Genomic DNA, 228966 nt, shown 5'->3' on the forward strand with positions numbered 1-228966 from the left:
GTGTCAGTGGAACTTTGGCAGCAGTGCGTAGAGCTTCTGCGCGATGAACTGCCTGCCCAGCAATTCAACACCTGGATCCGTCCGCTACAGGTCGAAGCCGAAGGCGACGAGTTGCGTATCTATGCACCCAACCGTTTTGTTCTCGACTGGGTCAACGAAAAATACATGGGGCGATTGCTCGAGCTGTTAGGCGAGCAAGGCAACGGCATGACGCCTGCGCTTTCCTTATTAATAGGTAGCCGACGCAGTTCTGCTCCGCGAGCGGCGCCCAATGCGCCCCTGGCAGCAGCTGTCGCAGCGTCTCAGGCCCAGGCGGTCGTACCTGCACCGACCCCAGAGCCCGCTGTGACCGCCCCGGTACCCGCCTCCAGCGCCAATGCCGAAGTCGATCAAGAGCCTTCGCGCGACAGCTTCGACCCTATGGCAGGTGCAGCCGCTACCCAGGCACCTAGCCGTTCGGAGCAACGCACCGTCCAGGTCGAAGGTGCGCTCAAGCACACCAGCTATCTGAACCGCACCTTTACGTTTGAGAACTTCGTCGAAGGTAAGTCCAACCAGTTGGCCCGTGCTGCCGCCTGGCAGGTTGCCGACAACCCCAAGCATGGTTACAACCCGCTGTTCCTTTATGGTGGCGTAGGCTTGGGTAAGACGCACTTGATGCATGCTGTGGGTAACCACCTGCTCAAGAAGAATCCGAATGCCAAGGTGGTGTACCTACATTCGGAGCGTTTCGTTGCCGACATGGTCAAGGCGCTGCAATTGAACGCCATCAACGAATTCAAGCGCTTCTATCGTTCGGTCGATGCCTTGTTGATCGACGATATTCAGTTCTTCGCGCGCAAGGAACGCTCCCAAGAGGAGTTTTTCCATACCTTCAACGCGCTGCTTGAGGGCGGTCAGCAAGTCATTTTGACCAGTGACCGCTACCCCAAGGAGATTGAAGGGCTCGAAGAGCGTCTGAAGTCACGCTTCGGCTGGGGCTTGACGGTAGCCGTCGAGCCACCGGAACTTGAGACTCGCGTTGCGATTCTGATGAAGAAAGCGGACCAGGCGAAGGTCGACCTTCCACATGATGCTGCGTTCTTCATTGCCCAACGGATTCGCTCCAACGTCCGTGAACTGGAGGGCGCGCTTAAGCGGGTTATCGCCCATTCGCACTTCATGGGGCGCGATATCACCATCGAGCTGATCCGTGAATCGCTCAAGGACTTGCTGGCGCTGCAAGACAAACTGGTCAGTGTGGATAACATTCAGCGCACTGTCGCTGAGTACTACAAGATCAAAATCTCCGATTTGTTGTCCAAGCGCCGCTCGCGCTCGGTAGCACGCCCTCGTCAGGTTGCCATGGCCTTGTCGAAAGAGTTGACCAACCACAGCCTGCCGGAAATCGGTGATGTGTTTGGCGGTCGAGATCATACGACCGTTCTCCATGCGTGCCGCAAGATCAACGAGCTCAAGGAATCCGACGCGGATATCCGCGAGGACTACAAGAACCTGCTGCGCACGCTTACAACGTGATTAATGTCAGCGCAGCTTATTAAGGCAAGGGACTAGACCATGCATTTCACCATTCAACGCGAAGCCCTGTTGAAACCCCTGCAACTGGTCGCAGGCGTCGTTGAGCGCCGCCAGACCTTGCCGGTACTCTCCAATGTCTTGCTCGTGGTGCAAGGCCAACAATTGTCGCTGACCGGTACCGACCTTGAGGTCGAGCTGGTGGGCCGTGTTCAACTGGAAGAACCCGCAGAACCCGGCGAAATCACCGTGCCGGCGCGCAAGCTGATGGATATCTGCAAAAGCCTGCCGAGCGATGCGTTGATCGACATCAAGCTTGATGAGCAGAAGCTGGTCGTCAAGGCTGGCCGTAGCCGCTTCACCCTGTCGACGTTGCCTGCCAACGATTTCCCAACAGTTGAGGAAGGCCCAGGTTCTTTGACCTGTAATCTGGAGCAGAGCCGACTGCGCCGCTTGATCGAGCGCACCAGCTTTGCAATGGCTCAGCAGGACGTTCGGTACTACCTCAACGGCATGTTGCTTGAAGTTTCGCCGGGCATCATGCGAGCGGTAGCAACCGACGGCCACCGCTTGGCGATGTGCTCGATGAAGGCTGAGATCAGCCAGACTGACCGCCACCAGGTGATCGTGCCGCGCAAAGGTATTCTGGAGTTGGCGCGTCTACTGACAGAGCCTGATGGCACTGTGAGCATCGTGCTTGGCCAGCATCACATTCGAGCATCCACGGGTGAATTCACGTTTACCTCCAAGCTTGTGGACGGAAAGTTTCCTGATTACGAGCGCGTACTGCCTAAAGGCGGTGACAAGCTGGTACTGGGTGATCGCCAAGCGCTTCGCGAGGCCTTCAGCCGCACCGCGATTCTTTCCAATGAGAAGTACCGCGGGATTCGCCTGCAACTGGCCAACGGTCAGCTCAAGATCCAGGCGAACAACCCTGAGCAGGAAGAGGCGGAAGAAGAAGTCGGCGTTGAATACAACGGCGGATCGCTGGAAATCGGTTTCAACGTCAGCTATTTGCTCGACGTGCTGGGCGTAATGACGACCGAACAGGTTCGCCTGATCTTGTCCGACTCCAACAGCAGTGCGCTGGTGCAAGAGTCTGATAACGATGATTCGGCCTACGTCGTTATGCCTATGCGTTTGTAATCGCTCAGCAATCCAATGTCTCTGAGTCGCGTCTCTGTCACCGCGGTGCGTAACCTGCACCCGGTGACCTTCTCCCCCTCCCCTCGAATCAATATCCTTCACGGCGCAAATGGCAGCGGCAAGACTAGCGTATTGGAAGCTATCCATCTGCTTGGTCTGGCGCGATCATTCCGCAGTGCCCGTCTGGTGCCTGTCATCCAGTATGAGCAAGCCGCTTGTACCGTGTTTGGGCAAGTTGAGTTGAATGAAGGTGGGCACAGCAATCTTGGAATCTCCCGCGACCGTCATGGTGATTTCACCATTCGTATCGACGGTCAGAACGCCCGCAGCGCCGCTCAACTGGCTGAGATATTGCCGCTGCAATTGATTAACCCCGACAGTTTCAGATTGCTCGAGGGGGCTCCAAAAATCAGAAGGCAGTTCCTTGATTGGGGGGTGTTCCACGTGGAACCCCGCTTTATGTCTACTTGGCAGCGTTTGCAGAAGGCTTTGCGGCAGCGGAACTCATGGCTGCGGCATGGTACACTTGACCCTGCTTCGCAAGCGGCATGGGATCGGGAACTTTGCCTGGCAAGTGCCGAAATCGATGAGTATCGCCGGGCTTATATCAAAGCCTTGAAGCCTGTCTTTGAACAAACCCTGAGTGAGTTGCTCGAGTTGGAGGGTTTGACCCTCAGCTATTACCGAGGGTGGGACAAGGATCGCGACCTCAGTGAAGTGCTCGCCTCTTCTCTGCAGCGGGACCAGCAAATGGGGCATACCCAGGCAGGTCCACAGCGCGCCGATCTCCGTCTTCGATTGAATAGCCACAATGCTGCAGAGATTCTCTCTCGAGGGCAGCAAAAACTTGTGGTGTGTGCCTTGCGTATTGCCCAAGGGCATTTGGTTAGCCAAGCGAGGCGCGGGCAGTGCATTTATCTGGTGGATGACTTGCCGTCTGAATTGGACGAACACCACCGAGCTGCACTTTGCCGCTTGCTTGAAGAATTACACTGCCAGGTATTTATCACCTGTGTAGATCACGAATTGTTGAGTGAATGCTGGCGCACGGAAACGCCGGTTGCTCTGTTCCACGTGGAACAGGGCCGTATCACCCAGACCCACGACCATCGGGAGTGAAGGCATGAGCGAAAATCAAACGTACGATTCCTCCAGCATTAAAGTGCTGAAAGGGCTGGATGCCGTACGCAAGCGTCCCGGTATGTACATTGGCGACACCGATGATGGTAGCGGTCTGCACCACATGGTGTTCGAGGTGGTCGATAACTCGATCGACGAAGCCTTGGCCGGTCACTGCGATGACATTACCGTCATCATCCATCCTGACGAATCCATCACCGTTCGCGATAACGGTCGTGGCATTCCAGTCGACGTCCACAAAGAAGAAGGCGTTTCCGCAGCAGAGGTCATCATGACCGTTCTGCACGCCGGTGGTAAATTCGACGACAATTCCTATAAGGTTTCTGGTGGTCTCCACGGCGTGGGTGTTTCCGTTGTGAACGCACTGTCCGAGACTCTCGTACTGACTGTACGTCGCAGTGGGAAAATCTGGGAGCAGACTTACGTTCATGGCGTTCCCCAGGCACCGATGCAAATCGTGGGTGAGAGCGAATCCACGGGCACCCAGATCCACTTCAAGCCCTCTGCAGAAACCTTCAAGAATATTCATTTCAGCTGGGACATCTTGGCCAAGCGTATTCGTGAACTGTCTTTCCTGAACTCGGGTGTAGGCATCGTCCTGAAGGATGAGCGCTCCGGCAAGGAAGAGATCTTCCGCTATGAAGGTGGTTTGCGCGCATTCGTTGAATACCTGAACACCAACAAAACGCCGGTGAACCAGGTTTTCCACTTCAACATCCAGCGCGAAGATGGTATCGGCGTTGAGATCGCCTTGCAGTGGAACGACAGCTTTAACGAAAACCTGTTGTGCTTCACCAACAACATTCCTCAGCGCGATGGTGGTACGCACTTGGTGGGCTTCCGCTCAGCACTGACGCGTAACCTGAACAACTACATCGAGCAGGAAGGTCTGGCGAAGAAGAACAAGGTTTCCACCACGGGTGATGATGCTCGTGAAGGCTTGACGGCGATTATCTCGGTCAAGGTGCCGGATCCCAAGTTCAGTTCGCAGACCAAAGACAAGTTGGTTTCTTCTGAGGTGAAGACTGCAGTAGAACAAGAGATGGGCAAATACTTCTCTGACTTCCTGCTGGAAAACCCGAACGAGGCTAAAGCTGTCGTCGGCAAGATGATCGACGCTGCCCGTGCGCGTGAGGCTGCCCGTAAAGCCCGGGAAATGACTCGTCGCAAAGGCGCACTCGATATCGCTGGTTTGCCAGGCAAACTGGCCGACTGCCAAGAGAAGGACCCTGCCCTTTCCGAACTGTACCTGGTGGAAGGTGACTCCGCGGGCGGTTCTGCCAAGCAGGGCCGTAACCGCAAGACCCAGGCTATCCTGCCGCTCAAGGGCAAAATCCTCAACGTCGAAAAAGCACGTTTCGACAAGATGATCTCGTCGCAGGAAGTCGGCACCTTGATCACCGCATTGGGTTGCGGGATCGGGCGTGATGAATACAACATCGAGAAGCTGCGCTATCACAACATCATCATCATGACTGATGCTGACGTTGACGGTTCGCACATCCGTACCCTGTTGCTGACCTTCTTCTTCCGTCAGCTGCCAGAGCTGGTTGAGCGTGGCTACATCTACATTGCTCAGCCGCCGTTGTACAAGGTCAAGAAAGGCAAGCAAGAGCAGTACATCAAAGACGATGAGGCCATGGAAGAGTACATGACCCAATCGGCTCTTGAAGACGCAACGCTGCACCTTGGCGAATCGGCACCGGGCATTTCTGGTGAAGCGCTGGAGCGTCTGGTTAACGAATTCCGCATGGTCATGAAAACGCTCAAGCGTCTGTCGCGCCTGTATCCTCAGGAGCTGACTGAGCACTTCATCTACCTGCCTGCCATTTCTCTGGAGCAGTTGTCGGATCACGCTGGCATGCAAGCTTGGCTGGCCAAGTTCGACGAGCGTCTGCGCGTCACCGAGAAGTCGGGCCTGATCTACAAAGCCAGCCTGCGTGAAGACCGTGAGCGTAATGTGTGGTTGCCAGAGGTGGAAATCACTTCCCATGGCTTGGCCAACTACGTGACCTTCAACCGCGACTTCTTCGGCAGCAACGACTACAAGACAGTGACTGCCTTGGGCGCTCAACTGACGTCGCTGCTGGAAGAAGGTGCCTACGTGCAACGCGGCGAACGCAAGAAGCCAGTGACCGAGTTCAAGGAAGCACTTGAATGGCTGATGGCTGAAAGTACCAAGCGCCACACCATCCAGCGATACAAAGGTCTGGGTGAGATGAACCCGGATCAGCTGTGGGAAACCACGATGGACCCAAGCGTGCGTCGCATGCTGAAAGTCACCATTGAAGATGCGATCGCTGCCGATCAGATCTTCAACACCCTGATGGGTGATGCGGTTGAGCCGCGTCGCGAGTTCATCGAAAGCAACGCCTTGGCGGTGTCGAACCTGGACTTCTGATGTAGTGTCGATGGGCATATTAAGTGTCGCCGATTAAGCAAAACCCCAGCCTTAAAGGCTGGGGTTTTTGTTATGGGTGTTAATCATGAGTGATACTATTTCTGGAAAGGGAATGTCTATGAAATCTCCGCATGAGGAATTGCCTCTCTTATGCTGAAAAAAATCAGCCTCAAAAACTTCACAGTTTTTCGTGACTTGGACCTAAATTGCTGTTCGGGTCTGAACACCATCGTTGGCGAAAATGGAATGGGGAAGACGCATCTGTTGAAAGCTGTGTATGCACTCATTGCGACTGCTGCTGAAGCTGCCAAAAAGCCAATCTCAGTTGATCCTACCAAAACGTACTTACAAAAGGCCTATGCCGAAAAGTTGACGGGGGTCTTCAGGCCTGAGTCAGTTGGTCGGCTAGCTAGACGAAAACAAGGTCGAGATCGCTGTGAGATTTCGCTTTCATTCGATGAAGCGGCTTTCGACACCACGATTAGCTTTGCTACCAGTGCTAAAACCGATGTTCAAATCGAGAAGCTGCCATCCAGATGGGATAAGCAAAGCCCGCTGTATATCCCTACTAGGGAGCTACTCACGATTTTTCCTGGTTTTGTTTCAGTGTATGAGGGGCACTATCTAGAGTTCGAAGAAACGTGGCGTGATACGTGTATTCATTTAGGTGCCCCTACATTGAAAGGCCCTAGAGAAAGGCGCGCAAGCGAGCTGCTGGAGCCCATTGAACAGGCTATGGGCGGGAAGGTCGTTTTAGATACTAACGGGCGTTTCTATCTGAAAGTTCCCGGCAGCGGCACTATGGAGATGCCTTTAGTAGCCGAGGGGCTAAGGAAACTGGCAATGCTCGCCCGCCTGATCGCAACAGGGTCGGTGCTCGATAAAGGATATCTATTTTGGGATGAACCTGAGGCCAACCTCAATCCACGCTTGATTCGATTGGTTGCTACAGTCATCCATACGCTTGCGAAACAAGGGGTGCAGGTTTTCATTGCCACGCACAGCTTCTTTTTACTGAAAGAACTAGATCTGTTGGCACTCCAGGACCCCTACCCCCTTCGTTTTTGGGGGCTGCAACGTGAAGACGCTTCAGAGGGAGTTTTTGTTGAAGAGGTCGAGTCCTTGAAGGAGCTGACGAACCTTGTGGCCCTTGATGAAGAGCTTGCTCAGTATGACCGTGAGCTAAGCATCGCCAATGGTTGATATCGTAGAAGGAGGGCTGACTTTTTCATTTGGGGCTGGCTGGCAGGCAATCAAATATGACGACACAGCTTGGTATACCAATCAGATGAGAAGCGGGATCAGCGGGCTTAAGGCAATGGATGTTCTGGCCTGCAAACAAAATTGCCATTGGTGGATAGAAATAAAAGACTGCGATGGGCATGAGGTAGAGAGTACTCCTAGGATTTCTCCTGCTGATCCAGCCGAAGTAGATCAGACAAGGACCTGGATTAATACCCAGAACTTTGCAGGTTCAGTCAAAGCTCAACGAAAGAAGCTGTTCATCATCGATGAGGTGATGCAAAAATTCCGGGATACACTGACCAGCGCTGTTGTGGCTCAAAGACTTCGGAGCGCCGAGTTGCTTCCGTTCATTGCCCCCTCTCATAGCAATGAATCGCTCGTTATTGTCCTTATTCTGACGTGGGGCCTCCCCGATTACGCTCGCCTAGCTGCAAGGTTGCAGCAAAAGCTGAACACAGCGCTTGTTCCCTATGGCATGACAGGTTTTGTGGTCAATGAAACTTGCCAAGTACCAGGGCTTGATCCTGCAATAACGCGAGCGAGCTGATCTTCAATATGCAGCTCATCAGCTGACTAAAAAGGCCATCCTTCGGATTGGCTTTTTTTGTGGGCGTGGCGCGCTAGGATTGCGCCGACAGTAATCCGCTTTTCTGCACAGACAGGCAAAAAGAAACCGGCTATTAGGCCGGTTTCTGTTAGTGCCAAAAAACTTATGCACGGTTGTCATGAGAGCTTCATGATGAAAAATAGCTAATAAAATTAGCTAGTTACGGCATTTATTTTTCAATTGTAAAAATACTGTACACAAGTTATCCACAGAACGTCAGGCCACCACTTGCTGTTCGGCTTGAGGTGCTTGAGGCAAGGATCCCATGTCACGCTGAGCCTGCTCGTTCCAGGCAGCGAAGCGGTCATTGAGCTCGGCAATGGCGCGTGGACCTGTTCCCTGTGGGTACATGGGAGCGCCTATCATGACCTCGATGGTGCCGGGTTTTTTAGCCCAGCCTTCTTTTGGCCAGTACTTGCCGGCGTTATGGGCAATCGGCAGGATCGGCAGGTCGGCGTTGACCGCCAGGGCAGCGCCGCTGCGGGTAAATTTACCGATCTGGCCAAAGGGTACACGAGTACCCTCTGGGAAGATCAGTACCCATACCTTGTCTTTGAGCAGCTCATCGCCCTTGGCTGCGACCTGCTTGAGTGCGGCCTTCGGGTTGTCCCGATTGATCGCGATAGGCTTGAGCATGGCCATGGCCCAACCGAAAAACGGTACATAGAGCAATTCGCGCTTGAGGACTTGGCTCAACGGCTGAAAGTTGGCCGACAGGAAAAAGGTTTCCCAAGTGCTCTGGTGGTTGGAAAGGATCACACAGGGGCGCTCAGGCACATGCTCGGCACCGGTGACTTTGACTCGGATATTGAGAAACACCCGAACCAGCACCAGTGCAAAATGGCACCAGAACACGTTGATGAATCGATAGCGGGCGCGGAAGGACAAAAACGGCGCCACAAAAAAGCTCAGGGTACACCACAGAAAAGCACTGGTGCCCAGCAGCAGGTAAAAGACAAAGATCCTGATGGCCTGCAAGGTCGACATAGTGACATTTACCATTGCGGGCTCGCCCGCCTGCGTGGAGCGCACGAATAACGACGGATGACCGGCCATGCGAAACAGATCACAGGCCGGCACGGGTCAGAAATCGAGCGCCTTATGTGTGGATAAGGGCTCTGGCGACAGCGGCCAGATCCTCGAAAATCAGGGTATTGGCCGGCAAAGTCTTGCCGAGCGTCTTGCCGCCTTTTCCGGTTTTCACCAGAACAGGCTGTGAATCGACGGCTATCGCGGCTTCCAAGTCACCCATACTATCGCCGACAAACCATAAACCGGCCAGATCCACGCCGTAATGGGCAGCGATGGTCCTGAGCATGCCGGGTTTCGGCTTGCGGCAATCACAGCCTTGGTCCGGGCCGTGTGGGCAATAGACGATCAGCCCGACCTCGCCACCCTGTTCAGCCACCAGCGCCCGCAAGCGGGTGTGCATGGCTTCCAGGGTGGCAAGCTCGTAGTAACCGCGAGCAATACCGGACTGGTTGGTAGCTACGGCTACCGTCCAGCCGGCCTTGCTCAACTGCGCGATGGCGTCGATCGAGCCTGGGATGGGGATCCATTCATCCACCGACTTGATGTAAGCGTCGGAGTCTTGGTTGATCACCCCGTCACGATCGAGTATCAGCAGTTTCAAGGCTTACCCCAGCAGCGAGATGTCGGCAACGCCCAAGAACAGGCCGCGCAGACGTGCCAACAAGGCATAGCGGTTGGCACGTACGTTGGCATCCTCGGCATTGACCATCACCGCTTCGAAGAACGCATCGACTGGCTCGCGCAATGCGGCCAGGCGTGCCAGCGATTCACTGTACTGACGCGCAGCCGCCATTGGCTGAACCGCGTGGTCGGCTTGTTGAATCGCCGAGTACAGGGAGAATTCGTTGGCGTTGTCGAAGTACTTCGGTTCGACGGTGGTGGCGATGGTGCCTTCGACCTTGCTCAGCAGGTTCGATACGCGCTTGTTCACGGCGGCCAGTGCTGCGGCTTCTGGCAGTTGGCGGAACGCTTGGACCGCTTGCACGCGTTGGTCGAAATCCAGCGCCGAACCCGGTTGCAGGGCACGAACCGACAGGTAAGTCGCCATGTCGATGCCTTCATCTTCATAGCGGGCACGCAGGCGATCGAACACGAATTCCATCACCTGGTCAGCCAGGCCAGCTGGCTTGATCTTGTCGCCAAATTGGTTAACAGCAAAGGCCACGGCAGGCGCCAGGTCCAGGTCGAGTTTCTTCTCGATCAGGATACGCAGGATCCCCAGGGCGGCGCGACGCAGTGCGTACGGGTCCTTGCTACCGGTTGGCAGCATGCCGATACCGAAGATGCCGACCAGGGTGTCGAGCTTGTCAGCGATCGCCACGGCCGCACCGGTCAGGGTCGATGGCAGTTCAGCGCCAGCACCACGCGGCATGTACTGCTCGTTCAGAGCCAGTGCCACATCTTCAGGCTCGCCATCGTTGAGGGCGTAGTAGTAGCCGGCAACGCCTTGCATTTCAGGGAACTCGCCGACCATCTCGGTGGCCAGGTCGCACTTGGACAGCAGGCCTGCGCGGGCAGCACGCTGGGCATCGCCGCCAATGCGCTGGGCAATGAAGGCGGCCAGTTTCGACACGCGCTCGGCCTTGTCGTAGACGCTGCCCAACTGGGCCTGGAACACGACGTTCTGCAGGCGCAGGTTGAAGCTTTCGAGCTTTTGCTTCTTGTCTTGCTTGAAGAAGAACTCGGCGTCTGTCAGGCGTGGGCGAACGACTTTCTCGTTACCCAGGATGATCTGCGAAGGGTCTTTGCTCTCGACGTTGGCCACCGTGATAAAGCGCGGCAGCAATTTGCCATCCACATCCAGCAGGCAGAAATACTTCTGGTTGTCCTGCATGGTGGTGATCAGGGCTTCTTGCGGCACTTCCAGGAAACGCTCCTCGAACGAGCACACCAGCGGCACTGGCCATTCGACCAGCGCGGTCACTTCGTCCAGCAGGCTTGGCGGCACGATGGCGGTGCCTTCCTGTTGCATGGCAAGTTCGGCGGTGCGCTTGCCGATCAGCTCGCGACGCTCGCTGAAGTCGGCCAATACATAGGCTTTGCGCAGGTCTTCCTGATAAGTGGCGGGCGAGCTGATGCGCACGCTTTCAGGATGATGGAAGCGGTGGCCGCGCGAATCACGACCAGCTTTCTGGGCCAGGATTGTGCAATCGATAACCTGGTCGCCCAGCAGCATGACCAACCATTGGGTCGGACGTACGAACTCTTCCTTGCGAGCCCCCCAGCGCATGCGCTTGGGAATTGGCAGATCGTTGAGCGAGTCTTCGACGATAGTCGGCAGCAGGCTTGCAGTCGGTTTGCCGACAATGCGCTGGGAGAACCGCAGCTTAGGGCCGCTCTGGTCTATTTCAGCCAGGTCGACACCACATTTTTTGGCAAAGCCCAGGGCTGCTTGAGTCGGGTTGCCCTCGGCATCGAAGGCCGCCTGGCGTGGAGGGCCGTCCAGATTGATGCTGCGGTCAGGCTGCTGGCTGTCGAGTTGGCTGATCAGCACGGCCAGGCGGCGCGGCGCGGCGAATACGCGTTTGGCGCTGTAGTTCAGGCCGGCTGCCTGCAGGCCTTTTTCGATACCTGACAGGAAGGCGTCGCCCAGTGTGCTGAGAGCCTTGGGTGGCAGTTCTTCGGTGCCCAGTTCAACCAGGAAATCTTGAGCACTCATTGTGCAGCCTCCAGCTTAGCCAACACTTCATCACGCAGGTCAGGGGACGCCATCGGGAAGCCCAGCTTGGCGCGAGCGTTCAGATAGCTTTGGGCAACGGCGCGGGCCAGGGTCCGCACGCGCAGGATGTAACGCTGGCGCTCGGTCACCGAGATGGCGCGACGGGCATCGAGCAGGTTGAAGGTGTGCGAGGCCTTGAGGACCATTTCATAGGTCGGCAGCGGCAGCTCCAGCTCGATCAGGCGATTGGCTTCGCTTTCATAGAAATCGAACAGTTCGAACAGCTTCTCGACGTTGGCGTGTTCGAAGTTGTAGGTCGACTGCTCCACTTCGTTTTGGTGGAACACATCGCCGTAGGTCACTTTGCCGAACGGGCCATCGGTCCAGACCAGGTCGTAGACCGAGTCCACACCCTGCAGATACATGGCCAGGCGCTCCAGGCCATAGGTGATTTCGCCCGTTACCGGGTAGCACTCAATGCCGCCCACTTGCTGGAAGTAGGTGAATTGGGTGACTTCCATGCCATTGAGCCAGATTTCCCAGCCCAGGCCCCAGGCGCCCAGGGTCGGCGATTCCCAGTTGTCTTCAACAAAGCGGATGTCGTGGACCAGTGGGTCCAGGCCGATGTGCTTGAGCGAGCCCAGGTACAACTCCTGGAAGTTCGCAGGGTTCGGCTTGAGCACGACCTGGAACTGGTAGTAGTGCTGCAGACGGTTGGGGTTTTCGCCGTAGCGGCCGTCAGCCGGACGACGGCTGGGCTGCACATAAGCGGCGTTCCAGTTTTCCGGGCCGATGGCGCGCAGAAAAGTGCCGGTATGAAAAGTGCCGGCGCCTACTTCCATATCGTAGGGCTGAAGTACCACACAACCTTGCTCGGCCCAGTACTGTTGCAGGGCGAGGATCAAGTCTTGGAAGGTACGCACGGCTGGCGTAGGCTGGCTCACGAAATTCACCTGTTTCTAGGGCTGCGAATATAAAGAGCGGGAGTATAACCCGATTCGCACGCGCCTCTACCCTTGGAGCTTTATGCCTCGCTGCTTTTGGTGTAACGACGATTCGCTGTACCAGGCTTATCACGACCAGGAGTGGGGCGTGCCCCTGCACGATGGCGCAAGGCTGTTCGAGTTGCTGCTGCTGGAAGGCTTCCAGGCCGGACTTTCCTGGATCACGGTGCTGAAAAAGCGTGAGCATTACCGCAAGGTCATGTTCGGTTTCGACCCCAAGCGGCTGGCCGTGATGACCGATGAGGAAATTGAAGAACGCATGCTTGACCCAGGCATTATTCGCAATCGCCTCAAGCTCAAGGCAGCACGCACCAATGCCAAGGCCTGGCTGGCCCAGGACAACCCGGTCGAGCTGTTGTGGTCATTCGTCGGTGGCGTGCCGAAAATCAATCATTTCAGCCAGCGTGGCGAGGTGCCAGCGCAGACACTTGAAGCGCAAGCCATGAGCAAAGCCTTGAAAAAGGCGGGGTTCACCTTCGTCGGTCCGACCATCTGCTATGCCTTTATGCAGGCTTCGGGGATGGTCATGGACCACACTACCGATTGCGATCGCTACGCCACGCTGGTGCGCTGACGGTTACAATGCCCAGCTTGCAAACATAGGAGTGACCTGTGGATAAGTTCAAGGGCGCCTTGATGGTAGGTGCTTTGCGGTTATTTGCCCTATTACCGTGGCGCGCCGTGCAACGTGTGGGTTCAGCCATTGGCTGGATGATGTGGAAGCTGCCCAACAGCTCCCGCGAAGTGGTGCGGGTCAACCTTGCCAAGTGCTTCCCCGAGATGGACCCTGCTGCCCGCGAACAACTGGTCGGGCGCACACTGATGGACATCGGCAAATCGCTGACCGAAAGCGCCTGTGCCTGGATCTGGCCGGCGCAGCGTTCGCTGGATCTGGTCCGTGAAGTCGAAGGCCTGGAGGTCCTCAAGGAGGCACTGGCTTCTGGAAAGGGCGTGGTCGGCATCACCAGCCACCTGGGCAACTGGGAAGTGCTCAATCACTTCTATTGCAACCAGTGCAACCCGATCATTTTCTATCGCCCCCCCAAGCTCAAGGCTGTTGACGACCTGCTGCGCGAACAGCGCGTGCAACTGGGCAACCGGGTGGCGGCTTCCACCAAGGAAGGCATCCTGAGCATCATCAAGGAAGTGCGCAAGGGCGGCCAGGTAGGGATTCCAGCCGATCCGGAGCCGGCTGAATCGGCGGGTATCTTCGTGCCCTTCTTTGCCACTCAGGCACTGACCAGCAAGTTTGTGCCCAACATGCTGGCCGGTGGCAAGGCGGTTGGCGTGTTCCTGCATGCCCTGCGCCTGCCGGATGGTTCGGGGTTCAAGGTGATCCTGGAAGCGGCGCCTGAAGCCATGTACAGCACCGACACCGAAACCAGTGTCGCGGCCATGAGCCAGGTGATCGAGAAGTACGTACGGGCCTATCCGAGCCAGTACATGTGGAGCATGAAGCGCTTCAAGAAGCGCCCGGCGGGCGAGGCGCGCTGGTACTGACCCGGGCACATTGTAGGAGCCAGGCTTGCCTGCGATGCAGGCGACACGATCCTGACTGATTACCGCGGCGCGGCCATCGCAGGCAAGCCTGGCTCCTACAGGACCGCGTTGCATCAGGCAAACCGCGGTGCGTTCATCGCGGTGGTCCGGCATTCCGGTACAACCCGGCTCCTACAGGCTCGTGTAGGAGCCAGCCTTGGCTGCGATGGGATCGCCGCGGTGTATCAGGCAAACCGCGGTGCGTTCATCGCGGTGGTCCGGCATTCCGGTAAACCCGGCTCCTACAATTTGTCGAGTTTTTTCAGGAACACCGTCATTTCTTTTTCGGCCTGCTTGTCGCCATGTCCCCGAGCGGCCTCCAGGCCCTGCTCCCAAGCTTGGCGCGCCGCGGCGCGATCGCCCAATGCCAGGTTGGCCTTGCCCAGTAGTTTCCAGGCCGCCGAGTACTTGGGGTCAAAGGCTACGCAGCGTTCGAGATGCTCGACCGCCTTGGCATTCTCGCCAAGGTCCAGGTAACCCTTGCCCAAGCCAAAACGCAGCAGGGCGTTATCCACACCCTTGGCCAGCATCTTCTCCAGTGATTCGAGCATTTAGCCTCCCCTCGCGCGTTAGAAAAAGCTCAGGCCGACATGGAACAGCTTCTCTACGTCGCGAATGTATTTTTTATCCACAACGAAAAGGATCACATGGTCGCCGGCTTCGATCACGGTGTCATCGTGGGCGATCAACACTTCTTCATCCCGAATGATCGCACCGATCGTCGTGCCGGGTGGAAGGTCGATATTCTCGATGGCCCGGCCGATCACCTTGCTCGATTTCGAGTCGCCATGGGCAATCGCCTCGATGGCCTCGGCCGCGCCACGACGCAGGGAGTGCACGCTGACGATATCGCCTCGGCGTACATGCGCCAGCAGCGTGCCGATGGTCGCCAGCTGCGGGCTGATGGCAATGTCGATATCACCCCCTTGCACCAGGTCGACATAGGCGGGGTTGTTGATGATGGTCATTACCTTGCGTGCCCCCAGGCGCTTGGCCAGCAGCGACGACATAATGTTGGCTTCGTCGTCGTTGGTCAGGGCCAGGAAGATATCGGCCTCGGCAATGTTCTCTTCCAGCATCAGGTCACGATCCGAGGCACTGCCCTGTAGGACCACTGTGCTGTCCAGCGTGTCGGAAAGGTGTCGGCAGCGCGCCGGGTTCATCTCGATGATCTTGACCTGATAGCGGCTTTCGATGGCCTCGGCCAAGCGCTCACCGATCTGCCCACCTCCTGCGATGACCACACGCTTGTTGGTTTCATCCAGCCGGCGCAACTCGCCCATCACCGCACGAATGTTGGCCTTGGCAGCGATGAAGAATACTTCGTCATCAGCTTCGATCACGGTATCGCCCTGGGGCAGGATGGGCCGATCGCGGCGGAAAATCGCGGCGACCCGGGTGTCCACGTTGGGCATGTGGTGACGAATCTGGCGTAGCGCCTGGCCGACCAGCGGGCCGCCATAGTAGGCCTTGACCGCCACCAGCTGAGCCTTGCCGTCGGCAAAGTCAATGACCTGCAGCGCGCCGGGGTGCTCGATCAGGCGCTTGATGTAGTTGGTCACCACTTGCTCGGGGCTGATCAACACGTCGACCGGAATGGCCTCGTTGTCGAACAGCCCGGCGCGGGTCAGGTACGCCGATTCGCGCACCCGGGCAATCTTGGTCGGGGTGTGGAACAGGGTATGGGCGACCTGGCAGGCCACCATGTTGGTCTCGTCACTGTTGGTCACGGCCACCAGCATGTCGGCGTCGTCGGCCCCGGCTTGGCGCAGTACCGTGGGAAACGAGCCCCGACCTTGCACGGTGCGGATATCCAGGCGGTCACCCAGGTCTCGCAGGCGGTCGCCATCGGTATCGACCACGGTGATGTCATTGGCTTCGCTGGCCAGGTGTTCCGCCAAACTGCCGCCGACCTGTCCTGCGCCGAGGATGATGATTTTCATCCACTACTCCCTATTCTTATTGTCCGCGTATGGCGGCGATCTTGATCAGTTTGGCGTAATAGAACCCGTCGTGCCCACCTTCCTGTACCAGCAACTGGCGACCATGAGGTTGCTTGAGGCCGGCCTCGGTGGCGATATCCAGTTCTAGGGCGCCAGGGGTACGGGCCAAAAAGGCGTCGATGACTTCGGTATTTTCAGTGGGCAGCGTGGAGCAGGTGGCGTAGAGCAGGATGCCGCCGACTTCCAGGGTTGGCCACAAGGCATCGAGCAATTCGCCCTGCAGGCTGGCCAAGGCTGGAATGTCGTCGGCCTTGCGCGCCAGCTTGATGTCCGGGTGGCGACGAATAACGCCGGTCGCCGAGCAGGGCGCATCAAGCAGTATGCGCTGGAAGGTCTTGCCATCCCACCACGCGGCGGTGTCGCGAGCGTCAGCGGCGATCAATTGCGCATCGAGCTTAAGGCGATCGAGGTTCTCGCGAACACGCACCAGACGCTTGGCTTCCAGATCGATAGCGACGACGCCAGCCAGGCCCGGTTCTACTTCTAGCACATGGCAGGTCTTGCCGCCGGGGGCGCAACAGGCGTCCAGCACGCGTTGGCCGGGGGCCAGGTCGAGCAGATCCGCGGCCAGTTGCGCGGCTTCGTCCTGTACGCTGATCCAGCCTTCGGCAAAACCTGGCAGCTGGCGCACGTCGCAGGCCTCGGCGAGCACAATGCCGTCCCGGCTGAAACGACAGGCACTGGCGGCAATACCGGCCTGCTCAAGCAAGGCCAGGTAATCTTCACGTGGGTGATGACGACGATTGACGCGCAGGATCATCGGCGGGTGGGCATTGTTGGCGGCGCAGATGGCCTCCCAATGCTCTGGCCAGAAAGCCTTGAGGGACTTCTGAAGCCAGCGCGGGTGAGCCGTGCGCACCACCGGGTCGCGTTCCAACTCAGCCAAGAGCTCGGTGCTTTCGCGTTGAGCGCGGCGCAGGACGGCATTGAGCAAGGCCTTGGCCCAAGGCTTTTTCAGTTTGTCGGCGCAGCCAACGGTTTCGCCGATGGCTGCGTGAGCTGGTATGCGGGTGTAGAGCAGTTGATACAGGCCGACCAGCAACAAGGCCTCGACCTCGGCATCGGCGCTCTTGAACGGCTTTTGCAGCAGGCGTTCGGCCAGTGCCGACAACCGCGGCTGCCAGCGCGCCGTGCCAAAGGCCAGGTCCTGGGTCAGGCCGCGGTCGCGGCCCTCAACCTTGTCCAATTGCACGGGTAACGAGCTGTTGAGCGAAGCCTTGCCGGTCAATACGGCTGTCAGCGCCCGAGCGGCGGCGAGACGAGGGTTCATTGGCCCAGCACCGTACCGACGGCGAACTTGTCGCGGCGGCTGTTGAACAGGTCACTGAAGCCCAGCGGCTTGCCACCGGGCAACTGCAGGCGAGTCAGACGCAAGGCGTGTTCACCGCAGGCAACGGTCAGGCCATCCTTGCTGGCATCAAGAATCTGTCCAGGTGTGCCCTGCCCTTCGGCCATTGAGGCTTGCAGTACCTTCAAGGCCTCTCCGTTAAGTGTACTGTGGCAGATCGGCCAGGGATAAAACGCGCGAACCAGGCGCTCCAGCTCCACCGCCGGGCGCGACCAGTCGATCCGTGCCTCGTCCTTGTTCAGCTTGTGGGCATAGGTGGCCAGGTTATCGTCCTGAACTTCCCCTACCAACGTCCCGGCAGCAAGGCCTGCGATGGCCTCGATCACAGCGGGCGGGCCCAGTTCAGCCAGGCGGTCATGCAGGCTGCCGCCCGTGTCGCTGGCGCTGATCGGGGTGCTGACCTTGAGCAGCATCGGGCCGGTATCAAGGCCCGCTTCCATGCGCATCACGGTCACACCGCTCTCGGTATCGCCTGCTTCAACAGCCCGCTGGATCGGCGCCGCGCCGCGCCAGCGTGGCAGCAGCGAGGCGTGGCTGTTGATGCAACCCAGGCGAGGAATATCCAGCACCACCTGCGGCAGGATCAGGCCGTAGGCCACCACGACCATCAAGTCAGGCGCCAGCGTCACAAGTTCGGCCTGGGCCTCGGCGTTGCGCAGGGTGGGGGGCTGAAATACCGGGATACCTTTTTCAACGGCCAGTTGTTTGACCGGGCTTGGCATCAGTTTTTGCCCGCGACCGGCAGGACGATCAGGTTGTGTGTAGACCGCGACAACCTCGTAGGGGCTGTCGAGCAGGGCTTTGAGGTGTTCGGCGGCAAACTCGGGGGTGCCCGCGAAGACAATGCGCATGGAGTTCTCGCTTGAAAAGAAAAAGGCTTGCCAGAGCAAGCCTTTGGGAAGAGGGAATCAAGCTTGCTGGCGGTGTGCTTTTTCCAGCTTTTTCTTGATTCGGTCGCGTTTGAGCGTAGACAGGTAGTCGACGAACAGCTTGCCGTTGAGGTGATCGCATTCGTGTTGAATGCACACGGCCAGCAGGCCTTCGGCGATCATTTCGAAGGGTTGGCCATCGCGGCCCAGCGCCTTGACCTTGACCTTTTGCGGACGGTCGACGTTTTCGTAGAAACCTGGAACCGACAAGCAACCTTCCTGGTATTGGTCCATATGATCGGTCAGCGATTCGAATTCCGGGTTGATGAACACCAGAGGCTCGCTACGGTCTTCACTCAAGTCCATGACCACGACACGTTTGTGAACGTTGACTTGAGTGGCAGCCAACCCGATGCCGGGCGCTTCGTACATGGTTTCAAACATGTCGTCGATCAGCTGGAGAATGCTGTCGTCCACCTCGGCCACGGGTTTGGCGATGGTACGCAGACGCGAGTCCGGGAATTCGAGGATGTTCAAGATAGCCATATGCGTATTTGCTGCACTGTGAGGTAAAGTCAAAGGAGTTGCCGTCGGCGATGCCCAACACGGCAAACCTGCAAAACGCTCTCCCAGGGAATCAGCCAACAGGCTTCGGGCGTTTCGCGTGAACGCACATGATAAAGGGATTCATGGCATGAGGAAATCACTACTCGCCCTGCTGTTCTTGGCTTCGGCAGGTATCGCACAGGCCCAGGTCCAGCTTCGGGACGGTTATCCACAGCGCTACACGGTGGTCCAGGGCGACACACTTTGGGACATATCTGGCAAGTTTCTGCGTGAGCCCTGGTTGTGGCCACAGGTTTGGCACGCCAACCCGCAGATTGCCGACCCCAATCTGATTTACCCCGGCGACACGCTGTCGCTGGTCTACGTCGATGGCCAGCCACGCATCGTGCTGGACCGCGGTGCATCGCGGGGCACCATCAAGTTGTCGCCGCGGGTTCGCAGCACGCCGACGGCAGAGGCGATCCCGAGCATTTCGTTGGAGTCGATCAACGCCTTCCTGCTTTCAAACCGGATCGTCGATGACCCGGCACAGTTTCAGAAAGCGCCTTATATCGTTGCCGGTGACACCCAGCGTGTGCTCAGCGGTAGCGGAGACCGGATTTTTGCCCGCGGCAAATTCGAGCCCGGTCAAAGCCTCTACGGCATCTTCCGCCAGGGTAAGACCTACACCGACCCGGTCAGCAAAGAGGTGCTGGGCATTAACGCCGATGATATCGGCGGGGTCGAGTTGGTGGCCGAGGAAGGTGATGTGGCCACGTTGAACTTGCTGCGTTCAACCCAGGAAGTGCGCCTGGGTGACCGGCTGTTCAGCAATGAAGAGCGGGCCATCACCTCGACCTTCATGCCCAGCAGTCCGGCTGAGCCGGTGGACGGTGTGATTCTGGATGTGCCACGAGGTGTTACACAGGTCGGCAAGTACGACGTGGTCACCCTGAACAAGGGCCAGCGTGACGGGCTGAGCGCTGGCAACGTGTTGGCGATCTACAAGAAAGGCGAAACGGTGCGTGACCGCATCACCGGCGAGGATGTGAAAATTCCCGACGAACGCTCTGGGTTGGTGATGGTGTTCCGCACTTACGAAAAGCTCAGCTATGGTTTAGTGCTCAATGCCAACCACTCCTTGACGGTGATGGATAGAGTGAGGAATCCCTGAGCGGCACAGATAAGTTCCCAAAGCCTTATCAACAGAGTTATCCACAGCTTCTTCAATCCCTGTCGAGGGGCCCAGGATCAAGGATGATCTTATGCCACTCTTTGAATCGACCGCGCTTTCACCCTCGGAACTGGAAGCGCGGTTGCGCCTGCATCGCTTGCCGGATGTCGGGCCGCGTCGCTTCCATAACCTCATCGCCGCCTTCGGTAGTGCCTCGAAGGCACTCAGCGCGCCGGCGTCTGCCTGGCGTTCGCTTGGTCTACCAAATACCGCTGCCGAGGCACGCCGAAGCATCGAAGTGCGCGATGGCGCCGCAGCAGCATTGGCCTGGCTAGAGGGCCGCGACCAGCATTTGCTGATGTGGGACGACCCAGGCTACCCCGCCTTGCTGGCAGAACTCGTGGATGCGCCACCGTTGCTTTTTGTTGCGGGCAACCCTGCCATTCTGGAAAAACCCCAGTTGGCCATCGTCGGTAGCCGACGAGCATCCAGGCCAGGTCTGGACACCGCTGGCGCCTTTTCCCGCAGCCTGGCCCAAGCTGGTTTTGTCATCACCAGCGGCTTGGCGTTGGGCGTTGATGGCGCCGCCCATCAAGCGGCGCTGGACGTCGGTGGGCTGACGGTGGGTGTGCTGGGCACAGGCTTGCAAAAACTTTATCCACAGCGCCATCGCGCGCTTGCTGCCGCAATGGCCGCGCAAGGCAGTGCGGTGGTTTCCGAGTTTCCACTGGATGCCGGCCCTCAGCCCGCGAATTTCCCACGACGCAATCGAATCATCAGCGGCTTGTCGCTGGGTGTGCTGGTGGTTGAGGCTAGCCTTGCCAGTGGATCGCTGATCACCGCCAAGTTGGCCGCCGAGCAGGGGCGCGAGGTTTATGCCATTCCAGGCTCCATTCACCATCCAGGGGCCAAGGGTTGCCACCAGTTGATTCGGGAGGGAGCCTTGCTGGTTGAAACCATAGAGCAGATCTTTGAAACCTTGCGTGGCTGGCAGGTCGTGCCACCCATCAGTAGCCCTGCCGCAAGCGCCCACCCACCTGAGCACCCTTTGCTGGCATTACTGTTGGCTGCGCCGCAGAACAGCGAGGCATTGGCGCAATCCAGCGGCTGGCCGTTGCCCAAGGTGCTGGCGGCTTTGACTGAGTTGGAATTGGATGGCCGGGTCGTCAACGAGGCCGGACGTTGGTTTGGCCGGGTTAGCTGAGTAAACTGCGCATAAGCCTTATATGCGGAGTGTGAGCAATGGTAAGCAGTTGGCGTGTGCAACAAGCCGCGCGCGAGATTCGAGCGGGAGCGGTGATTGCCTACCCAACCGAGGCGGTCTGGGGCTTGGGTTGTGACCCGTGGAACGAATTGGCGGTGGACCGTCTGTTGGCGATCAAGTCTCGCTCTGTGGATAAAGGGCTGATCTTGATTGCCGACAATATTCGCCAGTTCGACTTTCTGTTCGAAGACTTTCCGCAAACCTGGATGGATCGCATGGCCAGCACTTGGCCTGGGCCCAATACCTGGCTGGTGCCGCATCAGAACCTGTTGCCCGAATGGGTGACCGGAGTGCATGACACTGTGGCCTTACGGGTCAGTGATCATCCCGTGGTGCGTGAATTGTGCGCCTTGGTCGGGCCACTGATTTCGACGTCAGCCAACCCTCAAGGCCGCCCGGCTGCCCGCACAAGGTTGCGGGTCGAGCAGTATTTCCGGGGGCAGCTTGATCTAGTCCTGGGTGGTGCATTGGGCGGGCGCAAGAACCCGAGCGTGATTCGGGACTTGGCAACAGGGGATATCGTGCGCCCGGCTTGACCCTTCGGCCTTGGTACACCCGGTAAACCGCGTTGGCCGCATCGCAGGCAAGCCTGGCTCCTACACCGGAAGGTAGGAGCCAGCCTCGGCTGCGATGCGGCCAACGCGGTACATCAGGCTCTTGATCAGTCCGGCAAAAGTACCGTCGACCCCACGGTGCGCCGCGCCGACAGCTCTGTTTGCGCCTTGGCCGCTTCACTCAGCGGGTAACGCTGGCAGATATCCACAGTGACCTTGCCGCTGATGATCATCTCGAACAGCTCATCAGCCATGGCCTGGGTGCTCTCGGCTGTGTTGGCATAGCCGAAAAGCGTTGGGCGCGTCACGTACAGCGATCCCTTCTGCGCCAGGATGCCCAGATCCACGCCGGTAACCGCGCCCGACGCATTGCCGAAGCTCACCACCAAGCCTCGGGGCGCCACGCAATCCAGCGAAGTCAGCCAGGTGTCCTTGCCGACCCCGTCGTACACCACAGGGCATTTTTTCCCGTCGGTCAGCTCAAGAACACGCTTGGCGACATCTTCGTGGCTGTAATCGATAGTTGCCCACGCGCCCAGTGCCTTGGCGCGTTCAGCCTTCTCGGCGGAGCTGACGGTGCCGATCAGTTTGGCGCCCAGGGCATTGGCCCATTGGCACGCCAGTGAGCCAACCCCACCGGCAGCGGCGTGGAACAAGATGAAGTCGCCGGCCTGGACCTTGTAGGTCTGGCGCAGCAAATATTGCACGGTCATGCCTTTGAGCATAATAGCTGCGGCCTGCTCGAAGCTGATTGCATCCGGCAACTTGACCAGATTGGCTTGCGGCAACACATGCACTTCGCTGTACGCACCCAGCGGCCCGGTGCCATAGGCAACCCGATCACCGACCTTCAGGCGAGTGACCTCGCTGCCCACTGCCTCGACCACGCCTGCGCCCTCGGTGCCCAGCCCCGACGGCAGCGCCGGTGGCGAATACAGGCCGCTGCGAAAATAGGTGTCGATGAAGTTCAGGCCAATGGCCTTGTTGCGCACGCGAACCTGCTGCGGGCCAGGCTCAGCCGGCGTGAAGTCAATGTACTCAAGTACTTCCGGGCCGCCATGAGCCTTGAATTGGATACGCTTGGCCATCTGCATTCTCCTGTGTAGATCCGTCAAAGGGCTTATCGGACGCTTTTGCTTGACCGCCGTCAACTGCGGCATCACCTGAGCCGGTGGTATGCTACGCGCCGACTTTATCGCCGGCCCCTGCCCTGCCGGCCTTTGCCCGTTTCAAGGTGATCTGATGACTACCCGCACCGAGGCCGTGAAAGCCTACCTGCTCGACCTGCAAGACCGGATATGCCACGCCCTGGAAACCGAAGACGGCGGCAGCGGCTTTGTCGAGGATGCCTGGACCCGCCCAGCGGGTGGTGGTGGACGCACCCGGGTGCTGGAGAATGGCCAGGTCATCGAAAAAGGCGGCGTCAATTTCTCTCACGTCTTCGGCAGCGGCCTGCCGCCTTCGGCCAGTGCGCATCGTCCTGAACTGGCCGGGCGTGGCTTTGAGGCCCTGGGTGTGTCTCTGGTGATTCACCCGCACAATCCTCATGTGCCGACTTCCCACGCCAATGTGCGTTTTTTCATTGCCGAGAAAGAAGGTGAAGAAGCGGTCTGGTGGTTCGGTGGCGGTTTCGACCTGACCCCTTACTACGCCAACGAAGAAGATTGCCAGCATTGGCACCGGGTGGCGGCCAAGGCTTGCGAGCCCTTCGGCGCCGATGTCTACCCGCGCTACAAAGCCTGGTGCGATCGCTATTTCCACATCAAGCACCGCAACGAACCCCGTGGCATTGGCGGCCTGTTCTTCGATGACCTGAATGAATGGGATTTCGATACCAGCTTTGCGTTCATGCGCGCCATCGGCGATGCCTTCCTTGAGGCTTATCTACCGATCGTCCAGCGCCGCAAGGCCATGGCCTACACCGAACAACAGCGCGAGTTCCAGGCCTATCGCCGAGGCCGGTATGTGGAGTTCAACCTGGTCTATGACCGCGGCACCTTGTTTGGCCTGCAATCAGGCGGTCGGACCGAGTCGATCCTGATGTCATTGCCTCCTCAAGTGCGTTGGGGCTATGACTGGAAAGCCGAGCCTGGCAGTGAAGAAGCCCGCCTGACGGACTACTTCCTGCAAGACCGGGATTGGCTGGGTGAAGCTGACAGCAAAGCCTGACAGACTCGCTGTGGATAACTAGAACCTACCTCAGGAATTCGCTTGAATGGACCGCTACGTTGTTTTCGGAAACCCGATTGGCCACAGCAAATCGCCCTTGATCCACCGCCTGTTTGCCGAGCAGACCGGCCAGCAACTGGTGTACGAGACATTGCTGGCGCCGTTGGACGACTTCAGCGGATGTGCCCGCGCGTTTTTCCAGCAAGGCCGTGGCGCCAATGTGACGGTTCCGTTCAAGGAAGAGGCCTTTCGGCTCTGTGATGAATTGACGCCCCGCGCCCAGCGCGCCGGTGCCGTGAACACCTTGAGCAAGCTGGCTGATGGTCGCCTGCTGGGCGACAACACCGATGGTGCCGGGTTGGTCCGTGACCTGACGGTGAACGCCGGGTTCAGCCTGACCGGCAAGCGCATTCTGCTGCTGGGTGCTGGCGGCGCCGTGCGCGGCGCGTTGGAGCCAATACTCAAGGAAAACCCTGCCTCGCTGGTGATCGCCAACCGCACGGTAGAAAAAGCCGAGGCGCTGGCGCATCAGTTCGCTTACCTGGGGCCGGTTTCGGCCAGTGGCTTCGGTTGGTTGGAGGAGTCGGTAGACCTGATCGTCAATGCCACCTCGGCAAGCCTTGCCGGGAAACGTGTACCCATCTCCAGTAGCCTGATCCAACCGGGCCACACGGTGTGCTACGACATGATGTACGGCAAGGAGCCGACGCCATTCTGCCGTTGGGCCAGTGAGCACGGCGCGGCACAGGTTATCGATGGCTTGGGCATGCTGGCCGAGCAAGCTGCCGTGGCTTTCGAGCTGTGGCGCGGCGTGCGACCGGACACCGCGCCTGTGCTGGCTGAACTGCGTCGCCAGCTGGCCTGAGCCGGGTCAGTCCTCGAACAGGATGGGGCAGTGCTGCGCCCCTTCCAGTTTGCACAACTCCTCGATCACATGGGGCCGCGCTCGGCGCAGGGTCAGGCTGCGGTCCTGGCGGCTCAGTCGCCGGGCTTCCTGATGCAGCATCTCAACGCCTGAGTAGTCGATGAAGTTGATGTGCTGGGCGTCGATCACTACCCGTTGCCCTGAAGTGCGTTGCAGGCGTACTTGAAGGTAATGGTTGGCGCCAAAGAAGATCGAGCCGCCAACCCGAAGTATCTCCTCGTCACCGTCTATCCACTGGTGCACGCGCGGCCTCGACGTGCGCTTGAGATAGAAAAACAGTGAAGCGAGCACCCCTGCGTAAATGGCCGTTTGCAGCTCCAGCAGCAAGGTCGCCACACAGGTCAGCGCCATGACCAGAAACTCTGAATGGCTGACTCGCAGCAGCGCCCGGATCGCTCGATGGTCCACCAGCCCCCAGCAAATCAGCAGAATGCCGCCGGCCATGGCCGGGATCGGAATGTGGGCAATCAACGACGCCCCCGTCACGGCAAACAAGGCGACCCAGGCAGCGGAAAACACCCCGGCCAGCGGCGAGCAAGCTCCGGCCTCGTAACTGAGCCCCGAGCGGGTGAACGAGCCCGACGACAGATAGCCAGAGAACAGCGCGCCCACCATGTTCGACAAGCCTTGGGCACGGATCTCCTGATTGGCATCGATCAATTGCTGGGAGCGGGATGAAAGCGAGCGCGCGATCGAAAGGCTGGTGACCAGCCCCAACATGCCCACGGCCACGGCAGTCGGCAGCAGCCGCAATATCAGTTCAAGATCCAGCGGTAGTGGACTGAACGGCGGCAGCCGGCCGACGAAGGACTGCACCCGTTCCACATGCCCGAACATCGAAGGCCACAGCCAGACCAACAGACTGGCCAGAATGAGGGTAATCAATAGCGTTGGCCAACGAGGCACGAGTGCCTTGAGGATCAGCCCCGAGGCCAGCGTGCCCAGGCCTAATAGCACCGACGGCTGATCGACCTCGCCCACATGTTCGGCTAACGCCAGCAGCGTTTTCAGGGCGGTTGCCTGGCTGGGCAAATCGAGTCCGAACAGGCTCGGTAGCTGACCCAGGGCAATCACGATAGCGGCGCCGAGGGTAAACCCGAGCACCACCGAGTGTGAAACGAAGTTCACCAAGGCGCCAAAGCGCAGCATCCCCAGCAGCCACTGGAATACGCCGGCGATAAACGTCAGTAGCAGGATCAGGGTGATGTAGTCGCTGCTGGCCGGTAGCGCGAGCGGGCTGACACTGGCATACAAGACAATGGAAATGGCGGCTGTCGGGCCGCAGATCAGATGCCAGGAGGAGCCCCACAGGCAAGCGATCATCACCGGAACGATGGCGGCGTACAGGCCGTATTCCGGGGGCAGCCCGGCAATCAATGCATAGGCGATGGACTGTGGCAACGCCAGGATTGCCCCGCTCAGGCCCACCAGGGCATCGCGGCCCACGCTTGCGCGGTTTTGCCGGGTCAGCCAGGCCAGGAAGGGCAACAGTGAAAGGCGTGCGGGCCAGCGCATGGCGATCTCAGTCATCGGAAACGGGGCGTCCATTATGCGGATATGTCCGTCGCTGTGAAGACCAATGCCTTCACAGCTTGGCGTGCACGCCGTCCAGTGCCCAGAGAAGCTTAGGTGACGAAATTGATATGTTCGCCCAAGTGCAGGTTGAGCGAGAGTTCATCGGCAATCCCGGCTGCCACCCTGGACAGGGTTCGTACAGACGCTTTCACGCCGGGTTCGAGACTGTCGCTGATCGAGTGAAAATGCTCGATGGTCAGGCCTGCCACGCTGTGTGGTGCATTGACTAGTGTCCACTGCAAGTGGCTGCGTTGTAGCAAGTCTACGATATGCTCGACTTTTTCCAATTGTTCGCTTTGCTCGGGGCTGGCCGAATCAAGCACGGCAAAATCGCCGATCAGCATCAGGCGGCGTATATTGGCCCGTTGCAAGCCATCAACCAGCGCCTGTGTGATGTGTACCTGCGCGCTTCGGTCATTGGGTGCTACAGCGCCCAACAGGCACAGCACGGCCGAACTGCCGGCGACGCTTTGCAGCACCTGTTCGGCATTAGCCAGGCCACCGGTCTTGGCATGCAGGCCCGGTCGTGGGGCAAAGGCGTTGAGGTCATCAAGAATCACGATCACCTCGTGCTGGCGCTGCAGGAACTCGGCCATCAACGCGGCACCCAGGCTGCTTGCAGCGCCAAAAATCAGCAGTTTAACGACTGGAGTTTCGGCATTCTTCATGGCGGGGCTCCTTGTGTTCAGAAGGCCTTGGATTTGACCTCAGGGCTGCAACAAGGGTTCGGGGACAAACGTGCAAAGAATCAAGGGCTATCACGCCCACGTGTATTTTGACGCCACCACCATCGATCAGGCCAGGGCACTCTGTGAGGAAGCTGCACGGCTGTTTGATGTACAGATGGGGCGGGTGCATCAGAAGCCGGTAGGGCCGCACCCGGACTGGAGCTGCCAGTTGGCCTTTGCGCCGGAGCTGGTCGGTGTGGTGTTGCCGTGGCTTGCGTTGAATCGCAATGGGCTGGTGATTTTCATGCACCCGTTGACAGGCGATGAGCTGGCCGATCACCGCGATCATGCGATCTGGATGGGCGCGGTGCGGCCGTTGGATCTTTCAATATTTGGCGGTTAACCTGCGAATGACACCATAAATTCTATGGGCTTTTGATTGATGTGGGAGCTGGCTTTGCCGGAATGCCGGACCACAGCGAATGAACGATAACGCGCAATGTCTGGAAAACCGCGGTGTTTTCATTCGCAGTTGTCCGGCACTCCGGCAAGCCTGCTCCCACATTAGGTTTAGCGTGAATTCAGCGGGCGTTACGCACGCCCTGGGCCAGTGCCGAGCATAGCTGCAGCACATCGTCTACCGCCAGATCATCGCTAGCCGCGTGGGCAATCTTTTCGACCAGGGCCGAACCCACCACCACGCCATCGGCCAGCCGAGCAATGGCTGCAGCCTGCTCGGGGGTACGAATACCGAAGCCGACGCTGATCGGCAGATCGGTGTGGCGGCGCAGGCGTTCGATCGCACCGCTGACGTGCTCGGTGGTAGCAGAGCCTGCACCGGTCACGCCCGCGACCGAAACGTAGTAGACGAAGCCGGAGCTGCGTTCCAATACGCGCGGCAGACGCACGTCGTCGGTGGTTGGGGTGGTCAGGCGGATAAAGTCGATGCCGGCAGCCTGGGCCGGGGTGGCCAGCTCGCTATCATGCTCAGGGGGCAGGTCGACGATGATCAAACCATCGACACCGGCTTCCTTGGCCTGGGCCACGAAAGCGTCTACACCAAAGCGATGAATCGGGTTGTAGTAGCCCATCAGCACGATGGGCGTAGTGGTGTTATCCACACGGAACTCGCGCACCATCTGCAAGGTTTTGAGCAGGGTTTGCCCAGCCGCCAGCGCACGCAGGGTGGCCAGTTGAATGGCTACGCCATCGGCCATTGGATCGGTGAAGGGCATGCCCAGCTCGATCACATCGGCACCCGCAGCGGGCAGGCCCTTGAGGATAGCCAGGGAGGCGTCATAACCTGGGTCGCCAGCGGTGACGAAGGTCACCAGGGCAGCACGGCCTTCGGCCTTGAGCTCAGCGAAACGTTGTTCAAGACGGCTCATGCCTGCTTCTCCTGTTGTTCAGCGGCGGCCATATGGCTCATTACGGTTTGCATGTCTTTGTCACCCCGGCCGGAAAGGCACACCACCATCAGGTGATCCTTGGGCAGGTTCGGCGCACGCTTGATCGCTTCGGCCAGGGCGTGGGACGTTTCCAGCGCAGGGATGATGCCTTCCAGGCGGCAGGTGGTGTGGAACGCCGCCAGGGCTTCGTCGTCGGTGATGCTGACGTACTCGACGCGCTTCACTTCGTGCAGAAAGGCGTGCTCTGGGCCAATACCGGGGTAGTCCAGGCCTGCCGAGATCGAATGGGCGTCGGTGATCTGGCCGTCTTCATCTTGCAGCAGGTAAGTGCGGTTGCCGTGCAACACGCCAGGTACACCGCCGTTCAGGCTGGCGGCGTGCTTGTCGGTGTGAACACCGTGGCCACCGGCTTCAACGCCGATGATCTGCACGCTGGCGTCATCCAGGAACGGGTGGAACAGGCCCATGGCGTTCGAGCCACCGCCCACGCAGGCCACCAGGCTGTCGGGCAGGCGCCCTTCTTTTTCCTGCAACTGCTCGCGGGTTTCTTTGCCGATGATCGACTGGAAGTCACGAACCATGGCCGGATACGGGTGCGGGCCGGCAACGGTGCCGATCAGGTAGAAGGTGTCGTCGACATTGGTGACCCAGTCGCGCAGCGCTTCGTTCATGGCGTCTTTCAGGGTGCCGGTACCGGCAGTGACCGGCACGATTTCAGCGCCCAACAGCTTCATGCGGAACACGTTTGCCTGCTGGCGATCAATGTCGGTCGCGCCCATGTAGATCACGCAAGGCAGGCCGAAACGCGCGGCCACGGTGGCGGTGGCGACGCCGTGCATGCCAGCGCCGGTTTCAGCGATCAGGCGTTTTTTGCCCATGCGCTTGGCCAACAGCACCTGGCCGATGCAGTTGTTCACCTTGTGCGCGCCGGTGTGGTTCAGTTCTTCACGCTTGAAGAAAATCTTCGCGCCGCCGCAGTGTTCGGTCAGGCGTTCAGCGAAGTACAGTGGGTTCGGGCGGCCAATGTAGTCGCGCTGGAAGTAGGCCAGTTGCTCGAGAAATTCTGGGTCGGCCTTGGCGGCTTCGTATTCGCGGGCCAGGTCAAGCACCAGCGGCATCAGGGTTTCGGCCACGTAGCGGCCGCCGAATGCGCCAAACAGGCCGTTGGCATCGGGGCCACTGCGAAAGTTGGTCTGGGTCATGGGACGCTCCAGGCAAAAGGAATGGGCTGACAATGGGCCTACTTTACCCACGACATCGGCATCTGAAAACCGATAAGATCGCCGCAACCTGTCAGGAAAACTCAACTATCCATGAGCCGCGACCTGCCTCCCCTCAATGCCTTGCGTGCTTTTGAAGCAACGGCCCGCTTGAACAGCGTCAGTCAGGCGGCCGAGCAGCTGCATGTGACCCATGGCGCCGTCAGCCGGCAGTTGAAGGTACTGGAAGAGCACCTGGGAGTGGCCTTGTTCGTCAAGGAAGGACGCGGCCTTAAACTCACAGATGCAGGCCTTCGTCTGCGCGATGCCAGCAGCGAGGCCTTCGAGCGCTTGCGTGAGGTGTGTGCCGAACTCAGCCAAGGCAGTGCCGATGCACCCTTCGTACTCGGCTGCTCCGGGAGCCTATTGGCGCGTTGGTTCATTCCTCGCCTGGGCCGCCTGAAAGCCGACCTGCCCGACCTGCGCCTGCATTTATCGGCCGGTGAAGGTGACTTGGACCCGCGCAGGCCCGGGCTGGATGCCTTGCTGGTCTTCGCCGAGCCGCCATGGCCTGCGGACATGCAGGTGCATGTTCTGGCTCGGGAACGGATCGGGCCCGTACTCAGTCCGCACTTCACTCGTTTTGCAGCCTTGCAGCAGGCCCCTGCCCAGGCGTTGTTGGCCGAGAGCTTATTGCACACCACCTCACGTCCGCAGGCCTGGCCAATCTGGGCCCGGCAGAACGGCATCGATGCGCAGGCCTTGAGTTACGGCCAGGATTTCGAGCATTTGTATTATTTGCTGGAGGCGGCAGTGGCTGGGCTGGGGGTTGCCATCGCTCCGCAGCCCTTGGTGGCGGACGATGTACGCGCAGGTCGGCTGGCGGCGCCATGGGGGTTTTGCGATACCGAAGCGGTACTGGCGCTGTGGGTGCCCAAGCGAGGCGCTGACGGGCGCGCCGAGCAGCTGGCGCAGTGGCTCAAGGCTGAGCTACTGCGTCAGGCGAATTGATTTATTCCGACCGGCTGCACAACAAGTACGCAGCCAACAGTCCCAGCGCACCGACGGCAACCCCCGCTGTAGTCCAAGGGTGGTCCTTGGCATAGTCCCGGGTGGCAAGACCGGTTTCGCGGGTTTTCACTTTGACATCTTCGTACACATCGCTGAGCAGATGACGCGAATGCTTGAGCGCGTTTTCAGCGTTGGTCTTGAGCGATTTGAGGGTTTTCAGCGACTCTCCAGAAGCGTCTTCCTTCAGGCTTTCCAGCGATTTGAGCAGACTTTCGATCTCCGCTTCCATGCTTTGCAACGAGGCTTTACGTAACGACGTGTTGGCCATGGTGGCTCTCCTGCAGGGGTGAGTGACTGTCTAGGTTCGGACTACGGCCAAGGGTGAAAGTGCAGTCGATCTGAACTTTTACCGGTCAATCGCCCACTCAGATAAAACGGCGAGATCGCTGCTAGGCTCAATAGCCACTACCTCAAGGAGAGCACCATGACTGACCATCACACGTACAAGAAGGTTGAACTCGTCGGCTCGTCCCCAACCAGCATTGAAGATGCGATCAACAATGCGCTGGCTGAGGCTGAAAAGAGCATCAAACACCTGGAATGGTTCGAAGTCGTGGACACCCGCGGACACATCCGCAACGGCAAGGCAGCGCATTTCCAGGTGACGTTGAAGGTGGGCTTTCGCATCGCTGACAGCTGACAGCTGACAGTTGAAGCAAAGCCTTTTTGTTAAATCAAACCAGGGAAAGTGACCGATGAAGCAGGTTTTATTGGCAGCAGGTTTGTTGATGCTCGCAGGGTCTGTGTTCGCAGCGGGTAAACCCTGCGAAGAGCTCAAGGCTGAAATCGCGGCGAAACTGGACGCCAAGGGCGTGAGCGGTTATTCGCTGGAGATCGTTGACAAGGGAAGTGCTGCGGGTGGGAAAGTGGTTGGAACTTGTGAAGGAGGTAGCAAAGAGATTGTGTATAAGCGCGGCGGTTAAGGACCGCGTTGCCTGTATCGCGAGCAAGCTCGGCTCCTACAGCCGCGAATGAAACACCGCGGTTGTAGGAGCAGAGCTTGCTCGCGATGAGGCCAGCCTGACTAACCCAAAACAGTCTTGGCCAACAACTCATAAGACCGTAATCGATCGGCGTGCTCGTACAAGTCACAGGTAAAGATCAACTCATCCGCCTGAGTCTGCTCGATCAACACCTCAAGTTTGGCGCGGATCTTGGCTGGGCCACCGACCATGGCCAGCCCCAGGAAACTGCCCACCGCTTCCTTCTCATGATTCAACCACAAGCCTTCCATGCTCTTGACCGGTGGCCGCTGCATCAGGCTCTGGCCACGCATCAGCGCCAGAATCCGTTGATAGACCGAAGTCGCCAGGTAATCGGCTTGCTCGTCGGTATCGGCTGCAACCACAGGTACCCCCAACATCACATATGGCTTGTCGAGTACGGCCGATGGCTGGAAGTGGTTGCGATAGACGCGAATCGCCTCATGCAGGTAGCGCGGTGCAAAATGCGAGGCGAAGGCGTAGGGCAAGCCCAGTTGACCGGCCAATTGGGCGCTGAACAGGCTTGAGCCTAGCAACCAGATGGGCACATTAGTGCCATGCCCTGGCACGGCGATCACTTTTTGATCGGGCGTGCGTGGGCCGAGGTAATTCATCAGCTCGATCACATCATCGGGGAAGTCGTCGGCGCTGCCGGAGCGCTCACGGCGCAAGGCGCGAGCGGTCATCTGGTCAGAGCCCGGTGCGCGGCCCAAGCCCAGTTCGATACGGCCCGGATAAAGGCTGGCGAGGGTGCCGAACTGTTCAGCGATGACCAGCGGAGCATGGTTGGGCAGCATCACGCCGCCCGATCCCAGCTTGATGCTGGAGGTGCCGCTGGCCAGGTAACCCAGCAGTACTGAGGTGGCTGAGCTGGCGATACCGTCCATGTTGTGGTGTTCGGCCACCCAGAAGCGGTTGTAGCCGAATTTCTCGACGTGTTGGGCCAGGTCCAGCGAATTGCGCAAGGCTTGGGCAGGGCCTTTGTCTTCACGTACCGGAACCAGGTCGAGTGTGGATATCTTGATATCAGCGAGCGTTTTCATCAGCCGGATAAGTCTCCTGGGCAATTTTTCGCAGGCGCGCAAGCTAAAAAAGCTACCTGCCCCAACCTGCCCTTCCTACCTCTGTATGGGCAAATGCGCGAGATTCAATGGGCCATAGACGATTGCTCTGAACTTGCTCGTGCCCCAAGCCTCTGAACCTTAGGCAGCACGCGAACCCGTCGCGTTGAGACCCTATGGAGGCATTATGAAAAAGACAGCATCAGCCGTCTGGCAAGGCGGATTGAAGGATGGCAAAGGTCAACTTTCGACTGAAAGCGGCGCTTTGAAAAATAATCCCTATGGCTTTAACACCCGTTTCGAAGGGCAACCCGGCACCAACCCGGAAGAGCTGATCGGCGCGGCGCATGCCGGCTGTTTCTCGATGGCACTGTCGATGATACTGGGTGAGGCAGGCTTGACTGCCGATCGCATTGACACCATTGCCGAAGTGACGCTGGACAAACAACCGGATGGTTTTGCCATCACGGCGGTGCATCTGATCCTCAAGGCCAAGGTGCCGGGCGCCAGCGAGGCACAGTTCAAGGAATTGGCCGAAAAGGCCAAGGCTGGCTGCCCGGTTTCCAAGGTGTTGAAAGGCGCCAGCATTAGCCTGGACGCCACGCTGGTCGGCTGAACGCCCGTGCAGCGGCGATGTGCCGCTGCAGCGCGAACTTGTCCCGGTGCATCAGGGTCGAATAGGGTGTCGGCTGGCTTTTTGCCGCACTGAGGACTCCCACCATGACCCGCATCGCACTCGCCTTGCTCGCTTCCCTGCTCGCCACTCAGGCAATCGCAGCGCCCAAGCCCTGTGAAGAACTCAAGGCTGAAATCGAAGCCAAGATCCAGGTGCGGGGCGTCACGTCCTACACGCTGGAAATCGTCCCCAACAGCGAAGTCCGCGACCAGAACATGGTCGTGGGCAGCTGTGACGGTGGCACCAAGAAGATCATCTATCAGAAAAACGATCGCTGATTCACAGGCAGGTGGTGGCGCGATCTTCAGCGATGATCTGGCCGGCTGCATTGTAGAGTCGGGCACTGGGCTGCATGGCGATCTCGCGACCTTCCAGGCGATAGCGTTGACCGGCCTCAAAGTTGTCGTAGCGAACGGTCAGATAGCAGGTGCGCTCGATAGGGTCATTGTTGAACGCGCCGCCGTAGACATCGAAGTCAAAACGCACGACCAGCTCATGTGAACCGGGTGTGACCTGAAAGTAGCGCCCGTCCCTGAGGCGCTGCTTGTCGAGGCGCTCGGCCATCACCAGCTTGCCGGTATAGGTGAACATATCGACCCAGGCTTTCTGCGGGTCAACTGGCGGCAAGGGGCTGGCGCAAGCACTGAGCAGGCTCAGTGCAGGCAGGATCAGGAGCTGGCGCATACGCACCTCCGTCGCGCATCATCAGACCCCTAGCATAACGCCACTGGGCCGATCAGGCGCGCTGGCAGCCAGCCGGTTTGCCCTGGCCTACCACCTTGCGCTGTTCGTCATAGAGCTTGGCCCAGGGCCTGAAGCCGATGGCGCCGGTTTCCAGCTGATAGCGCTGGCCGGCATTGAAATCCTTGTACTTCACGTTCAGTTGGCAGTCGCGCCACAGCGGTTCACTGACAGGGCCGATATTGGTGGGTTGAACCGGGAACTGATAACGCACGGTCAGCTCGTGGCTGCCGGGCTGCACTTCGAAATAACGCGTATCGACCCAGGCCCGATCATCCACTTCCAGGGCGTGCAAGGTGGTGTCTGGGTCGGGTTCAAGATCCACCCAGGCCTGATTCGGGTCGGGGTTGGGCAAGCCTGCGCAACCGCTCAAGGCAACAACACCACAGACAATCAACATCGCACGCATGGCAATACTCCTGGCAAGCAAGATAGTCTTGAATCGGGTGTGAAATTTGAGCGGGATCTGAACGACGCGATGATTCGACTATTTTTTTGGGTGTGCTCAAACCTTAGGTCACTCGGCCGCTATTTACACCGATTGGTTCCGCTGTTGCTGGCTTTGCTGCTGAACGGTTGTGCCGACCTTCGTTACTATAGTCAGTTGGCCGGGGGCCAATGGGATCTGTTGAAGGCCCGCGTGCCTGTCGCGCAGGTCATCGAAGATCCCGCACGAGATGCCCGCCTGCGCGAGCATTTGACCCGCTCCCTGCAGGCCAGAGCCTTTGCCAGCAGCCACTTGAAGCTTCCCGACAATCGCAGTTACCGCCTGTATGCCGATATCGGTCGTCCTTATGTGGTGTGGAATGTGTTCGCCACCCCCGAATTCTCCCTGGAGCCCAACACCCATTGCTTTCCGATAGCCGGCTGCGTGGCCTATCGCGGCTATTACAGCCAGAGCGGGGCGCGAGGGGCGGCTGCCTTGCAGAAGCAGGCCGGCATGGACGTGTACATCGGTGGCGTCGAGGCTTATTCGACGCTGGGCTGGTTCGACGACCCGATCATCAGCTCGATGCTCAATTGGGGAGATGAGCGCCTGGCAACCCTGATTTTTCATGAATTGGCGCACCAGCGCTTCTACGTGAAGGATGACACCGCCTTCAACGAGTCATTCGCCACCTTCGTGGAGCAGGAAGGTACGCGTCAATGGCGTGCTGTTCGAGGGTTGCCGCCCTTGAGTAAAGACACTTCGCGCCAGCGCGACCAATTTGTGGCGCTAGTGCTGGACACTCGCAAGCGCCTGCAAGTCGTGTATGCCCAACCGCTGTCCAGCGATGCGATGCGTGCCGCCAAACGCGCCGAATTCGAGCGCCTGCGCCATGATTATCGCGTGCTGCGGGATACTGAGTGGGGCGGTGTAGGTCGTTTCGATGCGTGGGTCTATTCACCGCTCAACAACGCCAAGCTGCTGCCCTTTGGGCTCTACGATCAATGGGTACCGGCCTTCGCCGCGCTGTTCAGGCAAGTGAATGGCGACTGGTCTGCGTTTTACCAGGCCGTGGAGCGCTGGGGCCGACTGCCGCCGGATCAGCGCACACGGGTACTGATGGCTTGTCTGGTGCATCGCGGTGATTTCATCGCGGGTAAACCCTGCTCCTACGCGGCCTGAATCTACCCCCGAGGCAAGAATGCCTGGTGCAACTGGGCCAGGGTGTCGAAGTGGTAGGTGGGTTGCTCGGCCGTCAGCTCTTCAAAGCTGCCGAAGCCATAACCCACTGCAACCACGTCCAGGCCATTGCGCTGGGCACCGATCAGGTCATGTTTACGATCACCGATCATCAGCGTGGTCGAAGGGTCCAGGCCTTCTTCGGCGAGCAGGTGTTGGAGCAGTTCGACCTTGTTGGTGCGGGTACCGTCCAGCTCGCTGCCGTAGATCACCTTGAAGTGCTTGGCAAAATCGAAATGACGGGCGATTTCTCGAGCGAATTCCCAGGGTTTGGAGGTCGCAATGTATAGGTGGCGGCCCTGCTGCTCCAAGGTTTCGAGCAGCTCGATAACCCCTTCGAACACTTCGTTTTCATAAAGGCCGGTGACCTTGAAGCGCTCGCGATAATGGTTCACCGCCTCCCACGCCTTGGCCTCGTCAAAGCCGTAGAACTGCATGAACGCCTGCAACAAGGGCGGGCCGATGAAGTGCTCAAGCTTGGTCAGGTCGGGCTCCTCGATACCCAATTTGCTCAGTGCGTACTGGATCGAACGGGTGATGCCTTCGCGCGGGTCAGTCAGGGTGCCGTCGAGGTCGAACAGAATATTTTGATAATGCATGGTGATTCCAAAAGGCGAGCGGTGGATAACTTATTCGGCACGGTCGTAGCCTTCGCTCAGGTGACGGTCCTTGAGCTTGACGTAGTTGGCAGCGCTGTACGGGAAGAAGGCACGCTCCTTCTCGGTGAGGGCCCGGGCTTGCTTGACGGGGCTTCCGACATACAGAAAGCCACTCTGCAGGCGCTTGCCCGGCGGTACCAGGCTACCGGCGCCGATAATCACTTCGTCCTCGACCACGGCGCCATCCATGATAGTGCTGCCCATGCCCACCAGGATTCGATTGCCCAGGGTACAGCCGTGAAGCATCACCTTGTGGCCAATGGTCACGTCATCGCCGATCAGCAGCGGGAAACCCTCAGGGTTGAACGGGCCGGCGTGGGTGATGTGCAGCACGCTGGCGTCCTGCACGCTGGTGCGCTCGCCGATGCGGATGCGGTGCATGTCGCCACGAATGACGGTCAGTGGCCAGACCGAACTATCGGCACCGATCTCGACGTCGCCGATGACCACCGCCGAGCGGTCGACAAAGGCCCGCTCACCCAGGCGCGGTGTGTGTTGCTCAAAGGTGCGAATGGCCATGATCGATTCCTTCTCTGACATTGATAGTGGGTCTGATTGCTGCGGTCAGCCCCGATTGTAATTAAGATGGGCTGGTGTTTCTTCAGCCAAGGTGTTTAACCGTGAGTGCGACCAACCCGCTACTGCAGTCTTATGACCTGCCTCCTTTCTCGGCGATCCGTGCCGAGCATGTGCAGCCGGCGATTGAACAGATCCTGGCCGACAACCGTGTTGCGATTGCCGATATTCTCAAGTGCCAGGGCCAGCAGCCGACCTGGGCCGGTCTGGTGCTGGCGATGGACGAGCTTAATGACCGCCTCGGCGCTGCCTGGAGCCCGGTCAGCCACCTGAATGCGGTGTGTAACAGCGCAGAACTGCGCGACGCCTATGAAGCCTGCCTGCCAGCGCTCAGCGCCTACTCCACCGAGCTTGGCCAGAACCGTGAGCTGTTCCAGGCCTATGAGGCGCTGATCAACAGCCCTGAAGCGGCCGGCTTCGATGTGGCGCAAAAAACCATTCTCGAACACGCCCTGCGCGACTTCCGCCTGTCCGGCATCGACTTGCCACAAGATCAGCAAAAGCGCTATGCCGAGGTGCAGAGCAAGCTGTCTGAACTGGGCAGCCGCTTCTCCAACCAATTGCTCGATGCAACCCAGGCCTGGACCAAGCACGTCACTGACGAGGCCACTTTGGCTGGCCTGACCGATTCGGCCAAGGCACAAATGGCCGCCGCGGCGCAGGCCAAGGGCCTGGAAGGCTGGCTGATCAGCCTGGAATTCCCAAGTTACTATGCGGTCATGACCTACGCGCAAGACCGTGCCCTGCGTGAAGAAGTCTACGCAGCCTATTGCACCCGCGCCTCCGACCAAGGCCCCAACGCTGGCCAATTCGACAATAGCCCGGTGATGTGCGAAATCCTCGACTTGCGCCAGGAGCTGGCCACACTGCTGGGCTATGCGAATTTCGCCGAGCTGAGCCTGGCCACCAAAATGGCCGAGTCCAGCGATCAGGTATTGAATTTTCTGCGCGATCTGGCCAAGCGCAGCAAGCCGTTCGCCGTGCAGGACCTGGCTCAGCTCAAGGCCTACGCCGCTGAGCAGGGCTGCCCGGACTTGCAGAGTTGGGACAGCGGGTTCTTTGGTGAAAAACTGCGTGAGCAGCGCTATAGCGTTTCCCAGGAAACCCTGCGCGCCTACTTCCCGATCGACAAGGTACTCAGCGGCCTGTTTGCCATTGTGCAACGCTTGTACGGCATCGAAATCGCCGAGCAAAAGGGCTTCGACACGTGGCACCCCGATGTCCGCCTGTTTGAAATCACCGAAAACGGCCAGCATGTCGGGCGCTTCTTCTTCGACCTGTATGCCCGCGCCAACAAGCGTGGCGGAGCCTGGATGGACGGTGCGCGCGACCGTCGCCGCACCGACGAAGGCTCGTTGCAAAACCCGGTGGCCAACCTGGTCTGCAACTTCACCCCAGCGGTGGCTGGCAAGCCTGCCCTGCTGACGCACGATGAAGTGACCACGCTGTTCCACGAGTTTGGCCATGGCCTGCACCATCTGTTGACCCGCATCGAGCATGCTGGCGTTTCCGGTATCAACGGCGTGGCGTGGGATGCGGTCGAGTTGCCAAGCCAGTTCATGGAGAACTGGTGCTGGGAGCCTGAAGGCCTGGCGCTGATTTCCGGTCACTATGAATCCGGTGAGCCATTGCCTCAGGACCTGCTGGAAAAAATGCTCGCAGCGAAAAACTTCCAGTCTGGCCTGATGATGGTGCGCCAGCTGGAGTTTTCGCTGTTCGATTTCGAGATGCATGCCAGCCACGGTGATGGCCGCAGCGTCCTGGAAGTGCTGGAAGGTGTTCGCGATGAAGTGTCGGTGATGCGCCCGCCAGCCTATAACCGCTTCCCCAACAGCTTTGCGCACATCTTTGCCGGTGGCTACGCAGCTGGTTACTACAGCTACAAGTGGGCTGAAGTATTGTCGGCCGATGCCTTCTCGCGCTTCGAGGAAGAAGGCGTGCTTAACGCCGAAACGGGTCGGGCCTTCCGTGAAGCCATCCTGGCCCGTGGTGGCTCCCAGGAGCCGATGTTGCTGTTCGTCGATTTTCGCGGACGTGAGCCGTCAATTGACGCACTCTTGCGTCACAGTGGTTTGAGTGAGGATACGGCAGCATGAGTGATGCGCCCGTGATAACGAAAAAGCGCTTTATCGCCGGGGCCGTCTGCCCGGCGTGCAGCGAGCCCGACAAGCTCAAGATGTGGAGCGTGGATGGCGTCCCCCATCGAGAGTGCGTGGCCTGTGACTACAGCGATACGCTCAATGAGCAAGGTCTGTCGATTCCGAAGGAATTGGGGACCCGGGTCAACGTAGCCGTGAAAAAGCCAGAAAGCGTAAAAGTGCAGACGGTGCAGTTTTTTCCCAATCCGAAGCTGAAAAAGCCGAACGACTGACGGGGCTGGAAATTGTAGGGCCACCCAGATACTGTATGTAAATACAGTATCTGGAGCCCGTCATGCACCTGCCCCCGCCCATCCGTGGTCGCGGCACTGCCAGCAACCTACACAATCGTTTTGCCGCACAACGCTCGCAGGGGAGCCCGCAGAACTCGGAGAAAATCGTACGCTAAGCTGACTCGGGTAGCAGCCGTTCATCGTGATGACGGCACCACATTCATTGAGGCGGCCACGTCATTGATTAGCTTCTGGGTGGCCAAGAGTATTGGCAGAAGACTCATGCTTTCGGTCAGGTTTAACCCCTTGGATGGATCTCGATACAGTTGAGAGAGAAAGATTGACGTGAGACCAATAGCATCACCTCCGCTTTCAAGAAAGGATGTATAGGAGTCTGTGTGCTGCTTGCACCGCCCCGAAAAGGTCGGGTCGTCCTGCGAAAGAACTGATACGAGCTGCTTCAGCTTGAAATGAAATAGAGTCCGCAAGTAGATCTTGGTCGATCGATCAGCGTCGACACTGGCGATCGCCGTCCTTGCTAGGGCGGAATGCAGAAAAAACAACTCATCGAGTAACGCGAGCTTCTTCTGAAGCGAGGCCAGGCCACCTCAATCGTTCATCAGTTCAGCAACCCCGCGCGTGATGAACTCCAGGTTGTCGTCGAGCTTGGTTAGAGAATTACGTATTTTGATAGATCCATCGGCCGGCCCATGTATCTGCTCAATCCAATTGGAGAGCTCCTCGACGGCCTCGGCGATTGCGAGCTGGTTTTCGTTGAGCTTAAAGATCAGGGAAGGGATGAGGTCGTTGGTTCGCATGGCTTGATCCTCCTTTGTGTGAGGAAGGGGTTATGCCGAGATAAAGGAAAATCAGGTCATTTTCTTCGCAAGCGGTTGTTCTATAAAGGCTTGCGTGCAATCCACCTCAAGCCCTCCTAAATGGCTGTCCGCCTCTGACAATCTGCGCACGCCTATCGCGTTGTCTTAGGAATTTTCAATCCCGACAAGTAATTGCAGGCCAAATGAGTGAGTTTGCCCCTTATCTCGGCATAACCCCTTGTCAGCCGGCAGCCTCCGCGACAACGAGCAATAGGCCAACGACCAACAGGAGGCTCATCAGCACAAACGCGATACTGCGTAGTGATTGTCGATCCTCTGAGCCCAACAGATGCATTTTGACCACCTCGGCAGGGGGTTATTCGGGATGTCACTCCCGACGTTACGCCGTCTTCATGCATTTGAATAACGATAAATAATGGCAGATAGTATCGGTAACATCGATTCATTTGGCGGCTGACGGTCGCGCTGACTAAACGCTCGTATAGGGTCTTCCCTAGCTCAAGACGGCTGCCACGCCCGGCTCCGTACCTCACCACAGGTCTTGCCGCGAGCCAACCAGTAAACTGAGCTCCAGCGCTGGCACCGCAAGACGCTCGACAAAAGCCCAGAACGCCTCCAACGTTTCTGGCAGTTGGTTGGTCAAGCGGTGGGGCTGTTATCGACGTCGCAAGAGACGCTGCATGGGCAGATGATGCTTCTACCTGACGACCGACTGGACGGATAACAGCTCATGGATACTGAACTTGCCCGAACGTTTCTGACGGTCATCGCCGCGGGAAACTTCCGCAATGCCGCGTCGCGGCTGTTCGTCACGCAATCAACCGTCAGTGCCAGAATCGCCGCACTGGAGGAGCAACTTGGCTGCAGCCTATTCGTGCGCAATAAGGCCGGCACGGCTCTGACCCCCGCTGGTCGCTCCTTTCAACCCTACGCGACCACGCTCGTGCGTACCGTGGAGCGTGCCCGCCACGACATAGGCGTGGCCATGGGCTTTCGGGCTTCCGTGACCATCGGCGGACGTTTCGGGCTCTGGGAGAACCTGCTGTTTGTCTGCCTGCCGCGAATCCGCAGTGCGGTACCAGACATCGCAATACGGGCCGAGATGGCCTTCGAAGATGAACTCATACAGGGGCTGGTCGAGGGGCGCACCAACATCGGTGTGATGTATACGCCGCAAAGCCGGCCGGGGCTGGTGGTTGAACCGCTGCTCGAAGAGCGACTGGTCTACGTGACCACCAGCGACGACACCCCCAACCCACCTGGTGAGAACTATGTGTATATCGACTGGGGCCCGGAATTCGCCAGCAAGCACAGTGCAGCCTTCCCCGACTTCCTAGGCCCAGGGTTGAGCGCCAATATCGGCTGGCTGGGCCTGAACCACATTCTGGCCTACGGCGGCTCCGGGTATTTCCCACTGCGACTGGTCAAGAATGAGCTGACCGCAGGACGACTGCACCGGCACCCTGGCGCCCCAGATTTTCTGTTGCCTGCCTATGTGGTTTATCCGGTAGATCCGCAGGCTGAGGCGGTGGGGCTTGTCCTGCGGATAGTGCGTGAGGTCACGGCAGAGATTGTGCGTCAGAGTGCGTAACACGATATCGCCAGGACCTGGGCAGATGCTCTGCCATTCGGTTTACTAAGGAGACGCTGCATAAATAGCCAACCGCCCCCGACCCTTGGCACACTGCACACCTTCAGCCAGCCATCCTCTTCGTGAGCCTCGTTACCCGACATGCAGAAGACCTTCTCCGAACTCGAATACGCCGGCAAGAAAAAGCGAACTCGCCGCGATCGTTTCCTGACTGATATCGAGCAGTTGGTGCCCTGGGCGCAATTGGAGGCGCAGGTGGCGCCGTTTTACGGCGACACCACAGGCAGGCGCGGGCGCCCCGCGATTGGGTTGTCGCGCATGCTGCGCATGTATGTCGTGCAGCAGTGTTTCGGTTTCTCCGATGAAGGTACCGAAGATGCTGTTTACGACAGCCAGGCCATTCGTGGATTTATGGGCATTGACCTGGGCCGCGAGTCGGCACCGGACGCCACTACCTTGCTGCGTTTTCGCCGCTTGCTGGAAACCCATCAGCTGACACGGGTGCTGTTTGAAACGATCAACCAGCATCTGGCCAATCGTGGTCTGTTGCTCAAGGAAGGCACCATTGTCGATGCCACCCTGATCGCCGCACCGCCCTCGGTCAAGAACCGAGAAGGCAAGCGCGACCCTGAGATGCATCAGGCCAAAAAAGGCAATCAGTGGCACTTTGGGATGAAGGCCCACGTTGGCGTCGACGCCACGTCGGGGCTGGTGCACAGCCTGGTGGGGACGGCGGCCAACGTGGCCGATGTCACCCAGGTCGACAAGCTGCTACACGGTGCCGAAACCTATGTCTCGGGAGATGCTGGATACACCGGTGCGGACAAGCGAGCGGAGCATGCTGAACGGGACGTTATCTGGTCGATTGCAGCACGGCCAAGCAGCTACCAGCATCACGGCAAAGACAGCGTGCTGTACAGGGCCAAGCGCAAGATCGAATACGCCAAGGCGCAACTGCGTGCCAAGGTAGAGCATCCGTTCCAAGTGATCAAAGTGCGCTTCAATCATCGCAAGGTGCGTTACCGCGGGCTGGAAAAGAACACCGCGCAGTTGTTTAGTCTGTTCGGGTTGGCCAATCTGATGCTGGCCAAGCGGTATTTCCAGCGCATGGCGGGATAAATCCGTCTGAAAGGCGGGGTTGGCCCGCTAATTAGCAAAATGGGGCCTGAAATCGGCCCCAGAAACGTGGAATAAGACCGGTAGGGCGAAAAAACCGGTTTGAAAATGGGGCTCGGTATGAATCGGTGATTTGTTCAGCGTCTCCCTAACTGTATCGGCCGAGAGTGCGTAAAAACGCGCTCACTGGCGATGACCGGTGCGATCTTGGTAGGCGGTCTGAGCAATGGCTCTCAAATCCCCTTGCACCGAAGTCTGTAAGTTCGATGGCAAAACTACCCTTTGCGTAGGTTGCTTGCGCACCTTAGAGGAAATTCGTGGCTGGAAAAAAATGACGGACCATCGCCGTCATCAGGTAATCAACGAGCGTCCAAAGCGGTTAGCCAAATTGCAACGAGAAGCGATTTCCAAGTAGCTTGGATGCTGTTTTTTGCGGATGTCCAAACGCACGATGCACCGCGAGCTTCGATCTAGGCAGCAGCGTTGGTTTGCAGTGACTACTGGTCGATAATCGCGGTGTATGAGGGGCGATAAGCTTTCACCCAGGTGGGTCAACCATCGATACTTGGTGCTGCGTAAACGGTCAGTACGCAAGCTGCGGGCGCCTCTGGAATTTTCAATTCCGATAAGTAGATGCAGACCAAATGAGTGAGTTTTCCTCTTATCTCGGCATGACCCCAACAACCCCTGGTTTGTTGGACTGCTTGAGGAAGTGATGTTCAGTTGCAGAAAGCGTGAGCCCATAGCCATGGAATGCAAGCTCGCTCGCAGCGAATGTGAGCCCGAGTGCGTTGTTAGTCGCAGTTAATCTGAGCTGGAAATCGCGTTGATTGCGAGCCCGGCTGTTTTCAAACGCGAGCCGCTACAGTTATCGGGTAGGTGTAAACCTACTTCAGGACTAAACAATGCATTTTGAGACACGCCAACTTTGGCCCGTGCCTCGGCAGCGGCTGACAGCCATGGGGTGTACACCCCATGGCTGGCCGTTCAGGTAGTTAGCGCGAGGCCCAGGCGTTGAAGCGTTGTTCCAGTTGTTCGCCATGGTCCGCCCAGAAGAGGGCATCCACCGGCACTTGCTGGGCGAGGTTCGCCGGCGCGGTGGGTAGTTCGCTGATGCGGGCCTTATCGAGCAGGTTCATGGCACGCAGGTTGGCGGCGCCGTAGTCGATGTGCTCGGAGAAGCTCTTCTGTTGCACGGGATCGAGCGAGAAAGCAATGAACTCGCGGGTCTTTTCCTGCCGTGAGGCGCCTCGCGGGATGGCCCAGGAGTCGAACTCATAGAGACCGCCTGACCAGACGATTTCCAGGTCATATCTTTTCTTCTGCTCGGCCGAGAGACGGCCGTTATAGACCGAGCTCATCACCACGTCCCCTGCCGCGAGGTACTGAGGCGGCTGGGCGCCGGCCTCCCACCACTGGATGTACGGCTTGATCTGGTCCAGCTTGGCGAAGGCGCGGTCCTGACCGGCCTTGGTGGCCAGCACCGAGTAGAGCTCCCCGGGCTCTACCCCATCGGCGATCAGGGCGAACTCCAGGGTCGACTTGGCCAGTTTGCGCAGGCCGCGCTTGCCCGGGAATCTCTCGACATCCCAGAAGTCCTTCCAGCCGGTGGGCGCTTCCTTCAATTTTTTGGCGTTATAGGCCAGTACCGTCGAGTAGACGAGGAAACCTATGCCGCACGGCTGGATGGCGCCGGGGACGAAGTCCTTGGTATCGAGGCCGATCTGGGCCGGGTCCAGCGTCTCGAACATGCCTTCATCGCAGCCACGGGCAAGCTCGGCGGACTCCACCTCCACCGCATCCCAAGAGACGCTGCGGGTGTCGACCATGGCTTTGACCTTGGCCATTTCGCCGTTGTACTCGCCGGAAATGATCTTGCTGCCACTGGCCTGCTGCCAGGGCTGGTAGAAGGCCTTTACCTGGGCCTCCTTGTTAGCGCCACCGAAGGAGACGATGGTGAGGTCGGCCGCGAGGCCGTGGCTGGCAGTGACCAGCCCCGTTGCCAGAGCTGCGAATTTCAGAGTTTTGATCATTATTGTTATCTCCTACTGTTCAAGGGTGATTGCAAATCACTCGAGAAACCGGGATCAACTTGGCCTTCCCAGGCGAGAGACGTCCGGTTCTCGTTCCATTCGCTGCAGAGCAGGCCGCACGGGCCACCAGCAGGGCTAGCAACGAAGGGTGTGTTCTCCTAGTGTCCTTTTTCTTGCCGTGTAAGGTGTCATGGGGGTAAAGACGGTAAAAGACTACTTTTCTAATTCTTGGATTGGAATTTACTAAACTGTCTCGCCCTGAAATGGGTTGACACTTACGGCAGCCATCGCGAGCAAGCTCTGCTCCTACATGCTGCTGCGCTTGCCATTGGAAGTCGCCCCATTGTTCGGGGAGTGGCTTCACACCCATTACCCGCAGCGCGCCAAGCATGTCTTGAGCCTGGTTCGGCAAAGCCTTGGAGGTGAACTTTACGACAGCCGCTTTGGTGTACGAATGCGAGGTGAAGGCGTGTTTGCCGACTTGCTGGCGCAGCGCTTTGGTAAGGCGATCAAACGTCTGGGGCTCAATCGCCGTGAAGGCTATGACTTGGATTGCAGCGCGTTTTGCCCGCCGGGTGGGCAGATGTCGTTATTGTGAACGCGACAAAAGGTGGTGTGGGGTGAAGTTTTTTTATAGCGTTTTGATTCCAGTCTGATGGTCGAAACCCTGTCCTAGAGCCTTCCCGTTCAGTTTTAAGCCGTTGGATTCGGTCGCATATGACTCATTGGTCACTATTCTCGCTAATGTCATTCTAACGTCATGCGCCGTAGGAACCATTAACCCGGTAAGATGGAAAACATAATTCAAACCGTCAAAGAGAATGAACCATGCCGGATAAGGACCCCTCTCCGACTGCCACGGCCCCTGAGGCCGAGAGCGCAGACGTCGCCCTTAAACACATCGTTGACGGCTTTTTGCACTTCCATAAAGAAGTCTTCCCGCAACAGGAAGAACTGTTCAAAAAGCTCGCCACCGCCCAGACCCCTCGGGCGATGTTCATCACCTGTGCAGACTCGCGCATCGTCCCTGAGCTGATTACCAATAGTTCGCCTGGCGATCTGTTTGTCACGCGCAACGTCGGCAACGTGGTGCCGCCTTACGGGCAAAATAACGGTGGTGTTTCGACGGCCATCGAATACGCGACCCTGGCCTTGGGTGTGCAACACATCATCGTCTGTGGCCATTCGGACTGCGGTGCCATGCGCGCGGTGCTTAACCCCGAAAGCCTGGAAAAAATGCCGACCGTCAAAGCCTGGCTGCGTCATGCCGAAGTGGCCAAGATCATGGTGGAAGAAAACTGCAATTGCGCCACCGAACAGGAAAGCATGCAAGTGCTGACCGAAGAAAACGTCATCGCCCAACTGCAGCACCTGCGCACCCACCCCTCGGTGGCTTCGCGTATGGCCAGCGGCCAGCTGTTCATTCACGGCTGGGTCTACAGCATCGAAACCAGTGAAATCCGGGCTTACGATCTCGAGCAGGACTGCTTCCTGCCCTTGGATGGTATTCATCCAATCCCCAATGCGACGCCCAAAGGGCGTTTTTAACAATTGAACCGATGCTGAAGGGCGTCCCAGGTACGATTTTTCGACCGGTCCTGCGACGCCCTGCGCCGGTCAGTCTTCTTCCACCACACTCATCTGAGGCGTGCCCGGCCAGGTGCCCTTGAGATGGATGGTGCGATTGCCACCGGTCCATTGTGCCAGCGGCGAATTCCACTCTCGCACGCTGATCTGGTTGTCGCCGATGTTGATGAACTCGGCCTCCACCCGCAGTTGCGTTGCATGCAGTGGAATATCGTTGAAGCTGGCACTGCTGCCCCCGACGACGGTGGCCACTCTTTCGACGCGACCACCGGGTGTGTTGTAACTGACCCTGACTTTCGTTGAATAGGTGGTCATCGAGGTGGCTTTGCTGTCGATATGCAGCTTCAAGGCACCCAGTTTCGCCACCCAGTGTGGGATCAGCAACCGTCCAGCAAAGGAGGCGAAGCCGTAGGCCACTGGCATTGGCCGAATAGCGGGCATGCCGCTTTCGGCGGGCAAGGTGTGGGTTTCGACGGAGGACTGTTCACGACTCAACAAGAAGTTGGTATCGGCCTTGATGTTGGCGTTTTTTTCACCCAGCAGGGTGCTCAATGCGCTGGCCCGACCAATCATGGAGAACTTTGCCCCGTTCACCTTGGAGCCGGCATTGATGCCGCTGCTCGCGTAAATCACATGGGTAACGACACCAAAGCCTTGAGAGATGGCACCGTCGCTGGCCATCCCCATGTGTTGTGCCTGCTCATAGAGCCAAGCGTACTGGCGCTGGATTTCGGTCAGGTCGCCGAGGCGTTCTTCGCCGCTGATGGCGAACTCGGAAATGATCGACTCCTTCTTGTTGAATGCCCACTCGATCTCGGCATCTGGCTTGATTTCAAGCCCTGTGGTGGGGTCGGTCAGCGTGCCTGCGAATGAGCTTTTCAATTCGCGACGCACCACGTGCTCCGAGCTGAGCTTCCACTTCCGGTCCTGATGGACAGCGCTGGTCTTTGCACCGGGCAGCATTTGATTCACCGGCGTGAAATTCCCGCTGCTCGCATCGACCATCCCAACCGCGCCAGGCTGGATGTGGCCATTCAAAGCCCAGTTACCCCACAGAGTAGACTGGCTACCACGTAGCAGGTCGGTGTAAATACGGTTCCATTTGATGCTCATGCTCAACTCCTTTGAGGGCCTGATTTGCCCTCAAAGCGTATTGAACACAGTCGTTTGTGCACAGCAGGTACGCTTTCCTCTGGCTAGACGCACCAAGGGATGCGTTTGTCAGGAAAGTTTCAGCCCAACGCCCAACTGACGTGACAGACACGGCCAGCGTTTCCAGGCATTTCCAGTGTCGGGGCTGGTGAGCTTGTCGCGGTAGGCTTCCACCGACTCCAGAGCGAAGTTCTTATCATCCAGCAACTCGTCGACCGAATGATGGGCAACCTCATCCAGTTGATTGGCGAACGCCTCACCGATCAGGCGATGGGCAATCACGTTGGCCACGGTGGTGTCGAACGGAATCAGCGGCTGATTGAAATGCTTGATGTAGATGTCGTTCACCTCTTCGACCAAACGGTGCGCGAGATAAGCTTCGTCCAGCAGGCAGTCGAGGCCGACATGGCCATTGATCATCGGCGGCGGGCTGATGAAGTAGGCTTCGGCGATCTTCAGCAGTGGCTTGACCTGCGACTCGATACCGGCCTGCTGGGCCACTTCGTTTGCGGCTTCCAGCAGTTCCGGGACTTGTTCGATATAAGCCGTCACGAAACCGATCAGGGCTTCGTGTGGATCTTCTTTGGGCAATTGAATGGCCGGGTGCAAATGAGGGAGCTGATCTTTGAGCCGGCTCTTGAGTTGGCCGGTTTGTTTTTCATGGTGTCGGGCACGGTCTATCTGATCGCGCAAAGCGGCGATATTCATGAATACTCCAAGGGATTAAGCAATGACAACGGAAAACATAAGGTAGCTCGCTTTTCGATTTTGCTAAGACGCTTTTGTAATAATTAATTAATACTTATGTGCGGCGGTTATATCTAAAAGCCATCATTGATCGCAAGGCCACGCGAACCGGGGGCTCAAGCGCAAGGCTTGGAGCGTGCCAGCAGAATTTTGCGATTGCGTTGCGAGGCGCAGGTCGCTGTCTATACTCGGGTTGGAAAGAGTTACTGATGAGGCCCGACTGCATGGCAGTAGGGGCTCGGTAGCCAAAGTTCGTTGTCTTGACCGCCGCTCCCTTTGCCGCAGGTGTACGCCTCCGGGATAAAAAGAACGATAAGGGGAACCCGCAATGATGCGACATCCACATGTCTGGATGGGCCTCCTGCTGTGGTCGATATTCAGTCCGGCGCACGCCGCCTGGACCGTGAATATGGCGCCGGGGGCGACTGATGTCAGTAACGCGGTCTTCGATCTGCACATGACGATCTTCTGGATCTGTGTGGTGATCGGTGTCGTGGTCTTCGGTGTCATGTTCTGGTCAATGATCGTCCATCGTCGCTCCACCGGTCAGGAGGCCGCGACCTTTCACGAAAGCACCACGGTGGAAATCCTCTGGACCATCGTGCCCTTGTTGATCCTGGTGGCCATGGCCATTCCCGCGACCAAGACGCTTATCGACATCTACGATACCAGCGAGTCGGACCTGGATGTCCAGGTGACCGGCTACCAATGGAAGTGGCACTACAAATACCTGGGCCAGGACGTCGAGTACTTCAGCAACCTGGCCACGCCCGCCGACCAGATCCACAACAAAGCCCCCAAGGATGAGCATTATTTGCTCGAGGTGGACAACCCGCTGGTATTGCCGGTGGGCGCCAAGGTGCGCTTTCTGGTCACCGCTGCCGACGTGATCCACTCCTGGTGGGTGCCCGCGTTTGCCGTCAAGCGCGATGCGATCCCAGGGTTTGTCAACGAAGCCTGGACCCGTATCGAGAAGCCCGGCCTATATCGCGGCCAGTGCACCGAGCTGTGCGGCAAGGACCACGGTTTCATGCCGATCGTGGTCGAGGTCAAGTCCAAGGCGGACTTCGACACCTGGCTTGGGGAGCGCAAGGCCGAGGCCGCGCAGCTCAAGGAGCTGACCAGCAAGGAATGGACACTGCAAGAGTTGGTCGAGCGCGGCGACAAGGTCTACCACACCGCCTGCGTGGCCTGTCACCAGGCTGAAGGCCAGGGCCTGCCACCCATGTTCCCCGCCCTCAAGGGCTCGAAAATCGCCACTGGGCCTATAGAGGATCACCTCAATGTGGTGTTCCACGGCAAGGCTGGTACTGCGATGGCGGCCTTTGGCAAACAGCTCTCGGAAGTCGACCTGGCCGCTGTCGTAACCTATGAACGCAACGCCTGGGGCAACAACAAGGGCGACATGGTCACGCCAAAAGATGTATTGGCAATCAAGCAGGCAGAAAGCAAATGAACGGGCCTTTCTTACGTGGTCGCAAGTTCAGGAGACAGGACATGAGTGCAGTCATTGACGACCATGGGCATGCCGGCCATGACGAGCATGCTCACGGCCCAGCCAAGGGCCTGATGCGCTGGGTGCTGACCACCAACCACAAGGACATCGGCACGTTGTACCTGTGGTTCAGCTTCCTGGCGTTCCTGCTCGGCGGCTCCTTTGCCATGGTGATTCGCGCCGAGCTGTTCCAGCCCGGCCTGCAAATCGTGGAGCCGGAGTTCTTCAACCAGATGACCACCATGCACGGTCTGGTGATGGTGTTCGGCGCGGTCATGCCGGCGTTCGTGGGCCTGGCCAACTGGATGATCCCGTTGATGATCGGTGCGCCAGACATGGCGCTGCCACGGATGAACAACTTCAGTTTCTGGTTGCTGCCGGCCGCGTTCCTGCTGCTGGTCTCGACCCTGTTCATGCCCGGTGGCGGGCCGAACTTCGGCTGGACCTTCTACGCTCCGCTCTCCACCACCTATGCGCCGGAAAGCGTCACCTTCTTTATCTTTGCCATTCACCTGATGGGGATCAGCTCGATCATGGGCGCGATCAACGTGATCGCGACCGTCCTCAACTTGCGCGCTCCCGGCATGACCCTGATGAAAATGCCGCTGTTCGTCTGGACCTGGCTGATCACCGCCTTCCTGCTGATCGCGGTGATGCCAGTGCTGGCCGGTTGCGTGACCATGATGCTGATGGACATCCACTTCGGCACCAGCTTCTTCAGTGCCGCCGGTGGCGGTGACCCGGTTCTGTTCCAGCATGTGTTCTGGTTTTTCGGGCACCCCGAGGTCTACATCATGATCCTGCCGGCCTTCGGCGCGGTCAGTGCAATTATCCCGGCGTTCTCGCGCAAACCGCTGTTTGGCTACACCTCGATGGTTTACGCCACGGCCAGTATCGCGTTCCTGTCGTTCATCGTCTGGGCACACCACATGTTTGTCGTCGGCATTCCGGTGGTGGGTGAGCTGTTCTTCATGTATGCGACCTTGCTGATCGCGGTGCCGACCGGGGTGAAGGTGTTCAACTGGGTCAGCACCATGTGGCAAGGCTCACTGACCTTCGAAACGCCGATGCTGTTTGCCGTGGCCTTTGTGATCCTGTTCACCATCGGCGGATTCTCCGGCCTGATGCTGGCCATTGCACCGGCTGACTTCCAGTATCACGACACCTATTTCGTGGTTGCCCATTTCCACTATGTATTGGTGCCGGGTGCGATCTTCGGGATCTTCGCATCGGCCTATTACTGGCTGCCGAAGTGGACCGGCTATATGTATGACGAAACCCTGGGCAAGCTGCATTTCTGGCTGTCATTCATTGGCATGAACATGGCCTTCTTTCCCATGCACTTTGTGGGGCTGGCCGGGATGCCGCGGCGGGTGCCGGACTACAACCTGCAGTTCGCCGACTTCAACATGGTGTCGTCGATTGGCGCCTTTACCTTCGGGGTCACGCAGATCTTCTTCCTCTTTATTGTCATCAAGACCATCCGCGGCGGTGTGCCTGCGGCGGCCAAAGCTTGGGAGGGAGCCGAAGGGCTGGAGTGGAGCGTGCCTTCGCCGGCGCCGTACCACACCTTCGTGACGCCACCGGAAGTGAAATAACCAACCCTGTCAAAGGAGGTCAGGCCCATGAGCGACGGCTATGCGATCAAGCGACTGGTCACGCGTCTGCTGATGCTGGTAGTGATCATGTTCGCCTTTGGCTTCGCACTGGTGCCGATCTATGACGTGATGTGCAAGGCATTCGGCATCAATGGCAAGACGGGTGGGCAGTATGCCGGCACGCAAGTGGTCGACCCTTCGCGCCAGGTTCGGGTGCAGTTTCTGTCAACCAATGCCATCGACATGGTCTGGGATTTTTACTCCAAGGCGGATGAACTTGAGGTTCACCCGGGGGCGGTCAACGAGATGCTGTTTGTGGCGCACAACCCGACGGACAAGCCGATGACCGCCCAGGCTATTCCGAGTATTTCGCCAGCAGAAGCGGCGGCGTATTTCCACAAGACCGAATGCTTTTGCTTCAGCCAACAGGTGCTACAACCGGGGGAGCGTATCGAGATGCCCGTGCGGTTCATCGTTGACCGCGACCTGCCAACCGATGTGAAACACCTGACGCTTGCTTACACGCTGTTCGACATCACCGCTCGCCAACCGCCCATTGCCCATGTGGATGGACAGGACGCGCCGCGCGCCCGATAAGGAGAACAATTAAATGGCAATTCACGAGCGCTACTACGTCCCGGCGCAGAGCAAGTGGCCGATCATTGCCACCATTGGCATGTTCATCACGGTTCTCGGCCTGGGCATCTGGTTCAACGATATGAAGGCCGGGCGGCCGGACTCCCATGGCCCGCTGATCTTTTTTGTCGGGGCTGTGTGCCTGGCCTATATGTTGTTCGGCTGGTTCGGTGCGGTGATCAAGGAAAGCCGCGCCGGGCTCTACAGCGCGCAGTTGGATCGCTCGTTTCGCTGGGGCATGTCGTGGTTCATTTTCTCGGAGGTGATGTTCTTTATCGCCTTCTTCGGCGCGCTTTTTTATGTGCGTACCTTGGCGGGGCCATGGCTGGGTGGGGAAGGTGCCAAGGGTGTGACGCATATGCTCTGGCCCAATTTCGAGTTTGCCTGGCCACTGCTGAACACCCCGGACCCCAAGGCGTTCCCGCCGCCAAAGGACATAATCGACCCCTGGCATCTGCCGCTGATAAATACCATCTTGCTGGTCAGCTCCAGCGTCACGGTGACCATTGCCCACCATGCCTTGAGGAAAAACCATCGCGGCCCGCTCAAGTTCTGGCTGGCGCTGACCATCGCCCTGGGCGCAGTCTTTCTGTGCCTGCAGGCGTTCGAGTACCACGAGGCTTATACGGAACTTGGGCTGACACTGGGCTCGGGTGTGTACGGTGCAACCTTCTTTATGCTCACAGGTTTCCACGGCGCGCACGTGACCATGGGCACCATCATTCTGACGGTCATGCTGATTCGAATCCTGCGGGGCCATTTTGATGCCGACAAGCATTTCGGCTTTGAGGCAGCCAGCTGGTATTGGCACTTTGTGGATGTGGTCTGGGTCGGCCTGTTTATTTTTGTCTACGTGCTTTGAGGGTTTTACCAAGGTGCATGGGACACCAATTGGCCGCTGTAGAAGCCCCAGGTCACCAGGGCCAGGGTGATGGCGGCCAGACTGACCCGTACCGTCAGAGCCTTGACCAGACGGCTCGAGTGACCTTCGTCCTTGACCAGAAAGAACAGGCCGCTGAACAGGCTGACAATGGTCGCCAGCAACATCAGGACGATCGCGACTTTTAGCATGGTGGAACTCCCGGGAGGTACGCGATGATCTTAAGTATAGCGACAGGCAGTTGGCAGCCATGAAGCCGTTTCGGCCCGGTATCGTGCCCACCGTGGTGGTCGGCCTGCTGCTGCCCATGCTGATCGGCCTGGGCGTGTGGCAGTGGGGGCGTGCCGACCAGAAGCGCGAGTTGCTGGCCAGTTATGAGCAGCGTCGCACCGAGGCGCCCACGGCCGCCTCGCAGTTGCATCAAGTGGCTGACCCTGCGTTCCGAAGGATTCACCTCTACGGCAGGTTCGATCCGCAGCACAGCGTTTTGCTGGATAACCGCATTCGTGATGGGCACGCGGGAGTCGAGCTGCTGCAACCGTTTTTCGACCAGGCCAGCGGGCTGTGGTTGTGGGTCAACCGTGGTTGGCTGCCCTGGCCGGATCGTCGCAGCGCGCCCGTATTCATGACCCCCAATGCTATGCAAAGCCTGGATGCGTGGGTGTACGTCGCGCCGGGGGCGACCTTTCAACTACATGCAGACGCCGCTGACAACCGCTGGCCGCGCCTGTTGACCGCTGTGCAGCCAGGCGTGTTGTGGTCGCAATTGGGCCGCGAAGGTTTCGCCCATGAGATACGCCTGGAGCCTGGCCCGGCAGCTTATCGGGTGGACTGGCCGGTGGTTGCGATGGGCCCGGAAAAACACATGGGCTACGCTGTGCAGTGGTTTGCCCTGGCGTTGGCCCTGAGTGGTCTCTACCTCTATTTCGGATGGCATAACAATAAGGAGAAGCAGCATGGGAGCCGCCATGAATCCGCAGGGCATGTCTGAAACCAAAGCGCCTGTAGGGCGTGGGCGCGGACGCTTGCAGTTGATCCTGATTCTGCTGGTGGTGTTGGGGCCGATGATCCTGGCCACCGGCATGTACAAACTGCAGTTCTGGGTGCCTGACAGTCGCAGTTATCACGGCGAGATGATCGGCAATGGCCAGAGCCGTGCCGACCTGGGTGTTCAAGCCGATGAACAGCGCTGGCAACTGCTGGTCACCTCGCCTGCCGACTGCTCGGCCGATTGCCAGCAACTGGTTTACCTGGCGCGGCAAATCCAGATCGGCCTGGGCCGCGACGCCTCCAGGGCCAGCCATGCGCTGGCCGCCGGGCAAGCACTGACGCAGGACTATCAGGCACGCCTGTCGCGTGAATATCCACAACTGCAACGCTACCCGCTGGACTTGTCGCGCTATTCACAAACGACCACAGGCAAGGCCGAGCCTGCACTGTGGATCATCGATCCGCACGGCAATCTGGTGTTGCGCTACGACGCCCGGGTCAATGGCAAGGACTTGCTCAATGATCTGCGCCTCCTGCTGAAACTCTCCAACATTGGGTAGGACATGCTCATGGCCAGGCCAGGATATCGTCTTGCTGTGTTTGCCACCGTGCTCGCAATGGTGGTCGTACTCTTGGGTGCCTACACCCGCCTGACTCACGCAGGCCTGGGTTGCCCGGACTGGCCGGGTTGCTATGGCTTCATCAGCGTGCCCAAGACTGAAGCGCAACTGGCCCATGCCGAGCGGCACTTCCCCGATACGCCGGTCGAAACGCACAAGGGCCGCAACGAAATGGTCCATCGCTATTTCGCCGGCACCCTGGCGCTGGTTATTGGAGCACTGGCCGTCGCTGCCTGGCGTCGCCATGGCCGCGACGGCCAGCCGATCAAACTGCCGCTTTTGTTATTGGGTGTGGTCTTTGCCCAGGCTGCCTTTGGCATGTGGACGGTCACGCTCAAGCTCTGGCCCCAAGTGGTCACCGCGCATCTGCTGGGCGGTTTTGCCACCTTGAGCCTGTTGTTCCTGCTCAGCCTGCGCTTGTCGGGCGCGCTGCAGCCCTTGGCGAATGTGCCCCTGCAACTGAGGCGCTGGGCCGCCTTGGGCCTGCTGCTGGTGATCGGGCAAATCGCGCTCGGGGGCTGGGTCAGCTCCAACTACGCCGCCGTGGCCTGCGTCGATCTACCGACTTGCCACGGCCAGTGGTGGCCTGCGACCGACTTTGCCAATGGCTTTCATCTCACTCAGCACATCGGCCCCAATTACCTGGGCGGGCAACTGGACAGCGATGCGCGTACAGCGATTCACCTGACCCATCGAATCGGTGCGCTGCTGGTGACCTTGGTATTGCTGACGCTGGCCTGGCAACTGCGCAGTACCGGGATGCCGCGCCTCGCCGCGCTGGTGGTGCTGGCGCTTGGCGTTCAAATCAGCCTGGGTGTCAGTAACGTACTGTTTCACCTGCCTCTGGCCGTGGCAGTTGCCCATAACGCGGGCGGCGCCGGGCTGCTACTGACGCTGGTGCTGGTCAATTACCGAACCCGCAGTGTGGCAGTGCCTGCTACCCGCCGGGCATTCATTCACTGGCGACCTTCCCCGGCTTTTATCGGCCCGGGGCGGATCTGACACAGGAGCATTTCCATGGCGTCGTTGACGCAAGAGCACGGCAGCCAAGCGAGTTGGCGTGATTACCTGGAGCTGACCAAGCCGAAGGTGGTGGTATTGATGCTGATCACCTCGCTGGTTGGCATGTTCCTGGCCACTCGGGCGGGGGTGCCGTGGACGGTGCTGCTGTTCGGTAACCTGGGAATAGCCTGTTGCGCGGGCGCGGCGGCGGCCGTTAACCATGTGGTCGATCGGCGCATCGATGCGGTCATGGCGCGTACCCATAAACGCCCCTTGGCCGAGGGCAGGGTCTCGCCGTTGGCGGCCCTCACGTTTGCGTTGATGTTGGCACTGCTGGGCCAGGGCATGCTGCTGGTGTTCACCAACCCGATGACGGCCTGGCTGACGCTGGCGTCGCTGCTGGGCTACGCCGTGATCTACACAGGCTTTCTCAAGCGCGCGACACCGCAGAACATCGTGATCGGCGGGCTGGCTGGCGCAGCACCGCCGCTGTTGGGCTGGGTCGCGGTCACCGGGCATGTGAGTGCCGAACCCCTGCTTCTGGTGCTGATCATCTTTGCCTGGACGCCCCCACACTTCTGGGCGCTGGCCATCCACCGCAAAGAAGAATACGCCAAGGCCGATATCCCCATGCTGCCGGTGACGCATGGAGAGCACTACACCAAGGTGCATATCCTGTTGTATTGCGCGGCCCTGTTTGCGGTGAGCCTGTTGCCGTTCGTGATCCACATGAGTGGCCTGCTGTACCTGGGCTGTGCGCTGCTGCTGGGCCTGCGCTTCCTGCAATGGGCCTGGGTGTTGTACCGTGGCACCCGACCGCACGCGGCGATGAAGACCTTCAAGTATTCGATTTATTACCTGCTGCTGTTATTCATCGCGCTGCTCGTAGACCACTACTTACTGTTGAATCTATGACTCGAACTCAGAAAACCGTCTTTATTCTTGTGGCCCTGGTCGCCTTGATCCTCGGCCTTACCGTCAATAAGGTGCTCACCAACAAGGGTCAGGTCGATACCACCGCCCTGATCGATGCAGGCATCATCCTGTTGCCCCAGCACCGCACCGTCCCCAGTGTCGAAATGACCGACGAGCAAGGCCAGCCAGTGGCGGTCAATGAAATGAAAGGCAAGTGGTCGCTGCTGTTCTTCGGCTACACCTTCTGCCCGGACATCTGCCCGACGACTCTGGCGCAGTTGCGCCAAATCAAGAGTGAGTTGCCTAAAGAGGCTGCCGACAGGTTGCAAGTGGTGCTGGTCAGTGTCGATCCGAACCGCGACACCCCCCAGCAGCTCAAGCAGTACCTGGGGTATTTCGACAAGGATTTCAAAGGGTTGACCGGCTCGCTCGAGGCGACTGAAAAGCTGGCCAATGGCGTGAGCATTCCGTTTATTCCGGCCGATACCAGCAAGCCGAACTACACGGTCGACCACAGCGGCAACCTGGCCCTGCTGGGGCCGGACGGTACGCAACGCGGGTTTATTCGGGCGCCGTTCAACAATCAGAAGCTGATTGCGCAGTTACCGGGGCTGGTAAAACACGATTGAACGCCGACGCGTTCTGTCTGTTAAATCGTGCAATGGCTATCGCAGGCAAGCCTGGCTCCTACAACACTGTGTAGGAGCCGGCTTTAGCCGCGATGAACGCACCGCGGTTTGCCTGTTGCATCAGAACGCTGGGACGACGGCGCCTTTGTACTTCTCGAGGATGAACTGCTTCACTTCTGGGCTATGCAGCGCGCCAACCAGCTTCTGCATGGCTGCCGAGTCTTTGTTGTCCGGGCGAGCCACCAGGATGTTGACGTAAGGCGAATCGCTGCCTTCGATGATCAAGGCATCCTTGGCTGGGTCAAGCTTGGCTTCCAGCGCGTAGTTGGTGTTGATCAGTGCCAGGTCGACCTGGGTCAGCACGCGCGGGAGGGTGGCGGCTTCCAGCTCACGAATCTTCAGCTTTTTCGGGTTCTCGGCGATGTCCTTGGGCGTGGACAGGATGTTGCCCGCGTCCTTGAGCTTGATCAGACCGGCCTTCTGCAGCAGCAGCAAGGCACGACCGCCGTTGGTGGCGTCGTTGGGGATAACTACATTGGCGCCGCTGGGTAGCTCGTCCAGCTGCTTGAATTTGCTGGAATAGGCGCCCAGTGGCTCCAGGTGCACACCGGTCACGCTGACCAGATTAGTGCCCTTGCCCTTGTTGAACTCATCCAGGTACGGCTGGTGCTGGAAGAAGTTGGCGTCCAGGCGCTTCTCGGCGACTTGCACGTTGGGCTGGATGTAGTCGGTGAAGACCTTGACCTTCAGGTCTACCCCTTCCTTGGCCAGCGTCGGTTTGACGAACTCAAGGATCTGGGCGTGCGGCACGGCGGTTGCGGCCACGGTCAGGGTATCGGCTGCATGGGCCGAAAAGGCCGCGACGGCGGCGAATGCTGCGAACAGTTTTTTCATTCATCACTCCTTGTGAGGGCCACTCGGCCCCCGGTGCCGGCATGGCCGACCCTTGCGTTTATTTACGAGAAAAATGCACGACCAGCCTGTCGCCGACGCTTTGCAGAATTTGCACCAGGATCAGCATCAGCACCACGGTGACCACCATGACGTCGGTCTGAAAGCGCTGGTAGCCAAAGCGAATGGCCAAGTCACCCAGGCCGCCTGCGCCGACCACACCGGCCATTGCGGTATAGGACACCAGCGTGATGGCGGTGACGGTGATGGCGGCAAAAATGCCGGGGCGGGCTTCTGGCAGCAATGCATTCATGATGATCTGGCGCGTGGTGGCGCCCATGGCCTGCGTCGCTTCGATGATGCCGCGATCAACCTCGCGCAAGGCAGTTTCGACCAGGCGGGCAAAGAACGGCGTGGTGCCGACGACCAGCGGCGGAATGGCCCCGGCAACGCCCAGCGACGTGCCGGTGATCAGCACCGTGAACGGGATCATCACGATCAGCAGGATAATGAACGGCAGCGAGCGCAGGATATTGACCAGCAGCGACAACAAGGCATAGACGCCTTTTTGCTCGAACAGTTGGCGCGGGCCGCACAGAAACAGCAGCACACCCAGTGGCAGGCCCAGCAATACGGTGAACAGCAGCGAGCCACCCAGCATCAGCAGCGTATCGACCGTCGCCAGCCAGATTTCACTCCAGTCGACGTTGGCAAAGAAACTCAAGGTGTCCATCAGCGCAGGACCTCCATATGCACGTCCGCTTGCTCGAAGCGGGCGAAGGCTGCGTCCATGTCGCCGCCGGTGATTGCCAGGGTCAGTTGGCCGTAAGGGGTTTCTTTGATGCGATCGATCCGGCCCGCCAGGATGCTGTAGTCCACCCCGGTTTCACGGGCAACGGTGCCCAGCAGTGGCGCGTAGGTGGCCTCGCCCTGGAAGGTCAGGCGCACGATGCGCCCTGGCACATGGGCGAAGTCGTCACGCTGTTCGCTTTCGTCGATCTGCTCGTCCTCCTGGACGAAACGCTTGGTGGTCGGGTGCTGTGGATGCAGGAACACATCGGCGACCGGGCCTTGCTCGACGATCTTGCCAGCGTCCATCACGGCCACCTGGTCACAGACCCTGCGGATGACGTCCATCTCGTGGGTAATCAGCACGATGGTCAGCTTCAGCTCGCGGTTGATCTCGGCCAGCAATTGCAGCACCGAGGCGGTGGTTTGCGGGTCCAGTGCGCTGGTGGCTTCATCACAGAGCAGAATCTTTGGCCGGGTGGACAAGGCGCGGGCGATGCCAACGCGCTGCTTCTGGCCACCGGACAATTGCGCCGGGTATTTCTTTGCATGGTCAGACAAGCCGACCCGTGCCAGCAGTTCGGCAACGCGGCGGTCTATTTCGCTGCGCGACAGTTCGCCGGCCAGAGTCAGTGGCAGCGCAACGTTGTCAGCCACGGTCTTGGAGGCCAGCAAGTTGAAGTGCTGGAAAATCATCCCGACCTGCTGGCGGAAGCGTCGTAGCTGGTTGGCGTCAAAAGCAGTGACGTCTTCGCCATCGACGATGATTTTGCCGCCGCTGGGGGCTTCCAGACGATTGATCAGGCGCAGCAGGGTACTTTTACCGGCACCGGAGTGACCGATCAGGCCGAAGACCTGGCCGTTCTCGACGGTAAGGTCCGTGGCGTGCAGCGCGGGGATATCCCTACCGGCGACGCGGTAGGTCTTGTGGACATTTTGAAACTCGATCACTTAGCGAACCTTGTGGGGCGCATGAATGGGGTCAGCGGTTAGCCGGGGGCGCATTTTAGCCTGTTCGTATAGAGGTTCTTAGCATTTATTTCGAATGGGTCCAATCAATGCGAAATAACGCGATCAGCGGTCAGCTACCGGCATCCAAGCACCGGGTTTGAGATAGGGAGGCGGCTGCGAAGGCGATTCCAGCTTGATACGCGGTGAAGCTATTCGCGGCACAATCCCAGGGTAGGAGCCAGCCTTGCAGGCTGTGTGAAAACTCCGACAAAAGTCGACCCACTCAAAAAACGACCTCCTGTAATCGCGTACACGCGACGATCGACTAGTCGAGAGGGGGTCAAGTACCCCCTAAATCAACCAAATTTTGAGTTTTCACACAGCCTGCTTGGCTGCGATGGGGCACACTGCGGTGCATCAGGAAAACCGCAGTGTGCCCCATCGCAGCCAAGGCTAGCTCCTACCCCAAAGCCAGACCAGCGAAGCGTTCAGAAGATCAAGGCTTGGCGGGAATCAGGACGATCTGGGCAGGCAACTTGCGGTGGATTTCGCGAGTTTGCTGCAAGTCGAAATGGGCGTCGCGGTGGGTGACCCGCTTGGTGAGCAGCGTGGAAAGCCACGGGTAGTCTTCTGTGCGCGGAACCTGGAAGACGACTGTGCAGTTGTAATTCACCACATCGTCAGCGATGTCGTCCAGTTGGCGGCGAAGCTGAGCCATATCGTTGATTTTGAACGCCACTACCGTGCTCGGCGCCGTCGGGTCAATGACCTTGGGTTTGGGCTTGGCCGCTTCCTTGAGCGCTGCTTCGATTTTCTCAAGCTCTGCCCTGCGGGCCTTGGCGATGGCGCCGTTCACGCCACCGGTGAGTGCGGGCGCCGTTGGCATCAACGCACGGGCGCGAGCCAGGGCAGTGGCTGCAGCATTCACGTCGCCTTTTTGCAGGACGATCTGGCTGCGCTGCAGGTAGGCCTCCGCCAACTGACGCTGATACTGGACCAGGCGCGCATCATCCGGTGCCTTGGCCTGCAGGGCGGCGAGTTGATCTTCTGCGGTGGCCAGTTCGTTGCTGGTGATGCTTTGTTCCAACTGCTGGTAGCCATCGGGCTCGGCAGGCACGGCAACGGTGTCGGCAGGCTTGCTCTGGCAAGCGGCCAACAAAAACGAAAACGCGGCAAGGAGCAGATAACGTGAGGCGAACGGCTTCATTCCTGCAACTCTCTTTTTGTGCAAAAAACGAGCAAGTCTACACCCAGTCCTTTGGCTCGAAAATACTGTTCGCGCATGTCGCCGGATTTTGATGTCGCAGGGTGTAACCACCCTGCTGCACGTCAACGCTTGGGCAGCGCGAAACTCAACAAGAATAGCACCGCCGCCGAGACCACGATGGAGGGCCCGGCCGGGGTGTCCTTGAACCAGGACAAAGCCAGGCCGCTACAGACCGCCAACACGCCCAGCAGGCTTGCGCCCAAGGCCATTTGCTCGGGGGAGCGGGCATGGCGTTGGGCGGCGGCGGCCGGAATGATCAACAACGAGGTGATCAGCAGCACCCCGACGATCTTCATGGCCACGGCAATGACGACTGCAATCAACAGCATCAACGTCATGCGCAGGGCAGACACCGGTAAGCCCTCCACTGTCGCCAGTTCTTCATGCACGGTAATGGCCAGCAATGGCCGCCACAGCGCAACCAGCAACAGCAGCACTGCGGCGCTACCGCCAAGAATCCAGCCAAGATCGGTCGGGCTGATGGCCAACAGATCGCCAAACAGATAGCCCATCAGGTCAATGCGCACATCGTGCATGAAACTGAGCACGACCAGGCCCAGCGACAAGGTACTGGGGGCGAGAATCCCCAGCAGCGTGTCAGAGGCCAGGGGTTGGCGTTGTTGCAGCGTCACCAGCAGGATGGCCAGCAGCAGGCAGCCGACCGTGACGGCGATCGCCGGGCTCACATCCAGCAAAAAGCCCAGGGCTACGCCCAGCAGGGCGGCATGGGACAAGGTGTCGCCGAAATAGGCCATGCGCCGCCAGACCACGAAGGACCCAAGAGGGCCAGCCACGACGGCCAGCGCCAAACCTGCAAGCAGGGCGTAGAACAGAAAATCAGCCATGCTTGCAGTGGTCTCCGTGTACATGTCCGCTAACAGGGGTGAGGACCACCGAACCGTGCAGGTCGTGGGCGTGGTCATGATGGTGGTGGTAGATCGCAAGGCTGGGCGCGTTGTTGCCGAATAATTCGACAAAGGCCGGGTCGCCACTGACCTGTTCCGGGTGGCCGGAGCAGCACACATGGCGATTCAGGCAAACGACCTGATCGGTCGTGCTCATCACCAGATGCAGGTCGTGGGAGACCATCAGCACACCGCACTGATGCCGATCGCGCAGGCGTGTGATCAAGCTGTAGAGCTCGGACTGACCGGCGACGTCGACACCTTGCACCGGCTCATCGAGCACCAGCAGTTCCGGCTCGCGCAACAACGCGCGAGCCAGCAGCACACGTTGCATTTCGCCGCCGGAAACAGTCTGGATCGGGCTGTCGATCACCTGTTCGGCGCCCACTTCCTTGAGCGCTGCCAATGCGCGGGCTCGGTCCACACCGGGGACCAGGCGAAGAAAACGTAAAACCGACAAGGGCAATGTAGGGTCCACGTGCAGTTTCTGCGGCATGTAGCCAATGCGCAGCTTAGGCTTGCGCCAGACGCTTCCGCTGGTGGGTTTGAGCAACCCGAGTACTGCCCGTACCAAGGTGGTTTTGCCGGCCCCATTAGGGCCGATCAGGGTGACGATCTGACCGGGATCGACGCTCAGCTGGATGTTATCCAGCACGCTCTGCCCGGCGATGGTGACCGCCACTTTTTCCAGACGAATCAGCGCAGTGCTCATTACGCCCCCCGGCACTGCGAGCACAGCCCGACCACTTCGACGGTTTGCGCTTCCACATTGAAGCCCACCGATTTGGCGCTGGTGATGATCGCGTCGCTGATGGTTTTTTGCTCAAGCTCAATGGCCACATGACACTCGCGACAGATCAGAAACTGACCTTGATGCGCATGTTCGGGATGGCTACAGCCGATAAAAGCGTTGAGCGAGGCAATGCGGTGAACCAGGCTGTTTTCCAGTAAAAAATCCAGGGCCCGATAAACCGTAGGTGGTGCCGCACGACGGCCGTCCTGTTCGCTGAGTACGGCCAGGATGTCGTAGGCGCCCAGCGGCTTGTGGCTTTGCCAGACCAGCTCCAGCACGCGACGGCGCAATGCAGTCAGGCGCAGGCCTTGGCGAGCGCACAGCGCATCAGCCTCGGACAAGGCGCTGTGGACGCAATGTGAGTGGTCGTGGGGACGGTTGGCCAGCGGGGTAATAGGCATGGGCGGCGACGATTTCTGTGAGAGACGTTATTATGTTACCCGTTCCAGCCGCCCTTGAGTGTTCCCCGTGTCCCGACTTTTTGCTCTGTTTGTCGTTTTTTTTGCAAGCCTGGCGGTGTTCAGCCCCGCGCAGGCCGAGGTTCGCGTACTGACCAGCATAAAGCCTGTGCAGTTGATCGCGGCGGCCGTGCAAGAGGGCATCGGCAGCCCCCAGGTCCTGTTGCCACCGGGCGCCTCCCCGCATCACTACGCCCTGCGTCCATCGGATGTGCGGCGGGTCGCTGATGTCGAGTTGCTGTACTGGATTGGCCCGGACATGGAAGGCTTCATGCCCCGTGTGCTGCAAAACCGCAGCAAGCCAAGTGTTGCCTTGCAGGACTTGCCAGGCCTGCATTTGCGTCACTTTGGCGAAGACAGCCATTCCCATGATGAGCATGATGAGCATGACGAGGATCAAGGGTCCGATCATGACCACGATCACCGCCCTGGCAGCCTGGACGCCCACCTGTGGCTGTCGACGTTCAATGCCCGGGTGATCGCCACACGCATGGCGGCAGACTTGAGCGAGGCAGATCCGGCCAACGCGGCGCGCTACCAGGCCAACCTGGTGGCGTTCAAGCTATCGATGGACGCGCTGGACCAACGCCTCAAATCACGCCTTGCAGGCGTATCGGGCAAACCCTACTTTGTCTTTCATGAAGCCTTCGACTATTTCGAAGAAGCTTACGGCCTCAAGCACACGGGCGTGTTCAGCGTAGCGGCGGAAGTTCAGCCCGGCGCCCAGCATGTCGCTGCCATGAGAGCGCGCCTGCAGCAGATCGGCAAGACTTGCGTCTTCAGTGAGCCACCCGTGCGGCCACGCTTGGCCGAAACCCTGACCGCAGGGTTGCCGGTGAAACTCGCGGAACTGGATGCGCTGGGGGCCACCGCGCCGGTGGACGGCAAGGGCTACGCGCAGATGCTGGAAAACCTGGGCAACACCTTGGCAGGTTGCCTGGAACAGCTGTTGTAGGAGCCGGGTTTACCCGCGATGAGGGCGCCGCGGTTTACCTGATGTACTGCGCAGCGCCCATCGCCGGCAAGCCGGGCTCCTACCCGACGGCGGCGGGGCATGGGGAGGGTTTACCGGATGCCGGGCCACCGCGATGAAGACCGCGCGGTGGCATCGTACAGCTCAGAGAGCGAAAGGCAGCGGGATATCGATCTGCTGCCGCGCTGCCAGGCGCACTTCGAATTCGCTCGGGTCGTGGATCAACACATCAAGCCCAGCAAACGCCTGCGCTGCAATCAACCGCGACAACCAGAACCGCACACACGCCACGCGCAACATGATTGGCCACAACTGGGCTTCAGCGGCCGTGAAAGGCCTCAGCGCCGCGTAGGCGCCCAGTAGCGCACGGGCACGGCTGTGCTCGACCACGCCTTTTTCATCGCAGCACCAGTCATTGAGGGTAATGGCCAGGTCATACAGCATCGGCCCTGAGCAGGCGTTGTAGAAGTCAATCAGGCCGGTTAGGTGCGTGCCTTCGAACAGCACGTTGTCTCGGAACAGGTCGGCGTGCAAGTTAGCTCGCGGCAGGGTAAGAATCTGCGCCTTGGCCTGGTCGATCTCATCAAGCGCAGCTTTGAGCAAACCGCGTTGTTCGCTCGTAAGGCGCGGCATCAGCTCTGCGCCAGCCTCCAGCATCCAGTCCAGGCCACGATCGGTTTTGCGCTCCAACACGTTTGGCTGGGTGGCCAGATGCAGGTGAGCGAGCAATTCGCCCACTTGCACGCAGTGCTGAGCGTTGGGCTCTCTGATGTGCTTGCCCGGCAGGCGCGGTTGCAGCAGTGCAGGCTTGCCCGCCAGTTCGCGCAAGGCCACACCGTCGGTAGTACGCAGCGCATAGGGCACGGGCAAGTTGGCGTCGTGCAGCACATCGAGCAGTTCAATGAAGAACGGCAGGTCCTGGACAGGCCCGCGCTCGACCAGGGTCAGGACAAACTCGCCCTGCTCCAGGCTGATGAAGAAGTTGCTGTTTTCGGTTCCGGCAGCAATCCCCTGAAAATCACGCAGGCGGCCGAGGCCGTAAGGGGCTAGGAAGGTTTCCAGCTCAGGCCGGGTCAGGGGGGTGAAGACTGACATGATCAAAAATTGCCCATAATGGCACTTCTTCAGCGAAGTACCCGGTTGATAAAAAGAGGCGACCTTACCACTCGAAGATCTTCCACGACGGAATCAGCATGTCGGGTTGATCGGAGCGGATAAAGTTCGCATCGGTACCGTCTGCACGCACCAGAAAATAGGGTTTGCCATGCTTCGGGGTGATCTTGATGGCATAAAGAAACCCGTTCTGGCGGTATTCCTGGATCGTTTTGTCGCCTTCCGTGCGAATGGTGACATCCGGGTCGGCCGATGGCGCGTCCTCTGCTGCCAGCGCCACGACCGGGCAGGTTGCGATCAAACCTGCCAGTAACAGGCGATTGAGTGTACGCATGATAACCTTGTCCCTTTGTCGTCAATGATCCGGTCATTCTAGCGCCGGACCCGTCGAAAAGGTTGATTCTGCTCATGAGCCAAGCACCCCTCGTCCTGGTGGACGGTTCTTCCTACCTGTATCGCGCCTTTCATGCGCTACCGCCATTGACTACCTCCAAGGGCCTGCCGACCGGTGCGGTCAAAGGCGTGCTGAACATGCTCAAGAGCCTGCGCAAGCAGTATCCAGACAGCCTGTTCGCGGTCGTCTTCGACGCCAAGGGGGGTACGTTCCGTGATGAAATGTACGCCGAATACAAGGCCAATCGCCCCAGCATGCCCGATGACCTGCGCGTGCAGATCGAACCCTTGCACCAGAGCGTGCGTGCGCTGGGCTATCCGCTGCTGTGCGTGGAAGGCGTCGAAGCGGACGACGTGATTGGCACTCTGGCACGTAGCAGCGCTGCCGCCGGTCGGCCGGTGATTATTTCTACCGGTGACAAAGACATGGCCCAGTTGGTCGATGGTCACATTACGCTGGTCAACACCATGACCGGTAGTGTGATGGATGTTGCTGGCGTAAAAGAGAAGTTTGGTGTCGGTCCGGAGCATATCATCGACTTTTTGGCGCTGATGGGCGACAAAGTCGACAACATTCCAGGTGTTCCGGGTGTCGGCGAAAAAACCGCCGTGGGCTTGTTGTTGGGCGTCGAAGGCGGCTTGAAAGAGCTGTACGAGAACCTGGATAAGGTGCCGACGTTTGCGATCCGCGGTGCCAAGACGTTGCCAGCCAAGCTTGAAGAGCATCGTGACGCAGCGTTCCTGTCCTATGAACTGGCCACCATCAAGATTGATGTACCGCTGGACGTGGAAGTGGATGCACTGGTTTGTGGCGAGCCAGACCGTGATGCTCTGTTAGCCCTCTACTCTGAGCTTGAGTTCAAGAGCTGGGTCGATGAGCTGCAGCGCGAAGCCCGTCGTACCGGGCAAGCGCAAGAAGCCCCGGCGGCCCCAGTCGAAACGATCCTCAACTATGAGACCATTCTGGATCAGGCGCGCTTTGACGCCTGGCTGGAAAAGCTCAAGGCAGCGCCGTTGTTTGCCTTTGACACCGAAACCACTGGCCTGGATGCCCAGCAGGCCCAACTGGTCGGCGTGTCGTTCGCCGTGCAGCCTTATGAGGCGGCCTATGTACCGTTGACGCATTCCTACATGGGTGCCCCTGAGCAACTGGACCGTGACTCCGTGTTGCTGGCGCTCAAGCCGCTGCTGGAAGACCCGAACAAGCTGAAAGTGGGTCAAAACGCCAAGTACGATATGAACATCCTGGAAAATTGCGCGATTGGCGGTGATCTGGCCAATGGCATTCATCTGCAAGGCGTGGCCTATGACACGATGCTGGCGTCTTACGTGCTCGACTCCACGGCCACTCGCCATGACATGGACAGCCTCGCCCTGAAGTACCTGGAGCACACGACCATCAGCTTCCAGGACATCGCCGGCAAGGGCGCCAAGCAGCTGACCTTCGATCAAATCCCGTTGGAGCAGGCTGGCCCTTACGCTGCCGAAGATGCCGATATCACGCTGCGTCTGCATTACGCCTTGCAAGAGCGCTTAGCCAAGACGCCGAGTGTGCTGACGGTACTGACCGATATCGAAATGCCTTTGGTGCCGGTGCTGGCCAAAATCGAACGTCAGGGAGCATTGGTCGATGCCAGCCTGTTGGGAATCCAGAGTGTTGAATTGGGCAACAAGCTGGTAGCACTTGAGCGTGAGGCGTTCGAGATTGCGGGAGAAGAGTTCAATCTTGGCTCACCCAAGCAATTGGGCGTGATCCTGTACGAAAAGCTCGGCATGCCGATCCTCAACAAGACCGCCAAGGGCCAGGCCTCCACGGCCGAAGCCGTGCTGGCCGAATTGGCCGATCTGGATTACCCGCTGCCCAAGGTGCTGATGCAGTACCGCTCCCTGAGCAAGCTCAAGAGTACCTACACCGACCGCTTGCCAGAGCAGATCAACCCGCGCACGGGTCGTATTCATACCTCTTATCATCAGGCCGTGGCGGCGACTGGTCGTTTGTCCTCCAGCGATCCGAACCTGCAGAACATCCCGATTCGCACCGCTGAAGGCCGGCGTATTCGCCAGGCGTTCGTGGCGCCGTCGGGCTACAAGCTGTTGGCTGCGGACTATTCGCAGATTGAATTGCGCATCATGGCCCATTTGGCCAAGGATGAAGGCCTGTTGCATGCCTTTCGCAATAACCTGGACGTTCACCGGGCCACCGCCGCCGAAGTTTTTGGCGTTGCCCTGGAGGATGTCACCACCGATCAGCGACGCAGCGCCAAGGCGATCAACTTCGGATTGATCTACGGGATGAGCGCCTTTGGCCTGGCCAAGCAGATCGGTGTCGACCGCAAGCAGTCACAGGACTATATCGACCGCTATTTCGCCCGCTATCCGGGCGTGTTGGGTTATATGGAGCGCACCCGCGCCCAAGCCGCGGAGCAAGGTTTCGTCGAGACCCTGTTCGGTCGTCGCCTGTACTTGCCGGACATCAACGCGAAAAACCCCGCACTGCGCAAAGGTGCCGAGCGCACGGCCATCAACGCGCCGATGCAAGGCACAGCGGCAGATATCGTCAAGCGCGCCATGGTGACAGTCGATGGCTGGTTGCAAACGTCGGGTCTGGATGCAAAAGTGATCTTGCAGGTGCACGACGAACTGGTCCTGGAGGTTCGGGAGGATTTGATCGAACACGTCAGCGAGCAAATACGCTTGCATATGAGCAATGCGGCAACGCTGGATGTGCCATTGCTGGTGGAAGTCGGTGTGGGCGCGAACTGGGATGAAGCCCACTGATTCACGGCCTAAGCCCCTTGTAGGAGCGCGCGGTTCGGCGCTCCGACTTGCCGGCGATGAAGGCACCACGGTCTGTCTGAACGACCGCGTCGGTGCTAATCGCGAGCAAGCTCTGCTCCTACCTGACGGCTGTAATGCCTCCAGGTAGGAGCCGGCTTTAGCCGCGATGAACACACAGCAGTGGTCCGGCCGGAGCGGCAGCGGCATATAGCCGTTAGCGCCGAAAGTTTGCAGGCTTATCGCAAACAGTTTTCAAATTTCTCGGGAACTAATCCCGTGAACTTCGACTCAGAGTAACTGAATGGGTGGTGAAGCCCCTTCGATGCTCCTTTTGTTGTGTTAAGTGTTGGCAGATATCTGGACCCCGCCCTAGCGGTCTAGAACCTTAAACCCCGAACTTCCCCCTCCCCATACGAAGTCCGGGGTTTTTTTTGCCTGCAATTTGACCCAAGGCCTTATTCCACGACCTTGTCAGGCAATTCTGTCCAGCGAGCCAGCACTACGTAGGCTTCTTCCAGGCCCATGCGCTTGGGCGCCGAGAACAACTGGATGCTGACTGCGTCACCCCAACCCTTGCGAATTTCCGACTGCACCTTGAGCAGGGCATTCTTGGCCGCGCCGTAAGTCAGCTTGTCGGCCTTGGTCAACAGTATATGCATCGGCATGTGGCTTGCCACCGACCAGTCGAGCATCATCCTGTCGAAGTCGGTCATCGGGTGGCGGATATCCATCAGCAGGATCACCCCTTTCAAACTCTCGCGGCTGCCCAGGTAGGCCTCCAGGTGGCGCTGCCAGTGTTGCTTGAGCGGGATCGGCACTTTTGCATATCCATAGCCCGGCAGGTCGACCAGACGGCGATCGTCGTCCAGACTGAAGAAATTGAGCAGTTGAGTGCGCCCCGGCGTTTTCGAGGTGCGGGCCAGGCTTGCGTGAGTCAGGGTGTTCAGCGCGCTGGATTTACCCGCGTTGGAGCGCCCGGCGAAAGCCACTTCGTAACCCTGGTCCGGTGGACACTGGTCAACTTTGGCTGCGCTGATGGAGAAAGTGGCTTGTTGGCACAAACCGAGGATCGGGTTTTTGAGTTGCATGTGAGTTCCGGTTGGGGGCGTTGCCAAGAGGCACGGTAAGCGGTGTCGTTTCCGTTTCAATAACTGGAGTATATAATGCCTCAGATTTTGTGTGCGTTTTGTCCCAGCGTAGGAGAAAGCTCACGGGGGGGTGTCAGACCTCGATTGCGCAGTAGAACGCAGTGCGCCCCCTGCCCCGAAAAGGCCGTTTTATGACGATCTGGCTACTAGTTGCCGGTGTCATGTTGCCGTTTTACAGCGCTCAGGCTGCACAAGATCCGCAAGCCGTTTTCGACCGGGCCTGCGGGGCCTGTCATGCCGGACAACTGCCTACGGCGCCCGAAAAAGGTGATATCAGCGCCTGGGCACCAAGATTGGACAAGGGCACGCAAACGCTGGTGCAGCATGTTACCCAGGGTTTCAAGGCAATGCCGCCGCGTGGATTGTGCATGGACTGCAATGCCGAGGATTACCGAGCTGTCATCCATTGGATGAGCCAATAGTCCCGAGACATAAATCTTTCACCCTTAGCCGTAGTTGGATGAGCTGATGAATAAAATAATCGTGAGTCTGCTGTTGACCTTGGGCGTTACTGGGATGGCCCATGCCGCGGGTGATGTTGCCGCAGGCCAGGCCAAAGCGGCTGTTTGTGGCGCTTGTCATGGGCCGGACGGCAATAGCATGGCGCCAAACTTTCCAAAACTTGCCGGGCAAGGCGAGCGCTACCTGAGCAAGCAGTTGCGCGATATCAAGTCGGGCAAGCGCCAGGTGCTGGAAATGACCGGGTTGTTAAATAATCTGAGTGATCAGGATCTTGACGATCTGGCCGCCTACTTTGCCAGCCAGAAAGGCAGCGTCGGCGCCGCCGACCCAAAACTGGTGGCCAAGGGTGAAGCGCTGTTTCGCGGCGGCAAGCTGCCTGAAGGCATGCCTTCGTGCACCGGTTGCCACGCACCCAACGGTACCGGCAACGCCGCCGCAGGCTTCCCCCACCTGGGTGGTCAGCATGCGCAATACGTCGCCAAGCAGCTGACAGACTTTCGCGAAGGCACCCGTACCAACGACGGCGACTCGATGATCATGCGCAGCATCGCCGCCAAGCTGAGCAACAAGGATATCGAGGCGCTGGGTAGCTACGTCCAAGGCTTGCATTGAGGGTTTGAAAGGGCGCCGTGAAGTCTCTACACGTGCGGAAATAATTTCCCCTTCCAGCCTCCTCAGTTGGGCAGAAAAAGGGTGGCCCAGGCCACCCTTTTTTATGGCCGCTGCCGTTACACTAGCGAACTCAACCTGGTGTTGGCAGGTCACAAGGCCAGTCGCACAAGGCGACCCTTTTATGCTCAGGAGTAAAGCATGCGTAAACTGATTCTCAGCGCCGCTCTCGTGGCTGCCAGCGTGTTCGGTGTGAGCGCACAGGCAGCGGATGTGCCTCTGGAGGCGGGTAAAACCTATATCGAGCTGACCAACCCGGTGCCAGTGGCGCAACCTGGCAAGATCGAAGTGGTCGAGCTGTTCTGGTACGGCTGCCCGCACTGCTACGCGTTCGAACCGACCATCAATCCATGGGCGGAGAAACTGCCAAAGGATGTGAACTTCGTCCGTCTCCCGGCCATGTTTGGCGGCCCATGGGATGCCCACGGTCAAATGTTCCTGACCCTTGAAGCCATGGGTGTCGAACATAAGGTTCACAAGGCCGTATTCGAAGCCATCCAGAAAGAGCACAAGAAGCTGACCGACAAGCAGGAGATGGCTGACTTCCTCGCGACCCAAGGCGTAGACAAGGACAAGTTCCTGGCCACCTTTGACTCGTTCGCCATCAAGGGGCAAATAGCAAAAGCCAAGGATCTTGCGAAAAAATACGAGGTGACCGGTGTTCCAACCATGATCGTCAATGGTAAATACCGCTTCGATCTCGGCACCTCCGGTGGCCCCGAGGCCACGCTGAACGTTGCCGACCAGCTCATTGCCAAGGAGCGCGCCGCCCAGTAAGCGGCGCACATGTCCTTGCTGCGCTTCAGAAGCGAACGCCTCGTTGGCCAGCATGATCCGCAGGTCAACGAAGCTCATGTGCAGACAAGCGGGCTGCCGCAAGACGGCCGGCTGCGTCTGCTCAGCTTCAATATCCAGGTGGGTATCAGTACCGAGCGCTATCGTCATTACCTGACCCGCAGCTGGCAGCACTTGCTGCCGCATACGGGCCGGGCGACCAACCTGCAGAAGATTGGCCAGCTGTTGAGTGACTTCGACCTGGTCGCCTTGCAGGAGGCCGATGGCGGCAGCCTGCGCTCCGGCTACGTCAACCAGGTCGAGCATCTGGCCCATCTGGGCGCATTCCCTTATTGGTACCAGCAACTCAATCGCAATCTGGGACGTCTGGCCCAGCATAGCAACGGCGTTCTCAGTCGGCTCAAACCCCATCTCATCGAAGATCACCCGCTGCCTGGCCCTGCCGGTCGTGGCGCGATTCTGGTGCGCTTTGGCGAGGGTGAGGACGCGTTGGTGGTGGTGATGATGCACCTGGCCTTGGGTGCGCGTACTCGTTCCCTGCAACTGGCGTATATTCGCGAACTGATTGGCGGCTACCGTCATCAGGTGCTGATGGGAGACATGAACACCCATGCCAGCGATCTGTTGCAGCATTCGCCCTTACGTGACCTGGGCCTGCTGGCCCCCCAGATGGAAGCAACCTTCCCCAGCTGGCGCCCGCAACGTTGCCTAGATCACATCTTGCTCAGCCCTGGCCTGACACTTGAACGTTTTCAGGTGCTTTCCCAGCCCATTTCCGATCACCTACCGGTCGCGGTAGAGATTCGCTTACCCGATTCCTTCGCGGCCGATGCGTTTCCCGCCTTGAGCACGCCCTCTCACAGACCCAAGGCATGACCGAAGACGCCCAGCGCTGGAAAGAAAAGTACCTGCAGAGCATCGAGAATCAGGAAAAGCTCGAGCGCCGCTGGGAGGCACGTCTCGATCTGCTGCGCCGTGGCCTTGTGCGTAGCACCCTGGCGGCCGAAGGCAGTGACAGGGCTGTCGACCAGTGCATGAAGGAAATGCGCGAAATTGTGCGCACCGACAACATGGATGCCGCCCTCTCTGGTTTGATCCCCCGCCTGGAAAAGACGGTCCTGGATTCGGAGCAACGCCGCAAAACGCGTGTGGCCCAGGTAGCCAGTGCGCTGGCGACGCTGGTTTCGCAGCTGCAGTCGCTGCCGCTTCCAAGCGATATCAGCCGTCCGTTAAAGAAATTTTCCCGTCAGGTGGAGTCGCGGGCCGGTAAGTCTCGCGAGATCCCCTTGCTGCTGGGGGAGCTCAGCGGTTTGCAAGGCCAAGCCCTGGCCTCGTTGGCCAACCCTGAACAAACAGCTCGGCCCGGGCTGCTGCAACGGCTGTTTGGTGGCCGTGACCCATCACTGGAACCCCTACTGTCGGCAGGCCCGGCAGAGCAGTCAGGTGGATTGCAGTTCGCCGCCCCCAATGCGGCGTACAAACCCTCCGTGGTGGATTCAGACACACCGCAGGCACCGCCCCATTCGCCGGCATCTGCAACCACACTAGACGACCCTCAGCCGATTGAGTCCCCTCCGATCAGTACTGATGATGTGTCTGAAGGCTTTGTGGAGAAGCCTGTGCTTGATGACGGGCCCTATTCTTTGCCTGATACCGTAGAGCCTTCCTACAGTTCGGTGGCCGCGCACATCGAACAGACGCTTCTGGGCCTGCTCACTGAGCTGAACCTGCCAGAGAACTACAAGCCGCAGGCGCAATCCATGTGTGCCAGGCTCGAAAACGGCTTGAATTGGTACGAGTTGTTACCCATCCTCGATGACCTTGCTGTCCTGATGTTAGCCATCAACGACAACGGCCAGCAGGAATTCCAGGTTTATCTCAAGCAGCTCAATGAGCGCCTGGAGTCCTTCCAGAGCTACCTGCAGGAAGCCAGCGAAGGGCACGCCGATAACAGCTCGGTCGCCCGAGAGCTGAACAACCAATTGCGCGAACAGGTCGACGGCTTGCAGACCAGCGTCCAGGACGCCGCCGACCTGGACAGCCTCAAGCATGTCCTGGAAAACCGCCTCGAGCATCTGCTCGGAACCCTGGACGAGCATCAGCAGCAACGTGACCTGCGGGAGCAGGAAGTGGCAGTCAGGCTTCAGGGCCTGGCAGAGCGTGTTGCGCACATGGAACAGGAAGCTCATGGCTACCGTGAGCATCTGGAAGAGCAGCGTCAGAAGGCATTGCTCGACCCCTTGACCGGTCTTGCCAACCGCGCCGCCTGGAGCGAGCGACTGGAGCAGGAATTGACTCAGGCGCAACAGAACGATTCAAGCCTGTTGCTGGCGATCCTGGATCTGGACCACTTCAAGCAGGTTAACGACAGTTATGGGCATCTGGCCGGCGATAAGGTCTTGAAGATCGTCGCCAACGAACTGCGCAAGCGGTTGCGTCCTTCAGATTTCATAGCCCGTTATGGTGGCGAAGAGTTTGTCTTGCTGATGCCAATGACCAAGATGATGGATGGGCTTCGCCAAATGGAGCGCCTGCGTGGTGCGGTCCAGGCCTGCCCGTTTCACTTCAAGGGAGAGCCGGTCACCGTTACCGTCTCTATTGGAATCACCGGCTTGCGGCCCGGCGAGCGCAGCGAAGTGGCTTTCCAGCGGGCGGATCAGGCGCTGTATCGCGCCAAGGATGCCGGGCGCAATCGGCTGGAACGAGCCTGACGGCTTATAAGCGCAGCAGGTCTACCGGGAAACCTTTAGCTTCGGTTTAATCCACCGGCTTGCCGAGGGCTCCGTTATGCTATTGCATTACTGCCCACACAGCCGCGTCTCATTGCCCTATGAAGCTATTGCTCACCTCTCTCATGCTCGTGCTGCTGGCAGGATGCGCCAGCGGCCCACGTATCGACCGTAGCCATCTATCGAAAAACCAGGATGGCCGAATTCAATTTGTCGTATTGCATTACACCAGTGCCTCGCTGGACCGTTCCCTGGAGCTTTTGACCAAAGGCGAAGTCAGCAGTCACTATTTGATCGGCGACGGGCCGGCCACCATCTACCAACTGATCGATGAGAGCCGCCGCGCCTGGCACGCCGGGGAGAGTGAATGGCAAGGCAGGACCTGGCTTAATTCGAGCTCGATCGGTATCGAGATCGTCAACCGTGGTTATGACGACACGCCTAATGGTCGCCTCTGGTACCCCTACTCCGAGGCTCAATACCAATCTCTTGTGGTATTGCTCAAGGACATCATCAAGCGCAATGCCATCGAGCCCCGTAATATCGTCGGTCACAGTGATATCGCAGCATTGCGCAAACTCGACCCGGGGCCATTGTTCCCCTGGAAACGACTGGCGCAGGAAGGGATCGGGATCTGGCCCAATGCCCAGGCCGTGGCCCGGCAAAAAATGCGTTTCGACGTAAATCCACCCAGTGCCGCCTGGTATCAACAGCAGTTGGCGCGGTTTGGTTATTCCCTCCCCCAATCGGGTGAGTTCGATGTCACCACCCATCACGTCATCGCAGCTTTCCAGATGCACTTTCGCCCTGAGCGCTTCGACGGCCAACCGGATGCCCAGACGGCGGCTATCCTGCAGGTCTTGAACAGCATGCGCTGAAAGAACTCCGCCCAACGGGCAGGCTGAAAGTGCAGTCCATTGCTATACCTCTGAGTATTCGAATGGATATTGTTCATGTCTTCTGCCCTGTCGTTCATCCGCAGACTTCTTTATCGCCCTTGGTTATTGGCGACGCTGGCGGCTGCAGGCAGCGCCATCTTGTTATTGCTGGCAAGCCTGGGCTTGGCGATGCATCAGTTGCAGCAGGGCGAAAGTGAGCAGATGTACGCTCAGGGTGAGCGGTTTCTGGAGCGCCTGGAGCAGATCTTCGGTCAATTGCGCGAAGGCGTCGATTTGCTCGCAGCCCAGCCGCTGCGCGGCTGTGACCCAGAGTTGGTTTCAATCCTGCAACAGGTGGCTTTCCAGTATCGGTTTGTCTACGAAGCCTCTTATGTCGACGGTGTTCACTCCTGCTCCAGCCGTTTCGGAGAAGAAGTCATCGATCCGTTACGCCTGCCGGACATTCAGGGCCCCACCTATAGCTACTGGCTGAACACCACGACCCAACCCAATGACAACCTCGCAGCGCTGATGCTGGGGCGAGGCAAGTTTCGGGTTTCGACTTCTCGGGGGCATTTGTCGGATGTGGTCGACCTGCCCCCTAACGGCAGCCTGTTGGTGGTGCTGGACAAAGGAACCCGAGCCATCCCGGTGCTGGGGGCGCCGCAGATCTGGCCGCCCACCCAGAATTGGCCGCCGAAGTCCTCGCAGGCGTTGTTGGTATTGTCCGATCAATTGATCTACCGAATGCCGACCAACTCGCCGGACTATCAACTGGTATTGATGACGCCGCGGCCCAGTACTCAGTTACGCATGAATACCATGCTGTGGTTGTTGTTCCCTGGCAGTCTACTGCTGGCCTGGTGCATCGGCTGGTTGGTGCTGCAGCTGATCAGCCAGCGTCGCTCGCTGGGCGGTGAGCTGCAGGGGGCGCTGCGCCGAGGTGAATTGCAGGTGTTGTACCAGCCCATTTTCGAACTCAATAGTCGCCTCTGCGTGGGGGCGGAGGCCTTGGTGCGCTGGCGTCGGCCGGATGGCACCCTGACCAGCCCTGACCTCTTTATTCCATTGGCAGAAAACACGGGGCAAATACGCGAGATCACAGACTTTGTGATTCAGCAGCTGCTGGAGCAATTGGGTCATGTGCTACGTGCCAACCCGCAGCTCTATATTTCAGTGAACCTGGCAGCCTGTGATGTCATGGCACCCCGAATTGGCGGAGTCACGGCGCGGCTTCTGGCCATTCACCATGTGTCTGCCAGTCAGATTGCCTTTGAGGTCACCGAGCGCGGCTTGATTGACGTGGTGGTCGCGCGGGACAACTTGCAAGCGCTGCGTGATGTGGGCCACAAGGTACTGATCGACGATTTTGGAACGGGTTATTGCAGCCTGGCCTACTTGCAGACGTTGCCGGTGGATTGCCTGAAAATCGACAAGGCGTTTATTGATGCTCTCGGCCATGATGCGGCCAGCAGCGGGGTGGCGCCCCATATTATTCGCATGGCCCATGCTCTTGAACTTCGAGTCATCGCCGAAGGTATCGAGTATGAAGCCCAGGCCATGTTGCTCAACAGCGAGGGTGTTAACTACGGCCAGGGCTGGTTGTTCGCCCACGCGCTCAATGCAAGGCAGTTCACCGAGCTGTTGACACGCGGGCGGCGGATGGGCGCGCGTCGCTTCGACGATGAGGCGTAAAACAGGCGCGACTCAGATCGGTAATGCCATGTAGAACTGGGTACCTTGTCCTGGACGGGAATAAACACCCATGCGCCCGCCATGCAGTTGGACGATCTCCTTGCACAGCGCCAGGCCCAGGCCCGCGCCGCCCTTTTTACGGCCCACTTGTACGAAGGGTTCGAATATCCGCCCTTGCTGGCCATAGGCAATGCCTTCGCCATTGTCTTCGACACTGATAATCACCCGTTCAGCGTGTCGGCGTGCTTGCAGGCGGATCTTGCCGGCCTGTGGGGTGTGCCGGATGGCGTTGTCCAGGAGGTTGTCCATGACCCGCTCCAGTTGTGTCTGGTCCGCTTGAACGTGTGGCAGTGGTGTTTCCAAATCGATCAGCAACTCGATGTGCTTGTGCGCCAACTGCTCATTGAAGCGCTCTTGAGTACGACTGAGCAACTCATCGATCGAGCACGGGGCAAGCGTGAGCTTTTGCAGACCATTCTGATAGCGGGAGAAATTCAGCAGGTCATTGATCAGTTGCACCAGGCGCTGCATTTCTTCGTCTATGGTCTCGATCAGGTCTTGCTCGCGGGACTCAGTGGAAAAGTGCAGCCTTTCTCGCAGCAAGCCAAAGGCCATGTGCATACCTGTGACCGGCGTGCGTAATTCGTGGGACGCGCGTAGGACAAACTCACTGCGTACTCGCTCGAAGGCCCTTTGTTCGGTGACATCGTGCAGCACCATGACCGCCCCGAGAATGTGCCCTTCAGTGTGGCTGACGGGCGTCAAGCTGTAGGACAGCAAGCGTGCTTCACCTTCGATCTCGAAGCTCAAGTCGTCAGGCACACGTTCAAGACTGCCGCCACGTAGCACCAGGTGAAGTTGGTCATCCAGTCCAGGCTGCTGTAAAGCCTGCTCAAGGCTCATACCGACGCGGTCGTCTTCCCATCCCAGTTGGCGCTGGGCAACAGGGTTGAGGTGTTCGAGGCGGCCTTGGCGATCAATCATCAACAGGCCGTCGTCAATGCTGTCGAGTACCGCCTGCAAGCGCTGCTGGCCCGCCAGCAGTTCATCCACATTGGTCGCCTGGTGCTTGCGCAGGGCCTGGGCCATGCTGTCGAAGCGGTGCGTCAACTGGTTGATTTCCGCGGCCGAGGATTGTGGCAACTGCAGGTCGAAATCGCCCTGGCCGATTTGGTCGGCGGCCCTGGCCAAGGCCTCGATGGGGCGCCCAAAACGTCGGGCAATGCCGTGCGCCGTGGCCACTCCAATCAACAGTACCGCCAGCCCGACCAGCCCTAGCAAGATCGACACCAAGAGTGCCCGGTGCTTGGACGCTTGCTGGTAAGTGCTGACTTCCTCGACCGTCTGCTTTTGCGCGTCCACCAGGCTGCTGCGTACCGCATTGAAGGCTTCGGTCAACCTTGGGTCATTGCCGAAACTGTCGGTGACAGTGCCCGTATCGGCATAGGCCTTGAGGAACGAGGCATAGTTGTCGCTGACTTGAACAAAATCATGGCTGCCGGCCCGCAGGTCGTGCTCGATACCTTGCTCAAGGATCTGGGTGAAATCCGCTTGGGTGCTCTGCAATCTGTCGAGGTCTGGAGAGTCGTCGAGCATGATCATCAGCTGCTCGCCCAGGTTCTGGCGCAGCTTGATCCCAAGGTCCAGGTTGATGAAGCTATTACGAATCATCGTGTCCTGGTAACGGTGCATCTGGACCACACTGACCAGACCTACCACGACCCCCAGCAAAGCCACCGTGATCAGCGCCGATATACTCAGAAAAAGCCGCGTGCGCAGCTTCATCGACCATTTCATAGGTTGTACTGTTTGCGTTTGCGGTAGAGCGTCGAGGCATCGATGCCCAAGGTCTTGGCTGCTTGGTCAAGCGTGTCGCTGGTGGCCAGGATGGCACCGATATGGGCTTTCTCCAGTTCGTCCAGGCTCAGCGCCGCGCCGATGCGTGGAGCATTGTTGGCCGGTTGTTCGGCCATCCCGAGGTGGCTCACTTCGACTCGCTCCCGAGGGCAGATGATGCTGGCGCGTTCAATCACGTTACGCAGCTCGCGGATGTTCCCTGGCCAACGATAGTTCAGCAATGCAGCGCGTGCCGACTCGGTGAAGACGCGTGCCGGGCGGGCGTACTCTTTGACGAAGTGGGCCAGGAAGCGTTCGGCCAGGGTCAGGATGTCTTCGCTGCGCTCACGCAGGGGTGGCAGGTGCAAGGTGATGACATTCAGGCGATAAAGCAGGTCTTCGCGAAATCGCCCCTCGCGAACCATGTCTTCCAGAATCAGGTTGGTAGCCGCCAGGATGCGCACATCGGCGCGGCGGGTGACGGGGTCGCCCACCCGCTCGTATTCCTTGTCTTGAATGAAGCGCAGCAGCTTGGGCTGCAGCGTCAGCGGGAAGTCACCGATCTCATCGAGGAACAGGGTGCCGCCATCGGCCTGGTTGACTCGGCCCAGTGTGCTTTCGCTGGCACCGGTGAATGCACCTCGGCTATGACCGAACAGTTCACTCTCCATCAGTTCAGTGCTCAGCGATGGGCAGTTGATGGTGACGCAGGCTTTTCTCGATCGCTTGCTCCAACCATGAATGGCGCGTGCAAGTTCACCCTTGCCCGTGCCTGACTCTCCCAGGATCAGAATGTTGGCGTCGGTATTGGCGACCTGGCGAGCCGTCTCCAGTACGACCATCATGGCCGGGCTGTGTGAGTCCAGGCCATCCTTGGGTTTGCGCACTTCGCCTTCAAGCGCTTCCAGGCGTGCGGAAAGCTGGCGGACTTCCAATTGCTTGGCAGTGGCCAGGCGCAATTGGTCAGGGCTGCAAGGTTTGACGAGATAGTCGGCAGCGCCCGCCTGGATGGCATCGACGGCGGTGTCCACGGCCGAATGAGCCGTGACGATCACCACGCGCATCCAAGGTGCCTGAATACGCATCTGCGCTAGCACATCCAGGCCGTTGTCTTCGCCCAGGCGCAGGTCAAGGAAACACAGGTCGAACACTTGGCGCTGCATCAGTGCATCCGCCTGGGCTGCACTGCTGGCGGTGGCCACGCTGTAGCCTTCGTCCTCCAGGCAGTAACGGAAGGTGCGGAGGATAGCGGACTCATCGTCCACCAGCAGAATGCGGCCTTGATGTTCCTGGGCTGACTCCATTTCTCTCGCTCCTTTATCAATGGTCTTGGTTAGTCCCGTAGAAATCGGGCAAGTTGCATGGTCAATTCTGGTTGATTCGCGGCCCTGCAGGGTAGCTATCTGTACTGCCCGCGCCTATCTATCTGAACTTTAAGCGAATAGTCATTTTCTTAAGGATCGGCACGGTGCTTGCGAGGTTCCTTGAGTTTTTAAGGAGCACAGGAGACTGGCCATGCATTCGCTTAAATCACTGATCGCCGTCACTGCGACGGCCTCTTTTCTCATCTGGATGCCTCTGGCCGTCCAGGCCGCTCAGGGTGACTTGCCCAGCCAATTGGAAGAGGCACGCCAGGAGGGCTCGATCTGGGCGTCACTGGCGCTGAATCGTCACTTGAGTGGTTACAACATCAGTATCGATGTCGAGAACGGCGTGGCGATTCTGGAGGGGAAAGTGGAAAGCCCTGTAGAGCGCGACCTGGCAGAGCAGATTGCCCTGCAGACTCGAGGTATCCAAAAGGTCGACAACCGACTGACAGTCAACGCAGACCTGGCTGACCAGCCTCCAGCCCCTAGAAAGTTTGCCCAGCAGTTCAATGACGCAACACTGACGGCGACGATCAAATCAAAACTTTTATGGAATGCCCGGACCGAGGCGCTGGATATCGAGGTTCAGACGCGTGAGGGTGTCGTTACTCTCAGGGGACGGGCTCCGAGCCCAGAGGCCAAGGAGTTGGCTGGCAACCTGGCACGCAATACCCAAGGCGTCTACGAGGTCAACAACTTGATCAGCATCAGTGGAGCCGACTCGATGGCATCAAGAACTCAATCGGCTGCTACCCAAGCCGGTGAAGAACTCAGCGATGCCTGGATTACCTCCAAGGTCAAGGCGAGCCTTTTATATAGCCGCAATCTGGACGGGCTGACGATCAAAGTCGACTCCAAGGCGGGCCTGGTCACCCTCGGTGGCGTGGTGATGAGTGATGAAGAGAAAGCCCTCGCCATCGAGATCGCCCGCAATGTACGGGGCGTGAAAGGTGTGGATGCAGATTTGTTGAAAGTCGCTGGCAAGGCGACTCGGTAGTCGTGCAAAAAGCCCGAAGGTAGGGAGACTATCGTGCAAGATGCTCGCAACAGGGTGACTATCAAACAGTTAAGTCAGTGATTTATAGCGTATTTATTGGAGTTGAAGGCTGGCACGCAGGCTGCAATATCTCTTACATGAAAGCCAACAATCACCGCGGGGAGGACACACAGAATGAATTGCCAATCAATCGCTCGATGGTCGATCACCCCCCTGCAGGTACGGCAAGGACTATTGGCGAGTTTGGGGCTGATACTGACCCTGATCGCCGGTCAGCAGTATCAGTCTTGGCAGTTGAACCATCGAATGCTGCCGATTGAACAACGCACTGCCGTCGCCAGCCAGTACAGCCCCGTCAAGGCTTTTGCTGCTCAGCATCAGGGTACGCGGGCTTCGGTATTGGATCGTAGCCAGACGCGAGAGCAACGCCCTGGTCAACGCTGGGTGTTTTAAGCCGTCAAGGCGTGCAATAGCCCTTAAAAAAGGTAGGAGCCAGCCTTGGCTGCGATGGGCACACCGCGGTGCATCAGGCAAACCGTGGTGCTCCTATCGCGGGTAAACCCAGCTCCTACCCCCTTGTAGAGGAGAGTCACCATGTTAAGTTGGGCAGTTACCTTCCTGATCATTGCCATTGTTGCAGCCGTACTGGGCTTCGGTGGTATCGCCGGCACCGCAGCGGGTATTGCGAAGATTCTCTTCATTATATTCCTGGTGCTGTTCGTGGTTTCTTTCTTCATGGGCCGTCGCGGGCGAGGCTGAAGAGGGTCAATGTGTAATGAGCATAATTCTCACCTGGAAGCTGAACCTTTTTCCGAATTCGGCTTCTATCTGCTGCTCCCGCCTGAGGAGGGCGGGAGCATGACCATGGGGTCGGGACGCTTTGGTTGTTACAGGACCGGAGTGACCTAGGGGTACAGGGAGTGCCTCCGATGAGGGCCGGGTCAGGCAAAGCTGCGACGGAAGTCCGCGTGTCTAGCCAAACGTTACTGCCGATGACAAGACCGGACTTCCGGCCAGTTTTCCGTAGGATAAATTCCACTTCTTCGGTCGTCTGTTTCACTGTCCGAGCGCTTATAGCTCACAGGGATGACCGTATATCGATATTTTTTTCATCCCCTGCCTCTCGGCTCAACCCCTCGTTTGAGCCATTCGGATTGTCGAACAATGGCTTTTTGCATCCAGGCGGATACCTCTAAATCGGCCTAAATATGGCGCTTTGGTCACTTTCGGAATTCCGAACGCCCTTTCTGCAATCCGTTCCAACGCCCGTTTTTACCCTCAAAGCCCATGCCGATTCGGCATAGGGTAGTCGTTTACGGCATTAGACGAGGGCGGGCTGCATCGGAATAGTTGCGCCTTTTTTCGCGGTCAGACTCCCTCGGTGTCGACTGGCGAAGACCTGATTTCAGCGCGATTCACAGTCACAAAAAAGCCGCGAAACAGACTTATGACAGCTCTGCAACGCGGGTGCCCGGTGAATGCGCATGGCCACTTGAAGAAAGGGTAATGACATGAAGAAGGCAAAACTCAGCCTCGCCTGGCAGATCCTCATCGGTCTCGTTCTTGGTATCGCGATCGGTGCTTTGCTGAACCATTTCAGTGCAGAAAAGGCATGGTGGATCAGTAACATTTTGCAGCCTGCCGGTGACATCTTCATCCGCTTGATCAAGATGATCGTTATCCCGATCGTTATCTCCTCATTGATCGTCGGTATCGCAGGCGTTGGGGATGCGAAAAAGCTGGGCAGTATCGGCCTTAAAACCATTATCTACTTCGAGATCGTGACCACCATTGCGATCCTGGTCGGCCTGGTTCTGGCCAACGTCGTGCATCCGGGTGCCGGCATCGACATGAGCACTCTGGGCACTGTCGATATCTCCAAATACCAGCAGACAGCGGCTGAGGTGCAACATGAACATGCGTTCGTTGAAACCATCCTCAACCTGATCCCCTCAAACATCTTTGCCGCTTTGATGCGTGGCGAGATGCTGCCGATCATCTTCTTCTCGGTGCTGTTCGGCCTGGGTCTTTCGAGCCTGCAGGCCGAGATCCGCGACCCGCTGGTGCGCACTTTCCAGAGCGTATCGGAAGCCATGTTCAAGGTCACTCACATGATCATGAACTATGCGCCAATCGGTGTGTTTGCCTTGATCGCGGTGACGGTTGCCAACTTCGGTTTCGCCTCGCTGCTGCCGCTGGCCAAACTGGTCGTCCTGGTTTACTTCGCTATCGCCTTCTTTGCTCTCGTGATCCTGGGCCTGATCGCCAAGCTGTTCGGTTTCTCGGTGATCAAGCTGATTCGCATCTTCAAGGATGAGCTGGTACTGGCCTACTCCACTGCCAGCTCCGAAACCGTGTTGCCACGTGTGATCGAGAAGATGGAAGCCTATGGCGCTCCGAAAGCGATCTGCAGCTTTGTGGTGCCGACCGGTTACTCCTTCAACCTCGACGGTTCGACGCTGTATCAGAGCATCGCGGCGATCTTCATTGCCCAGCTGTACGGCATCGACCTTTCGATCGGTCAGCAACTGATGCTGGTCCTGACCCTGATGGTCACTTCCAAAGGTATCGCGGGCGTACCGGGTGTTTCCTTCGTGGTACTGCTGGCAACCCTGGGCAGCGTTGGTATTCCGCTGGAAGGCCTGGCGTTTATCGCCGGTGTCGACCGTGTGATGGACATGGCGCGTACCGCCCTGAACGTTATCGGCAACGCCCTGGCAGTGCTGGTCATCGCTCGCTGGGAAGGCATGTACGACGATGCCAAGGGTCAGCGCTACTGGAACTCGCTGCCACACTGGCGCACCAAGGAAGCAGTCCCGGCCGGCAACACTGTCGTGTAGGAGCCAGCCTTGGCTGCGATAGCATCGCTGCGGTCTTCCTGAAAAACCGTAGCGATGCCATCGCGAGCAAGCTCTGCTCCTACAAGTAAGTGATTGTCCGCAGTTTGAAACCCCGCCCAGGCGGGGTTTTGTTGTTTCTGGCGCCGGGGCGTCGCACACCGCTATCATTCGCAGCAACTTGTAGGGGGACAACTGATGCTCAACGGCCTGTGGCTCGGCTTTTTCGTGGTAGCGGCAGTGTCGGCACTGACACAGTGGCTGGTGGGTGGGAACGCTGGAATCTTCGCGGCAATGGTGGAAAGCATTTTCGCCATGGCGAAGCTATCGGTGGATGTGATGATCCTGCTGTTTGGCACCCTGACCCTGTGGCTGGGCTTTCTCAAAATTGCCGAAAAGGCCGGTATCGTCGACTGGCTGGCTAAAGTGCTGGGCCCCCTGTTTCGTCGCCTCATGCCGGAAGTGCCTGCCGGCCATCCAGCACTGGGCTTGATCACCCTGAACTTTGCCGCCAATGGCCTGGGGCTGGACAACGCCGCCACGCCCATTGGCCTCAAGGCGATGCGGGCCCTGCAGGAGCTGAACCCCAGCAGCACCACGGCCAGCAACGCTCAGATCCTGTTCCTGGTGCTCAATGCGTCTTCGCTGACCTTGCTGCCGGTCAGTATCTTCATGTATCGCGCCCAGCAAGGCGCCCTGGACCCGACGCTGGTGTTCCTGCCGATCCTCTTGGCGACCAGCGCCTCAACCCTGGTCGGCCTGCTCTCGGTGGCGCTGATGCAGCGTCTGAGGCTATGGGACCCGGTAGTGCTCGCCTACCTGATCCCTGGTGCCCTGCTGTTGGGCGGCTTCATGGCCTTGCTGGCGGGACTGTCGGCCACGGCATTGGCCAGCCTGTCGTCGCTGCTCGGCAACCTCACCCTGTTTGGGCTGATCATGCTGTTTGTGGTGCTAGGAGCGCTGAAGAAGGTCAAGGTCTACGAAAGCTTCGTCGAGGGGGCCAAGGAGGGATTCGACGTTGCCAAGAGCCTTCTGCCTTATCTAGTGGCCATGCTGTGTGCTGTTGGCGTATTGCGTGCTTCTGGGGCGCTGGACCTGGGGTTGGACGGCATTCGGCATCTGGTCGAATGGGCGGGCTGGGACACGCGTTTTGTCGATGCGCTGCCCACTGCGCTGGTCAAACCTTTCTCCGGCAGCGCCGCCCGGGCGATGTTGATCGAAACCATGCAGGCCAAAGGTGTCGATAGCTTCCCGGCGCTGGTGGCGGCGACCATCCAGGGCAGCACTGAAACCACCTTCTATGTCCTGGCCGTGTACTTCGGTGCGGTAGGTATCCAGCGCGCCCGCCATGCGGTGGGCTGCGCGCTGCTGGCGGATCTGGCCGGGGTGATCGCCGCGATCCTGGTGTGTTACTGGTTCTTTGGCTGAAGCCCCTGCAGCTTAGCTAGCAGGCGCTTGGGACGACGCTGCATCGGTCACGCGAAATCGCAGTACGCCGATCAATTGCCCGTCTTCGGTCAATACTCGCACTTGCCAGCGACCGACCGGGTTACCGGGGAAGTTCTGTTTGTGCGTCCAGGCGCGATAACCGTCTTTGCGCCCCCCATGAATGTCCAGGGCAATACGGTCGACTTCTTTGCCGTTGAATTGCCAGACATGGTAGATCCGCTCATCGAGCCCACGGGGGGCGTTGATTGCCGTGTAGGCATACAGGCCGATGTTGCGCACCTGGTCGGCGGTGACTTCCTCGAGGCTCTCGCCGGGGGTGCGGTTTTGAAGTTCCGTGGTCACTGCCACATCGGTCATCCAGAGCGTTGCTGGCGGCACCCAGGAGCGTAGCAGCCAGCCGCTAGCCCCCACTGCCAGGGTCACCACTACCAACATCAGCCCACGACGCCAGGAGGAGATGGGGAAGCTGCTGGCAAGGCTTGGAAACGACAGCAGCATGGCCACTCCCAGGGCCAGTTTGAAGCTCTCGGCCGTGGTCAGGTGCAGGATGATGGGCAGTGCGGTCAGCATCGCGGCAAACAGCGTCAAGGTGTGCAAGGCCAGGAACAGCCAGCGTCTCGGAGCGACCCACTTGTAGTAGAGCGGGTCGATGATCGAGACCAGCCCCGCCAGGGTCAGCAGGCCGGTAAAGATCAGTTGGCCGCTGTTCCAGGTAGTGGTGATGTAAAAAAATGGCAAGACGAAGAACAGGCTTTCCTGATGGATCATCTGCGTCGCGTAGCGCAAGACCGCAGGCGGCACTTCGCGCTTGAAGGCTTTTTCGAACAGCTGAGTGAGGCTGTTTTCGAGCATCAACCACAGCCAGCTCACCAGCATCACGATGGCGATCCAACTGGCCAGGCTTTCCTGGCGATCGACCAGCACAAAACTGGCGATACCGGAGATAAAACCAGCCAGGGCAATGACGCCTGGATAGCGCTTGAACAGCCCGATCAAGCGCTGGATATAGATAGGCATTGTGGCGATTCACAGAGGTCGTAGGAAAACCCCGACAGGATAGCGTCTTAGCCTATTCAATGCGCGTTCCCCGATATGGCCTTTTGCCGTCTCTTGCGCCAGATCAAGCCGCCGCCCACCAGCAACGCCGCGGCTAACGCAATGACCCCGTAGAGGTCGTTGAAACTGAGCAACGGCCGCTCGATACGCAGGTAGCCGGGTGTGGCAAACAGTGCGCGCATGGCCTGGTTGGCGTCCTCCAGGCTGATCGCCTTGATTTGCTTGGCCGGGTTGCTGAAGCGGCCATTCTCAAAGTCGCTCAGGGCACTCCAGTAATAATCCGCCAATGCGCTGTTGCCTTGGGTTGCCCAGGCCTGGCGGTCGATGGCGAGTTGCTTGAGGCGTTCGAAAGTGGCCGGGTCCAGGCCGTTTCTGCGCAAGTGTTCTATCAGTGCGCGAAGGGTCTGCTCCGCCTCGTCAATATCGGCACGGTCCAGGTCGGCGTTCAGGCTGAGCAGGCCGCTGTCGCCAAACACTTCTCGGCGGCTTGAAGGGCCATAGGACAGGCTGTGCTTGAGCCGCAGTTCGCTGTAGAGCGCCCAGTCGAGGTAATTTTGCAGCAGGTCCGGGGTTTGCTCCTGCCCTTGTTCCAGGGTGGGTTCGATAAACAGCCAGTGCAGTTTTGCACTGTTACCGACCCAGCCGTTGTCGAGTTCGCGGCGTTCATCAGCAGGATGTCGGGCGCTGGCCAGAGGCTGGTGATCGCTGGGTTCGACGGACTCAAGAGCACCGTAGGTCCGTTCCAGAAAGGCCGGCAAGAGTTTGTCCAGGCCTCCGACAATGATCAGGGTCATGTTGTTTGGGGCATACCAGTGCTGGCGCACGTCCTCTACTTCATCAAGGCTCAGGTTGTCGACCGAGGCGCGCTCGGCGCATTTGAGCCCAAGCTCAATCGCTAATTGATCGCTGGCCCCGTGGCCCAGATCCTGGCGATCCAGAAGCCGTTGCATCTGGCTATAGTGGCCGCCATCCTCGCGTTCCACGATGCGCTTGGACAAGGCCAGGGCGTTCTCGTCGATGCGGGTCTGGGAGATGACTTTCAACAAGAGGTCCAGGACCTTACGTTGGTTGCGCGCCGGCGCATCAATGACAAAGGTCGTGTCGGCGCTGCTGGTATAGGCGTTCCATTCCCCGCCCAGCGCTTGCATGCGCTCTTCAAGGCCGCCCTCGTCGCCGTCGTCGATGCCGCTAAACAACAAGTGTTCAAGCAGGTGCGGTAACTCTTGGCGCTCGCAGCCAAAATCATCGAAGCCCACGCCTACCACCAATCGAATGGAGACATGAGTGCGCTCGTAGCCGGGCTTGAGTAGCACTTGCATGCCATTGGAGAGCAGGTAGCCTTCGACTTGAAAGCGGTCCAAGGCAAAGGTACCGGTACAGCCAAACAACAGACAGACGAACATCAGGCAACGCATGACAAGCTTCCTGGCATGAATCTTAAAGTACTGAGCGAGTACATCATTGAGTGGTGCCTTCATTCCGAGCGGGCATCGTCAGGCACGCCATCGACCGCCAATGCGCCGGTATCGGCCGAGCCCAGGACAACGTAGGCACTGCTGCAGAACAGCGAGTTCAAGCGTTTCATGTCAGCAATCAGCTCCAGGTGCAGTGAGCTGGTCTCGATACTTTGCACCACTTTACGTTGCAGGCGGCTGACATGAGCGTGGGCCAGGCGCCGTTCCTGAGCGCGAAACTTTCGTTTTTCCCGCAGCAGTTGGCGAGCGCTTTCCGGGTCGGCACTGAGAAATACCGAAAGACCCAGGCGCAAGTTGGCCAGTAACTGACTGTGCAGGCCGGTCAGCTCTTCCAGGCCGACGTCAGAAAACTCCCGGCGCTGGGACGTTTTCTGTTGTTGGACTTTGCGCAGCATGCGTTCAATCACGTCGCTGGCCAGCTTCAGGTTGATGGTTAGCTCAATGATTTCGGCCCAGCGCTGGCTGTCTTGCTCGCTCAAATCTTCCCTTGGCATTTGCGCCAGGTACAGCTTGATGGCGTTGTAGAGCGCCTCGACATCGTCGCTGTGCCGGCGCATTTCCTGGGTCAGTGCAGTTTGGGTGCCACGCAGGACGTTCAGCATGGCCGCCAGCATGCTGTCGACCAGGTCGCCCAAGCGCAGGGTTTCTCGCACGGCGTTGGCCAAGGCCAGGCTGGGCGTAGCCAGGGCAGTCTGGTCGAGGTGACGCGGCCGGGCGATGCCATTGGTCTCTGGGCGCTCCGGCAGCAGCCAGGCACACAGTCGGGCCATGGGGCTTACAGACACCAGCAGCACCAGGCAGCGCAGCGTGTTATAGAGCAGATGGAAGCCAATCACCATTTCCTGCGGGCTGAAGGTCAGGCTGTCCATCCAGGCAACCAGTGGGTCGAGTACCGGGATAATCAACAGCAGCCCGATCAGTTTGTACAACAGGCTCCCCAGCGCCACCTGGCGGCCCGCAGCGTTCTGCATGCTGGTGCTGAGAAATGCCAACAAACCGCTGCCGATATTGGCGCCGATCACCAGGCCGATGGCCACCGGCAAGCTGATCACTTCCGCGCCCGCCAAGGTTGCGGTCAGGAGTACGGCGGCGAGGCTTGAGTAAGACACTAGGGCAAACAGCGCGCCCACCAGGGCATCGAGCAAAATATCGCCGGTGAGCGAGGCGAACAGCACCTTCACCCCTTGGGCATGAGTAATCGGGGTGGCGGCTTCGACGATCAGTTGCAGCGCCAGGATGATCAGGCCCAGGCCGATCCCCACTCGGCCCATCTGCCCGACCGGCGTCTGCTTGCGTGACAGGAAGAAAATCACCCCAAGAAAAATCAACAGCGGTGACAGCCAGGACAGGTCGAAGGTCAGCACCCGCGCCATCAGCGCCGTACCCACGTCGGCCCCGAGCATGATTGCCAACGCCGGCGTCAGCGCCATCAGGCCCTGGCCGACGAACGAGGTCACCAGCATGGCCGTGGCGTTGCTGCTTTGCACCATGGCGGTCACCAGAATGCCGGCCACGAACGCCAAGGGTCGACGTGCCATGTTCTGGCCGAGCATGCGGCGCAGGTTCGAGCCATAGACTCGCAGGATGCCAGTACGCACGATGTGCGTGCCCCAGATCAATAGGGCGACGGCAGAGAGCAGATTGAGCAGGGTCAGCATAAAAAAGGCCCCCTGGTTAAGGTACCCCAGCGGGGCAAGTTCATGACGCCGTGAGCGGCGGTCTCGCAGTCGTTTTTTCCAGTGCTCACGTTAAGCTTTAGTTGGCCAATGGCCTGATCGCCAGCATCGCATAGCCGGTTACAAAGTTGATAGCCACGTCTGATGAAGGTTGATGAAAACGCAGGCGAAAAAAAGGGGCATTCACTGCCCCTTTTTTTCGGTTCTTCACGGAATCCTGGGAAATAGACAAAAAAGAACGGCGATTTGACCGATGATGTTCGTGCGAGCAAACCCATCAACCAAACCGCCGTTCTCATGCCAGATATTAATACGATCCTGCCTTTTTGGGATGGATTTTCTGTGGCTTCCGCCCAAGTCGTTGGCGGCTCTCTCCAGATCAACCTAACCCCTCGACCTAATCAGATTCCTCTTTGCAGCGGCTGCCTCAAGCCCTGCCTTGCTGTCCACGACCAGTCAGAGCGATCCATTCGGGATCTGCCAATTCTTGGCCACCCTGTCACGCTTACCGCTGTTTTTAGACGCCTGCGTTGCCTGGACTGCGGGACTCGGATGGAGTCGGTCAGTTGGCTTGATCGGTACGCCAGGCTTAGCGCAAGGCTTTGCCAAGCGGTCATCAAAGCCTGTCGCCAGATGGCAACGCTCCATGTCGCTCAACTCTTTGGCCTGCACTGGGAAACAGTGCGCGTCCTGGAGCGTCGCGCGCTTGAGCAAACATTGCATGAACTACCCGAGGCCGAGCCCAAGCGCTTGGTGATGGATGAGTTCGCCTTGTTCAAGGGGCATCGCTACGCCAGCGTGATCTTGGATGCCGATACGCGTCGCGTTTTGTGGGTGGGTGAAGGGCGCAGCCGGATAGCTATACGCTCGTTTTTCGAGGATCTGGGGCCAGAGCGGTGTTCACAAATCGAAGCGGTCGCCATGGATATGAATACGGCCTTCGATCTGGAAGTGAAACATCACTGCCGCAATGCGCGAGTGGTCTACGACCTGTTTCATGTCATCGCCAAATACGGTCGTGAAGTCATCGACAGGGTACGAGTCGACGAGGCTAACCGACTGCGCCATGACAAACCGGCGAGAAAGGTGGTCAAGCAGGCCCGCTGGCTCTTGCTGCGCAACCCCGAAAATCTGAAGAGCCAAGAGCAGCAGGTACATCTGCAGGATTTATTGGATGCCAATCAGTCGCTGATGACGGTCTATATCATGAAGGCTGAGCTCAAAGCGCTATGGTCGAGCGAAACAGCGTGGGAATGGCGTAGGGCGTGGAAACAATGGATGGGGCATGCCAAGCAGAGCGGCATTCCTTCGTTGATCCAGTTCGCGAAAAGGCTGAGCGGTTACTGGCGAGGCATTTTGAGCAGAGTTCGATGGCCAATGCACACAGGCCAACTAGAGGGGATCAACAATCGGATCAAGGTCATCAAGCGAATGGCTTACGGCTACCGGGACAGCGCATTTTTCTTCTTGAAGATCAAATGCGCTTTTCCCGGCAATCCGTGAAGAACCTTTTTTTCCGGCCCTGGTCTTACTGACCCGGGAAGTCCTTGCGAAGCTTCACAGGATCGGACAGCTTTTTCTTGCGGGAGATCATGGTGCGCATGCGGATATTGATGGCTTCGACAGCCAGCGAGAACGCCATGGCGAAGTACACGTAGCCTTTAGGGATATGCATGTCGAAGGATTCGGCGATCAAGACGATACCGACCACCAGCAGGAATGCCAGTGCCAGCATCTTCAACGATGGATGCTTGTCGATGAACTCGCTGATGGTGGCAGCGCAGAGCATCATCACCAGCACGGCGACGACGATGGCCGCGACCATCACGGGGACATGGGAAACCATGCCGACAGCGGTGATCACAGAGTCCAGCGAGAACACGATATCGATGATCGCGATCTGAATGATGGTGTAGATGAAGCTGCCACCCTTACCGCTTGGCTCATCCGAGCTTTCGTCTTCACCTTCCAGACCGTGGTACATCTCCTGGGAGCTTTTCCAGAGCAGGAACAGGCCACCGAAGAACAGGATCAGGTCGCGACCGGAAATGCCCTGGCCGAAAACTTCGAACAGGTCGGCGGTCAGGCGCATCACCCAGGTGATCGAGAGCAGCAGCAGGATCCGCGTCACCATGGCCAGGGCCAGGCCGAAAATCCGGGTCCGTTGCTGCATATGCTTGGGCATGCGGCTGACCAGGATCGAGATCATGATGATGTTGTCGATACCGAGAACGATCTCAAGAGCCGTCAGAGTAAAAAAGGCAACCCAGATTTCCGGGTTGGTCAGCCATTCCATGTGTATTCCTTCAAGCGTTGGTCAACGCATCATGCTCGAGCCTGCCGGAGCAGCTCGAGCGGTGACGCGCTGGAGGTGTTGATGAGTGTCAGAGTTATAGGCTGCTGAACAGTGGAAAAATTCCCATCAGCAGCGCAGCTACCATTATGCACAGGCAAACCAGTACTGCCCACTTCAAGGTAAAGCGCTGGTGGTCACCAAAATCGATGCCGGCCAGGGCCACCAGCAGGTAGGTTGAAGGGACCAATGGGCTGAGCAGGTGAACAGGTTGGCCAATGATCGAGGCGCGGGCCATTTCCACGGAGGTGACGCCGTAGTGACTGGCCGCCTCGGCCAATACCGGCAGAACACCGTAGTAGAAGGCATCGTTGGACATGAAAAAGGTGAACGGCATGCTGACGATCGCGGTGATCACCGCCATGTACGGCCCCATCGCCTCAGGGATCACCGCCAGCAGGCTCTTGGACATGGCGTCGACCATACCGGTACCCGACAGGATGCCAGTGAAGATCCCGGCAGCGAAGATCAGGCCGACCACGGCCAGTACGCTACCTGCGTGGGCGGCAACCCGATCCTTCTGCTGTTGCAGACACGGATAGTTGACGATCATGGCGATGCTGAAAGCAATCATGAACAACACCGGCAACGGCAGCAGGCCAGCGATCAGGGCAATCATCAGGACCAGGGTCAGGATGCCGTTGAACCACAGCAGTTTTGGACGTCGGGCATCCGGGTATTGGGAAACGGTGATTTCGCTGTGGTCCACTTCATCACCTGGCAGGTGCAGTTCACCCAGGCGTGCTCGTTCCCGCTTGCCGTACATGTAGGCGATGGCAAGGATGGCGGCGACGCCTGCGAGCATGGCCGGGATCATGGGCACGAAAATATCCGAGGGGTCCACATGCAGGGCGCTGGCCGCCCGCGCAGTCGGGCCGCCCCACGGGGTCATGTTCATGACCCCACCGGCCAGAATGATCAGGCCAGCCATGATTCGTGGGCTCATGCCCAGGCGACTGTAAAGCGGCAGCATGGCCGCCACGCAGATCATGTAGGTGGTGGCACCGTCACCGTCCATGGAGACCACCAGTGCCAGCACCGCAGTACCGACCGATACTTTCAGCGGGTCGCCCTTGACCATCTTGAGGATCTTGCGCACGGCCGGGTCGAACAGGCCAGAGTCGATCATCAGGGCAAAGTAGAGGATGGCGAACATCAGCATGACGCCGGTAGGCGCCAGTTTGCTGATGCCTTCGAGCATCATGGGGCCGATCTTGGCGGAAAAACCGCCGAACAGGGCGAAAATGATCGGTACCAGAATGAGCGCGATCAACGCCGACAGGCGCTTGGTCATGATCAGGTACATGAAGGTGATGACCATGGCAAAGCCAAGGAAAGTCAGCATAGGAATACTCCAGGCGTGGCGCGACGGGGGAAAGTCAGTCCGGGCGGATCAGCGCGGAACAGGCGGCGCAAGGAATACGGGCGGAGGTGTGGCGCGAAGGCGGGAATTGAAGGACATCAGTATCACCATTGTTGTTGTCGACTGGGCCCGACGCTGCGGCAAGTTGGCAGGGTCGTGGCCGGCCGGTCTTATGCCGGCGGTGTGGCGATGCTAATGGCGTAAGCTTTCAGCCAGCTTTCGCTGTCTGAAAGGCGACGAGAGGTGTAGGAAAGTGTAAAGCGACCTAGAAGACATTTCAGATGGAGGTGCTCATGTCGTCCACACATGAAGGCGGCTGTCATTGTGGCGCCCTACGCTACCGCTTCACCGGGCCGCTGGAGGATATTGCCCATTGCCACTGCACGATCTGCAGACGGGTGAGTGGAGCGCCCGTGACCACGTGGATCACCGTCCGCGCACAGCGGTTTCAATGGGTGCGAGGCATTGCCAGGCAGTACCGCTCATCCGAGCACTGCACACGGTACTTCTGCCCAGGATGCGGGGCTCAGTTGGTATTCATCACTGACTTGAGCCCCCAGACGATCGACGTGACCGTAGCGACCCTCGATCAACCGGAACTCGCAGTGCCCGAGCGGCATATCTGGACGACCACCCGCCTGCCCTGGTTGCATCTGGATGAGCACCTGCCCAGCGAGCCTGGAGAGACGCCCTAGGGCAGCTCCAGCCCACCGGAGGCTTTGTGCAATGCCCGCAGACGCCCGCCGACTTGCTTGATATTGGCTTCGGTGGCCGCAATTTCGGAAGCGCGCTCCGGCTCAAGCAGCGCCCTCACCTCTTTGTCCAGGTCGCCGCTCAAACGCTGCAATTGCTTTTGGCGCTGGCGGCTTTCGGTTTCCAGCCGATGCCATTCGCTGGACTGTGGCAAGCCATAGCCATCACTGCCCAAAAGCTCCGCGGGTCGGCTCAAGAAGCCGCTGTTGGCAAGAATCTGCTGCAAGGTGCCATTGGCCCGGTCCATGCTCCCGTTCTGCTGGGCGCGGCCGCTCAGGTAGCGCTGCTTGACTTCATCCTGGGCCAGCACCAATTGGCGGCGAAATCCGGCCTGCTCCAATAGCAAAAGTGCAGCGCTGGTGCGCAGGTCAGCCTGGGGAATCCACTGGCGGCGCTGGTCGGCGGGCTGTTCAAGCCATTGCTCGACCGTATCCTGCTTGATCGGTAAATGCTGCTTGAGAACGGCGAACATGGCCTGGTAACGCTCTCGATAGGAGTCGAATCGATAGCCCAGGCGCAGCGCTTCTCGTGGGTCGTCCAAGACACTGAGATCCGCCAGACCACGGCCATTGAGCACGTCCAGCAGACCATTGGGGATAATGCTGTCGGTGCCTGTGAGTTGCGGATTGTCGGTGCCGCTGCGCATCAACTTCAGGGTTTCTACCGCGCAGTTGTTTGACAGGAAGTAATAATTACCGTCGTAACTCCAGTGCATTTCGGCGGCCTGGCGTACCAGGGCCTCGATTTCAGTGCGGCTGAGTTTGAGAGGCACAGACGCCAGGCTGCGCAGCTCTGTCTTGGTGTATTCGTCGATCACCTGCGACAACGGCAGGATAAACAGCCGTGAGGGGTAGACACCGGTCAGGCCATCCCAGCTGGAGAGCTGCACATCGTTGACGAAAGCGCGGTAGGAAAGCACCAGGTGTTGATCAAGGTCCAGGCGGCAGTCGGGCCCGCGTGGACGGCCGGGGGCACAGATCACCAGGCGCAGCATACTGTGGCCCCAGCGACTGACCCAGTTTTGGTTGGCCTCAGCCAGCAGGTAATCGACGGCGTACACCCGTTCGGGGTCAATCGTACCCAGCGGTTGCTTGGCGAAGTCACTGCCGGCATTCAGGAACGGCAAGGCTTTCTCGCAGGCTGGCGGCTGGCTTGGGGCCCAGTCGAAGTGGCTTTTATACCAGTCGTACAGCGCTGGGCGGCGGCAGGCATAGCTTGGGTCTAACAGGAAGTACTCCATGTTGACCGCCACAAATTCCTTGGGGCTGCTGACTTCATAGATATCGGGGCTGCGGGCGACCTGACGGTTGTGTTGCTCGCGTTGGCCACGGCGGCCCACATACTGGGGCCAACCGGCCAGATCCAGCAGGCGAGGGTCATCGCTAAGGGTAAAGCGTCGGCCGGATTGGCCCCGGCAGCGGTCAGGCAAGCCGACTTTTCCCAGGCTGTCAGACTGGCGTTGGCATTGCAGGATCAGCGTGCGTTCGTCTTGCGGCCACAGGCGGGCACGGTCATAGAGGTGCGTCAGTTCATGAAGCACCGTTGCCAGTAGCTCTTCGCGAACGGTGCCATGGGGGCGGCCGGTTTTCTGCGTGGCTGCAGTGCCGTCGACGAGACCTGGGAGCAACCTGGCGTTGAGATCAAGGCTTGAGACCAGCGACGCCTGGCCGTATGCCTCGGCGGGCATGGTGTCGGTCCAGCTGACATCAATGCGTCGATCCAGCTGTTCGATAAATCGAGGGGGAAGCTTTTGCTGCGCCTCATCAAGCAGTGCTTGGCTGGCCTGCTGCTGATCAGGGGTCAGGCCGTGAGTGTTGAGAACCAGCCGCAGGCTGGCGGCTGCCGGGAAAGCCAGCAGTGCCAGCACACAGGTCAGCAGGCAGGCGCCAAGTCGCTTCACAGCGCGAGAATGGCTTCAGCGAGGGTCTGATCGCTGGCGTCTTTGGCCTCTGGAACGCGGTCGCGCAGGGTGGCGAAAGCGGCTTCCAGTTGTGCGCCCCGAATCTCGCCGTGGCTTGCGACAAAACTGGCAGCGTCATCGCGGGCTTCAACGATCACTTTGGAGTCACGAATGGAGGTGGTGGTGTCGGAGGTGAAGTCAATTGTGCGGTCGATGGCCCGCACGATGATATTGCTGGTGGCCACGAGGGTTTGAGCCTGGGCCACACCGGCACAGAGTGCCAGGCCAAGAGCGGCGGCTATCAGCGAGTTACGCATGGAACACTCTCCAGAAACAGATGTAATCATTGGACGAGAATTGCCTGTGCCAGTTCAAGATCGCTGGCATCAAGTTTTGGCTGTCCGCGGCGCAGGATAGGGATGGCGAGGCTAACTCACTGCGCCGGCACGGGGCCAGCGCAGGTTGGGCGGCGACACAATTCAGATGGCCAGAATGGCTTGGGCCAGTTGCGCGTCGGTAGCCGCGAGGGTTGGCAACTGCTGGCGAATATAGGCAAAGGCGCTTTCCAGTTCTACCCCACGGATATCACCGTTGCTGGCCACGAAGCTGGCAGCGTCGTCACGGGCAGCTCGAACGATTTTGTCGTCGCGCAACGACGAAGACAGGTCGGAGGTGGCGTCGGTGGAAGCGGCAACGGCGCGTACGACAGCGTCGGTCGTCACGACGAAACTGGAGGCATTGGCAGTAGAGGCCAGCGCCAATAGCACGGCAGCGCCAAGCAGACGTGGACGGGACATGATCAATCTCCTTCTATACGTGGGGTCGCGGTGTTTCTGAAGATCAGACGTACGCTCAGCCAATTGCGCTACTTAAGCCATGGGCTGTCGCTTTAGCCTACCCCGTCAGCCGGGATCGCACTACGGGATAAGAGCTGTACCTATTGAAAATAGGTAAATTTTTAACTGTATCTGTATCGGTATTTTGCCCCCCTGAAACAACAAAACCCGTCAGCAGTCACCTGCGACGGGTTTTGTGAATTCAAGGTGGCGGTCACATCAGGTGTGAACCGGCCTGCCCTGCACTTAACGCCAGAAAGGCTTGCTCAGCTCTTCGTGACGTTGTGCTTCGCTGATACCGGCGTCGGCCAGCAGGCGGGCATCCAGTCGAGCCAATTGATGGCGGCTGGAGATGCGGCGCTGCCACAACATCAGGTTAGCGAGTACGCGCAGTGGCATCGAAGACTGGGTGGATTCAGAGCTGTTCTGGAATTGCAGGTCGGAACTGAGTGTACGTTCCATGGTTGACGTCCTTCCGCTTTTGGCGGGATCAGGTAGTGGTTTAACTGGTGCCCATGATCCTCCTCTGCAGCAAGTGTCTCCAGATACAGTTAAACAGTATTGTGCGCATTCAGTTAACTGTTAAACGGCACTGTGTGACTCATTTTGAGCACAACTGTATCGGCATGCACTTAATTGGGGCAAAAGTTCAAAGGTGCGAGGGTGTGCTGCGACAAATCGGGGGGAAAATAGCGGTACAGTAGTACAGTTTTTGACATAAAAGTGGTTGAGCGCCGAACACCTTCATCTGTATGGGTTCGGCGCTTTCAATCACACGGCGAGCATGCGACCCGTGTCTTCCAGGTTCAGGTGCCAGGCGAGTGCCTCACGGAGCACGTGAGGTGTATGGCCACCTTTGGCGCAAGCATCTTCGAAATACTGGTTGAGCGGTTCGCGGAAGTCCGGGTGCACACAGTTGTCGATAATCACCCGGGCTCTTTCACGGGGCGCCAGGCCACGCAAATCGGCCAGGCCCTGTTCGGTGACCAGGATGTCCACGTCATGCTCGGTATGGTCCACATGGCTGACCATCGGCACAACGCTTGAAATCGCCCCACCCTTGGCAATGGACTTGGTCACGAAGATGGCCAAGTGGGCGTTACGGGCGAAGTCACCCGAGCCACCAATTCCGTTCATCATTCGTGTGCCACAGACGTGGGTAGAGTTGACGTTGCCGTAGATATCGAACTCAAGCGCGGTATTGATGCCAATGATGCCCAGGCGTCGGACCACTTCCGGGTGATTGGAAATTTCCTGCGGGCGCAGGACGAGTTTGTCCTTGTAGCGCTCCAGATTGCCGAACACGTCGGCATTGCGGCGAGTCGACAAGGTAATCGAGCTGCCCGAGGCAAAGCTCAGCTTGCCGGCGTCAATCAGGTCGAACGTCGAATCCTGCAGCACTTCGGAATACATGGTCAGGTCTTCGAAGGGCGAGTCGATCAGCCCGCACATCACGGCATTGGCGATGCTGCCGATACCGGCCTGCAGCGGCCCAAGCTTGTTGGTCATGCGCCCGGCGTCCACTTCCTGCTTCAAAAAAGCAATCAAGTGATCGGCAATTGCCTGGGTTTCGCCGTCCGGTGGCAGCACAGTGGACGGTGAGTCGGGCTGTTCGGTGACGACCACGGCAACGATCTTGGCGGGGTCGATCGCAATGGCGCTGCTACCGATGCGGTCATCGGCCTTCACCAGCGGAATCGGCGTACGGGTTGGACGGTAGGTGGGGATATAGATGTCGTGCAGGCCTTCCAGGTTGGCATTGTGAGCCATGTTGATCTCGACGATCACCTGTTTGGCAAAAATCGCGAAGCTGGCCGAGTTGCCGACCGAAGTGGTCGGCACGATGTGGCCTTCCTCGGTGATGGCCACTGCCTCAATGACGGCGATATCGGGCAGTTTGAGCTGCTGGTTGCGCAACTGCTCCACGGTTTCGGAAAGGTGCTGATCGATGAACATGACCGAGCCATCGTTGATGGCCTTGCGCAGTGTGCTATCGACCTGGAATGGCATTCGGCGGGCCAGCACGCCAGCTTCGGTCAGTTGCTTGTCCAGGTCATTGCCCAGGCTCGCGCCAGTCATGAGGCTGATTTTCAGGGGCGACAGCTTGGCACGTTCGGCCAGTGCATGGGGCACGGCCTTGGCTTCACCGGCACGGGTGAAACCGCTCATGCCGACAGTCATGCCGTCCTGAATCAGGGCTGCGGCGTCTGCCGCACTCATTACCTTGCTTTGCAGAGAGGGCAAACGAATACGATCACGGTACATGGATATTTATCTCGGGCAACGAAGCTAGATGCGCAGTCTATTGATTTGCACACTTTTCGTCCCACGACCAAGGTCGAATGCGAAGCCCTGATTCAGGCCCTTTTGTCGTATGAAACAGGCAAAGAAAAACCCCGGTCACTTTCGCGCCGGGGTTTTCTTACAGCCAGTGAGTAGCTTTACTCGACGGCTTTAACCATATCTTCGATGACCTTCTTCGCGTCACCAAACACCATCATGGTTTTGTCCAGGTAGAACAGCTCGTTGTCCAGGCCTGCGTAGCCGCTGGCCATGGAGCGCTTGTTGACGATGATGGTCTTGGCTTTGTAGGCCTCGAGGATCGGCATGCCGGCGATCGGCGACTTCGGATCGTTCTTGGCAGCGGGGTTGACCACGTCGTTGGCGCCGAGCACCAGCACCACGTCGGCCTGGCCAAACTCGGAGTTGATGTCTTCCATCTCGAACACCTGGTCGTACGGTACTTCGGCTTCGGCCAGCAGTACGTTCATGTGTCCAGGCATACGCCCGGCAACCGGGTGGATCGCGTACTTCACAGTCACGCCGCGATGGGTCAGCTTCTCGGTCAACTCCTTCAGTGCGTGCTGTGCGCGAGCAACGGCCAGGCCGTAGCCCGGAACGATGATCACGGTGTCGGCGTTGGTCAGCAGGAAGGTTGCGTCGTCAGCCGAACCGGATTTCACCGGACGAGCCTCTTGCGAGCCAGCCGGGCCGCCAGCATCGGTAGCGCCACCGAAACCGCCGAGCAGTACGTTGAAGAACGAACGGTTCATCGCCTTGCACATGATGTACGAGAGGATGGCGCCGGACGAACCCACCAGGGAGCCCGCGATGATCAGCATCGAGTTGTTCAGCGAGAAGCCGATACCGGCCGCCGCCCAGCCCGAGTAGCTGTTGAGCATCGACACCACGACCGGCATGTCGGCACCGCCGATCGGGATGATGATCAGCACACCCAATACGAACGCCAGGGCCAGCATCACACCGAAGGCGGTGTAGTCACCGGTCAGCATGAAGGTAATGCCCAGGCCGAGCGTTGCCAGGCCAATGATCAGGTTCAGCTTGTGCTGGCCGGAGAATTGTACCGGAGCGCCCTGGAACAGGCGGAACTTGTACTTGCCTGCCAGCTTGCCGAAGGCAATGACCGAGCCCGAGAAGGTGATCGCACCGATGGCCGCACCCAGGAACAGCTCCAGGCGGTTACCCGCCGGGATCGCATCGCCGAGGTTCTGCACGATGCCCAGCGATTGCGGCTCGACCACAGCAGCCACGGCGATGAACACCGCAGCCAGGCCGATCATGCTGTGCATGAAGGCGACCAGTTCAGGCATCTTGGTCATTTCGACCCGTTTGGCCATGATCGAACCGGCGGTACCGCCAACCAACAGACCGACGATCACGTAGACGATGCCATCCTGGGCCAACTCAGCGCCCAACTTGTAGATCAAGCCGACGGTGGTCAGGATCGCCAGGCCCATACCGAGCATGCCGAAAAAGTTGCCGCGACGCGACGTGGTCGGGTGCGACAAGCCCTTGAGCGCCTGGATGAAGCAGACCGAGGCGATCAAATACAGGGATGTAACCAGGTTCATGCTCATGCTTGCTGCACCTCAGCCTTGACTGCTGGGGCCTTGGCGGCCGGAGCTTTCGCCGCTTTCTTCTTGAACATTTCCAGCATGCGACGGGTGACCAGGAAGCCACCGAACACATTCACCGCGGCCAGGGCCACAGCCAGGGTGCCCATGATCTTGCCCAGCGGGGTCACGGTCAGGGCGGCGGCGAGCATGGCGCCGACGATGACAATGGCCGAGATGGCGTTGGTCACGGCCATCAGCGGGGTGTGCAGCGCGGGTGTCACGTTCCAGACCACGTGATAGCCGACATAGATCGCCAGCACAAAGATGATCAGGTTGTAGATACCGTGGGAAATCAGCATGTCTTCCATTGTTTTTATCCTCAGCCGTTTTTGCGCACGATTTGGCCGTCGCGGCACATCAGGCACGCGGCGACGATGTCGTCTTCGAGGTTGATCACCAACTGCCCTTCCTTATCGAAGAGTAGCTTCATGAAGTCCAGCAGGTTGCGGGCGTACAGCGCCGAGGCGTCTGCACCCACCTGAGCCGGCAGGTTGGTCGGGCCGACGATGGTCACACCGTGTTTGACCACGACCTGATCCGCCACGGTCAACGGGCAGTTGCCGCCTTGCGCGGCTGCCAGGTCGATGACCACGGAGCCAGGCTTCATTTGCGCAACGGTTTCGGCGCTGAGCAGCGTCGGCGCCTTGCGACCGGGGATCAAAGCGGTGGTGATGACGATATCGGCCTGCTTGGCGCGCTCGTGCACAGCCTGGGCCTGACGCTGCATCCAGCTGGCTGGCATCGGGCGGGCATAACCGCCGACGCCGACGGCGCATTCACGCTCTTCATCGGTTTCGTACGGCACATCGAGGAACTTCGCACCGAGCGATTCAATCTGTTCCTTCACTGCCGGGCGCACATCCGAGGCCTCGATCACCGCACCCAGGCGCTTGGCCGTGGCGATGGCTTGCAGCCCTGCCACACCGGCACCCAGGATCAGTACACGCGCGGCCTTTACGGTACCGGCAGCGGTCATCAGCATGGGCATGAAGCGTGGGTAGTGGTGCGCGGCCAGCAGCACGGCCTTGTAGCCGGCAATGTTGGCTTGCGAGGACAGCACGTCCAGGCTTTGGGCCCGAGAGGTGCGCGGCGCCGCTTCGAGAGCGAAAGCGGTAATGCCGCATTCGGCCATCTTGGCAATGGTCTCGTTATTAAACGGGTTGAGCATGCCGACCAGAACGGTGCCGTTCTTGATCTGGGTCAGCTCGCTGTCGGTGGGTGCGACAACCTTCAATACCAGCTGCGCGCCAAAGGCGTCGCTTGCGCTGCCAATGGTTGCGCCTGCGGCTTGAAAGGCACTGTCAGGAACGCTGGCGTTAATGCCGGCGCCGCTCTGGACCGTGACCTGATGACCCTGGCCAATCAATTTCTTGATGGTTTCCGGGGTTGCAGCGACCCGTGTTTCGCCCGTCTGCGTTTCGAGAGGAACACCAATGTGCACGTCAATTCTCCGTGATCTTTTTGAGTAAACCAGCACGCTTCGTTGTTATAAGCCAGCTCACCTTATGGGTGCGTCTGGGGCATTCTGATCTGCACGTCCCCGCCTGAAACAAGGGTGGCGACGCATTTTGCAGGCGATCCTGCATCGCTTTCAACAAGTTATGAAGGGTGACGCTGGTTTAACTACAAGTCACCCTGTGACCGATTGCCGCAATACCCAGGCTTGAGCCCAGTAGTGTCGGGCTTTTCAGCGTATTCACTGTTTTTGAAAGTTTTTTTAGATCAGACAGCTGAATGGCTCGCCATTTCACGTGTTTTGTCGCGTAGGCCGCGTACCACAAGGCTTGTAGGGGTATTTTGAGATTGCAATACAGTTTTCATAAATGCGCCATTTAGTGATATCTGTAGGTGCATTGATTATTTGACTACGGGGTCAGCTTTGGTTTTTGCTGTATTCCCGGGCATATCGGTGGGCTTCGTCGACAAGCCAGTCGCGAAAAGCGCGCAAAGAGGCAGATTCGGCCTTGCGGTCCGGGATCATCAAATAATAGGCCTTGATACTGGACAACGTATGGGGATTCGCGATGATCAGCCGCCCTTCCCTCAGCTCGCGCTGGATCAAAAATGGGGGGATCAATGCAATGCCCATTTCGTGCGATGCAGCTTGGGCCAGCATAGAAAACAGTTCATAGCGTGGGCCTGTCATATCGCTTGGGATATTCATGTCCAACGTGTTGAACCATTGTCTCCAGGCATAAGGGCGTGTGGTCTGTTGAAGCAACGGCAGGCTGGCAATGTACTGCGCGCTGACAGTGCCCTGCCCAGCCAGCAGCCCAGGGCTGCACACTGGCACCGTATTCTCCCCCATCAGCCGATGTGCTTGCGCGCCGGGCCAGTCCGCGTCACCAAAATAGATAGCGGCGTCGAAGTTGGTATCGGCAAACAGAAAAGGCCGGGTGCGGTTGGTGAGATTGACAGTGACTTCTGGGTGAAGCTTTTGAAATTCTTTCAGGCGAGGCAGCAACCACTGTGTTCCAAAGGTTGGCACTACTGCCAGTTCGATGGCATTGGCGCCCTGCTGGCGCATGACTGACAGGGTATCCCGTTCCACGGCGTCCAGTTGAGTGCTGACCTGCCTGCTGTAGGACAGCCCTGCTTCGGTCAGCTTCACGCCTCGTCTTGAGCGACGAAACAGCTCAACATTAAGAAACGCCTCCAGTCCGGCAATTTGCCGACAGACGGCCCCTTGAGTGAGGTCAAGCTCTTGCGCTGCCTTGGTAAAGCTTTCGTGGCGGGCAGCGGCCTCGAAGCAGACCAATGCTGCTGTGCTTGGGATTTTGCGACGCATGTACGGCAACCTCACTAATTGTTATTGGAATCAGGCGGCATGACGATCACGAAGTGAGAAATTAGCACAACGGTATGCGAAATCCTCGTTTGTCCTGTTGCGAGGACAGGCCTAGGATCAATGCACGACAACATTGACTCAACTCCAGAGGTTTTAACTCATGGCCGGTAAAGCAAGCTTCAACTGGATCGACCCGCTGCTGCTGGATCAGCAGCTCACCGATGAAGAGCGCATGGTGCGCAACAGCGCCGAGCAATTCGCCCAGGACAAGTTGGCGCCACGAGTGCTGGAAGCCTTTCGTCACGAGCGCACTGATCCTGCGATCTTCCGCGAGATGGGTGAAACTGGATTGCTGGGCGCGACCATTCCCGAACAGTACGGCGGCAGCGGCCTGAGCTACGTGTGCTATGGCCTGATTGCCCGTGAAGTTGAGCGTATCGACTCCGGCTATCGCTCGATGATGAGTGTGCAATCGTCACTGGTCATGGTGCCGATCAATGAGTTCGGCACTGAAGCGCAAAAGCAGAAGTATCTGCCCAAGCTTGCCAGCGGTGAATGGATTGGTTGCTTCGGCCTGACTGAACCCGACCATGGTTCCGATCCGGGTTCGCTGATTACCCGTGCCAAGAAGGTGGACGGTGGTTATCGCCTGTCGGGCAGCAAAATGTGGATCACCAACAGCCCGATCGCTGATGTATTCGTGGTGTGGGCTAAAGATGATGCAGGCGATATTCGTGGCTTTGTTCTGGAGAAAGGCTGGCAGGGTCTGAGCGCTCCTGCGATTCATGGCAAGGTTGGCCTGCGTGCGTCGATCACCGGTGAGATCGTGATGGACAACGTGTTCGTCCCTGAAGAGAACATCTTCCCGGATGTGCGCGGCTTGAAAGGGCCGTTCACCTGCCTTAACTCTGCGCGTTACGGGATTGCATGGGGTGCGCTCGGTGCTGCGGAGTCTTGCTGGCACACCGCGCGTCAATACACCCTGGATCGCCAGCAGTTCGGCCGTCCATTGGCAGCCAATCAACTGATCCAGAAAAAACTGGCAGACATGCAGACTGAGATCACCTTGGCGCTTCAGGGTTGCCTGCGTCTGGGGCGGATGAAGGATGAAGGAACCGCGGCGGTGGAAATCACTTCCCTCATGAAGCGTAACTCTTGCGGTAAATCGCTGGATATCGCACGGATGGCGCGAGACATGCTGGGTGGCAACGGTATTTCCGATGAATTTGGCGTCGCCCGCCACCTGGTCAACCTGGAAGTGGTCAATACCTACGAGGGTACACACGACGTGCACGCTCTGATCCTGGGCCGCGCTCAGACTGGCATTCAGGCCTTCTATTAATAAGGAGCCTGTCATGGGCGCGCTATCGCATCTACGTGTACTGGATTTATCGCGAGTACTGGCCGGGCCTTGGTCCGGTCAGATCCTGGCGGACCTGGGGGCGGAAGTCATCAAGGTCGAGCGGCCGGGCAGTGGAGACGATACGCGCGCCTGGGGTCCGCCCTTTTTGAAGGACGCCTTCGGTGAGAATACGACCGAGGCTGCTTATTACTTGTCTGCCAACCGCAACAAGCGCTCGGTCACCATCGACTTCACCCAGCCTGAAGGTCAGCGACTGGTCCGTGAGTTAGCGGCCAAGTCCGATATTGTGATTGAAAACTTCAAGGTTGGAGGTCTGGCTGCCTATGGCTTGGACTATTCAAGCCTGAAGGCGATCAATCCAGAATTGATCTATTGCTCGATCACAGGCTTCGGTCAAACCGGGCCTTATGCCAAGCGTGCTGGATATGACTTTATGATCCAGGGGCTCGGCGGGCTGATGAGCTTCACCGGTCGGCCTGAAGGTGATGAGGGTGCGGGGCCGGTCAAGGTTGGCGTGGCGCTGACGGACATTCTGACGGGTCTGTATTCCACTGTCGCCATTCTGGCTGCACTTGCCCATCGTGATCAGCAGGGTGGCGGCCAGTACATTGATATGGCGTTGCTGGATGTCCAGGTGGCCTGCCTGGCTAACCAGGCCATGAATTACCTCACTACCGGTGTGCCTCCTAAGCGATTAGGGAATGCTCATCCGAATATCGTGCCGTATCAGGATTTTCCGACGGCAGATGGCGATTTCATTCTTACTGTGGGTAACGACAGCCAGTTCCGTAAATTTGCGGAAGTGGCGGGCAATCCGCAGTGGGCGGATGACCCGCGTTTCGCTACTAATAAGCTGCGGGTGGCCCATCGTGCGGACTTGATACCGCTGATACGCCAGGCAACGGTCTTCAAGACGACTGCGCAGTGGGTGTCATTGCTGGAGCAGGCTGGCGTACCGTGCGGGCCTATCAATGACCTTGCCCAGATGTTCGAGGATCCCCAGGTCAAGGCGCGAGGATTGGCGATCGAGATGCCACATCCATTGGCTGGGATGGTAGCGCAGGTGGCAAGCCCTATCAGGCTTTCGGAAACACCTGTGGAGTATCGTAATGCTCCTCCTTTGCTGGGTGAACATACCGAGCAGGTCTTGAGTGAAGTGCTTTCGCTGGGAGAGGCGGATATATCGGCCCTTCGCGAGCGAGGAGTGTTGTGAGCTTCTCTCTCTATATATAGCTACTGCATCAATTGGTTGTTTTTTGAGCGTTTAAGGGCTGATTCAGTATTGTTGAAGATAGCCCTTGACGTGTTGTTACAACTCTCTATAATTCGCCCCTCTTCCGGCGCAGTCGAAACGGAAAACTCCTTGTAAATCAGTGAGTTGGCCAGAGTAGCAAGCTTGGAAGTGTTTTCGGTCTGAAGGTCGAAAGCGGTGAATAAGGTGGTTGACAGCGCTTCTAAACGCTGTAGAATTCACCTCCCGCTAACGAGAGATCGAAGCGAGCCAAGTGGTTGAAGTTGTTCAGGTTTCTCCTAAAGAACTTCAAAATAAACGCTTGACAGACACAGAGGAAAGCGTAGAATGCGCGCCTCGGTTGAGGCGAAAGACTCTCAGCCAACCGCTCTTTAACAACTGAATCAAGCAATTCGTGTGGGTGCTTGTGAAATCAGACTGATCGTCAAAAAGATTATCAGCATCACAAGTGACTATACGAGTAATCATATAGTTCATTTTGAGATTGCTGAGCCAAGTTTAGGGTTTTCTCAAAACCCAAGCAGTATTGAACTGAAGAGTTTGATCATGGCTCAGATTGAACGCTGGCGGCAGGCCTAACACATGCAAGTCGAGCGGAGGAGAGTAGCTTGCTACTCGAATCAGCGGCGGACGGGTGAGTAATACCTAGGAATCTGCCTGATAGTGGGGGACAACGTTTCGAAAGGAACGCTAATACCGCATACGTCCTACGGGAGAAAGCAGGGGACCTTCGGGCCTTGCGCTATCAGATGAGCCTAGGTCGGATTAGCTAGTTGGTGAGGTAATGGCTCACCAAGGCGACGATCCGTAACTGGTCTGAGAGGATGATCAGTCACACTGGAACTGAGACACGGTCCAGACTCCTACGGGAGGCAGCAGTGGGGAATATTGGACAATGGGCGAAAGCCTGATCCAGCCATGCCGCGTGTGTGAAGAAGGTCTTCGGATTGTAAAGCACTTTAAGTTGGGAGGAAGGGCAGTAAGCGAATACCTTGCTGTCTTGACGTTACCGACAGAATAAGCACCGGCTAACTCTGTGCCAGCAGCCGCGGTAATACAGAGGGTGCAAGCGTTAATCGGAATTACTGGGCGTAAAGCGCGCGTAGGTGGTTTGTTAAGTTGGATGTGAAATCCCCGGGCTCAACCTGGGAACTGCATCCAAAACTGGCAAGCTAGAGTAGGGCAGAGGGTGGTGGAATTTCCTGTGTAGCGGTGAAATGCGTAGATATAGGAAGGAACACCAGTGGCGAAGGCGACCACCTGGGCTCATACTGACACTGAGGTGCGAAAGCGTGGGGAGCAAACAGGATTAGATACCCTGGTAGTCCACGCCGTAAACGATGTCAACTAGCCGTTGGAATCCTTGAGATTTTAGTGGCGCAGCTAACGCATTAAGTTGACCGCCTGGGGAGTACGGCCGCAAGGTTAAAACTCAAATGAATTGACGGGGGCCCGCACAAGCGGTGGAGCATGTGGTTTAATTCGAAGCAACGCGAAGAACCTTACCAGGCCTTGACATCCAATGAACTTTCCAGAGATGGATTGGTGCCTTCGGGAACATTGAGACAGGTGCTGCATGGCTGTCGTCAGCTCGTGTCGTGAGATGTTGGGTTAAGTCCCGTAACGAGCGCAACCCTTGTCCTTAGTTACCAGCACGTCATGGTGGGCACTCTAAGGAGACTGCCGGTGACAAACCGGAGGAAGGTGGGGATGACGTCAAGTCATCATGGCCCTTACGGCCTGGGCTACACACGTGCTACAATGGTCGGTACAGAGGGTCGCCAAACCGCGAGGTGGAGCTAATCTCACAAAACCGATCGTAGTCCGGATCGCAGTCTGCAACTCGACTGCGTGAAGTCGGAATCGCTAGTAATCGCGAATCAGAATGTCGCGGTGAATACGTTCCCGGGCCTTGTACACACCGCCCGTCACACCATGGGAGTGGGTTGCACCAGAAGTAGCTAGTCTAACCTTCGGGAGGACGGTTACCACGGTGTGATTCATGACTGGGGTGAAGTCGTAACAAGGTAGCCGTAGGGGAACCTGCGGCTGGATCACCTCCTTAATCGACAGACATCAGCTGCTCATAAGCACCCACACGAATTGCTTGATTCATTGAAGAAGACGATTGGGTCTGTAGCTCAGTTGGTTAGAGCGCACCCCTGATAAGGGTGAGGTCGGCAGTTCGAATCTGCCCAGACCCACCAATTACGTGGTGCACCCTGTAGCGATACGGGGCCATAGCTCAGCTGGGAGAGCGCCTGCCTTGCACGCAGGAGGTCAGCGGTTCGATCCCGCTTGGCTCCACCATTACAGATAGCCACTATCGTAAAAGCTTAGAAATGAATATTCGCTTCGAATATTGATTTCTGAACTTTTTCAGAATCGTTCTTTAAAAATTTGGGTATGTGATAGAAAGATAGACTGGACAGCACTTTCACTGGTGCTTGTTCAGGCTAAGGTAAAATTTGTGAGTGATATTGCAAATTTTCGGCGAATGTCGTCTTCACAGTATAACCAGATTGCTTGGGGTTATATGGTCAAGTGAAGAAGCGCATACGGTGGATGCCTTGGCAGTCAGAGGCGATGAAAGACGTGGTAGCCTGCGATAAGCTTCGGGGAGTCGGCAAACAGACTTTGATCCGGAGATCTCTGAATGGGGGAACCCACCTAACATAAGTTAGGTATCCTGCACTGAATACATAGGTGCATGAAGCGAACCAGGGGAACTGAAACATCTAAGTACCCTGAGGAAAAGAAATCAACCGAGATTCCCTTAGTAGTGGCGAGCGAACGGGGACCAGCCCTTAAGTGGCTTTGAGATTAGCGGAACGCTCTGGAAAGTGCGGCCATAGTGGGTGATAGCCCTGTACGCGAAAATCTCTTGGTCATGAAATCGAGTAGGACGGAGCACGAGAAACTTTGTCTGAATATGGGGGGACCATCCTCCAAGGCTAAATACTACTGACTGACCGATAGTGAACTAGTACCGTGAGGGAAAGGCGAAAAGAACCCCGGAGAGGGGAGTGAAATAGATCCTGAAACCGTATGCGTACAAGCAGTGGGAGCAGACTTTGTTCTGTGACTGCGTACCTTTTGTATAATGGGTCAGCGACTTATATTCAGTGGCGAGCTTAACCGAATAGGGGAGGCGTAGCGAAAGCGAGTGTTAATAGCGCGTTTAGTCGCTGGGTATAGACCCGAAACCGGGCGATCTATCCATGGGCAGGTTGAAGGTTGGGTAACACTAACTGGAGGACCGAACCGACTACCGTTGAAAAGTTAGCGGATGACCTGTGGATCGGAGTGAAAGGCTAATCAAGCTCGGAGATAGCTGGTTCTCCTCGAAAGCTATTTAGGTAGCGCCTCATGTATCACTGTAGGGGGTAGAGCACTGTTTCGGCTAGGGGGTCATCCCGACTTACCAAACCGATGCAAACTCCGAATACCTACAAGTGCCGAGCATGGGAGACACACGGCGGGTGCTAACGTCCGTCGTGAAAAGGGAAACAACCCAGACCGTCAGCTAAGGTCCCAAAATCCTGGTTAAGTGGGAAACGATGTGGGAAGGCTTAGACAGCTAGGAGGTTGGCTTAGAAGCAGCCACCCTTTAAAGAAAGCGTAATAGCTCACTAGTCGAGTCGGCCTGCGCGGAAGATGTAACGGGGCTCAAACCAGGTACCGAAGCTACGGGTATCATCCTTTGGATGATGCGGTAGAGGAGCGTTCTGTAAGCCTGTGAAGGTGAGTTGAGAAGCTTGCTGGAGGTATCAGAAGTGCGAATGCTGACATGAGTAACGACAATGGGTGTGAAAAACACCCACGCCGAAAGACCAAGGTTTCCTGCGCAACGTTAATCGACGCAGGGTTAGTCGGTCCCTAAGGCGAGGCTGAAAAGCGTAGTCGATGGAAAACAGGTTAATATTCCTGTACTTCTGGTTATTGCGATGGAGGGACGGAGAAGGCTAGGCCAGCTTGGCGTTGGTTGTCCAAGTTTAAGGTGGTAGGCTGGACTCTTAGGTAAATCCGGGAGTCTAAGGCCGAGAGCTGATGACGAGTTACCCTTTGGGTGACGAAGTGGTTGATGCCATGCTTCCAAGAAAAGCTTCTAAGCTTCAGGTAACCAGGAACCGTACCCCAAACCGACACAGGTGGTTGGGTAGAGAATACCAAGGCGCTTGAGAGAACTCGGGTGAAGGAACTAGGCAAAATGGCACCGTAACTTCGGGAGAAGGTGCGCCGGTGAGGGTGAAGGACTTGCTCCGTAAGCTCATGCCGGTCGAAGATACCAGGCCGCTGCGACTGTTTATTAAAAACACAGCACTCTGCAAACACGAAAGTGGACGTATAGGGTGTGACGCCTGCCCGGTGCCGGAAGGTTAATTGATGGGGTTAGCTAACGCGAAGCTCTTGATCGAAGCCCCGGTAAACGGCGGCCGTAACTATAACGGTCCTAAGGTAGCGAAATTCCTTGTCGGGTAAGTTCCGACCTGCACGAATGGCGTAACGATGGCGGCGCTGTCTCCACCCGAGACTCAGTGAAATTGAAATCGCTGTGAAGATGCAGTGTATCCGCGGCTAGACGGAAAGACCCCGTGAACCTTTACTATAGCTTTGCACTGGACTTTGAATTTGCTTGTGTAGGATAGGTGGGAGGCTTTGAAGCGTGGACGCCAGTTCGCGTGGAGCCATCCTTGAAATACCACCCTGGCAACTTTGAGGTTCTAACTCAGGTCCGTTATCCGGATCGAGGACAGTGTATGGTGGGTAGTTTGACTGGGGCGGTCTCCTCCTAAAGAGTAACGGAGGAGTACGAAGGTGCGCTCAGACCGGTCGGAAATCGGTCGTAGAGTATAAAGGCAAAAGCGCGCTTGACTGCGAGACAGACACGTCGAGCAGGTACGAAAGTAGGTCTTAGTGATCCGGTGGTTCTGTATGGAAGGGCCATCGCTCAACGGATAAAAGGTACTCCGGGGATAACAGGCTGATACCGCCCAAGAGTTCATATCGACGGCGGTGTTTGGCACCTCGATGTCGGCTCATCACATCCTGGGGCTGAAGCCGGTCCCAAGGGTATGGCTGTTCGCCATTTAAAGTGGTACGCGAGCTGGGTTTAGAACGTCGTGAGACAGTTCGGTCCCTATCTGCCGTGGACGTTTGAGATTTGAGAGGGGCTGCTCCTAGTACGAGAGGACCGGAGTGGACGAACCTCTGGTGTTCCGGTTGTCACGCCAGTGGCATTGCCGGGTAGCTATGTTCGGAAGAGATAACCGCTGAAAGCATCTAAGCGGGAAACTTGCCTCAAGATGAGATCTCACTGGAGCCTTGAGCTCCCTGAAGGGCCGTCGAAGACTACGACGTTGATAGGTTGGGTGTGTAAGCGCTGTGAGGCGTTGAGCTAACCAATACTAATTGCCCGTGAGGCTTGACCATATAACACCCAAGCAATTTGACTCGCTCGGTTGAGCAGCAGATTGCGGTGTTGTGAAGACGAAACGAACCGAAAGTTTGCAACTCACAAACCATCACATGCCCGATTCGCTGGAACGTCGACCGAAGGTTGACGCGCTGGCTACAGAATTTCTTGACGACCATAGAGCATTGGAACCACCTGATCCCATCCCGAACTCAGCAGTGAAACGATGCATCGCCGATGGTAGTGTGGGGTTTCCCCATGTGAGAGTAGGTCATCGTCAAGATTAAATTCCGAACCCCCTATCTGCGTACGCAGGTAGGGGTTTTGTCCTATAAGTATACGCTGCACGTTTTCAGGCCTTGCGCCTGGTGTTAGCGAAGTCTGATTTGAGGTGTTGACAGCGTGTTGAAACGCTGTAGAATTCGCCTCCCGCAACGAGAGATCGAAGCGAGCCAAGTGGTTGAAGTTGTTCAGGTTTCTCCTAAAGAACTTCAAAATAAACGCTTGACAGACACAGAGGAAAGCGTAGAATGCGCGCCTCGGTTGAGACGAAAGACTCTCAGCCAACTGCTCTTTAACAACTGAATCAAGCAATTCGTGTGGGTGCTTGTGAAATCAGACTGATCGTCAAAAAGATTATCAGCATCACAAGTGACTATACGAGTAATCATATAGTTCATTTTGAGATTGCTGAGCCAAGTTTAGGGTTTTCTCAAAACCCAAGCAGTATTGAACTGAAGAGTTTGATCATGGCTCAGATTGAACGCTGGCGGCAGGCCTAACACATGCAAGTCGAGCGGAGGAGAGTAGCTTGCTACTCGAATCAGCGGCGGACGGGTGAGTAATACCTAGGAATCTGCCTGATAGTGGGGGACAACGTTTCGAAAGGAACGCTAATACCGCATACGTCCTACGGGAGAAAGCAGGGGACCTTCGGGCCTTGCGCTATCAGATGAGCCTAGGTCGGATTAGCTAGTTGGTGAGGTAATGGCTCACCAAGGCGACGATCCGTAACTGGTCTGAGAGGATGATCAGTCACACTGGAACTGAGACACGGTCCAGACTCCTACGGGAGGCAGCAGTGGGGAATATTGGACAATGGGCGAAAGCCTGATCCAGCCATGCCGCGTGTGTGAAGAAGGTCTTCGGATTGTAAAGCACTTTAAGTTGGGAGGAAGGGCAGTAAGCGAATACCTTGCTGTTTTGACGTTACCGACAGAATAAGCACCGGCTAACTCTGTGCCAGCAGCCGCGGTAATACAGAGGGTGCAAGCGTTAATCGGAATTACTGGGCGTAAAGCGCGCGTAGGTGGTTTGTTAAGTTGGATGTGAAATCCCCGGGCTCAACCTGGGAACTGCATCCAAAACTGGCAAGCTAGAGTAGGGCAGAGGGTGGTGGAATTTCCTGTGTAGCGGTGAAATGCGTAGATATAGGAAGGAACACCAGTGGCGAAGGCGACCACCTGGGCTCATACTGACACTGAGGTGCGAAAGCGTGGGGAGCAAACAGGATTAGATACCCTGGTAGTCCACGCCGTAAACGATGTCAACTAGCCGTTGGAATCCTTGAGATTTTAGTGGCGCAGCTAACGCATTAAGTTGACCGCCTGGGGAGTACGGCCGCAAGGTTAAAACTCAAATGAATTGACGGGGGCCCGCACAAGCGGTGGAGCATGTGGTTTAATTCGAAGCAACGCGAAGAACCTTACCAGGCCTTGACATCCAATGAACTTTCTAGAGATAGATTGGTGCCTTCGGGAACATTGAGACAGGTGCTGCATGGCTGTCGTCAGCTCGTGTCGTGAGATGTTGGGTTAAGTCCCGTAACGAGCGCAACCCTTGTCCTTAGTTACCAGCACGTCATGGTGGGCACTCTAAGGAGACTGCCGGTGACAAACCGGAGGAAGGTGGGGATGACGTCAAGTCATCATGGCCCTTACGGCCTGGGCTACACACGTGCTACAATGGTCGGTACAGAGGGTCGCCAAACCGCGAGGTGGAGCTAATCTCACAAAACCGATCGTAGTCCGGATCGCAGTCTGCAACTCGACTGCGTGAAGTCGGAATCGCTAGTAATCGCGAATCAGAATGTCGCGGTGAATACGTTCCCGGGCCTTGTACACACCGCCCGTCACACCATGGGAGTGGGTTGCACCAGAAGTAGCTAGTCTAACCTTCGGGAGGACGGTTACCACGGTGTGATTCATGACTGGGGTGAAGTCGTAACAAGGTAGCCGTAGGGGAACCTGCGGCTGGATCACCTCCTTAATCGACAGACATCAGCTGCTCATAAGCACCCACACGAATTGCTTGATTCATTGAAGAAGACGATATCGGTAACAGCTCTTAACTGGGTCTGTAGCTCAGTTGGTTAGAGCGCACCCCTGATAAGGGTGAGGTCGGCAGTTCGAATCTGCCCAGACCCACCAGTTTCTTGTTGGGGCCATAGCTCAGCTGGGAGAGCGCCTGCCTTGCACGCAGGAGGTCAGCGGTTCGATCCCGCTTGGCTCCACCACCCCCTTTGTTACCATGTCAAAGCTTAGAAATGAATATTCGCCTCGAATATTGATTTCTGAACTTTTTCAGAATCGTTCTTTAAAAATTTGGGTATGTGATAGAAAGATAGACTGGACGACACTTTCACTGGTGTTTGTTCAGGCTAAGGTAAAATTTGTGAGTGATATTGCAAATTTTCGGCGAATGTCGTCTTCACAGTATAACCAGATTGCTTGGGGTTATATGGTCAAGTGAAGAAGCGCATACGGTGGATGCCTTGGCAGTCAGAGGCGATGAAAGACGTGGTAGCCTGCGATAAGCTTCGGGGAGTCGGCAAACAGACTTTGATCCGGAGATCTCTGAATGGGGGAACCCACCTAGCATAAGTTAGGTATCCTGCACTGAATACATAGGTGCATGAGGCGAACCAGGGGAACTGAAACATCTAAGTACCCTGAGGAAAAGAAATCAACCGAGATTCCCTTAGTAGTGGCGAGCGAACGGGGACCAGCCCTTAAGTGGCTTTGAGATTAGCGGAACGCTCTGGAAAGTGCGGCCATAGTGGGTGATAGCCCTGTACGCGAAAATCTCTTGGTCATGAAATCGAGTAGGACGGAGCACGAGAAACTTTGTCTGAATATGGGGGGACCATCCTCCAAGGCTAAATACTACTGACTGACCGATAGTGAACTAGTACCGTGAGGGAAAGGCGAAAAGAACCCCGGAGAGGGGAGTGAAATAGATCCTGAAACCGTATGCGTACAAGCAGTGGGAGCAGACTTTGTTCTGTGACTGCGTACCTTTTGTATAATGGGTCAGCGACTTATATTCAGTGGCGAGCTTAACCGAATAGGGGAGGCGTAGCGAAAGCGAGTGTTAATAGCGCGTTTAGTCGCTGGGTATAGACCCGAAACCGGGCGATCTATCCATGGGCAGGTTGAAGGTTGGGTAACACTAACTGGAGGACCGAACCGACTACCGTTGAAAAGTTAGCGGATGACCTGTGGATCGGAGTGAAAGGCTAATCAAGCTCGGAGATAGCTGGTTCTCCTCGAAAGCTATTTAGGTAGCGCCTCATGTATCACTGTAGGGGGTAGAGCACTGTTTCGGCTAGGGGGTCATCCCGACTTACCAAACCGATGCAAACTCCGAATACCTACAAGTGCCGAGCATGGGAGACACACGGCGGGTGCTAACGTCCGTCGTGAAAAGGGAAACAACCCAGACCGTCAGCTAAGGTCCCAAAATCCTGGTTAAGTGGGAAACGATGTGGGAAGGCTTAGACAGCTAGGAGGTTGGCTTAGAAGCAGCCACCCTTTAAAGAAAGCGTAATAGCTCACTAGTCGAGTCGGCCTGCGCGGAAGATGTAACGGGGCTCAAACCAGGTACCGAAGCTACGGGTATCACCTTTGGGTGATGCGGTAGAGGAGCGTTCTGTAAGCCTGTGAAGGTGAGTTGAGAAGCTTGCTGGAGGTATCAGAAGTGCGAATGCTGACATGAGTAACGACAATGGGTGTGAAAAACACCCACGCCGAAAGACCAAGGTTTCCTGCGCAACGTTAATCGACGCAGGGTTAGTCGGTCCCTAAGGCGAGGCTGAAAAGCGTAGTCGATGGAAAACAGGTTAATATTCCTGTACTTCTGGTTATTGCGATGGAGGGACGGAGAAGGCTAGGCCAGCTTGGCGTTGGTTGTCCAAGTTTAAGGTGGTAGGCTGGACTCTTAGGTAAATCCGGGAGTCTAAGGCCGAGAGCTGATGACGAGTTACCCTTTGGGTGACGAAGTGGTTGATGCCATGCTTCCAAGAAAAGCTTCTAAGCTTCAGGTAACCAGGAACCGTACCCCAAACCGACACAGGTGGTTGGGTAGAGAATACCAAGGCGCTTGAGAGAACTCGGGTGAAGGAACTAGGCAAAATGGCACCGTAACTTCGGGAGAAGGTGCGCCGGTGAGGGTGAAGGACTTGCTCCGTAAGCTCATGCCGGTCGAAGATACCAGGCCGCTGCGACTGTTTATTAAAAACACAGCACTCTGCAAACACGAAAGTGGACGTATAGGGTGTGACGCCTGCCCGGTGCCGGAAGGTTAATTGATGGGGTTAGCTAACGCGAAGCTCTTGATCGAAGCCCCGGTAAACGGCGGCCGTAACTATAACGGTCCTAAGGTAGCGAAATTCCTTGTCGGGTAAGTTCCGACCTGCACGAATGGCGTAACGATGGCGGCGCTGTCTCCACCCGAGACTCAGTGAAATTGAAATCGCTGTGAAGATGCAGTGTATCCGCGGCTAGACGGAAAGACCCCGTGAACCTTTACTATAGCTTTGCACTGGACTTTGAATTTGCTTGTGTAGGATAGGTGGGAGGCTTTGAAGCGTGGACGCCAGTTCGCGTGGAGCCATCCTTGAAATACCACCCTGGCAACTTTGAGGTTCTAACTCAGGTCCGTTATCCGGATCGAGGACAGTGTATGGTGGGTAGTTTGACTGGGGCGGTCTCCTCCTAAAGAGTAACGGAGGAGTACGAAGGTGCGCTCAGACCGGTCGGAAATCGGTCGTAGAGTATAAAGGCAAAAGCGCGCTTGACTGCGAGACAGACACGTCGAGCAGGTACGAAAGTAGGTCTTAGTGATCCGGTGGTTCTGTATGGAAGGGCCATCGCTCAACGGATAAAAGGTACTCCGGGGATAACAGGCTGATACCGCCCAAGAGTTCATATCGACGGCGGTGTTTGGCACCTCGATGTCGGCTCATCACATCCTGGGGCTGAAGCCGGTCCCAAGGGTATGGCTGTTCGCCATTTAAAGTGGTACGCGAGCTGGGTTTAGAACGTCGTGAGACAGTTCGGTCCCTATCTGCCGTGGACGTTTGAGATTTGAGAGGGGCTGCTCCTAGTACGAGAGGACCGGAGTGGACGAACCTCTGGTGTTCCGGTTGTCACGCCAGTGGCATTGCCGGGTAGCTATGTTCGGAAGAGATAACCGCTGAAAGCATCTAAGCGGGAAACTTGCCTCAAGATGAGATCTCACTGGAGCCTTGAGCTCCCTGAAGGGCCGTCGAAGACTACGACGTTGATAGGTTGGGTGTGTAAGCGCTGTGAGGCGTTGAGCTAACCAATACTAATTGCCCGTGAGGCTTGACCATATAACACCCAAGCAATTTGACTCGCTCGGTTGAGCAGCAGATTGCGGTGTTGTGAAGACGAAACGAACCGAAAGTTTGCAACTCACAAACCATCACATACCCGATTCGCTGGAACGTTGACCGAAGGTCGACGCGCTGGCTACAGAATTTCTTGACGACCATAGAGCATTGGAACCACCTGATCCCATCCCGAACTCAGCAGTGAAACGATGCATCGCCGATGGTAGTGTGGGGTTTCCCCATGTGAGAGTAGGTCATCGTCAAGATTAAATTCCGAAACCCCTATCTGCGTACGCAGGTAGGGGTTTTGTCTTTAAGTAGAAGCTCCAACATTTTCGCTGGCACGTCACCAAGTGACGGATCGGCAACCGAGTTTCTTGACGACCATAGAGCATTGGAACCACCTGATCCCATCCCGAACTCAGCAGTGAAACGATGCATCGCCGATGGTAGTGTGGGGTTTCCCCATGTGAGAGTAGGTCATCGTCAAGATTGAATTCCAAAACCCCTGTCTGCTTGCGCAGACAGGGGTTTTGTCTTTCTGGGTCTCCAGAAGCTTCAAGCGCTGCGTAAAGGGCTGCTGCGGCGCGCTAACAACTTGCGCCACCAGATATACACGCCGGTAATCGACAGCACCGCGATCACAAGCCCAAGTATCGCAATGATGTACTGCCCAATATCGCCGAGTATGCGTCCTCCGTGTATGGGCAGTTGCAGGCGGTAGAAGCGTTCACCGAGCGTTCCCTGGCCTGCAATCTCTTCACCCAACAGATGCCCATCGGTGCCATGGAAATACAGCCAGGATTTTCCCTGAGCGTCCGTATCATGCTGTCCGAAGCCCGCTCCGTAGAAGTTGTACTCGAAGCTGTAGTAGAGCTCCCCGATTGCGGCATGAAGCCCCAGGCGCTGTCCTTCTGCCTTGGCCAGTTCGTACGCCTGTTGATAACTCAATCGAGTTTCGCCCAGCTCTGAAGTGGGCATTCGTCCACGTGCTTCGTAGACGCTAGGCTCAACAGGCGAGAACAGCGAGACTACCGGTTTGAACACCTGGCTCGGCAAATTCATCGCGACACTGCTGACCGCAATGGGCACCAGCAGTAACCAGAGCCACAGGCCACCGGCCCTATGGACGTCCATGTTGACCCGGTATGCGTGACCGCCTTTGATCTTCCAGGCCTTGGCCCATTTATTCCAGAACGGGCGACCTCGTGGCAGCGTCAACAGCACCGCGATAAAGCAGTCCAGCACCCAGAGAATGGCCACCCCGCCCATCAGCCACAGCCCCCAGTTACCGGGAAGGGCGAGGTTGTGATGAAACTCGAGCATGAACGGGACAAAATTCTCTCGCGAAAAGCAGCAATCACCCCAATTGCGGTGGCCCAGCGTGCTGCCACTGACCGGATCCAGATAGAACACTTGGTTCTTTTCGGCGAAAGGCAAGCCCGTCGCAGGGTCCTTGCGTGGAACCGCGGCCAGCAGGGCCGAGTGCCCGGCTTCATCGGGATACTCCATGTACCAGACTTGCAAGCGTGGATGTTCGCGCTGAAGGTTATCCACAAGCACTCCAGGTTGGAGCACCTCGCCCGCAGCGGGAGCCTTATAGAACTCAGGATTGAGCCATTCATCCAGTTCATGCTGGAAAGCCAGGACGCTGCCGGTAAGCCCCGCCAACGCCAGAAACAAAGCGGTGGCCAAGCCGATATATCGATGCACTAACACATATAGCTGACGCATGATTCAACTCCACAAGCCAGAAACAACAAAGCCAGCCGCTGAAGGTCAGCAGACTGGCTTTGCCGTCACAGCAGTTTCAATCAGAACTGATAGCTGACGGTCGCAGCGACATTGCGCTCCTCACCCATGTAGCAGAAGCTCAGGCTGGCACAGGAGGCAATGTAGGTTTCGTTGGTAAGGTTGTTGGCGTTGACCCGTACATCGACGCCCTTGAGTCCGACTTTCCCCAGGTCGTAGCCCACAGACGCATCCACCTGCGTGTAGGCGGGGACCTTCATGGTGTTCTCGGCATCAGCCCAGCTATAGCCGACATAGCGCACGCCGCCGCCCAATCGCAGCCCATCCAGCGCTCCCTGCCTGAAGTTGTAATCAGCCCACAGCGATGCCATCTGTTTAGGTGCCTGGGTTGGCGAATTGCCTTTGTTGTCGAGCGTAGCGTCGAGGGTGCTGGTCATCGATTTGGAATACTCGATGTCGGTGAAGGTGTAGCTGCCCAGCAGCTTCAGATTGTCATTGACCTGGACATGCGCTTCCAACTCCAGGCCTTGGGAGCGGACCGCGCCGATCGGACGATAGAAGTTTTCCTGTGGCAGTTTCGAGGCCAGGTTTTCTTGGTCGATACGGAACAACGATGCCGTGAACAGGTTATCGGTGCCCGGAGGCTGATATTTGATACCGGTTTCCCACTGAGTGCCCTCGGTTGGCGCCAGTGGATTTCCACTCGCATCAGCAAAGGAGTTGGGATTGAACGACTCCGAGTAACTGGCATACGGGGCTATACCGTTGTCGAACAGGTAGAGCACGCCAGCACGACCGGTCAGCTTGGTGCGGTCATCGCTGATCTCGGTACCCTCAGGTCGGCCAAATTCGGCCAAGCGGTTTTCATCGGATGTCTTCACCCAATCCTGGCGCAGGCCCAATGAGAAGCGCCATTTATCCATCTCGATCAGGTCTTGCAGGTAGACGCCGGTCTGTTCCAGGCGTCGCAGGTAGCTGACCGGGTCGTAATAGCTGATGGTCGAGTTGCCATAGACCGGTTCAAAAGCATTGATCGGCTCCAGGCCGCCTGATTCCCAGTCCACAACAGCCTTGCGACGTTGATAGTCGGCGCCCAGCAGCATCGTGTGTTTAGTCGCGCCGGTGAAGAATTCGGCCTGCAGCATGTTATCGACGATGAAGGCGTGCAGCCGTTCCTTGCCGCCGGTGAAGTAGCGATTAAGTTCGTTGCTGGTCGGTGTAGTCCAGTCATAGGCATAGACCTGATCGATGTCGACCTTCGAATCCAGATAGCGGAAGTTCTGACGCGCCGTGAAAACATCATTGAAGCGGTGCTCGAACTGGTAGCCAAAGGATTGTTGATCCCGGCTGAACCCATCGACATCCGGTTCGCCTTCGAAGAAATGGTCAGAAATTCGCTGGCCATTGCGCGGGTGCAAGGCGCCATCGGCCGGCACGCCTGCGTGATAGCCGCCTTCTGGATCGTGCTGCAGATAGGCTTGCAGCGTCAGGGACGTGTCTTCGCTGAAGTCGATACTGACGGTAGGGGCGATCGCGTAGCGTTTTTCTTCGTTATGGTCGAATTGTGTGTCGGACTGATCCGCCAAACCTGTCAGGCGATAGGCAATGCGCTTGTCGTCGTCTACCGGGCCACTGAAGTCAAAGCCCATGCCTTTCTGGCCTTGGGTGCCTACCGTGGCTTGAACTTGATGGTAGGCCTCATAGAGCGGCTTCTTGCTGGTCAGCGCCACCAGGCCGCCCGGGTTGCTGCGGCCGTAGAGCACCGAGGAAGGCCCCTTGAGGATATCGACGCGCTCCAGGAAATACGGATCGACCTGCATGGTGCTGTAGGTGCCGCTATCGCCCATGACCTTCAGGCCGTCAAGGTAGATGTTATCCACAGAGCCGTCGTTGAAGCCGCGCATGGCCACGTAGTCGTAGCGATGGGTCGCGCCATACGGATTGGTTAGCACCCCAGGGGTGTAGCGCATGGCTTGGGCGACTGTTTGCGAACCTTGGTCATCCATTTGTTGACGGGTTACTACGGACACCGACTGAGAGGTTTCCAGTATCGGTGTACTGGTTTTGGTCGCGATCTGGCTGTGGGTTGCGTTATAGCCCTCCATGCTGCCCAGGGCATTGCCCAGCGCAAAGCCGCGCACCTCAGTGCTCGGCAGGGCCAATGCGGCATCCTCGGGCAATGGGCGCAATGCGTAGCTGTTGCCATCCTGACTCACCGCTTCAAGGCCCGAGCCGCTCAGCAGGCGGTTGAGGCCGGCATCGGCAGAATAGCTACCCTGCAAGCCCGGCGATTGGCGGTCTCGGGTCATTTCAGGTGTCATCGAAAGCGTGATGCCAGCCTGGCGGGCAAATTGATTCAATACCTGGTCCAGAGGCCCTGGGGTGATGTTGTATTGGCGGCTGCTGCTGACGCTTTCGGTCTGTGCGGACGCCACAGTAGGGAATGCTCCGACGATTACAGTCGAAAGCAGCGCGGCCCTGATGGCTTTGCCCAGAAGGTTTTTTGAAGCGTAATCTAAGACAGGATGACAATCATTCTGATCAGAGGGTGTAGCCAGGCTCGAAAACAAATGCATGGTGATTTCCATCAAGACAGTAAGGGCAGCAGGGCTTGCTTACGGTCTTAGCCGGACTCGCCAGGAAAACCCGCCAAAAATAGTTGGATCATTTCGGTCAAGCGGTAGTGCGTTCCAGGCGCACCCACCAGCGGGTGCGGTAGACCAATTTCACCGGCAACGTGTGGGGCAGGATGTTTAGCAGTTTCTCGGGGTCATCCAGGCGGTAGACGCCTGACAAATGGAGATCAGCAATGTCCTCGGCACAGCTCAAATAGCCGTTGCGATAGCGCCCCAGCTCTTCAAGAAAGTCCTTCAGGCGCATATTGCGCGTCACGATCAGGCCTTCAGCCCAGGCGCCGGCTTCCATATGTTGCTGCAGCACAGGCGTAACGCGTGTTCCGGCCACTTGTAATGCCTGCCCCGCCTCGATCATTCGCGGCCCGCTTGGCAAGTGAAGTGCCACGCGCCCCTGGCTGACACTGACGCGTGTGCAGTCTGGCTCCTGGCGAACCACGAAACGTCCTTCGATGCCCTCGAGCAGCGCATGTTGGCTGCGGATTAACAGAGGACGACCTACATGGGCGTGGGCATCCGGCGCGCAAGTGACCATGATTTCGCCGTGCTTGAGCTCGATCAGTCGCTGCTTGGCCGTGAAGGCAAGGTTGGCTGCGCTGCGAGTATTCAGTTCAAGGCGCGAACCGTCTGGCAGTTGGACGCTACGTCGCTCGCCGGTCGTGGTCGCGAAGTCGGAAGTCCAAGGGGCCAGCACTTCCAGACCTTTGCCCAGCCAGGCGGCAGATCCAACCATCAATACGCCGCCAAGCATTTTCAGTGCTTGCCTGCGACCCAAGCGCTGGGCGCTGTTTTCGAGCGTCTCAAAGGCGACACTGGCGCCCGGTACGGCCCGCAAATTGGCGTTCAGTTCTTGATTGAGCGTCTGCACCCGCTGCCAGGCCATTTCATGGTCTTGATGAGCGGCACGCCAAACCTCGCACTGGTGAGCGAGCTTGGGGCTTTCACCATTGTTTCGCAGGCGCAGCATCCAGTGGATGGCCTGTTTGACCACCTGAGGCTGTGGGTCGCTGCTATTCATCGGTTTCATATCGCAGCAGGTAACAATGGTAGAGGGCATCCGCCACGTGGCGTTCTACCGAACGCAGGGAGATGCCCATGTGCTCGGCGATTTCCCGATGGCTGAGACCCTCGCACTGGGCCAACAGGAAGGCACGACGAACTTTGGGCTTGAGCCCATCGAGCATATGCGCAATGCGTTCCAGCAACTCCAGGAGCAGCTCGCGGGTTTCCGGGGAGGGCACTTCATTGGCTGGCAGGTGAGCGAGTGCCTGCAAATAAGCGCGATGCAGTTCTTCTCGCCGCCAATGATCGATAACCAGGCCGCGCGCGATGGTGCGCAAGAAGGCGCGTGGCGCAGACAGCTCAAGGGTTTCGCGACGTTGCAACAAGCGCACGAAGGTGTCCTGGGCCAGGTCCGCGGCGTCGGCGGCATTGCCCAGCTTGCTGCGCAACCAGGCGTTTAGCCAGCTGTGGTGATGACTGTAAAGCGAGTGCACGGCGAACTCTGGAGAGGGCATGGATACGCGCTGCAAGTGACGTCATGAATGATAATTAGTCTCATTGTTGCCGATGCCCTGAAATATTTGCAACTCCCAGCTGTCAGAACGGCTACACCCCGCGTGTCTGGGGTGTAGCCGCAGTCCTATCAGCTCAGTAAATGCTTCACATTGTTCATCGCATCATCGGCAAAACCTTGCAGGAATGCGCTGAAGGCCGGCATTGCCTCGGCGCCGCCCTCAAGCGGTTCGGCCTGGATAGTCCAGACCGCCCGCGCATGTCCGTCATCGATGGCTTGTACCTGCATGGCGGCCCACAAATTGCCGATGTTCAGGCTGGTATGGATCAGGCTCCAAGTCATCTGCAGCGCCTGATCGTCTCGAGAGTTGAGCTGCTCGATGACCACATTACCGTCCTTGAACAGCTTTTTGCGCACCGAGCGGACGCCTTCGCCGGTCATCTCGATATGGGCCAGCGCTGGGATAAAAACCGGGAAGCCGGCAAAGTTGCCGACAATCGACCAGACGCGTTGCGCCTCGGCCGCAATGTCGACCGAGGCGACAACGGTGCAGCCTTCAGGGTTGTGGATCAGGGTGTCGGGTTTCAGCGTTTTCATGGCGTGTTCCTTCGGTGGGTGGGTCAGATGAACTGGATGTCCTTGAGGTACTGGCAGCCTTTGCGCAGCAACGCCGGGCTTTTGCACGGGTAGTGCTCGCCCATGCGCAGCACCCCGGCCAGGGCGTTGTCATGGTCGATTTTGGAGATGTCGCCGATGTCTTCCTCGAAGCCGTCGAGGTAGAAGCCGAGTACGCCAAACAGGGCGTTCTGATCGTCAACGCTCTGCAGTTGGCGTTGCCAATGTTCAATGCTGACCAGCTCGAAGGCATGGCCCTGTTCGCGGAATGAAGCCAGGTAGTTCTCCCAGCTCAAAGGCTCGGGGTTATGCAGATTGAAGATGGCTTGTCGGGGTTGATAGCGGGGGCTGTGGAAGGCGATGAAGCGCGCAAGAAAGTCCACGGGCATCAAGTCGAAATTCAAGTCGAGCGCTGGCACTTGCCCCAGCTGCAGCGAGCCCTTGAGCATCAGCATCAAGCGGTTCTTGTGGGGTTGGCACACGCCGCTGGCGCTGTTGAAGGTGATGTTGCCCGGGCGGTAGAGATTGGCCCACACCCCTTGCTCGCGTGCCCGTTGCACGATTCGCTCGGCGACCCATTTGGAAAGGTTGTAGCCATTGCGGATGTAGATCGGCGGCGTATCGGCCGGTGGCTGCTCCAGCACACTGCCATCGCTGCGGGTTGCACTGGAGGCGGAAAGCGTGGAGATGAAATTGAAAATCTTCTTGCTCCGCCCTTCACACAGGCGCAGGCATTCGAAGACCGGCTCGACGTTGTCTGCCGCCAGGGCTGCGTAATCCAGCACATGATTGACGTGCGCGGCATTGTGAATCAGAACGCCGAACTCCCGGTCCAGGCGTTCGTATTGCGCATCGCTCAGGCCCAGTGACGGCTTGGAGATGTCGGCTGTGATAACGCTGACTCGACGCAAGTCCAGGTGCTCCAGGCGGTTTTCGTGCAAGGCCTGGGCGAATCGCTGTTCGGCGGTCTGCGTGGCGGTTGCTCGCACCAGGCATGCCACTTCGCTGGCGCCTTGGGCTAACAGGGCCTGGACCAGATGAACCCCAACAAAGCTGTTGGCACCGGTCACGATAATGCGGTTGGTATCCCCTGACTGGTTGGCGGGCAAGACCTTTAGGTCCAGCGCTCTGTAGGCGTCTTCCAGAGCCTGCGGGCAAACCGGGCTTTGGTCCGGCTCGCCTTCAATCAGGCTCGCCAGCCGTTGCAGGGTCGGGGCTTCGATAAACCGGTTGATAGGGATGCCGCAGTTAAAGCGCTCGCGTATTTCCAGCAGCAGGCGCGACAGTAGAATCGAGTGACCGCCCAGATTGAAGAAGCTCTCGTCGGTGCTCAATTCATCCTCGGCCAGCTCCAGAAGCTCAGCCCACAGCGCTCGTAAACGCCGTTCACAGGCATTGGCTGGCGCACGAACAGGCGTGATCGGGCGCTGGGGTACTGGCAGTTTCAGCAAGGCTTGGCGGTCGACCTTGCCATTGAGCGTAAACGGCATGGCCGGCAGTTCACGCAGCACCGAGGGCTGCATGTAAGACGGCAGCTGTTGCCGCGCATACTCCCCCAGCATCGCCAGCGAGGCTGCCTCGCGCGGGCCCGCCGCAAACGCCAGGATGCGCTTGTTGGGATCGATCACCACCGCCACTTGTGCGAACAGCTCGCTGGCGCGCAGGGTGTGTTCGATCTCTTCGGGTTCTACCCGAAAACCACGAACCTTGACCTGATGATCACGGCGCCCGCAGAACTCGATACCGGTGTCTGTCCATCGAGCCAGATCGCCGGTACGGTAGGCCCGCAAGGTTTCGCCACTGGGCAGTTCCAGCGTCAGGAATCGTTCAGCTGACAGTGTGGGATTGTTCAGGTAGCCAAGGCCTACGCCGGCACCGGCGATATAAACCTCTGCGGTGGTGTGCTGCGCCACCGGTTGCAGCTTCTGATCGAGAATTAAGACACGGCAATTGGTGATCGGCCGGCCGATGTGGCGATTGTTTTCACCCGGCTTGAACAAGCAGGTAGTGGCCAACACCGTGGTTTCGGTCGGGCCATAGATGTTATGCAACTGGCAGGTATCACCCAGGCGAGCGATAACCGCCGGTTCGCAGACATCACCCCCGGTGATCAAATGTTCAAGCTCCAGCGGCTGATCTGCGGGCAGGATGCTCAGCAGCGCCGGCGGCAGGAAGGCATGGGTCACGCGACGTGTCTTGAGCAGCTCAACCAATTGCCTTGGGTCTGTGCGCTGGTCCTCGGTGGGTATGACCAGTTCGGCACCTCTGATCAACGTCGGGAAAATATCCAGCAACGAGGCATCGAAACCGATGGTCGAGAATTGCAGCACTCGATGGTCTGCAGTAAGTCGCACATGCGCGCCATACCAGGCCTGGAAGTGGCTCAGGTTACGCTGGCTCAACAGCACGCCCTTGGGCCGGCCGGTGGTGCCGGAGGTGTAGATCGCAACGCAGGGCTCATCAGCAGTGGGTGAGCGGCGCATCAGGGGGGCAGGGGCTATCAGTATTGTGTCGAGTGAGCGCAAATCAATGGCGCGCGCCTGCACGCCCTCAAGCCCCGAGACCCCGTCATGCAGTACGACACAGGCTTTTGCATCGTCCAGGATAGTGCGCAGCCGTTCGCCCGGGTGGGTAGGGTCCAGTGGCAGGTAGATGGCGCCGCAGCCCACGACGGCCAGAATCGCGGCATACAGCTCAAAGGACTTCTCCAGGCAAACGCCCACCACCAGACCGGCCGCCTCTGAGGGTAATTGATCGAGGAGAGAGGCCTGAATCATGAGGGCCTTGCTGTGAAGCTCGGCATAACTCCAGCTGCGCTCGCTCATCGACAGTGCCGGTCGCTGGGCAAATCGCATCAGGCTTTGGTCCAACTGTTCGATCAGTGGCGTGCACGCTTGCTGGGCCAGCGCACTGTCGAGGGTCTGATTGAACAGGTGCTCGTAGGCGAGCCCATCCAGTGCCTGTAGACCTTGTTGGGTCGCCAGTTGCATCGGTCCCGCCACGGGCGTCTCGCTGAAATGAGCAGGGTTACGGGAAAGGCGGCTGACTTGCAGTGCAATGCACTCGACCAGCGCCTGGACGGCTCGCTGCCGGAGTGCCTGGCCGTTGCCTGAAGGTTCGGCTGCCAGCGGTTGGCAGACGATCAGGCGCTGAGCCTTGGCGTTACCGTGCCAGCACAACAACTCCAGGCTGGGCAGGTCATACTCGACCGGGCTGCTGGCAACCCGCACCCCCAGATGTTCACACGCGGGAACGTCTGGCAGATCGAGGCTGCCATCTTCAATGAGCAGATGCAGATCCAGTGTCGCGCTTTCCGTGACGCAGTAATGAACATGATGGCCGTGCTGCGCAAGCTCCCGGCCGATATCGGCCAGCGCAGTGCTGCGGCCAATCAGTAATAGGTTTAGGCGTCTCATGACAGTCTCCTTCTATCAGGGCAGGTAGTCGGCCAGGGCGTGTTGCACGCAGGGAGAATCGAGCATCGAGCTGCTGCGAAAAAACCGCAGGATGTTGCCTAGCAGCGGGTGCTGGCGATTGATGGGGAATGCCATCGCTTGCACCTCCTCGGCCAGGGCATCGCGAATGTGCGGCGCGATATCCAGGTGAGCGATCAGGCGCAGGTCGAAGTCTTTCTGGAGGTCGTTGGTCAGGTACTGGCCAATGAAAATTGGCAGCGCCTGGGCAATGAGCTGTCGATCCACCTCGGGTGCGCCTTGCCAGTAAATGCGCACCAGCCGCGCCCAGAACGTTGAATGCCGACCTTCGTCCAGCAAGTGGTCGGCCATCAGGCCCTTGACCGAGGCCTTGACCGTATCGTCACGGGCGAAGGCGGCAACATCGTTGGTCAGGGTGTTTTCTGCGATGGCGACACAGATCAGCTCCACGGCGCTGCGCAATGGGCTGGGAACCACGGCCATAGCCGCGGGTATGGCGCGGCTCAGCTCGATCTCACCCGGTAGCTCAATGGGTTCAATGCCCGTCAGTTCGCGGGTCTGCTGCATGAAGTCCAGCGCCACCAGCGCGTGGTAGTCCTCGTCCACCACTACGGTCATCGCGTCGTACCGGCAGGCAAAGGGGTAGCGAATGGCAAAGCGGTCCTTGGCGATACTGCGGGCGGTGCGATCAACGATTTCCGTTTCAAAAATCACAACGTCGTTGATGAACTTGTACAAGCTCTGCACCAGGGCGAAGTCACGCTGTTCGGGGCATTCACGCTGGAACGTTGCGCTTAGCACCAAGGGCTGGCGGCTCAAGGGGTAGATCAGCTTGTCGTCGTTCTCCAGCAGGCGCCTGGGGCGGGTGCGAATGGTCGCCCGTGCCTCCCAGGCGTCGGCGAAAGACTGATAGTCGGTGGCGTTCATGCGCTCACCTCAGTTTCAGCCATACGCATGGAAACCCGCAGTCCATCCCATAGTGCAATGCGGCTTTGCACTGCCGCGATGGCAGCTTCATACACCTGACGCTGGCGCTGCTCATCCCCTTCCACCAGGCGCGCGAGCAAGCGCTCGGCGGCCGGCCCGTGGTCCTCGCTGTCGACTTCGATATGGCGTTGCAGGTAGTAGTGAAAGGTTGGCGCCTGGTCTTCGCTGATTTGCCAGTCGTGAAGGATGCGCTGGAACATGGTCGGGATAACGCTTTCCCGACCATGTAGAAACGCTGCGGCCACCTCATGAGCGGCCCCGTTCAGGGCGATATGCAGGGTATGTTCGACAAAGCGACTGGCGGCCGCGCCAGCGGCGACCTGGCGCAATGCATTGGAATAGGGCTCCCCAGCCCGTTGCAGGGCGACGAACTGCTCGATCGCGGTGGTGCGCGCCCCGACTTCACGCATGGCATCCAGGTACAGCTCGAAATGGCTGTAGTGACCGTGCGGGCGACGGTCATCGGACTCCTCGCCCAACACGATTTCATTGATCAACCGCGCGGCCTGAGGGTCGCGCGGTGGTAGCCAGGGCAAACGTGTACAGGTCAACTCCTGTTGCAGGCGCTTGGTCAGCGACATGAAGTCCCAGACGGCAAAAACATGCGTTTGCATAAAAAACCGAAGTACCGAGAGCGAATCGATTTCAGAAAAAATCGGGTGATGGGCGAGGGCATGTTTATGGTGTTCAAGTTGCGCTTTCAAAGAGTCCATGATCGTTCCTTGAATGAATGAGGTCATCAGTAAGTTTGAAGTTTGAAGGCGTGAAAGTGCCCCCCGTGTTTAGGGATTAAATCGGTTGTGTCCTGCTTTTCGGCTGTATAGGTGCGCCCTGAAGAGGTGGGCGCTGCCGGTGAGTAAAAAGTTAAAGCACAGCCGAAGTGATGCGCAAGTTATTTTGTTGAATGTTTTTAGTTTGAACTTTTCGGCAAAAAATAGAGTGCGTTAAAACTTTAAAATAAAGTTTTATTGGCGTGTAAGTGCCCCTTCCGGCCAACAGCGGTCAGAATAAATATAGTGATGAGTGAATGCCTCACTCCGGGCACTTGATGATGGGGAAGTTTCGAATAGTTAACTTGTATGGCCGACGCATTGATCCGTCCTGGCCCGCTCCGATCTCCTTCGTCAGTTCGACGCAAGACAAGAGTGTGCTCAAAATCGGCGCGCTGCCATGGGGGAGGGCCGCGAAACAGCCCCAGAGGAGGATTACTCGCTGAGCAATCCCAGGTGAGTGTTGATGATTTTCAGTAGGCGTTTACGCTGGGAGGTCACGAAGAAATGATCGCCGCGGACCTCGATCAACTCGAATTCACGCCGGGTGAATTCGCGCCAGTTCATCATGCTGGCGACCGAATCAAGTGGGTCGTCGCTGCCGTAGAGCGCCGTGACCGGAACGTTCAGGCTTTCGCCAATCTGGTGGAACCAGAGCTCAGCGAGTTTCAGGTCGCTGCGAATGGCCGGTTCGAATTGCTGTCGCCGTTCGTTATTGCGTAAGGATTCGGGTGGGGCAATGCCTTGGGACAGCAGGGCCTGGTCGAAGGCCGGCTGTGGTAGTTCATGCAGGAAGGGCCGTGCTTGCTGGCAGTCCGGGCTGCGGCAGCCAGAAACGAAAAGGTGGCGGGTTTGGCCCACATATCGTCGCTCGGCCAGCTTGGCGATTTCATACGCCAACCGACCACCAAAGCTGTGGCCAAACAAGGCGTGGGGCTCCTTGAGATAACCGCTGAGCTGGGCAAAGGTGTCTTCTACCAACGGCGCCCACTCGTCGTAGGGCGTTTCGTCCAAGCGTGAGCCATGGCCTGGAAGTCGCACGGTAACCAGTTCGATGTGGTCGCTCAGCTCCGCCGACCAGCTGCGAAACTGCTCTGGATCACCACCGGCATAGGGGAAACAGATCAGCCGGATCTTGATCGGCTGCCCCGAGTTGACCACCATCAGCCACTTGTTGTTTTGCGCGTGCACTGCCATTCCTTCGCCTGGGACAATACACCCAAGTCGGTTCACTACCCTTAGGCCGATTCATTCGCCCGCCGGGTCGTCGGTTCAAACATCAGAACGTCTGTTCAGATAGTTCTTCATCGCCTGCAATGCTTTGTTCAAGTGCCGCTCCAGTATGCTGACCGCAATGTCCACGGCCTTGTCGCTTGCCGCATCAGCCAAGGCGCGGTGGTCATCCTGGGTCAATTTCCCTAGCCCCATGGATGACAGGTGGAAACGCAGGAAACGCTCCTCCTCGTTCAGCTCGATCTCGATGAAGCGCAACAGTTTCTTGTTGGTCGCCTTGGCATACAGCGACATGTGAAACAGCTTGTTAAGCCTGCCCATCTCGGCATGATCGGTCTGGTTTTCCAGCAGATCGATGTAGTGTCGGGCCTGAGCGATGTCTTCGGGCTCAAGACGTGGAATCGACTGGCGCAGGGCCTCGGATTCGAGCATCAGGCGAAGCGCGTAAGTGTCTACCGCATCTTCTCCGATCAGGGCTGCAACCACCGCACCCTTGTGTGCGACCACCTTGAGCAATGACTGGGCTTCCAACTGCCGCAGGGCTTCGCGAACCGGCATCCGACTGACGCCGAACAGTGTGGCCAGCTCTTGTTGGCGCAAGGCCATGCCGCTGGGCAAGCGGCCATCGAGAATCGCTGTGCGCAGCCTCTCCTCGATCACGGTTCGAGCCAGATGCGCGGGCACCTGCTCGCTGTCCAGGATGCTGCTCAAGTGTCTGGATTTTTGAGTCATTTTCACCTGCAGTAGGCGTAAATTGGATCCAAGATCCGAATTACACTAGTGATTGCTATTGTCATTGTCAAACGCGCCAGGAGTTTATCTGGATATCAGGGATTGCATGCCTTGATCGCGGGGACCTGACACCATCGTGTACCAAGAATTCTTCGAAATAAAGTGAGGACGACCACTGGAGTTTCGGCCACTTTGCAGTGCCTGGGGTTGGCGGTTCTGCTCGTTGGCCTGCTGCTGGCCTTGCGCCCCGCTGAGCCCGATACTGAGGAGTGCCCATGTCGCTATTCAAGCAACTGCTCGTCGCCATCTGCCTGTTTCTGGTGGTCGCCTTCAGTGGCAGCTTCATGGTCAGCCTGGAAAGCTCGCGCCGCCAATACGTCAACCAGTTGCAGTCCCATGCCCAAGACGCCGCGACAGCTTTGGCATTGTCGCTGACTCCCAATATTGACGACCCGGCCATGGTCGAGCTGATGGTCAGTTCAATCTTTGACAGTGGGTATTACGCCAGTATTCGCGTGGTGGACCTGGCCACCGAAACCGTCCTGGTCGAGCGCAGCGCAGAGCCGGATGCCAGCGGCGTGCCCGCCTGGTTCGTCAAATTGATCAACCTGCGACCGGCTGGGGGCGATGCGATTGTCAGCCGCGGCTGGCAACAGGCTGCCCGGGTGGAGGTGGTCAGCCATCCCCTGTTCGCGGTTGCCAAACTGTGGAAAAGCGCTCTTGTCAGCCTCGGCTGGCTGCTGTTATGCGGGGCGGTGAGTGCGCTGTTGGGGGCAATGTTGCTGCGTCGCCAGCTCAAGCCACTGGACCTGGATGGGTTGACGGGACTGGGCAATCGACGCTATTTCGAGATGCAGCTCAATGCCCACGTCAGTCATCACGACGAGGCGCGCGATGGCTTCTTGCTGCTGCTGCGAATCAACGACCTGGCAGGCCTGAACCAACGCTTGGGTGGGCAACGTACCGATGCCTTGATCCAGGCCGTTGGCCAGCAATTGCTGCGCACCTGTGCTAACTATCCACAAACCAGCCATCTGATCACCCGCAGTCGGGGCGACGAGTTTGCCGTACTGGCGCCGGAGCTAGTGCGAGAAGAGGCGCTGCAATGGGCACAGGCATTGGAAAGCAGCCTGCTCGACCTGCAAGCGAGCGGTGTCAGCGATACCATCCCCATCGCCTATATCGGTCTGGCACCCTTCAGCCCAGGTGATGCACCGCAGGCCCTGCTGGCGCTGGCCGACGAAGCCTTGTCCAAGGCCCAGGCACAGCAGGATGGGCATTGGGTGTGCATCGAGCGCAGCGATGCGCCCACGTTTAAGGGCGATCATCATGACTGGCGCTAGCGCATATCTGCGTAGGGTAAAACGGGTTCGACAGGCATCGGCAAGTTGCCCTGCCATTCATCGAAGGTATAGCGCAGGTACAGCAGCGCCCGGCTAGGGGCGTAGTCCTCGCTGTGCTGGTAGGTAATCCCTGAGCCCAACACCAGATGGTCGGACAGCCTGCGCTCTACCAAGGCCTGCAAGCGGATGCCCGGGCCATTGCTGGAGCCGGAGTCGGTCTTCGAGTACGACCAACCAATAGAACTGTCCAGGCTTGCCGACCAGTCGGCATTGCGCCTGGAATAGCTCAGCGGCACGCCGACCGAGTAATACCGTTGGGGGCTGTAATAGCCCCCCTGGCCCAGGGTGTCCTCGCTCAGGTCTTTGTCGTATCCCCAATACAACAGGGTCAGACCGGTGCGCATGCGCTCGTTGGCACTGTCTCGCAGGCGATAGTAATAACCGCCCATGGCCGAATGGCGCTGGTTGTCGACCACATTCGTGCCGCGCAGCCAGTGGGCGCCGAGGCTGGCCCAGACCCCATCGACTCCGCCTTCGTCATGGCTCAGGCTCAACGTCAGGCCGTTGCTGGTGACACCGCCCCAACGAATACCTGTGTCCGGGTCGACCATGCCGGCATAAGAGACCACCGAGTTGGTCATGGGGCGGCGGGAGGCCGTCAGGGTCCAGCCGATGCTTTGCCAATCGCTGCTGTAGCTGACACCGCCCAGCCAATTGCTGATCTCAAATCCTTGTGGTGTCTGGCCAAGGTCCATGGCCCATTGCTCGTTTTTCCAGCCGACGGCCAAACCCTGGCCGTGAGGGTTTTGCGAGCCGCTGGCGTGCAAATTGACGTGTTCGGCTTGGACAAAACCCTGGCCGTTCGAGAAGGGCGTATCGATGCGCAGGATCGTGGTTTGCGAGGTCAAATCGGATGAGGAGTTGTCCGTGCGCCAAGCGTAATCATGGTAAAGGTTCACGGTGGGATTCTGCTGGCTATAGAGCTCATCGACATCGGCACGCAGGCTGCGCAGCATCCAGTCGTCGCTGTCTTTGGCTCGGCTGGCTTGGGTGATCGCAACGTTGTCGCGAGGGCTCGCCTGCTGCGCACTGATCAGGCCTGCCGCCGCCATGCTGCGGGCATAGTTATCCAGGGCCTGCTGCGGCTGTTCCTTGGCCATCAGGCGCGCCGCATCACGGTAGATCAGCGGGTCGGTCTGTGGCGTCTTTAGGAGCGTGGCGTAGATAGCCTGGGCTTTGTCCGGCTCACCGACCGATGCCCAGGCATTGGCCATGCGCCTGTAAAAATTAGGCGTCGCGTTGGCGGGCGGCATGAGGTTGGCCAGCGCTTGGTGAGCCTGGGATTGGCGGCCGGTGGCGATCAGGGTTTCGATCAAGCCCAGTTGCGCGTCGGGGTCGTTGGGACGCTGTTCGAGCACCTGTCGATAGTAGCTCTGCGCTTGCGAATAATCTTCACGCTGGAATGCCCAATCAGCCAGCGTCGCCAAGTCATCGACCGTCGGGGCACGCAGTAACAGAGCGATCGCCTCGGGCTCGTGGCCGGCATCACGCGACTGCCCGGCTTGGGCCAGTCGCTGTCGACGCTCGATCCGGGCGGCCAGCTCGCGCATATTGTCAGTCCAGCCGGCCTTGGGGATCTGGCCCAGGCTGCGCAGCACTTCACTGTCACGATTTTCGCGGGCCAAGTACAAGCCGTGAGCATAGCGGGCCTCTGGGTTCTGGCCTTGGCGCACCAGCAGTTGTTGGAACGCATCGTCGGCTTCGCGGGGTTTGCCCAAGGCCAGCTCAGCGGTCGCCAAACGGTAGGTCAACCAAGGGTTATCCGGGTCCAGAACGCGTATTTGTTTAAGCAACGGAACCCATTGTGCCCAGTCTGAGCGTTGGGCGGCTTCTTCGGCCTTGAGGCTTAGGCGCTCAAGCAGAATGCTTTGGCGCAGGCTGGCGAATTCCGCCTGGTTGCTCTTGGGGAGTGTGTCGAGAAAGGCTTCGGCCCTTTCGCTGGATTGAGCCTGGTACAAACGCATCAGCCCGCGCATGGCACTGGTGTTTTTTGGGTCTTGCTTACGTGCCTGCAAAAGCAGGGCTTCGGCGCCGATATCATCTGACTCGGCCATGGCGACCTCGCTCAGGCCAATCAGCGCCTCGGCGCTATCCGGCTGCAGGGAGCGGGCCTGATTGAAGGCCTGGCGTGCGGCCGGCAGGTTGTTGGCAGTCAGTGCCGAATCGCCTTTTTGCAGCAACATCCGGTAGCGGGACGCTATTTGCAGGTCACGCCACTTGGTGATGTAGGAGGTGTCTTGCTCAAGTTCCAAGGCGCGGGTAAAGGCTTCGTTGGCCGCTGCATGTTTGCCTTGGCGCATCAGCGCAATGCCCAGCGCACCATAAAGGCTGGGGTCTTGTGGGTAGGCTTTGATCGAGCCGCGCAAGAGGGTTTCGGCTCCCGCCGGGTTTGTGTCGCTATCAAGCAGTGCCTTGGCCTTGCCACCGGCCAACCAGGCGGGGTCGGCCAGCAAACGGCGTTGTTCGGCCAATTGTTTGGCGGCATCAGTAGTCAGTGGTGAGTAAGGGTAGTAACGGACAAATGCGTCCCAGGCGTTGGCCGATTCTGGGCTCACCGGCAATTTAATCAGGTAGTTGTACTCGCGCTCGGCCGCCTTGACGCTGGCCTGCGGATCAGCCGCCAAGGTGTGCAGTACGGCCAGCGCTTCGTCGTTGCGATCTTCGGCGAATAACAGCCCAACCAACGACTGGCGCAGGCTGGCACTGCCTGGGTAATTTTTATCCAGTTGGGTCAGGGCATTGATGGCGGGTAGGCGCTGGCCGGGCAGGCGGCTTCGCACATTCCAGTACTCGACGGCCGAAGCAAGGTCCGGGGGCTCTTGGCCAAACAGTTTCTCGTAGGCGGCGGTGGCCTCATCGAACCGGCCAGCAGCCGCCAGCAGGCGAGCCTGTTGCAAGTCCTTGATCCCTTCGCGGCTTTGCAACTTGACCAGCGCCAGGCCCTGGCGCAGCGCCGGTGAGCCTGGGGCCTGTTGGCGCAGGCGGGTCAGAAGTTGCTCGATCCACAGCTCATTGCGAGCCTGATCGGCGTGCAGCAGCGCCTGGCGAATCTTGCCGACCAACACCTGTGGATGGTCGGGTGCGATCAACTCAAGGCGTGCCAGCGAGTCGTTGACCAGGTCTTCACGAAACATCGCTTCGCCGACACGCATCTGTTGCAGTAACCACTGTTGCTGGGCAGTCACCGGGGCTTGCGCGGCCAATACCGTCGTCGCCACGTACAGGCTCGATACCAGAGCACCGCAGGCCAGGAGTGATCTCACCGACGTTTTACGCAAGACTAGCCTTTGCATGAACCCTTCCAATGCGGCATCAGCCGCCCGTTTTTATCGAACCGGTAACGTTGTTCGTCCCAGCCTTGGCCGAACATCAGCAGCGACTGGTTGTAATAAGCATCTGCAAGCGGTGGGTTCTGCTTGATGCGCGCACGTTGGGCGGCCGTGGCGGCTGTCTCTCCGTGGGCGGCCAGCAGCGGCAGGAGTGCGGCCGAAAAGCCGGCCGGTCCACTGCCGGTGGTCGTTCCGCTCTGGGTATCCACATGCTCGGGCACATAACCCAGGCGTGTCGTGGCTTCGATCATTGGCTTGAAGTGCGCCAGCATTTGCCCGCGACCGGGGGCGTCCTTTGCCAGCATTCCGAGCCACAGGTAGACACGAATCGCGTCATAACTGCCGTCGGCACCTTTGGCATCCGGCGCCCAGCGTTGGTCGGACTGCCAGTTCGACCAATCGGGTGCATAGCCTTTGGGCGAGGCCTCGATGAGCAGGCGCTGGGTGTTCTCGGCAAGCTGCGCCCAGATCGGCGCCACCTTGGCAAATCGCGCCAACAGTTGTAGCGGCAGATAACTAGGATTGAGGCGTGCCCCTTCGGCAGATTGAAAACCCACGTCTCCCGGTAACAACATCAACCCCAGCCCTGGCAGTGTGTGCAGGGTCTGGGCAGCGCTGCGCCAAAGCAGGTTGTGGCCCAGGGTTTCCAGTTCTGGACGCTGCCACAGGCGAGCGGCTTCAAGCAGGCTGTAGGCGATCCACAGGTCGGCGTCGCTGGCATTATTGCTGTCGAGCACCTGCCACTGGCCCTGCTCGGACTGGCCCCATTTCCAGGCGGGCAGTTGGCGATTCAGGTCACCGCCTGCGAGGTTGTTGCCGGTCCAGTCCAGCAGGCGGTCAAAGGTTTTGCGATCATTGGCCACCAGGGCGAAGAACATCCCGTAGCTCTGGCCTTCAGAGGTGCTGATGTGCTGCGTGGAAGAGCTGTCGATGACACGGCCGTCCGCGCTGATCATTGCCTGCTTGTAGTGTTCCCAGGCCGGCCAGGTGCAGTTGCTCTGGGCCTGCCCTGGCTGCGATGCGAATGCAGCAGCCAGGGCCAGGCCGCAGGCAATCGCGGCGCGCTTACTCTTCATAAGTCAGACGGCGACGGGCCGCCCACTGCAAGACACGCCAGACTAAAAAGGCGGTCAACAGAACGCCAGTGGTCGCCATCACGGCCAGCAAAATCGGGTGATCCGACAACTTGAACCACAGCATCAGCCACCATGGCAGATGGCCGACGTAGTAGGGTTCGCCAACCATGTGGCTGCTGACGCCGCTGTTGCGAATCAGCACCACCGAGCCTGCCACGGCCTCCATCTTGCCGCTGTCGCCGAGGGTCTTGCGCAGTAGCTGGTAGTCGGCATCCTGGGTGGCGAGCAGCGCAACGATGCTGCGCTGCTCATGGTAAGGCGACTTCATCCCGACCATCGCGGCAATGGGGCCCTTGGCCGACACTTCGACACGGTTGGCGGCCAGGTTACGCTCATCGCCGTACTGGCGTTCCTGCACGCCGCTGCGACCGGGCTGGGTGTTGCTGGCATGCATCAGCCAATCACGCGAGCGGTCCAGCAGCAGGTTCAAATCAGGGTTATCACGCAAATCTGGGGCGAAGTCGCCAAGCACCAGCAAATCGGCATCGACGTTGACAGCGTCTTCCCATTTATCACTGACACGCAGGCCGAAGGCCGGCAGGCCCGAGCGCGCCGCAATACCCGCCACCGCTTCCAGATAAGTACTCAGATGAATGGCCGACGGTTGCGGCGCCAGCAGCACCATAGTTTCCGACAGGTCAGCCATGCGGCTGTAGGGGAAACCGCTACGGGCGAAGGCCTTGAGGTCTGGCATCGCAATGTAGTGGTGATAGCCGGACATATCGATACTCGACTGATCGTCAATCACAGCCTGGGTATCGACCGGCAGCGACGACTGGCAACGATCACGCTGTGAGCTGCTGGCGGTGCTGGCGAAGCTGAAGTTAAAGCGCAGGGTGTTGCGGTCACCGATCATCAGGGCCGGAACCGACAGGCGCTCGTTGAGGTTGGCCGACTCGCTGGAGAGCACGGCCAAGCGCAGCTCATCCAGGCGACTGTTGCTGTTGACCATTAACGGCAGGCTGGTGATGAACTGGTTGTTGAGGCTGATGTTCAGCCGCGAACCATCGTGGCTCGCGGCTGGCGGGGTATAGCGGTACTTGGTTTGCAGCGGGATACCCTGGTTGCGCCAGACAAACAGATCCGGTGGCAGGTTGATATCCAATGAGATCGGCAGCGGCTGCATGCCGCTCACACGCAGTTGCTCGGGGTATTTGACCAGCTCGGCGAACCGTACCGGGCGGTCTGTGCGCATCCAGTTCGGGGCGTCGTAAGGTTTGCGCGGCAGGATCTGCTGGACATTGTCGACGGTCACGCGAGCGCCACGGAACAAGTCGCCGCCCAGCGCCAATGCCTTCACCGCCGTGATCAGGTCGGCTTCGTTGCGGCCCATCACCAGCAGCACTTTGCTGTAGCGGTTGTCGGGGTTGTCGATGATCTGGATCACCGGCGCATCCACCGGAGGGTACTGATTCAGGTCAGCCAGCAAAGCTGGGCGATGATCATTGGTGGCGAAGACAACCGAAGAATGGGCTGTTTCCTTGGCGGTATCGGCTGGCAGTTGATCGAAGGCTACGGGGAAGCGAGTGCCCCGCCAGCCCGCCTGGCTGCCGAAATACGACGCCAGGATGCCGGCCGCCCGCTGCTCCTCCAGCGTCGGGGAGGCGGCGAAGACCATGTTCAACACCGGGGCTTGATAGTCGCGGGCATCGAAAAAGGGCAGCGGAAACCAAGCCAGATCGTTTTCCGTACTGAGCGCCTGTTCTGTTACCGAAATAGTGCTGACGCGGCTGACGTTGACCCACAAGGCGCTGTTGGAGGGCTCTTCACAGATATCGGTGTAGTGCCCGACGAACTCCAGGCGAACCCGGTTGAAGTCGCTGATCAAGCGCGGGTCGAGCGCCACCTGCTGGGTGACCTTCCTGCCCAACTGGTCTTTCTCGATCGCCAGCACCTGCATCAACACGTCGTTAAGGTAGACCCGCAAGTGCGACAGCGTAGGGATCAGCGCAGGCGAAGGCGTGTACTCCAATTGCAGCTTTGCATCGCTGGCGATGCGGTCGCGACGCAGGGTGAATTCGATCTGGTCGGTGTTGTGGGTGCCCAGCAACAGGCTATCGGCGGGCCGTCCCAGCTGCTCGAAACTGCGCTGCACTTCCCAGCTTGGCATGGCCGGCATAACGGCCGCAGGCTCGGGGTCAGAAACGGTGGCAGCGATTGCCTGAGCCTTCAGGGTTTGCGCCTGGGCAAAGCCAACGGCCAGCAACACCAGGCCCGCCAACAAGGATGATTGGAAAAAGCGGCTCATGATGCGCTCACCGGACCAGAAGATAGTGGGGGGATAGCCTTCGCAAAGCGCGGTACGTAGCTGATCACCCAGGCGAAGAAACGCACGAAGGGAGCAGCCAGCTTGCGGGTCCATGAGGGCAGGTATTCGTACAGGCGGTAGTAACCCATGGCGCCGAGCTTGAGCACGTCGATGAAGCTGCGCAGGGGGCGGTCCTGGATAAAGTCTTCGTTCCAGTTCAGCCAGGCATCGGCACGGGCGAAGGTGCACTGTACGTAGTCGATTTTTTGCTCGGCTGGCAGGTCTTGCAGGCTGACGCCGACAAAATGCTTGTGGCTGCGGGTGACGAAGCAGGGGAACAGGAACTCACGCTCACCGCGCTGCATCAGCAACGAAACCCGGCTGCCCATCAGCAACGACAGTGGCACCTGAAGTTCGACACCCGCACCGCCGTCGGAGTAGTCGACCAGCATGCCCGGGTAGAAATGGCCGTTCTCCAGGCGGATGGCAACCGGCAAGCGCGCCTGCACGCGGTGGGTTTCGCGCACCTGGCGAACCTCGGCGGCGATGGCCACCGCGGCACCGACAATCAGCAGGTTGTAGATCACCCACAGGCTACTGACCAGGATGGTGCCGATTTCGTTGGCCGGGCCGTAGATCAGGCGCCACACCGCGAAGCCCAGGCCCAGGACGTTCAGCAGCGCGAGCACCAGGTACGGTTGGGCGATGCGCCAGTCAAACTGGTCCTCGGCCATCAGGCCGCCCTTGGCGGTCACGTTGAACTTGCCTTTTTTGGGGTTGAACAGGGCAACCGTGGTTGGGCGGGCGATATACCAGGCCAGTACGGTTTCATACACCTCGCCCCAGAACGTCAGGCGGTGTTCGCCTTGCATCCGTGAGTTGGTCAGGCTGGCGTGGACCATGTGTGGAATCACATACAACATGATCATCAAGGCCGGGGCATAAATGATGTAGGCGTGCATCAACAAGAACGCCAGCGGCGCGGTCAGGAACACCAAACGTGGCAAGCCGGCCAAAAAATGCATCATGGCGTTGGCGTAGCAAATCCGCTGGAGAATCGTCAGGCCCTTGCCCAGCAATGGGTTGTCGGTGCGGAAGATCTGCGCCATGCCGCGCGCCCAGCGGATTCGCTGACCGATATGCGCCGACAGGCTCTCTGTCGCAAGCCCCGCAGCTTGAGGAATGCGCAAATAGGCCGAGTTCCAACCGCGACGGTGCAGGCGCAGCGCGGTATGGGCATCTTCGGTCACGGTTTCGACGGCAAAACCACCGATATCGTCGATCGCGCTGCGGCGCAAAACTGCACACGATCCGCAAAAGAAAGCGGCGTTCCACATGTCGTTGCCGTCTTGTACCAGGCCATAGAACAGTTCGCCCTCGTTCGGCCGCTGGCGGAAGGTGCCCAGGTTGCGCTCGAATGGGTCGGGTGACAGAAAGTGGTGAGGCGTCTGGACGAGTGCCAGTTTTGGGTCGCGCAGGAACCAGCCCACCGTCAGTTGCAAGAAGGAGCGCACGGGCACGTGGTCACAGTCGAAAATGGCGACCAGCTCGCCATCGAGCTTGAGCAGGGCCTGGTTCAGGTTGCCAGCCTTGGCGTGCTTATTGTCTGAGCGAGTGATGTAGTTGACCCCGGCCTCGGCGGCGAACAAACGAAACGCCTCGCGCTTGCCGTCATCGAGAATCGAGATGCGCAGCTTGTCGTGGGGCCAGTCGATGCCCAGGGCCGCGTAGACCGTGCCACGTACGATGGACAAATCTTCGTTGTAGGTCGGGATCAGTAAATCGACAGTTGGCCACAGCCGAGTGTCCGCGGGTAATGGCGCCGGGATCCGCTGCAAGGGCCAGCAGGTCTGGATATACCCCAGTAGCAATACCAACCAGGAAAAGGTCTCTGCGATCAACAGCAAGACACCGCAGGCCAGGTCCAGCGGGGCGTCCCAATTCAGCGTCGAGGTGTAGCGCCACCACAGATAGCGGCAGGAAACGATGATCGACAGCACGATCAGCAGCAAGGTCGGGAAGCGCCCCGGAACGCGACGAACCACCATGGCCACCGCCCAGAGCAAAAACACAAACATCAGTTGCGAGCCATAGCCGAACGGTTCGGTAATGCACACCACGACCAGGATCAGGCCCACCGCGGCACAGATATAGTTCAGCCAGTACTGTTGGCGCGGGCTCAGTGTCTGCCAGCAGCGTTTACTGGCATGCAGGGTTTCACTGTCGCGGGCCTGCTGCGGCAACCCATTGAGAAACAGCGCCACGCGCCCCCACAGGCGCAGATTGGACTGGCCGAGGTCCTGCACCCATTGTGGCGTGGGTCGGCGACGGCGTTCGGGCAGCGGGCGGGTGAACATCAACCACAGGCTTTGCAGCACGACACGGATCGGGTCGCCTGCGCTTGGCGCCCGGTTGGCCAGGTGCGGATACCAACGCTGGCGCTGTTCCAGCACCGGCTGCCAGGCCGGCGACTCAAGCCGCAGGAACACCCAGGCCAGCGCGGTCAACAGCGACAGCCAGAGGGCTGTTGGCGGATAGCAGTCGTAGTGACGGCGCAGGTGCCGGTAAGGAAAAATGCGCGCGATCATTGCGCCTCCCTGCGGTGGGTCAGGCACCAGGTCGCCAGGCTCAAGGCATCCTGGGCAGACAGACTGGAGGGTGCGTATTGGCCCACTGACTGCTTGCACGCCATGGCTTCGCGCAGGGCTTCGTCGTTGTGTACGGTAAAGGGCAGCAGGCGCGAAGCCAGATGCTTGCGCCAGACCAGCAGCAGGTCGCGCTGCAACTGGCTGCCGGGGTCGAAGCGGTTGACCAGCAGCGGAGCGCATCCATCGTCTTGTAGCAACATAATGTGGCAAGGTGCATCGGCTTCGACGATGCGGATCGGGAACCGGCAAGGGCCGATCAACGTATGCCCCGGCAGGCGTTGGGGCAAATCGAACACCACCCAATCGTAGTGAGCACAAAGGCTGAGCTGGCGACGCGCCCAGAGCTGCGGCTCATCGATCAGCGTTTGTTCGATGTGCATGGACTCGCGCGCCGACAGGTTGCCATAGGGCAACAAGTGCAGTGTGGGCGCCAGGCTCCAGGCCTGGTCATGCCAGTTCTCGCCGTCGAGCATGGCCCGCGCCCAGCCCATCTTGTCGCTCAAGTCCCTGTTGAAATGCAGGCGCAGCAGATTCTCCGGGCACATGTCGATCATCAACACGCGCTCACCGAGCGTGTGCAGGGCATAGCCGACGGCCGCCAGCAACGAGCTGGTGCCTACACCGCCACGGATGCCATGCAGACTCAATGCTGTCACTTCAATGACCCGACTTGAGCTTGCTGCACAGGTTGCTCGACAGATACGCAAGGCTCCGAAGGCGCCAGCGTGGGAGCGTCGAACGCCTCCAGCAACGGCCAGCGACGCATGGCGCGGGCCAGTTCCATCTGTGCCGAAATATCGATGTACTGCAGGTGAGGCAGGTTCAGTTCAACCTTGAGCCGGGCAATGTCATCAGCGCGTTCAGTGCGCGACAGCGCCTGGTTTTTTACTGGAGTTTTTGTGGGTAAGGTAGCCATGCGCCCTTCTCCTTGATTCGAATGTAAGGCTTGCCGGCATAGTCGAGGACGACGGTTCCGGCATTTTCCGAGACCACCGGTGTCTGCGGCAGGTTGGTCAGCAACGCTTGCCAGTCCGGGCCCTGGCCGTCAGGAGGAAGCGGGGCGGAGTACAGGCGCGAGATAATTTGCGAAAGCGCCAGGTAGCTGCTCGGCTCAGCGACATGGATCGGCTCGCGACCTGAGCGCTTGCCCATGCCGACCAGCTTGATTCCGACCGGTACGTGAGTGATCGAGGCGCTTGGGATTTCACGCATGCCGGAAATCTGCATACGGTCACCGTGCAGCGCCGCGCCATGCTCCGGCACGATCACCACCGCCACGCGACGGCCACTCTTTTCCAATGCCTTGAGGAACGTATTCAGATCTTCCAGCAGGGCCTGGGCGCGCGGCTTGTAGTCGGCACGTTGGGTCCCGCCGTCGGCGGTCAGGGCACGGTTGCCGTCATGCAGTGTGGTGGAGTTGTAGAACAGCGCTACGCGAGCACTGGCCTGGCCTTCGCGGTGCGCCCACCATTTATCCAGCACGTCGCGGTCGCGCCAGATCGGCGAGCCGTCGAAAGCCACCAGTGCACGCTGCAAACCCTGGGTGCTGACCGCAGGTGGCGGCAGCGAGCCCTGGGCACGCACCTCATCGATAAAGCCTTCGAACTGGCCGGTGTGGTTGAGCATCACCTCATTCTCGAAGCCCAGTTTGCGCAGGTCGTCCATCAGCAGGCATTGCTCGGGCGCCATGTCGTACAGCTTGGTGTGGGGCTGCTGGCCGCAGCTGGCGCGCAAAAGACGAATCGCTGCCGGGCCGCTGTAGGAGGTCGCGGAGTTGAAGTTGTCAAACACCACGTCCATCTGCGACAGCAGCGGGTTATCGCGCAGCCCCACGGAATCAAGGTCGTCCCAGGCCAGCGAACAGATATTGATCAACAGCAGGTCGAAGGGCTGGGACGTGGCATCCGCCGCCTTGAATTCGACGTGCCGGCCGGCCTCGGTGTCATAGAACTTCTGCAGGTAAGCGTCCAGGGTCTTGCTGTCTGGCTCACCTGCTGCAGTCGTGGGAGTCGCTGCGGCGGACTGTACCAATGGCTGTTGCATCGGCCCTGGCAGGGCCAACAGGCTACTGGCACCCAGCCAGGCGAAAGCGACCAGCGTAAAGGTGGTGAGCCGCAACCACTGATGGATGAAAAAGTACGCCACCACCATCAGCATCAGGACGCCACACAGGTTCCAGTCAACGAACCGGCCTGCCAGTTCCAGCAGGTAGTCAGGGGTGAAGTTCAATACGCCGGGTTGATCGAGCAGACGGCTGAACGGTGGCAGCCAGGTGTCCTGGTAAAGCAATGCCGCGCCGACCGGGATCGCCACCAGTGTTCTGAGGTTGGCCACGTAGCGATGGCGCAGCGGAATCAGCAATGCAGCGGCGAAGACCAGGTTGGGCAGCAGTTGCAGGTTCAGGTAGCCGCCCCACAGCAAGGCGAATTTCATCAGGAAATACAGGTTCCAGCGCCCTAGGCCCGGCCAGCTCCAGGCGCTCTGCCGCACTGGCAGCCCGGCGTCGAGTTTCTCAAACTGGCTCATCGGTCTCACCCGTCACGGCCGGTGCAGGCGCGCGACGACGCGTGCCACAGGGCTTCAGATAACGGGGCGACAGGTGTCGCTGGAACCTGCGCTCAAGACGTTGGCCAACGGCACGCAATAGCAGTATCAGCGCCACGGTCAGCAGGCAACTGGCCGCGATGACTTGCAGCAGTTGTTCGAACATCATGGGCAGGGCTCCGACAGAGGCAGGCTGATGCGGTGTGGGATGTAACCGGTGCGATCGATGGCCTGGGTCAGGTCGTCGGCAACCTTCTCGCTGGCCAGCCGGAAAGTCTCAGGCTGGCGCGGCGCTTCGAAAAACGCCTGGCGAGGCAATTCATCCACCGTCGGCAACTCGCTGAGCTCGCTGAAAATATCGCGCCAAGGCAAGCGGCAGATATTGCCCAGCGCAGGCTCTCGCCCATCGGCACGGCAGGCGAACAGAAACAGATAGAAGTAGTCGCCCAGCACACAGGCGACGTCGCCGAAACGTCGCAAGGTGATCTGATTCAGGTACTGGCCGATGTCCAGGTCACCACGAGGGCGAAACCGCAGCAATTGATGGGTCACTTCTCCTGAAGCGCCGCCATAGACTTGATCGAGAGTAGTAATGAACGCCTGTGGCTCCAGCAAGCCGCGTTGGGCTGGCGGGCGTAGGCGGTCGAACACCATCTCCACGTTGGCGACCTGGCGATGGCGCCAGACCTGGCCTTGAGTGCTGTCTACCAGGCTGAGGAAATGCGCAAGCGCAGTCTTGAGCGGGACGATCAGGTTGGCGCCACAGGACAGCAGCAGGCGTTCGTCTCGGTAGCGCAGGCACGGCTCCATTTCCCGGACGATGATCTTCAGGGCGACACCGCAACGCTCACGCAGATCGTGCAGGCGGCGCGCCAGCATCTCGACCTCCTGGTTGCTGTCCAAGGCAATGATCACGGTGGCAGCACGTGCCTGACCTGCTTGTTGCAGCAAATCCTCACGGTGCTCGAACAGACGCCATTGCTCCGAAAGCGGCGGTGCGCCCTCCAGCACCGAGCGCTGGGTCAGGTAGATGCGCTGGTCATCGGTACGAGTCGGCGGCGGGCTCCAGCGCTGAGAGACGCTCAGGCAGAACGCATCCTCTTCAAGCGCAAGCTCAAAGGCTTGGGCTGCGCAGACGCCCATTGCGCTGCGCCAGAAATTCAGTTGATAGCAAATTCCGCCATCGCGACGATAAAGCTGGGCAAGGCCGGAGAGATCCTCATTGAGCGACAGCAAGCGTTCATGCACCTGGGGGGCCTGGCCGTGGCTCAACACCAGCAGCGTACAATCGCGGTCATTGAGCCACTGGCGCATGCCCTGCACCCAGCGCTGCAAATGAGCCGCAGGCAGGCTACTCAGGTGGCTGGCAGCGAGCATCAGCACCAAGACGCTGCCCGGGCGAATCTTGACCCGCAGCAGGTCTGAGGCGAAGGCGTTGAAGGCAGCTGAAATGGCAGCCTCATCGGGTACCGAGAACATTCTCAGGGTGCCGGGCCCGACAGTGTTGGTCATGGGCTCGACAACCGTGGCAGGGTCCTGGCCGCAGCACGTCAAGACGGCGCAATGTGCTTCCTGCAGTGCCGATAGAAACTGGCGGGCGAGAAGGGTTGCATCGGCCGATTGGTCTATCGCAACCCAATAGACGCCTGCGGTTCGCAGACGAATGTGTTCATCCTGCAACTGCCGGATGGCCAACGTGACATGACTCAAGATCTACTACTCCACCTGATCCTAATGCCTAGGCGCGCTGGGCTGACGGGTCGTCGGGCGCGCGCCTAACTACAAGGACTGCATCCGCGCAGGCGGAGCGCTGCGCAGCCGAAAGGGCAGGCAGCAGACACTTCACTTGCTAGTCACTTGAAAATTTGAAATTTGGGCTGAAACGCTGCGCTAAAGATTTGTACGCACGTTAATCATCGAAACTGCCTACACAGGTCAGAGCTTTTCCTTAGGCAGATTCGATCTAACCCAAATAGGGCTTATTCGATCATGGATAATTAACACTGTGTGATGTCATGGTGATAGTGTCAATATTTTGTGCGCAAATGCAAATTTTATTTAGATGAACGGTATGCAGCTGCAAATATCGTCATAAAAATGGCGCATGGGCCTGACACCCTGCCTATAATTATCGGCGGCGGATTTTACGTATTGGCGCTGACAATGGGATGATCTTTTCGCAACCTTTCGTCTGGTTGATAGGGGATTCCCGACACCGGGTTCAACCCAGATGCAGAGCACAACGCGGATTGCCGCCATCGATAAGAGTTGAGAGGATTGCACAGCGATCAATCCTTCCTCCCTTATGAGTGTGCCCCATGCAGCTCCCCGATCTGAATCTTCTGGTGGCCCTCGATGCCTTGTTAAACGAGGGCAGCGTGGTCGGTGCTGCGCGCCGGATGCACCTGAGCCCGGCAGCCATGAGTCGGACATTGACGCGCATTCGTGAAGCGGTCGGTGACCCCATTCTGGTGCGCGCCGGACGTGGCCTGGTGCCTACCCCCAAGGCACTGGCCCTGCAGGAGCAAGTTCGCGCACTGGTCGAACAGGCCGGGCAACTGTTTCATTCAAAGCAGGAAGTTGACCTCGCAAGCCTCACCCGACGTTTCAACGTGCGCGCCAACGACGTCTTCGTCGGTGCCTTTGGCGGCAAGCTGCTCGCGGCCATGGAACGTGACGCGCCCCACGCCGAACTGCGCTTTGTGCCCGAAGGTGAAAGCGACGATGAGGCCTTGCGCGAGGGGCGGATTGATCTGCGCGTTTGTTCGACGCGCCACCTGGGGCCGGAAATCATCAATCAGACGCTATTCAATACCGCTTTCGTGGGCTTGGCGCGCGAGGATCACCCGATCTTTGCCCAGGACTTGAGCGCCGAAAGCTTGTGCCAATACGCGCACATCAGTGTCTCGCGTCGCGGTCGAGCACGGGGGCCGATCGACACATCGCTTGCGGCCATGGGCTTGAAGCGAAGGGTGGCATTGATTTCCCCCAACTTCCATTCGGCCATGTTTACGCTGCAGGATTGCGACCTGATCCTGCCCCTGCCGGAACTGGCGCTGTGGGGGGCGCAGCAGCAGGGTCTGCATTTGCGCGCCTTCCCCTTGCCGCTGCCATTGGAGTCGGTGGTGGTCATCCAGGCGTGGCACCCACGTATGAACAATGATCCAGCTCACCGCTGGTTGCGCCAGACCTTTAAAGCGTGTTGTGCCGAGCGTTCACGGGCTGCTGGGCTGTCACTCTGATAGCTGCGTCAAGCGCAATGAGTAGCTGCTGATAAGTCAGTTTTCGTAAGGCATCAAGGATTTTAGACTGGCTGGGTTTTTATCCCCCGGAGTCTTTGATCATGAGTTCGCTTGCGGCCTCAAGCGCACCCACCGCCACTGTCAGCAAACCCGCCGCGCCGGCAGCACTCGGCCTGCGCCTTGGCGTAGGACTCGTGGGTGTATTGTTGGCGGTGCTGCTGGCTGGCTTCAATGAGATGGTCGGCAAGGTGGCGCTGGCCGATATCCGTGGTGGCCTGCGGCTGGGCTTTGATGAAGGGACCTGGCTGATTGCCTGTTACAGCGCCACGAGCGTGGCGGCCATGGCCTTTGCGCCCTGGTGTTCAGTGACCTTCTCGTTACGGCGTTTTACTTTGGGCGCGATTGGCGCCTTTATGCTGTTGGGGCTGCTGACCCCGCTGGCCCCGAACCTGCCGAGCCTGTTGCTGCTGCGCACGCTGCAAGGGCTGGCGGCCGGCAGCCTGCCGCCAATGCTGATGACCGCTGCACTGCGATTTTTACCGCCCAATATCAAACTCTATGGCTTGGCCAGTTATGCCCTGACCGCGACATTTGGCCCGGGCATGGGCACGCCGCTGGCGGCCTTTCTGACGGATAACCTGGGCTGGCACTGGACCTTCTGGCAGATCCTGGCACCTGGGCTGCTGGCGTTGGCTGCAGTGGCTTGGGGCTTGCCGCAGGACCCCTTGCGGCTGGAGCGCTTTCGCCAGTTCAACTGGCTCGGCTTGCTGCTCGGTTTCCCGGCCATCTGCGCGTTGGTCATCGGCTTGTTGCAGGGCAATCGGCTGAACTGGCTGCACTCGCCGCTGGTGTGCTGGTTGCTGGGCGGTGGCCTGGTATTGCTGGTGGCATTTTTCATCAATGAATGGTTTGCCCAAGTGCCGTTTTTCCAACTGCGGCTGTTGGCCAATCGCAATCTCACCCATGCCTTGTTGACCCTGGGCGGCGTGCTGGTGGTGCTCACTGCCGCCGTTGTCATCCCCTCTGGATACCTGGCCCAAGTCCAGGGTTACCGCCCGATACAGACCGCCCCCATGATGCTGGTGGTGGCTGTGCCGCAATTGCTGGCACTGCCGCTGGTGGCGGCGCTGTGCAACCTGCGCTGGGTCGATTGCCGCTGGGTGCTGGCAACGGGGCTGGGCATGCTGGCGCTGTCATGCCTGGCCGGCTCCGGGTTGACGTCCCAGTGGATTCGCAACGACTTTTATCCGTTGCAGCTCTTGCAGATTTTTGGCCAGCCCATGTCGGTGATTCCCTTGCTGATGCTCGCCACCGGTAGCCTGGCCCCCACCGACGGCCCCTATGCCTCGGCCTGGTTCAACACGGTCAAGGGCATGGCAGCGGTGGTCGCCAGCGCTGTGCTGGATGCGCTGACCACATCACGCCTGCATTTTCATTCCACCCTGCTGGTTGATCGCCTGGGCAACTCACCGTGGCTGGACGGCGACCCGGCAGTGCTTGCCCAGCGCCTGCATCGCCAGGCCGTGGTGCTGACCAGCGCCGACCTCTATTACGTCATGGCCTGGATCGCCGTGGCCTTGATGCTGTTGATTCCCTGGCTGCCAACGCGTGTGTATCCGCCTCGAGCCCCAGTCGCCCCTTTGTCGAGACAAAACCCATGAAACCCTCCCGCACTGTTACCTATACGGCACTGGCCGCACTGTCCATCGCGCTACTGGCTTCGGTCATGGGCGCCAAACTGGTCGGCGGGACGCGCCAGGGCACCGATGATGCTTATGTGGCTGCTGACTTCACCGTGGTCGCACCCAAGGTGGCCGGCTTTATCAGTGAGGTGTTGGTCGAAGACAACCAGCGGGTCAAGGCCGGGCAATTGCTCGCCGTGATCGATGACCGGGATTTGCGCGCCGCGGCCAGCGCCGCCCACGCCAATGTGCTGGTGGCCAAGGCGCGACTGCAGGACGCGCAGAACACCCTGGAGCAGCAGTCGACGGTGATCGCCCAGCATCAGGCCGGCCTTGCCGAAGATCAGGCGGCGCTGGATTTTGCCAAGCGTGAGCTGACCCGTTACGAACACCTGGCCGGCAATGGCGCCGGCACGGTGCAAAACGCCCAACAAGCCCGCACCCGCGTCGAGCAGACCACTGCGCGCCTGGCCAAGGCCAGCGCAACGCTGGCCGCTGCGCGTCAGCAGGTGGCGATACTCAGCGCCCAACGCGATGCCGCCGCCGGCAGCCTGGAGCAGGCCCGGGCGAGCCAGACATTGGCTGATTACCAGCTGTCGTACACACGTATTAATGCCCCGTTCGATGGCATGGTCGGTGAGCGCGCAGTGCGGGTCGGCGCCTACGTCACGCCAGGCAGCAAGTTGCTGGCGGTGGTGCCACTGGACAAGGCCTATGTGATCGCCAACTTCCAGGAAACCCAGTTGACCGATGTGCGGGCCGGTCAGCCTGTGAGCATCAAGGTCGATACCTTCCCGGACGCGGTCTTGGTCGGCCATGTCGAAAGTATTGCTCCGGCTACCGGTGTGACCTTTGCCTTGGTGCGCCCGGACAATGCCACCGGCAACTTCACCAAAGTGGTCCAGCGCATTCCGGTACGCATCAGCCTGGACGGCAATCAACCGCTACTCGGCCACTTGCGTGTGGGCATGTCGGTACAGGCCGACATCAACACCACGCGCGATGTCCATGAAGAGGTCTCGCTGCAATGAGAACGTTGGCGATGGTGATGGCGGGCGTTGTCTTGAGTGGCTGCACCCTGGGGCCAGATTTCAACAAGCCGATTGCAGTGAGCCCCGAGCAATGGCTGGCCACCGAGGGCAAACAGGGCGCCAGCCGGCCGGTGGATCAGGCACTCACCGAGCGTTGGTGGGAGGTGTTCGCCGACCCGCAGTTGTCGGCGCTGAGCGAGCAGGTGATCACCAGCAACCTCGACTTGAAGTTGGCAACATCACGATTGCAACAAAGCCGGGCGCTGTATCAGGTGGTGACGGCCGATAACGCTCCCGATCTGTCGGCGACCGGTGGCTTCAGTCGGCAAAGACGTTCAGCCAAAGGCCTGAATGATCCTTCGGGCAATGCCGGGCGCGAGTCGTTCAGCCTATTGGACGGTGGTTTCCAGGCCTCCTGGGAGCTGGACTTCTGGGGCCGTCTGCAACGCCAGACCGAAGCGGTTGACGCTGCGCTGGAGGTGGCTGAAAACGACCGCCGCGAAGTGCTGTTGAGCCTGCTGGCGGAAACGGCCCAGGACTATTTGCAATTGCGGGGCGTGCAAAGCACCGAAGCCATCACGCGCCAGAACCTGGACGTGGCTCGACACAGCCAGTCGCTGACGCAATTGCGTTTCAATGATGGAGTCGCGACTAACCTTGATGTTGCCGAGGCAGGCGCGCAGGTCGCCAGCATTGAAGCTCGCCTGCCCTCGTTGGCACAACGCGAAGCCCAGTTGATCAATGCCCTGAGTTTGTTGGTCGGTGAGCAACCACGCGCCTTGCAAGCTCGATTGCAGAAGGAAGCGCCGCTGCCACAGCCACCCGCTCAAGTCAGTCGAGGCCTGCCTTCGGAGTTGGCCGAGCGGCGCCCTGATATCCGCAGGGCCCAGGCGCGACTGCACCAGGCGACCGCCAGCATTGGTGTGGCCAAGGCCGACTTTTACCCACGCATTACCCTCTCGGGCAGCCTCGGTTCGCAAGCCTTGCAGCTCAGCGATTTTGGCTCTTGGGGCTCGCGCCAGTTCGGCATCGGACCACAGTTCAGTCTGCCGCTGTTCGACGGTGGCCGCCTGCGCGGTACGCTGGCCCTGCGCGAAGCCCAGCAGCAGGAAGCGGCGCAGGCTTATCAACGCACGGTGCTGGGTGCCTGGCACGAGATTGATAATGTACTGACCTTGTACAACAGCCGACAGTTGCGACGTGACCACCTGACCGAAGCCGTCCGCCAAAACCAGATCGCCCTGCAAACCGCGCAGCACCAGTATGTGGAAGGCGTGGTCGATTTCGTCAACGTGCTGACCGTGCAGAGCGCTTTGCTGGCAAGCCAGGAGCAACTGATCGAAAGCGCTGCCGGAGTGTCGTTGGCCCTGGTCGACTTGTATCGCGCACTGGGCGGCGGTTGGCAGTCGGTGTACCCACTGGCCACCGCCGAACCACCGGCTCTTACCTCGGGGGTGCTGGATCAATTGTAGGAGCAGACCTTGGTCGCGATGGCATCACCGCCGTTACACAGAAAAACCGCAGCGATGCCATCGCGACCAAGGTCTGCTCCTACAGGGCAGATGGCAAATCGAACGTCCTTGTCTAGTCTTGCACTCAAAGCAGGGGAGGCTGCTCAACGAGGAAGACTATGCCTGGCGTTTCGAATATCTATCCGTTGCTTGAACATGTGTTGCCAGCCCGGGTGCTTTTGCCCGAGCACCGGCCCACCCATCAACAGCGACTGTTCGCGGGTATCGGCTTACCGTCTCAACACGGCATCAGTGGCGAACCCTTTCCGTTGGCGGTCTGGCTTGATGAAGAGCCCAGTGCGCAGACGGTTTATCGACACCTTCGCAAACAGGCGCTCAAGGGTGACGCTGATGCCTTCAATGACTTGGGCTGGGTCTGGCTCAATGGCAAGTATTGGCAGGGCGACCCGGACCTGGCCCGGCAGTTGTTGCGCATGGCGGCCATGCAGGGGCATGCGGTGGCGTGCTTCAACCTGGGCCAGCAACATTACTTCGGCAAGGGTGGGACGGTGGACTACGCCCAGGCCGCCCAGTGTTATGCCCAAGCGTTCGAGCGTGGGCTGATATCGGCTGCTGCCGTCTTGGGCGATCTCTATGAAGAAGAGGTGTGTGCCGATTCCCAGGCCCACCCCTGGCCGGTCGAGCCACGGCGTGCCTATCGCTGGTTTTACCGGGGAGCTCAGGAGGGTGACGCCCGTTGTCGCTTCGAAATTGGCTTGCGGTTGTTGCACGGTCAATCGGTAACCCGAGATCGCAAGGCGGGCGAGCATTGGCTGGAGCTGGCGGCGCAGGTGGGGGTGGTACAAGCCGCAGAAGCACTGGCGCTGCATTTTCACGCGGCTGACAAAGTGCTGGCCTATCTGTTCTGGCGCGATCAGGCCATTGCCCTAGGTAGCCAGTCGGCGCTGGACATGAAGCGTTCGGACTCACTGAGTCCGTAATCACCAATGACACAATCTGTTACCTATTGACGGGGGCGAGTGCCATCGAAGAATATAGATAGTTAGCAAGCTATGAATATTCCCCATGAATTCCGAAGCCCTGCAACAGAGCGTCAGCACCGGCATGGTGTCAGCGTCCCGCGCCAAGTCGCTGAGCCTGACTGACAGCGGTCGGGCCTTGGCCGGATCGATCGAGGGCGAGTTGGTCCGCCTGCGTAAGGAAGTCCTGCAGGGCATTTCGATTGAGGATCTTGAGGCAACCCTGCGAGTGGTCCGTGCCTTCGAGGAGGCCGGGCAGCGTTCGGGGGTGTCGTGGCCTTCGTGAAGGGTTTTTTCGACGGTGTGCCGCCGGCTCACGACTGGCTGCAGGCAAGCGCCAAGGATGCAGACCCGGCCCGTTGGCGCGCCCTGCGTGATCAGCTTGAACATCTGTACCCAAGCGTCGAGGCCATCCTGGCCGACCTGCAGGCCACCCGTACCTACACCGATGTCGAGGCCCAGCTGGCGACAGCCAATACCCAGGTAGCGGTGGGGCAAATCAACCTGTTCCTGGCGCTGGGCGGCGGCTGGGAAAACGCCCGCCCAACCCCGGACCACCCGCCAGGCCGTGGCCTCTGACCCTGTAGGAGCCGGGTTTACCCGCGATGGCATCACCGCGGTCTGGCAGGTAATCCGCGGCGATTTCATCGCGGGTAAACCCGGCTCCTACAGGGGCGGGCTGGTTTTTTTGTTGGCAAGCCCTTGGAGCAGCTCGATGGGCATGGGAAATACGATCGTCGAGGTTTTGTCGCCCGCGATCATGCCCAGTGTCTGCATGTAGCGCAGTTGCATCGCGCCACTCTGGCGCCCGAGCATTTCGGCGGCCTGCATCAGCTTTTCAGAGGCCTGCAGTTCGCCTTCGGCATGAATGACCTTGGCCCGCCTTTCGCGTTCGGCTTCGGCCTGTTTGGCGATGGCGCGGATCATCGACTCATTCAAGTCCACGTGCTTGATCTCGACGTTCGCCACCTTGATGCCCCAGGCGTCGGTCTGGGCATCGAGCACTTGCTGGATGTCCATGTTCAAGCGTTCGCGCTCGGCCAGCAGTTCGTCCAGTTCATGCTTGCCCAGCACCGCCCGTAGTGTCGTCTGCGCCAATTGACTGGTGGCCATGAGAAAGTCTTCAACCTGGATGATCGCCCTCTGCGGGTCCAGCACCCGGAAGTACAACACCGCATTGACCTTCACCGAGACGTTGTCGCGAGTGATCACATCCTGAGGCGGTATATCCAGCACCACCGTGCGCAAGTCCACCCGCACCATTTGCTGAACGCCCGGGATCAGCAAGATCAACCCCGGCCCCTTGACCTGCCAGAAGCGTCCAAGCTGAAACACCACGCCGCGTTCGTACTCGCGCAGGATGCGAAAGGCCGACAGCAACAACAGCAGCAGTAACGCCACCAGCGTCCCGAAACCCAGTTGGATAAACATCATGGCTCTCCTTGCGGTGACGTCTCGTCAACCGCGCTGACATCCAGCAACAGGCCGTTGCGAGCGACCACCTGTACCCGTTGGCCGAGGTTCAGCGGCGATGCGCAGACCACTTGCCACTGCTCCCCTTGCAACTGCACCCACCCGCCGCGGGGATCGTCCGGTTTGAGTTTGATGATGGTCGCCTGGCTGTCGATCAGGCCGACATCGCCGCTGACCAGTACCCGTCGTCGGGCTCTGATGGCCATGGCCACCAGCAGCATCAACAGCAGCGCACTCACCACCGCCAGGCTGATGATCAATGGCAGGGGGACACCAAAACCTGGCGCATCGGTGTCCACCAGAATGACTGCGCCGACCACAAAGGCGACGATGCCACCGAAGCCGATGACGCCAAAGCTGGGCAGGAAGGCTTCTGCGACCATGAAGGCCAAACCCAGCAAAATCAGCGCGACCCCGGCAAAGTTGACCGGCAGCAACTGCAGGGCGTAGAGCCCCAACAGCAAGCAGATACCGCCCAATACCCCGCCCACCCCGGAGCCTGGGTACATGAACTCGAACAACAGGCCATAGACGCCGATCATGATCAGAATCAGTGCCACGCTGGGGTTGGTGATCACCGCCAGCAAGCGCGTGCGCCAATCCGGTTCATGGGTGATCACGGGGCTGGTGGCGGTGTGCAGGGTCAAAAATTTCCCGGCCACCTGCAGCGTCTTGCCGTCCACCTGGCGGAGCAGCTCGGGCACATCGCGAGCCAGGTAGTCGACCACCTTGAGCTTGAGCGCTTCCTCGGCAGGCAGGCTGACCGATTCACGCACCGCTTTTTCTGCCCAGTCGGCATTACGCCCGCGCATCGCCGCCAAGCTACGGATATAGGCCGTGGCGTCGTTGATCTGCTTGCGCTTGAGGGTATCGTCGTTGGCCTGTTCGGTAGGCTTTTTGGTTTCGGGTTGGGTGCCTGGCATGCCTCCGATCTGCACGGGTGTCGCGGCGCCCAGGTTGGTGCCGGGCGCCATGGCGGCAATGTGGCTGGCGTAGAGGATATAGGTGCCAGCGCTGGCGGCCCGCGCACCGCTGGGGGCGACGAAGCTTGCGACCGGGATGGGGCTTGCGAGTATGGCCTTGATGATATCGCGCATCGAACTGTCCAGGCCGCCGGGGGTGTCGATTTGCACCACCACCAACTGCGCCTCTTCAGCCTTTGCCCGGTTCAGGCCACGGATCAGGTAGTCGGCACTGGCAGGGCCAATGGCATCATTGACTGTCAACACCACCACGTTGTTTGCGGCCATTGCCGGTCCCGTTGCCATTTCCAGCAACAGTAAGCCCAGCCAAAAAAGGTGGCGCCAGCCACGACTGTTCATCGGACCCTCCATATTTCAACAACGGTACTGATCAGTTAAAGCGTAGTAGATGGGGCATTTCAGAGACCTCGTCTGCGTGGTTAGCTCAATTGCGACTATGCACGGCGCTGGATAGCGTTAACTGTCATTGATGCCGACCCTTGCACCGCAAGGGCTGTGCCTAAACTAGTGCTGAGGGGGAAAACCCGTGAAGCCTTGCATTCGGGGACCGCAGGGCCTGGAGGTGTGTCATGCGTATGGCGAAAACGGTTCAGGAAAGCCTGAACAAGGCGCATTGCAATTACGACATCGTCGCTCACCCGCATTCGGCAACCAGCCTTGAGTCGGCCCGTACCGCCGGGGTGCCTGCAGAGCGATTGGCGAAGGCTGTGATCCTCGATGACCGGCACAACCACTATCTGATGGCGGTATTACCCGCCAACCGGCATCTGGACATGAGCAAGCTGCCCAAGGACCGGCCCTGGGACTTGACCCGGGAAAGCAACCTGCCGCACTGGTTCGCTGACTGTGAGCGCGGTGCGATTCCGGCGCTCGGTGGGGCTTATGAGATGTCCATGCTCATCGACCCGTTGCTGACCCGCGAAAAAGAGGTCTACCTGGAAGCGGGTAACCACAGTTACCTGATCCATATGGACATGGAGCAATACCGCAAGCTGATACCACACGCTGAAGTGCGTGAACTCAGTTCATGATTTGCCTGCAAGGCCGGGTAACAGCCCGGCCCAAGGAGCTTGCCATGGAATCACCAACGCATAACCTGCCGTCGCTGTTCGAACAACTGGGGCTGCCGGCGGACCCGGTGGGAATCGAGGCGTTTGTCAGCAGCCATTCGCCACTCAAGGCCAACTTGATCTTGCACGATGCCTTTTTCTGGACGCCTGCCCAGGCGGACTTTTTACGCGAGGGCATCAGCCAGGATGCCGATTGGGCCGAGGTGGTCGATCAGCTCAATCTGATGTTGCGCAAAATGGGTTGAAGTTGCCGGGTATTCAGCGCAAGCGTTGCTATGCTCAAACAAAAAAAGAAACTGGGGGTTGGTGAGATGAAAGATCCCTACGCACTAGGCTTCTGGTGCTCCGTGACAGCTCTGACCCTGCTATCGGGTACCTACTTCTACGGGGTCATGCAGACCCACCAGATCAACGCGGCCTTGACCTTTCTGGGCGAAGCGGTGGCGTTGATCGCGGCGCTGTCACTGGCCGTGATGGCGTGGGCGTCCTATCAGGGGTTACAGGTGAAAAAGCGACAGCTGGCGCAAGGCCGAACGCAGGTCGCCATCTGGAACACCAAAGTTGCCCTGCGTCGCGTTGAAACGGTCTTCGACCGCTATTTCTGGGGCAGTTACTGGCAACCGGGGCGCACCTTTGAGGAGGTCATGGGTGAGTTGACCGGCACACCGCTGGAAAAAAGCCTCGAAGCGCTCAAATTGCAATGCGAGGCCCTCGATCAAGAAATTCACAGCCGCGGCTGGCACTGGCTGAACAACGCCCGGGAACTCTCCACCGTTGCGGTGGCCATGGCCCGGGAACGTTATCAACTGGACCTGTGCGACCCACAAGCGGGCTCCACGGGCGGGGCAGTGATCAATCGGGATCTGGAAGTGCTGGTGTACACCTGGTCGGCGCGGTTGCGCACCTTTGATCATCAGTTGGATGAGCTGGAGGAGGAGTATCACTAAGGCCGGTTTGTCTGATGCACCGCGGTGCGGCCATCGCAGCATAGGTATCTACACAATTCAGGGGCAGCGCGGCTCTTGTAGCCGCTGCCGAGGTACGAGGCTGCGATCGGCGGCGAAGCCGTCGTAAATTCAGGCCCTTCGGTGTGCCTGATGGATTACGGTCTCAGGTTTTACGGCCGCTTCGCTGCCGATCGCAGCCTCGTACCTCGTCAGCGGCTACATTCGTAGCAGTAGACGAGTTCAGCGAGGCCAGGTCCGGGGACGTAGTCCTCGCAAAGCCTGTACTCGCGGTGTATCTGAATACTGAAGTGCCAGGTTTTACGACTGCTGCGCAGCCGGACGTGGCCTCGTTCTACTCGTCCACTGCTACGAAATGCAGTACACCAAAAGATGTGTAGATACCTATGGCCATCGCAGCCAAGGCTGGCTCCTACCTGTCGGCGACGCAGCATTGCATGTAGGAGCCGGGTTTACCCGCGATGCAGGCACCGCGGTTTGCCTGATGCACCGCGGTGTGTTCATCGCAGCCAAGGCTGGCGCCTACTCGCCGCGAATGTACTGCTGCAACTGCTCAATCAGGCTCGCCTGCTCGGCAATCGATTCTTTGACCAGGTCACCAATCGACAGCAAACCAACCAATTTCCCATCCTCCACCACCGGCAAATGCCGCAGGTGGCTGTCGGTCATGATGTTCATGCAGTCGTCGACCGTCTTGCGGCCATTCACGGTGATCACCGGTGCGCTCATGATTGCGCTGACCGGCGTGCCGATCGAACTCAACCCCTTGAGTACCACCCTTCGTGCGTAGTCGCGCTCACTTACCACCCCCACCACGGCTCCGTTCTCGACCACTGGCAGGGCACCAATGTTTTTCTCCGCCATCAGCTTCAAGGCTTCGACCACCATCTGGTCAGGGCCAATGGTGTGCACTTCCTGGTTTTTCTGGGCTTTCAGCTTCAGCAACTCTGCCACGGTTTTCATGGGCCAACTCTCCTGAGGGTCGTCTCACAAGAATCGTGGACATACGCTCGCAGAGCAAGTGAGAAAACGCCATGCAGTGCATAGAAAAACGTCATGTTCACGCCGCAGGTTCGCTGGCATCCCGGGTTAGCCAGTCGATGAACTGGGCAAACAGCTCCGCCTGGGAGCTGATCTGCAGTTTGGTGTAGAGATTCTTGCGGTGCATGCGCACGGTTTCCGGTGATATTTCCAGTACCTGGGCACTGGATTTGGCCGAGTGGCCGCGTAGCAGCAAGTGGCAGACATCCTGTTCGCGTTCAGTCAGTACATGGGCGCCAAAGCTTTGGAACGCCGCAGGCAGGCGTGGGTTGAGGTGCAGGGGTTCGGGCTCTGGAGTGTCGGTTGTCGGGATGTGCTGGTCCCAGTGCTGATGGGCAATTTCGCGCACCAGCGGGTCGATGGCCCGCAAGGTCGCCAGTTGATTTTCACTGAAGCGCGTCGTGCTGATGCCATTGAACAGGCTGATGGAAATCTTGGCCTGCACGCCCACATCGAGAATGAAATAGCAGTCCTCCTCGGAGCCTGCGCCCAGGTAATAGGCCTTGTAGTACTCGCTGTTGAAAAAGTCATCGGGGGCGATTTCTGCCAAGGAGTAAAAGCCCTCGGCCAAGCCCTGGTCCACCGCCAGGCAAAACGGGTCGAGCAAATAGCCGCGAGAGAAATAACGGCGAATCACCTGTTGTCGACACTCGGAAGGGATACCCCGCTCATACAACAAGGTAGGCGCCAGGCCCTTGCGCTCCAGGCTGATCATCACCGACTCGATCGGCACCAGGCTGTCGACGGCGTCAACCAGCGCGCTGGCAAAGTCCGGTCCACGGCACTGCACCAGGGCATTGGCCATGGCCTGGTTCCAGCGTTGCAGGGAGATCAGTGAAGCGCCGTGCATGGATCACCTCGTCATTGGGCGTCGGCTCGTTGCACGAGGATATCAGCCTCCTTGCCCGGCGACAGGGCATACCCCCAAATGGGTTATTGCTGGAGCATGGCCCGAGTTCTTAGGCTGCGAGGCACGTCCTGAGAGGAAAACCCAACCATGCACGCACTCGACACTCCGATTGATGATGCCGCCCTGGTGGCTGCCGACAAGGCCCATTACATGCACGGCTACCACGTGTTCGACGACCACCGGGTCAACGGCTCGCTGAACATTGCCGCAGGCGAGGGCGTCTATATCTATGACACCGCCGGCAACCGATACCTGGATGCCGTGGGCGGCATGTGGTGCACCAATATCGGCCTGGGCCGCGAAGAAATGGTCCAGGCCATTGCCGAACAAACCCGCGCGCTTGCGTACTCCAACCCGTTCTGCGACATGGCCAATCCACGCGCCATCGAGCTGTGCAAAAAGCTGGCAGAACTGGCACCCGCGGACCTTGACCATGTGTTCCTGACCACCGGGGGCTCGACCGCGGTGGATACCGCCATTCGGCTGGTGCACTACTACCAGAACTGCCGGGGCAAACGCGCCAAGAAAAATATCCTGACCCGCTTCAACGCCTATCACGGCTCGACCTACCTGGGTATGTCGCTGGGCGGCAAGCAAGCGGATCGTCCGCCCGAGTTCGATTTTTTGCATGACGGCATCCATCACCTCAGTTGCCCCTATTTCTACCGTGCTCCCAAGGGCATGACTGAGGCGGCATTCCTGGATGCACTGGTGCAGGAGTTCGAGGCCAAGATTGTCGAACTGGGCGCTGAGACCGTGGGGGCCTTTATCTCTGAGCCGATATTTGGCTCGGGTGGCGTGATCGTGCCGCCCGAGGGTTACCACCGGCGCATGTGGGAAGTCTGCCAGCGCCACGACGTGCTCTACATCGCCGACGAAGTGGTGACGTCCTTTGGCCGGCTCGGCCATTTTTTCGCCTCAGAGGCCGTGTTCGGTGTAGTGCCGGACATCATCACTACCGCCAAAGGCCTGACCTCCGGCTACCAGCCGCTGGGCGCCTGCATCTTCTCCGAGCGCATCTGGCAGGTGATCGCCGAGCCCGAGCAGGGCCGCTGCTTCAGCCATGGCTTTACCTATTCGGGGCATCCGGTGGCCTGTGCTGCGGCGTTGAAAAACATCGAGATCATCGAGCGCGAAGGCTTGCTCAAGCATGCCGACGACGTAGGGCGCTACTTTGAGGAGCGCTTGCAAACCCTGGCCGATCTACCGATTGTGGGCGATGTGCGTGGGCGCCGGTTTATGGCCTGTGTCGAGTTCGTGGCCGACAAAGACACGCGTGAGCTGTTTCCCGAAGCGATCAATATCGGTGAGTGGGTCCACCTGCGGGCGCAGAAGCGCGGCCTGTTGGTTCGCCCAATCGTGCATTTGAATGTGATGTCGCCACCCTTGATCCTCACCCGCGAGCAAGTGGACTTTATTGTCGATGTCCTGCGTGCAAGCATCCTTGAGACCCTGGAGGACTTGAAGCAGGCCGGTCACTGGTAAACCCCGTTCTCGCGATGCGCGCCCGGGTTTCCGGGCCCGCCGCTCACCGCAGAGGAAAGCCCCTGATGGACACAAACAAGAAAAACAAAGTTCTACGCTTGCGCGATGTCACCCTCTACACCGTTTCGGCGATGCTGTTCATGGACCAGATCGCCCTGGCTGCCTCGTTGGGCTCCACCAGCCTGTTCTGGTGGGCTTACGTTCTGGTGGTGCTGTTCATCCCCATGGCCATGATGACCTCGGAACTGGGCACCACCTTCCCCGACAACGGCGGCGTTTACCACTGGGTCCGCACTGCCTTTGGCTTCAAGTGGGGTGCTCGAGTGTCGTGGATGTACTGGGTCAACAACGCCTTGTGGATGCCGTCGGTGTACATCCTGTTTGCCGGCATGCTCAGCGCGTTCTATTTCCCTGAGCTGAGCCTGTGGGCCAAGATCGCCATCGGCGTGGTGCTGGCGCTGCTCACGGCAGCGGTCAACGCGATGGCCCTGCGCATCGGCAAATGGCTGCCCAACATCGGCGCCATTCTCAAGCTGATCGCAGTAACGGGCCTGGGGATTGGCGGCATCAGCTACGGGCTGCGTGAAGGCTTCGCCAACCCCTTTACCCTTGACGCGATCTTGCCCACCTCCGGCCATGAGATCGCGGCGTTGGGGATCATGGTCTACGGCATCATGGGCACCGAGCTGGCCTGCTGTAGCGCAGCGGAAATGATCAACCCCAAGCGCGACATCCCGCGTGCGGTCTTGATTTCCGGGGTGATCATTGCGGCCTTCAACGTCTTTGGTACCTTGGGCGTGCTGGCGGCGGTGCCACCGGACAAGACCGACGTCACCCAGATCTTCGCAGGCTCGCTGTTTGCCATGTACGGCCACGACGGGCTGGGCGGGTTGTTCGCCAATATGATCGCCTGCTTCGTACTCTTTACCCTGTTCACCAACATGGTCACCTGGAGCATGGGCACCAATCGCGCGGCGGTGGCCGCGGCTGCCAGTGGCGAGTTCCCGGCCGTGTTTGGGGTGGTCCATCCACGGCACAAGACGCCCATCGGTTCGGCACTGATGGCCTCGCTGGTGAGCGTGGTGCTGATGGTGGTCTACGGCCTGGTGGCACACAGTGCCGAAGAGCTGTTCTGGACGCTGCTGTCGATCTTCGCGATGATTTTCATGATGCCCTATGTGCTGATGTGCCTGGCCTTTATCAAGCTGCGCCTGACCGACTCGACACCGCGCCCGTTCCGCATGCCCTTGGGCAATCGCATGGCCTGTTTGTGGGCGGCGATTGTCGGGTTGCATGTGCTGGCCGGGATCGTGCTGTTCGTGGTGACACCCGGCGAGCCGGTCAGTTGGGGGCACACCGGGCAAATCCTGATTGGGGTGGCGTTGGCATTGTTGATCGGAGAGGCAGTGATTCGCATCGGCGGGCAACGCCAGAGCGCTGCAATGGAAGCGCTCTGATTTTTCAAGCGAGGCCGCTCGGGAACCAGTTAACATGTGAATTACTTGTTCCTGAACGGCATGCCCCTGGCCCATGACGACTGCATCCCCGCGTTGGCCCGCTTCGCTGCGGGCCTTGCAACACCCTAACTTTCGCCTGTACTTCATCGGCCACGCCATCTCGACTCTAGGCACTTGGGTGCAGATGGTGGCACTGTCCTGGCTGGTCTACCGGTTGACCGATTCTGCTGCGCTGCTGGGATTGACCACCTTTGCCTCGCTGTTGCCGCAATTGATCGTCGGCCCGATTGCCGGGGCCTGGATCGACCGTCACGACAAACGCCGCCTGTTGATCGGCACCCAGACGCTGCTCGGTGTGCAGGCCGCCGTGTTGGCGCTGCTGACCTGGAGCGGCCATATCAACGCTGGGTTGATCATTGCCATGTCGGCCCTGCTGGGCATTCTCAATGCGGTAGACACCCCGCTTCGCCAGTCGCTGCTCAGCCGCTTCGTCGACGACCCCAAGGATTTACCCAACGCCCTGGCCCTCAACGCCATGCTGTTCACCTGCTCGCGCTTCATTGGCCCGCCGCTGGCGGGACTGATCCTGGGGCTGACCGGTGAGGCGGTGTGCTTTGCCTTGAATGCACTGTCGTACTGCGCGCTGATCTTCAGCCTGTTGGCGGTGCGCATGGGCGTTGGCCTGACAGCCAAGGGCAGCATGCGCAGCGTCTTTCGTGAAGGGCTCGACTACGCGCTTAAAACGCCGTCGGTGCGCACGCTGATGATCGGTGTGCTGATCGTCAACGTCACCGCCTCAAGCTACGCCGTGCTGCTGCCCGTCTTCGCCCGCGACATCTTCACCGGCGACGCCCGCACCCTGGGCTGGCTGTGGGGCGCAGCAGGCTTTGGCTCGCTGGCCTCCACCATCATGCTCGCTGGTCGCCAATCGGTGGCCGACCTGCACCGGCTGATCTACCTCGCGGGGGTGGGCTGCGCCTTGGCGTTGATGGTCTTCGCCTTCAGCACCCACCTGGCGCTGTCATTGGCGGCCATGGCTGTGTTGGGGTTTGGCGTCACGGTCAACAACGTGGGCACCAACATCATCCTGCAAAGCGAGGCCCCCGAACTGCTGCGTGGCCGGGTGGTGTCGATTTATACGTCGACGCGCTTTGGCTTTGATGCCATTGGCGGGTTGTTGGCGGGCTTGCTCGCGGCGCGCTTGGGCGGGCCGTGGGCGATGCAAATCGCCGGTGGGGTGTTGATGGTTTATTGCGTATGGCAGGCAGTGGTGCGAAGCCGATCCCGGTAAGGTTCCGATAAGCGAGCAATGCAGAGCAAAACTTGATCAAACTTGATTTTGGCCGAGCGAGGCACTACATTGGCCGTTATGCAAAATACCCTACACATCGAGTCGCTTCGGGCGGCCCTCGTTCAGCGTGGCTGGACACAAAAAGACCTCGCGGATCAGCTTGGGGTATCGGCGCAGTCCGTTACTAACTGGTTTAAAGGTAAGGATTTTCCTCGCCCTGACAAGTTGCTCAAGCTGGCCACGACGCTGCAGCTTTCATTTTCGCAGTTGGTGGAGCCGCCTCAGGACCAGCCCGTGGTGGCATTTCGAAAGAAGGCGGGAACCAAAACCACCGATGAACATATTCTGAAAGCGATTGGAATCGGCGGTTTGCTCAAGACCTTGGTCGATTTTCTGCCGAAGCTGTCGACCTTACGCACCAAAATTTCGTTACCGTCCATTAGCTACGCGCGTTTGCAGAGCGATGCGTCGCAGGTACGCAATAAATTGGGATTGGGTGAGCGCAGCGTACTGGGTTATGAAGCGCTGATCGCCGAGTTCAAGGCGTGTGGGGCGGTTCTGGTGCCTGTCCTTTGGGGGCAAAAGCAGCAGCACAAGAATGCGTTGCACATTCTGTTGCCGGCGTCAGATGTCACCTTCGTGTTCGTCAACCTGGATACCAAGCTGGAAGACTTCAAGTTTTGGATGGCCCACGAGTTGGCGCATGTCTACACCCCTGAGCTTGCGGGTAGTGACGAGGGTGAGGATTTTGCGGATGCCTTTGCCGGCACCCTGCTGTTTCCTGAGGCGTGTGCGCAGCTAGCGTATTCCGAGGCGGTGCAAGCACCTAGCGCAGCGGGGGAGGTGAGTGTCCTTCAGCAGCATGCCAGGCATCACCAAATTTCACTGAACACGGTGTTCAAGCAGGTGCAGGGATATGCGGCGCAAAACCATCTGCCATCCTTGCGGGTACCCGACAGGACAATTCACGCCGTGCGCAACAGTTCCACGCCGCAGTTGGTCAGTACGATCCTGTTTGATCCAGCCCCTCCCAAGCCCGCGCAATACATTGCCGCCGCGTCGAATGTGTTTCGGTCGGACTTCTTCATGGCTCTGAAGCGCATGATTCGCGAGCACGGGACGGGCCCATCGTATGTTCAGCAAATCATGGATGTATCACTGAGTGATGCGTTCGCGCTTTACGACGAGCTGATGCGTTGAGCGTTGCGTCCACGCTCGTATTGCTGGATACCAACGCGTATCTGCGGCTAGCGAAGCGTGTACGACCAATGCTGGGTGTTGGGTTTGGGCAGAAAAACTATGTCCTGACCATTCTGAAAGATGTTGAGGAGGAAGTGCATCGCAGCGGTGCGCTGAAATTCAAGTTTCCTTGGTTCGACGGTGAAGATCTTGCCGCGGAGCGGGTTGCGAAGCAGGTTCGTCTGAGCGCTGACGAGAAAGGCCAGCTAGAAGCTGCTCAAAGCGTGCTGCGTGGTTGGGTATTAATGAATCCTACAGCCTACACTACGGCTGGCCGCTCTCCTCCTTCTTCGACAGACTGTAGAGTCCTTGCATTCGGCCAAATTCGAGACGCAATTGTGGTCACGGATGACCTCGGTATGCACAAGTTGTCTCAAGATTTCGGCATTGCTGTCTGGCATGGCCACGAGCTGCTCAAAAAAATGCTCACAGCAAAGTTAATAACAAATGAGCAGGTCAAAAGCATCTTCGAAGCGCTGGAGCTCAACGGCGACTTGACTGAAACGTGGCGGCAGGCGAAACACACAGCCTTTCTGAAGCTATTCGGTAAGAGCTAGATAGAGCTTCTTTTCCGGAACAAGCAGAGACAACCATAAACAACAAAGCCCGCACGAGGCGGGCTTTGTTGTGCGTTTCGTAGGCATCAGGAGATGGCTAGAAACATCTATATGGCGCACTCGGCGGGATTCGAACCCACGACCCCTGCCTTCGGAGGGCAGTACTCTATCCAGCTGAGCTACGAGTGCAATGCGGGCGCCATCATACCCATCTCGGCGCCGGTCGTCCATGCCGACAATCTGTAGTCGATTTCGCACAGGTGGCGGTCTATCAAGAACGTTGATCTGAATATCCTTCCACTGAGCGGCTTTTTGTTCTTTTTTTTGAACAGCCTATTGTCCTTTACCCCCTTTGATCCTAGGATTCGTTTGAGATTTCAAACGCTCGACCGCCCTCGGGGCTCCTTTTTTACAATCAACAATTCGCTCCGTGCCTACACGGCGCTGTTAAGGAAGCCGACATGCAGCTTAAAGATGCCCAATTGTTGCGCCAGCAAGCCTATATCGACGGTGTATGGCTGGACGCTGACAATGGTCAGACCATCAAGGTGACCAACCCGGCTACCGGTGAGATTCTGGGTACCGTTCCCAAGATGGGCGCCGCGGAAACCCGCCGTGCCATCGAGGCCGCCGACAAGGCGCTGCCGGCCTGGCGTGCACTGACCGCCAAGGAACGTGCGGGCAAGCTGCGTCGCTGGTTCGAATTGATGATCGAAAACCAGGACGACCTGGCCCGCCTGATGACCCTGGAGCAGGGCAAGCCGCTGGCCGAAGCCAAGGGCGAAATCGTCTACGCTGCCTCCTTCATCGAGTGGTTCGCTGAAGAAGCCAAGCGCGTCTACGGCGACACGATTCCTGGCCACCAGCCAGACAAGCGCCTGATCGTCATCAAGCAGCCAATCGGCGTCACCGCGGCCATCACCCCGTGGAACTTCCCGGCGGCGATGATCACCCGTAAAGCCGGCCCGGCCCTGGCCGCTGGCTGCACCATGGTCCTCAAGCCTGCTTCGCAAACCCCGTTCTCCGCCTTGGCCCTGGTCGAGCTGGCTGAGCGTGCCGGTATTCCGAAAGGCGTGCTGAGCGTTGTCACTGGCAGCGCTGGCGACATCGGCGGCGAGCTGACCAGCAACCCGATCGTGCGCAAACTGTCCTTCACCGGCTCCACCGAAATCGGTCGCCAGTTGATGGCCGAATGCGCCAAGGACATCAAGAAAGTGTCCCTGGAACTGGGCGGCAACGCTCCGTTCATCGTGTTCGACGACGCAGACCTGGATAAGGCCGTCGAAGGCGCGATCATCTCCAAGTACCGCAACAACGGCCAGACTTGCGTTTGTGCCAACCGCATCTACGTGCAGGACGGTGTCTACGATGCCTTCGCCGAGAAGCTCAAGGCTGCGGTGCTGAAACTCAAGATCGGTAACGGTCTGGAAGAAGGCACCACCACCGGCCCGCTGATCGACGAAAAAGCGGTGGCCAAGGTGCAAGAGCACATCGCTGACGCACTGGGCAAAGGCGCCAAGCTGCTGACCGGTGGCAAGAGCATCGAAGGCAACTTCTTCGAGCCGACCGTACTGATCGACGTGCCGCGTAACGCTGCGGTGGCCAAGGAAGAAACTTTCGGCCCACTGGCACCGCTGTTCCGCTTCAAGGACGAAGACGATGTGATCGCGATGTCGAACGACACCGAGTTCGGTCTGGCGTCTTACTTCTATGCCCGTGACATCAGCCGCATCTTCCGTGTGGCCGAAGCGTTGGAATACGGCATGGTGGGTATCAACACCGGTCTGATCTCCAACGAAGTCGCGCCGTTTGGCGGCATCAAGGCTTCGGGCCTGGGCCGTGAAGGCTCCAAGTACGGCATCGAAGACTACCTGGAAATCAAATACCTGTGCCTGAGCATCTGACGGCACGGTAAGGCTTTACCTCCCCGGCAGGACGCGAAAGCGACGTCCTGCCGGTTTTTTACAGCAAGCCCTTACCCCGCGCGGTTTCGGAGGCTGTAGCAGTCGATCATCGTATGCTGCTGCAGTTGCCCCGGCCGCTGATCCTTGAACCGCGCCGCCCGATGAGCGGCGAATGAGGAAATGACACATGAGCAAGACCAACGAATCTTTGATGCAACGCCGTGTTGCCGCCGTCCCACGTGGTGTGGGCCAGATCCACCCAATCTTCGCCGAGTCGGCGAAGAACGCCACCGTGACTGACGTTGAAGGCCGCGAGTTCATCGACTTCGCCGGTGGTATCGCCGTACTGAACACCGGTCACGTGCACCCGAAAATCATTGCTGCCGTTGAAGCTCAACTGCACAAGCTGACCCACACCTGCTTCCAGGTGCTGGCCTACGAGCCGTATGTCGAGCTGTGCGAGAAAATCAACGCACGTGTTCCAGGCGACTTCGCCAAGAAAACCCTGCTGGTCACCACCGGTTCCGAAGCGGTTGAAAACGCCGTCAAGATCGCCCGTGCCGCCACTGGTCGTGCAGGCGTGATCGCCTTCACCGGCGCTTACCACGGCCGCACCATGATGACCCTGGGCCTGACCGGTAAAGTCGTGCCTTACTCGGCCGGCATGGGCCTGATGCCAGGCGGTATCTTCCGCGCGCTGTACCCTTGCGAGCTGCACGGTGTGAGCATCGATGACTCGATCGCCAGCATCGAGCGCATCTTCAAGAACGACGCCGAGCCAAAAGACATCGCTGCGATCATCATCGAGCCGGTTCAGGGCGAAGGTGGTTTCTACGTCGCGCCGAAAGAGTTCATGATTCGCCTGCGTGCCCTGTGCGACAAGCACGGCATCCTGCTGATCGCTGACGAAGTCCAGACCGGCGCTGGCCGTACCGGTACTTTCTTCGCCATGGAACAGATGGGCGTTGCTCCAGACCTGACCACCTTCGCCAAGTCCATCGCCGGTGGTTTCCCGGTAGCGGGCGTGTGCGGCAAGGCTGAATACATGGACGCCATCGCACCAGGCGGCCTGGGCGGCACCTATGCCGGTTCCCCGATCGCTTGCGCCGCGGCCCTGGCCGTAATGGAAGTGTTCGAAGAAGAAAACCTGCTGGAGCGCAGCATTGCGGTCGGCGAGCGTCTGGTCAGCGGCCTGAAGAACATTCAGAGCAAGTACCCAGTGATCGGCGAAGTCCGTGCCCTGGGTTCGATGATCGCGGTCGAGCTGTTCGACGACGGTGACTCGCACAAGCCTAACGCTGGCGCTGTTGCACAGGTAGTGGCCAAGGCGCGTGACAAGGGCCTGATCCTGCTGTCTTGCGGCACCTACGGCAACGTCCTGCGCGTGCTGGTTCCGCTGACCGCTCCAGACGAGCAACTGGACCAAGGCCTGGCAATCATCGAAGAGTGCTTCGCTGAACTGGCCTGAACTGTGAACGGCTAGACAAAAAAACCCGCTTCGGCGGGTTTTTTTGTACCAAAATTTCCGCCGAGCGGTAATGTCTGTACAGGAAAAACCACCCAAGAGGGTGGCAAGCGTTACTTTGGAGACCCGTATGACCACCGTTGACCCTTGCGCCGCACCCAAAGTGCTGATTGCGGAGGCTGACCCGTGGATGCGCGATCTGCTGGCGCAGACCGTGCTCAGTGTGCGCTGCGACGCGCAGTTGACCCTGTGTGCCGATGGCCTGCAAGCCCTGAGCGGGCTGGGTCAATCACCCGATGTGATCCTCGCGACCTGGGAACTGCCAGGCCTGGATGGTCTTGAGCTGCTGCGAAGGGTTCGCCAGCGTCGACAGCAACCGGTGGTGCCGTTCCTGCTGCTCAGCGCCCGCAGCGATGGCGCCAGTGTTCGTGAGATGTTGCCATTCGCTCCCTCGGCCTACCTGACCAAACCCTTGAATATGGACACGCTCAAGCAGCGGCTCAATGCCTTGCTGCGGTCGCTGGGCCAGGCGGTGGCTTGCGAAGTCCCGCCCTTGCGGCCGGGCATGACCCTGCACAGGTTTCTTGAGGCGCGAAGGGCCTCCACCGATGGTGGTCCGCTGTTGGCGGATGTGCAACTGGCGGTCAAGCGCAGCTTGAATCCTCATGGCTTGAATCTGAAAGTGCTGGAAGCAGAAATCCGCACCGATCCGCAAATAACGGCCGTATTGATCGCGGCGGCCAACAGCGCCGCCCAGCATCGTGATAGCAGGGTCCAGACCCTGATGCAGGCATTGATGACCTTGGGCACCGTCCAGAGCATGAACCTGATGCTGGGCCTGGCGCTCAAGCGCAGTGCCAAGCTCAGTGACCCACAGTTGGCGGAGCATGCCGAGCGCTATTGGAAAATGTCGCTGCACACTGCCGAATACGGTCGTACCCTGGCCCGACAACTGGACATCGACCAGGAGCGTTGCTATTGCGCGGGGCTGTTGCACTGCCTGGGAGACCTGGCGCTATTGCGCTGCCTGCAGGAGTGGCTGCTGGCGGGGGGCACCCTGGATGAGGGTCAAATCGTCAAGGCCCTGGATGAATTCGGCGCTGCCTATGGTTCGGCCTTGCGTACGCGTTGGCGCTTGCCACTTGAGCTGCGCGAGTTGATCACTGCCGTGTATCAACTGGGGGGCGGTGTGTATACCCGCGATGAGCTGGCCATGAACCTGGCCGCGCAGATGGCGCGCCTGGCGCCCGATGCTGGGCTGGAAGCCATCGAGGGCAGCAAGTCGGCCCGCTTGCTGAAAATGAGCCGACCACAACTGGAGCGCTTGCGCGCGTAGGAGCAGACCTTGGTCGCGATAATGGACGCTGGGGTGTATCAGGAGGATCGCGTCGTCTTCATCGCAAGCAAGCTTGGCTCCTACAGGTGGCTCTGGCACTACGGTTTGCCTGTAGGAGCCCGGCTTGCCGGCGATGAGGGCGCCGCGGTTGCAAGTGGAGCAGGCGCCGCGGTTGTTACCCCAAAACGATCTGGTTCTTGCCCTGGCGCTTGGCCTGGTACATCGCGGCATCGGCTCGCGAAAACAGGCCGTCGAGCACGTCGTCTTCGTCGGTCCTGCTGGTCAGGCCCTGGCTGACGGTGATGCCGTAGCGCTTGCCTTCGTGCTCGAAGCTCAGGCGCTGGATTTCTCGCTGCAAGCGCTCGGCCACTTGCTGCGCCATCTCCAGCGGGCAGCCCGGAAACACAGCAGCGAATTCTTCCCCACCGATCCGTCCGAACAGGTCCCCGCGACGCAACACCGCCTTGCCGCTGTCGGCCAGGCGCTGCAGCACTTGGTCACCCTCAGGATGGCCATGCTGGTCGTTGATCAATTTAAAGTCATCGATGTCCAGCAGCAGGAATGAGAGGGGTGAGCCTTCCAGGCGCGCCTTTTCAAACTCCCGGTGGGCGCACTCGAAAAAATGCCGACGGTTGCTGCTCTGGGTCAGCACATCGGTGGTGGCCAGGCGTTGCAGTTCGCCTTCCAGTTGTTTTTTCTCGGTGATGTCTTCAGCGATACCGACCACGATGGTGCGCTTGCCCGCTTCACTTTGTTGGCTGATAAAGCATTTGTCGCTGAGCCAGCGGATTTCACCCTCGGCGCTGATAATGCGATATTCGCGGTCTTCCACTGCGCCCTGGGTCAGTACCTGCGCCAGGCTGCGCTCGGCGTATTCCAGGTCGTCCGGGTAGATGCTGTCGCGCCACTCGTTGTAGTCGGCCAGCACCAGGCCAACCGAGCGACCAAAGATGCGCTCGTAGGCGGGGCTGACGTAAAGCATCTTGCGCGATTCCCAATCGAACGCCCATAACACCGCATTGACACTGACCAGCAGGGAACTGAATAACTGTTCGCGTTCGCTCAGGCGCGCCACTTCGCCTTGGGCATGCAACAAAGCCAACAGCGTTTGCGCCGCATCAGGCATTTGATTGGGGGGAAACGAAAAAGGGCTTTTGTTGGCCATACGCAACGCTCGAAAGGCTTGGCTGAATCACTCTGCAAGACGCCCGAAAACGAGCGGCCACACGCCAACCCGCCTCAGGGGGCGTTATGGCATCAGAAACCAGTATGGAGGCGAAGTTCCGGCCGGCGCGCCGCAGTGCAGGGCGCGCCGATCAACGGTTTCAGGCGGCGACAGGGCGCAGGGAGTAGGTTTTCAACTGGACGGCGAAATCGCGCAGCGACTGGATGCCACTGGCCTCGGCTTCATGGACCCAGTCCTTGATGGCGGCGAGCATGTCGTGGCCATTGGAGCTGGTGCGGGCCCATATCTGCTGTAGCGCCAAGCGTTTTTCGTAGATCACCTTCAGTGCCTGACTATGCTCCAGCATGCTCTGGATGCGTGCGTGATGGCGCTCTTTCAGCAGGCTGGGCTCACGCGAAAGCAGGCGTTTGGCGCGACGGAACTGGTGGCGCACCGAATGATCGACCTTGGCCAACTCCTGCGTGACCAACGGCGCGATGACCAGCTTGCGGTACTGGGCCATGATCTGGAAACGGTTGTTCAGGATGGCCATGGCGGTGTCCATGTCCAGGTTCAGTTTGCCTTCCACCCGATGGGCAATGGGCGCCACACGTTGAACCTTGGCCAGGCGCAGAAAGCTGAACACTCTGATCCAGGCCCAGCCCATGTCGAACTCCCATTTCTTGACCGAGAGCTTGGCCGAGTTGGGGTAGGTGTGGTGATTGTTGTGCAGCTCCTCACCTCCAATGATGATGCCCCAAGGCATCAGGTTGGTCGCCGCATCCCGGCACTCGAAGTTGCGATAGCCCACCGCATGGCCCAGGCCGTTGACAACCCCTGCGGCCCAGAACGGAATCCACATCATCTGGATCGCCCAGACAGTCATGCCGATCACACCGAACAGCGCCAGGTCGATCACCGCCATCAGCGCAACGCCGCCCAGCGGGAAGCGCGAGTAAAGGTTGCGCTCGATCCAGTCTTCGGGGCAGTTCTTGCCATAAATACGCAAAGTGTCGGGGTTTTCGGCTTCGGCGCGATACAGCTCTGCACCTTTGCGCAAAACGGTAGACAGGCCCTTGACCACTGGGCTATGCGGGTCATCGACGGTTTCGCACTTGGCGTGGTGCTTGCGGTGTACCGCCGTCCATTCGCGGGTGTTCTGCGCCGTGGTCAGCCACAGCCAGAAGCGGAAGAAATGCTTGAGCCCGGCGTTCAGCTCCAGAGAGCGGTGGGCGGAATAGCGATGCAGGTAAACCGTGACGCCGACGATGGTCACGTGAGTCATCAACAGAACGACTGCCACCAGTTGCCAAACTGACAGGTCGAGTAAACCGTTGTACCACATAGGCGGTTGGGTCCTCGGAAATAGAGAAAAACTGCGAAGGACAATTATCCCCATGCCGGTTCAGAAAACCAGTCACCCTTTTAGATAAAAGTCGCCGGATGTTTCTAGCCGCTGCTGCGACTCAAGTCAGGAAACGTGGGCATCTTGCCTCTATAATCCAATTCTTTTGAAGTGGCTATTCACGACCGCCCATGTCGACTTCATCTCGAGATGCTCTGCGCATAGCGCTGGTATATGTACTGGCAGCCGTCTTGTGGTTGTTCCTTACTGATCAAATATTGAACAATCTTTTCGATGATTCGACAGCGCGTGCCCGGTGGCAAGCGATCAGTGGCTATCTCGGGGTGGCCGCCACGGCGGTATTTATCTTCGTTTCTCGCGTCCGGTTGCTGAAGTTCATCGGGTTGGGCGCTCGCACCCGGCGTGAAGATCGACAGCAGTTGCGCACGGCAGCGGCTGTGTTCGACAGCACGCTGGAAGGCGTACTGGTCACCGATGCCGAGCGTCGCATCGTGCATGTGAACAGAGCGTTCATGGACATTACCGGTTATCGGATTGAGGAAGTGCTGGGCCAGACGCCCAGCAAGTTCAAGTCCGGCCGACATGACCAAGCCTTTTACCAGCACATGTTCACCTGCCTGACTGAACAGGGCCGATGGAGCGGCGAGATCTGGAACCGGCGCAAGAACGGCGAGATCTATCCACAATGGCAGACCATCAGCGCCATCAAGGACGACAGCGATCAGGTCAGCCATTACGTTGCCGTGTTCAGCGATATCAGCGCGATCAAGCGTTCGGAACGAGAGCGTGCGCGGTTGGCTAACTACGACCCGTTGACGGGCTTGCCCAACCGCCTGCTGTTCAATGATCGAACCGTCCAGGCGCTGGCCGCCGCCAAGGCTCACAAGCGCGGTTGCGCCTTACTGGCATTGGACCTGGACCACTTTCAAAGCATCAACGACAGCCTCGGCCACAGCCTGGGTGATCAGTTGCTCAAGGCGGTTGCCGAACGCTTGCGCGGCTTGCTGGACGAAGACGTGACCCTGGCCCGCCTGGGGGGTGACGAATTTGCCGTGCTGCTGGAAAACTGCCCGCACGTGAGGCTTGCCGCACGCCAGGCGCAAGCCTTGCTCGATGGCTTAAAGCAGCCCTTCATGTTGGACAGTCATTCTTTGTTTGTGAGCGCCAGCATCGGCATCAGCCTGTATCCCGGTGATGCGCTGGACGCTGATCAGCTGCTGCGCAACGCTGATTCGGCGCTGTACAAGGCCAAGTCCTGCGGCAGGTCTGGCTATGCCTTGTACACCGAAGAGCTCACCACTGATGCCCAGCAACGGGTAGAAACCACCGCTGAACTACGCCGCGCCCTGGAACAGCAAGAGCTGCGGGTGTTCTATCAGCCAGTACATGATTTGCGCAGCAACCGACTGATCGGTGTTGAAGCATTGGTGCGCTGGGAACATCCGCAAAGAGGGATGGTGCCTCCGGGAGAATTTATTCCCATTGCCGAGCGCTCGGGCTTGATTGCCGAGATCGACGCCTGGGTGATGCGCCAGGCGTGCACCCAGATGGTTGCCTGGCAGCGCAGCGGCAAATCCCTGGACTTCGTCGCGGTAAATGTTTCCAGCCGACTGTTTGGTCATCGCGATCTCTATCGCCAAGTGGCGCAAGTGCTCGAGGACACCGGCCTGGCCCCGGCTTGCTTGGAGCTGGAAGTGACCGAAAGCGCGGTCATGGACGACCCTGACAGTGCGCTTGAGCAGATGCATCGTCTGCGCGAACTGGGCCTGCAATTGGCCATCGACGATTTCGGCACTGGCTATTCCTCCCTTTTGCGCCTCAAGCACCTGCCTGTCCAAAAGCTCAAGATCGACCAGGGTTTCGTCAATGGCCTGCCAGAGGATGAGGACGATATCGCCATCATTCGCGTCATCATTGCCTTGGCCAAGAGCATGGGCATGACAGTGCATGCCGAAGGTATCGAACAGGCCGAACAGGCGCAGTTCCTGCTGGAGCAGCAGTGCGATGCGGGGCAGGGCTGGTGGTTCGGCCGGCCGGTGCCCGCGCAGGAACTGGTCTTCCCATCCAATCCACCGCGATAGGCATAGGTATCTACACATCTTTTGGCGTACTGCTACGAATGTAGCCGCTGACGAGGTACGAGGCTGCGATCGGCAGCGAAGCGGCCGTAAAACCTGAGACCATAATCCATCAGGCACACCGAAGGGCCTGAATTTACGACGGCTTCGCCGCCGATCGCAGCCTCGTACCTCGGCAGCGGCTACAAGAGCCGCGCTGCCCCAGAGTTGTGTAGATACCTATGCCGCGATAGGCGCACCGCGGTATATCTGGCCATTAGGTTATATAAACATGCCTAAACAGTATTTTTAAGAATATAAAGACGTCTCTAAGATGAGCTCCAAGCCCACAGCATTTCTCATCTTCAGGGAGCACGAGCATGAGCACACCACTGCGTAGCATTGATGGTCAGGACGAAGCCAGCATCCTGCGCGAGATTCAGGCCGCACTGCGCGACCTGCGCTTCGGTGCGGTGGAGATCACGGTGCACAACGCCCAAGTAGTGCAGATCGAGCGCAAGGAAAAATTCCGCCTGCAAAACCCGGGCAACAAGCCCAGCTGAAGCCAAAGCCTGCCGCCAGAAATATTAGAAAAATAGCCAATCGGGAGCTTCACCATGTCCATCCGCCGTTATGCCCTGGCAGCCCTCGCCAGTGCTGTTTTTGCAGGTTCCGCCATCGCCAAGGACTACGAACTGCTGAACGTGTCCTATGATCCGACCCGCGAGCTGTATCAGCAGTACAACGCCGAATTCATCAAGCACTGGCAGCAGAGCCACCCTGACGACAAGGTGAAGATCCAGCAATCTCACGGGGGGTCGGGCAAGCAGGCCCGTGCGGTGATCGATGGGCTGCGCGCTGACGTGGTGACCCTGGCCCTGGCCGGTGACATCGATGAAGTGGCCAAGCTGGGCAAGTCCCTGCCGGCCACCTGGCAGACGCGTTTGCCCGAGGCCAGTACGCCTTACACCTCGACCATCGTGTTCCTGGTGCGCAAGGGCAACCCCAAGGGCATCAAGGACTGGGGCGACCTGATCAAGAAAGACGTATCGGTTATCACGCCAAACCCGAAAACCTCCGGTGGCGCGCGCTGGAATTTCCTCGCCGCCTGGGCCTACGGCCTGAAAACCGGTGGCAGCGACGCCAAGGCCCAAGAGTATGTAAAAGAGCTGTTCAAGCACGTTCCGGTACTGGACACCGGCGCCCGAGGCTCGACCATTACTTTCGTCAACAACGGTCAGGGTGACGTACTGCTGGCCTGGGAAAATGAAGCGTTCCTGGCGCTGAAAGAAGACGGTGGCAGCGACAAATTCGAGATCATCGTGCCGTCGCTGTCGATTCTTGCCGAACCACCGGTGGCCGTGGTCGACAAGAATGCCGAGAAGAAGGGCAATCAAGTGATTGCCAAGCAATACCTCGAATACCTGTACAGCCCGGCCGGCCAGAAAATCGCCGCCGAGAACTTCTACCGCCCGCGTGATAGCAAAGTAGCGGCCGAATATGGCAAACAGTTCCCCAAACTGGACCTGGTCACTATCGACAAAGACTTCGGCGGCTGGAAAACTGCCCAGCCCAAGTTTTTCAACGACGGTGGGGTGTTCGACCAGATCTATACGGCGCCGTGAGTCAGGGTGCTTTTAGTAACGCCGTTTAGTAGCCAAGCATGGGCCCGGGACTTCTCTCGGGCTTTTGTGCGTCAACCAAGGACTTTTATGTCGCGTCGTATCTCCCCCGTCATACCCGGCTTTGGGCTGACGCTGGGCTACACCTTGGTGTACCTCAGCCTGATTGTGCTCATACCGTTGGCCGCCATGTTCGTGCATGCCGCCCAGCTCACCTGGGAGCAGTTCTGGACCATCATCAGTGCGCCGCGCGTGTTGGCCGCCCTGAAGCTGAGTTTCGGCACGGCTCTTTGCGCGGCCATCATCAACGGTGTGATCGGCACGTTGCTGGCCTGGGTGCTGGTTCGCTATACCTTCCCTGGGCGCAAGGTCATCGATGCCATGATCGACCTGCCGTTCGCCTTGCCCACGGCCGTTGCCGGCATTGCCTTGACCGCCCTGTATGCGCCAAACGGCCTGGTTGGGCAGTTCGCCACGGACCTTGGCTTCAAGATCGCCTACACCCCGTTGGGCATTACCCTGGCACTGACCTTCGTCACCCTGCCGTTCGTGGTGCGTACGGTGCAGCCGGTATTGGCCGATATTCCTCGTGAAGTCGAAGAGGCCGCCGCCTGCCTGGGCGCCAAGCCCATGCAGGTGTTCCGCTACATCCTCGCACCCGCCTTGCTGCCGGCCTGGCTGACGGGCTTTGCATTGGCCTTCGCCCGGGGTGTTGGTGAGTACGGGTCGGTGATTTTCATCGCCGGTAACATGCCGATGAAAACCGAAATCCTGCCGCTGCTGATCATGGTCAAGCTCGACCAATACGACTACACCGGCGCCACGGCCATCGGCGTGATGATGCTGGTGGTTTCCTTCATTCTGTTGCTGCTGATCAACCTGCTGCAGCGGCGCATCGAAACCCCTTGAAGGAGGCCACAAACATGTCCGCAACTTCGATTTCGGCCGCCGCATCGGCCAATGCCGCTCGCCGCGGTAGTGCCACTTCACGGCGTATCCTGATCGGCCTCGGCTGGTTGATCTTCGCCCTGTTCTTGCTGCTGCCGCTGTTTATCGTGGTCTCCCAGGGCCTAAAGCTTGGCCTGGGTGCATTCTTCACGGCGATCTTCGAACCCGACGCCCTGTCGGCACTGAAACTGACCGTGATCGCTGTATTGATCTCGGTACCGCTGAACTTGGTGTTCGGTGTCAGCGCGGCCTGGTGTGTCAGCAAATACAACTTCCGTGGCAAGAGCATCCTGGTAACGTTGATCGACCTGCCGTTCTCCGTTTCGCCGGTGATCGCGGGCCTGGTCTACGTATTGATGTTCGGCGCCCAGGGCTTTTTCGGGCCATGGCTTCAGGACCATGACATCCAGATCGTGTTTGCCTTGCCGGGTATCGTGCTGGCGACCATCTTCGTCACCGTGCCGTTCGTGGCCCGTGAACTGATCCCGCTCATGCAAGAGCAGGGCACCCAGGAAGAAGAAGCCGCGCGCCTGTTGGGTGCCAATGGTTGGCAGATGTTCTGGCATGTGACCGTGCCGAACATCAAGTGGGGCCTGATCTACGGCGTGGTGCTCTGCACCGCCCGGGCCATGGGGGAATTTGGTGCGGTGTCGGTGGTGTCAGGGCACATCCGCGGGGTGACCAATACCTTGCCGCTGCACGTCGAGATTCTCTACAACGAATACAACCACGTCGCGGCCTTCAGTGTGGCGAGCCTGTTGCTGATCCTGGCGCTCTTTATCCTGCTGCTCAAGCAGTGGAGCGAGTCCCGCATTAACCGTCTGCGCAACAACGCAGCGGAGGAATAATTCATGTCGATCGAAGTTCGTAATGTCAGCAAGCGCTTCAACGCTTTCCAGGCCCTGAACAGCATCAATCTGGATATCCAGAGCGGTGAACTGGTGGCCTTGCTCGGCCCTTCCGGTTGCGGCAAGACCACGCTGTTGCGGATCATCGCGGGCCTTGAAACGCCCGACCAGGGCAGCATCGTCTTCCATGGCGAAGACGTTTCCGGCCACGATGTACGCGACCGCAACGTCGGCTTTGTGTTCCAGCACTATGCGTTGTTCCGCCATATGAGCGTGTTCGACAACGTCGCCTTTGGCCTGCGCATGAAGCCCAAGGGCGAGCGCCCAAGCGAAAGCAAAATCGCCGAGAAGGTCCACGAACTGCTGAACATGGTCCAGCTCGACTGGCTGTCCGACCGCTACCCCGAGCAGTTGTCCGGTGGCCAGCGCCAGCGTATCGCCCTGGCTCGCGCCCTGGCGGTAGAGCCCAAGGTATTGCTGCTCGACGAGCCGTTCGGTGCCCTCGATGCCAAGGTGCGCAAGGAGTTGCGCCGCTGGCTGGCGCGGCTGCACGAAGATATCAACCTGACCTCGGTGTTCGTGACTCACGACCAGGAAGAAGCCATGGAAGTGGCCGACCGTATCGTGGTGATGAACAAGGGTGTGATCGAGCAGATCGGCTCACCGGGCGAGGTGTACGAAAACCCGGCCAGCGATTTCGTTTACCACTTCCTGGGTGACTCCAACCGGCTGCACCTGAGCGACGATCACCTCGTGCTGTTCCGCCCTCACGAAGTGTCGCTGTCGCGCCACGAGCTGGAAGACCACCACGCCGCCGAAGTGCGCGACATCCGCCCGCTGGGCGCGACCACGCGGGTGACATTGAAGGTGGAAGGGCAGAGCGATCTGATCGAAGCCGAAGTGGTGAAGGATCACGATAGCCTGATCGGCCTGGCACGCGGCGAGACGTTGTTCTTCAAGCCCAAGGTCTGGCAGAAACTCTGAATCGGATTGCCGGACCACCCTAAGCAACTGTGGGTGACACTGTGGGAGATTCTATGGTTGATGAGAATCCCTCAGGGCGGCTTTTGATTCTTGTGGGAGATTCTATGGTTATGGGCAAATCTCATTCTTGAGTGATTCTGTGGGCTTGCCAGCGAATAACTTCACCGCGGTATGTCTGACACACCGCGGTGAAGCTTTTCGCTGGCAAGCCAGCTCCCACGTTAGAGCGGGGTTATGGAGGGGTGGGTCTGATCGGGCCCACCCGCTGCTCGATTTCGCGCTTCAACTCCTCGCGCATCCCCAACATAAAGCCCAGCTCCGCGACGACAAACAGCGGGCCGACGATCAACCCCATCACATCGTCGACAAACGCGGGCTTGCGGCCTTCGTAGTAATGGCCGACAAACTGGATCGCCCACCCCAGCACAAACAGCCCAAGCCCGGCACTGAGCCAGACCAGGGTGCTCTGGTTCGCCAAGAGTTCACCGGCCCACAGGCAAAAGCCCAGCAGCATGGCCATCAGCACGCCCAGGCGCGGGTCTAGCTGCAAGTAAAACCAGGCACTGGCCAATGCCACCAGCGCTGCCGGTGACAACCAGCAACCTGCCAGGTACAAGCCCGGACGGGAGAGCAGGACGGTCACGGCCACCACGATCAGTGGAATGCCAATAAAGTGAGTGACGATATTGCGCGGGTCGCGGTGATAGGCCGCGTACTGGCTGAGATGATCGACCAGGTTTTTCATTGTTGTGCCTCTGATGAGTAAACCGCTCAGCGCAACGTGTCGCGATATTGGCCCGGTGACAAGCCGGTCCAGCGCTTGAAGGCACGCGTAAAACTGCTGGCATCGGCGAAGCCCAGTCGATAACCGATTTCAATCAGTGAGAGGTTGGGGTCACGCAGGTAGTGTAGCGCCAGGTTTTGTCGGCACTCGTCCAGCAAGCTGTCGTAGCGGCAGCCTTCATCGGCCAGGTGGCGTTGCAGGCTACGCAGGCTCAAATGCAGGTTGCTGGCGATATCGTCGGCGCTGGGTGCGCCCTCTGGCAGGCTGGCTTCGATGGCATTGCGCACCCGCCTCTCCCAGGTCAGCGGTTGCAATAGACCGAGGGTCTGATCCAGCAGGGATTCGTTATGGTTAGCCAGTTGAGGGTCCGCTTCGTCCAGATGGCAGTCGAAATCCTTCAGGTTGAACTCCAGGCGATCTTCGTCAGCGGCGAAGTGTACCGGCGAGCGGAACACCTTGTGCCATTGATGCGGGTCGGCAGGCGGCGGTCGTCGCAAGTACACCGCCAGCGGGGCGTAATCGCGGCCCAGACGGTTGCGACACGTGCGCACGTAGATCGCGGCGAAGGCGTCGATGGCTTCGAATGCCGGTGACGGGTTGTCCGATGGCCTGTGCAGGCGAAGGCAGTAGCGATCTTCAGTACGGGTCAGTTGAGGCTCCACCACGTCGCTGACCACCTTGTGATACCGCACGATTCGCTCGAATACGTCTCGCAGGTTGCCGCTGGCCACCAGCGCGTAGCCCAGTGCATGGAAAGTGGTGGGGCTGACAAAGCGCGACATGCGCAGGCCGATCGCCGGGTCGCTACTGACCTGTACTGCCAGTTGCCACAAGCGAGCGGTGCCCGAGACTGGATAACGGGCGTTTGGGTCGTCCATCAACTGTGGATCGAGCCCCGCCTGCCGGCACAGCGCGCCACTGTCCAGGCCCATGGAGTCGAGCTGCTTGCACAGTGCGCGGATCCAGCTGGCGAGGGTGGTTGGTTCGCTCATGCTGATAAAAGCTTCCTGTCCACAGGTAGGTTCATGGCCGCATGGCTGGCGATCACACGCCAGCCGATGAACCTTAATAATCTGCTGCTTATTCACGGCAATCAATGTCTTCATCGTGGCGAGGGCTAGCCGCGCTGAGCGCATTGAGTGGCACGACTCTGATCTGTGTCATGTTGCTGTTACAGGGGAAGTTTATTGTGACGGCTGCGCTGAACGAACACGGGATTTCCAAGGCTGCTCTCTGACAGGGGGCAGCCCTTTTTTTAGATCTATATGTATTTTTGGTTATTAATAAATAGCCTCTTATTCCTTAACGAATATATATCAGCTGCTTATACTGCCGTCCAAGTCACAGGAGATAACCCCCATGCGCAATGAATCAATCCGCTACCTGATTGTGCCGGGCTGGCAAGGATCGCCAGAGGATCATTGGCAAACCCACTGGCAGAACAGCCTGCCCAACAGTTCAAGGGTCGAGCAGGCCGACTGGTTGACACCGTACCACCAGGATTGGGTCGCGTCGTTGCAGGCAGCGGTTTCGGCCGAAGACACGTCGGTCATCCTCATTGCCCATAGCCTGGGGTGCATCACCGTGGCTCACTGGGCGGCCCATGCGCCGGTTGAGTTGCTGCGCCGTGTTCGTGGTGCCTTGCTGGTGGCTCCCGCCGACGTCGAGCGGCCGACCTGTGCCGAAGCCCTGCGTAATTTTGCTCCCATTCCACGAACGCTTCTGCCATTCCCAAGCCAGGTCGTCAGTTCCGACAACGACCCTGCTGTCAGCGCCCCGCGCGCCTTGCAGATGGCGCGGGCCTGGGGCGCCGAAGCTGGGATTCTGGCCGGCGCCGGGCATATCAACGTCAAGTCCGGGCACCATCGCTGGGAGCAAGGCTTCGCCTACCTCTATCGTCTGCAGAACCGGCTGGAGCAGCATTCGCGGCGCCGAGCCTGATCACATTCTTGAACAAACGCTCAAGCCCACAGCGGCCGGAGCGGGAGCGTTGCCATGAGTGCCCACGATACGTTCGGCCAGCCACTGCTGACCTTTCCCGAGGCAGATAAAAGCCCTTTAAGCATCCGCGCCAAGGCGCTGGTGTTTGTCGACCCCCGTTCGCGCCAACTGCGTGAGGAGCTGGAGCAGATCGCCCCCACGGGCCTGCCCGTTCTGATACGCGGCGAGACTGGCACCGGCAAGGAGTTGCTGGCACGCCACATTCACCGGGCCAGCGATCGCGGTGGGCTATTTGTATCGGTGAACTGCGCAGCGATCAGCCCGACCTACGCGGATGCCGAACTGTTTGGCTATACCGCGGCGGCCTTCAGCGGATCGGCCAGCAGTCGCGCCGGCTGGTTCGGCTCGGCCAATGGCGGCACCCTGTATCTGGACGAAATCGCCGACTTGCCTTTGCCTATCCAGGTGAAATTGCTGGCGGCGCTGGAAAACCATGAAGTCACCCGTGTCGGCGCCCAGCAACCGAGCCCAGTGGATGTTCGGCTGGTGGCCGCCTCCAGCATTGACCTTGGGCAAGCGGTAGCGGCCGGCAAGTTTCATGACCGCCTCTTCCGGTACCTGAGCGAGGGGTATCTGGAACTGCCCGCATTGCGCGAGCGTACCGGCGATATCCTCGCCTTGGCCGAATATTTCCTCGGCTTCTATAGCCAGCGCTTGAACTTCCCTGTGCCACTGATCAGCGACGCGGCCCTGCGCTTGCTCGAACAACACCGTTGGCCCGGCAATACCCGAGAGCTTGAAAACGTCATTCACTTCGCACTGTTGGTCAGTCGTGAAGAGATCCTGCCCGAGCACTTACAGTTGCCAGATGCTCGCTGAAAAGGAATAAGAACCTAAGCAAAAGATATTGTTAAGGAATAAGAAATGTGGGTATTGTCCGTCCCACGCCCCCGAAGAACGGTGGCACCCCCTTTTTGCTGTCGTCATCGACGCGCGTAGAAATGATTAAGGACTGTGCATGAAAAAGGCTCTGTTGTTCACCGCTCTGGCTGCCGCGCTGTCGGTTGCAGGTTTTGCCCAGGCAGGCGAAAAGCTGGTCGTCGCCGCGACCCCGGTTCCCCATGCTGAAATCCTTGAACTGATCAAGCCGGCCCTGGCCAAGGAAGGTGTGGACCTGGAAGTCAAGGTGTTCACCGACTACGTACAGCCTAACGTGCAGGTCGACCAGAAGCGCCTGGACGCCAACTACTTCCAGACCCTGCCTTACCTCAATAGCTTCAACGAAGGTAAAGGCACACACCTTGTGACCGTCATCGGTGTACACGTCGAGCCCTTTGGTGGCTACTCGAAAAAAGTCAAAACCCTGGCTGAGCTCAAGGACGGCGCGACCATCGCCATTCCCAACGATGGCAGCAACAGCGGTCGTGCACTGATCCTGTTGCACAAAGCCGGTTTGATCGAACTGAAAGACCCGAAAAACGCCGTGGCCACCACGAAAGATATCGTCAAGAACCCGCGCAACTTCAAGTTCAAGGAACTGGAATCGGCCATGCTGCCGCGCGTGCTGGACCAAGTCGATCTGGACATGATCAACACCAACTACGCGCTGGAAGCGGGCCTGAACCCATCCAAGGATGCACTGCTGATCGAAGGCAGCGACTCGCCTTACGTCAACTTCCTGGTAGCTCGCCCGGACAACAAGGACAGCGTCGCCATGCAGAAGCTGGCCAAAGCGCTGACCAGCCCTGAAGTCAAAGCCTTCATCGCCAAGAAATACAGCGGCGCGGTACTGCCGGCGTTCTGATCCGCTACCTGATACACCTGATACACCTGTAGCCGCTGCCGTCAGGCTGCGATCGACCGCGGAGCGGGCGCAGAGGTCGCGTGACCGGCGCCCCTTCGGGCCGCATCGCAGCCTGACGGCAGCGGCTACAGGCGGACTTGCACTACCACCTTGCCCACCGCCCGGCGCTGCCCTAGTGCATCGATGGCTTTACCCGCCTGCTCAAGCGGATACGTCTGCGACACCAGCGGCTTCAACTTCCCTTGTTCGTACCAGGCAAATAGCTGCTCGAAGTTAGCCGCGTTGTCGGCCGGCTGGCGCTGGGCAAACGAGCCCCAGAACACGCCCACCACCGACGCTCCCTTGAGCAGTGCCAGGTTTACGGCAAACTGCGGGATCTGCCCGCTGGCAAACCCCACCACCAGCAACCGACCATTCCAGGCCAGGCTGCGCACGGCCGGGTCGAACAGCTCGCCGCCGACCGGGTCGTAGATCACGTCTACACCGTTGCCGCCGGTCAGGCGCTTGAGTTCGTCCCTGAGGTTGCTCTGGTTGTAGTTGATCAGCTCGTCTGCCCCGGCGGCCTTGGCAACAGCCAGTTTCTCCTCGCTACTGGCGGCGGCGATGACGCGAGCGCCGAGCGCCTTGCCGATTTCCACGGCGGCAAGCCCGACACCCCCCGAAGCGCCCAGCACCAGCAAGGTTTCACCGGCCTTGAGCTGGCCGCGCTGGGTCAGCGCGTGCATCGAGGTGCCGTAGGTCATGCTGAAGGCCGCAGCCGTCTGGAAGTCCATGCTGGGTGGGGTAGGCAAGACGTTGTAGCTGGGCACTGCCACAAGCTCGGCAAAACTGCCCCAGCCGGTCAGGGCCATGACCCGGTCGCCAACCTTCAAGTCTTTGACGTTATCGCCCAGCGCCCGCACGACACCGGCCGCTTCGCCACCTGGCGAGAACGGGAAGGGCGGCTTGAACTGGTACTTGCCTTCGATGATCAGCGTATCGGGAAAATTGACCCCGGCCGCATGCACTTCCATCAAGACCTCATTGCCCTTGGCCGTAATGTCCGGGACCTCTTCGATGACCAGCGTTTCGGCCGGACCGTAGGCTTTGCACAACACTGCTTTCATCGGGGCTATTCCTTTTGGCGGGATGGCCGATAAGTGTAGAAGGGCCTTGAGTCGGGTCAACGAGCATGCCCCTGCCTGATACCAGGCCATAGCCTTTGCCGCACTTGGGTGCGGGTCCGTTGATGGTTATGCTGGCGCCAATTGAAGAGGAGTGAGCTGTGAAAGCGTGGATTGTGATGATGCTGGCCCTGGTGATGCCAGTGGCCGCCATGGCCGAGCAAGCTGAAGAGGCAGCGCCCAAAGTCGCCTATATCTCCTTGAGCCCGCCCCTGGTGGGCAACTATGCCCTGGATGGCAGCGCCAAATTGCGGGTCTACAAGGCAGATGTGGCCTTGCGCGTCACGGGGGATGAAGCCGCCAAGGCGGTCAAGTACAACGAGCCGCTGATTCGCAACCAGTTGGTCGCCCTGTTTTCCCAGCAGACGGTCGAGTCGCTGGGTAACGTCGAGGCCAAGGAAAATCTTCGTCAACAAGCCCTGAAGCAAACCCAGCAGGTGCTGACCGACGAAACGGGTAAGCCGATCGTCGAGGATTTGCTGTTCAACAACCTGATCGTGCAGTAGCCAACGTTAGCGCAGGGCGAGGATGGCTGCCCATTGCTCAGGGGTTACCGGCATGACCGACAGGCGGCTGCCCTTCTGCACCAGGGGCAACTCGGCCAGCAGAGCCTGCTGCTTGAGGTAACCCAGGCCGAGCACTTTCTTGAACGTCTCGACATGACTGACATCGACCGCCGTCCAAGGGTTTTTCTCGGCGTTGGCCTTTGGGTCGAAATAGTGGCTGTCCGGGTCCAGGGCGGTCGGGTCGGGATAACCCGCGGCGCTGATACGGGCAATGCCGGCGATGCCGGGCTCAGGGCAACTTGAGTGATAGAAAAAGAACGCGTCGCCGACCGCCATGCTGCGAATGAAGTTGCGCGCCTGGTAGTTACGCACCCCATCCCAGCGGGTCTCTTTGAGGCGCGCCAGGTCGGTGATCGACAGCTCGTCGGGCTCGGATTTCATCAGCCAATAGGCCATGTGCGGGCGCTCCTGCGGCAGGCTTGAAACACTCTGTTTCATGATTTCGGGTTTTACCGACAATCGGTTGGCAGCAGGGTTTGCGTGACGCCCGATGTTGTCGGAGAATGCGCCCATTTTAAGCTTGACGCTGCTGCACGGCCTATAAAAAACCGCTGCTGACATCGTGCTTTTGTTTGCCTGAAGGGGGGCAACGATGAAACGCAAACCGGATTTACTATGGGTTCTGGTGATTTTGTTCGGCCTGGGCGTCGTGACGACGGGCTATGCGCAGAGTTTGTGGGATCGCAGCGATAACGCCCCTGAAGTCACCTTGCAGACCCTTCAGCCTATTCTGCAGCCGCAACAACGCTAAACCTTTTCGCCCGTCATTTCGCCGGGCAAAGGTGCCGCCAGGTACCAGGCCTTGTCTGACACCGTCCCTTGTAGCGCTACGTCCCAACTGGCCTGAGCCAGTCGTTCGACTTTTTGGCATTCGTGCGCCAGCCCCAGCAACAGCGGTTTTTTCCAGGCTTTGCGGCGAGCCTGGTAAGCCAGGCTGCGATCATAGAAGCCGCCCCCCATACCCAGGCGCCCGCCCACTTCATCAAACCCCACCAACGGTAGCAGGATCAGATCCAGCGCCCAGATCGGTCGTTGTCGGGCGATATTGATATGAGGTTCAGGGATGCGAAAGCGGTTGGGGCGCAGTTTTTCGCCGTGCTCGATGCGCTGGAAAACCATTTTGGTTTGCGGCCAGGCATTCAAGACCGGTAGGTAGGTCATCTTGCCGCGTCGTTGAGCCTCGCGCAGCAGCAGGCGCGGGTCGATTTCACAATCGTTGGGCAAGTACAGGGCAATGTGGCGGGCGCGGCGGAACAAGGGATGTTGCGCCAATTGGCGGTAGAGGCCACGGGCGGCCTGGCGCTGCTCGGCGGGCGTCAGGGCGCGACGAGCGTTGCGCAACAAGCCGCGCAGTTGCATGCGAGTCAGCGGCACGGATTCGGTCATGCAGACCACCTCGAACATCGCCCGCAGGGCAGCCCCTGCGTAAACCCGGCCCGAGAAAGGGCAGGGGTGGAAAATTCAGACTCCCCGACGAACCGCTGTCGGTGTAGCCCTTGAACCCGAAAGTTCAAGGTGGAGATTGCAGGGGGCGTTAAGGCTTTCCGTCAAGCGGACATGCACACCTGCCCCAACGTGCAACCCCCGTGGTTGTGCGTATCGGCTCAGGGACATGACCGACTGGCAAGCACTCCAGGGAGCGGCAGCGAGTATACCCGAAAGATCAGCTTTTGTTCGAATCTGTGTCACTGGAAAGCACCAAATCCACTCGTTCGAGTAGATCGCGTACCTGCTCGCGCGTGGTACTCCCTGTGGAAACGTCCGGGGCATCCGGCTTATGCAGCAGGTCGTGGGCAATGTTCAAGGCTGCCATGACTGCAATACGATCGGCACCGATGACTTTGCCACTGCTGCGGATCTCGCGCATCTTGCCGTCCAGGTAGCGGGCGGCGCTGATCAGGTTGCTGCGTTCTTCCTGAGGGCAGATGATCGAGTACTCTTTATCGAGAATGTGCACGGTCACGCTATTGCTTGAACTCATGAGTCTTGCTCCAGGGCCTTGAGCCGCGAAATCATCGATTCGACCTTACGCCGGGCGATTTCGTTTTTTTCTACCAGGTGTGCGCGCTCCTCGCGCCAGGATTTTTCCTGAGCTATTAGGAGTCCGTTCTGCCGTTTTAGTTGCTCGACCCGATCGATCAGCTGTTCGAGTCGGCCCATCAGCGCTTGAATCTCGGTCTCTTGCATTGGTACCTACTCGATTCGTCTGAACGGCGATCCTTGCGGCCGAAGGCTGCGAATTGGCCGGGTGCATAGTCTTGGCGCGCCTGCCGGTGCTAGGATACAAGGCTTCATTCTAGTCATTGCGTCGCTTGGCGCCTAGTTGCCCATGTCTATCCAAAATTCCCCGTATAACGCATTCGCCACCCTGCTCAACAGTAGCGGCCACCCTATCTCTCCTGCCGAACTGCACGGTTTTCTGCTCGGTCGCAGTTGCGCGGGCGCAGGCTTCGATGCCGACAGTTGGCTGCTCGATGCCGCCGAGCTGCTGGGCTCCGAGCCGCAGGACAATGTGCGCCAGGCTCTTATCGGCCTGCAAGAGATGGTCAAAGGCGAACTGACCGGCGACGATGTGACCGTTGTATTGTTGCTGCCAACCGACGATGCCCCTCTGGCCGAGCGTGCTGAAGCCATGGGCCAATGGTGCCAGGGCTTCCTCACCGGCTTCGGACTGACCGCTGGCGATGCTGCGCTGAGCACTGAAGCGATGGAGGTATTGCAAGACTTTGCCTCAATCGCCCAGGTCCAGGACGCCCTCGAAGAATCCGAAGACGGCGAAACCGACTATATGGAAGTGATGGAATATTTGCGCGTGGCGCCGCTGCTGCTCTTTACCGAGCATGGCAAGCCGGCTGCGCCCGCCGCGAAACCTTCCCTTCACTGATCAAGGACCGCGCCTGCATGATGCACATCCCGAAATCGGAATACGCCCGTCGCCGCAAGGCACTGATGGAACAGATGGTGCCCAACAGCATTGCCATCCTGCCGGCTGCAGCGGTGGCCATCCGAAACCGTGACGTCGAGCATGTGTATCGCCAGGACAGCGACTTTCAATACCTGAGCGGGTTTGCCGAGCCTGAAGCCGTGATTGCCCTGATTCCGGGGCGCGAGCACGGTGAATATGTGTTGTTCTGCCGCGAGCGCAACCCCGAGCGCGAATTGTGGGAAGGCCTGCGGGCTGGCCAAGAGGGGGCGGTGCGAGACTTCGGCGCCGATGATGCATTCCCCATCACGGACATCGACGACATTCTCCCCGGCCTGATCGAAGGCCGTGAGCGGGTCTACTCGGCGATGGGTAGCAACCCCGAGTTCGATCGCCACCTGATGGACTGGATCAACGTGATCCGCTCCAAGGCCCGGCTCGGTGCGCAACCCCCCAAGGAGTTCGTCGCGCTGGACCATCTGCTGCACGACATGCGCCTGTACAAGTCGGCGGCGGAAGTCAAAGTGATGCGCGAAGCCGCCGCGATTTCTTCGCGAGCCCATGTGCGGGCCATGCAGGCGTGCCGCGCGGGGCTGCACGAGTTCAGCCTGGAAGCGGAGCTGGACTACGAGTTTCGCAAGAGTGGAGCGAAGATGCCGGCCTACGGCTCCATCGTCGCAGCCGGTCGCAACGCCTGCATTCTGCACTACCAGGAGAACGACGCCGTGCTCAAGGACGGTGACCTGGTACTGATCGACGCGGGCTGCGAGATTGACTGCTATGCCAGCGACATCACCCGCACTTTTCCGGTCAGCGGCCGCTTTTCCCCTGAACAGAAAGCCATCTATGAGCTGGTGCTCAAGGCCCAGGAAGCCGCCTTTGCCGCCATTGGCCCAGACAAGCACTGGAACCAGGCCCACGAAGTCACGGTGCAGGTGATCACCGAAGGCCTGGTGGAGCTTGGGCTGTTGCAAGGCAGTGTCCCCGAGCTGATTGCCAGTGAGGCCTACCGCGCGTTCTATATGCACCGTGCCGGCCATTGGCTGGGCATGGACGTACACGATGTCGGCGAATACAAGGTCGGTGGCCAGTGGCGTGTACTGGAGCCTGGCATGACGCTGACTGTCGAGCCGGGTATCTACATTTCTCCGGATAACCAGAACGTCGGTAAAAAATGGCGCGGTATCGGGGTGCGAATCGAAGACGACGTGGTGGTGACAAAGTCCGGGTGTGAAATCCTGACCCACGGCGTGCCGAAAACCGTGACTGAGATCGAAGCCCTGATGGCCGCCGCCAAGGCTTGCGCGGCATGAATCGAGTCAATATCGCGATCATCGGCGGTGGCCTGGTCGGCGCCAGCCTGGCCTTTACCCTGCAAGCCGGCGCCAAGGCGCGTGGCTGGAGCATCATGCTGATCGAGCCGTTCGCGCCCGGCGATAACTGGCAGCCGAGCTACGATGCGCGCTCTTCGGCGCTGTCCTTCGGCACTCGGCAGATTTACGAGCGATTGGGTATCTGGCAGCAAATTAGCCGCCGTGCCGAGCCGATTCGCCAGATCCAGGTGTCCGACCGCGGCCGTTTCGGTGCCACTCGCCTGACGGCGCTGGAAGAGGGTGTGCCGGCGCTCGGTTATGTGGCCGAAAACGCTTGGCTGGGTCAATGCCTATGGCATGCACTGGATCATGAGGTGGTGAGCTGGCGCTGTCCGGCAGAAGTGACCGGCATGCTGCCCCTGGAGGATGGCTATAGGCTCTCGCTCAATGATGAGACGACCCTCGATTGCGATTTGGCTGTGCTTGCCGATGGTGGGCGTTCCGGCCTGCGTGAGCAATTGGGCATCCAGGTCACCCATCGCCCGTACGACCAAAGCGCATTGATCGCCAACATCACCCCCAGTGAGTCCCATTGCGGCCAGGCGTTCGAGCGCTTCACCGAAGACGGTCCGATGGCCTTGCTGCCGCTCCCGGAAAACCGCTGTGCGCTGATCTGGACCCGTGCGGGGATGGATGCCAAGCGCCTGGTCGATGTAGACGAGCGCAGCTTTCTGGCCGAGCTTCAGAGCGTATTCGGATATCGCATGGGCATCTTGAAACAGGTGGGCGTGCGCCATCTTTATCCGCTGGCATTAATCGAAGCCCAGGAGCAGGTTCGCCCGCATCTGGTGGTGCTGGGTAACGCGGCGCACAGCTTGCACCCGATTGCCGGGCAGGGTTTCAACCTGTCGCTGCGCGATGTTCAATCGCTGGCCGAGGCGCTGCTCAAGAGCCCGACCACGCCTGGCGATTTCACTATCCTTCAGGCTTATCGCGAGCGACAGCGGCTGGATCAATCATTGACCGTCGGCTTTTCCGATCAGGTCACCCGTCTGTTCGGCTCATCGCAACCCTTGCTGGCAGCTGGGCGTAACCTGGGTCTGCTCGGGTTGGACCTGCTGCCACCGGCCAAGCGCTGGTTCGCTCGCCAGGCCATGGGCCTGGGCGCTCGTCCGGACCTGCAAGGTTGAGCATGCTCGTTTTCCCCCCTTTCTACTGGCGGCTTGCGCCGCAAATGACACAGGCTTAAAGCATGGACATGCGTGCAGATCTGTTGATTGTCGGTGCCGGCATGGTCGGCAGCGCCCTGGCGTTGGCACTGCAGCACAGCGGCCTGGAAATTCTGCTGCTCGACGGCAGCCCCTTGCAGGTCAAACCCTTTGATGGCCAGGCTGCCTTTGAGCCGCGAGTCAGTGCTCTGTCGGCGGCCAGCCAACGGGTACTGGAGCGGCTTGGCGTTTGGGATGGCATGGCCGACCGGCGTATCAGCCCCTATGGCCAGATGCATGTATGGGATGGCAGCGGTACTGGCCAGATCCACTTTTCGGCGTCCAGCGTGCATGCGGACGTGCTGGGGCATATCGTCGAAAACCGGGTGATACAGGATGCCTTGCTCGATCGTTTGCTCGACAGCGAGATCGGCCTGCTGGCCAATGCTCGGCTGGAACAGATGCGCCGTTCGGGCGATGACTGGCTCCTGACCCTGGCCGATGGCCGTACCTTGCGCGCGCCGCTGGTGATTGCAGCCGACGGGGCGAACTCGGCGGTGCGTCGCCTGACGGGCACACCGACCCGCGAATGGGACTATATGCATCATGCCATCGTGACCAGCGTGCAATGCACCGAGCCCCATCAGGGCACGGCATGGCAGCGCTTCACCGATGACGGGCCGCTCGCCTTCCTGCCGTTGATGCGTGATGGGGGGCAGGATTGGTGTTCGATTGTCTGGTCTACCACCCCGGCTGAAGCTGAGCGGGCAATGGCCCTGGACGATGCGAGCTTTTGCGCCGCCCTTGAGCGTGCCTTCGAAGGGCGCCTGGGCACCGTGCTGCACGCCGACCCGCGTGTGTGCGTGCCGCTACGCCAGCGCCACGCCAAGCGCTACGTCTCGGAGGGCCTGGCGCTGATTGGCGATGCAGCCCACACCATTCACCCGCTGGCCGGGCAGGGCGTCAACCTGGGCTTTCTGGACGCTGCCGTATTGGCCGAAGAGTTGGAACACGCCTTCGAGCGCGGCGAACGCCTGGCCGACGTGAAGGTGCTGAGCCGCTTTGAGCGCCGCCGCATGCCTCACAACCTCGCCTTGATGGCGGCCATGGAAGGCTTCGAGCGATTATTCCAGGCAGACCCGCTGCCCTTGCGCTGGTTGCGCAACAGTGGTCTTAAGTGGGTTGAAGACTTGCCGCACGCCAAGGCCTTGTTCGTTCGTCAGGCATTGGGCTTGAGTGGCGACTTGCCAGAATTGGCGCGCCCGTGAGGTCAAGCAACATCTGGTAACGGCTTGGCCCCGAGTTCGATTGAGAAGCGAAATCCGATTCACTACCATTTCGCCTTCAATCGACTATCGAGGACTGCACCTATGTTGGCACGCAAGCACATCCTGGCGGCACTGGCGCTCACCCTGCTGGGCACGACTGCCCAGGCGGCTGACGAAGTGGTGGTGTATTCCTCGCGTATCGACGAGTTGATCAAACCGGTATTCGACGCCTACACCAAGGAAACCGGGGTAAAGATCAAGTTCATCACCGACAAGGAAGCCCCGCTGATGCAGCGGATCAAGGCTGAAGGTGAAAACACCAGCGCCGACCTGCTGCTCACGGTTGATGCCGGCAACCTCTGGCAGGCCGAGCAAATGGGCATTCTGCAGCCCATCAAGTCACCGGTCATCGATGCCAACATCCCACCTCAATATCGAGCGTCCTCCCATGCGTGGACCGGCCTGAGCCTGCGCGCTCGGACCATCGCCTACGCCACTGACCGCGTCAAGCCGGGTGAGCTCACCACCTACGAAGCCCTGGCAGACAAACAGTGGGAAGGCCGCCTGTGCCTGCGTACGGCCAAGAAGGTCTACAACCAGTCGCTGACCGCCACCCTGATCGAGACTCACGGGGCGGTAAAAACCGAGGAAATCCTCAAGGGCTGGGTCAACAATCTCTCCACCGACGTGTTCTCCGACGACACAGCTGTGCTGGAAGCCATCAATGCTGGCCAGTGCGACGTGGGCATCGTCAACACCTACTACTATGGCCGCTTGCACAAGCAGAAGCCGGACCTGCCAGTGAAGCTGTTCTGGCCCAACCAGGGTGACCGTGGCGTACACGTAAACCTCTCCGGCATTGGCTTGACCAAACATGCCCCGCACCCTGAAGCCGCGACCAAACTGGTCGAGTGGATGACGGGCCCAAAGGCGCAGAAATTGTTCGCGGACATCAACCAGGAATTCCCCGCCAACCCGAAAGTGGCGTATTCGGAAGAAGTCGCCGCCTGGGGGCCCTTCAAGGCTGACGACATCGCCGTGGAACTGGCCGGCAAGCGCCAGGCCGAAGCCATCCGCCTGATGGATCGCGCCGGCTGGAACTGACCTGATTATCTGGCCTTCATGTCGGAGCCAGGTTTAAGAGATCGAAGGATTAACTTCATGTGGGAGCGGGCTTGCCCGCGAATGAAAGCACCGCATTTTTTCAGGTATTGCGCGTCGCCTATATTCGCGGGCAAGCCCGCTCCCACAGAGTGCCGCTAGAACCCACCCGCGCATTGCGCCAAGATACCCGCTTTTTCGAGACGAACCCTTCGTGGCCCACCCCGCCCAGCGCCGCTGGTACCCCCCGGTATTACTCATCGCCTCTCTGGTTATGCTGCCATTGAGCGTATTACTGCTGTCCTGGCAGACCATTGACCAGCAAATCTGGAGCCACCTCTGGGACACCCAGATGACGCGCCTGCTCGGCAACACGGCGACGTTGATCCTGGGTGTCGGAGTCGGTGTCACCGTGCTAGGTGTCAGCCTCGCCTGGCTCACCAGCCTGTGCGAATTCCCAGGCCGGCGCTGGCTCGATTGGGCCCTGATGCTGCCATTCGCGATTCCGGCTTATGTGCTGGCCTTTGTGTTCGTCGGCTTGCTGGACTTCTCAGGGCCCGTGCAAACCTTGCTGCGTGAGTGGTTCGGGCCGATGCGTCTTCCCCGGGTGCGGTCTACCGGGGGAGTGATCACGGTGTTGGTGCTGGTGTTCTATCCCTACGTCTACCTGCTGGCGCGCACAGCCTTCCTGGCCCAGGGCAAGGGCTTGATGGAGGCTGCGCGGGTATTGGGACAGTCACCGCTGCAGGCATTCTGGCGAGTTGCCCTGCCGATGGCGCGCCCGGCCATCGGCGCCGGTATTGCCTTGGCCTTGATGGAAACCCTGGCTGATTTCGGCGCGGTATCGGTGTTCAATTTCGATACCTTCACCACGGCCATCTACAAGACCTGGTATGGCTTCTTCAGCCTCTCCAGTGCCGCACAACTGGCCAGCCTGCTGCTGTTGACGGTCATGCTGGTGCTCTATGGCGAGCGTCGCGCACGAGGCGCCTTGCGTGCCGCCAACGAGCGGCCTCGGGGCGAAGCCTTGTATCACTTGCAGGGGCTCAAGGCGATTGCGGCCAGCGCGTGGTGCCTGTTGGTATTTGCCTGTGCCTTTGTCATCCCGGTGCTGCAACTGCTGGTGTGGTTCTGGCAGCGGGGCCGCTTCGATCTGGATGAGCGCTACGCCGGGCTGATCCTGCACACTTTGTACCTGGGGGCCATGGCGGCGCTGATTACCGTCAGTGTGGCGTTAGTGCTGGCCTTCGCTCGCCGCTTGGCCCCGACTCAAGGCATCAACGCAGGGGTCGGCCTGGCCAATCTTGGCTATGCCTTGCCCGGATCGGTGTTGGCAGTGTCGATCATGTTGGCTTTCAGCTATCTGGACCGCGAAGTGGTCATTCCCCTTTCCGGCTGGTTGGGGGGCGCGGCCAAACCGATGCTGCTGGGGAGCTTGGCGGCCTTGCTGCTGGCCTACCTGGTGCGCTTCATCGCCGTGGCCTACGGCCCGCTGGAAAGCAGCCTGTCGCGTATTCGCCCGTCGCTGCCGGAAGCTGCACGCAGCCTGGGCAGCAGTGGTCCGCATTTGTTTTTCAAAGTGTATCTACCTTTGCTGGTGCCCGGTGCCTTGAGCGCGGCCTTGCTGGTGTTCGTCGATGTGCTCAAGGAGATGCCCGCCACCTTGCTGATGCGCCCGTTCGGCTGGGATACGTTGGCGGTGCGGGTGTTTGAAATGACCAGTGAAGGTGAGTGGTCGCGGGCGTCTCTGCCGGCGCTGACGCTGGTTTTGGTGGGGTTGTTGCCGGTCATCGGGCTGATACGACGTTCAGCCCGCCATGCCGGTCAAACGCGATGACACTCAAGTGCATAGGTGCCACGCCTTCCCCTTGCGGCTACAATGCGCGGCATTCGGTGCGGCCGGTTGTAATGACCCGGTAGCTGGAAGGGTCGCAGGCCTTTGTTTTCAGGGCCTGGGGCTAATGTTGCTGTAAACCGCACCTTCGCCAAGCCCGGAAGGAGAAACCCATGGGACAGCGTACGCCTCTGTATGACCTGCACCTCGCGCTCGGCGCGAAGATGGTCGATTTTGGCGGTTGGGACATGCCCCTGCATTATGGCTCGCAAGTCGAAGAGCACCATCAGGTGCGCAAGGATTGCGGCGTTTTTGATGTCTCGCACATGACGGTCATCGATATTGTCGGTGCCCAAGCCCTGCCGTGGTTGCGACGATTGCTCGCCAACGACGTCGAGCGCCTGCCCGGTACTGGCAGCGCCCTCTACAGCGCCATGCTCAGCCTTGAAGGCGGCATCATTGACGACATGATCGTCTACCGCCTCGAAGACGGTTATCGGTTGGTGGTCAACGCCGCGACCCGCGACAAGGATCTTGCTTGGCTCACCACCCAACAAGCGGGCTTCGACGTTCAGATCCATGAGCGTCCGGAACTGGCCATGCTGGCGATTCAAGGCCCGCATGCCCGAAAAAAGGTGGCCGAATTGGTCACACAATCACGGGCTGCCCTGATCGATCACCTCAAGCCCTTTGAAGGCCGTGTCGACGGCGACTGGTTTATCGCCCGCACCGGATACACCGGCGAAGACGGCCTTGAAATCGTTCTGCCTGCCGTCCAGGCTCCCGCTTTTTTCAACGACCTGGTGGGTGCCGGCATTGCCCCGAGCGGGCTGGGCGCACGCGATACCCTGCGGCTTGAAGCCGGCATGAACCTCTATGGCCAGGACATCGACGAAGCCCATTCGCCGCTGGTCTCCAACCTGGCCTGGACCATCGCCTGGAAACCCAAGGAGCGTGACTTTATCGGCCGCGCCGCACTTGAAGCGGAAAAATCTGTGGGTGTTGGGCAGAAACTGGTCGGCCTGGTGCTCGAAGAGCGCGGCGTATTGCGGGCCCATCAGGTGGTCCGTATTGCAGAAATTGGCGAAGGAGAGATCACCAGTGGTAGTTTCTCTCCTACGCTGAGCAAGTCCATTGCCCTGGCGCGTGTTCCTGTTGCCACGGCTGACCGGGCTGAAGTTGAAATTCGCGGCAAATGGTACCCGGTTCGCGTGGTCAAGCCGACGTTCGTGCGTCATGGCAAGATCTTGATCTAAATTATTCTGGCGGCCTACCGCTGACCCTGTTGAGGACAAAAATATGAGCGATATCCCTGCCGAATTGCGTTTTGCCGAAAGCCACGAGTGGGCGCGCCTGGAAACCGATGGCACCGTGACCGTCGGTATCAGCGACCACGCCCAGGAGGCTTTGGGCGATGTGGTGTTCGTCGAGCTGACTGAAGTGGGCAATGTGTTTGCCAAAGGCGATCAAGCTGGTGTGGTCGAATCAGTGAAAGCCGCTTCCGACATCTATGCCCCTATCGGTGGCGAAGTTATTGCTGTCAACGAAGCGTTGTCTGGCGAACCGGAGTTGCTGAACAGCGACCCTTATGGCGCCTGGATCTTCAAATTGAAGCCAAGCGATGCCAGCGAGTTGGACAAATTGATGGACGCTGCTGGTTACAAAGCGGCTATCGGCGAATAGTTTTCCCGCACAAACGGTAATCCCTTTCTAGACTCAATAAGCCTCGATGCGTCGAGGCTTTTGTTTCTGGAGAGAGAGCCGTTATGTCCCAGTTGCCGTCACTGAGCCAACTGCAAGACCCGAATGCCTTCCTGCGGCGCCACCTGGGCCCGGATGCCGACGAACAGCAAGTCATGCTCGCGGCCCTGGGTTTGACCCGCCGAGTCGAGTTGATCGAACAGACTGTGCCACCGGGCATCCGCCTGAACCGCCCTCTGGACCTGCCACCGGCACTCGATGAGCAAGCCGCCCTCGCCAAGCTGCGGGGCTATGAACAGCAAAACCAGGTCTGGACCAGCCTGATCGGCATGGGTTATCACGGTACGCTCACACCCACGGTGATCCTGCGCAACGTGCTGGAAAACCCAGGCTGGTACACCGCCTATACCCCCTATCAGCCGGAAATAGCCCAAGGTCGACTGGAAGCACTGCTCAACTTCCAGCAGATGACCATCGACCTGACCGGCCTTGCGCTCGCCAATGCTTCGTTGCTCGATGAGGCGACGGCCGCGGCCGAAGCCATGGCCTTGGCCAAACGGGTGGCGAAATCACGCAGCAATCTGTTTTTCGTCGACGCTCATTGTCATCCGCAGACCCTGTCGGTGGTGCAAACCCGTGCTGAAGGTTTTGGCTTCGACCTCGTCATCGACGAGCCGGAAAATCTTGGCAACCATCAAGTGTTCGGTGCGTTGTTGCAGTACCCCGACACCCATGGCGAAGTGCGCGATTTGCGACCCTTGATCGAACAGTTGCACCGCCAGCAGGCTATCGCTTGCGTCGCGGCTGACCTGTTGAGCCTGGTGTTGCTGACCCCACCGGGCGAGATGGGCGCTGATGTGGTCTTCGGCAGCTCACAGCGCTTTGGCGTGCCGATGGGTTACGGCGGGCCTCATGCGGCGTATTTCGCATGCCGGGATGAATTCAAGCGAGCCATCCCTGGCCGCATCATCGGAGTGTCCAAGGATGCGCGTGGCAATCTGGCGTTGCGCATGGCCCTGCAAACCCGTGAGCAACACATTCGCCGAGAGAAAGCCAATTCGAACATCTGCACCGCCCAGGTGTTGCTCGCCAACATCGCAGCGTTCTACGCGGTTTATCACGGGCCTCAAGGGCTCAAGCGCATTGCCCAGAGAGTCCATCGGCTGACTGCCATTCTCGCGGCCGGGCTTGCGGAAAAAGGCATCCAGCGGCTCAACCAACAATTTTTCGACACCTTGACCCTGGAAGTCGGCGGCAGCCAAACGGCAATCCTCGAGTCGGCCAAGGCCGCGCAGATCAACGTGCGTATTCTGGGCCGTGGCCAACTGGGCATCAGCCTGGATGAAACCTGCGATGAGGCCACGGTCACCCGCTTGTTCGATGTGTTTCTGGGGGCTGATCATGGCCTGGACGTGCAGGCGTTGGACGCGCAGCCCCTGGCCGATGGCATTCCCGCCACCTTGTTGCGCGCATCCGAGATCCTGACCCACCCGGTGTTCAATCTGCACCATAGCGAAACCGAGATGCTGCGCTACCTCAAGCAACTGGAGAACAAGGACCTGGCGCTCAATCAGTCGATGATCCCGCTGGGCTCTTGCACCATGAAACTCAACGCCACCAGCGAAATGATCCCCATTACCTGGCCCGGCTTTGCCAACATGCATCCTTTTGCGCCGGTCGAGCAAGCCACCGGCTACAAGGCGATGATCGATGAGCTGGAGCAATGGCTGTGCGCGATCACGGGTTTCGATGCCATCTGCATGCAGCCCAACTCAGGGGCCCAGGGCGAATACGCCGGGCTTCTGGCGATTCGCAAATACCATGAGAGCCGCAAGCAGGGGCAGCGCAATATCTGCCTGATTCCCGCCTCCGCCCACGGCACCAACCCGGCTTCTGCGCAGATGGCAGGCATGCAGGTGGTGATCGTCGACTGCGACGACCACGGCAACGTCGACCTGGGCGACCTGAAGGCCAAGGCACAAACGGCCGGCAAAGCACTGTCTTGCCTGATGGCGACTTACCCCTCTACCCACGGGGTGTACGAAGAAGGCATCGGTGAAATTTGCGAGGTTATCCACAGCCACGGTGGCCAGGTCTACATGGACGGCGCCAACCTCAATGCCCAGGTCGGCTTGGCGCGCCCAGCTGATATTGGCGCCGACGTCTCGCACATGAACTTGCACAAAACCTTTTGCATTCCCCATGGTGGAGGCGGGCCAGGCATGGGACCAATCGGGGTGCGTGCGCATCTGGCGCCGTTCGTGGCCAACCATCCTGTGATCGAGCTCACCGGGCCCAATGTCCATAACGGCGCGGTCAGTGCCGCACCTTGGGGCAGCGCCAGCATCCTGCCGATCAGCTGGATGTACATCGCCATGATGGGGCCGCAACTGGCGGATGCCAGCGAAGTGGCGATTCTCTCGGCCAACTACGTGGCGCAGCAATTGGCTGGAGCCTTCCCGGTGTTGTATCGCGGCCGCAATGAGCGTGTGGCGCATGAGTGCATCCTCGACTTGCGACCGTTGAAGGCGCAGACCGGGATCAGTGAGGAGGATGTCGCCAAGCGCTTGATGGATTACGGCTTCCATGCCCCGACCATGTCGTTTCCCGTACCGGGGACCTTGATGGTGGAGCCGACCGAGAGTGAGTCAAAGGCTGAGCTGGACCGGTTTATCGAAGCGATGCTGGCCATCCGGGCCGAAATTGCTCGCGTGCAGAGCGGTGATTGGCCGGCAGAGGAAAACCCGCTGAAAAGAGCACCGCATACCCTGGCGGATATAACGGGCATCTGGGAGAGGCCGTACACGATCGTCGATGCTGTAACGCCCACCGCGCATACGCGGATGCACAAATACTGGCCGGCTGTGAACCGGGTAGACAACGTGTATGGGGACCGGAATCTGTTTTGTGCCTGTGTGCCGGTGGACGAGTACCGGTAACTGTAGGAGCAGACCTCGGTCGCGATGGCATCGCTGCGGTTCCCAGACAGACCGCAGCGATGCCATCGCGACCAAGGTCTGCTCCTACAGGGTGTTTTTATTGCAGGGTGTTCTTGGCCAGGATCGCATGGGCCAGGTCCATGTCGCTGGCCTGCAGACCGGGGTTATCAGCCCGTGCCTTGCGCATGGCCGACTCCAGGTAAGGCCCACGAATCTGGCCGTCGCTGGCCACGAAGCTGCTCGCGTCATCCTGGGCCGCCACGATCATCTTGTGATCTTTGGACGTCAAGTAACTGGAGCCGGTCGTGGCGCCTGAAGTAATGACGCCGCGCCAGAAGGAGTCGGCCATGGCCGAGCCGACGGGGAGAGACAGCAGCGCAACGGCTGCTACAGCAAACTTGTACCGCATGAAAGTGCTCCGCACTGGACTTGAACGGGCACTTTGATCGTCAAATCCCGATTTCGGTTCCGTAGCCCTCACTCAACCTTTTCAACCCGTCATATCGTTTCTTGGCGTCACCCGCAGGACTTCCTCCAGGGTCGTCAGCCCTGCGGCGACTTTCTGCGCGCCGGAAAGACGCAAGCTGCGCATGCCTTCGATATAGGCCTGGCGCTTGAGCACGATCAGGTCGGTATCGGCATTGATCAGGGCCTTGAGGCCATCGGTCAGCTGCATGATTTCATACACGCCAGAGCGGCCTCGGTAGCCGGTGTCCCGGCACTCCAGGCAACCGATGGCCCGTTGTGCGTTTTGCGGTGGCGGTGCCTGCCAGGGCCGGGTCAGCTCCTGCCAGTCTGCCTCGGGTGGCGTTTGCGGCGCCTTGCAGTGGGGGCAAAGGGTGCGGACCAGGCGCTGGGCCATGACCCCCAGTACCGTAGCGCGGATCAGGTAGTGCGGGATGCCCAGCTCCAACAGGCGGCTGATGGCGCTGGGGGCATCGTTGGTGTGCAGCGTCGAGAGCACCAAGTGGCCGGTCAACGCTGCCTGGATGGCCATTTCGGCGGTCTCCAGGTCGCGAATTTCGCCGATCATGATGATGTCCGGGTCTTGGCGCATCAGCGCTCGCACGCCGCTGGCAAAGGTCAGGTCGATGTTGTGCTGGACCTGCATCTGATTGAAGCTTGGCTCGACCATTTCGATCGGGTCTTCGATGGTGCAGAGGTTGACCTGGGGCGTCGCCAGTTTTTTCAAGGTGGTGTAGAGCGTGGTGGTTTTGCCCGAGCCGGTCGGCCCCGTCACCAGAATGATGCCGTTGGGCTGGCCGGTCATGTCTTGCCAGCGGCGCAGGTCTTCGGCGCAGAAGCCCAGCTCATTGAAGTCCTTGAGCAGCACTTGTGGGTCGAAGATCCGCATGACCATTTTTTCGCCGAAGGCAGTTGGCAAGGTGGAAAGACGCAGTTCGACTTCACCGCCATCCGGGGTCTTGGTTTTGACCCGGCCGTCCTGGGGCTTGCGCTTCTCGGCCACGTTCATGCGGCCCAGGCTCTTGAGGCGGCTGACAATCGCCATGGTGACTTGAGGCGGGAACTGATAGACATTGTGCAGCACGCCGTCGATGCGAAAGCGCACGGTGCCTTGCTCGCGTCGCGGCTCTATGTGGATATCGCTGGCCCGCTGCTGGAAGGCGTACTGGAACAGCCAGTCGACGATATTGACGATGTGAGCATCGTTGGCGTCCGGCTCTTGGTCGCTGGCGCCCAGGTTCAGCAGTTGTTCGAAGTTGCCCAGATGCCCAGCCTTGTGTTCGACACTGCTGGCGCCGCTGACTGACTTGGCCAGGCGAAAGAACTCCACGGTGAAGCGCTGGATATCGGCAGGGTTGGCGACCACGCGCTTGATCGGCAGCTTGAGCACATGGCGCAAATCCGCTTCCCAGCCATGGACATAAGGTTGGGCGCTGGCCACGGTAACGCCGTCGTGATCGACGGCAATCGCCAGGATCCGGTGGCGCTGCGCGAAGGCGTAGGACATCAATGGCGTGATGGCCGCCACGTCGATCTTCAGTGGGTCGATCCGCAAGTACGGTTGGCCGGCCTGCTGCGCCAGCCACAGGGTCAGGTTTTCCAGGCTCAGTTTTTTACCGGGCCGGCTCTGGTCCTCCAGATGCTGGGCGGCAATGAACTCCAGAGGGTGCAATTGGCTGTTACGTGCGCTTTGGCGATTGGTCAGGGCCTGCTCGGCAGCGTCCTGACTGATAAAACCCTGGGCGAGCAATTCACGCATCAGGTCGTTCAGGTCCAGCCATCGGTCCTGGTGGGCGGCAACGAGAGACATGCGAACTCCTTCGAACAACATTCACGGTACAGACTGCTTACAAAACCTGTAGCCGCTGCCGAAGGCTGCGATGCGGCCCGTCAGGGGCGCCAGTGCGGATCTCAAGATCCTGCGCCCGCTTTGCCGGCGATCGCAGCCTGTCGGCAGCGGCTACAGAGCAAGAGTAGACCGAGGGTTGCCGAGGGAGTTGCTGATACTAAAGGCAAAGGTTGCCAATAATTACCGAACGGTCGAATGCCCGGAATCGATCTGGTAGGAGCCGACGGTTCGGCGTTCCGACTTGCTCGCGATGAAATCTACGCCTCGTACCAGATCAAGACCACTATCCGTTAGCCAGTGTTGCTATAGCACTTACTTGCGCAACAGTTGCTTCCAGCCCTGGTTCTGGCTAACGGTCAGGGCTTGCTGGGCACGTGCTTGCAGGACTTCGTCGGTGATCGACAAGTTGGCCAGCTGCTGCAGTTTGTTCAGCTCGCCATAGAGACGATCCAGGTCCGGCGCTTCGACGACGTCGCGGGCGTGATGCAGCCACACCTGCAGGCGCTCGATGCGTGGCAGTTGCTCGGCCAGGTCTTCCGGTTGCAGCTGGTAGCGCGCCAGTTGCAGGGCCGCGCATTCTTCAAGGAAGAAGTGTGCAAGCCAGCTGGCCAGCGGCGCGTTGCCCTGGCGGTCGCCACGCTTGTTGCGCTCGACGGTCCAGCCGCGGGCCAGCAGCCAACGCGAGGCATTGAGTGAAAACTCGCCCCAGCGGGTGTCCAGCAACTCTTCGGCAAACTGCTCGGGTGCGGCCTTGCGCACGTCTTCGTCTTCCTGGCCGGCCTGTAGCAGCGGGCGCCAGTCTTCCAACAAGGCGTCCAGGCGCACGCGCAGATCGTGAGTGGTGGCGCGTGGAGCCGCCTGACCGAGGCTGCCCAGTACAGCGCGCAGTTCGATCAACTGATCGACCCAGCTTTGCAGCAGGCGCCAGTGGCCATTGAAGCGGTACTGCTCGGCCAGGCGCTGGCTGCTGGCAAGCAGGTGCCAGGCCAATGCGTTGAACGCGTCGTCCAGCGGCATTTCGGCATTGAATTCCGGGTTTGGCAGGCTCAGCGAATAGCTGCTGGCATCGAACAGGCGATAGCCACGCTCGGCCTTGCTGATATCGCAGGGCATCAGCGGCAGGCTGGCGGCCAATTCAGCGGCCAGCTCCAGCAGGGCGCCGGCGTCACCTTCGCGCAACTCAAGCTCCAGCTCGCAGATTTCTTCGCGTTGTTTGCCGGCAACTACTTCACCCAGATCCAGTGCGGCTTCGATGACGACCTTGGCCTTGCCACGACCCCAGGCGATTTCAGCGCGTTCGCGGACGAAATCGGTGGTGAAGGCGGGCTTGATGGTTTTTTTGTCAAGGTCAGCCAATTGTTCTGGCCAGCATTCACCGTCCAGCTTCTTCAAATCCAGCTTGGCCTTGGGCAGCTGCCATTCGTGTTCGATGCGCTCGGACAGGCCGGCAACGCTTTTGCCACGGGCCTTGAGGGTCTGGATGATGGCGTCGCCATCGCGACGCAGGCGCAGGGCGACCTTGGCGGCGGCCAGCTCACGGTCCGGGGTGTCGAAATACTGGTTGAACAGCTCGCTGCGCTCCCAGCCGCTTTTGTTGCGCTTCTTCAGCAATGGGTGGTCACGCAGCGCGGCGAGGGTTTCGCGGCTGACGCGCAGTTTGATTTCTGTTTCTTTGTGCATGCTGGAGAATCCAAGCTCGGCTAGCGAGAGCATCTGAGAGGTGTGACGTAGGTTGCGCAGTGTACAGCAGTCACGCCACGACGGTTTATTGATGGTGCCCGATGGCCCTATGATGAAGTTCGTCCAGGGAGAATTCGCATGCCGTTGCCGTCGATGAAAGACCAGTTCGCCGCCTTGATCGCCACGCCGTCGGTAAGCTGTACCCAACCTGCGCTGGACCAGTCCAACCGAGCGGTGATCGACCTGTTGGCCGGCTGGCTGGGAGATCTGGGCTTTGCCTGCGATATCCAGACCGTATCGCCCGGCAAATTCAACTTGCTCGCCAGTTTTGGCAGCGGCCCCGGCGGGCTGGTGCTGGCCGGCCATAGCGACACGGTGCCCTTCGACCCGCAGCTGTGGAAAACCGACCCGCTCAAGTTGACCGAAGTGGACGGGCGCTGGGTGGGTCTGGGCAGTTGCGACATGAAAGGCTTCTTTGCACTGATCATCGAGGCGGTGCGCCCGCTGCTCGACCAGCCTTTTCGTGAACCGCTATTGATCCTGGCCACTTGCGACGAGGAAAGCTCGATGGCCGGTGCCCGCGCCCTGGCAGACGCGGGCCGGCCGCTGGGCCGTGCGGCGGTGATTGGCGAGCCGACCGGGCTCAAGCCGATTCGCCTGCACAAGGGCGTGATGATGGAGCGCATCGATATTCTAGGGCGCAGTGGCCATTCGTCTGACCCCAGTCTGGGTCATAGCGCGCTGGAGGCCATGCATGACGCCATCAGCCAGCTCAAGTTGCTGCGCCAACAATGGCAAAAGGAGTTCAACAACCCGCAGTTTGGCGTGCCGCAGCCCACGCTCAACTTTGGCTGCATCCATGGCGGCGACAACCCCAACCGTATCTGTGGGCAATGCTCGCTGGAGTTTGACCTTCGTCCTTTGCCTGGCATGGACCCCGAGGCCTTGCGCGCGGCGATCCGGCAGAAACTGCAGCCCTTGGCCGAGCAACATCAGGTCCAGATCGACTATGCACCGCTGTTTGCGTCTGTGCCACCCTTCGAGCAGCCCGCCGATGCAGAACTGGTGCGGGTTGCCGAGCGTCTTACCGGTCATCGGGCCGAAGCAGTAGCCTTTGGCACCGAAGCGCCTTATCTTCAAAGGCTGGGTTGCGAAACCCTGGTGCTGGGCCCTGGCGACATCGCGTGTGCCCATCAGCCGGGCGAATACCTGGAAATGTCACGTCTGGAGCCTACGGTGCGTCTATTGCGTGAACTGATCCACTATTATTGCCTGAGTCCAGTCATTGCCCGCTGAGCCAGGCCATCTAACACCCTAAGGAGAAAGCGCGTGACGCCAAGCCTGTTCCGACGATAACCCTTCGAGCGCTGTGTGCCTTCACGTTCCGTTCCATTTTTACAGGCTCTTTTGGTTATGCCCGATTACGTCAACTGGTTGCGTCATGCTTCGCCTTACATCAATGCCCACCGTGACTGCACCTTCGTCGTCATGCTGCCCGGCGACGGGGTGGAGCATTCTAATTTCGGCAATATCGTCCACGACCTGGTGCTGCTGCACAGCCTGGGTGTGCGCCTGGTACTGGTGCATGGCTCACGCCCGCAGATCGAAAGCCGCCTGGCCGCTCGTGGTCTGTCGCCGCATTACCACCGTGGCTTGAGGGTGACCGATGCGGCCACCCTTGAGTGCGTGATCGATGCCGTAGGCCAACTGCGCATTGCCATCGAGTCGCGGCTGTCGATGGACATGGCGTCCTCGCCCATGCAGGGTTCGCGTTTGCGCGTGGCCTCGGGCAACCTGGTCACCGCCCGTCCGATTGGTGTGCTCGAAGGCGTGGACTACCACCACACCGGTGAAGTGCGCCGGGTCGACCGCAAGGGCATCAGCCGCCTGCTCGATGAGCGCTCCATCGTGCTGCTATCGCCTCTGGGTTATTCGCCAACGGGCGAGATTTTCAACCTGGCCTGCGAAGACGTCGCCACCCGTGCGGCCATCGAGCTGGGTGCCGACAAGCTGCTGCTGTTTGGCGCCGAACCGGGCTTGCTGGATGAAAACGGGCGGTTGGTACGTGAATTGCGCCCACAACAAGTGCCGGCACACTTGGTGCGCCTGGGCACCGATTATCAGGGTGAATTGCTCGATGCCGCCGCCGAAGCTTGCCGCGGCGGCGTGGCGCGTAGCCATATCGTCAGTTACGTTGAAGACGGCGCATTGCTCACTGAACTGTTCACCCGTGGCGGTGGCGGTACGCTGGTGGCCCAGGAGCAATTCGAGAAAGTCCGTGAGGCGGCGATCGAAGACGTCGGCGGCTTGCTTGACCTGATCAGCCCACTGGAAGAGCAGGGCATTCTGGTGCGTCGTTCCCGCGAGGTGCTGGAGCGCGAGATCGAGCAGTTCAGTGTGGTCGAGCGTGAAGGGATGATCATTGCCTGCGCAGCGCTTTACCCGATTGCCGATTCAGACACCGGCGAGCTTGCGTGCCTGGCCGTGAACCCGGAATACCGGCACGGTGGGCGGGGTGATGAATTGCTTGAGCGTATTGAAGAGCGTGCGCGGGAGATGGGCCTCAAAACCCTGTTCGTGCTGACCACCCGTACCGCGCACTGGTTTCGCGAGCGCGGCTTTATCCCCAGCGGCGTCGAGCGCCTGCCCGCGGCACGGGCGTCGCTGTACAACTACCAGCGTAATTCGAAGATCTTCGAGAAAGCCCTGTAAGCATTCGCGGTGTGGCCATTGCTGTAGGAGCTGAGCTTGCTCGCGATGAACACACCGCGGTACATCAGACAAACCGCGGTGTGGCCATCGCGAGCAAGTCGGAGCGCCGAACCGTCTGCTCCTACATCACTCCTGTAGGAGCCAAGCTTGCTTGCGATGAAGGCGACGCGGTTTGGGGTTTAGTTGCCGATCCCCAGGATGCTCGCCTGATACGCCCCGACAAACACATCGAAATCGCCCACTTCCTTGAGCTCAAGCTCAGCTTGTTGCTCAAGTGAGGTACGCGCCTGTGCTTCGAACCTGGCTTGTTCTTCGGTGCTCAAGGGGGCGCCCCGGAAGTACTCGGCATGGGCCACGCTCTGGCGCATCGAGAACTGGCTGAAGCTTTCCTTGTGCTCGGCCATGCTCGCCAGAACGCGGGCAGAGGGGGTCAGGGAGGCGTCCTCGATCTTTTTCTGCTGTTGCTCCAGGGCTTTGATGTGCTCATCAAGATTCCGGCTCGAATCCAGCAACCGGGCCAGGGGCTTGATCTTCTCCAGCAATTCGGTGGCCCAGGCTTTCAGCTCTACCGGCTGGCCGTGGCGTTGCAGCTCAAGGCCAGGGCGCCGGCCTTCCTTGACCACGGTCAGGAAGTTCGAGGAGCAATTGCCGCATTCGCTGCTCTGGAACAGCGGGCTTTCTTCCAGCGCGCAGAACAGCAGGAAAGCGTCGAGAAAACGCGCCTGGGGCAGGTCGATGCCGGTGGGCAGGTACGGGTTGATGTCCAGGCAGCGGGCCTCCACGTACTGCACGCCGCGAGACATCAACGCCTGGATCGGGCGCTCGCCAGAGTAGGTCACGCGCTTGGGGCGGATGTTGGAGTAGTACTCGTTTTCGATCTGCAGGATGTTGGTGTTCAACTGAACCCATTCGCCATCCTTGTGGGTGCCAATCTCGACATACTGCGGATAGGGCGTTGCGACCGCGCGGCGCAGGCTGTCGGTGTAGCTGGTCACGTCGTTGTAGCAAGGCGTCAGGCCTGCTTGGGCATTGCTCTGGTAACCCAGGTCGCTCATGCGCAGGCTGGTGGCGTACGGCAGGTACAGGGTGTCGGCATCCCATTGCTCCAGCTGGTGCGGGCGACCGCGCAGGAAGCCTGCGTCCAGTGCCGGCGAGGCGCCGAACAGGTACATCAGCAGCCAGCTGTAGCGACGGAAATTGCGGATCAGGGCGATGTAGGCGGCGGACTGATAGTCGCGCTCGCTGCCTGCTACGCCTTCAGCCTGCTTGAGCAGCGGCCAAAGTTGTTCGGGCAGGGAGAAGTTGTAATGAATGCCGGCAATGCACTGCATGGTACGGCCGTAGCGCAGGGCCAGGCCCTGGCGGTACACGTACTTGAGCTTGCCGATATTGGAGGTGCCGTAGTACGCGATGGGGATATCTTCTTCGGCCGGCAGGGCGCACGGCATCGATGGGCTCCACAGGTACTCTTCGCCAAGCTTGGTGTAGGCAAAGCGGTGGATCTTGTCCAGGCTGTCCAGCGTTTGTGCAGGATCGGTCAGGGCAGGGGTGATGAACTCCAGCAACGACTCCGAATAATCGGTCGTGATCTGTTCATGAGTCAGCGCAGCACCCAGCGCCTCGGGGTGCGGCGTTTGCGCCAGACGGGCATCGGCCGTAACGCGCAGGCATTCACGCTCGATACCGTGCAAGCACTTTTCGAGCAGAGAGAGGTTGGCGCGCTCGCCAAGCAGGGTCAGGCGGCGGTTGAGAAGTTCGCTCAAGATGGATTCCTTCACGCATCAGTCGCCCCAATATGGGGGTAGATTTGATGGTCTACAAGGGTGCAGAAAGGGAACTGGCGTTGTCGCCTGGTGTCTGTCGTCGGTGGAGTCGGGGCAAGCCCAGGCGGGCCAAGGCCTGGCGGCAATTTCGGCAACCCACACATGGAGCCGAAATTACCGCACAACCAGGCTTGGGGCTAGAGGACCGCGAAGGTCCCTTGCGCTTTTGAGATCAGTTTGTCGTCCTGAAGCACGTCGGCTTCAACCACCAGGGTGCGGCGTCCGGCATGGATGACCCTGGCGATGCACAACACATCGCCTTCGCTGACACCGCGCAGGTAGTTGATCTTGCATTCGATGGTCACGCTCTGCTGGTCAAAGCCATGGGAGCTGGAGCAGGCCAGCCCCATGGCAATGTCGACCAGGCTGAACAACGCCCCGCCGTGCAGGTTGCCACCGCGGTTGCGCAGTTCTGGCGCCAGCCCCAGGGCGACTTCAGCCACGCCCTCGTCCAGGCGTTGCACGCGGCAACCGAGCAGTTTGCTGTAGGCGCTTTGGACGATCTCTTGTGGAATATCCATTAACGTTTCTTCAGCGTCTTGGCATTGGCGAACAGCGAAGCCATGGCGTTGTTGACCGGGGCTGCGGTTTCCTTAGGTTTGGCAGGTGCCGTGTGCTGGCGCGGTGCCGAGCCCGGGCGGCTGCCGCGAGCGCCATCGACTTTTTCGCCAGGGGTGTCGCTCATGCGCATCGACAGGCCGACCCGTTTGCGCGGGATATCCACTTCCATGACTTTGACCTTGACCACATCACCGGCCTTCACCGCTTCACGCGGGTCCTTGATGAACTTCTCCGACAGCGCGGAGATGTGCACCAACCCGTCCTGATGCACGCCAATATCGACGAAAGCGCCGAAGTTGGTCACGTTGGTCACCACGCCTTCGAGGATCATCCCCGGTTGCAGGTCCTTGAGGTCCTCGACGCCTTCCTGGAACTCGGCAGTCTTGAACTCCGGGCGTGGGTCACGGCCGGGCTTGTCGAGTTCCTGGAGGATGTCGGTCACGGTCGGCAGGCCGAAGGTCTCGTCGGTGTATTTTTTCGGGTCAAGGCGCTTGAGGAAGGCGCTGTCCCCGACTAACGAACGGATGTCGCGGTCGGTCTCGGCGGCAATACGCTGCACCAGCGGGTAGGCTTCGGGGTGAACCGCCGAAGCGTCCAGCGGGTTGTCACCGTTCATGACACGCAGGAAGCCGGCCGCTTGCTCGAAGGTCTTCTCGCCCAGGCGGCTGACTTTTTTCAGTGCTGCACGGGTCTTGAAAGCACCATTGGCGTCACGGTGGGCGACGATGTTCTGGGCCAGCGTGGCGTTCAGGCCAGAGATGCGAGCCAGCAAGGCCACCGAAGCCGTGTTGACGTCGACCCCGACGGCGTTCACGCAGTCTTCGACCACAGCGTCCAGGCCGCGGGCCAGCTTGAGTTGCGACACGTCATGCTGGTACTGACCGACACCAATGGATTTCGGATCGATCTTCACCAGCTCCGCCAGTGGGTCCTGCAGGCGACGAGCGATGGAGACCGCACCGCGGATCGACACATCCAGGTCCGGGAACTCCTTGGCCGCCAGTTCCGAGGCCGAGTACACCGACGCGCCAGCCTCGGACACCATCACCTTGGTCATCTTCAGACCAGGGTATTTCTTGATCAGTTCGGCTGCCAGCTTGTCGGTTTCACGGCTGGCGGTGCCGTTGCCGATGGCAATCAGGTCGACCGAGTGCTTGGCGCACAGTGCAGCCAGCACGGCGATGGTCTGGTCCCACTGGTTTTTCGGCACGTGCGGATACACGGTGGCGGTATCGAGCAATTTGCCGGTGGCATCGACCACGGCAACCTTGCAGCCGGTACGCAGGCCCGGGTCCAGGCCCAGCGTCGCACGCGGACCAGCCGGAGCGGCCAGCAGCAGGTCGTGCAAGTTATGAGCGAAGACGTTGATCGCCTCGCTTTCTGCATTGTCACGCAGCTCGCCCAGCAGATCGGTTTCAAGGTGGGTGTAGAGCTTGACCTTCCAGGTCCAGCGCACCACTTCGCCCAGCCATTTGTCGGCAGGGCGGTTCTGGTTCTTCAGGTCGAAATGCTCGCCGATCATCATCTCGCAAGGGTGCATTGTACCGGGCAGTTCTTCGCCGACCTTCAGGGTCGAACCCAGGATGCCCTCATTGCGACCACGGAAGATGGCCAGGGCGCGGTGCGACGGCACGCTCTTGACCGGTTCATCGTGCTCGAAGTAATCGCGAAACTTCGCGCCGGCTTCTTCCTTGCCAGCAATGACTCGTGCGCTCAGGGTCGCTTCCTGCTTGAGGAAGCTGCGCAGCTTGTCGAGCAGGCGGGCGTCTTCGGCAAAGCGCTCCATCAGAATGTATTTGGCGCCTTCGAGCACGGCCTTGATATCGGCAAAGCCTTTTTCGGCATCGACGAAGCGCGCAGCTTCCGTTTCCGGCGTCAGCTGTGGATCGGCCAGCAGGCCGTCGGCCAGCTCGCCAAGGCCGGCTTCCAGGGCGATCTGGCCCTTGGTGCGGCGTTTCTGCTTGTACGGCAGGTAAAGGTCTTCGAGCCGGGTCTTGGTGTCGGCCAGTTTGATTTCGCGGGCCAGTTCAGGGGTCAGCTTGCCTTGCTCTTCGATGTTGGCAAGGATGCTGGCGCGCCGGTCGTCAAGCTCGCGCAGGTAGCGCAGGCGTTCTTCCAGATGACGCAACTGGGTGTCATCCAGGCTGCCGGTGACTTCTTTACGGTAACGGGCGATAAAAGGCACAGTCGAGCCTTCATCAAGCAGGGTCACGGCCGCTTCGACCTGCTGGGGGCGGACACCGAGTTCCTCGGCGATGCGGCTGTTGATGCTGTCCATAAAACCACCTGACAAATAGAGAATGCAGTGCCGCCGGCCGCTGGCTGGCGAGTAATCCGATCAGGCTGGCCTGACGTAAAAACGCCGCATTATAACCAGCGATCCTGACTTTGGTGTGATAGCTGCAAGCCACAGGCCTGCCCTTTGCGCTGGCGAACGAGGAAAAATCTGCTAACAATGCACAGGTCACGTCCGTGGGCACCTGGTCCATAATGCGTGCCGTGATTACAGGAGCAAGCCATGAGTAGCACTGCCGCAAACGCCGAAGGCGAAAAAATCCTCATCGTCGATGATGACCCAGGCCTGAGCAGCCTGCTGGAGCGTTTTTTCACCAGCAAGGGCTACCGTGCACGGGCGGTACCGAACGCGGAGCAGATGGATCGCCTGCTGGCCCGCGAAGTTTTCCACCTGGTCGTCCTCGACCTGATGCTACCTGGCGAAGACGGCCTGTCGGCCTGCAAGCGCCTGCGCGCGGCGAACAACCAGGTGCCGATCATCATGCTCACCGCCAAGGGCGATGAGCTCAGCCGCATCAAGGGCCTGGAACTGGGCGCCGACGATTACCTGGCCAAACCCTTCAACCCCGATGAGCTGGTGGCCCGCGTCAAGGCGGTGCTGCGTCGTCAGGCCGCGCCGGTGCCAGGCGCCCCCGGCAGCGAAGACGAAACCGTTACCTTCGGTGATTACGAGTTGTCCCTGGCTACGCGCGAACTCAAGCGTGGCGAAGAAGTGCACATGCTGACCACCGGCGAGTTCGCCGTGCTCAAGGCGCTGGTCATGCATGCTCGCGAGCCACTGACCCGCGACAAGCTGATGAACCTCGCCCGCGGTCGCGAGTGGGATGCACTGGAGCGCTCCATCGATGTACAGATTTCCCGCCTGCGGCGCATGATCGAACCCGATCCGTCCAAGCCGCGCTATATCCAGACCGTCTGGGGCGTGGGTTATGTGTTTGTGCCGGACGGCAACACCAAGTAATGATGGTTGGTTTGTAGGAATGAGAGACCTGTTGAGGGGCTGCCGGGTGGCATGCCGCACAACAGGTCTTTCGCATTCCGCAATGTTTGCGAGCCGTGCTCGTTCCTGCAACGTATGTAGTCGCTCATGAAAACCCCCCTGTGGTTCCCGCAAAGCTTTTTCGCGCGCACGCTTTGGCTTGTGCTCATCGTCGTACTGTTCTCCAAGGCCTTGACTCTGGTCTATCTGTTGATGAACGAGGACGTGCTGGTCGATCGCCAGTACAGCCACGGTGTGGCCCTGACGTTGCGGGCCTATTGGGCGGCAGATGAAGATGATCGCGACAAGGTTGCCGAAGCGGCCGGGCTGATTCGGGTGGTCGGTACCGGGGTCCCTGAAGGCGAGCAGCACTGGCCTTATAGTGATATCTACCAGCGCCAGATGCAGTCGGAGCTTGGAGACGACACTGAAGTTCGCTTGCGGATCCATGCGCCACCGGCTCTTTGGGTGCGCGCCCCCAGCCTGGGCGATGGCTGGCTGAAAGTGCCGCTGTATCCCCATCCGCTGCGTGGCCAGCAAATCTGGAATGTGCTGGGCTGGTTTCTGGCGATCGGCTTGCTCTCCACCGCGTCGGCCTGGATCTTCGTTCGTCAACTCAACCAGCCACTCAAAGGGCTGGTTTTTGCTGCCCGGCAATTGGGGCAGGGGCGCAGCGTGCGCTTGCCCGTCAGCGATACGCCGAGCGAAATGACCGAGGTATACCGCGCCTTCAACCAGATGGCTGAAGACGTCGAGCAGGCGGGACGTGAACGGGAGCTGATGCTGGCGGGTGTGTCCCATGACTTGCGCACGCCACTGACCCGTTTGCGGCTGTCACTGGAGCTGATGAGCAGCGACAACGAACTGACGGACGATATGGTCCGCGACATCGAAGACATGGACGCCATCCTCGATCAGTTTTTGGCGTTTATTCGCGATGGTCGTGACGAGGCGATTGAAGAGGTCGACCTCAATGACCTGATACAGGAAGTGGTCATGCCCTTCAATCAGCAGGAGGAGCGCGTGCGCTTGTGCATGGAGCCGATCCCGCCGTTCCCCTTGCGGCGTATTTCGATCAAGCGGCTGCTCAACAACCTGATTGGCAATGCGCTGTACCACGCCGGCAGCGGTGTTGAAGTGGCGGCCTACGTGTCAGGTGATACCAATGCGCCCTATGTGGTGCTGAGTGTGCTGGACCGAGGCGCCGGTATCGACCCCGATGAGCTTGAAGCCATCTTCAACCCATTCACCCGGGGCGATAAGGCTCGCAGCGGCAAGGGCACCGGTCTGGGCTTGGCCATCGTCAAGCGCATCGCTTCGATGCACGGTGGCAATGTCGAGCTGCGCAACCGCTCCGGTGGCGGGCTGGAAGCCCGGGTGCGGCTGCCGCTGGGCTTGATGCTGCCAAGGGATGCTGTCTAGCGTTTGCGCCACACACTGGCCAGCCAGGGCTGCTGTTCACGCGGCAGCCCGGTAGGGCGATAGAAATGCTCCAGTTCCTCGAAGCCTGCGTCTTGCAGCAGCGCTTGCCAGCTTTGCCAATCGTGCCAGGCGCCGTAGCGCTCACCCCTGAAGCCTTCTTGATTGTCCCCGCGCGGGTTGGAGCTGAATAGCGCGCCACCGGGTTTTAACGTGGCATGCAGTTCACGCAGCACGCGGGGCAGTTCCTGGCTGGGCACATGGAACAGCACGGCATTGGCGAAGATCCCATCAAAATGTTCGTTTGGCAGGTTCAGTGCCAGCAGGTCCTGTTGCCAGACTTCGCAGCCGCTGTCGGCGCGGGCCATCTCAACAAAACGCTCCGCCCCGTCCAGGCCCACCGCCGTGTGGCCTAGCGCTGTGAACGTTTTCAGGTCGCGGCCGGGGCCACAACCCAGGTCAAGAATCTGTAGCGGCTTTGCGTCGCCCAAATGCCTTAGCAGGGCTGCGATATTCTGGCTCACATCATGATCACGGGTGCCTTCGCGAAAGGACTCGGCGCTATCGTTGTAATGACCCAGCGTGGTATCGGTGATCTGTTTGAGTTGGTCGGGTTGCAGTGTCATTGCCGTGTCTGCCCATCAAGGTTCTGTCTTGGCACTATCACCTTATGGCGTATTCGCGGGCAAGCCCGATGTAGGAGCCAGTCTGTTAAGGCATTGAACGACACATTTCCTGTGGGAGCTGGCTCGCCAGCGAATAAGACAACGCAGGGCGTCAGACACCCCGCAGCGGCTGCATTCGCTGTGGTCCGGCATACCGGCGAGCCAGCTCCCACAGGATCACTTGGCGGAAAGGAACTTGCTCAAAAACTGCCGGGTGCGTTCTTCTTTTGGGTTGGCGAACAGTGCTTTCGCGTCGCCTTGCTCGACGATCACGCCCTTGTCGAAAAACACCACGCGGTTCGCCACATCGCGGGCAAAGCCCATTTCATGGGTGACGATGATCATGGTGCGGTTTTCTTCGGCAAGGCTGCGAATGGTTGCCAGCACTTCGCCGACCAGTTCAGGGTCAAGGGCGGAGGTGGGTTCGTCGAACAGGATCACCTCTGGCTCCATCGCCAGCGCCCGGGCAATCGCCACGCGCTGTTGCTGCCCCCCTGACAGGCGCCTGGGGTAGGCGTCTTCTTTACCGGCCAGGCCGACCTTGGCCAGCAATGCACGGCCTAGATTGATCGCCTCGGCGCGTGGGATTTTCTTGACCACGGTCGGGCCTTCGATCACGTTTTCCAGTGCCGTGCGGTGGGGAAACAGGTTGAAGTTCTGGAAGACGAAACCGACTTGTTGGCGCAGCCTGCGGATCAGGCTGGTCTGCTGGCTGAGGGGGCGGCTGCCGTCGATCTCGATGTCGCCTATGCGGATACGGCCGCTGTTTGGCACTTCAAGCAGGTTGAGGCAGCGCAGGAAGGTGGTCTTGCCCGAGCCGCTGGGGCCGATGATGGCGATCACTTCACCGGCCTGGACGGTCAGGTCGATGCTGTCCAGAACCTTATGGCCATTGAATCGCTTGGTGAGTTTTTCAACCACGATCATGACGTCAAGGCTCCAGGTCGTGCCGGTTGACCCGCGCTTCCAGGCGGTTCTGCAAGTGTGCAAGCACGCTGGCCAACACCCAGTAGATCAGCGCGGCAGCCAGGTACATGGTGAAGATTTCGAAGGTCCGGGCGGTAATCAGTTGTGCCTGGCGGAACAGTTCGGGCACCTGGATGGTGGCCGCCAGGGCGGTGTCCTTGACCAAGGAAATAAAACTGTTGCCCAGCGGCGGCAGAGCGGTGCGCGCCGCCTGCGGCAGGATCGCCCGGCGCAGGGACTGGCTACGTGTCATGCCGATGCTGGCGGCCGCTTCCCATTGACCGCGATCGATGGAGCTGATGGCTGCGCGCAGGATTTCACAGGCATAAGCGCCCATGTTCAGGGAAAAGCCGATCAACGCGGCGGGCAGCGGGTCCAGCTCCAGGCCCAGTTGCGGCAGGCCGTAATAGATCACGAACAATTGCACCAACAGCGGCGTGCCGCGAAAAAACGACACGTAGATGCGGGCAGTCCAGCTCAGTAGCTTGAAGCTCGACAACCGCATCAGCGCCAGGCCAAAGCCCAGCAACAATCCGAAGAACATCCCGCCCAGGCTGAGTATGACGGTGTAGTACGCGCCCTTGAGCAGAAAGGGCGCGGAGTCCAGCGCAAGCTGCAGGCTGTCTTCGATCATTGAGTGATGTCAGCGTTGAAGTACTTTTCCGACAGTTTTTTCAGCGTGCCGTCGGCGCGCAGCTTGTCGATGGCCTGGTTGATCGCGGCCAACAGCTCTGGCTCACCCTTGCGCAAGGCAACACCGGCTTCCTGGCGGGAGAAGGCTTCACCGGAGACGGCGGTGTCCTTGGCCTTGCTGACCAGCTCCAGGGCGGCCAGGCGGTCCACCAGGATGGCGTCGATACGGCCTACGCGCAGGTCCTGATATTTGGTCGGGTCATCGTCATAGGTCTTGATGATGGCTTTGGGCACGTTGTCCTTGAGCCATTGCTCGTAGTTGGTACCCAGGCCCACGCCTACTTTTTTGCCGGCCAGATCCGCGGCGGTCTTGATGGTGCCTTCATTCTTTTTCAGGGTCAGTGCCTGGATCCCTGACACGGTATAGGGCTCGGAGAAGTCGTATTTCTTTTTACGTTCTTCAGAGATCGTCACTTGGTTGATCACCGCATCCAGGCGCTTGGATTCCAGCGCTGCAAGAATGCCATCCCACTTGGTGGGCTGCAGCTTGGCTTTCACCCCCAGTTCTTTGGCCAGGGCTTCGGAAAACTCTACCTCGAAGCCAGCCAGCTTGCCGTCGGCATCGACAAAGCTGAAGGGTGGATAAGTCCCTTCCAGCCCGACATTGATCACGCCCTTGTCCTTGATCTGCTGCAATTGCTCGCCCGCCATGGCCTGCCCCAGAAGGCCGCTGCCGAGTGCCAGGCCCAGGCTTGCGAAAAGGAACTTCTTGCCGAATGCCGAAATATTCATGATCAGACCCGTTCTTGTGTTTATGGGTTATTTGCTCCAGACCTCGGGGTATGCGAACAACGCTGGAGCTCCACCGGTATGCAGGAAGATTAGCGGGCCTTCGCCAAAGCGTTGGTTACCGATGCCATCGAGCAAGCCCGCCATGGCCTTGCCGGTGTAGACCGGGTCCAGCAGCAGGCCTTCATGGCTGGCCACCAACTTGATCGCCGCCAGCGTGCCAGCGTTAGGCTCGCCATACCGGGGGGCGAAATATTCATCCCACAATCGAACCTTAAAGGCAGCGGGCAATGGCACGCCCAGCAGTTGCGCGGTGCGCTCGGCCAGATCCTGCACTTTGGGCCGCTGGTCGGCGTCGGTGCGCGAGACGGTCACGCCGATCACCGGCAGCTGCGGCAGCTGCTCGCTCAAGGCCAAGGCCAGGCCACTGTGGGTGCCGGCACTGCCTGACGCCAGCACCACCGCTGCAAAGTCCAGGCCCGTGGCTTTGATCTGGGAGGCCAGCTCGAGGCCTGCACGCACATACCCGAGCGCCCCAAGGGCATTGGAGCCGCCAATCGGCACCAGATAGGGCTTTTTGCCGTTTGCCTGCAGGCGCGCCGCCAAGGCCTGCAATTGGTCATCGGCATTGTCGAGGTTTTCGACCCGCTCGACGCTGGCGCCAAACAGTTCAAGCAGCAGGCGATTGCCGTTGTTCAGGTAACTGCTCTGGGTAGTGGCGATGGGGTTTTCCAGCAAGGCGACGCAGCCAAGCCCCAGTTGAGCGGCGAGCGCGGCGGTCTGGCGTACATGGTTGGACTGAATCGCACCTGCCGTTATCAGCGTATCGGCGCCTTGGGCCAGCGCGTCGGCCGCCAGGTACTCCAGCTTGCGCAATTTGTTGCCACCCATGGCCAGTGGGGTCAGGTCGTCGCGCTTGACGTAGATGTCCCGGTGGGCCCAAGTGCTCAAGCGTTCGAGTTTTTCCAGGGGCGTCGGCGCGCCAAGCAAGTCGAGGCGTTTAAAGCGGGCGAGTGTTTGCTTGATCATGGGAATTTTGCTTCAGGAAAAGATTCGACTATAGGCAGCCAATCCCAGGGCAGCAAATACTCGGTTAGGCCGGCCCGACTGGCTGGCGAATGAATCGAGTGTTTTTTCAGGTTGTTTTTTTGCCGTAGAGTGGGTGCCGATAAGGCGGCCCTTTATGTGCCGTCACTCTCTCAAGTGTCAGGAGTTGAACCGTGAGCGAAAAAGCGCAGGGGCGTTGGCAGTTGCAGTCCATTGTGGGTCAATTGCGCAGCGCCCGTGATGAGTGGCGGCGAACCAATGGTCGCAGCAGCGGTGAGCAAGGCGGTCGTGAGTTGCCTTCGCGCGAAGCGATGCGCAGCATTCTGGAACATCTGTGCGGCGCACTGTTCCCCATGCGCCTGGGGCCGGTGGACCTGCGCGAGGAAAGTGAGGATTTCTACGTTGGCCACACCCTCGACTCGGCGCTCAATGCCCTGTTCGGGCAAGCGCGGCTGGAGTTGCGCTATGTGGCGCGCAAAGGCAAATGCGATGAGGCCCAGGTCGACGCCAAGGCCGAGCGGATGGTCCAGGATTTCGCTGCCGCCCTGCCGGGCCTGCGCATTTTGCTCGACACCGATGTGCTGGCCGCTTACCACGGCGACCCGGCAGCCCGCAGCGTAGACGAAGTGTTGTTGTGCTACCCGGGTATCCTGGCCGTGATCCATCATCGCCTGGCGCATCATCTCTATCGTGCCGGGCTGCCGTTGTTGGCGCGGATCAGCTCGGAGCTTGCGCATTCGGCCACTGGTATCGATATCCATCCCGGCGCGCAGATCGGTCCGAGTTTCTTTATCGACCACGGCACGGGTGTGGTGATCGGTGAAACCGCGATCATCGGTGAGCGCGTACGGATCTACCAGGCCGTCACCCTGGGCGCCAAGCGCTTCCCGGCCGACGAATCCGGCCAATTGCAGAAGGGCCAGCCGCGCCACCCGATCGTCGAGGACGATGTGGTGATCTATGCCGGCGCGACTATTCTTGGGCGAATCACCATCGGCAAAGGCTCGACCATTGGCGGCAATGTCTGGTTGACCCGCAGTGTGCCGCCGGAGAGCAACCTGACCCAAGCGAACCTGCAACACGATGATGGAACACAGAAGTAAGAGAGGTCATTGACCTCCTCCTGGTGCCCGGCCGGATTGGTCCTGAGCGGCCATTCGTGTTTAACTTGAACGTTCAATCAAGTTAAATCGGTGGTTCGCTGCCGGCGTCAACAGGAGGATACCCTTTGCTGAAGCCGCTCTATTCAGCTCTTTACCAACCTCGCGAGGTGCACCGCGCATGAGTGCACCCCCTTCAGCCTCCAGCCCCAAGATCGGCATGAACCCGCCGGTTTTCTACTTCGCCGCCAGTTTTATCCTGATATTCAGCCTGATAGTCATTGCGATGCCCGAGCAAGCCGGCCGGTGGTTGTTGGCGGCGCAAAACTGGGCCGCCAACACCGTGGGCTGGTATTACATGCTGGCGATGACGCTGTATCTGGTCTTCGTGGTGGTCACCGCCTTGTCTGGCTACGGCAAGATCAAGCTCGGTGCCGACCACGACGAGCCCGAGTTCAGCTATCTATCCTGGGCTGGCATGCTGTTCGCCGCAGGCATCAGCATCACACTGTTTTTCTTCTGTGTGTCCGAACCCCTGACCCATATGCTCCAGCCGCCTCAGGGCGAAGCGGGCAATGAGGCCGCCGCGCGCCAGGCCATGCAGCTGCTGTTTCTGCACTGGGGGCTGCATGGCTGGGGTGTGTTTGCCTTTGTCGGCATGGCCTTGGCCTATTTCGCATACCGGCACAATTTGCCGCTGGCATTGCGCTCGGCGCTCTACCCGCTGATCGGCAAGCGCATCAACGGCCCCATCGGCTATGCCGTCGATGGTTTCGGCATCATTGCCACGGTGTTTGGCCTGGGCGCCGACATGGGTTTCGGTGTATTGCACCTGAATGCCGGGCTGGATTACCTGTTTGGGCTGTCTCACAGCCAGTGGGTGCAGGTGGCATTGATTACGTTGATGATGGGCGCGGCGATCATTGTGGCCGTTGCCGGCGTCGATAAAGGCGTGCGGGTGATGTCCGACATCAACATGCTGCTGGCCTGCGCGTTGCTGTTGTTCGTGTTGTTCGCCGGCCCCACCCAGCACTTGCTCAATACGCTGATCCAGAACCTTGGGGATTACCTGGGTGCACTGCCCACCAAGAGCTTCGACCTCTATGCCTACAACGAATCGAGCAGTTGGCTGGGGGACTGGACGATTTTCTACTGGGCCTGGTGGATCGCCTGGGCGCCGTTCGTGGGTCTGTTTATTGCGCGTATTTCGCGGGGGCGCACCATACGTGAATTCGTCTTCGGTGTGCTGCTGATTCCCTTGGGCTTCACCCTGGCGTGGATGTCGATCTTCGGCAACAGCGCCATCGAGCAGGTGCTTGGCCATGGCATGACGGCATTGGGGCAATCGGCACTGGATGACCCCTCGATGACCTTGTACCTGCTGCTGGAAACCTATCCCTTCAGCAAAACAGTCATCGCTATCACGGTGTTTATCAGCTTTGTATTCTTCGTGACGTCGGCCGATTCCGGCACTGTCGTGTTGTCGACCCTGTCCGCGCGCGGCGGTAGCCCAGATGAAGATGGGCCGAACTGGCTGCGAGTGTTCTGGGGTGTGATGACGGCGCTGGTGACCATTGGCTTGCTGTTTGCCGGTAGCATCGACTCGCTCAAATCGGCGGTGGTGCTGACGTCACTGCCGTTCTCGCTGATCCTGTTGGCAATGATGTGGGGCCTGCACAAGGCCTTCTATCTGGAGTCGCAACGCCAGATCGCCCAGCTGTATTCCCTGGCGCCGGTGTCCACCTCGCGGCGCAGCAGTTGGCGCCAGCGGCTGAGCCAGGCGGTGCACTTTCCTTCACGCGATGAGGTGTACCGGTTCATGGACAGCCATGTGCGACCGGCCATTGCCGAGGTGACGGCGGTATTTGTAGAAAAGGGCCTGAAGGTCAGCGCCGCCGAAGAGGGGCACGACAGTGTCACGCTGGAAGTCGGCCATGGCGAAGAGCGGCCGTTTGTCTATCAGGTGCAGATGCGCGGTTACTTCACGCCGTCTTTCGCCCGAGGCGGCACGGGCAGCCACGAGCTGAAGAACAGCCGCTACTACCGTGCCGAAGTGCACTTGAGCGAAGGCAGCCAGGGCTATGACCTGGTCGGCTACAGCAAAGAGCAGATCATCAACGATGTGCTCGACCAGTACGAACGGCACATGCAGTACCTGCATTTGGTGCGCTGATTGCCTAATACACCGCAGTGCGGCCAGGTAGGAGCCAGGCTTGCCGGAATGCCGGACCACTGCGATGGCCATAGGTATCTACACAATTCTGGGGCAGCGCGGCTCTTGTAGCCGCTGCCGAGGTACGAGGCTGCGATCGGCGGCGAAGCCGTCGTAAATTCAGGCCCTTCGGTGTGCCTGATGGATTACGGTCTCAGGTTTTACGGCCGCTTCGCTGCCGATCGCAGCCTCGTACCTCGTCAGCGGCTACATTCGTAGCAGTACACCAAAAGATGTGTAGATACCTATGCTGCGATGGCCACACCGCAATCCATCGGGCAAACCGCGGCGCGTTCATCGCGGGTGGCCCGGCCGCCGGTTATTGGCGGGTCTGGCGCTGTTGCAGGAGCAGGTTGTTGAAGCCGCTGCCGGACAGTTGTTTCTGCGCAGTGGTCAGCTGCTGACGGTTGCTGAACGGCCCGACCAGCACGCGGTACCAGGTCTCGTCCTTGACGGTGCCGGATTCCACCTGCACCGACTGCCCCAGCAAAATGATCTGCGCCCGCACCTTGTCCGCGTCGGCCTCTTTGCGGAACGAGCCCGCTTGCAGGAAGAACTGCGTGGTTGCGGCCGGCTTGATCACCGGGGGCGCAGGCGGTGGGGTCTGGCCGCTGAGGGCTGCGACCGCACGCGCGGTATCGATCTTCGCGGCTTGGGCCGGAGTCACAGGGGCCTGGGCCGGGACCGGTGGGGTTTTCTCCGGTACGGCTTCCGGTGGCACGATGACTTCCGATTCCGGCAGCAAGGTGTAGAAGTCGTACTTGGGCTTCACCGGTTGCTGGGGGCTGGGTGGCGTCTTGTTGGCTTCGGCGATCTTCGCCGCCTTCGCATCTTCGGCCTTGACCCGTTTGATGTCGTCACGGCCGGGCTCAAGCTTCATCAAAAAAACGATAAAAGCGCCAACGGTAAGGCCGATCGCCATCCACATCCAGCCCGGGACCGGCTTTTTGGCCGGGGTTTGATAACGGCTGGCGCCACGCTTGGGTGCAGGTTTTTTCTTGGCGGCCAACTTACATGCGCTCCAGGGTTTCCAGACCCAGCAGCTCCAGGCCTTGCTTGAGGGTGCGGCCGGTGAGGGCCGCCAGGCGCAGGCGGCTCTGTTGTTGTTCCGGGGTTTCGGCCGCCAGGATCGGGCAGTTTTCGTAGAAGCTGGAGAACAGGCCGGCGACATCGTACAAGTAGGTGCAGAGAATGTGCGGGGTGCCTTTTTCGGCGACGTTGTTCAGCACTTCACCGAACTGGGCCAGGCGTGCCGCCAGTTCCTGCTCCTGTGGCGCCGACAGCTGGATCTGGCCGTCGACGTCTTGCAGCTCCTTGCCCAACTTGCGGAACACACCGGCCACGCGGGTGTAGGCATACAGCAGGTAAGGCGCGGTATTGCCTTCGAAGTTCAGCATCAGGTCAAAGTTGAAGCTGTAATCGCTGGTGCGATGCTTGGACAGGTCGGCGTATTTCACTGCGCCAATGCCCACTGCCTTGGCGATGTTGCGCAGGTCGGCCTCAGGCAGTTGCGGGTTCTTTTCCTTGACCAGGGTGTAGGCGCGTTCTTCGGCTTCGTTGAGCAGGTCGATCAGCTTGACCGTGCCACCGTCGCGGGTCTTGAACGGGCGGCCATCGGCGCCGTTCATGGTACCGAAGCCCATGTGTTCCATCTGCATGTCGTTGGTCACGAAACCTGCGCGACGCGCCACTTCAAACACTTGCTGGAAGTGCAGGGCCTGGCGTTGGTCAACGAAGTACAGGGCGCGGTCGGCCTTGAGCACATTGCTGCGGTAGCGCATGGCAGCCAGGTCGGTAGTGGCATACAGATAGCCGCCACCTGCCTTCTGCACGATCACCGGCAGGGGCGTGCCCTCGGCGGTCTTGAATTCTTCGAGGAACACGCACTGGGCGCCGTTACTCTCGACCAACAGGCCGCGGGCCTTGAGATCAGTGATGACATTGGCCAGGTCATGGTTGTAGGCGCTCTCGCCCTTGACGTCGGCCGGGGTCAACTTGACGTTGAGGCGCTCGTAGATCTTCTGGCAGTGCGACAGGGAAATCTCGTTGAAGCGCTTCCACAGTGCCAGGCACTCAGGGTCTTCGGCTTGCAGCTTGACCACCAGGCCACGGGCGCGGTCGGCAAACTCTTCGGATTCATCAAAGCGTTGCTTGGCGGCGCGGTAGAAGTTTTCCAGGTCCGACAGCTCGTCGCTGGCGGCCGGCTTATCCTGCAGGTAAGCGAGCAACATGCCGAACTGGGTGCCCCAGTCGCCCACGTGGTTCTGGCGGATCACCTCATCGCCCAGGAACTCCAGCACGCGAGCGACGCCATCACCGATGATGGTCGAGCGCAGGTGGCCAACGTGCATTTCCTTGGCCAGGTTCGGCGCGGACAGGTCGATGACCACGCGCTGCTTCGGGCCGGCCTTGGCGACGCCCAGCTGCGGGTCGGCCAGGGCGGCGTCCAGGCGGGCAGCCAAGGCGTCGGTGTTTTGGAAGAAGTTCAAAAAGCCTGGGCCTGCGATTTCGACCTTGCTGATCTGTGGATCAGCGGGCAGGGCGGCAATGATTTTGTCGGCCAGGTCACGCGGTTTCATGCCGGCAGGTTTGGCCAACATCATCGCGATATTGCTGGCGAAGTCGCCGTGGGTCTTGTCCCGGGCGTTTTCCACCTGGATCGCCGGCGTCAGCCCTTCAGGCAAAACGCCTTCATTGACGAGTTGGTTCAGGGCGTTCTGGATCAGCTGGCGAATGGTGTCTTTCATGGGATTCTCTTTCGACCGCAAGCGCGGTGGCGCTTAGGTGCGCAGGTGGAAAAACTGAACATTATCCGTTTCTGGCACGAACTTGCCAACCTTTGGTAAGGCTGATGGGACGATTCGCCGGCCAAGTGTTTAGCTTAATAGAGGTCTACGGGGTCGACATCCAGCGACCAGCGCACCGCCCGGCCGGCCGGCATCTGCTCCAGCACCAGCAGCCAGGCGCTGATCAACCGATGCAGCGGCGCGCGGGCATTGGCTTGCAAGAGCAGTTGGGCCCGGTAACGCCCGGCCCGACGTTCCATTGGAGCCGGGACCGGGCCCAGCAGTTCGATGCCACTCAAGCCAAGCTCTGCGACGATGCGTTCGGCTTCGCCGCAGGCTTCGTCGAGAAAGCCCTCGGCTTGCCCAGGCTTGTGCGCTTCGGCGCGCAGCAGGGCCAAGTGGGCGAAGGGCGGCAGGCCGGCTGCACGACGCTCGCTCAAGGCTTGTTCGGCGAAAGCGAAATAGCCCTGTTCGGTCAGTTGCACCAACAGCGGGTGGTCGGCCAGGTGGGTCTGGATGATGACTTTGCCCGGCTCCTCTGCGCGGCCAGCGCGCCCGGCCACTTGCACGATCAATTGTGCCATGCGCTCGCTGGCACGGAAGTCGCCGGAAAACAGCCCGCCGTCCGCATCCAGAATAGATACCAGCGTCACCCTTGGGAAATGGTGGCCTTTAGCGAGCATCTGGGTGCCGACCAGAATGCACGGCTGGCCGCGTTGAATCGTGGCGAACAGTTGATTCATCGCGTCCTTGCGCGAAGTGCTGTCGCGATCCACCCGCAGCACCGGGTAGTCGGGGAACAGAATGCTCAGGCGTTCTTCTGCCCGCTCGGTGCCGGCACCGACCGGGCGCAGGTCCACCTTGTTGCATTGCGGGCACTGGCGTGGCACTCGCTCGTCATAGCCGCAGTGGTGGCAGCGCAGTTCGCCGGAGCGCTGGTGTACCGTCATGCGTGCATCGCAGCGTGGGCATTCGCTCAGCCAGCCGCAATCGTGGCAGAGCAACGTTGGGGCAAAACCGCGTCGATTGAGAAACACCAGCACTTGCTGGCCGGCTGCCAGGGTCTGGCCGATCGCTTGTTGCATCGGGCCGCTGATGCCGCTGTCCAGGGGCCTGCTTTTTACATCCAGACGCAAAAAACGCGGCGGCTTGGCGCCTCCGGCGCGGTGCTCCAGGCGCAGCAGGCCGTAGCGACCGGTGTAGGCGTTGTGCAGGCTTTCCAGAGACGGGGTGGCCGAGCCCAGCAGGATCGGGATGTTTTCCTGATGCGCGCGTACCAGCGCCAGGTCGCGGGCGTGGTAACGCAGGCCTTCCTGCTGTTTATAGGAGCCGTCGTGCTCTTCGTCGATGATGATCAGGCCGGGGTTTTTCATCGGAGTGAACAGCGCCGAGCGGGTGCCGATAATAATGTCGGCTTCACCGTCACGGGCCGCCACCCAGGCGTCCAGGCGCTCGCGATCGTTGACCGCCGAGTGCAGCAGGGCGATGCGGGCGTTGAAGCGCTGCTCGAAGCGGGCCAGGGTTTGGGGGCCCAGGTTAATTTCAGGAATCAGGATCAGCGCTTGTTTTCCCGCCTCCAGCGCCTCGCGGATCAGTTGCAGGTAAACCTCGGTCTTGCCACTGCCGGTGACACCTGCCAGCAGAAACGCATGAAACTTGCCAAAGCCTGCTCGCACTGCGTTGAACGCGGCCTTCTGCTCGTCGTTGAGCGGCAGCTCCGGTTGCGCGAGCCAGCGCTCATGACGCCCAGTGGGGGCATGCCGACGAACCTCGACCGTTACCAGCCCCTTGGCCAGCAACAGATCGAGGCTGTCCTTGCTCAGGCCTAGCTTGCCCAGTACCGGGTGCGCCACGCCATGGGGGTGCTGGCCAAGGGTCGCAAGGGCTTCGCGCTGGCGCGGCGCGCGGGCGATGCGCGGGTCGTCCAGGCGGGCATCGGGTGCGATCTGCCAGAACCGCTCCTGGCGCGCCTCGGCCGCTTCGCCCTGGCGCAGCAGAACCGGCAGCGCCCAGCTCAGGGTGTCGCCCAGGCTGTGCTGGTAATACTGAGCCGTCCACAGGCACAGCTTGAACAAAGCCGGTGGCAACGGCGAAACCGGGTCAAGCAGTTCAAGGGCGGGCTTGAGTTTGTCGGCCGGCACCTCGCTGTGGTCGGCGATCTCAACCAGCACGCCAATCATTTCGCGGCGGCCAAATGGCACCCGCAGGCGCATGCCCGGGCTCAACATAGCTTTGGTGATGCCGCGCGGCGCCCGGTAGTCAAACAGGCGTCTCAGCGGCGAGGGCAGGGCGAGGCGCAAGATGACATCGGACACGCGTAGTTTCTCTGCAGGCAGTAGGACGCAGCGAGCCTAGCAGACGACGGTCGGTGCAAGCGACAACTTGCGTCAGCGCTGCGCTCTGGTATTATCCCCCGCCTAATTACGTGCGGTATTCAACAATGGTGTTGGGTGGCGGCACGCAGTCGAGGAAATGACCATGAAAGCCGATATTCATCCCCATTACATTGCCATCGACGTTACCTGCAGCTGCGGTAACAAGTTCGTGACCAAATCTACCCACGGTAAAGCTCTGCCGATCGACGTGTGCAACGAATGCCACCCGTTCTACACCGGCAAGCAAAAAACTCTGGATACCGGCGGCCGTGTTCAGAAGTTCGCCGACCGTTTCGGTGCTTTCGGCAAGAAGGCCTGAGCATGAAGCCAACCCGTCAGGGTTTGGCAATGCTGAAAAAGGCGCCCCTCGTGGGCGCCTTTTTTGTGGGCGCCGTTTGGCTGGCGCCTGCCCAAGCTTATTGCCCGATGCCCAGCAATCTTGAACAGGTGCAGGTCAAACAGGTCGTCGATGGCGACACCCTGCGCCTGCGCGACGGTCGCAGTGTGCGACTTATCGGCGTCAACACGCCTGAAATTGGCCGCAAGGGCCGCACCACCGAACCCTTCGCAGAAGCCGCTCGTCAGCGACTTCAGGCGTTGGTGGACACCAGCAAGGGCCAGATCGGCCTGATGCCGGGTGCCGAGTCCAAGGATCATTACGGCCGTACGCTGGCCCATGCCTTCGGACGCAATGGCGATAATTTCGAAGCGAGCTTGCTGGCCGACGGCTTGGGGTATCTGGTGGCCGTGGCGCCCAATGTCGACCTGGTCAGCTGCCAGCAACAGGCTGAACAGGCGGCACGCAAGGCCGGCGCGGGCCTGTGGCGCAACCCGCAGATCATTGATGCTGCCCGCGTGTCGCAATCGGGTTTTGCGCTGGTTACAGGCAAGGTGAGCGATATACAGCGCAATCGTGGCGGTATCTGGATCGAACTGGACAGTTCGGTGGTGCTGCGGGTTGCACCGCAATTAACTGACCAGTTCGCAGCGTTGCGCCTGGACAATCTAAAGGGGCAGCGTGTCGAGGCGCGCGGCTGGGTTGTTGATCGCACAAGGCGCGGCAGCCTGAAGAGCGGACAGGTGCGCTGGATGCTGCCGCTGACGGATCCGGCGATGTTGATACAACGACAATAAAAATTGTGAACAATTTTAATATCAATTGTGAACAGTAAAACCCTTGCCGGACGTGGCTCTCGGCAAAAAGTCGTAAGTTAAAGGCCTTGACACTAGTGACCGGGCAGTCTTGTCGACCTTGGGCTTCTTGCGTATCCTCGGCGATCCGTCAGAACAGAAAATAGCGGAATCGCCCAAATGTCAGACTTGAAAACCGCCGCGCTCGAGTACCATGCCCAGCCACGTCCTGGGAAGCTTAGTGTAGAGCTCAGCAAACCTACTGCGACTGCCCGCGACCTGTCCCTGGCTTACAGCCCGGGCGTTGCCGAGCCTGTGCGTGAAATCGCCCGTGATGCCGAACTGGCTTACAAATACACCGGTAAGGGCAACCTGGTGGCGGTCATCTCCGATGGCACCGCGATTCTCGGCCTGGGTGACCTGGGCCCACTGGCTTCCAAGCCAGTGATGGAAGGCAAGGGCGTTCTGTTCAAGCGTTTCGCCGGTATCGACGTGTTCGACATCGAAGTCGAATCCGAGAGCCCGCAAGCTTTCATCGACACCGTCCGTCGTATCTCCATCACCTTCGGTGGCATCAACCTGGAAGACATCAAGGCGCCTGAGTGCTTTGAGATTGAGCGCACTCTGATCGAGCAGTGCGACATTCCGGTGTTCCACGATGACCAGCACGGCACCGCGATCGTCACCGCAGCCGGCATGATCAACGCCCTGGAAATCGCTGGCAAAACCCTGGGAGAGGCGAAGATCGTCTGCCTGGGCGCTGGTGCAGCCGCTATCTCCTGCATGAAGTTGCTGGTGAGCATGGGCGCCAGGATCGAAAACATCTTCATGGTTGACCGTACTGGCGTGATCCACTCTGGCCGCTCCGACCTGAACCAATACAAGGCCGTCTTCGCTCACGCGACTGACAAGCGCACCCTGGCTGATGCCCTGCAAGGTGCAGACGTATTCGTTGGCCTGTCCGGCCCGAACCTGTTGAGCCCTGAAGGCCTGTTGACCATGGCCGCCAACCCGATCGTATTCGCCTGCTCCAACCCGGACCCAGAGATCTCGCCAGAGCTGGCTCACGCCACTCGCTCCGACGTGATCATGGCCACCGGCCGTTCGGACTACCCGAACCAGGTCAACAACGTACTGGGCTTCCCGTTCATTTTCCGTGGTGCCTTGGACGTTCGCGCCAAGCGCATCAACGAAGAAATGAAAATTGCTGCTGCCAACGCCCTGCGTGAATTGGCCAAGCTGCCAGTGCCTAAGGAAGTCTGCGACGCTTACGGTGTCGACTCCTTGGAATTCGGTCGTGAGTACATCATCCCGAAACCAATGGACGCCCGCCTGATCACCCTGATCTCCGATGCCGTCGCCAAGGCTGCTATCGAGACCGGTGTTGCGACCCTGCCGTACCCGAAGAACTACCCGCTCAAGAGCGTGGATGACGTTTTCAACGGTTAATCCGTTGTTCTAGCGTCAAACCCAAACGCGGCGGTCTGGACATCCAGACCGCCGCGTTTTTTTGTAGCCGCTGCCGAAGGCTGCGATGTGGCCCGTCAGGGGCGCCAATGCGGTCTTCAGGCCCTGCGCCCGCTTCGCGGTCGATCGCAGCCTTCGGCAGCGGCTACAGCGATCGCAGCCTATGGCAGCGGCTACAGGGGTGAGGTTGGTGGGGGGTTATTGGCCCCAGGGCGATTTACGCGCGCTGTCCATCTGTACCAGATACCCGCTGCCACCCAGTTGGCGCATCTGGTTGCGGATCCAGCTGGCACG

Annotated in this window: 196 protein-coding genes, 5 tRNA genes, 7 rRNA genes, 1 other RNA gene and 5 pseudogenes (1 of these 214 only partly in view); 113 read left to right on the forward strand and 101 right to left on the reverse strand. The window is 59.2% G+C overall.

Features of this window, described 5'->3' with window-relative positions; all coding sequences use genetic code 11:
* From dnaA to AC3IX4_RS00030, 6 genes are all read left to right on the forward strand, one after another.
* Positions 1-1518 (forward strand): chromosomal replication initiator protein DnaA, encoded by a 1518-nt coding sequence (dnaA, locus tag AC3IX4_RS00005; RefSeq protein WP_489258667.1) that lies wholly within the window; start codon positions 1-3, stop codon positions 1516-1518.
* 39 nt (positions 1519-1557) lie between these two features.
* Positions 1558-2661: a DNA polymerase III subunit beta gene (gene dnaN, locus AC3IX4_RS00010; protein WP_489258668.1), complete on the forward strand. Its 1104-nt coding sequence runs from the start codon at positions 1558-1560 to the stop codon at positions 2659-2661.
* Positions 2662-2676: 15 nt separating this feature from the next.
* Positions 2677-3780 carry a DNA replication/repair protein RecF gene (gene recF / locus AC3IX4_RS00015; protein ID WP_489258669.1) on the forward strand — a complete coding sequence of 368 codons (1104 nt, stop codon included), beginning with the start codon at positions 2677-2679 and terminating at the stop codon, positions 3778-3780.
* Between the two features lie 4 nt (positions 3781-3784).
* Positions 3785-6202 (forward strand): DNA topoisomerase (ATP-hydrolyzing) subunit B, encoded by a 2418-nt coding sequence (gene gyrB / locus AC3IX4_RS00020; RefSeq protein WP_489258670.1) that lies wholly within the window; start codon positions 3785-3787, stop codon positions 6200-6202.
* A gap of 150 nt (positions 6203-6352) precedes the next feature.
* A complete protein-coding gene (locus AC3IX4_RS00025) occupies positions 6353-7405 on the forward strand; it encodes an AAA family ATPase (protein ID WP_489258671.1) in 1053 nt (350 codons plus the stop codon).
* Positions 7398-7994: a hypothetical protein gene (locus AC3IX4_RS00030; protein ID WP_489258672.1), complete on the forward strand. Its 597-nt coding sequence runs from the start codon at positions 7398-7400 to the stop codon at positions 7992-7994. Before AC3IX4_RS00025 ends, AC3IX4_RS00030 begins: the two co-directional genes overlap by 8 nt.
* Positions 7995-8270: 276 nt before the next feature.
* On the opposite strand, the gene AC3IX4_RS00035 is transcribed toward AC3IX4_RS00030, so the two are convergent.
* From AC3IX4_RS00035 to glyQ, 4 genes are all read right to left on the reverse strand, one after another.
* Positions 8271-9041, reverse strand: coding sequence for a lysophospholipid acyltransferase family protein (locus AC3IX4_RS00035; RefSeq protein WP_489261391.1), 771 nt, complete (start codon positions 9039-9041; stop codon positions 8271-8273).
* 112 nt (positions 9042-9153) lie between these two features.
* Positions 9154-9687, reverse strand: coding sequence for a D-glycero-beta-D-manno-heptose 1,7-bisphosphate 7-phosphatase (gene gmhB / locus AC3IX4_RS00040; protein WP_489258673.1), 534 nt, complete (start codon positions 9685-9687; stop codon positions 9154-9156).
* 3 nt (positions 9688-9690) lie between these two features.
* Positions 9691-11745: a glycine--tRNA ligase subunit beta gene (gene glyS, locus AC3IX4_RS00045; RefSeq protein WP_489258674.1), complete on the reverse strand. Its 2055-nt coding sequence runs from the start codon at positions 11743-11745 to the stop codon at positions 9691-9693.
* Complete coding sequence (glyQ, locus tag AC3IX4_RS00050; RefSeq protein WP_489258675.1) at positions 11742-12689, reverse strand: glycine--tRNA ligase subunit alpha; 948 nt, start codon at positions 12687-12689, stop codon at positions 11742-11744. The genes glyS and glyQ overlap by 4 nt, the downstream gene beginning before the upstream one ends.
* Before the next feature lie 82 nt (positions 12690-12771).
* Between glyQ and AC3IX4_RS00055 the strand changes: the two genes are divergently transcribed.
* Together AC3IX4_RS00055 and AC3IX4_RS00060 are read left to right on the forward strand one after the other, a co-directional pair.
* Positions 12772-13323, forward strand: coding sequence for a DNA-3-methyladenine glycosylase I (locus AC3IX4_RS00055; RefSeq protein ID WP_489258676.1), 552 nt, complete (start codon positions 12772-12774; stop codon positions 13321-13323).
* 38 nt (positions 13324-13361) lie between these two features.
* Entirely contained in the window at positions 13362-14249 is an 888-nt protein-coding gene (locus tag AC3IX4_RS00060; RefSeq protein ID WP_489258677.1) for a lysophospholipid acyltransferase, read from the forward strand.
* A 281-nt stretch (positions 14250-14530) separates the two neighbouring features.
* Here AC3IX4_RS00060 and AC3IX4_RS00065 read toward each other — a convergent pair whose 3' ends face one another.
* From AC3IX4_RS00065 to def, 5 genes are read right to left on the reverse strand one after another with little or no spacing between them, the layout of a single operon-like run.
* Positions 14531-14839, reverse strand: a complete 309-nt coding sequence (locus tag AC3IX4_RS00065; protein WP_489258678.1) for a tetratricopeptide repeat protein — start codon at positions 14837-14839, stop codon at positions 14531-14533.
* A gap of 18 nt (positions 14840-14857) precedes the next feature.
* Complete coding sequence (gene trkA / locus AC3IX4_RS00070) at positions 14858-16231, reverse strand: Trk system potassium transporter TrkA (RefSeq protein ID WP_489258679.1); 1374 nt, start codon at positions 16229-16231, stop codon at positions 14858-14860.
* A 16-nt stretch (positions 16232-16247) separates the two neighbouring features.
* Positions 16248-17561, reverse strand: a complete 1314-nt coding sequence (rsmB, locus tag AC3IX4_RS00075) for a 16S rRNA (cytosine(967)-C(5))-methyltransferase RsmB (protein WP_489258680.1) — start codon at positions 17559-17561, stop codon at positions 16248-16250.
* Positions 17558-18490 carry a methionyl-tRNA formyltransferase gene (fmt, locus tag AC3IX4_RS00080; RefSeq protein WP_489258681.1) on the reverse strand — a complete coding sequence of 311 codons (933 nt, stop codon included), beginning with the start codon at positions 18488-18490 and terminating at the stop codon, positions 17558-17560. Before fmt ends, rsmB begins: the two co-directional genes overlap by 4 nt.
* A gap of 57 nt (positions 18491-18547) precedes the next feature.
* The gene (gene def, locus AC3IX4_RS00085) at positions 18548-19054 is read right to left on the reverse strand and encodes a peptide deformylase (RefSeq protein WP_489258682.1); all 507 of its coding nucleotides are present in this window, start codon (positions 19052-19054) and stop codon (positions 18548-18550) included.
* A 148-nt stretch (positions 19055-19202) separates the two neighbouring features.
* Between def and AC3IX4_RS00090 the strand changes: the two genes are divergently transcribed.
* The 3 genes from AC3IX4_RS00090 (at position 19203) to tsaC (ending at position 22028) form a co-directional block, all read left to right on the forward strand.
* Positions 19203-20228: a LysM peptidoglycan-binding domain-containing protein gene (locus AC3IX4_RS00090; protein WP_489258683.1), complete on the forward strand. Its 1026-nt coding sequence runs from the start codon at positions 19203-19205 to the stop codon at positions 20226-20228.
* 91 nt (positions 20229-20319) lie between these two features.
* On the forward strand, positions 20320-21432 hold the full coding sequence (gene dprA, locus AC3IX4_RS00095) for a DNA-processing protein DprA (RefSeq protein WP_489258684.1): 1113 nt from the start codon (positions 20320-20322) through the stop codon (positions 21430-21432).
* 38 nt (positions 21433-21470) lie between these two features.
* The gene (tsaC, locus tag AC3IX4_RS00100) at positions 21471-22028 is read left to right on the forward strand and encodes an L-threonylcarbamoyladenylate synthase type 1 TsaC (protein WP_489258685.1); all 558 of its coding nucleotides are present in this window, start codon (positions 21471-21473) and stop codon (positions 22026-22028) included.
* A gap of 125 nt (positions 22029-22153) precedes the next feature.
* Here the strand turns inward: tsaC and AC3IX4_RS00105 are convergent, their stop codons facing one another.
* Positions 22154-23134 carry an NADPH:quinone reductase gene (locus AC3IX4_RS00105; RefSeq protein WP_489258686.1) on the reverse strand — a complete coding sequence of 327 codons (981 nt, stop codon included), beginning with the start codon at positions 23132-23134 and terminating at the stop codon, positions 22154-22156.
* Positions 23135-23288: 154 nt separating this feature from the next.
* On the opposite strand from AC3IX4_RS00105, the gene hemF reads away from it, so the two are divergent.
* On the forward strand, positions 23289-24215 hold the full coding sequence (hemF, locus tag AC3IX4_RS00110) for an oxygen-dependent coproporphyrinogen oxidase (protein ID WP_489258687.1): 927 nt from the start codon (positions 23289-23291) through the stop codon (positions 24213-24215).
* 46 nt (positions 24216-24261) lie between these two features.
* Positions 24262-25080 (forward strand): shikimate dehydrogenase, encoded by an 819-nt coding sequence (gene aroE, locus AC3IX4_RS00115; RefSeq protein ID WP_489258688.1) that lies wholly within the window; start codon positions 24262-24264, stop codon positions 25078-25080.
* A gap of 6 nt (positions 25081-25086) precedes the next feature.
* Here the strand turns inward: aroE and AC3IX4_RS00120 are convergent, their stop codons facing one another.
* Both AC3IX4_RS00120 and AC3IX4_RS00125 read right to left on the reverse strand, forming a co-directional pair.
* On the reverse strand, positions 25087-26655 hold the full coding sequence (locus AC3IX4_RS00120) for a SulP family inorganic anion transporter (RefSeq protein WP_489261392.1): 1569 nt from the start codon (positions 26653-26655) through the stop codon (positions 25087-25089).
* Positions 26656-26765: 110 nt separating this feature from the next.
* A complete protein-coding gene (locus tag AC3IX4_RS00125; RefSeq protein WP_489258689.1) occupies positions 26766-27383 on the reverse strand; it encodes an NAD(P)-dependent oxidoreductase in 618 nt (205 codons plus the stop codon).
* 70 nt (positions 27384-27453) lie between these two features.
* Here AC3IX4_RS00125 and AC3IX4_RS00130 point away from each other — a divergent pair, with 70 nt between their 5' ends.
* Positions 27454-27786 (forward strand): DOPA 4,5-dioxygenase family protein, encoded by a 333-nt coding sequence (locus tag AC3IX4_RS00130; RefSeq protein ID WP_489258690.1) that lies wholly within the window; start codon positions 27454-27456, stop codon positions 27784-27786.
* A 178-nt stretch (positions 27787-27964) separates the two neighbouring features.
* Here AC3IX4_RS00130 and trpA read toward each other — a convergent pair whose 3' ends face one another.
* Positions 27965-28771 carry a tryptophan synthase subunit alpha gene (gene trpA, locus AC3IX4_RS00135; protein ID WP_489258691.1) on the reverse strand — a complete coding sequence of 269 codons (807 nt, stop codon included), beginning with the start codon at positions 28769-28771 and terminating at the stop codon, positions 27965-27967.
* Complete coding sequence (gene trpB, locus AC3IX4_RS00140) at positions 28768-29994, reverse strand: tryptophan synthase subunit beta (protein WP_489258692.1); 1227 nt, start codon at positions 29992-29994, stop codon at positions 28768-28770. Before trpB ends, trpA begins: the two co-directional genes overlap by 4 nt.
* Before the next feature lie 111 nt (positions 29995-30105).
* Here trpB and AC3IX4_RS00145 point away from each other — a divergent pair, with 111 nt between their 5' ends.
* Complete coding sequence (locus tag AC3IX4_RS00145) at positions 30106-31002, forward strand: LysR family transcriptional regulator (protein WP_489258693.1); 897 nt, start codon at positions 30106-30108, stop codon at positions 31000-31002.
* 1 nt (position 31003) lies between these two features.
* Here the strand turns inward: AC3IX4_RS00145 and AC3IX4_RS00150 are convergent, their stop codons facing one another.
* Positions 31004-31330 carry an ElaB/YgaM/YqjD family protein gene (locus AC3IX4_RS00150; RefSeq protein ID WP_489258694.1) on the reverse strand — a complete coding sequence of 109 codons (327 nt, stop codon included), beginning with the start codon at positions 31328-31330 and terminating at the stop codon, positions 31004-31006.
* 156 nt (positions 31331-31486) lie between these two features.
* Between AC3IX4_RS00150 and AC3IX4_RS00155 the strand changes: the two genes are divergently transcribed.
* Together AC3IX4_RS00155 and AC3IX4_RS00160 are read left to right on the forward strand one after the other, a co-directional pair.
* Positions 31487-31702, forward strand: a complete 216-nt coding sequence (locus AC3IX4_RS00155; protein WP_489258695.1) for a dodecin — start codon at positions 31487-31489, stop codon at positions 31700-31702.
* Positions 31703-31757: 55 nt separating this feature from the next.
* On the forward strand, positions 31758-31985 hold the full coding sequence (locus tag AC3IX4_RS00160) for a DUF1161 domain-containing protein (protein WP_489258696.1): 228 nt from the start codon (positions 31758-31760) through the stop codon (positions 31983-31985).
* A 101-nt stretch (positions 31986-32086) separates the two neighbouring features.
* Here the strand turns inward: AC3IX4_RS00160 and AC3IX4_RS00165 are convergent, their stop codons facing one another.
* Positions 32087-33088 carry an LLM class flavin-dependent oxidoreductase gene (locus AC3IX4_RS00165; RefSeq protein WP_489258697.1) on the reverse strand — a complete coding sequence of 334 codons (1002 nt, stop codon included), beginning with the start codon at positions 33086-33088 and terminating at the stop codon, positions 32087-32089.
* A gap of 205 nt (positions 33089-33293) precedes the next feature.
* On the opposite strand from AC3IX4_RS00165, the gene AC3IX4_RS00170 reads away from it, so the two are divergent.
* The gene (locus AC3IX4_RS00170) at positions 33294-33722 is read left to right on the forward strand and encodes an OsmC family protein (RefSeq protein WP_489258698.1); all 429 of its coding nucleotides are present in this window, start codon (positions 33294-33296) and stop codon (positions 33720-33722) included.
* A gap of 104 nt (positions 33723-33826) precedes the next feature.
* Positions 33827-34060: a DUF1161 domain-containing protein gene (locus AC3IX4_RS00175; RefSeq protein ID WP_489258699.1), complete on the forward strand. Its 234-nt coding sequence runs from the start codon at positions 33827-33829 to the stop codon at positions 34058-34060.
* 1 nt (position 34061) lies between these two features.
* Here the strand turns inward: AC3IX4_RS00175 and AC3IX4_RS00180 are convergent, their stop codons facing one another.
* Positions 34062-34466 carry a PA0061/PA0062 family lipoprotein gene (locus tag AC3IX4_RS00180; RefSeq protein ID WP_489258700.1) on the reverse strand — a complete coding sequence of 135 codons (405 nt, stop codon included), beginning with the start codon at positions 34464-34466 and terminating at the stop codon, positions 34062-34064.
* A gap of 52 nt (positions 34467-34518) precedes the next feature.
* Positions 34519-34932, reverse strand: coding sequence for a PA0061/PA0062 family lipoprotein (locus tag AC3IX4_RS00185; RefSeq protein ID WP_489258701.1), 414 nt, complete (start codon positions 34930-34932; stop codon positions 34519-34521).
* Positions 34933-35001: 69 nt separating this feature from the next.
* Between AC3IX4_RS00185 and AC3IX4_RS00190 the strand changes: the two genes are divergently transcribed.
* On the forward strand, positions 35002-36132 hold the full coding sequence (locus AC3IX4_RS00190) for an aminopeptidase (protein WP_489258702.1): 1131 nt from the start codon (positions 35002-35004) through the stop codon (positions 36130-36132).
* Between the two features lie 2 nt (positions 36133-36134).
* Here the strand turns inward: AC3IX4_RS00190 and AC3IX4_RS00195 are convergent, their stop codons facing one another.
* Together AC3IX4_RS00195 and AC3IX4_RS00200 are read right to left on the reverse strand one after the other, a co-directional pair.
* A complete protein-coding gene (locus AC3IX4_RS00195) occupies positions 36135-36788 on the reverse strand; it encodes an HAD family hydrolase (RefSeq protein WP_489258703.1) in 654 nt (217 codons plus the stop codon).
* Between the two features lie 30 nt (positions 36789-36818).
* A complete protein-coding gene (locus AC3IX4_RS00200; protein WP_489258704.1) occupies positions 36819-37367 on the reverse strand; it encodes a gamma carbonic anhydrase family protein in 549 nt (182 codons plus the stop codon).
* A 101-nt stretch (positions 37368-37468) separates the two neighbouring features.
* Between AC3IX4_RS00200 and prlC the strand changes: the two genes are divergently transcribed.
* Both prlC and AC3IX4_RS00210 read left to right on the forward strand, forming a co-directional pair.
* Entirely contained in the window at positions 37469-39520 is a 2052-nt protein-coding gene (prlC, locus tag AC3IX4_RS00205; protein ID WP_489258705.1) for an oligopeptidase A, read from the forward strand.
* Complete coding sequence (locus AC3IX4_RS00210) at positions 39517-39795, forward strand: YheV family putative zinc ribbon protein (protein WP_489258706.1); 279 nt, start codon at positions 39517-39519, stop codon at positions 39793-39795. The genes prlC and AC3IX4_RS00210 overlap by 4 nt, the downstream gene beginning before the upstream one ends.
* 608 nt (positions 39796-40403) lie before the next feature.
* On the opposite strand, the gene AC3IX4_RS00215 is transcribed toward AC3IX4_RS00210, so the two are convergent.
* Entirely contained in the window at positions 40404-40613 is a 210-nt protein-coding gene (locus AC3IX4_RS00215) for a hypothetical protein (protein WP_150755544.1), read from the reverse strand.
* A gap of 751 nt (positions 40614-41364) precedes the next feature.
* Here AC3IX4_RS00215 and AC3IX4_RS00220 point away from each other — a divergent pair.
* The 3 genes from AC3IX4_RS00220 (at position 41365) to AC3IX4_RS00230 (ending at position 43756) form a co-directional block, all read left to right on the forward strand.
* Complete coding sequence (locus AC3IX4_RS00220; RefSeq protein ID WP_489258707.1) at positions 41365-42225, forward strand: LysR family transcriptional regulator; 861 nt, start codon at positions 41365-41367, stop codon at positions 42223-42225.
* 141 nt (positions 42226-42366) lie between these two features.
* A complete protein-coding gene (locus AC3IX4_RS00225; protein WP_489256167.1) occupies positions 42367-43344 on the forward strand; it encodes an IS5 family transposase in 978 nt (325 codons plus the stop codon).
* A gap of 223 nt (positions 43345-43567) precedes the next feature.
* Entirely contained in the window at positions 43568-43756 is a 189-nt protein-coding gene (locus AC3IX4_RS00230) for a DUF1289 domain-containing protein (protein ID WP_489258708.1), read from the forward strand.
* A 580-nt stretch (positions 43757-44336) separates the two neighbouring features.
* Here AC3IX4_RS00230 and AC3IX4_RS00235 read toward each other — a convergent pair.
* On the reverse strand, positions 44337-45374 hold the full coding sequence (locus AC3IX4_RS00235; RefSeq protein ID WP_489258709.1) for an ABC transporter substrate-binding protein: 1038 nt from the start codon (positions 45372-45374) through the stop codon (positions 44337-44339).
* A gap of 307 nt (positions 45375-45681) precedes the next feature.
* Between AC3IX4_RS00235 and AC3IX4_RS00240 the strand changes: the two are divergent.
* Positions 45682-45972, forward strand: a pseudogene (locus AC3IX4_RS00240) (PA0069 family radical SAM protein); the annotation flags it as partial.
* A 230-nt stretch (positions 45973-46202) separates the two neighbouring features.
* Positions 46203-46922 carry a carbonic anhydrase gene (locus AC3IX4_RS00245; protein WP_489258710.1) on the forward strand — a complete coding sequence of 240 codons (720 nt, stop codon included), beginning with the start codon at positions 46203-46205 and terminating at the stop codon, positions 46920-46922.
* A gap of 69 nt (positions 46923-46991) precedes the next feature.
* Here the strand turns inward: AC3IX4_RS00245 and AC3IX4_RS00250 are convergent, their stop codons facing one another.
* Positions 46992-48074: a hypothetical protein gene (locus AC3IX4_RS00250; RefSeq protein WP_489258711.1), complete on the reverse strand. Its 1083-nt coding sequence runs from the start codon at positions 48072-48074 to the stop codon at positions 46992-46994.
* 108 nt (positions 48075-48182) lie between these two features.
* Entirely contained in the window at positions 48183-48821 is a 639-nt protein-coding gene (locus AC3IX4_RS00255) for a hypothetical protein (protein ID WP_489258712.1), read from the reverse strand.
* Positions 48822-49188: 367 nt separating this feature from the next.
* On the opposite strand from AC3IX4_RS00255, the gene coxB reads away from it, so the two are divergent.
* Genes coxB through AC3IX4_RS00275 form a run of 4 tightly spaced genes read left to right on the forward strand, consistent with a single transcriptional unit; the run spans position 49189 to position 53451 of the window.
* Entirely contained in the window at positions 49189-50316 is a 1128-nt protein-coding gene (gene coxB, locus AC3IX4_RS00260) for a cytochrome c oxidase subunit II (protein ID WP_489258713.1), read from the forward strand.
* A 41-nt stretch (positions 50317-50357) separates the two neighbouring features.
* The gene (gene ctaD, locus AC3IX4_RS00265) at positions 50358-51953 is read left to right on the forward strand and encodes a cytochrome c oxidase subunit I (RefSeq protein ID WP_489258714.1); all 1596 of its coding nucleotides are present in this window, start codon (positions 50358-50360) and stop codon (positions 51951-51953) included.
* A gap of 27 nt (positions 51954-51980) precedes the next feature.
* On the forward strand, positions 51981-52550 hold the full coding sequence (locus tag AC3IX4_RS00270) for a cytochrome c oxidase assembly protein (RefSeq protein ID WP_489258715.1): 570 nt from the start codon (positions 51981-51983) through the stop codon (positions 52548-52550).
* A gap of 13 nt (positions 52551-52563) precedes the next feature.
* On the forward strand, positions 52564-53451 hold the full coding sequence (locus AC3IX4_RS00275; RefSeq protein ID WP_489258716.1) for a cytochrome c oxidase subunit 3: 888 nt from the start codon (positions 52564-52566) through the stop codon (positions 53449-53451).
* Positions 53452-53456: 5 nt separating this feature from the next.
* Here the strand turns inward: AC3IX4_RS00275 and AC3IX4_RS00280 are convergent, their stop codons facing one another.
* Complete coding sequence (locus tag AC3IX4_RS00280) at positions 53457-53660, reverse strand: twin transmembrane helix small protein (RefSeq protein WP_489258717.1); 204 nt, start codon at positions 53658-53660, stop codon at positions 53457-53459.
* A gap of 59 nt (positions 53661-53719) precedes the next feature.
* Between AC3IX4_RS00280 and AC3IX4_RS00285 the strand changes: the two genes are divergently transcribed.
* Genes AC3IX4_RS00285 through AC3IX4_RS00305 form a run of 5 tightly spaced genes read left to right on the forward strand, consistent with a single transcriptional unit; the run spans position 53720 to position 57625 of the window.
* On the forward strand, positions 53720-54460 hold the full coding sequence (locus AC3IX4_RS00285; RefSeq protein ID WP_489258718.1) for an SURF1 family protein: 741 nt from the start codon (positions 53720-53722) through the stop codon (positions 54458-54460).
* The gene (locus AC3IX4_RS00290) at positions 54426-55019 is read left to right on the forward strand and encodes a hypothetical protein (RefSeq protein ID WP_489258719.1); all 594 of its coding nucleotides are present in this window, start codon (positions 54426-54428) and stop codon (positions 55017-55019) included. Before AC3IX4_RS00285 ends, AC3IX4_RS00290 begins: the two co-directional genes overlap by 35 nt.
* 9 nt (positions 55020-55028) lie before the next feature.
* A complete protein-coding gene (locus AC3IX4_RS00295; protein WP_489258720.1) occupies positions 55029-56081 on the forward strand; it encodes a COX15/CtaA family protein in 1053 nt (350 codons plus the stop codon).
* A gap of 15 nt (positions 56082-56096) precedes the next feature.
* Positions 56097-56996, forward strand: coding sequence for a heme o synthase (cyoE, locus tag AC3IX4_RS00300; RefSeq protein ID WP_489258721.1), 900 nt, complete (start codon positions 56097-56099; stop codon positions 56994-56996).
* The gene (locus tag AC3IX4_RS00305) at positions 56993-57625 is read left to right on the forward strand and encodes an SCO family protein (protein ID WP_489258722.1); all 633 of its coding nucleotides are present in this window, start codon (positions 56993-56995) and stop codon (positions 57623-57625) included. Before cyoE ends, AC3IX4_RS00305 begins: the two co-directional genes overlap by 4 nt.
* A gap of 120 nt (positions 57626-57745) precedes the next feature.
* On the opposite strand, the gene AC3IX4_RS00310 is transcribed toward AC3IX4_RS00305, so the two are convergent.
* From AC3IX4_RS00310 to zur, 7 genes are all read right to left on the reverse strand, one after another.
* Complete coding sequence (locus AC3IX4_RS00310) at positions 57746-58519, reverse strand: MetQ/NlpA family ABC transporter substrate-binding protein (RefSeq protein WP_489258723.1); 774 nt, start codon at positions 58517-58519, stop codon at positions 57746-57748.
* Between the two features lie 58 nt (positions 58520-58577).
* Entirely contained in the window at positions 58578-59249 is a 672-nt protein-coding gene (locus AC3IX4_RS00315; protein WP_489258724.1) for a methionine ABC transporter permease, read from the reverse strand.
* Positions 59249-60256, reverse strand: coding sequence for a methionine ABC transporter ATP-binding protein (locus AC3IX4_RS00320; protein ID WP_489258725.1), 1008 nt, complete (start codon positions 60254-60256; stop codon positions 59249-59251). The genes AC3IX4_RS00315 and AC3IX4_RS00320 overlap by 1 nt, the downstream gene beginning before the upstream one ends.
* Positions 60257-60752: 496 nt before the next feature.
* Complete coding sequence (locus AC3IX4_RS00325) at positions 60753-61463, reverse strand: PA5502 family lipoprotein (RefSeq protein ID WP_489258726.1); 711 nt, start codon at positions 61461-61463, stop codon at positions 60753-60755.
* A 122-nt stretch (positions 61464-61585) separates the two neighbouring features.
* Complete coding sequence (gene znuB / locus AC3IX4_RS00330; protein WP_489258727.1) at positions 61586-62368, reverse strand: zinc ABC transporter permease subunit ZnuB; 783 nt, start codon at positions 62366-62368, stop codon at positions 61586-61588.
* Entirely contained in the window at positions 62361-63140 is a 780-nt protein-coding gene (gene znuC / locus AC3IX4_RS00335; RefSeq protein WP_489258728.1) for a zinc ABC transporter ATP-binding protein ZnuC, read from the reverse strand. Before znuC ends, znuB begins: the two co-directional genes overlap by 8 nt.
* Positions 63140-63622, reverse strand: coding sequence for a zinc uptake transcriptional repressor Zur (gene zur, locus AC3IX4_RS00340; protein ID WP_489258729.1), 483 nt, complete (start codon positions 63620-63622; stop codon positions 63140-63142). Before zur ends, znuC begins: the two co-directional genes overlap by 1 nt.
* Positions 63623-63689: 67 nt before the next feature.
* On the opposite strand from zur, the gene znuA reads away from it, so the two are divergent.
* Positions 63690-64634 (forward strand): zinc ABC transporter substrate-binding protein ZnuA, encoded by a 945-nt coding sequence (gene znuA / locus AC3IX4_RS00345; protein WP_489258730.1) that lies wholly within the window; start codon positions 63690-63692, stop codon positions 64632-64634.
* A gap of 162 nt (positions 64635-64796) precedes the next feature.
* Here znuA and AC3IX4_RS00350 read toward each other — a convergent pair whose 3' ends face one another.
* Both AC3IX4_RS00350 and AC3IX4_RS00355 read right to left on the reverse strand, forming a co-directional pair.
* Positions 64797-65747 (reverse strand): homoserine kinase, encoded by a 951-nt coding sequence (locus tag AC3IX4_RS00350; RefSeq protein WP_489258731.1) that lies wholly within the window; start codon positions 65745-65747, stop codon positions 64797-64799.
* Between the two features lie 64 nt (positions 65748-65811).
* On the reverse strand, positions 65812-66099 hold the full coding sequence (locus tag AC3IX4_RS00355) for a DUF2782 domain-containing protein (RefSeq protein ID WP_489258732.1): 288 nt from the start codon (positions 66097-66099) through the stop codon (positions 65812-65814).
* A gap of 74 nt (positions 66100-66173) precedes the next feature.
* Here AC3IX4_RS00355 and polA point away from each other — a divergent pair, with 74 nt between their 5' ends.
* On the forward strand, positions 66174-68936 hold the full coding sequence (gene polA / locus AC3IX4_RS00360) for a DNA polymerase I (RefSeq protein WP_489258733.1): 2763 nt from the start codon (positions 66174-66176) through the stop codon (positions 68934-68936).
* A 455-nt stretch (positions 68937-69391) separates the two neighbouring features.
* On the opposite strand, the gene yihA is transcribed toward polA, so the two are convergent.
* Positions 69392-70024 carry a ribosome biogenesis GTP-binding protein YihA/YsxC gene (gene yihA / locus AC3IX4_RS00365; RefSeq protein WP_489258734.1) on the reverse strand — a complete coding sequence of 211 codons (633 nt, stop codon included), beginning with the start codon at positions 70022-70024 and terminating at the stop codon, positions 69392-69394.
* A 191-nt stretch (positions 70025-70215) separates the two neighbouring features.
* On the opposite strand from yihA, the gene AC3IX4_RS00370 reads away from it, so the two are divergent.
* The 7 genes from AC3IX4_RS00370 to AC3IX4_RS00400 all read left to right on the forward strand — a co-directional run bounded on the left by AC3IX4_RS00370 (position 70216) and on the right by AC3IX4_RS00400 (position 77312).
* Positions 70216-70506, forward strand: a complete 291-nt coding sequence (locus AC3IX4_RS00370; protein ID WP_489258735.1) for a c-type cytochrome — start codon at positions 70216-70218, stop codon at positions 70504-70506.
* Positions 70507-70552: 46 nt separating this feature from the next.
* Positions 70553-71158 carry a c-type cytochrome gene (locus tag AC3IX4_RS00375; RefSeq protein ID WP_489258736.1) on the forward strand — a complete coding sequence of 202 codons (606 nt, stop codon included), beginning with the start codon at positions 70553-70555 and terminating at the stop codon, positions 71156-71158.
* A gap of 198 nt (positions 71159-71356) precedes the next feature.
* Positions 71357-71992 carry a thiol:disulfide interchange protein DsbA gene (gene dsbA, locus AC3IX4_RS00380; RefSeq protein ID WP_489258737.1) on the forward strand — a complete coding sequence of 212 codons (636 nt, stop codon included), beginning with the start codon at positions 71357-71359 and terminating at the stop codon, positions 71990-71992.
* Between the two features lie 9 nt (positions 71993-72001).
* Positions 72002-72886 (forward strand): endonuclease/exonuclease/phosphatase family protein, encoded by an 885-nt coding sequence (locus AC3IX4_RS00385; RefSeq protein WP_489258738.1) that lies wholly within the window; start codon positions 72002-72004, stop codon positions 72884-72886.
* A complete protein-coding gene (locus tag AC3IX4_RS00390) occupies positions 72883-74721 on the forward strand; it encodes a GGDEF domain-containing protein (protein ID WP_489258739.1) in 1839 nt (612 codons plus the stop codon). Before AC3IX4_RS00385 ends, AC3IX4_RS00390 begins: the two co-directional genes overlap by 4 nt.
* Before the next feature lie 119 nt (positions 74722-74840).
* A complete protein-coding gene (locus AC3IX4_RS00395) occupies positions 74841-75617 on the forward strand; it encodes an N-acetylmuramoyl-L-alanine amidase (RefSeq protein ID WP_489258740.1) in 777 nt (258 codons plus the stop codon).
* 75 nt (positions 75618-75692) lie between these two features.
* Positions 75693-77312 carry an EAL domain-containing protein gene (locus AC3IX4_RS00400; protein WP_489258741.1) on the forward strand — a complete coding sequence of 540 codons (1620 nt, stop codon included), beginning with the start codon at positions 75693-75695 and terminating at the stop codon, positions 77310-77312.
* A gap of 12 nt (positions 77313-77324) precedes the next feature.
* On the opposite strand, the gene AC3IX4_RS00405 is transcribed toward AC3IX4_RS00400, so the two are convergent.
* Together AC3IX4_RS00405 and algB are read right to left on the reverse strand one after the other, a co-directional pair.
* Positions 77325-79109, reverse strand: coding sequence for an ATP-binding protein (locus AC3IX4_RS00405; protein WP_489258742.1), 1785 nt, complete (start codon positions 79107-79109; stop codon positions 77325-77327).
* Positions 79106-80452 carry a sigma-54-dependent response regulator transcription factor AlgB gene (gene algB / locus AC3IX4_RS00410; RefSeq protein ID WP_489258743.1) on the reverse strand — a complete coding sequence of 449 codons (1347 nt, stop codon included), beginning with the start codon at positions 80450-80452 and terminating at the stop codon, positions 79106-79108. The genes AC3IX4_RS00405 and algB overlap by 4 nt, the downstream gene beginning before the upstream one ends.
* 211 nt (positions 80453-80663) lie before the next feature.
* On the opposite strand from algB, the gene AC3IX4_RS00415 reads away from it, so the two are divergent.
* The 5 genes from AC3IX4_RS00415 to AC3IX4_RS00435 all read left to right on the forward strand — a co-directional run bounded on the left by AC3IX4_RS00415 (position 80664) and on the right by AC3IX4_RS00435 (position 85777).
* Positions 80664-81512: a BON domain-containing protein gene (locus tag AC3IX4_RS00415; RefSeq protein ID WP_489258744.1), complete on the forward strand. Its 849-nt coding sequence runs from the start codon at positions 80664-80666 to the stop codon at positions 81510-81512.
* Between the two features lie 174 nt (positions 81513-81686).
* On the forward strand, positions 81687-81965 hold the full coding sequence (locus AC3IX4_RS00420; protein ID WP_489258745.1) for a hypothetical protein: 279 nt from the start codon (positions 81687-81689) through the stop codon (positions 81963-81965).
* A gap of 141 nt (positions 81966-82106) precedes the next feature.
* Complete coding sequence (locus AC3IX4_RS00425; protein ID WP_489258746.1) at positions 82107-82271, forward strand: DUF1328 domain-containing protein; 165 nt, start codon at positions 82107-82109, stop codon at positions 82269-82271.
* Between the two features lie 752 nt (positions 82272-83023).
* Positions 83024-84352 carry a glutamate/aspartate:proton symporter GltP gene (gene gltP / locus AC3IX4_RS00430; RefSeq protein WP_489258747.1) on the forward strand — a complete coding sequence of 443 codons (1329 nt, stop codon included), beginning with the start codon at positions 83024-83026 and terminating at the stop codon, positions 84350-84352.
* Between the two features lie 195 nt (positions 84353-84547).
* A complete protein-coding gene (locus AC3IX4_RS00435) occupies positions 84548-85777 on the forward strand; it encodes a nucleoside recognition domain-containing protein (protein WP_489258748.1) in 1230 nt (409 codons plus the stop codon).
* A gap of 12 nt (positions 85778-85789) precedes the next feature.
* On the opposite strand, the gene AC3IX4_RS00440 is transcribed toward AC3IX4_RS00435, so the two are convergent.
* The 3 genes from AC3IX4_RS00440 to AC3IX4_RS00450 are packed head-to-tail and all read right to left on the reverse strand — an operon-like array spanning position 85790 to position 89987.
* Positions 85790-86815: a DUF5924 family protein gene (locus AC3IX4_RS00440; RefSeq protein ID WP_489258749.1), complete on the reverse strand. Its 1026-nt coding sequence runs from the start codon at positions 86813-86815 to the stop codon at positions 85790-85792.
* A gap of 56 nt (positions 86816-86871) precedes the next feature.
* Positions 86872-88269 (reverse strand): M16 family metallopeptidase, encoded by a 1398-nt coding sequence (locus tag AC3IX4_RS00445; RefSeq protein ID WP_489258750.1) that lies wholly within the window; start codon positions 88267-88269, stop codon positions 86872-86874.
* Between the two features lie 59 nt (positions 88270-88328).
* Complete coding sequence (locus AC3IX4_RS00450) at positions 88329-89987, reverse strand: Na/Pi cotransporter family protein (RefSeq protein ID WP_489258751.1); 1659 nt, start codon at positions 89985-89987, stop codon at positions 88329-88331.
* Between the two features lie 315 nt (positions 89988-90302).
* Here AC3IX4_RS00450 and AC3IX4_RS00455 point away from each other — a divergent pair, with 315 nt between their 5' ends.
* Positions 90303-91508, forward strand: coding sequence for an ISL3 family transposase (locus AC3IX4_RS00455; protein ID WP_489256731.1), 1206 nt, complete (start codon positions 90303-90305; stop codon positions 91506-91508).
* A 25-nt stretch (positions 91509-91533) separates the two neighbouring features.
* Here AC3IX4_RS00455 and AC3IX4_RS00460 read toward each other — a convergent pair whose 3' ends face one another.
* Positions 91534-92301: a TerC family protein gene (locus tag AC3IX4_RS00460; protein WP_489258752.1), complete on the reverse strand. Its 768-nt coding sequence runs from the start codon at positions 92299-92301 to the stop codon at positions 91534-91536.
* 94 nt (positions 92302-92395) lie between these two features.
* Positions 92396-93703, reverse strand: a complete 1308-nt coding sequence (locus AC3IX4_RS00465; RefSeq protein ID WP_489258753.1) for a CitMHS family transporter — start codon at positions 93701-93703, stop codon at positions 92396-92398.
* Between the two features lie 311 nt (positions 93704-94014).
* Between AC3IX4_RS00465 and AC3IX4_RS00470 the strand changes: the two genes are divergently transcribed.
* The gene (locus AC3IX4_RS00470; protein ID WP_489258754.1) at positions 94015-94416 is read left to right on the forward strand and encodes a GFA family protein; all 402 of its coding nucleotides are present in this window, start codon (positions 94015-94017) and stop codon (positions 94414-94416) included.
* Here the strand turns inward: AC3IX4_RS00470 and AC3IX4_RS00475 are convergent.
* The 10 genes from AC3IX4_RS00475 to AC3IX4_RS00520 form a co-directional block, all read right to left on the reverse strand.
* Complete coding sequence (locus AC3IX4_RS00475) at positions 94413-96374, reverse strand: DUF7844 domain-containing protein (RefSeq protein WP_489258755.1); 1962 nt, start codon at positions 96372-96374, stop codon at positions 94413-94415. The genes AC3IX4_RS00470 and AC3IX4_RS00475 overlap by 4 nt on opposite strands.
* Positions 96371-96691: a DUF2388 domain-containing protein gene (locus tag AC3IX4_RS00480; protein ID WP_489258756.1), complete on the reverse strand. Its 321-nt coding sequence runs from the start codon at positions 96689-96691 to the stop codon at positions 96371-96373. Before AC3IX4_RS00480 ends, AC3IX4_RS00475 begins: the two co-directional genes overlap by 4 nt.
* 26 nt (positions 96692-96717) lie before the next feature.
* The gene (locus tag AC3IX4_RS00485) at positions 96718-96795 is read right to left on the reverse strand and encodes a DUF2388 domain-containing protein (RefSeq protein ID WP_489261393.1); all 78 of its coding nucleotides are present in this window, start codon (positions 96793-96795) and stop codon (positions 96718-96720) included.
* A 58-nt stretch (positions 96796-96853) separates the two neighbouring features.
* On the reverse strand, positions 96854-97171 hold the full coding sequence (locus tag AC3IX4_RS00490) for a DUF2388 domain-containing protein (RefSeq protein WP_489258757.1): 318 nt from the start codon (positions 97169-97171) through the stop codon (positions 96854-96856).
* 285 nt (positions 97172-97456) lie between these two features.
* On the reverse strand, positions 97457-97672 hold the full coding sequence (locus AC3IX4_RS00495) for a DUF1127 domain-containing protein (RefSeq protein ID WP_489258758.1): 216 nt from the start codon (positions 97670-97672) through the stop codon (positions 97457-97459).
* Positions 97673-97981: 309 nt separating this feature from the next.
* On the reverse strand, positions 97982-99475 hold the full coding sequence (gene scpC / locus AC3IX4_RS00500; RefSeq protein ID WP_489258759.1) for a succinyl-CoA:acetate CoA-transferase ScpC: 1494 nt from the start codon (positions 99473-99475) through the stop codon (positions 97982-97984).
* Positions 99476-99651: 176 nt separating this feature from the next.
* Positions 99652-101088 (reverse strand): NAD(P)(+) transhydrogenase (Re/Si-specific) subunit beta, encoded by a 1437-nt coding sequence (locus AC3IX4_RS00505; RefSeq protein ID WP_489258760.1) that lies wholly within the window; start codon positions 101086-101088, stop codon positions 99652-99654.
* Positions 101085-101435 (reverse strand): NAD(P) transhydrogenase subunit alpha part 2, encoded by a 351-nt coding sequence (locus AC3IX4_RS00510; RefSeq protein WP_489256916.1) that lies wholly within the window; start codon positions 101433-101435, stop codon positions 101085-101087. The genes AC3IX4_RS00505 and AC3IX4_RS00510 overlap by 4 nt, the downstream gene beginning before the upstream one ends.
* Before the next feature lie 11 nt (positions 101436-101446).
* Positions 101447-102568, reverse strand: a complete 1122-nt coding sequence (locus tag AC3IX4_RS00515; protein ID WP_489258761.1) for a Re/Si-specific NAD(P)(+) transhydrogenase subunit alpha — start codon at positions 102566-102568, stop codon at positions 101447-101449.
* 432 nt (positions 102569-103000) lie between these two features.
* Positions 103001-103915, reverse strand: coding sequence for a LysR family transcriptional regulator (locus tag AC3IX4_RS00520; RefSeq protein WP_489258762.1), 915 nt, complete (start codon positions 103913-103915; stop codon positions 103001-103003).
* A 160-nt stretch (positions 103916-104075) separates the two neighbouring features.
* On the opposite strand from AC3IX4_RS00520, the gene AC3IX4_RS00525 reads away from it, so the two are divergent.
* The 13 genes from AC3IX4_RS00525 (at position 104076) to rrf (AC3IX4_RS00585) (ending at position 118073) form a co-directional block, all read left to right on the forward strand.
* Positions 104076-105257 carry an acyl-CoA dehydrogenase gene (locus AC3IX4_RS00525; RefSeq protein ID WP_489258763.1) on the forward strand — a complete coding sequence of 394 codons (1182 nt, stop codon included), beginning with the start codon at positions 104076-104078 and terminating at the stop codon, positions 105255-105257.
* Positions 105258-105270: 13 nt separating this feature from the next.
* Complete coding sequence (locus AC3IX4_RS00530; protein WP_489258764.1) at positions 105271-106491, forward strand: CaiB/BaiF CoA transferase family protein; 1221 nt, start codon at positions 105271-105273, stop codon at positions 106489-106491.
* A 567-nt stretch (positions 106492-107058) separates the two neighbouring features.
* Positions 107059-108595, forward strand: a 16S ribosomal RNA gene (locus AC3IX4_RS00535).
* 65 nt (positions 108596-108660) lie between these two features.
* A tRNA-Ile gene (locus AC3IX4_RS00540) sits at positions 108661-108737 on the forward strand.
* A gap of 27 nt (positions 108738-108764) precedes the next feature.
* Positions 108765-108840: transfer RNA gene (locus tag AC3IX4_RS00545), tRNA-Ala, on the forward strand.
* Positions 108841-109068: 228 nt separating this feature from the next.
* A 23S ribosomal RNA gene (locus AC3IX4_RS00550) occupies positions 109069-111963 on the forward strand.
* A gap of 150 nt (positions 111964-112113) precedes the next feature.
* Positions 112114-112229 (forward strand): 5S ribosomal RNA (gene rrf / locus AC3IX4_RS00555).
* 448 nt (positions 112230-112677) lie between these two features.
* Positions 112678-114214, forward strand: a 16S ribosomal RNA gene (locus tag AC3IX4_RS00560).
* 84 nt (positions 114215-114298) lie between these two features.
* Positions 114299-114375: transfer RNA gene (locus tag AC3IX4_RS00565), tRNA-Ile, on the forward strand.
* Between the two features lie 10 nt (positions 114376-114385).
* A tRNA-Ala gene (locus AC3IX4_RS00570) sits at positions 114386-114461 on the forward strand.
* A 226-nt stretch (positions 114462-114687) separates the two neighbouring features.
* Positions 114688-117581 (forward strand): 23S ribosomal RNA (locus AC3IX4_RS00575).
* 150 nt (positions 117582-117731) lie between these two features.
* A 5S ribosomal RNA gene (rrf, locus tag AC3IX4_RS00580) occupies positions 117732-117847 on the forward strand.
* Positions 117848-117957: 110 nt separating this feature from the next.
* Positions 117958-118073 (forward strand): 5S ribosomal RNA (rrf, locus tag AC3IX4_RS00585).
* Together the 16S, 23S and 5S rRNA genes with 4 tRNA genes alongside form the textbook arrangement of a ribosomal RNA operon.
* 66 nt (positions 118074-118139) lie before the next feature.
* Here the strand turns inward: rrf (AC3IX4_RS00585) and AC3IX4_RS00590 are convergent.
* From AC3IX4_RS00590 to AC3IX4_RS00635, 10 genes are all read right to left on the reverse strand, one after another.
* Positions 118140-119315, reverse strand: coding sequence for a PepSY-associated TM helix domain-containing protein (locus AC3IX4_RS00590; protein WP_489258765.1), 1176 nt, complete (start codon positions 119313-119315; stop codon positions 118140-118142).
* A gap of 80 nt (positions 119316-119395) precedes the next feature.
* A complete protein-coding gene (locus AC3IX4_RS00595) occupies positions 119396-121909 on the reverse strand; it encodes a TonB-dependent siderophore receptor (protein WP_489258766.1) in 2514 nt (837 codons plus the stop codon).
* A gap of 97 nt (positions 121910-122006) precedes the next feature.
* Entirely contained in the window at positions 122007-122984 is a 978-nt protein-coding gene (locus tag AC3IX4_RS00600; RefSeq protein ID WP_489258767.1) for a FecR domain-containing protein, read from the reverse strand.
* Positions 122977-123483, reverse strand: a complete 507-nt coding sequence (locus AC3IX4_RS00605) for a sigma-70 family RNA polymerase sigma factor (protein WP_489261178.1) — start codon at positions 123481-123483, stop codon at positions 122977-122979. The genes AC3IX4_RS00600 and AC3IX4_RS00605 overlap by 8 nt, the downstream gene beginning before the upstream one ends.
* Before the next feature lie 128 nt (positions 123484-123611).
* Positions 123612-124079, reverse strand: a complete 468-nt coding sequence (locus AC3IX4_RS00610) for an SRPBCC family protein (RefSeq protein WP_489258768.1) — start codon at positions 124077-124079, stop codon at positions 123612-123614.
* Positions 124080-124102: 23 nt separating this feature from the next.
* On the reverse strand, positions 124103-127513 hold the full coding sequence (locus tag AC3IX4_RS00615; RefSeq protein WP_489258769.1) for a non-ribosomal peptide synthetase: 3411 nt from the start codon (positions 127511-127513) through the stop codon (positions 124103-124105).
* Positions 127514-127528: 15 nt separating this feature from the next.
* Positions 127529-128458 carry a diiron oxygenase gene (locus AC3IX4_RS00620; RefSeq protein WP_489258770.1) on the reverse strand — a complete coding sequence of 310 codons (930 nt, stop codon included), beginning with the start codon at positions 128456-128458 and terminating at the stop codon, positions 127529-127531.
* Positions 128455-129231 (reverse strand): DUF3050 domain-containing protein, encoded by a 777-nt coding sequence (locus AC3IX4_RS00625; RefSeq protein WP_489258771.1) that lies wholly within the window; start codon positions 129229-129231, stop codon positions 128455-128457. The genes AC3IX4_RS00620 and AC3IX4_RS00625 overlap by 4 nt, the downstream gene beginning before the upstream one ends.
* Before the next feature lie 492 nt (positions 129232-129723).
* Positions 129724-130485, reverse strand: a complete 762-nt coding sequence (locus tag AC3IX4_RS00630; protein WP_489258772.1) for a thioesterase II family protein — start codon at positions 130483-130485, stop codon at positions 129724-129726.
* Positions 130486-130560: 75 nt separating this feature from the next.
* Complete coding sequence (locus tag AC3IX4_RS00635; protein ID WP_489258773.1) at positions 130561-131253, reverse strand: GntR family transcriptional regulator; 693 nt, start codon at positions 131251-131253, stop codon at positions 130561-130563.
* A 275-nt stretch (positions 131254-131528) separates the two neighbouring features.
* On the opposite strand from AC3IX4_RS00635, the pseudogene AC3IX4_RS00640 reads away from it, so the two are divergent.
* Positions 131529-132590, forward strand: a pseudogene (locus AC3IX4_RS00640) (LapD/MoxY N-terminal periplasmic domain-containing protein); the annotation flags it as partial.
* Positions 132591-132592: 2 nt separating this feature from the next.
* On the opposite strand, the gene AC3IX4_RS00645 reads toward AC3IX4_RS00640, so the two are convergent.
* Genes AC3IX4_RS00645 through AC3IX4_RS00685 form a run of 9 tightly spaced genes read right to left on the reverse strand, consistent with a single transcriptional unit; the run spans position 132593 to position 146271 of the window.
* Positions 132593-135949 (reverse strand): cellulose synthase subunit BcsC-related outer membrane protein, encoded by a 3357-nt coding sequence (locus AC3IX4_RS00645; RefSeq protein ID WP_489258774.1) that lies wholly within the window; start codon positions 135947-135949, stop codon positions 132593-132595.
* Complete coding sequence (bcsZ, locus tag AC3IX4_RS00650) at positions 135937-137061, reverse strand: cellulose synthase complex periplasmic endoglucanase BcsZ (RefSeq protein WP_489258775.1); 1125 nt, start codon at positions 137059-137061, stop codon at positions 135937-135939. Before bcsZ ends, AC3IX4_RS00645 begins: the two co-directional genes overlap by 13 nt.
* Positions 137051-139369, reverse strand: coding sequence for a cellulose biosynthesis cyclic di-GMP-binding regulatory protein BcsB (gene bcsB / locus AC3IX4_RS00655; RefSeq protein WP_489258776.1), 2319 nt, complete (start codon positions 139367-139369; stop codon positions 137051-137053). The genes bcsZ and bcsB overlap by 11 nt, the downstream gene beginning before the upstream one ends.
* Positions 139366-141957: a UDP-forming cellulose synthase catalytic subunit gene (gene bcsA / locus AC3IX4_RS00660; protein WP_489258777.1), complete on the reverse strand. Its 2592-nt coding sequence runs from the start codon at positions 141955-141957 to the stop codon at positions 139366-139368. Before bcsA ends, bcsB begins: the two co-directional genes overlap by 4 nt.
* Positions 141954-142673, reverse strand: coding sequence for a cellulose biosynthesis protein BcsQ (bcsQ, locus tag AC3IX4_RS00665; RefSeq protein ID WP_489258778.1), 720 nt, complete (start codon positions 142671-142673; stop codon positions 141954-141956). The genes bcsA and bcsQ overlap by 4 nt, the downstream gene beginning before the upstream one ends.
* Positions 142670-142933 carry a cellulose biosynthesis protein BcsR gene (gene bcsR / locus AC3IX4_RS00670; RefSeq protein WP_489258779.1) on the reverse strand — a complete coding sequence of 88 codons (264 nt, stop codon included), beginning with the start codon at positions 142931-142933 and terminating at the stop codon, positions 142670-142672. The genes bcsQ and bcsR overlap by 4 nt, the downstream gene beginning before the upstream one ends.
* Positions 142903-144543, reverse strand: a complete 1641-nt coding sequence (gene bcsG, locus AC3IX4_RS00675) for a cellulose biosynthesis protein BcsG (RefSeq protein ID WP_489258780.1) — start codon at positions 144541-144543, stop codon at positions 142903-142905. The genes bcsR and bcsG overlap by 31 nt, the downstream gene beginning before the upstream one ends.
* Complete coding sequence (gene bcsF, locus AC3IX4_RS00680; protein ID WP_489258781.1) at positions 144530-144730, reverse strand: cellulose biosynthesis protein BcsF; 201 nt, start codon at positions 144728-144730, stop codon at positions 144530-144532. Before bcsF ends, bcsG begins: the two co-directional genes overlap by 14 nt.
* A complete protein-coding gene (locus AC3IX4_RS00685) occupies positions 144727-146271 on the reverse strand; it encodes a BcsE family c-di-GMP-binding protein (RefSeq protein ID WP_489258782.1) in 1545 nt (514 codons plus the stop codon). Before AC3IX4_RS00685 ends, bcsF begins: the two co-directional genes overlap by 4 nt.
* Before the next feature lie 608 nt (positions 146272-146879).
* On the opposite strand from AC3IX4_RS00685, the gene AC3IX4_RS00690 reads away from it, so the two are divergent.
* The 7 genes and pseudogenes from AC3IX4_RS00690 to AC3IX4_RS00720 all read left to right on the forward strand — a co-directional run.
* Positions 146880-147803, forward strand: a complete 924-nt coding sequence (locus AC3IX4_RS00690; RefSeq protein WP_489258783.1) for a LysR family transcriptional regulator — start codon at positions 146880-146882, stop codon at positions 147801-147803.
* A 101-nt stretch (positions 147804-147904) separates the two neighbouring features.
* Entirely contained in the window at positions 147905-149464 is a 1560-nt protein-coding gene (locus AC3IX4_RS00695; RefSeq protein WP_489258784.1) for an MFS transporter, read from the forward strand.
* Positions 149461-150516, forward strand: a complete 1056-nt coding sequence (locus tag AC3IX4_RS00700; protein ID WP_489258785.1) for an HlyD family secretion protein — start codon at positions 149461-149463, stop codon at positions 150514-150516. The genes AC3IX4_RS00695 and AC3IX4_RS00700 overlap by 4 nt, the downstream gene beginning before the upstream one ends.
* The gene (locus AC3IX4_RS00705; RefSeq protein WP_489258786.1) at positions 150513-151988 is read left to right on the forward strand and encodes an efflux transporter outer membrane subunit; all 1476 of its coding nucleotides are present in this window, start codon (positions 150513-150515) and stop codon (positions 151986-151988) included. Before AC3IX4_RS00700 ends, AC3IX4_RS00705 begins: the two co-directional genes overlap by 4 nt.
* Positions 151989-152146: 158 nt before the next feature.
* The gene (locus tag AC3IX4_RS00710; RefSeq protein WP_489258787.1) at positions 152147-152968 is read left to right on the forward strand and encodes a tetratricopeptide repeat protein; all 822 of its coding nucleotides are present in this window, start codon (positions 152147-152149) and stop codon (positions 152966-152968) included.
* Between the two features lie 139 nt (positions 152969-153107).
* Positions 153108-153293, forward strand: a pseudogene (locus AC3IX4_RS00715) (MarR family transcriptional regulator); the annotation flags it as partial.
* A 122-nt stretch (positions 153294-153415) separates the two neighbouring features.
* A pseudogene (locus AC3IX4_RS00720) lies at positions 153416-153586 on the forward strand (TolC family protein); the annotation flags it as partial.
* A gap of 87 nt (positions 153587-153673) precedes the next feature.
* Here the strand turns inward: AC3IX4_RS00720 and AC3IX4_RS00725 are convergent.
* The gene (locus tag AC3IX4_RS00725; RefSeq protein WP_489261179.1) at positions 153674-154438 is read right to left on the reverse strand and encodes a slipin family protein; all 765 of its coding nucleotides are present in this window, start codon (positions 154436-154438) and stop codon (positions 153674-153676) included.
* Entirely contained in the window at positions 154438-155802 is a 1365-nt protein-coding gene (locus AC3IX4_RS00730; protein ID WP_489258788.1) for an NfeD family protein, read from the reverse strand. The genes AC3IX4_RS00725 and AC3IX4_RS00730 overlap by 1 nt, the downstream gene beginning before the upstream one ends.
* Before the next feature lie 230 nt (positions 155803-156032).
* Between AC3IX4_RS00730 and AC3IX4_RS00735 the strand changes: the two genes are divergently transcribed.
* From AC3IX4_RS00735 to AC3IX4_RS00745, 3 genes are all read left to right on the forward strand, one after another.
* On the forward strand, positions 156033-156494 hold the full coding sequence (locus AC3IX4_RS00735; protein ID WP_489258789.1) for an aminoacyl-tRNA deacylase: 462 nt from the start codon (positions 156033-156035) through the stop codon (positions 156492-156494).
* A 44-nt stretch (positions 156495-156538) separates the two neighbouring features.
* Positions 156539-156778 carry a DUF2789 domain-containing protein gene (locus tag AC3IX4_RS00740; protein ID WP_489258790.1) on the forward strand — a complete coding sequence of 80 codons (240 nt, stop codon included), beginning with the start codon at positions 156539-156541 and terminating at the stop codon, positions 156776-156778.
* A gap of 66 nt (positions 156779-156844) precedes the next feature.
* Positions 156845-157480 carry an NADH:ubiquinone oxidoreductase subunit N gene (locus AC3IX4_RS00745; protein WP_489258791.1) on the forward strand — a complete coding sequence of 212 codons (636 nt, stop codon included), beginning with the start codon at positions 156845-156847 and terminating at the stop codon, positions 157478-157480.
* A 540-nt stretch (positions 157481-158020) separates the two neighbouring features.
* Here the strand turns inward: AC3IX4_RS00745 and AC3IX4_RS00750 are convergent.
* Entirely contained in the window at positions 158021-158461 is a 441-nt protein-coding gene (locus AC3IX4_RS00750; protein ID WP_489258792.1) for a CBS domain-containing protein, read from the reverse strand.
* A gap of 97 nt (positions 158462-158558) precedes the next feature.
* The gene (locus tag AC3IX4_RS00755; protein ID WP_489258793.1) at positions 158559-159389 is read right to left on the reverse strand and encodes a helix-turn-helix transcriptional regulator; all 831 of its coding nucleotides are present in this window, start codon (positions 159387-159389) and stop codon (positions 158559-158561) included.
* A 147-nt stretch (positions 159390-159536) separates the two neighbouring features.
* Between AC3IX4_RS00755 and AC3IX4_RS00760 the strand changes: the two genes are divergently transcribed.
* The 5 genes from AC3IX4_RS00760 (at position 159537) to AC3IX4_RS00780 (ending at position 165478) form a co-directional block, all read left to right on the forward strand.
* A complete protein-coding gene (locus tag AC3IX4_RS00760) occupies positions 159537-160934 on the forward strand; it encodes an aminotransferase (RefSeq protein WP_489258794.1) in 1398 nt (465 codons plus the stop codon).
* A gap of 65 nt (positions 160935-160999) precedes the next feature.
* Positions 161000-162391: an APC family permease gene (locus tag AC3IX4_RS00765; protein WP_489258795.1), complete on the forward strand. Its 1392-nt coding sequence runs from the start codon at positions 161000-161002 to the stop codon at positions 162389-162391.
* 73 nt (positions 162392-162464) lie between these two features.
* Complete coding sequence (locus tag AC3IX4_RS00770) at positions 162465-163682, forward strand: MFS transporter (protein ID WP_489258796.1); 1218 nt, start codon at positions 162465-162467, stop codon at positions 163680-163682.
* 78 nt (positions 163683-163760) lie between these two features.
* Positions 163761-164882 (forward strand): XRE family transcriptional regulator, encoded by a 1122-nt coding sequence (locus AC3IX4_RS00775; RefSeq protein ID WP_489261180.1) that lies wholly within the window; start codon positions 163761-163763, stop codon positions 164880-164882.
* Positions 164879-165478 (forward strand): hypothetical protein, encoded by a 600-nt coding sequence (locus tag AC3IX4_RS00780; protein WP_489258797.1) that lies wholly within the window; start codon positions 164879-164881, stop codon positions 165476-165478. The genes AC3IX4_RS00775 and AC3IX4_RS00780 overlap by 4 nt, the downstream gene beginning before the upstream one ends.
* A 112-nt stretch (positions 165479-165590) precedes the next feature.
* Here the strand turns inward: AC3IX4_RS00780 and AC3IX4_RS00785 are convergent.
* A tRNA-Arg gene (locus AC3IX4_RS00785) sits at positions 165591-165667 on the reverse strand.
* Positions 165668-165939: 272 nt separating this feature from the next.
* Between AC3IX4_RS00785 and gabD the strand changes: the two genes are divergently transcribed.
* From gabD to AC3IX4_RS00800, 3 genes are all read left to right on the forward strand, one after another.
* Positions 165940-167382, forward strand: coding sequence for an NADP-dependent succinate-semialdehyde dehydrogenase (gene gabD, locus AC3IX4_RS00790; protein ID WP_489258798.1), 1443 nt, complete (start codon positions 165940-165942; stop codon positions 167380-167382).
* Between the two features lie 187 nt (positions 167383-167569).
* A complete protein-coding gene (gene gabT / locus AC3IX4_RS00795) occupies positions 167570-168850 on the forward strand; it encodes a 4-aminobutyrate--2-oxoglutarate transaminase (RefSeq protein ID WP_489258799.1) in 1281 nt (426 codons plus the stop codon).
* Positions 168851-168977: 127 nt separating this feature from the next.
* A complete protein-coding gene (locus AC3IX4_RS00800) occupies positions 168978-170183 on the forward strand; it encodes an HDOD domain-containing protein (protein WP_489258800.1) in 1206 nt (401 codons plus the stop codon).
* Positions 170184-170358: 175 nt separating this feature from the next.
* Here AC3IX4_RS00800 and AC3IX4_RS00805 read toward each other — a convergent pair whose 3' ends face one another.
* Together AC3IX4_RS00805 and desA are read right to left on the reverse strand one after the other, a co-directional pair.
* The gene (locus tag AC3IX4_RS00805; protein WP_489258801.1) at positions 170359-171348 is read right to left on the reverse strand and encodes a GGDEF domain-containing protein; all 990 of its coding nucleotides are present in this window, start codon (positions 171346-171348) and stop codon (positions 170359-170361) included.
* Between the two features lie 160 nt (positions 171349-171508).
* Positions 171509-172693: a delta-9 fatty acid desaturase DesA gene (desA, locus tag AC3IX4_RS00810; protein ID WP_489258802.1), complete on the reverse strand. Its 1185-nt coding sequence runs from the start codon at positions 172691-172693 to the stop codon at positions 171509-171511.
* 191 nt (positions 172694-172884) lie between these two features.
* Here desA and dibA point away from each other — a divergent pair, with 191 nt between their 5' ends.
* The 6 genes from dibA (at position 172885) to AC3IX4_RS00840 (ending at position 179173) form a co-directional block, all read left to right on the forward strand.
* A complete protein-coding gene (gene dibA, locus AC3IX4_RS00815) occupies positions 172885-174795 on the forward strand; it encodes a phosphodiesterase DibA (RefSeq protein ID WP_489258803.1) in 1911 nt (636 codons plus the stop codon).
* 356 nt (positions 174796-175151) lie between these two features.
* Positions 175152-175334 (forward strand): sulfur starvation response protein OscA, encoded by a 183-nt coding sequence (gene oscA, locus AC3IX4_RS00820; protein WP_489258804.1) that lies wholly within the window; start codon positions 175152-175154, stop codon positions 175332-175334.
* A 54-nt stretch (positions 175335-175388) separates the two neighbouring features.
* The gene (locus AC3IX4_RS00825) at positions 175389-176396 is read left to right on the forward strand and encodes a sulfate ABC transporter substrate-binding protein (RefSeq protein WP_489258805.1); all 1008 of its coding nucleotides are present in this window, start codon (positions 175389-175391) and stop codon (positions 176394-176396) included.
* Positions 176397-176483: 87 nt separating this feature from the next.
* On the forward strand, positions 176484-177302 hold the full coding sequence (gene cysT / locus AC3IX4_RS00830) for a sulfate ABC transporter permease subunit CysT (protein ID WP_489258806.1): 819 nt from the start codon (positions 176484-176486) through the stop codon (positions 177300-177302).
* Between the two features lie 14 nt (positions 177303-177316).
* Complete coding sequence (cysW, locus tag AC3IX4_RS00835; RefSeq protein WP_489258807.1) at positions 177317-178189, forward strand: sulfate ABC transporter permease subunit CysW; 873 nt, start codon at positions 177317-177319, stop codon at positions 178187-178189.
* Positions 178190-178192: 3 nt separating this feature from the next.
* Positions 178193-179173 (forward strand): sulfate/molybdate ABC transporter ATP-binding protein, encoded by a 981-nt coding sequence (locus AC3IX4_RS00840; protein ID WP_489258808.1) that lies wholly within the window; start codon positions 178193-178195, stop codon positions 179171-179173.
* A gap of 232 nt (positions 179174-179405) precedes the next feature.
* Here the strand turns inward: AC3IX4_RS00840 and AC3IX4_RS00845 are convergent, their stop codons facing one another.
* Together AC3IX4_RS00845 and AC3IX4_RS00850 are read right to left on the reverse strand one after the other, a co-directional pair.
* Positions 179406-179918, reverse strand: coding sequence for an Mpo1 family 2-hydroxy fatty acid dioxygenase (locus tag AC3IX4_RS00845; RefSeq protein ID WP_489258809.1), 513 nt, complete (start codon positions 179916-179918; stop codon positions 179406-179408).
* Between the two features lie 26 nt (positions 179919-179944).
* Entirely contained in the window at positions 179945-180949 is a 1005-nt protein-coding gene (locus AC3IX4_RS00850; protein ID WP_489258810.1) for an AraC family transcriptional regulator, read from the reverse strand.
* 367 nt (positions 180950-181316) lie between these two features.
* Here AC3IX4_RS00850 and AC3IX4_RS00855 point away from each other — a divergent pair, with 367 nt between their 5' ends.
* The 3 genes and pseudogenes from AC3IX4_RS00855 to AC3IX4_RS00865 all read left to right on the forward strand — a co-directional run bounded on the left by AC3IX4_RS00855 (position 181317) and on the right by AC3IX4_RS00865 (position 183702).
* Positions 181317-181898 carry an alpha/beta hydrolase gene (locus tag AC3IX4_RS00855; RefSeq protein ID WP_489258811.1) on the forward strand — a complete coding sequence of 194 codons (582 nt, stop codon included), beginning with the start codon at positions 181317-181319 and terminating at the stop codon, positions 181896-181898.
* A gap of 54 nt (positions 181899-181952) precedes the next feature.
* Positions 181953-182768 (forward strand): annotated as a pseudogene (locus tag AC3IX4_RS00860) (sigma 54-interacting transcriptional regulator); the annotation flags it as partial.
* Positions 182769-182916: 148 nt separating this feature from the next.
* On the forward strand, positions 182917-183702 hold the full coding sequence (locus AC3IX4_RS00865) for a MetQ/NlpA family ABC transporter substrate-binding protein (protein ID WP_489258812.1): 786 nt from the start codon (positions 182917-182919) through the stop codon (positions 183700-183702).
* Positions 183703-183827: 125 nt separating this feature from the next.
* On the opposite strand, the gene AC3IX4_RS00870 is transcribed toward AC3IX4_RS00865, so the two are convergent.
* Positions 183828-184808 carry an NADPH:quinone oxidoreductase family protein gene (locus AC3IX4_RS00870; protein WP_489258813.1) on the reverse strand — a complete coding sequence of 327 codons (981 nt, stop codon included), beginning with the start codon at positions 184806-184808 and terminating at the stop codon, positions 183828-183830.
* Between the two features lie 158 nt (positions 184809-184966).
* Here AC3IX4_RS00870 and AC3IX4_RS00875 point away from each other — a divergent pair, with 158 nt between their 5' ends.
* Positions 184967-185371, forward strand: coding sequence for a flagellar basal body-associated protein FliL (locus AC3IX4_RS00875; RefSeq protein ID WP_489258814.1), 405 nt, complete (start codon positions 184967-184969; stop codon positions 185369-185371).
* Positions 185372-185377: 6 nt separating this feature from the next.
* Here AC3IX4_RS00875 and AC3IX4_RS00880 read toward each other — a convergent pair whose 3' ends face one another.
* Positions 185378-185827, reverse strand: a complete 450-nt coding sequence (locus AC3IX4_RS00880) for an EVE domain-containing protein (protein ID WP_489258815.1) — start codon at positions 185825-185827, stop codon at positions 185378-185380.
* A gap of 196 nt (positions 185828-186023) precedes the next feature.
* Here AC3IX4_RS00880 and AC3IX4_RS00885 point away from each other — a divergent pair, with 196 nt between their 5' ends.
* Positions 186024-186182 carry a hypothetical protein gene (locus AC3IX4_RS00885; protein WP_489258816.1) on the forward strand — a complete coding sequence of 53 codons (159 nt, stop codon included), beginning with the start codon at positions 186024-186026 and terminating at the stop codon, positions 186180-186182.
* Here the strand turns inward: AC3IX4_RS00885 and AC3IX4_RS00890 are convergent.
* The 4 genes from AC3IX4_RS00890 to AC3IX4_RS00905 all read right to left on the reverse strand — a co-directional run bounded on the left by AC3IX4_RS00890 (position 186179) and on the right by AC3IX4_RS00905 (position 187618).
* Positions 186179-186817, reverse strand: coding sequence for a 5-formyltetrahydrofolate cyclo-ligase (locus AC3IX4_RS00890; RefSeq protein ID WP_489258817.1), 639 nt, complete (start codon positions 186815-186817; stop codon positions 186179-186181). The two genes, AC3IX4_RS00885 and AC3IX4_RS00890, sit on opposite strands and share 4 nt — an antisense overlap.
* Positions 186818-186894: 77 nt before the next feature.
* A non-coding RNA gene (gene ssrS / locus AC3IX4_RS00895) (6S RNA) lies at positions 186895-187073 on the reverse strand.
* 21 nt (positions 187074-187094) lie between these two features.
* Positions 187095-187412, reverse strand: a complete 318-nt coding sequence (locus AC3IX4_RS00900; protein WP_489258818.1) for a cell division protein ZapA — start codon at positions 187410-187412, stop codon at positions 187095-187097.
* Positions 187409-187618, reverse strand: a complete 210-nt coding sequence (locus tag AC3IX4_RS00905; RefSeq protein WP_489258819.1) for a TIGR02449 family protein — start codon at positions 187616-187618, stop codon at positions 187409-187411. The genes AC3IX4_RS00900 and AC3IX4_RS00905 overlap by 4 nt, the downstream gene beginning before the upstream one ends.
* Positions 187619-187760: 142 nt before the next feature.
* On the opposite strand from AC3IX4_RS00905, the gene AC3IX4_RS00910 reads away from it, so the two are divergent.
* The 9 genes from AC3IX4_RS00910 to gcvP all read left to right on the forward strand — a co-directional run bounded on the left by AC3IX4_RS00910 (position 187761) and on the right by gcvP (position 199718).
* Positions 187761-188315: a YecA/YgfB family protein gene (locus tag AC3IX4_RS00910; RefSeq protein WP_489258820.1), complete on the forward strand. Its 555-nt coding sequence runs from the start codon at positions 187761-187763 to the stop codon at positions 188313-188315.
* A gap of 17 nt (positions 188316-188332) precedes the next feature.
* Complete coding sequence (gene pepP, locus AC3IX4_RS00915) at positions 188333-189667, forward strand: Xaa-Pro aminopeptidase (RefSeq protein ID WP_489258821.1); 1335 nt, start codon at positions 188333-188335, stop codon at positions 189665-189667.
* A complete protein-coding gene (ubiH, locus tag AC3IX4_RS00920; protein ID WP_489258822.1) occupies positions 189664-190857 on the forward strand; it encodes a 2-octaprenyl-6-methoxyphenyl hydroxylase in 1194 nt (397 codons plus the stop codon). Before pepP ends, ubiH begins: the two co-directional genes overlap by 4 nt.
* A gap of 68 nt (positions 190858-190925) precedes the next feature.
* Positions 190926-192143, forward strand: a complete 1218-nt coding sequence (locus AC3IX4_RS00925; RefSeq protein ID WP_489261181.1) for a 2-octaprenyl-3-methyl-6-methoxy-1,4-benzoquinol hydroxylase — start codon at positions 190926-190928, stop codon at positions 192141-192143.
* Between the two features lie 102 nt (positions 192144-192245).
* Positions 192246-193247 carry an extracellular solute-binding protein gene (locus AC3IX4_RS00930; protein WP_489258823.1) on the forward strand — a complete coding sequence of 334 codons (1002 nt, stop codon included), beginning with the start codon at positions 192246-192248 and terminating at the stop codon, positions 193245-193247.
* Between the two features lie 211 nt (positions 193248-193458).
* Positions 193459-195081, forward strand: a complete 1623-nt coding sequence (locus AC3IX4_RS00935) for an ABC transporter permease (RefSeq protein WP_489258824.1) — start codon at positions 193459-193461, stop codon at positions 195079-195081.
* Positions 195082-195251: 170 nt separating this feature from the next.
* On the forward strand, positions 195252-196334 hold the full coding sequence (gcvT, locus tag AC3IX4_RS00940) for a glycine cleavage system aminomethyltransferase GcvT (protein ID WP_489258825.1): 1083 nt from the start codon (positions 195252-195254) through the stop codon (positions 196332-196334).
* A gap of 43 nt (positions 196335-196377) precedes the next feature.
* Positions 196378-196761, forward strand: a complete 384-nt coding sequence (gene gcvH / locus AC3IX4_RS00945) for a glycine cleavage system protein GcvH (protein ID WP_489258826.1) — start codon at positions 196378-196380, stop codon at positions 196759-196761.
* 83 nt (positions 196762-196844) lie between these two features.
* Entirely contained in the window at positions 196845-199718 is a 2874-nt protein-coding gene (gene gcvP / locus AC3IX4_RS00950) for an aminomethyl-transferring glycine dehydrogenase (protein ID WP_489258827.1), read from the forward strand.
* A 97-nt stretch (positions 199719-199815) separates the two neighbouring features.
* Here gcvP and AC3IX4_RS00955 read toward each other — a convergent pair whose 3' ends face one another.
* The 3 genes from AC3IX4_RS00955 to AC3IX4_RS00965 form a co-directional block, all read right to left on the reverse strand.
* The gene (locus AC3IX4_RS00955) at positions 199816-200127 is read right to left on the reverse strand and encodes a DUF2388 domain-containing protein (protein ID WP_489258828.1); all 312 of its coding nucleotides are present in this window, start codon (positions 200125-200127) and stop codon (positions 199816-199818) included.
* Positions 200128-200208: 81 nt separating this feature from the next.
* Complete coding sequence (tfpB, locus tag AC3IX4_RS00960; RefSeq protein WP_489258829.1) at positions 200209-201993, reverse strand: type IV pilus assembly ATPase TfpB; 1785 nt, start codon at positions 201991-201993, stop codon at positions 200209-200211.
* A gap of 351 nt (positions 201994-202344) precedes the next feature.
* Positions 202345-203712 (reverse strand): CYTH domain-containing protein, encoded by a 1368-nt coding sequence (locus AC3IX4_RS00965; protein ID WP_489258830.1) that lies wholly within the window; start codon positions 203710-203712, stop codon positions 202345-202347.
* A 138-nt stretch (positions 203713-203850) separates the two neighbouring features.
* Between AC3IX4_RS00965 and argE the strand changes: the two genes are divergently transcribed.
* Positions 203851-205008 (forward strand): acetylornithine deacetylase, encoded by a 1158-nt coding sequence (argE, locus tag AC3IX4_RS00970; protein WP_489258831.1) that lies wholly within the window; start codon positions 203851-203853, stop codon positions 205006-205008.
* Positions 205009-205125: 117 nt separating this feature from the next.
* Entirely contained in the window at positions 205126-206424 is a 1299-nt protein-coding gene (gene argA / locus AC3IX4_RS00975) for an amino-acid N-acetyltransferase (RefSeq protein WP_489258832.1), read from the forward strand.
* 179 nt (positions 206425-206603) lie between these two features.
* Here argA and gshA read toward each other — a convergent pair whose 3' ends face one another.
* The 3 genes from gshA to AC3IX4_RS00990 form a co-directional block, all read right to left on the reverse strand.
* Positions 206604-208187 carry a glutamate--cysteine ligase gene (gene gshA / locus AC3IX4_RS00980; RefSeq protein WP_489258833.1) on the reverse strand — a complete coding sequence of 528 codons (1584 nt, stop codon included), beginning with the start codon at positions 208185-208187 and terminating at the stop codon, positions 206604-206606.
* 197 nt (positions 208188-208384) lie between these two features.
* Complete coding sequence (locus AC3IX4_RS00985) at positions 208385-208768, reverse strand: PaaI family thioesterase (RefSeq protein ID WP_489258834.1); 384 nt, start codon at positions 208766-208768, stop codon at positions 208385-208387.
* Positions 208768-211086, reverse strand: a complete 2319-nt coding sequence (locus AC3IX4_RS00990; RefSeq protein ID WP_489258835.1) for a Tex family protein — start codon at positions 211084-211086, stop codon at positions 208768-208770. Before AC3IX4_RS00990 ends, AC3IX4_RS00985 begins: the two co-directional genes overlap by 1 nt.
* A 240-nt stretch (positions 211087-211326) precedes the next feature.
* On the opposite strand from AC3IX4_RS00990, the gene ompR reads away from it, so the two are divergent.
* Positions 211327-212064, forward strand: coding sequence for an osmolarity response regulator transcription factor OmpR (ompR, locus tag AC3IX4_RS00995; RefSeq protein WP_489258836.1), 738 nt, complete (start codon positions 211327-211329; stop codon positions 212062-212064).
* A 126-nt stretch (positions 212065-212190) separates the two neighbouring features.
* On the forward strand, positions 212191-213504 hold the full coding sequence (locus AC3IX4_RS01000) for an ATP-binding protein (RefSeq protein WP_489258837.1): 1314 nt from the start codon (positions 212191-212193) through the stop codon (positions 213502-213504).
* On the opposite strand, the gene AC3IX4_RS01005 is transcribed toward AC3IX4_RS01000, so the two are convergent.
* The 5 genes from AC3IX4_RS01005 to AC3IX4_RS01025 form a co-directional block, all read right to left on the reverse strand.
* Positions 213501-214127, reverse strand: coding sequence for a class I SAM-dependent methyltransferase (locus AC3IX4_RS01005; RefSeq protein ID WP_489258838.1), 627 nt, complete (start codon positions 214125-214127; stop codon positions 213501-213503). The genes AC3IX4_RS01000 and AC3IX4_RS01005 overlap by 4 nt on opposite strands.
* A 216-nt stretch (positions 214128-214343) precedes the next feature.
* Positions 214344-215093, reverse strand: coding sequence for an L-cystine ABC transporter ATP-binding protein TcyN (gene tcyN, locus AC3IX4_RS01010; RefSeq protein ID WP_489258839.1), 750 nt, complete (start codon positions 215091-215093; stop codon positions 214344-214346).
* Positions 215094-215097: 4 nt separating this feature from the next.
* Positions 215098-215766, reverse strand: coding sequence for a cystine ABC transporter permease (gene tcyL / locus AC3IX4_RS01015; RefSeq protein ID WP_489258840.1), 669 nt, complete (start codon positions 215764-215766; stop codon positions 215098-215100).
* The gene (tcyJ, locus tag AC3IX4_RS01020) at positions 215763-216557 is read right to left on the reverse strand and encodes a cystine ABC transporter substrate-binding protein (protein ID WP_489258841.1); all 795 of its coding nucleotides are present in this window, start codon (positions 216555-216557) and stop codon (positions 215763-215765) included. Before tcyJ ends, tcyL begins: the two co-directional genes overlap by 4 nt.
* Positions 216558-216584: 27 nt before the next feature.
* The gene (locus AC3IX4_RS01025; RefSeq protein WP_489258842.1) at positions 216585-217583 is read right to left on the reverse strand and encodes a D-cysteine desulfhydrase; all 999 of its coding nucleotides are present in this window, start codon (positions 217581-217583) and stop codon (positions 216585-216587) included.
* Between the two features lie 191 nt (positions 217584-217774).
* On the opposite strand from AC3IX4_RS01025, the gene epsC reads away from it, so the two are divergent.
* Both epsC and betT read left to right on the forward strand, forming a co-directional pair.
* Positions 217775-218704 carry a serine O-acetyltransferase EpsC gene (epsC, locus tag AC3IX4_RS01030; protein WP_489258843.1) on the forward strand — a complete coding sequence of 310 codons (930 nt, stop codon included), beginning with the start codon at positions 217775-217777 and terminating at the stop codon, positions 218702-218704.
* Between the two features lie 217 nt (positions 218705-218921).
* Complete coding sequence (betT, locus tag AC3IX4_RS01035; RefSeq protein ID WP_489261182.1) at positions 218922-220874, forward strand: choline transporter BetT; 1953 nt, start codon at positions 218922-218924, stop codon at positions 220872-220874.
* 358 nt (positions 220875-221232) lie between these two features.
* Here the strand turns inward: betT and AC3IX4_RS01040 are convergent, their stop codons facing one another.
* From AC3IX4_RS01040 to AC3IX4_RS01050, 3 genes are all read right to left on the reverse strand, one after another.
* Positions 221233-221922 carry an SPOR domain-containing protein gene (locus tag AC3IX4_RS01040; protein ID WP_489258844.1) on the reverse strand — a complete coding sequence of 230 codons (690 nt, stop codon included), beginning with the start codon at positions 221920-221922 and terminating at the stop codon, positions 221233-221235.
* A 1-nt stretch (position 221923) separates the two neighbouring features.
* Positions 221924-223660 (reverse strand): arginine--tRNA ligase, encoded by a 1737-nt coding sequence (gene argS, locus AC3IX4_RS01045; protein ID WP_489258845.1) that lies wholly within the window; start codon positions 223658-223660, stop codon positions 221924-221926.
* Positions 223661-223794: 134 nt separating this feature from the next.
* Positions 223795-226014 (reverse strand): primosomal protein N', encoded by a 2220-nt coding sequence (locus AC3IX4_RS01050; protein WP_489258846.1) that lies wholly within the window; start codon positions 226012-226014, stop codon positions 223795-223797.
* Positions 226015-226177: 163 nt separating this feature from the next.
* Between AC3IX4_RS01050 and rpmE the strand changes: the two genes are divergently transcribed.
* From rpmE to AC3IX4_RS01065, 3 genes are all read left to right on the forward strand, one after another.
* Positions 226178-226393: a 50S ribosomal protein L31 gene (gene rpmE, locus AC3IX4_RS01055; protein WP_489258847.1), complete on the forward strand. Its 216-nt coding sequence runs from the start codon at positions 226178-226180 to the stop codon at positions 226391-226393.
* 2 nt (positions 226394-226395) lie between these two features.
* Positions 226396-227208: a thermonuclease family protein gene (locus tag AC3IX4_RS01060; RefSeq protein ID WP_489258848.1), complete on the forward strand. Its 813-nt coding sequence runs from the start codon at positions 226396-226398 to the stop codon at positions 227206-227208.
* A gap of 177 nt (positions 227209-227385) precedes the next feature.
* Positions 227386-228654: a malic enzyme-like NAD(P)-binding protein gene (locus AC3IX4_RS01065; protein WP_489258849.1), complete on the forward strand. Its 1269-nt coding sequence runs from the start codon at positions 227386-227388 to the stop codon at positions 228652-228654.
* A 216-nt stretch (positions 228655-228870) separates the two neighbouring features.
* Here AC3IX4_RS01065 and mtgA read toward each other — a convergent pair whose 3' ends face one another.
* On the reverse strand, positions 228871-228966 hold the final stretch of the coding sequence (gene mtgA / locus AC3IX4_RS01070; RefSeq protein WP_489261183.1) for a monofunctional biosynthetic peptidoglycan transglycosylase. 627 nt of this gene lie beyond the right edge of the window; 96 of the gene's 723 nt are visible here — the last part of the coding sequence; the start codon falls outside the window, past its right edge; it ends in the stop codon at positions 228871-228873.

This window comes from Pseudomonas sp. KH_021, assembly GCF_057838865.1.

Bases quoted from the DNA above. Each gene is read 5' to 3' on its own strand.
- AC3IX4_RS00865 (WP_489258812.1), top strand. From the start codon at position 182,917: ATGAAAAAGGCTCTGTTGTTCACCGCTCTGGCTGCCGCGCTGTCGGTT.
- AC3IX4_RS00520 (WP_489258762.1), bottom strand. From the start codon at position 103,915: ATGCGTCGCAAAATCCCAAGCACAGCAGCATTGGTCTGCTTCGAGGCC.
- AC3IX4_RS00405 (WP_489258742.1), bottom strand. From the start codon at position 79,109: ATGAAATGGTCGATGAAGCTGCGCACGCGGCTTTTTCTGAGTATATCG.
- AC3IX4_RS00220 (WP_489258707.1), top strand. From the start codon at position 41,365: ATGGATACTGAACTTGCCCGAACGTTTCTGACGGTCATCGCCGCGGGA.
- AC3IX4_RS00165 (WP_489258697.1), bottom strand. From the start codon at position 33,088: ATGAAAACGCTCGCTGATATCAAGATATCCACACTCGACCTGGTTCCG.
- AC3IX4_RS01000 (WP_489258837.1), top strand. From the start codon at position 212,191: ATGAAAACCCCCCTGTGGTTCCCGCAAAGCTTTTTCGCGCGCACGCTT.
- AC3IX4_RS00445 (WP_489258750.1), bottom strand. From the start codon at position 88,269: ATGCGTTGCCTGATGTTCGTCTGTCTGTTGTTTGGCTGTACCGGTACC.
- betT (WP_489261182.1), top strand. From the start codon at position 218,922: ATGAACCCGCCGGTTTTCTACTTCGCCGCCAGTTTTATCCTGATATTC.
- hemF (WP_489258687.1), top strand. From the start codon at position 23,289: ATGACTACCCGCACCGAGGCCGTGAAAGCCTACCTGCTCGACCTGCAA.
- polA (WP_489258733.1), top strand. From the start codon at position 66,174: ATGAGCCAAGCACCCCTCGTCCTGGTGGACGGTTCTTCCTACCTGTAT.
- AC3IX4_RS00590 (WP_489258765.1), bottom strand. From the start codon at position 119,315: ATGCGTCAGCTATATGTGTTAGTGCATCGATATATCGGCTTGGCCACC.
- AC3IX4_RS00910 (WP_489258820.1), top strand. From the start codon at position 187,761: ATGTCTATCCAAAATTCCCCGTATAACGCATTCGCCACCCTGCTCAAC.
- AC3IX4_RS00420 (WP_489258745.1), top strand. From the start codon at position 81,687: ATGAATTGCCAATCAATCGCTCGATGGTCGATCACCCCCCTGCAGGTA.
- AC3IX4_RS00215 (WP_150755544.1), bottom strand. From the start codon at position 40,613: ATGCGAACCAACGACCTCATCCCTTCCCTGATCTTTAAGCTCAACGAA.
- AC3IX4_RS00395 (WP_489258740.1), top strand. From the start codon at position 74,841: ATGAAGCTATTGCTCACCTCTCTCATGCTCGTGCTGCTGGCAGGATGC.
- AC3IX4_RS00495 (WP_489258758.1), bottom strand. From the start codon at position 97,672: ATGGAACGTACACTCAGTTCCGACCTGCAATTCCAGAACAGCTCTGAA.
- AC3IX4_RS00620 (WP_489258770.1), bottom strand. From the start codon at position 128,458: ATGAACGCCACCGACTATCAGTCTTTCGCCGACGCCTGGGAGGCACGG.
- AC3IX4_RS00625 (WP_489258771.1), bottom strand. From the start codon at position 129,231: ATGGACTCTTTGAAAGCGCAACTTGAACACCATAAACATGCCCTCGCC.
- trpB (WP_489258692.1), bottom strand. From the start codon at position 29,994: ATGACCCAGACCAACTTTCGCAGTGGCCCCGATGCCAACGGCCTGTTT.
- AC3IX4_RS00450 (WP_489258751.1), bottom strand. From the start codon at position 89,987: ATGCTGACCCTGCTCAATCTGCTCTCTGCCGTCGCCCTATTGATCTGG.
- AC3IX4_RS00985 (WP_489258834.1), bottom strand. From the start codon at position 208,768: ATGGATATTCCACAAGAGATCGTCCAAAGCGCCTACAGCAAACTGCTC.
- tcyN (WP_489258839.1), bottom strand. From the start codon at position 215,093: ATGATCGTGGTTGAAAAACTCACCAAGCGATTCAATGGCCATAAGGTT.
- dsbA (WP_489258737.1), top strand. From the start codon at position 71,357: ATGCGTAAACTGATTCTCAGCGCCGCTCTCGTGGCTGCCAGCGTGTTC.
- AC3IX4_RS00530 (WP_489258764.1), top strand. From the start codon at position 105,271: ATGGGCGCGCTATCGCATCTACGTGTACTGGATTTATCGCGAGTACTG.
- AC3IX4_RS00055 (WP_489258676.1), top strand. From the start codon at position 12,772: ATGCCTCGCTGCTTTTGGTGTAACGACGATTCGCTGTACCAGGCTTAT.
- tcyJ (WP_489258841.1), bottom strand. From the start codon at position 216,557: ATGAATATTTCGGCATTCGGCAAGAAGTTCCTTTTCGCAAGCCTGGGC.
- AC3IX4_RS00855 (WP_489258811.1), top strand. From the start codon at position 181,317: ATGCGCAATGAATCAATCCGCTACCTGATTGTGCCGGGCTGGCAAGGA.
- AC3IX4_RS00415 (WP_489258744.1), top strand. From the start codon at position 80,664: ATGCATTCGCTTAAATCACTGATCGCCGTCACTGCGACGGCCTCTTTT.
- AC3IX4_RS00635 (WP_489258773.1), bottom strand. From the start codon at position 131,253: ATGACTCAAAAATCCAGACACTTGAGCAGCATCCTGGACAGCGAGCAG.
- AC3IX4_RS00375 (WP_489258736.1), top strand. From the start codon at position 70,553: ATGAATAAAATAATCGTGAGTCTGCTGTTGACCTTGGGCGTTACTGGG.
- tfpB (WP_489258829.1), bottom strand. From the start codon at position 201,993: ATGTCTCTCGTTGCCGCCCACCAGGACCGATGGCTGGACCTGAACGAC.
- scpC (WP_489258759.1), bottom strand. From the start codon at position 99,475: ATGTACCGTGATCGTATTCGTTTGCCCTCTCTGCAAAGCAAGGTAATG.
- AC3IX4_RS00195 (WP_489258703.1), bottom strand. From the start codon at position 36,788: ATGCATTATCAAAATATTCTGTTCGACCTCGACGGCACCCTGACTGAC.
- AC3IX4_RS00325 (WP_489258726.1), bottom strand. From the start codon at position 61,463: ATGAAGCCGTTCGCCTCACGTTATCTGCTCCTTGCCGCGTTTTCGTTT.
- AC3IX4_RS00725 (WP_489261179.1), bottom strand. From the start codon at position 154,438: ATGTTTATCCAACTGGGTTTCGGGACGCTGGTGGCGTTACTGCTGCTG.
- tsaC (WP_489258685.1), top strand. From the start codon at position 21,471: ATGGTAAGCAGTTGGCGTGTGCAACAAGCCGCGCGCGAGATTCGAGCG.
- AC3IX4_RS00730 (WP_489258788.1), bottom strand. From the start codon at position 155,802: ATGAACAGTCGTGGCTGGCGCCACCTTTTTTGGCTGGGCTTACTGTTG.
- AC3IX4_RS00690 (WP_489258783.1), top strand. From the start codon at position 146,880: ATGCAGCTCCCCGATCTGAATCTTCTGGTGGCCCTCGATGCCTTGTTA.
- AC3IX4_RS00120 (WP_489261392.1), bottom strand. From the start codon at position 26,655: ATGCGCTGGCCCGCACGCCTTTCACTGTTGCCCTTCCTGGCCTGGCTG.
- recF (WP_489258669.1), top strand. From the start codon at position 2,677: ATGTCTCTGAGTCGCGTCTCTGTCACCGCGGTGCGTAACCTGCACCCG.
- AC3IX4_RS00235 (WP_489258709.1), bottom strand. From the start codon at position 45,374: ATGATCAAAACTCTGAAATTCGCAGCTCTGGCAACGGGGCTGGTCACT.
- gyrB (WP_489258670.1), top strand. From the start codon at position 3,785: ATGAGCGAAAATCAAACGTACGATTCCTCCAGCATTAAAGTGCTGAAA.
- bcsB (WP_489258776.1), bottom strand. From the start codon at position 139,369: ATGAGCCGCTTTTTCCAATCATCCTTGTTGGCGGGCCTGGTGTTGCTG.
- ctaD (WP_489258714.1), top strand. From the start codon at position 50,358: ATGAGTGCAGTCATTGACGACCATGGGCATGCCGGCCATGACGAGCAT.
- AC3IX4_RS00185 (WP_489258701.1), bottom strand. From the start codon at position 34,932: ATGCGTGCGATGTTGATTGTCTGTGGTGTTGTTGCCTTGAGCGGTTGC.
- znuB (WP_489258727.1), bottom strand. From the start codon at position 62,368: ATGGCTGATTTTCTGTTCTACGCCCTGCTTGCAGGTTTGGCGCTGGCC.
- AC3IX4_RS00610 (WP_489258768.1), bottom strand. From the start codon at position 124,079: ATGAAAACGCTGAAACCCGACACCCTGATCCACAACCCTGAAGGCTGC.
- bcsF (WP_489258781.1), bottom strand. From the start codon at position 144,730: ATGATGTTCGAACAACTGCTGCAAGTCATCGCGGCCAGTTGCCTGCTG.
- AC3IX4_RS00840 (WP_489258808.1), top strand. From the start codon at position 178,193: ATGTCGATCGAAGTTCGTAATGTCAGCAAGCGCTTCAACGCTTTCCAG.
- AC3IX4_RS00765 (WP_489258795.1), top strand. From the start codon at position 161,000: ATGGACACAAACAAGAAAAACAAAGTTCTACGCTTGCGCGATGTCACC.
- AC3IX4_RS00175 (WP_489258699.1), top strand. From the start codon at position 33,827: ATGACCCGCATCGCACTCGCCTTGCTCGCTTCCCTGCTCGCCACTCAG.
- AC3IX4_RS00315 (WP_489258724.1), bottom strand. From the start codon at position 59,249: ATGGACACCTTGAGTTTCTTTGCCAACGTCGACTGGAGTGAAATCTGG.
- AC3IX4_RS00090 (WP_489258683.1), top strand. From the start codon at position 19,203: ATGAGGAAATCACTACTCGCCCTGCTGTTCTTGGCTTCGGCAGGTATC.
- AC3IX4_RS00900 (WP_489258818.1), bottom strand. From the start codon at position 187,412: ATGAGTTCAAGCAATAGCGTGACCGTGCACATTCTCGATAAAGAGTAC.
- argS (WP_489258845.1), bottom strand. From the start codon at position 223,660: ATGAAAGACACCATTCGCCAGCTGATCCAGAACGCCCTGAACCAACTC.
- desA (WP_489258802.1), bottom strand. From the start codon at position 172,693: ATGTGGTACAACGGTTTACTCGACCTGTCAGTTTGGCAACTGGTGGCA.
- bcsA (WP_489258777.1), bottom strand. From the start codon at position 141,957: ATGATCGCGCGCATTTTTCCTTACCGGCACCTGCGCCGTCACTACGAC.
- AC3IX4_RS00245 (WP_489258710.1), top strand. From the start codon at position 46,203: ATGCCGGATAAGGACCCCTCTCCGACTGCCACGGCCCCTGAGGCCGAG.
- AC3IX4_RS00465 (WP_489258753.1), bottom strand. From the start codon at position 93,703: ATGCTGACTTTCCTTGGCTTTGCCATGGTCATCACCTTCATGTACCTG.
- AC3IX4_RS00490 (WP_489258757.1), bottom strand. From the start codon at position 97,171: ATGTCCCGTCCACGTCTGCTTGGCGCTGCCGTGCTATTGGCGCTGGCC.
- AC3IX4_RS00230 (WP_489258708.1), top strand. From the start codon at position 43,568: ATGGCTCTCAAATCCCCTTGCACCGAAGTCTGTAAGTTCGATGGCAAA.
- AC3IX4_RS00615 (WP_489258769.1), bottom strand. From the start codon at position 127,513: ATGAGACGCCTAAACCTATTACTGATTGGCCGCAGCACTGCGCTGGCC.
- AC3IX4_RS00275 (WP_489258716.1), top strand. From the start codon at position 52,564: ATGGCAATTCACGAGCGCTACTACGTCCCGGCGCAGAGCAAGTGGCCG.
- AC3IX4_RS00250 (WP_489258711.1), bottom strand. From the start codon at position 48,074: ATGAGCATCAAATGGAACCGTATTTACACCGACCTGCTACGTGGTAGC.
- AC3IX4_RS00925 (WP_489261181.1), top strand. From the start codon at position 190,926: ATGCGTGCAGATCTGTTGATTGTCGGTGCCGGCATGGTCGGCAGCGCC.
- argE (WP_489258831.1), top strand. From the start codon at position 203,851: ATGCCGTTGCCGTCGATGAAAGACCAGTTCGCCGCCTTGATCGCCACG.
- AC3IX4_RS00160 (WP_489258696.1), top strand. From the start codon at position 31,758: ATGAAGCAGGTTTTATTGGCAGCAGGTTTGTTGATGCTCGCAGGGTCT.
- AC3IX4_RS00630 (WP_489258772.1), bottom strand. From the start codon at position 130,485: ATGGCAGTGCACGCGCAAAACAACAAGTGGCTGATGGTGGTCAACTCG.
- AC3IX4_RS00990 (WP_489258835.1), bottom strand. From the start codon at position 211,086: ATGGACAGCATCAACAGCCGCATCGCCGAGGAACTCGGTGTCCGCCCC.
- glyS (WP_489258674.1), bottom strand. From the start codon at position 11,745: ATGAGTGCTCAAGATTTCCTGGTTGAACTGGGCACCGAAGAACTGCCA.
- rpmE (WP_489258847.1), top strand. From the start codon at position 226,178: ATGAAAGCCGATATTCATCCCCATTACATTGCCATCGACGTTACCTGC.
- coxB (WP_489258713.1), top strand. From the start codon at position 49,189: ATGATGCGACATCCACATGTCTGGATGGGCCTCCTGCTGTGGTCGATA.
- AC3IX4_RS00505 (WP_489258760.1), bottom strand. From the start codon at position 101,088: ATGAGCATGAACCTGGTTACATCCCTGTATTTGATCGCCTCGGTCTGC.
- AC3IX4_RS00270 (WP_489258715.1), top strand. From the start codon at position 51,981: ATGAGCGACGGCTATGCGATCAAGCGACTGGTCACGCGTCTGCTGATG.
- trpA (WP_489258691.1), bottom strand. From the start codon at position 28,771: ATGAGCCGTCTTGAACAACGTTTCGCTGAGCTCAAGGCCGAAGGCCGT.
- AC3IX4_RS00880 (WP_489258815.1), bottom strand. From the start codon at position 185,827: ATGGCCTATTGGCTGATGAAATCCGAGCCCGACGAGCTGTCGATCACC.
- AC3IX4_RS00180 (WP_489258700.1), bottom strand. From the start codon at position 34,466: ATGCGCCAGCTCCTGATCCTGCCTGCACTGAGCCTGCTCAGTGCTTGC.
- AC3IX4_RS00295 (WP_489258720.1), top strand. From the start codon at position 55,029: ATGGCCAGGCCAGGATATCGTCTTGCTGTGTTTGCCACCGTGCTCGCA.
- AC3IX4_RS00595 (WP_489258766.1), bottom strand. From the start codon at position 121,909: ATGCATTTGTTTTCGAGCCTGGCTACACCCTCTGATCAGAATGATTGT.
- AC3IX4_RS00955 (WP_489258828.1), bottom strand. From the start codon at position 200,127: ATGCGGTACAAGTTTGCTGTAGCAGCCGTTGCGCTGCTGTCTCTCCCC.
- AC3IX4_RS00065 (WP_489258678.1), bottom strand. From the start codon at position 14,839: ATGCTCGAATCACTGGAGAAGATGCTGGCCAAGGGTGTGGATAACGCC.
- AC3IX4_RS00710 (WP_489258787.1), top strand. From the start codon at position 152,147: ATGCCTGGCGTTTCGAATATCTATCCGTTGCTTGAACATGTGTTGCCA.
- AC3IX4_RS00735 (WP_489258789.1), top strand. From the start codon at position 156,033: ATGCGTATGGCGAAAACGGTTCAGGAAAGCCTGAACAAGGCGCATTGC.
- AC3IX4_RS00435 (WP_489258748.1), top strand. From the start codon at position 84,548: ATGCTCAACGGCCTGTGGCTCGGCTTTTTCGTGGTAGCGGCAGTGTCG.
- AC3IX4_RS00890 (WP_489258817.1), bottom strand. From the start codon at position 186,817: ATGACCGAATCCGTGCCGCTGACTCGCATGCAACTGCGCGGCTTGTTG.
- gabT (WP_489258799.1), top strand. From the start codon at position 167,570: ATGAGCAAGACCAACGAATCTTTGATGCAACGCCGTGTTGCCGCCGTC.
- AC3IX4_RS00460 (WP_489258752.1), bottom strand. From the start codon at position 92,301: ATGGAATGGCTGACCAACCCGGAAATCTGGGTTGCCTTTTTTACTCTG.
- AC3IX4_RS00745 (WP_489258791.1), top strand. From the start codon at position 156,845: ATGAAAGATCCCTACGCACTAGGCTTCTGGTGCTCCGTGACAGCTCTG.
- AC3IX4_RS00030 (WP_489258672.1), top strand. From the start codon at position 7,398: ATGGTTGATATCGTAGAAGGAGGGCTGACTTTTTCATTTGGGGCTGGC.
- trkA (WP_489258679.1), bottom strand. From the start codon at position 16,231: ATGAAAATCATCATCCTCGGCGCAGGACAGGTCGGCGGCAGTTTGGCG.
- AC3IX4_RS00190 (WP_489258702.1), top strand. From the start codon at position 35,002: ATGATTCGACTATTTTTTTGGGTGTGCTCAAACCTTAGGTCACTCGGC.
- AC3IX4_RS00390 (WP_489258739.1), top strand. From the start codon at position 72,883: ATGACCGAAGACGCCCAGCGCTGGAAAGAAAAGTACCTGCAGAGCATC.
- AC3IX4_RS01025 (WP_489258842.1), bottom strand. From the start codon at position 217,583: ATGATCAAGCAAACACTCGCCCGCTTTAAACGCCTCGACTTGCTTGGC.
- cyoE (WP_489258721.1), top strand. From the start codon at position 56,097: ATGGCGTCGTTGACGCAAGAGCACGGCAGCCAAGCGAGTTGGCGTGAT.
- AC3IX4_RS00400 (WP_489258741.1), top strand. From the start codon at position 75,693: ATGTCTTCTGCCCTGTCGTTCATCCGCAGACTTCTTTATCGCCCTTGG.
- gcvP (WP_489258827.1), top strand. From the start codon at position 196,845: ATGTCCCAGTTGCCGTCACTGAGCCAACTGCAAGACCCGAATGCCTTC.
- AC3IX4_RS00775 (WP_489261180.1), top strand. From the start codon at position 163,761: ATGCAAAATACCCTACACATCGAGTCGCTTCGGGCGGCCCTCGTTCAG.
- AC3IX4_RS01060 (WP_489258848.1), top strand. From the start codon at position 226,396: ATGAAGCCAACCCGTCAGGGTTTGGCAATGCTGAAAAAGGCGCCCCTC.
- AC3IX4_RS00385 (WP_489258738.1), top strand. From the start codon at position 72,002: ATGTCCTTGCTGCGCTTCAGAAGCGAACGCCTCGTTGGCCAGCATGAT.
- zur (WP_489258729.1), bottom strand. From the start codon at position 63,622: ATGCCTATTACCCCGCTGGCCAACCGTCCCCACGACCACTCACATTGC.
- yihA (WP_489258734.1), bottom strand. From the start codon at position 70,024: ATGCAACTCAAAAACCCGATCCTCGGTTTGTGCCAACAAGCCACTTTC.
- gcvT (WP_489258825.1), top strand. From the start codon at position 195,252: ATGGGACAGCGTACGCCTCTGTATGACCTGCACCTCGCGCTCGGCGCG.
- ubiH (WP_489258822.1), top strand. From the start codon at position 189,664: ATGAATCGAGTCAATATCGCGATCATCGGCGGTGGCCTGGTCGGCGCC.
- AC3IX4_RS00310 (WP_489258723.1), bottom strand. From the start codon at position 58,519: ATGAAAAAACTGTTCGCAGCATTCGCCGCCGTCGCGGCCTTTTCGGCC.
- AC3IX4_RS00645 (WP_489258774.1), bottom strand. From the start codon at position 135,949: ATGCAAAGGCTAGTCTTGCGTAAAACGTCGGTGAGATCACTCCTGGCC.
- algB (WP_489258743.1), bottom strand. From the start codon at position 80,452: ATGGAGTCAGCCCAGGAACATCAAGGCCGCATTCTGCTGGTGGACGAT.
- AC3IX4_RS00145 (WP_489258693.1), top strand. From the start codon at position 30,106: ATGAGCCGCGACCTGCCTCCCCTCAATGCCTTGCGTGCTTTTGAAGCA.
- AC3IX4_RS00885 (WP_489258816.1), top strand. From the start codon at position 186,024: ATGAAACGCAAACCGGATTTACTATGGGTTCTGGTGATTTTGTTCGGC.
- AC3IX4_RS00905 (WP_489258819.1), bottom strand. From the start codon at position 187,618: ATGCAAGAGACCGAGATTCAAGCGCTGATGGGCCGACTCGAACAGCTG.
- AC3IX4_RS00755 (WP_489258793.1), bottom strand. From the start codon at position 159,389: ATGCACGGCGCTTCACTGATCTCCCTGCAACGCTGGAACCAGGCCATG.
- def (WP_489258682.1), bottom strand. From the start codon at position 19,054: ATGGCTATCTTGAACATCCTCGAATTCCCGGACTCGCGTCTGCGTACC.
- AC3IX4_RS00025 (WP_489258671.1), top strand. From the start codon at position 6,353: ATGCTGAAAAAAATCAGCCTCAAAAACTTCACAGTTTTTCGTGACTTG.
- AC3IX4_RS00305 (WP_489258722.1), top strand. From the start codon at position 56,993: ATGACTCGAACTCAGAAAACCGTCTTTATTCTTGTGGCCCTGGTCGCC.
- AC3IX4_RS00605 (WP_489261178.1), bottom strand. From the start codon at position 123,483: ATGCCCTCTCCAGAGTTCGCCGTGCACTCGCTTTACAGTCATCACCAC.
- AC3IX4_RS00035 (WP_489261391.1), bottom strand. From the start codon at position 9,041: ATGTCGACCTTGCAGGCCATCAGGATCTTTGTCTTTTACCTGCTGCTG.
- AC3IX4_RS00255 (WP_489258712.1), bottom strand. From the start codon at position 48,821: ATGAATATCGCCGCTTTGCGCGATCAGATAGACCGTGCCCGACACCAT.
- AC3IX4_RS00965 (WP_489258830.1), bottom strand. From the start codon at position 203,712: ATGCACAAAGAAACAGAAATCAAACTGCGCGTCAGCCGCGAAACCCTC.
- cysW (WP_489258807.1), top strand. From the start codon at position 177,317: ATGTCCGCAACTTCGATTTCGGCCGCCGCATCGGCCAATGCCGCTCGC.
- dnaN (WP_489258668.1), top strand. From the start codon at position 1,558: ATGCATTTCACCATTCAACGCGAAGCCCTGTTGAAACCCCTGCAACTG.
- gltP (WP_489258747.1), top strand. From the start codon at position 83,024: ATGAAGAAGGCAAAACTCAGCCTCGCCTGGCAGATCCTCATCGGTCTC.
- AC3IX4_RS00850 (WP_489258810.1), bottom strand. From the start codon at position 180,949: ATGAGCGAACCAACCACCCTCGCCAGCTGGATCCGCGCACTGTGCAAG.
- AC3IX4_RS00285 (WP_489258718.1), top strand. From the start codon at position 53,720: ATGAAGCCGTTTCGGCCCGGTATCGTGCCCACCGTGGTGGTCGGCCTG.
- AC3IX4_RS00750 (WP_489258792.1), bottom strand. From the start codon at position 158,461: ATGAAAACCGTGGCAGAGTTGCTGAAGCTGAAAGCCCAGAAAAACCAG.
- AC3IX4_RS00480 (WP_489258756.1), bottom strand. From the start codon at position 96,691: ATGCGTAACTCGCTGATAGCCGCCGCTCTTGGCCTGGCACTCTGTGCC.
- gabD (WP_489258798.1), top strand. From the start codon at position 165,940: ATGCAGCTTAAAGATGCCCAATTGTTGCGCCAGCAAGCCTATATCGAC.
- AC3IX4_RS00770 (WP_489258796.1), top strand. From the start codon at position 162,465: ATGACGACTGCATCCCCGCGTTGGCCCGCTTCGCTGCGGGCCTTGCAA.
- AC3IX4_RS00740 (WP_489258790.1), top strand. From the start codon at position 156,539: ATGGAATCACCAACGCATAACCTGCCGTCGCTGTTCGAACAACTGGGG.
- bcsZ (WP_489258775.1), bottom strand. From the start codon at position 137,061: ATGAAGAGTAAGCGCGCCGCGATTGCCTGCGGCCTGGCCCTGGCTGCT.
- AC3IX4_RS00170 (WP_489258698.1), top strand. From the start codon at position 33,294: ATGAAAAAGACAGCATCAGCCGTCTGGCAAGGCGGATTGAAGGATGGC.
- AC3IX4_RS00155 (WP_489258695.1), top strand. From the start codon at position 31,487: ATGACTGACCATCACACGTACAAGAAGGTTGAACTCGTCGGCTCGTCC.
- ompR (WP_489258836.1), top strand. From the start codon at position 211,327: ATGAGTAGCACTGCCGCAAACGCCGAAGGCGAAAAAATCCTCATCGTC.
- AC3IX4_RS00700 (WP_489258785.1), top strand. From the start codon at position 149,461: ATGAAACCCTCCCGCACTGTTACCTATACGGCACTGGCCGCACTGTCC.
- AC3IX4_RS00125 (WP_489258689.1), bottom strand. From the start codon at position 27,383: ATGAAGAATGCCGAAACTCCAGTCGTTAAACTGCTGATTTTTGGCGCT.
- AC3IX4_RS00280 (WP_489258717.1), bottom strand. From the start codon at position 53,660: ATGCTAAAAGTCGCGATCGTCCTGATGTTGCTGGCGACCATTGTCAGC.
- AC3IX4_RS00350 (WP_489258731.1), bottom strand. From the start codon at position 65,747: ATGTCAGTCTTCACCCCCCTGACCCGGCCTGAGCTGGAAACCTTCCTA.
- tcyL (WP_489258840.1), bottom strand. From the start codon at position 215,766: ATGATCGAAGACAGCCTGCAGCTTGCGCTGGACTCCGCGCCCTTTCTG.
- AC3IX4_RS00210 (WP_489258706.1), top strand. From the start codon at position 39,517: ATGAGTGATGCGCCCGTGATAACGAAAAAGCGCTTTATCGCCGGGGCC.
- bcsR (WP_489258779.1), bottom strand. From the start codon at position 142,933: ATGGCTACCTTACCCACAAAAACTCCAGTAAAAAACCAGGCGCTGTCG.
- bcsG (WP_489258780.1), bottom strand. From the start codon at position 144,543: ATGAGCCAGTTTGAGAAACTCGACGCCGGGCTGCCAGTGCGGCAGAGC.
- AC3IX4_RS00800 (WP_489258800.1), top strand. From the start codon at position 168,978: ATGACCACCGTTGACCCTTGCGCCGCACCCAAAGTGCTGATTGCGGAG.
- AC3IX4_RS00760 (WP_489258794.1), top strand. From the start codon at position 159,537: ATGCACGCACTCGACACTCCGATTGATGATGCCGCCCTGGTGGCTGCC.
- AC3IX4_RS00805 (WP_489258801.1), bottom strand. From the start codon at position 171,348: ATGGCCAACAAAAGCCCTTTTTCGTTTCCCCCCAATCAAATGCCTGAT.
- AC3IX4_RS00200 (WP_489258704.1), bottom strand. From the start codon at position 37,367: ATGGCCATTCGCACCTTTGAGCAACACACACCGCGCCTGGGTGAGCGG.
- dprA (WP_489258684.1), top strand. From the start codon at position 20,320: ATGCCACTCTTTGAATCGACCGCGCTTTCACCCTCGGAACTGGAAGCG.
- AC3IX4_RS00355 (WP_489258732.1), bottom strand. From the start codon at position 66,099: ATGCGTACACTCAATCGCCTGTTACTGGCAGGTTTGATCGCAACCTGC.
- cysT (WP_489258806.1), top strand. From the start codon at position 176,484: ATGTCGCGTCGTATCTCCCCCGTCATACCCGGCTTTGGGCTGACGCTG.
- AC3IX4_RS00510 (WP_489256916.1), bottom strand. From the start codon at position 101,435: ATGGAAGACATGCTGATTTCCCACGGTATCTACAACCTGATCATCTTT.
- argA (WP_489258832.1), top strand. From the start codon at position 205,126: ATGCCCGATTACGTCAACTGGTTGCGTCATGCTTCGCCTTACATCAAT.
- AC3IX4_RS00370 (WP_489258735.1), top strand. From the start codon at position 70,216: ATGACGATCTGGCTACTAGTTGCCGGTGTCATGTTGCCGTTTTACAGC.
- AC3IX4_RS00290 (WP_489258719.1), top strand. From the start codon at position 54,426: ATGGGAGCCGCCATGAATCCGCAGGGCATGTCTGAAACCAAAGCGCCT.
- AC3IX4_RS00870 (WP_489258813.1), bottom strand. From the start codon at position 184,808: ATGAAAGCAGTGTTGTGCAAAGCCTACGGTCCGGCCGAAACGCTGGTC.
- oscA (WP_489258804.1), top strand. From the start codon at position 175,152: ATGAGCACACCACTGCGTAGCATTGATGGTCAGGACGAAGCCAGCATC.
- AC3IX4_RS00470 (WP_489258754.1), top strand. From the start codon at position 94,015: ATGTCGTCCACACATGAAGGCGGCTGTCATTGTGGCGCCCTACGCTAC.
- AC3IX4_RS00930 (WP_489258823.1), top strand. From the start codon at position 192,246: ATGTTGGCACGCAAGCACATCCTGGCGGCACTGGCGCTCACCCTGCTG.
- dibA (WP_489258803.1), top strand. From the start codon at position 172,885: ATGTCGACTTCATCTCGAGATGCTCTGCGCATAGCGCTGGTATATGTA.
- AC3IX4_RS01065 (WP_489258849.1), top strand. From the start codon at position 227,386: ATGTCAGACTTGAAAACCGCCGCGCTCGAGTACCATGCCCAGCCACGT.
- AC3IX4_RS00600 (WP_489258767.1), bottom strand. From the start codon at position 122,984: ATGAATAGCAGCGACCCACAGCCTCAGGTGGTCAAACAGGCCATCCAC.
- AC3IX4_RS00150 (WP_489258694.1), bottom strand. From the start codon at position 31,330: ATGGCCAACACGTCGTTACGTAAAGCCTCGTTGCAAAGCATGGAAGCG.
- AC3IX4_RS00440 (WP_489258749.1), bottom strand. From the start codon at position 86,815: ATGCCTATCTATATCCAGCGCTTGATCGGGCTGTTCAAGCGCTATCCA.
- AC3IX4_RS00825 (WP_489258805.1), top strand. From the start codon at position 175,389: ATGTCCATCCGCCGTTATGCCCTGGCAGCCCTCGCCAGTGCTGTTTTT.
- AC3IX4_RS00105 (WP_489258686.1), bottom strand. From the start codon at position 23,134: ATGGCCAAGCGTATCCAATTCAAGGCTCATGGCGGCCCGGAAGTACTT.
- AC3IX4_RS00845 (WP_489258809.1), bottom strand. From the start codon at position 179,918: ATGAAAAACCTGGTCGATCATCTCAGCCAGTACGCGGCCTATCACCGC.
- pepP (WP_489258821.1), top strand. From the start codon at position 188,333: ATGATGCACATCCCGAAATCGGAATACGCCCGTCGCCGCAAGGCACTG.
- AC3IX4_RS00705 (WP_489258786.1), top strand. From the start codon at position 150,513: ATGAGAACGTTGGCGATGGTGATGGCGGGCGTTGTCTTGAGTGGCTGC.
- znuC (WP_489258728.1), bottom strand. From the start codon at position 63,140: ATGAGCACTGCGCTGATTCGTCTGGAAAAAGTGGCGGTCACCATCGCC.
- rsmB (WP_489258680.1), bottom strand. From the start codon at position 17,561: ATGAACCCTCGTCTCGCCGCCGCTCGGGCGCTGACAGCCGTATTGACC.
- AC3IX4_RS00525 (WP_489258763.1), top strand. From the start codon at position 104,076: ATGGCCGGTAAAGCAAGCTTCAACTGGATCGACCCGCTGCTGCTGGAT.
- aroE (WP_489258688.1), top strand. From the start codon at position 24,262: ATGGACCGCTACGTTGTTTTCGGAAACCCGATTGGCCACAGCAAATCG.
- fmt (WP_489258681.1), bottom strand. From the start codon at position 18,490: ATGCGCATTGTCTTCGCGGGCACCCCCGAGTTTGCCGCCGAACACCTC.
- AC3IX4_RS00425 (WP_489258746.1), top strand. From the start codon at position 82,107: ATGTTAAGTTGGGCAGTTACCTTCCTGATCATTGCCATTGTTGCAGCC.
- AC3IX4_RS00225 (WP_489256167.1), top strand. From the start codon at position 42,367: ATGCAGAAGACCTTCTCCGAACTCGAATACGCCGGCAAGAAAAAGCGA.
- AC3IX4_RS01005 (WP_489258838.1), bottom strand. From the start codon at position 214,127: ATGACACTGCAACCCGACCAACTCAAACAGATCACCGATACCACGCTG.
- AC3IX4_RS00455 (WP_489256731.1), top strand. From the start codon at position 90,303: ATGCCAGATATTAATACGATCCTGCCTTTTTGGGATGGATTTTCTGTG.
- AC3IX4_RS00695 (WP_489258784.1), top strand. From the start codon at position 147,905: ATGAGTTCGCTTGCGGCCTCAAGCGCACCCACCGCCACTGTCAGCAAA.
- gcvH (WP_489258826.1), top strand. From the start codon at position 196,378: ATGAGCGATATCCCTGCCGAATTGCGTTTTGCCGAAAGCCACGAGTGG.